The organism is Ochrobactrum teleogrylli (assembly GCF_037482325.1).
In the GTDB taxonomy this organism is placed as follows: domain Bacteria; phylum Pseudomonadota; class Alphaproteobacteria; order Rhizobiales; family Rhizobiaceae; genus Brucella; species Brucella teleogrylli.
In genome coordinates, this window is sequence record NZ_JBBHKQ010000001.1 from 3099748 (window position 1) to 3270000 (window position 170253).

Sequence of the window (170253 nt, forward strand, 5' to 3'; positions counted from 1 at the left end):
CAAATGATCACCAATAATGAGATCCCGGCCTATAATATCCCGTCAGGCATCCTGTTCGACATGCACCGTGAAGCGGCGGCAAAGCGCCCCGGCGTGCTGACCAAGGTAGGGCTCGATACATTTGTCGATCCCAAGCGTCAGGGTACGGCGATGAATGACAAGGCTACACAAGAGCCGGTGGTGAAACATGTCAGCTTCGAAGGCGAGGACTGGCTTTATTTCCCCGCCATCATCCCGCAGGTGGCGATCATTCGCGCGACGACGGCGGATGAACGCGGCAACCTCACCTATGAGCATGAAGGCGCTTATCTCGGCGGTCTCGATCAGGCGCTGGCCGCGCGCAACAATGGCGGCATCGTCATTGCGCAGGTGAAGCGCATCGCCAAGGAAGGCACGCTGAAGCCGCATGACGTTCGCGTGCCGGGCGTTCTGGTCGATTATATCGTTGTCGATCCCGACCAGAAGCAGACCACGCAGACGCTCTACGACCCGGCGATTTCGGGCGAGATTTTCCGCCCGCTGGATACATTCCGTCTCGCCGAATTCAATATTCAAAAAGCGATTGCACGGCGTGTCGCGCAGGAATTGCAGGCGGGCAGCGCGGTCAATCTCGGCTTCGGCATTTCCGCCAATGTGCCACGCATTTTGCTGGAAGAAGGCCTGCACGGTGCCGTGACCTGGGTGATCGAGCAGGGTGCTGTCGGCGGCGTGCCGCTTCTGGACTTCGCTTTCGGCTGCGCGTCCAATGCCGATGCCTATATGCCGTCACCCTATCAGTTCACCTATTTTCAGGGTGCCGGTTTTGATGCCTCGCTGCTCTCGTTCCTTGAGATCGGGCGCGACGGTTCGGTCAATGTGTCGAAACTTTCATTCCGTCCGCATGTCACGGCGGGAGCGGGCGGCTTTGTCGACATTACCGCACGCGCCAGGAAGATTGTCTTCTCCGGCATGTTCAATGCGGGTGCGAAATTGTCGGTCGCTGACTGTAAGCTGGTGATCGAAAAAGAAGGCAAGCTGAAAAAACTGGTCACGCAAGTCGAGCATGTCACCTTCTCGGGCCCCCGCAGTGTCACGCAGGGGCAGGATATCACCTATGTTACGGAACGCGCTGTGATGAAGCTGACGCCGGAAGGTATCGTGCTCACCGAGATTGCGCCGGGCGTCGATTTGCAGGCGCATATTCTCGACCAGTCGGAATTTCCGCTGATCGTTTCCGACCAGCTCAAGACCATGGACGAAGCGCTGTTCCGCGAGGAGCCGATTGGCCTCACGCTGCCGCAAAAACCGGCGCGAAAGCTGGAGGCGTGACATGGCTGATCGGATAGAAATTTCGACCGAGAACCACATCGCGGTCATGACCATCAGGCGGCCCGAAAAGCTCAATGCGTTTGATATCGAGCTTTTGCAGGAACTCTCTGCCGCCTGTGACCGGGTGGAGGCGGACAGCACTATGCGGGTTGCAATCCTGACGGGTGAGGGCAAAGCCTTTTCTGCCGGAGGCGACATCAAGGCCTGGGGCGGCATGGAACCGCAGGAATTCGGCCATGCCTGGGTGCGCTATGGGCATCGGGTGTTCGAGCGGCTTGCGACTTTGCGTGTGCCCTTGATCGCGGCAATGAATGGTCATGCTCTGGGCGGCGGGCTGGAATTGGCAGGCGCCGCCGATATCCGCATTGTCGAAAAACAGGCGAAGATCGGTCTGCCGGAAACATCGCTTGGCATGATCCCCGGCTGGTCGGGCACGCAGCGTCTTGTGCGCCGTTTTGGTGCGCAGATCGTGCGGCGCATGGTGTTGGGCGGCGAGATGTTCACGGCTGAGGAAGCGCTCTCGCATGGGCTGGTCGATGCCGTTGTGGAGACGGGCGCAGCCTTGCAGGCGGCGCAGGATTATGCGGCGCGGGTGGCACAACGCGGACCGGCTGCACTGGAAATTTCCAAACTGATGCTGTCCGTCGCCAATGGCGAGGACAACGGAACCGCTGTCGAGGCGCTGGGTTCCATCCTTGTCGCCAAGACCGGCGATCTGAAGGAAGGCGTGCGCTCGTTCAGCGAAAAGCGCGAAGCGAATTTTGAAGGAAAATGGTGATGAGCACGATTGTAAAGCCGCAACCGCTGGCCGGACTGGCCGTCCGCGAATTCTCCATGCTGATCGATGGCAAATGGGTGGGCAGCCAGAGCGGCCAGACCATTGAGCGCGTGGCCCCCGGCCATGGTGTCACGGTGAGCCGTTATCCGGCGGGCAACAAGGCGGATGTGGAACGCGCCGTAGCAAGCGCGCGCAAGGCTTTCGATGACGGGCGCTGGTCTTCCAAAACGGCTTCGCAGCGCTCGCTGGTCTTGCTGAAGGCTGCCGATCTGATCGAGGCGCGGGCCGAAGAGCTTGCCTATCTCGATGCGATTGAAGCTGGAAAGCCGATCAGTCAGGTGCGCGGCGAAATCGCCGGTTCCGTCGATATCTGGCGCTACGCGGCAGCGCTTGCGCGTGATCTGCACGGCGAAAGCTATAACACGCTGGGCGATGGTACTTTGGGTGTCGTGCTGCGTGAGGCGATTGGTGTTGTCTCCATTATCACACCGTGGAACTTTCCGTTCCTGATCGTCGGACAGAAGCTTCCTTTCGCGTTGGCGGCAGGCTGCACGGCGGTCGTCAAGCCGTCGGAACTCACCTCCGGCTCGACGCTGGTGCTCGGTGAAATCCTCGCAGAGGCAGGTGTGCCGGATGGTGTCGTCAACATCGTCACCGGAACGGGTGCGGATGTAGGCCAGCATATGAGCACGCATCCAGACGTGGACATGGTGTCGTTTACCGGCTCCACTGGCATCGGCAAGCTGACCATGGCCAATGCCGCTCAGACCCTGAAAAAAGTGTCGCTGGAGCTTGGCGGCAAGAACCCGCAAATCCTGTTCCCCGATGCGGATATGGATGCCTTCATCGACGCGGTGGTGTTCGGCGCATGGTTCAATGCGGGCGAATGCTGCAATGCCGGTTCGCGGCTGATCGTGCATCGCTCGATGGTCGATGAGATTGTCGGGCGCGTCGCCGATTTGTCGAAGAAGGTCATTGTCGGCGATCCACTCGATGTCAACACGCAGGTAGGCGCGATCATCACGCCGCAGCATCTGAGCAAGGTTGGTGCCTATGTCGATCAGGCCAGAAAGGCTGGTGCGGCGCTGGCGCATGGCGGTGAGGTGCTCGACCTCGGCCTCGGCCAATATATGGGCCCGACCATTCTGTCCGGTGTGAAGGCCGACATGGCCGTGGCGCGTGAAGAAGTGTTCGGGCCGGTCCTGTCGGTCCTCTCCTTCGATACGGTGGATGAGGCGATCTCCATTGCCAATGCGGTTGATTACGGGCTTTCCGCAGGTGTGTGGAGCCGCGATTTCGATACCTGCATGACCATCGGGCGCAAGGTGCGTGCTGGCACAGTCTGGATGAACACTTTCATGGACGGCACGCCGGAACTGCCTTTCGGCGGTTATCGCCAGTCCGGTCTCGGCCGCGAGCTGGGCCGTCATGCGGTGGAGGATTACACCGAGACCAAGACGCTCAATATGCATATCGGTGCGCGGACGGCCATGTGGATGCCACAGGCGAAGTAGGGAGTGACGGCTTTGGGAGGACAGCCGGATATCGTCATCATCGGATCGGGTATCGGCGGCGCGACGATGGCTGCCGGTCTTGCGGCGTCGGGTGCCGAAATTCTCATCCTTGAGGCGGGGGAGCATTTGCCGGACAGGCCGGAAAACCGCGACCCGCGCGCCATTTTCCAACAGGGCTTCTTTCGCCCGAAAGAGTTCTGGTACGAGACCGACGGCACGCCGTTCAACCCCGGCAATTATTATAATGTCGGCGGCAATTCCAAATTCTTTGGCGCGGTGCTGATCCGCTATCGCCACGAGGATTTTGCCGAGATGGCGCATCTGGAAGGGGTCTCGCCCGCGTGGCCCTTTTCCTATGAAGAACTGGAGCCGTGGTATAGCCGCGCCGAACAGCTGTTTCAGGTGCGCGGTGAACTGGGCGGAGATCCGACCGAGCCAGATCATTCAAAGCCTTATCCTTTTGCGGCGATCCGCGATGAACCACCGATTGCCGATGTGCGGGCGCGGTTTAAGCAAGCCGGATTGCATCCGGCCTCGCTGCCGCTGGGGGTCGATATTGACCGTTGGCTCGCCAAAGCCAAAACACCGTGGGATGCGCATCCCAATTGCGATGATGGCAAGATGGATGCGGAAACCTGTCCGCTCGCGGTTGCCCTCAAGCATCCCAATGTCCGGCTCGAAACTTCCGCACGGGTGACACGGCTGGAAGCCGGGCCGGATGGCAAGACCATTGCCACCGTGCATTATGTGAAGAACGGAGAGGCGCTGGTCCTGCGCCCGAAGCTGGTCATTCTGTCCGCCGGTGCGGTGCAATCGGCGGCGCTCCTGTTGCGGTCGGGACTGGCCAATCGCTCCGATCAGGTGGGGCGCAATTTCATGAACCACAATGCGAGCGCGGTGATCGCCTTCGATCCGCGTTATCGCAATGACAGCGTCTACCAGAAGACCTTTGGCTTCAACGATTACTATCTGTCGGACGGGGCAGGCGGGCCGCCATTGGGCAATGTGCAATTGCTGGGGCGCATCTCGGGTGCGATCCTCAAATCCAGTATGCCACGAGTGCCGGAATGGCTGTTGAACCGGGTTGCCGGACACACAATCGATTTCTACGCCATGAGCGAAGATCTGCCGTCGCCGGAAAGCCGCGTGACGGTGGATGGCGACCGCATCGTTTTGCATTGGGTGCGTAGCAACTGGCAAGCGCATCTGATGCTGGTGGAAAAGCTCAAATCCGCTCTGCGTGCGGCGGGATTTCCGGTCGTGCTTTCGCGAGCCTTTGACCGGCGCACGCCGTCGCATCAATGCGGGACGGTGCGCATCGGCAACGATCCGGCGACGGCGCCGCTTGATCCCTGGTGCCGTGCCTATGATCACCTCAATCTCCACGTGGTCGATGCATCGTTCCTGCCGACATCGGCGGCGGTCAATCCGGCGCTGACCATTGCCGCGCAGGCAATGCGCGTCGCGGACCATTTGAACCGGGAGGTGCTGGCATGAACCGTCAAAGACCTGTGGCGCTGGTAACCGGCGGACGTCGCGGCATCGGGCTCGGCATCGCCCGCGCCCTGGCGGCAAAGGGTTTCGATCTGGCGATCACCGATATTGAGAACGACGAGGCCGTCATTCACGAATTGCGCGGCATGGGTGGCAGGGTGGCTTTCTTCAAAAGCGATCTCGCTGCCGTCGAAACCCATGAGGCGACGATTGCTGCCGTGTTGAAGGAGTTTGGCAGCATTGACTGTCTCGTCAACAATGCGGGCATGGGTTCGGTCGAGCGCGGTGATTTTCTTGGGCTGAAGCCTGAAAATTTCGACGCCATCATGGGGGTCAATTTGCGAGGCACAGTGTTTTTCACGCAGGCGATAGTGAAAGCCATGCTGGCGGTAACCGATGTGCGTTTTCCACGCAGCATCGTGACGATCAGTTCGGTTTCATCGGTGATGAGTTCGCCGGAAAGGCTCGATTATTGCATCAGCAAGGCGGGGCTGACCGCCTTCGTGCAAGGGCTGGCGCTGCGTCTGGCCGAGGCGCGGATTGGTGTGTTCGAAGTGCGTCCCGGCATTATTCGCACCGATATGACGGCCAAAGTCTCCGAGCGTTACGACGCGCTGATCGAAGGTGGTCTGGTGCCGATGAAGCGCTGGGGCGAAGTGGGCGATGTTGGCGCCATCGTGGCCGGGCTTGCGGGCGGAAATTTCATCTTCGCCACCGGGTCGGTGATCAATGCCGATGGCGGCCTGTCGATAGCAAAATTATAAGGGTAGGGCGATGAATTACGATTATATCATCGTTGGCGGCGGGCCTGCCGGTTGTGTTCTCGCCAATCGCCTCAGCGAAGACGCGTCTGTAAAAGTGCTGCTGCTAGAGGCAGGCGGCAGCGACTGGAATCCGCTGTTCCATATGCCTGCGGGCTTTGCCAAAATGACCAAGGGCGTGGCCAGCTGGGGCTGGGAGACCGTTCCACAAAAGCACATGAAAAACCGCGTGCTGCGCTACACGCAGGCCAAGGTCATCGGCGGCGGTTCCAGCATCAATGCGCAGATTTATACGCGCGGAAACGCTGCTGATTACGATCTTTGGGCCAATGAAGATGGCTGCACCGGCTGGGATTATCGCAGTGTGCTGCCCTATTTCAAACGCGCTGAGGACAATCAGCGTTTCAACGACGATTATCATTCCTATGGCGGCCCACTGGGCGTTTCCATGCCGTCCGCACCGCTGCCGATCTGCGACGCTTATATCCGCGCCGGGCAGGAACTGGGGATACCCTACAACCCGGATTTCAACGGGCGCGAACAGGCGGGCGTCGGTTTCTATCAGTTGACGCAGCGCAACCGCCGGCGGTCGTCCGCCTCGCTTGCTTATCTCGCATCGATCAAGGGACGGCGAAACCTGACGGTCAGGATCAATGCGCCAGTCCGTAACATCGTGCTGGAAAAGATGCGCGCCACAGGCGTGGCCCTGATGAGTGGCGAGGTGTTGCGCGCATCGCGGGAAGTTATCGTTTCATCGGGCGCTATCGGCTCTCCAAAACTTCTGCTGCAATCGGGCATCGGTCCCGCCGATCATCTGAAACAGGTTGGCGTTGCGGTGAAACACGATCTGCCCGGCGTTGGCGAAAATATGCAGGATCATCTCGATCTGTTCGTCATCGCTGAATGCACTGGCGATCACACTTATGACGGCGTGGCAAAGCTGCACCGTACGCTTGGCGCGGGCCTGCAATATATCTTTCTGCGTTCCGGCCCTGTAGCGTCCAGCCTCTTTGAAACCGGCGGCTTCTGGTATGCTGATCCGGATGCCCGCTCACCGGATATCCAGTTCCATCTGGGGCTTGGTTCGGGCATTGAAGCTGGCGTCGAGAAGCTCAAGAATGCAGGTGTGACGCTCAATTCCGCTTATCTGCATCCGCGCTCGCGTGGAACCGTGCGGCTGGCTTCCAGCGACCCGGCTGCTGCACCGCTGATCGACCCGAATTACTGGAGCGATCCGCACGATCTGAAAATGTCGCTGGAAGGGCTGAAGATCGCACGTGAAATCATGCAACAGGCCGCATTGAAACCCTATGTCATGGCCGAGCGGCTTCCGGGACCGAAAGTGGTCACCGACGATGATCTGTACGACTATGCCTGCGCCAATGCCAAGACCGATCACCATCCGGTCGGCACGTGCAGGATGGGCACCGACGCTTCAGCCGTGGTTGATCTGGAACTGCGGGTGCACGGTCTGGAGGGGTTGCGGGTGTGCGACAGCTCGATCATGCCGCACGTGCCGTCCTGCAACACCAATGCGCCAACGATCATGGTCGGCGAAAAGGGATCGGACATTATTCGTGGACGCGATCCGCTGCCGCCGACCGTCTTCTCCTGGGAGAAAAACCAACAGAAGCCGCGTGCGAGGGTTTAATCCGTGCCGTCAGCCGGTTCGAAGCGCAAATAACCCACAATACCCGATCCCTTGTGGTTCGGCGTGTCTGACGGGTGATTGACGCCGTCATTGACCGGAATGACCTTGAAATCGAAAGGTGAGACGCCTTCCAGACAAGCCGCATTCACGCCGAACTGGTTTGGATTGGAGCGGCGCTGGTGATGGGTATAAATCCCGCATTTGGAGCAGAAATAATGCTTCGCGATGCCGGTATTGAAAGTGTAGAGCGTCAGCGCATCTTCACCTTGCAGAATTTCCAGTCCGCCCACTTCCGCAGTTACGGCAACCGCTCCACGCATCCGGCAATAGGAGCAGGTGCAACGTCGCGCACTGTGCAGGCCATTGGACAATTTTACGCGAAAACGCACCGTTCCGCAGTGACACGCGCCATTGGCTTCCGTGATGTCCGGATTCATTTTTCCCTCCATTCTGCTTATGGGGAGGATATTTTCTTTTCTGCCAGTTTACCACCGGCGAAAACCGATTAAGTTCGGTTTCGGAAATGCTTCAGGGAGGGAGCGGCATGAGCGAATTCGCAGTCATCACAGGCGGCAGCACGGGGATCGGCAGACATCTGGTTACGGCTTTTGCTAATGCGGGCTATGCGGTGGCTTTCAGCTTCAAGAATGACGACGACGCAGCCCAGTCGCTGGTCGAGGCGATTGAAGCGGGCGGCGGTCAGGCGCTTGGACTTGCCTGTGATGTCGGCGTTGGAGCCGAGGTCGAAGCTTTCTTCGATGAGGCGTGCAGCTGGTTTGGCGATGCGCCGGATGTGCTCGTCAACAATGCCGGTATCCAGAGATGGAAATCATTGCTGGAACTCGCCGAAGACGAGTGGGACGATGTCATCCGCACCAATCTGAAAGGGTGTTTCCTCAACACGCAGGCTGCGGCCAAGCGGATGGTGGATGCCGACAAGAGCGGCGCGATCATCAATATCGGTTCGGGCTGCAACAAGCTGGCTTTCCCGAAACTTGTTTCCTACACGGCCTCCAAGGGCGGCATTGAGCAGTTCACCAAGGTTTCGGCGGTGGAACTCGGGCCGCATGGCATTCGCGTGAATTGTGTCGCTCCCGGCGCGATCCTCAATGAACGCACGGCGCTGGAACAGCCCGATTATGCGGGCACATGGGCCAAGGTGACGCCATTGCGCCGGGTCGGCAGCGCTGAGGATCTGTCCGGTCCGGTGCTGTTCTTTGCTTCCGAGGCGGCGCGTTTCGTGACGGGCCAGACATTATGGGTCGATGGTGGCGTCTTTTCGCAGGCCAACTGGCCTTATGATAGGTGATTTTTAAGTGGTGATCCCGACTGGATTCGAACCAGTGGCCTACAGATTAGGAATCTGTCGCTCTATCCTACTGAGCTACGGGACCGACCGTTAAACCATCCGCTGTTGCCAGTGATGCCAGCATGTTCGGATATTTTCGACACATACTGGGTTTCATGGCGGTAGCCAACCCCGCAAAAAGCGGGGTAGACGGATTTTCTCAAGTTTGACGTCAGGCGGCAAGCGCCGTTTCGGCCACGGACACGAAATAGCTGACACCATAAGGAATAGCGTCGTCGTTGAAATCATAGGCCGGGTGATGCAGGCCCGGCGTATCGCCATTGCCGATGAAGATATAGGCGCCGGGGCGCGCTTCCAGCATGTAGGAAAAATCTTCCGCAGCCATCATCGGCTCGACATTGGCGTTGACCTTGCCTTCACCTGCAACGCCGGTGGCGATGCGCTCGGCAAATTCCGTCTGCGCATCGTGGTTGAAGGTGACCGGATAATTGTTCTTATAGCGCACGGTAATTTCTGCGCCCGTGGCGGCGGCGATCCCGGCAGCCACTTCGCGGATACGGCGTTCGGCGAAAGCGCGGGTCTCCTTTTGCAGCGTGCGCACGGTGCCCGACAGTGTCGCCTTTTCCGGGATCACATTGTAGGCCTCGCCCGCGATGAATTTCGTGACTGAAATGACGAGTGAATCCAGCGGATCGGTATTGCGCGAGACGATGCCCTGCAAGGCGATCATCAGCTGCGAACCGGCGAGGATGGGATCAATCGTGCGGTGCGGCTGTGCCGCATGACCGCCGCGACCGCTGACGAAGAGATCGAATTCGTCGGTTGCGGCCATGATCGGTCCCTTGCACATGGCAAACTGACCCACGGGCAAACCCGGCATATTATGCACGCCATAGACTTCCGAAATGCCGTAGCGATCCATGACGCCGTCCTGGACCATGGCGAGGCCGCCCGCGCCGCCTTCTTCGGCAGGCTGGAACAGCAACGCGACCGATCCGCGGAAATTGCGGGTCTCGCTCAGATATTGTGCAGCGCCCAGCAGCATGGAAGTGTGCCCGTCATGGCCGCAGGAATGCGCCTTGCCGGGAGTTTTCGATGCCCATTCGACGCCGCTGGTTTCATTGATTGGCAAAGCGTCCATGTCGGCGCGCAGGCCGATGGCCGGGCCGTCGCCGTGGCGGCCCTTGATGATGCCGACCACGCCGGAGCGTCCGACGCCGGTTTCCACGTGGTCGCAGCCGAAAGCTTTCAATTTTTCCGCGACGAATTTTGCAGTGTCGTGCACGTCGTAGAGCAGTTCGGGATTCTGGTGAAGCTGGCGACGCCAACCGGCGATTTCCGCCTGTGTTTCTACGGCACGATTAAGCACTGGCATTTCGGAGAGGCTCCCGTATTGGGTCTATATATGCATGGGTATCAGGTGTGATTTGAAGGGTACAGGATATGACGTTTCGGTGAAATCCGGCAATCCCTGTTTGCCTTTTCCTCGCCACATGGCATAGATAAGAGCAACGCAAATCCTCCTTATATGACCGAACGTGTCGTGTGTCGTCCTGATGGCGATTTGGAACCATTGAATTGAGCCGTGCAAACGGAGACCCGCAGAAGTTGCGGGCCATTATTGATTGGAACTGCGCAATGTTGTCGAAGTCGTTGAAAATCCTGGTTGCTGCCGCAGCAATGGCTGGCACGGCGATGGGAGCGGCGGTTGCCAATCCATCAATCGCCGTCGATGTGGCGACCGGCAAGGTTTATGCCCAAAAGGATGCGTTCCAGCGCTGGTATCCGGCTTCGCTCACCAAGATGATGACCGCCTATGTGGCGTTTCGCGCGCTCCAGTCCGGTCGCATGACGCTTGAATCTCCGGTGCCGATGACGGTTCGTGCCGCCAAGGAGCCGCCGAGCAAGATGGGCTACAAGCCGGGCTCGGTTATGACGCTCGATACCGCGCTGAAGATCATGCTCGTCAAATCCGCCAATGACGTCGCCGTCGCCGTGGGCGAGGCAGTCGGCGGCAGCGAAGCTGGCTTCGTACAGCTCATGAATGCGGAAGCGCAGCGTCTCGGCATGGTCGGATCGCATTTCGCCAATCCGAACGGTCTGCACGATCCGAACAATTATACGACGGCGCGCGATCTTGCGGTGCTCGCTGTGCAGCTGCGGCGTGAATTCCCGCAATATGCGCATTATTTTGCCACCGAGGCCATCGATCCGGGTGCGGGCAAGAAAATTCAGGCCAATTACAACATTCTGCTTGGCCGTTATGACGGCGCGGACGGCATGAAGACCGGTTTCGTCTGTGCGTCGGGCTTCAATCTGGCAGGGTCCGCCACGCGCAACGGTCGCACGGTGCTTGCCATCGTACTCGGCGCGGATCGTCAGGAAGCGCGCGCCGTACAGGCTGCGCAGCTGATGACCGATGCATTTCGCGCCAGCGCGTCCGGCGGCGCAACGCTTGCGACGCTGCGACCAACCGCAGGCGGCAATCTCAATGAGGCTGTCGATATGCGCAAGGCGATTTGCAGCAAGGAAGCCATGGCCGACCGCTGGGACGGTCGCGATGTCGAAGGCAAGCTGAAGATCAACTCGCCCTATATTCACGCCATGGATCACGATCCGGTTGCGGTGCAGGTCGGACTTGTTTCCGAACCCGGCCCGGTCACAAAGCCGAGCCAGTTGCATATTTCGCAGGTGCCTGTGCCGATGCCGCGTCCGCAGCGTGCGGTGGGTATAAAGACGACCGCGATCAACTGATCCACCATAATATTGGGTTGATAGGGTCAACTCTGTCCGTCGTGTTCCTGAAGTGTCGCGCCCTCAAAGTGTGAAGTGTTTGCCATGCCAAATCCTATTCCCGTCTCCGTGTTGACCGGCTTTCTGGGCTCCGGCAAGACAACGCTGCTCAACCGGCTTCTGAAAGACCCGGCCCTGAGCGACACTGCCGTCATCATCAACGAATTCGGTGAGGTGGGTATCGATCATCTGCTGGTCGAGCAGGCGAGCGAAGGTGTTATCGAGCTTTCCGACGGTTGCCTCTGCTGCACGGTGCGCGGCGAGCTGGTCGATACGCTGGCTGATCTGATCGACCGCTTGCAGACCGGGCGCATCAAGGCGCTGAAGCGGGTCATCATCGAAACCACCGGTCTTGCCGACCCGGCGCCGGTGCTGCATTCGATCATGGGGCATCCGGTGCTGATGCAGGCTTTCCGTCTTGATGGCGTGCTGACGACCGTTGACGCTGTGAACGGCATGGCGACGCTCGACAACCACGAGGAAGCCGTCAAGCAGGCGGCGATGGCCGACCGCATCATCCTGACCAAATCGGACCTGCCGGAAGCACAGGCGGGTTTGCCAGCGTTGAAAACACGGTTGCGGGCGCTCAATCCGGGTGCGGAAATTCTGACGGCAGGCGATCAGCGCACTGGCTTTGCGGCCTTGTTCGAATGCGGATTATATAATCCCGAGACCAAAACGGCGGATGTGCAGCGCTGGCTCAAGGCGGAAGCCTATGAGCATGATGACCATCATCATCACGACCATGCGCATCATCATGATCACGGGCACGATCATGACCATGTTTGCGGCCCGGATTGCGACCACGATCATCATCATGCGCATCACCACCATCATGACGATGCCATCCGCTCGTTTTCGCTGCGGCATGATGCGCCCATTCCGCTCTCGAGTTTCGATATGTTCCTCGATCTCTTGCGCTCGACGCATGGCGAGAAGCTGCTGCGTGTCAAAGGCATCGTCCAGATCGCCGAAGACCCGGAACGTCCGGTGGTGATTCATGGCGTCCAGAAAATCTTCCATCCGCCAGCGCGCCTGCCGCAATGGCCGCAAGGTGAGAAGCAGACGCTTCTGGTGATGATCGTCAAGGATCTGCCGGAAAGCTATGTGCGGGAGCTGTTCGACGCATTTCTGGGTCGTCCAAGCCTAGACCGGCCTGATCGCGCCGCGCTGATGGAAAACCCGCTGGCAATCCCGGGCTTTTCACCGAAGCACTGAATCTTATTTTTTCCGGATCAGGAAACGCTGCACGGTTTCGCTGCGCTCATGTTCAATGAGCGCATGGCCTTCCTGCGCGCAGAAATGCGGCAGGTCGATACCGGCAAGCGGGTCGGTCGCCTCCACCCAGAGATATGCGCCGCTTGGCATTTTCTCCAGACGATGACGGGTCTTCAAAACCGGAAGGGGGCATTTCAGCCCCCTCAGGTCATAAACGGGAATGTGCGCCTCGATAGAGGTCAGTTGCCGATGATCTTCCACCATGGCTTTTTCGCTTCCGGTGCAGCCACAGGTGCGGGCTGATCGATATTCTGTGCAACCGTGCTGCCGGTCGTCACTGGCGAAACGTCGGCAGGCATTGCGGGGCTCTGGGCGGGGTTTTGCTGCGGTGTCGGCACAGAGGCGGTGACCGGAGCGGCTACCGGAGCTGCAACGGGAGCCGTTGCGGCAATTGCGCTCGCTGGCTGCGCAAGTGCAGGCGTAGCAGGACGAATATCCGGTGCGCCAGCCTTTTCAGCCGATGATGGCGTGAGCGACGGCGGTTCTCGCGTTACCTTTTCGCCGCGGGCGCGGGCAGCGCTCCAGGCCGAAACGAGCTTGGCTTCGGTCAGGCCCTGAATCGACGGAGCAGGGGCTTTCTGAGAAGCGCTGAAGGCGCTCTGGAAGGTCTTTTCATAAGATGCGTAGGCCGTCGACATGGCGTCGGTGTTGGCCGACGGCGGGCAGGCATCCGTTGCTGAGAGTGGCTTTCCGTCTGGCGAAGCGACGTTGAACACGTAGCGCTTCTCGCAAACATCAACCTTCGGCGGAACCTTGGTCACTTCGAAGGCGTCATAGCCCTGCTTCAGCATTTTCCAGAAGCCGTAATTCGGGTCGCTCTTGTAGCGCGCCATGTTGGCATTGGTCATGCGGAACGGGAAGGCCTGAATCTGGAAGTCGCGCTGGCCGCCCTTGAAGGCGTCGCGTCCGAAGGCGTAGATTTCAGAAACGCTTTCATCGGTCATCGAATAGCAGCCCGACGAAGAGCATGCGCCGTGCACCATCAGGTTCTGGCCCGTGCGCCCGTTGGCGCGGTCATAAGCGTTGGGAAAACCGATGTTGAAGGCGAGATAATAATTGGATTTCGGGTTCATCTGCGTCGGGTGGACGGTGTAGAAACCTTCCGGAGCCTGACGGTCACCCTCGATATATTTCGGTCCGAGCTTGCCCGACCATTTGCAGATTTCATAAGAGGCAATCTGGTCGTATTTGCCGTTATTCTTCTGCTTCCAAACTTCGAGAACGCCTTCTTCCTTGAAGATTCTGACCAGAATCGGCGAGGTGCGGGTCATGCCCTTCGCCTTCATCTTGGTGACGATCTTCTCGGGAAGCGGCTTTTCAGCGCGCAAGCTCAGGTCGGATACGGACGAGCCCTGACACCCCGCGAGAAGCGCGGTTGCCATGACGGTTGCAAGTATTGCGGTTCTGATCTTCATATCGCATCGAGTCTGTTAGAACGGTGCAAGAGACGATTTCCTGCAAGGGTGATTTTGACAACCAAACCTTACGGTATCGTTTACAAATCCTTGCCTGGATATCTAAAAATTAACGCGACGGCAATATGGCGGAAATGACGTGAAGATGCAAATCCGGGATGTGAAGAACATCCCGGATGAGAAATGCCAAAACTGACAGGGCTTTATTAGAGATTACGGCCGATCTGGAGGAATTTCTGACGGCGTTCCTGCTTCAGCGTTTCGCCGTCGACATCCTTCATCGACCGTAACGATGCCGTGATCATGTCGCCCGCCGCATCGATGACAGCTTCCTTGCCGCGATGCGCGCCGCCGAGCGGTTCCGGAATGATACCGTCGATGACCTTGAGATCGAACAGATCCTGCGCGGTGATGCGCATGTTGGAGGCGGCATCCTTGGCGCGGGTGGAATCGTGCCACAGGATCGAGGCCGCGCCTTCCGGCGAGATGACCGAATAGATCGAATGTTCGAGCATATAGACGCGGTTGGCGACGGCAATCGCGATAGCGCCGCCCGAACCGCCTTCGCCGATGATGATCGAGACCACCGGCACGCGCAGACGCAGGCATTCTGCGGTGGAACGCGCAATGGCTTCCGCCTGGCCGCGCTCTTCGGCGCTGACACCCGGATAGGCGCCTGCCGTATCAACCAGCGTGATCAGCGGCAGCTGAAAACGGTCGGCCATTTCCATGATGCGGACGGCCTTGCGATAGCCTTCCGGGCGGGCTGAGCCAAAATTGTGCTTCAGGCGCGTCTTAGTGTCCGAGCCCTTTTCCTGACCGAGAATGGCAACCGGCTGTCCGTTGAAACGGGCAAAGCCAGCCTGCAGCGCTTCGTCATTGGCGAACTGTCGATCACCGGCCAGAGGCGTGAATTCCGTAAACAGCCGGTCGATATATTCCAGGCAATGCGGACGATCCGGGTGGCGGGCGATCTGCGCCTTCTGCCACGGGGTCAGCTTGCGGTAGATATCTTTCAGCGCATCGGCCGAACGCTTCTCGAGGCGGCGAATCTCGTCGCTCATCTCAACGCTGCCTTGTTCCTGCGCGAGCTTCTTCAGCTCAAGAATCTGGCCTTCGAGATCGGCGACGGGTTTTTCAAAATCGAGATAGTTGTACATCGGGCCTGACTGTTCGTGCGTTTCCAACGAGATCGCCGCAATAGCGTGCCTGAAGAAGGCTGTTTTACGGCGCCTTACATATTCACTGCGGGCTCAACTTGCAAATTTTGCTTTTCTCATAACCGGAGCAGGCTCAATCGGCAAGCGGATGATGTTCACTGACGAGCTTATGCAGTCTTTCCTCAAGCACATGCGTATAAATCTGCGTGGTCGAAATATCGGCATGGCCGAGCAATTGCTGAACCGTGCGCAAGTCAGCGCCGTTCTGCAAAAGATGGCTGGCAAAGGCGTGGCGCAGAACATGGGGTGAAATGGCGGCGGCGGAAAGATTGGCGCGGGCGGCCAACCCCTTCAATTCGCGGGCAAAAACCTGTCGCGCCAGATGCCCGCTTTCGGAGAAGGCTGGAAACAGCCACGGGTTCTCTTCGCAGGCGGGCAGGGAATCGCGCAAGGCCAAAAAGGTCTGCAACGCATCCCGCGCCTTGGTCGACAGCGGCACCATACGATCTTTCGAGCCCTTACCCCGCACCAACAAAAAACGGTGATCGGTGCGCGCAACGCGGACCGGCAGGCCCACCAGCTCCGAAACACGCAAGCCCGTGGCATAAAGCGTTTCAATCAGCGCATGAAGCCGCAGTGCCTTGATGCGCTCGCCTTGTTCTTGCGCTTCGCTTGCTTCCAGCGCCGCTCGGTCGAGAAGGCGGGTGACCTGATCGACGCTCATGATTTTTGGCAGCGGCTTTTGCTTCTTCGGCGCATCGATGACGCCGGTGGGGTCGTCCTGCCGAAAGCCTTCCGCATAGAGAAAGCGGAAGAACTGGCGCAGCGCGGACAGCCGCCGCGCCTGCGATGTCGCGGCAAAGCCTTCCGTCGCCATGCCGTCAAGCACCGAGCGAATGTGATCGGCCTCAGCTTCCGCTAGATTGATGCCGCGCTCAGCCAGCGCTTCGGCGGTCATGGTGAGGTCGCGCGCATAGGATTCGAGCGTATTGCCTGCCGCGCCCCGTTCGGCGCTCATCATTTCAAGGAAATTTTCAATCGCCAGCGATGCGCGCATCATTATTCCTGTGAAGGCGTGGTTGTTTCAATAGCTGGCGTCTCGCTTGCGGCGGTTCCAGCATTTGAAGGTGGTGGCGCAATCGGCACTGGGTTTAGTTTGGAGGCTGGAATCTCCACCCGCATTTCCTGGGTCTGCGGCTCGACGAAATTCGCAAGCGCATACATCGCAGCATAGACAATGGCTGCGATCAGGACGACGAAAGCGATGAGGCGCGTCAGCGTAGGCATCTGTCGTTTATGATGCGGCATTGCGGTGAAAGCAAGAATGTCGGTGGCGTCGCTGCAAAAAGCCGCCATTCCTGCTTTCAGATTCCATGAAAGCAATTGACGCCGCCCGGTTTTTCATGTGGAACCATCCCAAATGGATGAGGTTGATGAGCAGTATAGAAAAACAAGCCAATTCACATGAAAAGGCTGGGCTGCATGAGAAGGCGGGGCTCCATGGGCGAGCCGACGCCATCCGTGGTCTGCTCGGTACGAAGGTTCTGGTGCTGGTCGGCCTGATGGGCGCGGGCAAGTCCACCATTGGCCGCAAAATGGCTTCGATGCTCGGCCTGCCTTTCCGCGATGCCGATACGGAGATCGAAGCTGTCTCGCGCATGACGATCCCCGAACTGTTCGAAGCCTATGGCGAGGTTGAATTCCGCGACCTTGAACGCCGGGTGATCCTGCGTCTTCTCGATGACGGCCCGATGGTGCTTGCCACGGGCGGCGGCGCTTACATGAATGCCGAAACGCGCACGGCCATAGGCGCTGCGGGTGTTTCCATCTGGCTCAATGCCGATATCGATGTGCTGATGGACAGGGTTTCCCGCCGCCAGAACCGGCCGCTTCTTCGCAACAGCGATCCGCGTGCCGTCATGCAGAAACTGATGAATGAGCGCTATCCGGTTTATGCGCTTGCCGATCTGCACATGATGACGCGCGAAGAGAAGAAAGAAATCATCGCCGACGAGCTGATCGAGGTTCTCGCCCAGCATCTGGAAAAACGGCATCTGGAAAAATCGACTGGAGAATAGAATGAATGCGCCTTCGTCCGCACATGACAGTGTTACCGTGCCGGTTTCGCTGGGAGAGCGCTCTTACGATATCCTGATCGGCAAGGGCCTCGTTGACCGTGCGGGCGCGGAAGTTGCCAAGCGCCTGAAGGGCGCGCGCGTTGCCATCGTCACCGATGAAAATGTCGCCAGAGCGCATCTTGAACGGCTGCGGACAAGCTTTGGCAATGCCGGTATCGAAGCCACGCCCGTTATTGTGGCACCGGGCGAAAAATCCAAATCCTTTGCGACGCTTGAAACCGTCACCAATGCCATTCTGGCGGCCCGGCTGGAGCGCGGCGATGCGCTGGTGGCTTTCGGCGGCGGCGTGGTGGGCGATCTGTCCGGCTTTGTGGCCGGGATTGTGCGGCGTGGCATGAATTTCGTGCAGATGCCGACTTCGCTTCTCGCGCAGGTGGATTCGTCGGTTGGCGGCAAGACGGGCATCAACACTGCCTATGGCAAGAATCTCGTCGGTGTTTTCTACCAGCCGCAGCTGGTGCTGGCCGACACGGATGTTCTGGACACGCTGAGCCCGCGTGAATTCCGCGCCGGTTATGCGGAAGTTGCCAAATATGGCCTCATCGACCGCCCGGAGTTCTTCGCCTGGCTGGAGAAAAACTGGCAGGAAGTCTTTGCCGGTGGTGCGGCGCGAGCGCAAGCGATTGCCGAATCCTGCCGTTCCAAGGCCGCCGTTGTGGCGCGCGACGAGCGTGAAACCGGTGATCGTGCGCTGCTTAATCTCGGCCATACATTCGGACACGCGCTGGAGACGGCGACGGGTTATGATTCGAGCCGTCTGGTGCATGGCGAGGGTGTCGCCATCGGCATGGCGCTGGCGCATCGTTTTTCGGTCAAGATGAATCTGGCCGGTGTTGAAGCAGCGGAACGGGTCGAGGCGCATCTGAAGGCTGTTGGCCTGCCGACGTCGCTTGACGAGGTGCCGGGCGGTCTGCCGCCTGCGGAAAAGCTGATGGACTATATCGCGCAGGACAAGAAAGTGGCGCGCGGCGCGCTCACCTTCATCCTCACCCACGGGATCGGCCAGTCTTTCATCGCCAAGGATGTGCCGCCCGCCGCCGTGTTTGAGTTTTTGAAGGAACGTCTCGCGGACGCATAATTTTCATAGCGCAACCGGTCGGCGCGGACGGAAAAGGAGATCGACGGAATGGTTTTCGAACTCTGGATCATGTGCGGGATCATCCTGCTTTGTGTCATCCTGTCCGCCTTTTTCTCCGGTTCCGAAACGGCGCTGACGGCTGCGTCCCGCGCGCGGATGCATTCGCTGGAAAACCAGGGCGACGAGCGTGCCGAGGTCGTGCAGCAATTGATCAGCCGGCGCGACCGGCTGATCGGCGCGCTGCTGATTGGCAATAATCTCGCAAATATCCTCGCATCCTCGATTGCCACCAGCATTTTCCTGACCTTCTTCGGTGACGCCGGTGTGGCCTATGCCACTATCGCCATGACGATCATTCTGGTGATCTTCGCGGAAGTGCTGCCAAAATCCTGGGCCATTTCCGCGCCCGACCGCTTTTCGCTGGCGGTGGCGCGCAGCGTATCCTTTGTGGTGACGGTCATCGGCCCGGTTTCATCGGTGGTGAACTGGATCGTGCGCGTCATCTTGCGGCTGTTCGGCATCAATCTGGCGGCAGGGCGTTCGATGCTCTCAGCGTCCGAGGAGATACGCGGCGCCGTCGCTGTGCTGCATCGTGACGGTTCGGTGATCAAGGAAGATCGCGACCAGCTGGGCGGTCTTCTCGATCTCAAGGAGCTGGAAGTCAGCGACATCATGGTGCATCGCACCGCGATGGGAACGATCAATGCCGACGCCCCCGCCGAGCAGATCGTCGGTGATATTCTGGCAAGCCCGCACACGCGCATGCCGGTCTGGCGCAACGATATCGACAATATTGTCGGCATCATTCACACCAAGGATCTGGTACGGGCGCTCTATGATGTCGATAATGATTTTACCCGCATCGACATCATGAAAGTGGCGAGCAAGCCGTGGTTCGTGCCGGATACCACGACCTTGCAGGATCAGCTGAATGCGTTTTTGCGCCGCAAGGCGCATATCGCCATCGTCGTGGACGAATATGGCGATGTGCAGGGTCTGGTGACGCTGGAAGATATTCTGGAGGAAATTGTCGGCGATATTGCCGATGAGCACGATATCGACATGCAGGGCGTGCGGCTGCAACCGGACGGTTCGGTCATTGTCGACGGATCACTGCCGATTCGCGATCTGAACCGCGCGCTCGACTGGTCGCTGCCCGACGAGGAAGCGACGACGATTGCAGGGCTGGTCATTCATGAAACCCAGTCAATCCCGGAAGTGAAACAGGCTTTCACCTTTCACGGCAAGCGGTTCTCCGTGTTGAAAAAGGAGAAGAACCGCCTGACGCGTCTGCGTATCGTAACGCTGGATGCCGATGGAAAGCCGGTCGTGGCTGTTGGCGTTCTGCCGCAGCGTACTTAAATAGGCAGGATTACCGGCGCGTCGGTTCGCCGGGGGCAGAAGGTTCAAGCGCCAGCGCATGAACACCGTTGTTCAGCTCGTCCTTGAGGGCTTCGTTGATGGCGCGATGGCGCTGAACGCGACTCAGGCCCGTGAAGGCATCGGAGACGATCCGGACGCGAAAATGCGTCTCGCCGGAGCCGTCAAAAGCCGAGTGGTGGTCGCTGTCGTGATGATGATGGCCAGCGTGAAGGTGGCTTTCGTTAATGATTTCAAGTCGTTCTGGCGCAAAAGCTGCCGTCAGCTTCGCTTCCATCACGTCTTGTTTGCTATTGTGAATGGACATTTGGGCTCGTTCTCCCCATATACACGCTGTGCTTCATATAGACTCAAGCCCCGACGGCCCAAGGTGGGGCAAATCCGCACAGGAACCAGATCCGCTTCAAAATTTCGCCCAGTTGAAATGGCCAAAAGCCCAACCGGACGAAATGTCAATTCTTGTTTAGCAACCCCTTAATCCGCATAATTGATTCGATGACCACGAACTCCAAACTTTTCGACAGTATCCGCATCCGCCCGAAAAAGACGCAGCAGGCCAAGTCCAGCGGCCCTTGCTGCCAGTGGGACGGTTGTGACAAGCCCGGCACGCATCGCGCGCCGGTCGGACGCATGCGCGAAGGGGAATATTTCCACTTCTGCATAGACCACGTGCGGGAATATAATAAGAATTTCAACTATTTCTCCGGTCTTGCCGATGGAGATATCGCCAAATTCCAGAAGGATGCGGTCACTGGCCATCGTCCGACCTGGTCCACGACGGCGAATTCGACGGCCAAGGCGCGCACTTCCCCCGACATGGCCAAGATGCGTTCCGGCTCGGCTTCCTATCACAATCGCATTCGCGATCCATTCAATTTCGTGAAGGAAGCAAAAGGGCAGGAGCCGGGGGCAACAGCTAAGCGCAAGCCGCGCACGCTGGAAATCAAAGCGCTCGCTACACTCGGACTTGAACCGAATTCGACTAGCGATAAAATCAAGGCGCGCTATAAAGAGCTGGTAAAACAGCACCATCCCGATGCGAATGGTGGTGACCGCGGTTCTGAAGAGAGATTCCGCGATGTCATTCAGGCTTATCAATTGCTCAAGCAGGCAGGTTTTTGCTAGAGCATGATGGATTGGCCAGTCTTGAACTGGCCGGTTTTTGATTGATCAAGCCGAGCTGTGGCTCAAGCCGCATTTATGCGATGCCAGATGTTTTCATCTGGCTGCAAAATGCTTTGACGGACATTCTCCTGCCGTGCTGGAAGGCGCGGATTCAAGCATGGATGCCCGCAACGAACGACGGAAGGGGCATACCACCGGCTTGCCGGTCATCATGCCCCGGATGATACTTGGATGTCGCGGCCGGACAGTCCTGCCGCCCTGGAGGCATGATGAACAAGGTTGAGCGGGATATAGCCAATTTGCCGGATACGACGGTTTCGGTGCGCGATGTGTTCGGTATAGATTCCGACATGAAAGTACCGGCCTATGCGGCGGGCGACTCCTATGTGCCGGAGCGTGATCCGGATTATCTTTTCGACCGTCAGACGACGCTCGCGATCCTGGCCGGTTTTGCCTATAACCGCCGCGTGATGGTCTCCGGCTATCACGGCACGGGTAAATCGACCCATATCGAGCAGGTTGCGGCGCGCCTGAACTGGCCTTGTGTCCGCGTCAATCTCGACAGCCATGTCAGCCGTATCGATCTCGTCGGCAAGGACGCCATCGTCGTCAAGGACGGCGTGCAGGTCACCGAATTCAAGGATGGCATCCTCCCCTGGGCCTACCAGCACAATGTCGCGCTGGTTTTCGACGAATATGATGCCGGTCGCCCGGACGTGATGTTCGTAATCCAGCGCGTGCTGGAAACCTCCGGTCGCCTGACCTTGCTCGACCAAAGCCGCGTTATTCATCCGCACCCGGCTTTCCGCCTGTTCGCGACCGCCAACACGGTCGGTCTCGGCGATACGACTGGTCTTTATCACGGCACGCAGCAGATCAATCAGGCGCAGATGGACCGCTGGTCCATCGTGACGACGCTGAATTATCTGCCGCATGACAATGAAGTGGCAATCGTTCTGGCCAAGGCCAAGCATTTCCAGAATGCGGAAGGCCGCGAGATCGTCAACAAGATGGTTCGCGTCGCCGACATGACCCGTCAGGCTTTCATCAATGGCGATCTTTCAACCGTGATGAGCCCGCGTACCGTCATTACCTGGGCAGAAAACGCGGCGATCTTCGGCAATGATATCGGCTTTGCCTTCCGCCTGACCTTCCTCAACAAGTGCGATGAACTGGAACGCGCGACGGTGGCTGAGTTCTATCAGCGCGCCTTCGGTGCGGAACTGCCGGAATCGGCAGCCAATATCGTTCTGGCCTGATGCTGTCTCCCGAAGCGGAAACCGTTTCGGGGCAGACAAGCATGAGCAAAATTGACGATGCCTGTCGCCGCCATGGCGGCAGGGCCTTGATTTGATGGGAAGCAGGATAGGCATATGTCAGGCCAGATGTCAGGAATGGGCGACAATTCGCGCGAGCGCAAGCCGGGGCCAGTGGACTCCGAGCCGTTCAAGCGCGCGATCACCGCTTGCATGCGCGCTATTTCCGGCGAGAACGAGCTGGAAGTGGCGTTCAGCAATGATCGCCCCGCTCTGACGGCCAACCGCGCCCGACTGCCCGATCTTCCGAAGCGCCCGACCGCGCACGACATTGCCGTGACCCGTGGCCTTGGCGACTCGATGGCGCTGCGTCAGGCGCGCCACAATCCCCGCATTCATGCGCAGCTCGCGCCGGAAGGCAAACAGGCCCGCGCCATTTATGATGCTGTCGAGCAGGCCCGTGTCGAGGCCATCGGCGCGCGTGCCATGGCAGGCGTTGCCGATAATCTGGCGACCATGCTGGCCGACAAATATGCCAAGGCGAATTTCTCCGCGGTTACGGACAAGGAAGACGCCCCGCTTGAAGAAGCGGTGTCGCTCTTGTTGCGCGAAAAGCTGACCGGACGGGCCGCACCTGCGGAAGCGGGCGACGTGCTGGAGCTGTGGCGCGACTGGATCGAGCAGAAGGCTGGCGGCGATCTGGCGCGTCTTGGTGAAAATCTCGACGATCAGCAGGCTTTTGCGCGCACGGTGCGCGATATGCTCGCTTCCATGGACATGGCTGAAGAGCTGTCGCAGGAAGAGCCGAGCGACGATCAGGAACAGAACGAAGAACAGACGCCGGATTCTGACGAGAACGAAGAAGGCGGCGATGAGAGCCAGGAAGGTTCCGATTCCGCTGAAAGCGAAGAGTCGGATAGTTCCAGCGAAGAAGGCGAGCAGGGCGAGATGGATGCCGCCGATGCATCCGCCGACGATATGGACGACAGCGAGGATATCGACGCGGAAACGCCGGGCGATACGCGCCGTCCCAATCAGCCTTTCGCCAATTTCGCCGAGCAGATCGACTACAAGGTTTTCACGCGCGAATTCGACGAAGAGGTCGAGGCGACCGATCTGTGCGATGAGGCCGAGCTGGACCGTCTGCGCGGGTTTCTCGACAAACAGCTGGCCAATCTGCAAGGTGTGGTGGGCCGTCTCGCCAATCGCCTCCAGCGCCGTTTGATGGCGCAGCAGAGCCGCTCCTGGGATTTCGATCTGGAAGAGGGCTATCTCGACTCGGCGCGCCTCGTGCGTATCGTGGTCGATCCGACCCAGCCGCTGTCCTACAAGATGGAGCGCGATACGGATTTCCGCGACACAGTGGTGACGCTGGTGCTTGACAATTCCGGCTCCATGCGCGGTCGCCCGATCACGGTTGCGGCTACCTGCGCCGATATTCTGGCCCGCACGCTGGAGCGTTGCGGCGTGAAGGTGGAAATTCTTGGTTTTACGACCAAGGCCTGGAAGGGCGGCCAGTCGCGCGAGGCCTGGCTGTCGCGTGGCAAGCCTGCCAATCCGGGTCGCCTCAACGATCTGCGCCACATCGTCTATAAGAGCGCTGACGCGCCATGGCGGCGCGCACGGCGCAATCTGGGCCTGATGATGCGCGAAGGGCTTCTCAAGGAGAATATCGACGGTGAAGCGCTGATATGGGCGCATCAGCGCCTGTTGGGCCGTCCCGAGCAGCGCAAGATCCTGATGATGATTTCGGATGGTGCGCCGGTGGACGATTCCACCCTGTCGGTCAATCCGGGCAATTATCTGGAACGGCATCTGCGCGCGGTGATCGAAGAGATCGAAACGCGCTCGCCGGTCGAGTTGATCGCCATCGGTATCGGCCACGACGTGACGCGCTATTACCGTCGCGCGGTGACGATTGTCGATGCGGAAGAGCTGGCAGGCGCAATGACCGAGCAGCTTGCATCCCTGTTCGAAGAGCAGGGCGCGGCATCCGCCGGAAAAGGCAAACGCCGGGCTGGCGGAAGAAGATAAAAAAGGGGGCTTTAAAGCCCCTTTTTTTCTCGCCTTATTCTGCGGTCGCGCGACCGGCTGCATAAAGCGTTGGGGCGAATATGGCGAGGATTGCGCCATAGGGAATCAGCATCAGCGTTCCCATGATGACCTTCACGAAGAAATCACCGAAGGCGAGCGACGCCCAGAGCGGGACGCCCAGGCCGAGGAACGAGGCTGGTTCCGTCAGTGACGAATCAGGCATGCCGGTCAGCCTGTCGATCCATGCAAAACCCGCCGCAAAAGCGATCGAGAAGAACAGGATCGTGTCCAGCACCGAGCCGAACATGGCGGCTGCGAAGGGTGCTTTCCACCAGGTCTTGCGGCGCAGGCGGTCGAAAACGGTAATGTCCATCAGCTGGGCCAGCAGAAAGGCGGTCCCTGATGCGATGGCGATGCGGGGCGTGGCCAGCCAGATCGACATGACGACGCCGAGCACAAAACCGGCATAGACCACTTTGCGCGCCGCGGCGGGGCCGAAGCGGCGATTCGTCAGATCATTGACCAGAAATGCGACCGGATAGGTAAAGGCGCCATAGGTTAGCACTTCGCCGAGGCCGAAATGCTGGAAAGGATACTGGACCAGAATATTCGACGCGGCAACCGCCACGCACATAGCCAGTACAGCCGGCAAAAGCCGGGATAATGCAGGATTCTCAATAGGCATTTTTTTATCCTGGGTGATGGAACCAGCAAAAAAGGCCGACAAACTGTCAGCCTTTTTTGTCAAATCTTCAAGACTGCGTCTTCTGTCCGAAGCATAATCCTTTTTAGAAAAGCCCACAAACCATGCGGGTTTTCAGGATTATTGCTTAGGCAGCAACAGCTTCAGCCTGCTTCTTAGCGATCTGGCGCTTCAGAAGACGAGCGCGCTGCGACAGTTCCTTGTCGTCAGACTTGACGAGGAAAGCGTCGAGGCCGCCGCGATGTTCAACCGAACGCAGGGCGTTGGCAGAAACGCGCAGACGATAGCTCTGGCCGAGTGCTTCAGAGATCAGCGTAACATTGCAGAGGTTCGGCAGAAAGCGGCGACGCGTCTTGTTGTTCGCGTGGCTGACATTGTTGCCGTACTGGACCGACTTGCCGGTCAATTCACAAGCGCGGGACATTTTGGTCTCACCTTCAATTTTGTTTCCGGCCCTTTTCGTTTTCTTCGAAAAGCGAAAAGGTCCCTCGTTCCGTTTCCTCGCAATCCTTGAGCAAACTGCTTCGCATTTTTGCTGGAATTGCTCAGGCCCCGACCAGAATGTCCGAATTCAAGCATTCAAAGCAATTTAATGCTGCTGGCGCGCGGTTTCGGACAGGCGGCCTATTGGGAAAGTCGCGTTTCTATAGTGACAGGAGCGCTTGCAGTCAAGTGAGATTCCGCCGCGATGCCGTCACAGCGCGGTTTTACAGCATTCGCATCGTCTTCACGAAACGCTGCGATCATAACTTCGCCGGTTTTGCTTGGCTTACACAGATACTGTATCGAAGAATCTCTCGCAACTTTTTGACAGCTCAATGTGGTTGAAAACCATAGGTCCTCTTTCCGGGCCGGGACGCAGAAAGGAACGCCGAATATGATCGAGCCGCCATTCTTATCGAAACCCGTAGCGAACCGGCTGAAAGAGCTTGTTCTCTTGTCATGTGCAGGTTTCGCGCTGACCACGGGAGTAGCACAGGCGAACGATCTCTACAGAACCGAATATGCGATTTCGATTTTCGGCCTTTCCATTGCACGCGCGGCAACCGAAACGACGGTCAGCGGCTCCAGATATGATCTGAACGGCAATTTCAAAACGTCCGGCCTTGCGCGCGTTTTCGATGATACCAAAGGTACGGTGACCGTGACTGGCAATGCGGTCAACGGGCGGGTTGTTCCGAGCGGTTTCGATCTCAATTACAAGCACGGGCGGAAGAACAAGCGCACGACGATACGTTTTGCCAATGGCAATGTGGTGGCTTCGGAAAACCAGCCGCCGGTGAAGAAGCGCGATCCATGGGTGGAGACAGTGCCGCAGGATCTGCTCAATGTCAGTGATCCGCTGAGCGCCCTGATGATCCCTGCCACCGATCCGCGTTCAGTCTGCAATCGCACGCTGAGCGTGTTTGACGGGCAGACGCGCGCCGACATCAAGCTTTCCTTCAACGGCACCGAATCGTTCACTGCTGACGGCTTTACGGGCGAGTCGGTGATCTGCTCGGCCAAGTTCATACCGATTTCCGGCTATCAGAAGGGCAAGAAGTCGATCGACTATCTGAGCAATAAAAGCCGGATCAGCGTGTCCTTCGCTTCGCTGGGCGATTCGGGCATTTATGCGCCGGTCGTCGCGCGGATAGGCACCCAGATCGGCACGCTGAAAATTACCGCCACGCGCTTCGAGAAGGTGAATTAAAACAACACCGCGCAATCAGTGCGCGGGGTGCAGGCATTCGTCGTGATTGCCCAGAATTTCGATCACCCGGCATTGGTCGATACGGCCATGGGCGGTGCATTCCAGCATGCGTTGCAGTTCCGTCTTCAGAGAGAGAAGCTTGGTGATGCGGTGTTCGATCTCAACAAGCCGGGCGCGGGCGATGGCATCGGCCATGGCGCATGACTGATCGGGATTATCCTGCAATTCGAGCAATGTGCGGATGGAATCCACCTCGAAACCCAGATCGCGCGCGTGGCGGATGAACAAAAGCCGCTGAACATCGCTCTTGTCATACAGGCGGCGATTTCCCTCAGTGCGCGGCGGCACCGGCAGCAAACCAATCTGCTCATAATAGCGGATGGTCGGCACTTTGACGCCGCTGGCTTTGGAGGCCTCACCAATGGGAAGATTGTTTGTCATTTTTCTCTTGCTCCTCTAGTCACTAGAGGATGTAGACCCTGTTCAGGACAATTCAAGAGTGCTCTGAAAGGGCAGGTCATGAATAAGGCAATAAACCAGATTCGTTTTCGCGTGGACGGCATGGATTGCGCGTCCTGCGCGACCAAGATTGATACTGCTGTCCGCCGCGTGCCGGGCGTGGAGGATGTCTCCGTTTCGGTCACTGCGGGCACGATGACCGTGCTGCACGACGGCAGCAGCAAACCCGAAAATATAGAAAAGAAAGTGCGCAGCCTCGGCTATCGCACAGAACGGCTGGTCGCCGAAAAGCGCGCCGATGCGCCCAAGCCTGACGCGCATGCGCACGACCCTGATCACGGAAGTTGCGCTGGTCACGACCATGATCATGACCACGGCGATGACCATTCCGGGCACACTCACGATCACGACCATGATCATTCGGGGCATGACCACGATCATGAGGATGAACCGGCAGCCATACCGGCATCGGCCAACAGCTTCCGTTTCCAGGTGTCGGGCATGGATTGCGCGTCCTGCGCCGCGAAGATCGACACGGCGGTGCGCCGCGTTGCAGGCGTCAGCGATGTGTCGGTTTCCGTGACCAACGGAACCATGACTGTCAATCATGATGGCTCTGCAAACAGTGACGAGATTGCCGGAAAGGTGACGGGGCTTGGTTATAAAACCGCCCTCGCCACACCGCCATCCGCAGTGGCGCCCAAGGCCAGCGCACCGTCCAAGCCCCTGTCATGGTGGCGGACGGACAAAGGCCGCACGATGCTCATCAGCGGCGGCGGCCTGGTGGTGGCCTATGTGATCGGTCATCTTTATCCGCCGATCTCGCTCTGGGCCTTTACAGCGGCGATGCTGATCGGTCTCGTGCCGATTGCGAGACGCGCTTATATGGCTGCGATCAACGGCACGCCGTTCTCCATCGAAATGCTGATGACGATTGCCGCCATTGGCGCGGTGTTCATTGGCGCGACAGAGGAAGCGGCGGCAGTCGTGTTCCTTTTCCTCGTCGGCGAATTGCTGGAAGGTGTTGCGGCGGGCAAGGCCCGGGCCAGCATCCAATCGCTGACCGCCCTTGTGCCGAAGACGGCCTTTCTGGAACGCAATGGCGCGACCACGGAAGTTGCTGCCGACAGCCTTGGCGTGGGCGATGTCATTTCCGTGCGCCCGGGCGACCGTATGCCAGCAGATGGTGAAATCCTGTCCGGTGAAAGCGCTATCGATGAAGCGCCAGTCACCGGCGAAAGCACGCCGGTCGGCAAGACCGCAGGCGACACTGTCTTTGCCGGAACGATCAATGGCGATGGTCTGCTGCGTGTGAAGGTGACGGCTGCCGCACAGGACAACACCATCGCGCGCGTCGTGCGGCTGGTGGAGGAAGCGCAGGAGGCCAAGGCTCCGACCGAGCGTTTCATCAATCGCTTCTCGACCTGGTACACGCCCGGCGTGGTGGTCGTTGCCGCACTCGTGGCCATTCTCCCGCCGCTGGTCGCGGGGGGCGCATGGGACGAGTGGATCTATAAGGGCCTTGCAATCCTGCTGATCGGCTGCCCTTGCGCGCTGGTCATTTCCACGCCGGCTGCAATCGCTGCGGCCCTGTCGTCGGGCGCCCGGCGTGGCCTTCTCATGAAGGGCGGTGCCGTGCTTGAAATCATCGGCAAGATCACGACCGCCTGTTTCGACAAGACGGGCACGCTGACCGAGGGCAAGCCGAAGGTTACGGACGTGCTTGCCGGTGCTCTGCCGGAGGATGAGGTGCTGCGCCTTGCTGCATCGCTTGATGCGGGTTCAAGCCATCCGCTGGCGCTGGCCATCGTGTCGGCGGCGGAAGAGCGCGGGCTGAAGCTTTCTGCGGTCGCGAAAGGCAAAGCCCATGGTGGCAAGGGCGTGTCCGGTACTGCGGACGGCACCGAACTGTTCCTCGGGTCTCGCAAGGCGGCAAACGATGTGTCGGCTATCCCCGAGGCACTGGCTACCCGGATCGCTGCCTGCAACGATGAAGGCAAGACGGTTTCGGTGCTGGTCGCCGGTGGCAGGATTGCTGGTGCAATCGCTATGCGTGACGAACCGCGCGCAGACGCTGTTGCCGGGCTCAAGGCACTGAAAGATGCCGGTATCCGCACGGTGATGCTGACGGGCGATAACCGCCGCACGGCAGAAGCTATCGGGCGCGATCTCGGTATTGAAGTGCGCGCCGAACTGCTGCCCGAGGACAAGCAGCGCATTGTCGGCGAATTGCGGGGTGAGGGGCAGATCGTCGCCAAGGTCGGTGATGGTATCAACGATGCGCCAGCCCTTGCCGCCGCGGATGTCGGCATCGCCATGGGTGGGGGTACGGACGTGGCGCTTGAAACCGCGGACGCCGCCGTGCTGCATGGCCGGGTCGGCGATGTGGTGGCGATGGTCGATCTGTCGAAGCGCACCATGCGCAATATTCATCAGAATATCGCCATTTCGCTTGGGCTGAAGGCCGTCTTCCTCGTGACGACCGTGCTGGGCATTACCGGGCTGTGGCCCGCCATTCTGGCCGATACCGGCGCGACCGTGCTGGTGACGATGAATGCGCTGCGGCTGTTGAGGCAAAAAGCCTGACGGCCCCACCGGCCCCTCATCCCGAGGAGGTGCGCAGCACCGTCTCGAAGGGCGAGGGGGGAATAGCTCGGCGCCTGATCCTTCGATACGCCGTCTTCGACAGCTCCTCAGGATGAGGGGCGGAGGTGCTGGGTGAGAATGATGAGGCGCTGGGGGAGGGACGAGACTATTCCCCGATCAGTTCGCGGATGCGGTCGCCATATTGCTTGCCGAAGGCGACGTGTTCGGGATTGATCCCCTTCACCTCGTCGACGAGCTGGTCTTCTTCTTCCGCATCGACGGCGGCAAGGGCGCTCATCATGGCGAAATAGGCGAGCAGATAATCGCGCGGCGCGATGTTCTGCGCCTTCATCAGTTCCACGACCTGCGGGCGCGATTCGATGCTTTTCACCATGGAATCCATCGAAGGCCGGGCGTCCTGACCTTCTTCCGCGGTTGGGGAAAGCTGCATTCTCTCAAGCTCGGCATGGACCTTTTCCATGCGCGTCAGAAGATCTTCCGTCAGCTTGAAATTGTTGATTTCGGCTGGCGTTTCCGGCGGCGTGGCGATCGACAGGATGTCTTCCGCATAAGCCATTCCGGCAGAAGCAGGCAGGACAACAAGCGACAGGCCAATAAGAGCGGCGCGGTTCAGGCTTTTGAAGCGGGAAAGGGTCATCGTCGTCTTATCCTAAAAGCATAATCCCGAAAAGTTGCAGACTTTTCGGACAAGATTATGCGTGAAACAATTATATAGTGCAGTCGCCATAGGCGACGGCTCTAAAACAGGTCTTTACGCTTGCGGATCTCTGCAAACACGGCTTCGTCGGGCGCATCCTGCATGCCAAGGCGGGCACGAATGCGGCTGTCATGCCAGCGCAGGAACGGATTGGTGGCCATTTCGAGGCTGATGCTCGACGGCAAGGTCATCTTGTCGGCAGTGCGCAGTCGCCCGATCTCCAGCGCCCGTTCTTTCAGCGCGGAATTATCCGGGTCAATGGTCAGCGCAAAGCGCGCATTGCTTTCGGTATATTCGTGGCCGCAATAGACGGCTGTGTCGCCGGGCAGGGCGACGAGCTTTTGCAGCGAGCGGAACATTGTCGCTGGCGTTCCCTCGAAAAGCCGCCCGCAGCCAAGCGCAAACAGTGTATCGCCGGTGAAGACCACTTTGGCGTCGGGGATGTAATAGGAAATCTCGCCAGCCGTATGGCCGGGCGTGGATATGACCCTGACCTTGAAAAGCCCGAAGGTGAATTCTTCGCCGTCGTGGACCGTGCGGTCGATGCCGAGGATTTTGCTCTCTTCATCCTTGGGGCCGATGATGCTGAGGCCAAACTTCTTTTTCAGTGCGGCATTGCCTTCGACATGGTCGAGGTGATGATGCGTCGTGAAAATGAAATCAAGCGTCCAGCCGCGCCGTTCAAGCGCTGCTTCGATGGCATAGGCGTCGGGCGCATCGATGGCCGCCGTCAGCGCGCTGACAGGATCGTGGATCAACACGCCATAATTGTCGCTGCGGCAGATGAACTGTTCGATCTCAAGCTTGTGTGCGATTTCGACCATGCCGCGATTCCCTCAATTCCCGCTGTTCATATGACTATGATGCGGGCTTATTGTCCTCTGTCAATGAATGCTTCTGGATAAGCGGCATTTGTAAAAGCGTGAAGATGATGGTGATGGGCATGATGCCCCAGACCTTGAACGAAACCCACGCATCGGTGGAAAAATTGCGCCACACGACTTCATTGGCTACCGCCAGAAAGATGAAGAACAGGCCCCAGCGGAAGGTGAGCTTTTTCCAGCCCTCGGCATCGAGCCGGAAGGCCGAATCGAACACATAGCCCAGAAGCGACTTGCCGAAGAACAGGCCGCCCAGAAGGATCGCGCCGAACAGCGTGTTCACGATAGTCGGCTTCATCTTGATGAAGGTGTCGTTGTGCAGCCAGAGCGTCAGCGCGCCAAACACCAGAACCACAATGCCGGAAATGAGCGGCATGATGGGCAGGGTGCGCGTCATGGCCCATGAAATGGTGAGCGCGATCACCGTCGCGACCATGAACAGGGCGGTGGCCAGAAAGATCGGCTCGCCGATGGAAGCGAGCACGGGAAAACGTTCGATCAGCGTTTCGCCGCGCGCATTGGCGAAAAAGAATACCAGAAGCGGCCCCAGCTCCAGCACCAGTTTGAGCAGTGGTGGCACTTCCTTGCGCTCGGCTTCGCTCTTCTGCGACGGATCGCGTTCGAAGACGGGGTGCTCCATCAGGCAACTCCTGCAATGGCGCGGGCAAATTCATTGGCCGCAAATGGTTCGAGGTCATCGACGCCTTCGCCGACACCGATGAAATAGACCGGCAGCTTGTGCTTGGCCGAAATGGCGACAAGAATGCCGCCCCGCGCCGTGCCGTCAAGCTTGGTCATGACCAGCCCGTTCACACCGGCGATATTCTTGAAGATTTCCACCTGATTGAGCGCGTTCTGGCCTGTCGTGGCGTCGAGCGTCTGCAACACCGTATGCGGCGCTTCCGGGTCGTGCTTGCCGAGCACGCGCACGATCTTGGCCAGTTCGTCCATCAGTTCGGCCTTGTTCTGCAAGCGCCCGGCTGTATCGATGATTAGCACGTCGCTGCCCGCGTCCCGGGCTTTTTCCCAGGCGTCATAGGCGAGGCCCGCCGCATCAGCGCCCAACTTGGACGAGACGACCGGTGCGCCGGTGCGCTCGCCCCAGATATGCAGCTGTTCGATGGCTGCGGCGCGGAACGTATCACCGGCCGCCAGCATGACCTTCAGGCCACCTGCCGTCAGCTTTGCCGCGAGCTTGCCGATGGTCGTGGTCTTGCCGGTGCCGTTGACGCCGACCACCAGAATGACATGCGGCTTATGCGAAAGGTCGAGTTCCAGCGGCCTGGCGACGGGACCCAGCACTTTCTCGATTTCCGTGCTCATGATCGAGCGCACTTCATCGCTCGAAACATCTTTGCCGTAGCGTCCGGAGGCCAGCGCATCGGTGACGCGCATCGCGGTCTCAAGGCCAAGGTCGGCCTGGATCAGCACGTCTTCCAGATCCTGAAGCGTGTCTTCGTCCAGCTTGCGCTTGGTGAAAATGCCACCAATGGATTCGCTGAGCGACGAGGACGAACGCGACAGGCCGCGCCGCAAACGCTCGAACCACGACAGTTTCGGCTCGGCGATAGGGGCGGCAGGCGCTTCTTCCGCCTGTTCCTCGACGGCCTTCGAAACCTTGACCTTCTTCGGCTTGGCGGGCGCTGGCGCTGGTTCAGGCGCAGGAGCAATTTCCGCCACCGGCTCCGCTTCGACGGGAGCAGGTGTTTCGACAGGCTTCGGCTCTTCGGGCTTTTCCGGTTCAGGAGCCGGTTCTGGCTCGGCTTCGGGTTCCGGTTCGGCCTCAGGCTCAATAAACGGCGGTTCGATCACCGCCGGTTCCATCACCGGCGGCTGGTCGATTGGAATTTCGATTTCCGCGACCGGATGTTCCGGTTCGCGCTGTTCTTCGACAGTTTCATCGACCGCTGCAGGCTCTTGCGGCTTTTCAGGCTGCGCTTCGACAGGTTCGGCTACCGGCGCTTCAGGTTCTGGCGCCGGTTTGACTTCGGTTGCGGCCTCGGGCGCAGGTTGATCGACCGGCGTTTCCTCGACCTCCTTCTTGCCGAAGGAGAACATTCTCTTGATGAAACCGATAGCCATGGATTCCGATGCCTTAGTTTATGCAGCTGATGGTCAGGCGGCGCGGGTGAGAAGTTTCTCACCGTCGTGGCCCGTCACCACACGTTCGATGATTTCACCCGGTGCGCCATTATCAATGGATGCGAGCGTAAAGCCTTCCGTGCGGGCGATGCCTTCCTTCTCGATCAGCAGACGCTGGGTCGTGCCGGTGAGCGAGGCAAGATGTTTCTCATAAGCCCTGTCGCCCTCGGCACGCAGCCGGGCGGCGCGCTCCTTTACGATTTCGCGCCGCACCTGCGGCATGCGCGCGGCAGGCGTGCCTTCGCGTGCGCTATAGGGGAAGACGTGCAGATGGGTCAGCCCGCATTCCTCGACGATCTTCATCGAGTTCTGGAACATGTCCTCGGTTTCGGTCGGAAAGCCGGTGATGATGTCGGCACCGAACACGATATCTGGCCGTAACGAACGCACCGCTTCACAGAAGCGGATGGAATCGTCGCGCAGATGGCGGCGTTTCATCCGCTTCAGGATCATGTCGTCACCCGCCTGCAAGGACAGATGCAGATGTGGCATTAGCCGCTTTTCATTGGCAATGGCGTCCATCAGATCGTCATCTGCCTCGATGGAATCGATCGATGAGAGGCGAAGGCGCTGAAGGTCCGGCACCTGATTGAGAACAGTCTTGACCAGTTTGCCAAGACGCAGGCTTCCCGGCAAGTCGGGCCCGTAGGAGGTCATGTCCACGCCGGTCAGCACCACTTCGGCATAACCATTGCCGACAAGGCGCTTCACCTGTTCCACGACCGCACCCATCGGCACCGAGCGGGAATTGCCGCGGCCATAGGGGATGATGCAGAAGGTGCAGCGATGGTCGCAGCCATTCTGGACCTGCACGAAAGCGCGCGCCCGGCCTTCGATGGCATCGACCATGTGGCTTGCGGTTTCGCGCACTTCCATAATGTCGTTGACGCGCACCTTCTCGAACTGGTTCACGCCGAAATCGGGCAGCATCCGATAAGAGTTGGATTTCAGCTTTTCCTCATTGCCAAGCACGAGGTCCACTTCATCCATGGAGGCGAAATTGTCGGCTTCGGTCTGCGCCGCGCAGCCGGTCACGATGATGCGGGCTTCCGGATTTTCGCGCCGCGCCTTGCGGATAGCCTGACGGGCTTGACGCACGGCTTCCGATGTCACGGCGCAGGTGTTGAAGATGATTGCGCCATCCTTCAACTGTCCAAGACCGGCAGCGTCGGCTTCGCGCTTCATCACCTCGGATTCATAGGTGTTGAGACGGCATCCGAATGTTACGACTTCCACACTCATCAGGCAGCACCCTTATCCCCAGTCTTGTCGGTTGCCGGGCCGCTTTCAAGATCGCGGCTCCAGTCGCCGCTTGCCGGGTCGAATGTGCCGGAAAATTCCCATTCCGCCGGACCGGTCATCATGACGTGATCATCATCGCGCCATTCGATCTTGAGCGGGCCGCCCGGAACATTGACCGTGACGTTGCGGCCAGTGCGGCGCGTGCGTGCGCCGGAAACGGCGGCGGCGCAGGCGGCGGAACCGCAGGCGCGGGTCAGCCCCGCGCCACGTTCCCAGGTGCGCAGATCCATTGTTTCCGGCGACGTGACGCGGGCAATCGAGATATTGGCGCGTTCCGGGAAAATCGGATGGTTTTCCAGAAGCGGGCCGAACTTTTCCAATTCATAGGACCATACATCGCGGTCCACCCAGAAGATCGCATGCGGATTGCCCATGGAGGCGACCGAAGGCGAATGCAGCACGGGCGCATCGATGGGCCCGACCTGAAGCTCGATCATGCGCGTGTCGTGGAATGCTTCGGCAAGCGGGATTTGCTGCCATTCGAAATGCGGCTTGCCCATATCGACGGTGATCAGCCCGTCATCATGTTCCGTTGCGGTCAGAATTCCGGCGCGGGTTTCAAAGGTGAAGGCGCGCTTGCCGGTCTCGGCGGCCAGCGCCTGCACCACGCAGCGCGTGCCGTTGCCGCAAGCTTGCGCTTCCGTGCCGTCGCAATTGATAATGGAGATATAATTGTCGGTGCCCGGCGTGCGTGGATCATGAATGGCCATGATCTGGTCGAAGGCCGTTTCACGCGCACTGGCAAGATGAATGGCGGCGTCGGGCGTGATGCGGTCTGCGCGACCGCGCATATCGGCAACGATGATCTGATTGCCGAGCCCGTTCATCTTGGCGAAGGCTGCCCTGGTGGCCATGGTTTGTGTAGTTCCGTTCTGCCTGCGGTTGCATTGAAGCAGCCGACACGGTTCATTGAATGAGTTATCTGGCGTCTATATGGCGGAAAACCCGGCAAATTGCCAGTGCCAGCAATGAAGCTAACCTTGCTAGGGCTTATAGGGCTGATTGTGCCGTTCCGTTTCGATCTGCGCAGATACTAAACTGTGGCCTTCCTGTCCCAGTCACCAAATATATGAGCAATTTCAAACCCGGAATGGTCCCTCCTGCTCAAATTGCCGGGCGGCAGTGTTGATTTTTTAACCATATAGCCATTTTATCGCGGCAATATTGTCGTGATGTTTGGTTTCGCAAGAGCGTGGTTCGCGCCCTCTTTCCCCGAGACCTCGACCGAAATGGAGAACCTGATGGGAATTTCGAAAGCAAGTTTGCTGAGCCTGGCGGCGGCTGGCATCGTACTGGCCGGCTGCCAGAGCTCCCGGATGAACAATGATCTCGGCCCGGTTTCGCCGCCCCCTCCGCCAGCGCCCTTGCAGGCCGCGCCGCAGGGAGCCGTTCAGAAGGGCAATCTCAATTCACCGGATGCTTCGCAATTCCCGACCGCGCCCACGACCAATCCCAGCATGCAGCCGGGCAACACGCAGGTTGCAAGCCTGCCGCCCGCATCCGCGCCTGATCTGACGCCGGGCACGGTCGCAGGCGTCTGGAACGCTTCGCTTGGCGGCCAGAGCTGTAAGGTTGCTACGCCTCAGACCAAATATGGTCAGGGTTTCCGCGCAGGCCCGCTGCGCTGCCCGGGCGAACTGGCAAACCTCGCTTCCTGGGCCGTCAACGGCAAGCAGCTTGTGCTTTACGATGGATCGGGCGGCACGGTCGCTTCGCTCTATTCGTCCGGTCCAGGCCGTTTCGACGGCCAGACCACCGGCGGTCAGGCTCTGTCGCTTTCTCGCTGATATAAAGCCGAAACAATCGATCACGGCGGGGCGTCTCCGGACTGCTCCGCCGATGTTTAATTAGAGGTTCACGGAACCTGTCATGTCCTTTGATGGTAATCTGAAAGCGTTTCCCTCCGTCCGCGAGCATTATGATGCGATGGTAGCATCCGGCGATGTGGAGGCCGATCCCGCCCAGTTGCAACTCACCGACCGCTACGACCGGCTAATCGAGGAAATCTGCACCAAGCGGCTTTCCCGCAAATCCAGCGCGCTGGGCTGGCTGTTCGGCAAGCGCAAGCAGGCGCAGGAGATCGTCAAGGGGCTTTATGTCCATGGCGAGGTCGGGCGCGGCAAGACCATGCTGATGGATATGTTCTTCCAGCTTCTGCCCGTCGAACGCAAACGCCGTGCGCATTTCAACGATTTCATGGCCGATGTGCATGACCGTATCAATGCGCATCGTCAGGCTTTGAAGCGCGGAGAAACCAAGCAGGACGATCCGATCCCGCCGGTCGCCGATGCGCTGAGCGCACAGGCCTGGGTGCTGTGCTTCGACGAATTCACCGTCACAGACATTGCCGATGCGATGATCCTGTCGCGCCTCTTCAGCGCGCTTTTCGCGCGCGGGGTCGTGCTGATCGCCACGTCGAATGTCGCGCCGGACAATCTCTATCGCGACGGCCTCAACCGTCAGCTGTTCCTGCCCTTCGTCGATATTCTCAAGAAGCATGTCGATGTGATCAATCTCGATTCGCGCACCGACTACCGGCTGGAAAAGCTCGATTTGCAGCCGGTTTATCTCGCTCCGCTCGGCGGCGAGACGGCAAAGCGGATGGATGCCGCCTGGGCCGCGCAGAAGGACGGCATGGAAGAAAGGCCGGACGCGATCCGCATTAAGGGGCGTGACGTCGAGGTGCCGCGTGCCGTTCCGGGTGCTGCGCGTTTCAGTTTCGAGGAACTGTGCAGCCGTCCGCTCGGCGCTACGGACTATCTGGCCATTGTCGGTCGCTATTCGACCTTGTTCATCGACAATGTGCCGATGCTCGACCTGTCGCGACGCAATGAAGCCAAGCGTTTCATCCTGCTGGTGGACGTTCTTTACGATCACCACGCCCGCGTGTTCATCACGGCGGAAGCGCAGCCGGAGAAGCTCTACGTCGCAAAAAGCGGCACCGAAGCGTTCGAATTCGACCGCACCGCGTCGCGTCTTTTTGAAATGCAGAGCGCCGAATATCTGTCGCAGATACCGGAGAATGCCGGGTGAGACCTGTGCGTTTCGCGCATCGGTTTGGTGGAGAGTACGGCTCGCCGATTCTGCGGGCTCTCTCTGGCGAGCAATCTCCTGATCCTATCATCTGATTGCCACAGACTGGACTTATATCCTCAATCGGCTATCGTGCCCGCGCAAATTCAGCGCATTTGCCCCGGAACGCGCAGGCGATTTTAGAGGTGAGGGCGTGCAGGTTCAGATAGTTGGAGCAACCTTGGTGCACCCGGAAGGATGTATCTGCTCCAGCATTGTTGCACCGTGCATATGGATGCGGGCTGCGGCAATGACCGATCGGATTGGCGGCTTGCCTATCGCACCATCGGCATGGTGGTGGCGGGCGAGAAGGAGGGCAATTGCCATTATTTCGCCCAATTATCTTACGTTTACGTAAGAACATATAATTCTAACCGATTGAAAACATTGGTCGCAAAATAATGAGTTGTGTTTTTTTGCAAAGAGTCATATCGAACCCTCGCAGCGCTTAAGCGTTTCCGGGAGGACACCGGATGGCTTCATGCGTTTCTGGATCAAACTTGAGGAAAGAAACAATCATGGCACGCAACAAGATTGCCCTCATCGGCTCCGGTATGATTGGCGGCACGCTCGCTCATCTCGCCGGTCTGAAGGAACTGGGCGACGTCGTCCTTTTCGACATTGCGGAAGGTACTCCGCAGGGCAAGGGACTGGATATCGCCGAATCTTCTCCGGTTGACGGTTTTGATGCGAAGTTTACCGGCGCCAACGATTACGCAGCCATCGAAGGCGCGGACGTTGTCATCGTTACCGCCGGTGTGCCGCGCAAGCCTGGCATGAGCCGCGACGATCTTCTGGGCATCAACCTGAAGGTGATGGAACAGGTCGGCGCAGGCATCAAGAAATATGCGCCTGAAGCCTTCGTCATCTGCATCACCAACCCGCTCGACGCGATGGTCTGGGCTCTGCAGAAGTTCTCGGGCCTTCCGGCTCACAAGGTCGTCGGCATGGCTGGCGTTCTCGACAGCGCCCGCTTCCGTTATTTCCTCTCGGAAGAGTTCAACGTTTCGGTTGAAGATGTCACCGCATTCGTACTCGGCGGCCACGGCGACAGCATGGTTCCGCTGGCGCGCTACTCGACCGTTGCAGGCATCCCGTTGCCGGATCTGGTCAAGATGGGCTGGACCAGCCAGGAAAAGCTCGACAAGATCATCCAGCGCACCCGTGATGGCGGTGCGGAAATCGTCGGCCTGCTCAAGACCGGTTCGGCTTTCTACGCTCCGGCTTCTTCGGCCATTCAGATGGCTGAATCCTATCTCAAGGACAAGAAGCGCGTTCTGCCTGTCGCTGCCCAGCTGAGCGGTCAGTATGGCGTGAAGGACATGTATGTCGGCGTGCCGACCGTGATCGGCGCCAATGGCGTTGAACGCATCATCGAAATCGATCTCGACGGTCAGGAAAAGGCCGAGTTCGAAAAGTCGGTGGCTTCGGTTGCCGGTCTTTGCGAGGCTTGCATCGCTATCGCTCCGTCGCTCAAGTAATATCCAGACAAGGCCGGATGCCCTGTTTTTGACGGGGCTCCGGCCTTTTCCGGCTGTCAATATTGGTCGAAGATTTGGGCCGTACCGGTTCGCCAGACGAACCGGGAATCCGTAGAGGACAACCAGATGAATATTCACGAATATCAGGCCAAGCGCCTGCTTCACACCTACGGCGCGCCGATCGCCAATGGTGTGGCTGTCTATTCCGTCGAACAGGCGGAAGAATGGGCAAAGACGCTTCCTGGCCCGCTTTACGTCGTCAAGAGCCAGATCCACGCTGGCGGTCGCGGCAAGGGCAAGTTCAAGGAACTCGGCCCGGACGCCAAGGGCGGCGTGCGCCTCGCCAAGTCGGTTGAGGAAGTGGTTGCCAATGCGAAGGAAATGCTGGGCAACACGCTCGTCACCAAGCAGACCGGCCCTGCTGGCAAGCAGGTCAACCGCCTTTACATCGAAGACGGCGCCGACATTGATCGCGAGCTTTATCTCTCGATCCTGATCGACCGCACCGTCGGCCGTCCGGCTTTCGTCGTTTCGACCGAAGGCGGCATGGACATCGAAGCCGTTGCCGAAGAAACCCCTGAAAAGATCGTGACTGTCGCCATCGATCCGGCCAAGGGCGTAACGGATGAAGACGCCAACAAGCTCGCCGACGCGTTGAAGCTTGAAGGTCAGGCTCGCGAAGACGGCCTCAAGCTGTTTCCGATCCTCTACAAGGCCTTCACCGAAAAGGACATGAGCCTTCTCGAAATCAACCCGCTGATCGTCATGACCGATGGCCGCGTGCGCGTTCTCGACGCCAAGGTATCGTTCGACGGCAATGCGCTGTTCCGTCATCCTGACATTCAGGAACTGCGCGATTTGTCGGAAGAAGACGAAAAAGAAATCGAAGCTTCCAAATACGATCTCGCTTACGTCGCTCTCGATGGCAATATCGGCTGCATGGTCAACGGTGCAGGCCTTGCCATGGCAACGATGGACATCATCAAGCTCTACGGTGCAGAACCTGCCAACTTCCTCGACGTTGGTGGCGGCGCTTCCAAGGAGAAGGTGACGGCTGCGTTCAAGATCATCACCGCTGATCCGGCTGTCCAGGGCATTCTGGTCAACATCTTCGGTGGCATCATGAAGTGCGACGTGATCGCCGAAGGCGTGATCGCTGCGGTCAAGGAAGTCGGCCTGAAGGTTCCGCTGGTTGTCCGTCTTGAAGGCACCAATGTGGAACTCGGCAAGAAGATCATCAACGAGAGCGGCCTGAACGTTATTTCGGCTGACGATCTCGACGATGCGGCGCAGAAAATCGTCGCTGCTGTGAAGGGGAATTAAGGCATGTCCATTCTCGTCAACAAGGACACCAAGGTTCTCGTACAGGGCCTGACCGGCAAGACCGGTACTTTCCACACCGAACAGGCGCTTGCCTATTACGGCACGCAGATGGTCGGCGGTATCCATCCGAAGAAGGGTGGCGAAACCTGGGAAGGCTCGAAGGGCGAAAAGCTCCCGATCTTCGCAACCGTCGCCGAAGCCAAGGAACGCACGGGCGCCGACGCTTCCGTGATCTATGTTCCGCCAGCAGGTGCTGCCGACGCGATCATCGAAGCCATCGAAGCTGAGATTCCGTTCATCGTCTGCATCACCGAAGGCATTCCGGTCATGGACATGGTTCGCGTCAAGGAGCGTCTGGAACGCTCGAAGTCGCGCCTGCTTGGACCGAACTGCCCGGGCATCCTGACCCCTGAAGAATGCAAGATCGGCATCATGCCGGGCAATATCTTCAAGAAGGGTTCGGTGGGTGTTGTATCGCGCTCCGGCACGCTTACCTATGAAGCTGTGTTCCAGACCTCGAACGAGGGCCTCGGCCAGACCACCGCTGTTGGTATCGGCGGCGATCCGGTCAAGGGCACCGAGTTCATCGACGTCTTGGAAATGTTCCTGGCCGACGACGAAACCAAGTCGATCGTCATGATCGGCGAAATCGGCGGTTCGGCTGAAGAAGACGCGGCTCAGTTCCTCAAGGACGAAGCCAAGCGCGGTCGCAAGAAGCCGATGGTCGGCTTCATCGCTGGCCGCACCGCGCCTGCAGGACGCACCATGGGCCATGCCGGCGCCGTGATCTCCGGCGGCAAGGGCGGAGCGGAAGACAAGATTGCAGCCATGGAATCGGCTGGCATCCGCGTCTCCCCGTCGCCTGCGCAGCTCGGCAAGACGCTGGTTGAAGTCCTCAAGGGCTGAGACCGACTGAGTTTGAATATCCCGGCGGCGGCGAAAGCCGCTGCCGGGTTTGGCATAACAAAAACATACTGAAGCCGGATACCGGGCTTTAAGGGAATGGCAGGCATTCGCGGTCATTCTTCGGTGTCGAACAAATAGACCGGGTGGTTTTGACAATTGCGTCGGAACAGATCGCTCGGGTCGCGTAGAAACGAGTTTTGCCGGGGTCTGTTGTGGTTCCTCCCCGGCGGCGTGAGGGATGAAGGTTTCGGTATCTTCCGGCCCGCGCAGATGAGCTACTGACAAGGAGACGGAGCAAAGCTCCGGATTAGGTTATGGCAAGGCAAGAACAGGCCAACGACGTTTTCGCCCTTACCTCGTTCCTCTATGGCGGCAACGCCGACTATATCGAGGAGCTGTACGCCAAGTATGAGGATGATCCGAATTCGGTTGATCCGCAGTGGCGCGATTTCTTCGCGAAGCTGGGCGATAGTGCCGAAGATGTGAAGAAGAATGCGCAAGGCGCAAGCTGGACCAGAAAAAACTGGCCGATTGCCGCCAATGGCGAACTCGTCTCCGCTCTCGACGGTAATTGGGCCGAAGTCGAAAAGCACGTCACCGACAAGCTGAAGGGCAAGGCTGCCAAAGGCGACAGCAAGGCCGCCGCAGCGCTTTCCGCTGAAGAGATTGCACAGGCTGCACGCGACAGCGTTCGCGCCATCATGATGATCCGCGCCTATCGCATGCGCGGCCATCTGCATGCCAATCTCGATCCGCTCGGTCTCGCTGAAAAGCCGAACGACTATAACGAGCTGGAGCCGGAAGCTTACGGCTTCACGCCTGCAGACTACAATCGCAAGATTTTCATCGACAATGTGCTCGGCCTCGAATACGCGACCGTGCCGGAAATGCTCGACATTCTGAAGCGCACCTATTGCGGCACGATCGGCGTCGAGTTCATGCATATTTCCGATCCGGCTGAAAAGGCATGGATTCAGGAACGCATCGAAGGCCCGGATAAAAAGGTCGCTTTCACGCCGGAAGGCAAGAAGGCTATCCTGTCGAAGCTCATCGAAGCAGAGGGTTTCGAGCAGTTCATCGACGTCAAGTACAAGGGCACCAAGCGTTTCGGCCTCGATGGCGGTGAATCGCTGATCCCGGCGCTGGAACAGATCGTCAAGCGCGGCGGCCAGATGGGCCTTAAGGAAGTCGTGCTCGGCATGGCGCACCGTGGCCGCCTGAACGTGCTGTCCCAGGTCATGGGCAAGCCGCACCGCGCCATCTTCCACGAGTTCAAGGGCGGCTCCTACGCGCCGGACGATGTGGAAGGTTCGGGCGACGTGAAGTACCATCTTGGCGCTTCGTCGGACCGCGAGTTTGACGGCAACAAGGTTCACCTGTCGCTGACCGCCAACCCGTCGCATCTTGAAATCGTCAACCCGGTTGTCATGGGCAAGGCCCGCGCCAAGCAGGATCTGCTTGTCGGTCGCACCCGCGACGACATGGTGCCGTTGACCGAACGCGCCAAGGTTCTGCCGCTGCTGCTGCACGGCGATGCCGCTTTCGCCGGTCAGGGTGTGGTTGCCGAGTGCCTTGGCCTGTCGGGCCTCAAGGGTCACCGCGTCGGCGGCACGCTGCATTTCATCATCAACAACCAGATCGGTTTCACCACCAATCCGGCCTTCTCGCGTTCTTCGCCTTATCCGTCGGATGTGGCGAAGATGGTCGAAGCGCCGGTCTTCCACGTCAATGGTGACGATCCGGAAGCTGTGGTGTTCGCGGCCAAGGTTGCGATGGAATTCCGCATGACCTTCCACAAGCCGGTGGTCGTGGACATGTTCTGCTACCGTCGCTTCGGCCACAATGAAGGCGACGAACCGTCCTTCACCCAGCCGTTGATGTACAAGGAAATCCGCGCGCACAAGACGACGGTTCAGCTCTATAGCGACAAGCTGATTGCCGAAGGTCTGCTCACCCAGGCCGACGTCGACAAGATGCGCGCCGACTGGCGCGAAAAGCTCGAAATCGAGTTCGAAGCCGGACAGAGCTACAAGCCGAACAAGGCCGACTGGCTGGACGGCGCCTGGGCTGGTCTGCGCACGGCGGACAATGCCGATGAGCAGCGCCGCGGCAAGACCGGCGTTCCGATCAAGACGCTCAAGGAAATCGGCAAGAAGCTGGTTGAAGTGCCGCAGGACTTCCATGTCCACCGCACCATCCAGCGCTTCCTCGATAACCGCGCCAAGATGATGGAAACCGGCGAAGGCATCGATTGGGCAACCGCTGAATCGCTGGCATTCGGCACGCTGGTTGCGGAAGGCCATCCGATCCGCCTGTCCGGTCAGGACGTGGAACGCGGCACCTTCTCGCAGCGTCACACGGTTCTCTACGATCAGGAAAACCAGAACCGCTATATCCCGCTGAACAATATCCAGAAGGGGCAGGCGATCTACGAAGCCATCAACTCGATGCTTTCGGAAGAAGCGGTACTCGGCTACGAATACGGTTATTCGCTGTCCGATCCGCGTGCGCTGGTTCTCTGGGAAGCCCAGTTCGGCGATTTCGCCAATGGTGCGCAGGTCGTGTTCGACCAGTTCATCTCGTCGGGCGAGCGCAAGTGGCTGCGTATGTCCGGTCTCGTCTGCCTTCTGCCACATGGCTATGAAGGTCAGGGTCCGGAACATTCGTCGGCCCGTCTGGAACGCTATCTCCAGCTTTGCGCTGAAGACAATATGCAGGTTGCCAACGTTACGACGCCGGCTAACTACTACCATATTCTGCGCCGCCAGATGAAGCGCGACTTCCGCAAGCCGCTCATCATGATGACGCCGAAGTCGCTGCTGCGCCACAAGCGCGCCGTGTCCAGCCTTAGCGAACTGTCGGGCGATTCCTCGTTCCACCGTCTGCTGTGGGACGACGCGCAGTACAACAAGGGCGAAGAAGGCATCAAGCTTCAGAAAGACGCCAAGATCCGCCGTGTCGTGCTCTGCTCGGGCAAGGTCTATTACGATCTCTACGAAGAGCGTGAAAAGCGCGGCATCGACGATGTCTACCTGCTGCGCGTGGAACAGCTTTACCCGTTCCCGGCCAAGGCGCTCATCAACGAGCTGTCGCGTTTCCGTCATGCGGAAATCGTCTGGTGTCAGGAAGAGCCGAAGAACATGGGTGCGTGGTCGTTCATCGATCCGTATCTGGAATGGGTGCTGGCGCATATCGATGCCAAGCATCAGCGCGTCCGCTACACGGGCCGCCCGGCTGCCGCTTCTCCGGCAACCGGCCTGATGTCGAAGCATCTTGCGCAGCTTGAAGCTTTCCTTGAGGATGCGCTCGGTAACTGATCCGGGTTATAGTTCTGGAGCGGTTTTTCGAAACTGCTCCAGCCTGAATTGAACATAAAATCCAAAGTTTGAAGATCAACGGAAGAAGAAACCATGGCCACCGAAATTCGCGTTCCCACGCTTGGGGAGTCCGTTACTGAGGCAACCATCGGAAAATGGTTCAAGAAGGTTGGCGATGCCGTCGCCATCGACGAACCGCTGGTGGAACTGGAAACCGACAAGGTGACAGTGGAAGTTCCGGCTGCTGCTGCTGGCGTGCTGGCTGAAATCGTGGCCAAGGAAGGCGACACGGTTGAAGTGAACGCTCTGCTCGGCCAGATTTCGGGTGAGGGCGCTGCTGCCGCTCCGGCTCCGAAGAAGGAAGAAGCCAAGCCTGCCGCCGCCGCTGCTCCGGCTGCCGCTGCACCGGTTGCTTCCGCATCGTCCGGTCCGGCCATGCAGCCAGCTCCTGCCGCTTCGAAGCTTCTGGCTGAAAGCGGTCTTTCCGCCGATCAGGTCGATGGTTCGGGCAAGCGCGGTCAGGTCCTCAAGGGCGACGTTCTCGACGCTATTGCAAAGGGCGTGTCGGCTGCTCCGGCTGCTGCCCCAGTTGCTGCACGTCCGGCTTCGTCGGCTGACGACGCATCGCGTGAAGAACGCGTGAAGATGACCCGTCTGCGTCAGACCATCGCCAAGCGTCTGAAGGATGCGCAGAACACTGCCGCCATGCTGACGACCTATAACGAAGTCGACATGTCCGCAGTCATGGAACTGCGCACCAAGTACAAAGACGTCTTCGAAAAGAAGCACGGCGTGAAGCTTGGCTTCATGGGCTTCTTCACGAAGGCCGTCACCCATGCGCTGAAGGAAATCCCGGCTGTAAACGCCGAGATCGACGGCACCGACATCATCTACAAGAACTTTGCGCATGTCGGCATGGCTGTCGGCACCGACAAGGGTCTTGTGGTTCCGGTCATCCGCGACGCCGATCAGCTTTCGATCGCGGGCGTGGAAAAGGAACTGGGCCGTCTGGCCAAGGCCGCGCGCGATGGCACGCTTTCGATGGCTGACATGCAGGGCGGCACCTTCACCATCACCAATGGTGGCGTTTATGGCTCGCTGATGTCTTCGCCGATCCTCAATTCGCCGCAGTCGGGCATTCTCGGCATGCACAAGATCCAGGATCGTCCGGTTGTCGTCGGCGGTCAGATCGTCATCCGTCCGATGATGTATCTGGCTCTCAGCTACGATCATCGCATCGTGGACGGCAAGGAAGCCGTGACCTTCCTCGTTCGCGTCAAGGAAAGCCTGGAAGATCCGGAACGTCTGGTTCTCGATCTCTAAGCTGGAATTCAAAAAAAGCCGCCCGAACATGATCGGGCGGCTTTTCGGTCGGGTTTGCGAGAAACGGGATTTGCACGATGGAGTCGGGTCTTTTCTCCTCTTCGCCTTATCTGCCGCCCTACCTGCCACTTGTCGGCTGGAGCGTGGTTTTGCTGGTGGCGCATGTGCTGCTTCAGGCCATGACGGCGACGCGAGAACTCGGCACAGACTGGAATGCCGGTCCCCGCGATGAAGGACTGAAGCCTTCCGGCGCGATTGCCGGTCGTACGGAACGGGCATCCGCCAATTTCCGCGAAACCTATCCGGCTTTTATCGCGCTGGCGCTGGCTTTGACGCTGAAAAGCGATGCAGCGCAATGGGGCGTTTACGGGGCCTGGCTCTGGTTTGCCTGCCGTATTGTCTATATTCCGCTCTATCTGGCGGGCATTCCCTATATCCGGTCGCTGATCTGGGTCGGCTCGATGGTCGGACTGGGTGTCATGTTTCTGGCTTTGATTTTTTGATGGTTGCCTGCGCGGGTCTTCGCGCATAGTGCAGCAAAGGAAAAGCGATGCATCCCTATCTCTTCGAACTGGCCTCTCTGATGGCGATCTTCTTCTTTGCGATTGTTTCGCCGGGGGCTGATCTTGCCATGGTCATGCGTCAGTCACTGATGCATGGCCGCCGTGAGGCGATCATCACCAGTTTCGGCATCGGTAGCGCGCTGATGATGCATGTCACCTATACGGTTCTGGGTCTCGGCCTCATCATTTCTCAGTCGATCTATCTGTTCAACATCGTCAAATGGTGCGGTGTGGCCTATCTCGTCTATATCGGTATCAAGGCGCTGCGCGCTGGCGCGACGAAGATCGATGTCGAAAACGATGCGAAGGAGCCACGCAAGCAGCAGAGCTTTGCCAAGGCCTTCGGTCTCGGCTTTGCCGCCAACGCGCTCAATCCGAAAGCCGTGTTCTTCTTCCTGTCGATCTTCTCAACGGTCGTGCACGCGCATACGCCGACCGAAGTGAAGCTCGGTTACGGTGTTGTGATGGCAACCGCGCTGATCAGCTGGTTTATTGGCGTCAGCATTTTCATGACCACGTCGAAGATGCGCGCGGCCTTCTCGCGCGCTTCGAAATGGATAAATCGCACCAGCGGTGTTGTCTTCATCGCGCTGGGGCTTAAACTTGCGACCGAAAAGGCTATGTAAGAAGCAATTGATTTGCTGCCGGAAAAACTCAAGGAGAACCGACAGATGCATGTTGCAGTTAAGCTTCTCAGAATAACGGCCGCTTCGGTCGTTGCCGCATCGGTGTTCTCGACTGCGGTGCAGGCGGCCTGCACACAGAATCGCGGCATCTATCAGGATCGTGACGGCGCCTATACGCTGACGTTCCAGCCCTTGCAGTCGAACGATCTCAAGATGACGCCAGCGCCGACGAATGAATTCACCATCACGGCCAATGACAAGCCGGAATTCAAGCTGAGCGGCATGGTGATCTGGCCGGAAGAAGGTGTGGCGCGGCCTTATGCGCTCATCACCTATAATTGCAAGGGCGACGGCTCCAATGCGGAAGACCTCGATGATTGCAGCATCTGGCAGAGCGTCATCTATGCGCTGAAGGAAAGCGCGGAAGCTGATGTTCTGCCGAAGGCGGACGAACCAGCTGCGCAGGCCGTGCTGTTCCCCGATCTGGTGACGGCGCTCGACGGCTATGATTTTGGGGCGGCCAAACCGGAAAAGCCGCTTCAGTGGGAAGTGTTCCGCTTTCAGGGATGCACCCCGGATGAAAACTGACCGGCTGTTCTCACGAATGCCGGTCTCAAACTAAAAACGTTCAGGAAAGACTGAAAAGGGTAATTCAATGTCTTATGATGTGGTTGTCATCGGTACGGGCCCCGGCGGTTATGTCGCCGCAATCAAGGCCGCGCAGCTCGGTCTCTCGGTTGCCGTGGTGGAAAAGCGCAAGACCTTCGGCGGCACCTGCCTCAATGTCGGCTGCATTCCGTCCAAGGCGCTTTTGCATGCGTCGGAAGTGTTTGCCGAAGCTGGCCATTCCTTCGACACGCTGGGCGTGGAAGTCGGCAAGCCGAAGCTCAATCTGGAAAAGATGCTGGCCCACAAGGACGCGACCGTGAAGTCGAACACGTCGGGCGTGGAATTCCTGTTCAAGAAGAACAAGATCACCCCTTACATCGGCACCGGCAAGATCGTCGCCAAGGGCAAGGTTTCCGTGACCGCCGAAGACGGCAAGGTTGAGGAAATCGAAGCCAAGAACATCATCATCGCCACGGGTTCCGACGTCGCTGGTATTCCGGGCGTCAAGGTCGATATCGACGAGAAGACCATCGTGTCCTCGACCGGCGCTCTGTCCTTCGACAAGGTTCCGGGTCATCTGGTCGTTGTCGGCGGCGGTGTGATCGGTCTGGAGCTGGGTTCGGTCTGGGCGCGTCTCGGTGCGAAGGTCACGGTTGTCGAATATCTCGACAAGGTGCTGGGTGCGATGGACGGCGAAGTTTCCAAGCAGTTCCAGCGTCTGCTGGAAAAGCAGGGCATTGCCTTCAAGCTCAGCGCGAAAGTCACGGGCGTCGAGAAGTCCGGCAAGGGCGCAAAGGTCACCTTTGAGCCGGTCAAGGGTGGCGATGCGGAAGTGCTCGAAGCCGATGCCGTTCTGATCTCTACGGGCCGCCGTCCTTACACGGATGGTCTCGGCCTTCAGGAAGCAGGTGTCACTGTCGATGATCGCGGTCGCGTTGCGATTGACGATCATTGGCGCACCAATGTCGAAGGCATCTATGCCATCGGCGACGTGGTGCAGGGCCCGATGCTGGCGCACAAGGCCGAGGATGAAGGCATTGCCGTTGCCGAAATCATCGCCGGTCAGGCCGGTCATGTGAATTTCGACGTCATTCCAAGCGTCGTCTACACCCAGCCGGAAGTGGCTTCCGTGGGCAAGACCGAAGAAGAACTGAAAGCTGCCGGCGTTGAATACAAGGTCGGCAAGTTCCCGTTCACGGCCAATGGTCGTGCACGCGCCATGCTGCACACCGATGGTTTCGTGAAAATCCTCGCCGACAAGGCAACGGATCGCGTTCTGGGCGCACATATCCTCGGTTACAATGCCGGTGAAATGATCCACGAACTGGCCGTACTGATGGAATTCGGCGGTTCTTCGGAAGATCTGGCCCGCACCTGCCATGCGCATCCGACCATGTCGGAAGCCGTGCGCGAATCCGCTCTGGCGACCTTCGCCAAGCCGATCCATATGTAATCTCTTCGAGAGAGCATGCAGAAAGGCCCGCGCAAGCGGGCCTTTTTTTGGAAATCAGTTCTGGGCTGGCGGATTGGCAGGGGTTGCCGGGGCCGGTGTGGCCGGTTCGCTCTGCGTCGCGGGCGGTGGTGCCGCCGTGTCGGTTCTCGTGCCGTTATTGTAGAAGAAATAGCCGAGAATGATGATTGCAACGAGCAGAACAGCACCCAGAAGATAGCCGCTGCCGCCCCGTTGTGGCGGTGGCATGCCGGAAGGGTCCGACAGTCTCGGATCAGTATTCACCGGGTTTGTTCTGGGGTCGTTTCGCGGATCGAGGGGATCAACCATTGCGCGCTCCTCCAGTTTTCGCATGGGGCTTGCGCGGTATCCAGCCGTCACAAACCTTGTGTGGAGAGTGAACGCAGTCAAAAGCCGATTGTTCCGCAGCCACGCCGGAGCTAGAGCGCCGTCAGGCGATAGCCCTTGGCCCGCAGCAGTTCCACCACGCCTTCCTGACCCGGCAGATGCAGCGCGCCGATTGCAATGAAGACATTGCCTTTTTCCAGAAGCGGAACGGCGCGATCCGCCATGGTGTGGTTGCGGTCCGTGATCAGATATTTCTGGAACAGGTCGTAATCCTGATCGGACAATGCATCCGGCACGATCTGTCGCAGCGCGGGCATGATCATGCCAAGCTCGCCTTTCAGATAAAGTGCGGTCGTCGTCTCCATCGCGTCTTCGGACTTGTCGCCGTAATCGACCGTGGCGATCAGATTGCGAATATGAAAGTCGAGCGGAAGTTTTTCAGTCGCTTCGAACTGTTCGGCAGCCGTTTCCAGCCCCGCTATTTCGCGCCCTTCCGCCTTTGCATTGACGGCCAAAAATTCGTCAAGCGACTTTTCACCTTCGCTTTTGCGTTCGCGCTCGCATTCGGGCAGGGATAACAGCGTGGTCAGAACCCACGGCTTCATCTTGGCGACCGCATCGAGAATAATGCCGCGCTCGGCCAGTTTCTTTTCAATATCGTCGCGCCTGTCGGCAGGCAGATGCGATTTAAGCGTGCTGCCATCGGTGAAAAGCAGCAGTTCCGGGCGCTCCAGCTTCAGGCGCAGAAAGTTCTTCTGATCGAGAACATCGGTGGTTTCGATCACGACGGTTCCGGTCGAACGATAAGCCTCTTCGACAGGCTTCGGCAGGTCCAGCACGCGCGGATCGCTGAGATGAATCGTGCCGAACAGATAGGACGGCGCTACGCCGTCTTTTTCGATCCTCCAGAGGCGGCCCTGATGGTTGGGCGTTGCTTCGGCTTCCGCCTGCAATTTTTTCCAGAGGGCGGGATCGCTTTTCTCCACGCCATCGACGAGATTTGCGCCTCGAACGGAGCAGGCGGTGGCCTTTTCGTCAGCGCGGGCGGTGACGGACCCGGCGAAGACGGCGCATAGAAGAACAAGAAGCAGCTTTTTCATAAAGTGAATATAGGCGATCTTCCGCGATGTGAAAGGTGCCCGGTTCAGGCTCTCGGATGCGCCTTGTCATAGACTTCCAGCAAACGCTCCGTATCCACGCCGGTATAAATCTGCGTGGTGGACAGGCTGGCATGGCCCAGCAATTCCTGAATGGTGCGCAAGTCGCCGCCGCGACCCAGCAGATGCGTCGCGAAGGAATGGCGCAGTGCATGTGGCGTGGCGCTGTCGGGAAGGCCCAGCCCAGCGCGCAGCTTCTGCATTTCGCGCTGGATGATCGCGGCATGAAGCTCGCCGCCCTTCGCGCCGCGAAACAGCGGCTTGTCGGCGGAGAGATCATAGGGGCAGAGCGCGCGATATTGCGCGACGGCGCGGTGTATGATCGGCAGCAGAGGCACAAGGCGGGACTTATTGCCCTTGCCGGTTATGGTGATCGAAAGCGCGGAATTGTCGGATAGCGCGTCGCCTTTCAAGCCAAGCGCCTCGGAAATGCGCAAGCCGCAGCCATAGAGCAGGGTCAGCACGGCGGCGTTACGGGCGGCGATCCACGGCTCCTCGGCCATCTGGCCATCGGCTGCGACCACACGGCGGGCGTCGTCTGCGGTCAGCGGTTTTGGCAGCGATTTCGGCTGGCGGGGCGCGCGTATGGCACCGGCGCCAGCGGCATTGGCCAGTCCGCGTTTTTCCAGATGCCGCAGCAGCGAGCGCACACCAGCCAGACCGCGCCCGAGGGTTCGTGCGCCTGCGCCGTCATTGCGGCGGCTGGCGAGGAACGAGCGCAGATCGGCAACGCGCAAGGCGCTCACATCCTTCAGCGAGGGCGCTTCGCCCAGATGGCCGGTGAGAAAATTCAGAAACTGCCGCGAGTCGCGCTCATAGGCTTCGATGGTATTCTCGGAAAGACGGCGCGTATCTTTCAATGTCTTCAGCCATTCCTCACGCGCAGCCGCGAGGTCTGCACGGGCGGGAATCAGGAATTCGCCATTCATTGCCATCTTGAAATCTACCGGTTGAAGTTTCGGCAGACAGTTTGTCAGGCAGAGGTTACCGGCTGGTTGCCTTTGATGCTTCCATCGGCGACTTTGCTGAAACCGTGCATTTTTCTTGGCGTTTCGGTCTGAATTCGCTAAGCGATAGGCTAATCAGCAGCGCATATCGGTCCGACTGTCGGGACGATGCGCCCGAATCCAGATCAGGGGCAACCATGCCACGTCCAGAAAATCCGATCCAGCTTGCCATCGTCGGTGCCGCCCATGGCATTCGCGGCGAAGTCCGGATCAAGACATTCACCGAAGACCCGCTGTCTATCGGCGATTATGGCCTGCTCTATGATGAGCAGGGCAAGGGCTACGAAATTCTTGAAGCGCGGGCCGCCAAGACGGTGGTGATCGTGCGCCTCAAGGGCGTCAATGACCGCAATGCCGCCGAGGCGCTCAACGGCACGGCGCTCTACATCGACCGTTCGCAATTGCCGGACGACGATCTGGACGATGACGAGTTCTTCCAGACCGACCTGATCGGCCTCGCGGCCATCGATGCCGACGGCAAAAGCTATGGCATTGTCAGCGCGGTGTTCGATTTCGGCGGCGGCGACATCATCGAGTTGAGCGAGAAGGGCAAGCGCCCGATGCTCATTCCGTTTACCGAAGCGGCTGTGCCGGAGATTGATTTCGAAAAAGGCACCATTCTGGTGGAGCCTTTCGCGGCGGGCCTGATCGCCGATGAAGACGACAATCCGCTGAAGGGCGGCAATCAGCCCAAGAAGCGACCGAAGAAGTCATGACGGGCGAACTTTTCCATGCTTCGGTCCTGACGCTTTATCCGGAAATGTTTCCGGGGCCGCTTGGCGTTTCCTTGGCGGGCAAGGCGCTGGCCGAGGCGAAATGGCAGCTTGATACGGTGCAGATTCGCGACTTTGCCGAAGGCAGGCATCGCATGGTCGATGACACGCCGTCCGGTGGCGGCGCGGGCATGGTGATGAAGCCTGATGTGATTGCGCGGGCGCTCGATTCCGTTGCCGATGATCGCCCAATGCTGCTGATGACGCCGCGCGGTGCGCCGCTGATGCAAAAGCGCGTGCGCGAACTGGCAGCCGGTCCGGGCGCGATCATTTTGTGCGGTCGCTTTGAGGGCGTGGATGAACGTGTGATCGAAGCGCGTCATCTCGAGGAAGTGTCGATCGGCGATTATATTCTCTCGGGCGGCGAGACGGCGGCCATCGTGCTGCTGGATGCCGTGGTGCGCCTGTTGCCCGGCGTGATGGGCAATCAGCAATCGGGCGAAACGGAGAGTTTCGAGACCGGGTTGCTCGAACATCCGCATTATACGCGCCCGCAGGTTTGGGAGGAGCGTTCCATTCCCGATGTGCTGACATCCGGCAATCATGGCGCCATCGACAAATGGCGGCATGCTGAGGCCGAGCGGATTACCCGGGAGCGTCGTCCCGATCTCTGGGATGTCTATCAGGAGACGAAGCGCAAAAGCTGATCGAGCGCTTGAAAAGTATCGTCCCGCAGAAAAATGCCCGGTTTTCACCGGGCATTTCTGTTTCAGGCATGTTGCTTTGCGGATGCGCGAAGGGCAGCTTCCGGCTTGCGAAGCAGGTAATAGACCCCGCCGCCAATGCCGACCCCGAAGAACCAGCCATAGGTTCCCCACCAGTTCGGCAGAAGATTGGTGGCTATCGGCAGGACCGACGAGAACAGCGCGCCAATGGCAAAGGCGATGAAAGCCTTGACGTGCCAGCCGTTCTGGAAGCGGAATTCGCCATTTTCCTGATAGAGATCGGCGACATTCAGCTGTCCGCGACGCAGCAGATAATAATCGACCATCATGATCCCAAAGATCGGCCCCATGGTGGAGCCGAGGAAATTGACGAAATGCGCAGCGCCGGTTTCCCATGGTGCGAACGGATAGAGGATCAGCGCGATCAGCGCCGCGATAAAACCGCCGCGCTTGAAGGAAACCTTCTGCGGAAAGGTGTTCGAGAAATCAAAGGCGGCGGAAACGAAATTTGCCACCACATTGATGCCGAGCGTTGCGACGGTAAATGTCAGCGCGGCCAGCAATGCCAGGAACCAGCTGTCGAACTTGGCCGAAATCTGGTCGGGATGCAGCAGCACTTCGCCATAGACCGTGAAGGCGGCTGTGGTCGTGACACCGGCTACGAGGCAGAAGGCCAGAAGATTGACCGGCAGGCCCCAGAGATTGCCGCGCCGGAGTGCCGCCTCATCCTTGGCATAGCGCGAGAAGTCGCAGAAGTTGAGATAAAGCGCTGCGAAATAGGTGATCCAGGTGGCGGCAACCGCCGCCAGCGCCGCGATGGAACCCGGTTCGCCGGATACGCCTGCATCTCTTGTCTTCTCCAGCAGAATATCGCGCGGGATTTCGCTGCCGAAGGAGAATGTGCCTGCCTTGATGACCAGATAGATGGCGAGAATGAGCATCATGATCCAGACTGCCGGGCCGGCCCAATCCTGAAAACGGCGCACCGTTTCCATCCCGCGCTGGATGATCAAGAGCTGCGCCGCCCAGACGAGCACGTAGCAGATAACTTCAAGGGTCGAATGACCGAGCAAATGGCTGTTCTGGTGAAAAGCCAGCATGCTGTCATTGCGGATCAGCAGCGCAACAAGGGCGCCGGAAGCTGCCGCCGTCTGCGCGCCATACCAGAAACAGGCGACGACGCCGCGCACGAGGGCTGGGAAATTCGCGCCGAATGTGCCGAAGGAGGCGCGGGCCAGCACCGGAAAAGGCACGCCGGTCCGTACGCCCGCATTGCCGACGAGGCTCATCAGGAAGAAGATGACCAGAGAGCCGAGACCGATGGCAATGATGAAGTTCAGAAAACTGCCGCAAAGCAGGAAAAGACTTGCGGCAAGATAATAGCCCCAAAGACTATGGACGTCCGATGTCCAGACGTTGAAAATACTGAAGGCGCCCCATTTGCGCTCAACAGCCGGCGCCAGATCCTCATTATACAATGAGGGTGACGGTTGTTTGCTTGTCATATTGTCCCCATTTTAGCTTTATGCTTTATTCGATTGCTTGCATGCGCAGCCGTCATTTTTTGCAATATTTCTGACATAGACCATTGCGGCTGGCTATTAAAAATTCTGACAGGGCGTGACAAAACCCTCGAGATGCTGTATTGGCGCGTCTGTTCGGAAAAATCCGACATTGCGATGGCTCGTTCGGGCATAGCCCGGGACGTCCGTAAACCAATAAATGGTGTACCGCTCCTGCCTGATATCGAGGGCATAGCCGCAAGGCCAAGGATTGCTTGGCGGCAAGTGCAGAGCGCTCTGACTGTTTGAGAAGAACATAGAAGGAGTCAGACGATGACCGATATTATTCGTCAGCTTGAAGCCGAACAGGCAGCAAAGATCGAAGAAAAGCGCAAGCTTCCAGATTTCCAGCCGGGCGACACGGTTCGCGTTCAGGTTCGCGTGACCGAAGGTACGCGTACCCGCGTACAGGCCTATGAAGGCGTCTGCATCGCTCGTTCGGGCGCAGGCCTCAACGAAAACTTCACCGTCCGCAAGATTTCGTATGGCGAAGGCGTAGAGCGCGTATTCCCGGTTTACTCGCCGATCGTTGAAGGCGTTGAGCTGGTTCGCCGCGGTAAGGTCCGTCGCGCCAAGCTTTACTACCTGCGTGGCCTCACCGGTAAGGCTGCCCGTATTTCTGAAAAGAAAGACAACCGCACCAAGGCCGAGCGCGAAGCCGACAAGGCTGCCGCCGCTGCCGAAGCTGCCAAGACCGCTGCTGAATAAGTTTCAGCCAGAGATCTTTGAAAAAGGCGGCCTGTGGCCGCCTTTTTTATTTGCCAAACGCAATACGACGCATAATATCAGGCATAATTCCGCCTGCTTTACGCAAGATTGTTACTGCGACACCCTGTTGCGGTTTCAGTTTCTTGACGAAACGCAACGGCAGGTGCATATGACAGGCCAAATTAAGAACCGTTCAAAGGAACTCTCGCAATGAGCGCGCCGCGTACACTTTATGACAAGATCTGGGACGACCATGTAGTGGATCAGCAGGAAGATGGGACCTGCCTCCTTTATATTGATCGCCATCTTGTGCACGAAGTGACGAGCCCGCAGGCTTTCGAAGGCCTGCGCATGGCTGGCCGTCAGGTGCGCCATCCCGAGAAGACGCTGGCTGTGGTCGATCACAACGTGCCGACCTCGAAAGATCGCGTCAACGGCATCAAGAACGAAGAAAGCCGCATTCAGGTTGAAGCTCTCGCCAAGAATGCCGCGGATTTCAACGTCGAATATTATTCCGAGCGTGATCGTCGCCAGGGCGTCGTGCACATCGTCGGACCGGAGCAGGGCTTTACCCTGCCGGGCATGACGATTGTTTGCGGCGACAGCCACACCTCGACCCACGGTGCTTTCGGTTCGCTGGCGCATGGTATCGGTACGTCGGAAGTCGAGCATGTGCTCGCGACCCAGACGCTGATCCAGAAGAAAGCCAAGAACATGCTGGTGCGTGTTGAGGGCGAACTGGCTCCGGGCGTGACCGCCAAGGACATCACGCTCGCCATCATCGGCGAAATCGGCACCGCAGGCGGCACCGGTTACGTGATCGAGTATGCAGGCAGCGCCATTCGTTCGCTGTCGATGGAAGGTCGCATGACCGTCTGCAACATGTCGATTGAAGGCGGCGCACGCGCTGGTCTGATCGCACCGGACGAAACGACCTTCGCCTATGTGCAGGACAAGCCGCGCGCGCCGAAGGGCGAAGCGCTGGAACAGGCTATCGGCTACTGGAAGACGCTGCATTCGGATGAAGGCGCGCATTTCGACAAGATCGTCGAGCTGGATGCGGCCAAGATTTCGCCGGTCGTTTCTTGGGGCTCTTCGCCGGAAGACGTTGTTTTCGTCACCGACATCGTGCCGAATCCGGACGATATCAAGGATGAAACCAAGCGTGCATCCAAGTGGCGTGCACTGGACTATATGGGTCTGAAGCCGGGCACCAAGATGACCGACATCAAGATCGATCGCGTCTTCATCGGTTCCTGCACCAATGGCCGTATCGAAGATCTGCGCGACGCAGCCCGCATGGCCGCTGGCAAGAAGGTCGCCGATGGCGTCAACGCCATGATCGTGCCGGGCTCGGGTCTCGTGAAGGAACAGGCGGAAGCCGAAGGCCTCGACAAGATCTTCATTGAAGCCGGGTTCGACTGGCGCGAGCCGGGATGCTCGATGTGCCTCGCCATGAATGACGACCGCCTGAAGCCGGGTGAACGTTGCGCTTCGACCTCGAACCGCAACTTCGAAGGCCGTCAGGGCTTCAAGGGCCGCACCCATCTCGTGTCGCCTGCCATGGCCGCCGCAGCTGCCATTGCCGGTCATTTCGTGGACATTCGCGACTGGAACTAACGTGCCCAGACAACACTGAATAGAACAAGCCGCCGGAGCGATCCGGCGGCTTTTCTTTTATGCGCCGCCATGGGTAAGAAAAAAGCTTTGCTCTTATCCGCTTCTTCACGGTTTCCTCGCATATTCCATGTATAAGTAAGTGCTGCTAGATTAGCGCCTACTTTAGAGAAGCCGCTACGAACCAAAGCAGGCGGAATAGGCATTCATGGGCGGGGCCGATTTCATTCTCATCATCAACATGACCGTATCCGGTCTGTTTGCCTTCGCGTTTTTCGGCATTGCCGTTTATGCGAAAGGCAATGCCGCGGCGCGCGTCTTCGCGACGGGCTTCGTCTTTGCGATGCTCTACTTCCTCAGTGAGCTGGCGATGCCGTCCATGCCGAGCCCGCGCATCGGCTATATGCTCGCATTTGCAACCTATCTGATGACACTGGCTTGTCTCGTCATTGGTCTGGCGCGGATGTATTCTTCGCCCGTGCCGTGGAAGACGCTTGGCGCGCTGGCGTTTGTTTCGCTGGTGATGATCCATGCCATATACGGCATCGCGCGCAGCACCTTGCCCGGTATGTTCCTCTACCAGACGCCTTATTTTCTGACATTGGCGCTCGCCGTCTGGATCATCCTGCGCTCAAGCAGACGCGGGGCTGTCGATATGCTGATGGCCGTGCTTTTTGCCTTCAGTGCTGTGCATTTTCTCATGAAGCCGGTGCTTGCCAATGTGTCGGGCGGCGCGGGGGCTGAGCCGAACGATTATGTGAATACGGCCTATGCGCTTTTTGCACAGTCGATCGGGGCCGGCCTGTCGGTCGCGGCGGGACTTCTATTGCTATTGAGCCTGATGCGGGAACTGCTTTCGGACATGACCATTCGTTCCGAAACGGACGAGCTTTCGGCGCTGCTCAATCGCCGCGGCTTTGCGTTGCGGGCAGAGGCGGCCATCGAAAAATCGAAGCGGTCTCGACAGGCCCTGTCGCTGGTGGTTTGCGATATCGACTATTTCAAATTGATAAATGACAATTACGGCCACGCGCTGGGTGACCGTGTCATTGCAGCCTTTGCTGCCGAATTGCGCAAGACTGCCGTTGCCCGAGGCGGATTTGCGGCGCGTATGGGCGGCGAGGAATTTGCGGTCCTGCTGCCCGGCAACACCATTCAGTCGGCGTCTCGCTGTGCCGACGGTATGCGTCTGGCCTGCGGCACGATCCAGATACCGAGCAATCATGGCGATATCGATTTCACAGCCAGCTTCGGCGTTGCCGAAATGGAATTCGACGACATGTTTTCCGACCTCTACAAGCGAGCTGACGGTGCGCTTTATGAGGCGAAGAAGGGCGGTCGCAATTGCGTGCGCGCAGCCTCGCCCATTATCTCTGATGAGAATGTCGTGGAGTTTCGTCCGTCAGGCTCAGCCCGCACACGCGGATAATCGGACTCAACAGCCCGGATGATCCAGAACCGGGGTTTCGCCGCTGTCCAGCCCGTACATGAATGAGCGTCCGCGCAGGACGATGGCGCTTTCGCAACTGCTGTTCGGAGGGCTGACGATATAGGACACAGCCTTGTCCTGCGACGCGGTTATTGTTGTCGTGCCGTGCACCTTGCGCGGCATCTGCAATGTCGGGTCTTTATGCGCTGCACCGACCCGGATGATCTTAGCGCCGCCGTCAGCCTTCTGCATGACGAGGTTTCCAGACGCGTCGGCATAGCGCAAGGTGGTCTCGGCAGAGGCTGTCGCGACCAAGCCACCAAAAGCCAGTGTACATGACGCCAGCAACGCGATCCTGTTTCTGTTTGCCATGGTGCCGTTTCGCCTTCGCCGTCTGACGCAAAAAGAGTTTCCGCACCATCTTAACTCTTTCTTTACCTTTGTCATCCGTGCTGGCTACAATCGGATAAGTCTTTGGTCGCAACTGCTTCGCGGCGTTGTGAGCAAAGACGACTTGAACCGCCCCGAAGGCCAAGGAATGTTCAATGACCAAAGATCATGCCGTCGATATCGCGCTGCTCCATCTTCGTGATGCTCACGAATTCGCGCCGCTGCTTGCCAGCTATGCGCAGGCGCTGAAGCGTGGCGCACCGCGCCGCCCCGACGATTATTATGCCGAGCATCTTCTGCAGGACCGTGCCACTGAAATTCTAGGCGCGCGCGTGGACGGCAATCTTGTCGGCTTCGTGATTTTCTACGATCTGCCGGAGCCGGTATCGGGTCTGCGCGCAGGGCAGGTGGATCATATCTATGTGCATCACGATCATCGCGGCAAAGGCATCGCCAAGGCGCTCATCGACCTGCTGGCCGACAAGGCGGAAGAGCGCAGCTGGTCCAAGCTTGTCCTCAATGCGCCGCGTGTGCCGGAAGACGGACGCAAGCTCTATGAGCAGGTCGCGACGGCAGCCGACTGGTCGAGCTATGTGATTCGATTCGGCGCCTGATGTGCTTTTGCTAAAGTTGATGAAATTACACATGTTTTTTAAATTGCGGCCTTCAAACGATTGAAGGCCGCATTCACGTGAAAGTGTCGCAAAGGTGCGACCAATTGTTAGTCTTTTCGTGAAAAAGCTTCTTTGACGTGGTGGTAAAAGAGCAGTAGAAAGCGGCACATAAGGCCGTATTCCACGGTCTCGCCATATTTTCAGGTTGCACCGGCGCGGGATCGAAAGTTCCGGTTCATTGCGTAGAGCGCGACTTCAAAACTGGGTTTCTAGAAAAACCCGCCATCCGGTACGCCAGATCGATCATTGTCGGTGGGCATTCCGGGGGAGAAACGTCAGGGAAGCCCCACGAGAGGCCAACGAGAACCATGACACAACCGAACGTAACGCGTCAGCGCCCTTTGTCGCCGCACCTGTCCGTCTATAAGCCGGTCATCACGATGACGATGTCCATCGTGCATCGTATCACGGGCGGCGCTCTCTATTTCGGCACCCTGCTGCTTGCAGCCTGGCTGATTTCCGCAGCCGTCGGCGAAGAGTGCTTCAATGCCGTCAACGCCGTGTTCGGCTCCTGGATCGGCCAGCTTGTGCTGTTCGGCTATACCTGGGCGCTGCTGCACCATCTGGCGGGCGGCGTTCGTCACTTCATCTGGGATACCGGCGCAGGTCTTGAAAAGCACACCGCTTCCAAGATCGCCTGGGCTACGGTCGTCTTCTCGGTCATCGCCACGATCCTCGTCTGGGTCGTCGCTTACTCGGTGCGCTAGGAGGCTGATCCCATGAGCGGTTCGAATAATGATATGCGCACGCCTCTCGGCAAGGTTCGCGGTCTTGGCTCTGCCAAGGAAGGCACCAGCCATTTCTGGTATCAGCGCGTGACGGCAGTGGCCCTGGTGCCGCTGGTTCTCTTTTTCCTCGGTCTGGTGATTTCGCTCAATGGCGCAAGCTTTGCGGAAGTCCGGGCTGCTCTCTCGCATCCCATTACCGCCATTGTCATGGCGCTGTTCGTTCTGACCGGCGTTTATCACATGCGTCTGGGCATGCAGGTTATTATCGAAGATTATGTGCATGGCGAAGGCATGAAGGTCGTGCTGGTGATGCTGAACACCTTCTTTGCGGCGGTGGTCGGTTTTGCCTGCGTTTTCGCGATCCTCAAGCTCAGCTTCGGAGGTTGATAGCCCGATGGCTAGTGCAGAAAAGAATGCAGCTCCGGCTGCGGGCGAAAAGTCCTACAAGTTTGTCGATCACAAATTCGACGTTGTCGTGGTCGGCGCTGGTGGCGCTGGTCTGCGCGCCACGCTCGGCATGGCCGAGCAGGGGCTCAAGACCGCCTGTATCACGAAGGTTTTCCCGACCCGTTCGCATACGGTCGCGGCACAGGGCGGCATTGCCGCCTCGTTGAAGAACATGGGCCCGGACAGCTGGCAGTGGCACATGTACGATACCGTCAAGGGATCGGACTGGCTCGGCGACACCGACGCGATGGAATATCTGGCGCGTGAAGCGCCTGCCGCCGTCTACGAGCTTGAGCACTACGGTGTGCCGTTCTCGCGCACGGAAGAAGGCAAGATCTACCAGCGCCCGTTCGGTGGCCATATGCAGAATTTCGGTGACGGTCCTCCGGTTCAGCGCACCTGCGCTGCCGCAGACCGTACCGGCCACGCCATCCTGCACACGCTTTACGGCCAGAGCCTGAAGAACAACGCGCAGTTCTTCATCGAATATTTCGCGCTCGACCTGATCATGACCGACGGTGTCTGCACCGGCGTGGTGGCGTGGAACCTCGATGACGGCACGATCCATCGCTTCTCCGCCAAGATGGTGGTTCTGGCGACCGGTGGTTACGGTCGCGCCTATTTCTCGGCTACCTCGGCCCATACCTGCACCGGCGACGGCGGCGGCATGGCTGCGCGCGCTGGTCTACCGCTTCAGGACATGGAATTCGTTCAGTTCCATCCGACCGGCATTTACGGCGCAGGCTGCCTCATCACCGAAGGCGCACGCGGCGAAGGCGGCTATCTGGTCAATTCCGAAGGCGAGCGCTTCATGGAGCGTTATGCGCCATCGGCCAAGGATCTTGCCTCGCGCGACGTGGTTTCGCGCTGCATGACCATGGAAATCCGCGCCGGTCGCGGCGTCGGCAAGGCCAAGGACCACATCTTCCTGCATCTCGACCATCTCGATCCCGCCGTTCTGCATGAACGCCTGCCGGGCATCTCCGAGTCGGCCAAGATTTTCGCGGGCGTGGACGTGACCAAGGAACCGATCCCGGTTCTGCCGACCGTTCACTACAATATGGGCGGCATTCCGACCAATTACTGGGGCGAAGTGCTGAACCCGACGCCGGAAGACCCGGATCGCGTACAGCCCGGCCTGATGGCTGTCGGCGAAGCGGGCTGCGCTTCGGTGCACGGTGCAAACCGTCTCGGCTCCAACTCGCTGATCGACCTTGTGGTGTTCGGTCGTGCGGCTGCGATCCGCGCTGGCGAAGTCATCGACCGCGCCGCGAAGATCCCGGATATCAACGAAGCCGCTGTCGAAAAGATCATGGATCGTTTCCATCGCCTGCGTTACGCCAATGGCTCCACGCCGACGGCGGAGCTGCGCGAGAAGATGCAGCGCACCATGCAGGAAGACGCCGCCGTGTTCCGCACGTCGGAATCGCTCAAGCAGGGCTGCGAGCGCATGGAAAAGATCTGGCAGGAACTGCCGGATATCAAGGTTTCCGACCGCTCGATGATCTGGAACTCCGATCTCGTCGAGACGCTGGAGCTGGAAAACCTGATGGCCAATGCGTTGACGACCGTTGTTTCGGCGGAAGCGCGTCATGAAAGCCGCGGCGCGCATGCGCATGAGGATTTCCCGGACCGTAACGATGCCGAATGGCGCAAGCACACCCTGTCCTGGCTCTCGCCGGACGGCAAGGTGACGCTCGGTTATCGCGCCGTTCATCTCGATCCGCTCACGACGGAAGAAGAAGGTGGCATCAGCCTCGCCAAGATTGCGCCGAAGAAGCGCGTTTACTGATTAAGGGAAAGAGCAATGGTTGAACTCGCACTTCCCAAGAATTCCCGCATGCAGGAGGGCAAGACCTGGCCCCGTCCTGATGGCGCCAAGCGCGTCACGGAATTCCGTATTTATCGCTGGTCGCCGGACGACGACGCCAATCCGAGCATCGACACCTATTATGTCGATCGCGATGATTGCGGCCCGATGGTTCTGGACGGTCTGCTCTATATCAAGAACAAGATCGATCCGACCCTGACGTTGCGCCGCTCGTGCCGTGAAGGCATTTGCGGTTCCTGCGCGATGAACATCGACGGCGCCAATACGCTGGCCTGCACCAAGGGCATGGACGATATCAAGGGCGCCATCAAGGTTTACCCGCTGCCGCATATGCCGGTGGTGAAGGATCTCGTGCCCGACCTCAACAACTTCTACGCCCAGCACCGTTCGATCGAGCCCTGGCTCAAGACGGTTTCGCCGGAGCCGCAGAAGGAATGGTTGCAGAGCCATGACGACCGCCAGAAGCTCGACGGTCTTTATGAGTGCATTCTGTGCGCCTGCTGCTCGACCTCGTGCCCAAGCTACTGGTGGAACGGCGACCGTTATCTCGGCCCGGCTGTGCTGCTGCAGGCCTATCGCTGGCTGATCGACAGCCGTGACGAAGCCAAGGGCGAACGTCTCGACAATCTCGAAGATCCGTTCCGCCTATATCGCTGCCACACGATCATGAACTGCGCGCAGACCTGCCCGAAGGGATTGAACCCGGCCAAGGCGATTGCCGAGATTAAAAAGATGATGGTCGAGCGCCGCGTGTAATCGCGGCAATCGCTTCTTTTTTGCGATCCCTGTCGGCCTGCGGCCTCCACGCCTCTTGTGCCGAGATCAAGAAGATGATGGTTGAGCGCCGCGTGTAGTAGCGCCAGCTATCAATTAAAGTATGCAAAGGGGAAGGCTGTTGCCTTCCCCTTTGTTTTTTGCACGAACCGGCAGCAGATCATGCACTCATTGATTGTATGGTCTTGACCTTTACGTTGCCGCCGATATGTCTTGAGATAACAAGGCAGCACGGAGAATGGGCAATCATGCTCGACCATATCGGCTTCAACATTTCCAGCATGCCCAAGTCGCGCAAATTCTACGATGAGGCGCTTGCCCCTCTGGGCATTACCCGCGCCATGGAATTCGGCGACTGGGTCGGATATGGGCGCAACGGTAAGCCGGAATTCTGGATCGGCAAGCAGAAGGGCGCCAAACTGGAAGGGGTTCTGCATGTCGCCTTTTCGGCGGGCACGCGCTCGGAAGTGGATCGTTTCTATGAAGCGGCCATCGCGGCTGGCGGCAGCGACAATGGAAAGCCGGGCATCCGCGAAGGTTACCATCCCGATTATTACGCTGCTTTCGTGATCGACCCGGACGGGCACAATATTGAGGCCGTCTGCCACCTGCCGGAATAAAAGGCGGGATCTGTAACCCCGCCTTTCGTGGTCTCAGACCAGTTTTGCGTCCAGCGTTACTTCGATTGCGCCAAGCGCTTTCGAAAGCGGGCAGGATTCCTTAGCCTTCTTGGCAAGATCGGCAAAGGCCTCAGCCGAAATGCCGGGAATCTTGGCATTGAGGGTCAGCGCGCTGCGGGTGATTTCAAAACCGCCGCCCGAGGCTTGGCCGATGCTGACGGCTGCCGTCGCTTCCAGCTTTTCCGGTGGGGTGCCGTTCTGCGTCAAAAGGGCGGAAAGCTGCATGGCGAAGCAGCCCGCATGCGCCGCACCGAGAAGCTCTTCAGGATTGGTGCCAGCGCGCCCGCTTTCATCCTCGAAGCGAGCTTTAAAATCATAGGGAAGGTCTTTCAGTGCGCCGCTTTGGGTGTTGAGTGTGCCCTTGCCTTCCTTCAGCGTGCCTTGCCAGACTGCTATTGCTTTTCTTTCCATGGGGAAGCTCCTCTCGGTGATTGTCCGTCACGGATATAGGGCGCTTCGCGATGGCTTCCAGCAATGAATAGGCAGCAATTAGGGGGGGCGGCGGTCAGATCGGCTGTCCCTTCAGCAGACGGGGCGTATCGCCGGACAACCCGGCAGCCTGCTTGATGAAGAAGGATTTCAGGCTCGGGACGCGATCCACGAGACCAAGGCCGATATCGCGAATGGAGCGGATGGCCGGATTGTCGTTGGAAAACAGCTTGGTGAGAACATCGGTCGTCACGCCCATCTGCACCGTGTCAAAGCGACGCCAGGACTGGTAACGTTCAAGGGCGGCGAACGATCCGATATCGAGGCCGAGGCGATCCGTTTCGACGATAACCTCGGCAATGGCAGCAGCATCGCGGAAACCGAGATTGAGGCCCTGTCCCGCGATCGGGTGGATGCGATGCGCCGCATCGCCGACAAGGGCAAAGCGCGGTTTCACGAATTCGCGCGCCAGCGTCAGGCCAAGCGGGAAGGCGCGGCGCGGGCCTTCGACATGCAGCGCGCCGAGACGATGCCCGAAGCGCTGTTCCAGTTCGGCTTCGAAAACGAAATCATCTTCGCGGATCAGCCGGTCGGCGTCAGCGGTGCGTTCAGTCCACACCAGCGAGCTGCGATTGCCCTTGAGCGGCAGAATGGCAAAGGGTCCGGCAGGCAGGAAATGCTCGTCGGCGCGTCCGCCATGCGGCTTTTCGTGGGATACGTTGCAGACGATGCCCGATTGGCCATAGTCCCAGTTGACGGTCTTGATGCCCGCCTGATCGCGTAGGCGCGAGCGCGCACCGTCGGCGGCAATCAGAAGGCGGGTCTCGATGGCGTCGCCATTGGAAAGCGAAACGGTAACGGTTTCCGGCTTGGTTTCGAAGCCATTCACGCTGGTTGCTTCGAGAAAGGTAATGCCCAGCGCATCGGCCTTGTTGTGCAGGGCAGTATTGAGAATGCGGTTTTCAACCATATGGGCGAAAGGCTCGCCGGGGTCCACATCGCCTGCAAAGGTGAGGAAAACGGGTCGCACCGGGTCGGATACGCGCGAATCGGTGATGACCATTTCGGTAATTGGCTGCGCATCGGGCACGATTTCCTGCCAGCATCCGAGCTTGTCGAGCATGCGGGATGCGGCAGCCGCGATGGACGAGGCGCGTGGGTCGGTTTTCCACGAACCGGCGGGCGCGCCATCGACAACGGTGACGGAAAGATGTGGCGCCGCCGACTTGACCGAAACCGCCGTGACGAGGCCAACATAACCGCCACCGGCGATCAGCAGGTCGGTATTGTGGGTGCTTGTCTGTCTGGAAGTCGCAGCCATCGGTTCGTCCTTTTCGGAAAGCCTATACCATGCTTGTGCGCTTCTGGCACAAATACGGCAAGAGTGAAGCCGATATTTTGCCGCGGCACTGTGAGGCACACCGACCGAATCCGAAAAGCCTCCGGGCCACTTGACAGATTTCGACCGGCAGGAACAAACATGAGCCTCAAGTTTATTAGCTTCATATATGGTCGCAGGAGCCAGGCTGTCCATGTCCGATCGCGAAAAGTCCGAATATCAGCAGTCCGATCTTACATCTGTCTCAGATGAGAGCGCAGGCCAGACGGCTTCCATGCGGCAGCTGCTGTCGATACTCGATCTGGAAACGCTGGAGATGGACCTGTTTCGCGGCAACAGCCCGCAAGTGGGTTGGCAGCGCGTGTTCGGCGGTCAGGTGATCGGCCAGGCGCTGATCGCGGCGCAGCGCACCGTGGAGCCTGCGCGGCATGTGCATTCGCTGCATGGATATTTTGTGCGTCCCGGCGATCCGGCGATTCCGATCATCTATGAGGTGGATCGCATTCGCGACGGTTCCAGCTTCAACACCCGCCGCGTGTTGGCCAAGCAGCACGGCAAGGCCATCTTCACGCTGTCGGCGTCGTTTCAGGTGGATGAGGGCGGTCTGGACCACCAGATCGCCATGCCGGAAGGCTTGCCGATGCCGGAGCAATTGCTGGGCGACCGCGACATCAAGGAGCAATATCTGCATCTCGCTCCGGCCAATGTTCGCCGATATTGGGAACAGGAGCGTCCCATCGAGATCAAGCCGGTGCAGCTGACGCATTATTTCTCGCGGGAGAAGCTGGAGCCTGCGCAGCATGTCTGGGTGCGCGCAAATGGTATTGTTCCTGATAATCGCGCGCTTCAGGCGGCGATCCTCGCTTATCTCTCCGACATGACGCTTCTCGACACATCGCTGCATCCGCATGGGCGTTCGATTTTCGACCGCGATCTTCAGGCGGCAAGCCTTGATCATGCCATGTGGTTCCATCGTCCGTTCAAGCTGAATGACTGGCTGCTTTATACGCAGGATACACCGAGCGCTTCGGGCGCGCGCGGTTTCAATCGCGGGTCGCTTTATACGCGCGACGGCATTCTGGTGGCTTCCGTTGCACAGGAAGGACTAATTCGTGTGCATGAAAACAAAGAATGATTAAATATTAACCACACCAATGCCTTCTGTATAAATATTATGCAATTCGACGGTTTTCAGCCAAGTTCAGCGCTCGGGCATGGCGCTGAAAAGATGAATCGCTAGAATCACTTAGCCTGAATTTGCCTAAACCTCCGGCACAAAAAGCCCGGCTTTGCGGGGCTGCCGGAAGCCGCAACGACCCGCTTCACAAAAAAATCACATTTTGCGCCGCGCCTTTCTGCAACTGGCACGATTTTTGTTTCTCTTAGTTCGAACCGGTCTTTCCAGCGCATACGCGTTTGAAACCGCCATTCGACGGAGATATTCGATGCTCATAACAGGAAGAATCAAGCCAGCAGCTCTTTTGGCCACTTTGCCTGCGCTGGTCGCCATGGCTGGAATGGCGATGGCACAGGACGCTGCCCCTGCTGCGGCTCCCACGCCCACTCTCGATACGGGCGATACAGCCTGGATGCTGACGTCAACAGCGCTCGTGTTGATGATGACCATCCCGGGCCTTGCGCTGTTCTATGGCGGCATGGTGCGCAAGAAGAACGTGCTGTCCACCGTGATGCAGAGCTTTGCCATCACCTGCCTCATGTCGGTTTTGTGGATGGTCGCCGGCTATTCGCTCGCTTTCACCGACGGTGGTTCGTCGAACGCTTATATCGGTGGTCTTTCCAAGGCTTTCTTCTCCGGCGTCACGATGGAATCGCTGACCGGCACCATTCCGGAATATGTCTTCATCACTTTCCAGATGACCTTTGCGATCATCACGCCCGCGCTGATCGCCGGCGCGTTTGCTGAACGCATGAAGTTTTCGTCCATGCTGGTCTTCCTGACCCTGTGGCTGTTCATCGTCTATATCCCGGTCGCGCATTGGGTCTGGGGCGGCGGTTTCCTCGCGTCGGACGGCGTGCTTGATTTCGCCGGCGGTACGGTCGTTCACATCAATGCTGGTGTTGCCGGTCTGGTGGCTGCACTCATCCTTGGCAAGCGCGACGGCTATGGTCACACCAACATGGCGCCGCACAATCTCGTTCTCTCGGTCATCGGCGCTGCCCTTCTGTGGGTGGGCTGGTTCGGCTTCAATGCCGGTTCGGCTGTCGGTGCGAATGCTCTCGCCGGTGTCGCCATGCTCAACACGCAGGTTGCGACCGCCGGTGCGGCTCTGGCCTGGATGTTCGTGGAATGGGCAATTGCGGGTAAGCCAAGCGTGCTTGGCATTATTTCGGGTGCTGTGGCCGGTCTGGTCGCCGTCACGCCTGCTGCCGGTTTCGTCAATCCGATGGGCGCGCTCATCATCGGCATCGTGGCCGGTGCGATCTGCTACGTCGCAGCCGTCAAGATCAAGCATGCGCTCGGCTACGACGACTCGCTCGATGCGTTCGGCGTCCATGGCGTCGGTGGTTTCGTGGGTGCGATTTTGACCGGTTTCTTCGCAGACACCACCATCAATTCGCTCGGCGAAGGTGCTTCCATGGGCAAGCAGTTCTTCGGTGCGGCAATCACCATCGTCTATACCGCAGTCGCGACGGCCATCATCCTTTATGTGATCAAGGCCGTGATGGGACTGCGTCCAAGCAAGCAGGCTGAAATCGAAGGCCTGGATATCTCTTTGCACGGCGAATCTGTTCAGTAAGAACAATTCTCCCAAGAAGGAGAAAGGCGCGGGAAACCGCGCCTTTTTTCATTTATAAGAAGAAAACCCATGGTTAATGGGGAATTAACCATCGCCGGATTAGGATCGGACCGATTCATTCTGCCCATAGCTATTCCGTTATGGGCGACAGCAGAAATTTCGGTTCGGGACTGGCTATATGCGGCAAGGATATTCGCCCTCATACCCGCTGCGTGACGAGCGGATTACGGAAGACAGGCTCCGCCTGACCAATATCTTCCGCAGGCAGTTCTATATATTGTTCGGTCTGGCGCTTCTGTCGCTGACGGCAATGGCAGTTGGTGCACTGGCCACTTGGAATGTGGCTGATCCAAGCTTCAGCCATGCAACCGACAATCCGGTGACCAATGCGCTTGGCTATCCGGGTGCTGTCTTCTCTGATCTCGCCATGCAGTTTTTTGGTTTGGCGAGCGTTCCTGCATTGTTGCCGCTGGTCGTGTGGTCGCTTCTGATGATGACGCGCGGCGGTATTGGCCGCGTTGCCAAGCGCAGCTTTGCCTGGATCGGCGCAGCCCTTCTGTTTGCCGGCATTGCAAGCTGCTTTGCCGTGCCGGAAAGCTGGCCGATGCCGATCGGTCTTGGCGGTGTGTTTGGCGATATGGTGCTGCGTCTGCCCGGCCTGTTCCTTGGCCAGTTCCCGCAGGGCGCAATCGCTTCGGCCATTGCATTGGTTCTCGCCGTACCCGCTTTGTGGCTCTGCCTTTTTGCAAGCGGCATTATTGGCCGCGGCATCATCAATCCGGTTCAGCCCGTGCAGCGCGGACGGGCGGAGGACGATTTCATCGATGAGGATGACGAGGAAACCGTAGGCGGCGGCTTCCAGTTCATTGGCGCGTTGACTCATCTCGTGCTGACAACGACAGCCAACTTCAAGCGTCTGACCGGGCTTGGTCGCCGCCAGTCCCGCGACGAGGATTTCGGCGACATGCGCGCCGTGCGCCGCAGTGCCGAAACGCGTAACGGTGCTGAAGCAGGCAGACGTCGTGAACCGGGCTTCGGCGGACCGTCGGCGGACGAAGCGCCGTTCGACATGGACGATCCGATGGATGACGGCATGGACGACGCGCCGCTGGCCGGTCAGGAATGGCACGATGCGCCGCCAGCACGCAGCCGCAAGGCGCGTGTCGAACAGGCCGCGCCGTCGCCCAAGCCGGGCGCCCGCGCACAGCGTGAGGCGCAGCCGTCGTTCCTCAAGGACAAGGGCGTGTTTGAAATGCCATCGCTGCATTTCCTCACCGAACCGAAGCTTGTTCAACGTGATCCCGCTCTGTCGAAGGATGCGCTGGAGCAGAATGCCCGTCTGCTGGAAGGCGTGCTGGAAGATTTCGGCGTGCGCGGCGAAATCATCAATGTGAAACCCGGACCGGTGGTCACGCTTTATGAACTGGAGCCAGCGCCGGGCATCAAGTCTTCCCGCGTGATCGGCCTTGCCGACGATATCGCCCGTTCGATGAGCGCGATTGCAGCGCGTGTTGCCGTTATTCCGGGCCGCAACGCCATCGGCATCGAATTGCCCAATCCGAAACGCGAAATGGTTTACTTGCGCGAAATGCTAGCCAGCCGCGACTTCGAACAGTCCAAGGCGAAGCTGGCATTGGCGCTCGGCAAGACCATCAATGGCGAGCCGGTGATTGCCGATATCGCGAAGATGCCGCACGTCCTCGTTGCCGGTACGACCGGATCCGGCAAGTCGGTGGCGATCAACACGATGATCCTGTCGCTGCTCTATCGCATGACGCCGCAGGAATGCCGCCTGATCATGATCGACCCGAAGATGCTGGAACTTTCCGTCTATGACGGCATTCCGCATCTGCTGACGCCCGTTGTGACCGATCCGAAGAAGGCGGTTGTCGCGCTCAAATGGACCGTGCGCGAAATGGAAGACCGCTATCGCAAAATGTCGAAGGTCGGTGTTCGCAATATTGACGGTTTCAACCAGCGTGTCGGTCTGGCGCAAAAGAAGGGCGAACCGATTGCGCGCACCGTGCAGACCGGCTTCGACCGCAATACCGGCGAAGCGATCTACGAGACCGAAGAGCTGGATTTGGCACCAATGCCCTATATCGTCGTGATCATCGACGAAATGGCTGACCTGATGATGGTCGCAGGTAAGGATATCGAAGGTGCGGTGCAGCGTCTGGCGCAGATGGCGCGTGCCGCCGGTATCCATGTCATCATGGCGACGCAGCGTCCGTCGGTGGATGTCATCACCGGCACGATCAAGGCCAACTTCCCGACCCGTATTTCCTTCCAGGTGACATCGAAGATCGACAGCCGCACCATATTGGGCGAACAGGGGGCTGAGCAGCTTCTTGGTCAGGGCGACATGCTCTTCATGGCGGGCGGCGGTCGCATCCAGCGCGTGCACGGGCCTTTCGTCGGCGACGACGAAGTGGAGCGCATCGTGCAGCATCTGAAGCTTCAGGGCGTGCCGGAATATCTGGATGCCATCACTGAGGATGAAGAGGATGACGAGGGCGGCAGCGGACCGGCTGGAACTTCCAATCTGGAAGATTCCGACGATCCCTATGATCAGGCCGTCGCCGTAGTGCTTCGCGACAAGAAGGCTTCCACGTCCTATATCCAGCGTCGTCTCGGCATTGGTTATAACCGCGCTGCCTCGATTATCGAGCGTATGGAAGACGAAGGGATTGTCGGTCCCGCTAACCATGCCGGCAAGCGCGAAATTCTGGTGCCGACCGGTGAGGATGACTTCTAAGCCGAGTGCAGCAGCGCGCCATACTCGCGCCAAACTGGCGGCGTAGTTAAACAGAATGATGAAAAGAGAAAGTATATTGATGATGTTCTCCCGTTTTTCAGCCTTCGTAAAAGCTGGCCGTCTTGCCGCCATGCTGGGAATGGGAGCGCTTGGTCTTGGCGTATCATCGCTTGTTCTGGCGCCTGTTGCCGCGATGGCGCAGGGCGCAAGCAGCGGTGCGGCGGCGCAGCAGATTGCCGACCATTTTTCATCGGTACGCACCATGACGGGTGAGTTCGTGCAGTTCGGGCCGAAAGGCGACCAGACCGGCGGCACTTTCTATATCGAGCGTCCGGGCAAGATCCGCTTCAACTACAACAACTCGCCAATCCGTGTAATTGCCGACGGCGAGTCCGTCGTTATCAACAATCGCAAGCTGGATACGTGGGATCTCTATCCGCTTTCCAAGACGCCGCTCAAGCTGTTGCTGGCGGATCGCATCGATCTCGGCGGCGGCCGTTTGCAGAATGTGAAGCAGGAACCGGACATGACCACGCTGGTGCTCGGCGACAAGTCGATCTTCGGCGATTCGAAAATCACCATGATGTTCGATCCGAAGTCCTATGAGCTGAAGCAGTGGACCATCACCGACGCCCAGAAGCTCGATACCACAGTGATGATCTTCAACGTGCGCAGCGGTGTGCGCTTCACCGACGACATGTTCAAGATTGACTATCAGCGCATCGCCATGAAGCGCAAGCGTCCGTAATCGCCAGTTTATGGTCTGCAAGCCGTTTGCATTTGCGCGATAAATGGTTAGGTTCGCGGCATCTTTTTCGTTGCTGCGAGTCCTTCCCCCATGGCTTTTTCCGTTGCTACCTGGAACATCAACTCCGTGCGCCTGCGCATGCCGCTGGTCGAGCAGTTTCTGCGCGACTATCAGCCCGATGTTCTGTGTCTTCAGGAAACCAAGTGCCCGGACGATCAGTTCCCCTCCAAGGGGTTTCGCGCGCTCGGCTATGAACATATCGCGATCAGCGGCCAGAAGGGCTATCACGGCGTTGCGACCATCTCGCGCCGTCATTTGTCCGACGTCGAGAAGATCGGCTTTTGCGATATGGGCGATTGCCGCCATTTGAGCGCTGTGGTCGAAGCTGGAAACAAGAAGCTCCGCATCCATAATTTCTACGTGCCAGCGGGCGGTGACGAGCCGGACCCGGCAATCAATCCGAAATTCGCCCATAAGCTCGGCTTTCTGGAAGAAATGCGGGCCGTTGTGGCAGACAGGCAGGACGGTCTGTCGTCGATCCTGGTGGGCGATCTCAATATCGCGCCGCTGGAAAACGATGTCTGGTCGCATAAGCAGCTTTTGAAGATCGTCAGCCATACGCCGATCGAGACCGAGACGCTGGAAGACCTGCGCGTCAAGGGTGGCTGGAGCGACCTTATGCGCCAGATCATTCCGGCGGATCAGAAAATCTATACTTGGTGGAGTTATCGCGCCAAGGATTGGGATGAATCGGACCGTGGCCGCCGCCTCGACCATATCTGGGGTTCCGCTGATCTGGAGGCCCATATGAAGGGCTTGCAAATCTTGCGCGATGCGCGCGGCTGGGAGCGGCCGTCAGACCACGTCCCGGTTATCGCGACATTTGATCTGGATTGATTTCGTAACAGTCCCTATATTGGGAGCAGTCTAAACAAGGAGAGAAGAACGATGGATCAGGCAGCACTGTATCGACCGACCAGTGTTTTCAATGTTTCCATGGTTTTCAATGACTGCTCTTCTCACACTTCAGGACGTTTCCTGCATCACGGCTGATGGCCGCACACTCTTCGAATCCGTCAATTTCAACGTAACCGAAGGCCGTATCGGCCTTGTCGGGCGCAATGGTGCGGGTAAATCCACGCTTCTCAATATCATGAGCGGTGCCTTGGCGCCGACTTCCGGCGCTGTCACGCGACACGGCAGGCTCGGTGTTCTGCAACAGAATATTGTGACTGACGGCGGGCGGACGCTGGCCGATCTGTTCGACCTTTCCGCAGCGTTCACCATGCTTTCGCGCATTGAAGCCGGGCTGGGGTCGGATAACGACTTTGAACAAGCGGACTGGCTGTTGCCACAGCGCTTTGCCGATGCCTTGCAGCGCTTCGGGCTGGCGCTTGAACCGCAGACACCCCTTGCAACGCTCAGCGGTGGGCAGCGGACGCGCGCCGCTCTCGCCGCCCTTCTTTTCCATCAGCCTGATATCATTCTTCTGGATGAGCCGACTAACAATCTCGATCATGATGGCCGTCTGGCCGTGATGACTATGCTGGCAGAGTGGCTCGGGGCGGCTATTGTCGTCAGCCATGATCGCGCCTCGTTGCGAAAAATGGATGGCATTGCCGAACTTTCGCAAGGTGGCTTGCATCTTTATGGCGGTAACTGGGATTTTTACCACGACAAGAAGCAGGAAGAACGGGACAATGCGGCCCGCAATCTTCAGCTTGCCCAACGCGATGTGAAACAGGTTCAACGCAAGGCGCAGGATGCAGTCGAACGACAAGCGCGCAGCGATGCGCGTGGGCGCAATTCCCGTACCGATGCAGGCATGAGCAAATTGTTGCTCGATGCGCGAGAAGACAGGGCGCAGAAGACAGGCGGCAAAGGTCAGGCGCTTGCGGATCGCAATATGCAGAAGGCTGAGGCGCAACTGAGAGAAGCCGAGGCGCTGGTCGAAACTGTCAAGCCGATGCGTTTCAGCGTCGAGCGCGAGGCGCTTCCTTCCGGGCGCGTCCTTTTGCAAATGGAGAGCGTGTCGGGCGGACCTCGGCCGGACACGCCCGTCATACGCGATTTTTCGATGAGGATTGTCGGACCGGAGCGCATTGCAATACGCGGTGCGAATGGCGTGGGCAAGACATCACTGCTGCGGCTTGTCACGGGGGAATTGCTGCCTGTTGCCGGGCGGGTGCAGTGTTTCGTGCCGATCGCTATGTTCGACCAGCAGATGAGCTTGATGGACCGCAAAGCCACGCTTTATGAGAACTTCCGGCATCTCAATCCGGATGCGAATGACAATGATGCCCGCGCAGCGCTGGCGCGTTTTTCATTTCGCGGCGACGGTTCGTCCCGGCTTGCCGGAGAACTGAGCGGCGGTGAGTTGCTGCGCGCAGCACTTGCCTGTGTGTTGGGTGGAACGCAGAAGCCGGAACTACTGATCCTGGATGAGCCGACCAATCATCTCGATCTGGATTCCATCGAGGCGCTGGAGGTAGCGCTAAACGATTATGAAGGCGGACTGCTTGTCGTCAGCCACGATCAGGCGTTTCTGGATGCTATCGGGATCGAAAGGATGATTGATCTGTAGGTTCAGCGAATTGCCAGAGGGTCGCGCGGAGGATTTGCAGGCGGCAAAACCTGCTCTATTCGTCTACAGTGATTCTTTCAAAATCTGGGGGAAATTTTGGATTTGTCCTTCGGGCCAAGCCGCCGAAAGACTGAGGGGATAGAATAAGATTAGAGAAGGCCGAAGGTGCGGGCTTTCGCGACCGCCTGAACTTTATTCACCGCCACGAGCTTGGTCAGCACGTTGCTGATATGGAAATTCACGGTACGGGTTGAAATATTGAGGATTGCGCCGATGATTTCCGATGTTTTGCCTTCGCTGGCCCAGTGCAGGATTTCCCTTTCACGTGCCGTCAGATTGACCTCGGAAACGCAGTTCATGGTTGGAACATCGAGATGTTCATACATGGACAGATGAAGCAAATTGGCCGAAATCTGCATCTGACGACGCAACGTGGCGATTTCGCCGGAAGCTAATGGAGGATCGCTTCTGATGAAAGACAGCATGCCGAATACGCCCTGCGCGGCCCAGCAAGGCTGCGAAATACCAACCTTGAAGCCAAAATTCTGTGCATCCGTCCAGATTTGAGGCGCCTCGGCATATAGTTTCGCCGACCAGACCAGCGGCTCGATGCTGTTTAATGCCTTACGAATAAGCGGATCTTCCTCCGCGTATTTTTTTGAAGCGTAATGATCTACCCACTCTTGCGGCAGAGAGCCGAAGCTGAGCCATTTCACCACGCCATTGAGCAGTGGAACGCGCATGACATAGGACACATGTGCGAACCCGCGCTGTTTGGCATAGCCGTCTATATGCTCCAGGAGCTGCCCAGCATCATCAGCGGATTGCATGGATTCATAAATTTGTTCCCATTTCATTGCAGGCACCTAATAATAATAAGTTTTGGTTTATGCTAATATGCGAACTTTAGTAAAGTTTGTATTTAACTTTACTCATTATATACCACCATATTACTGCGATTTTTACAAGATTTTAATATATTTTTCGAACGAATTTAATTCAATTCTATTTTTTATTTTCTAGAAAACTAAATTAGTGTACTCTATTATAGAGCGCACTAATTTCTTCGGTGGTCTGTTCGTGGTGAATGGCACCAACTGCTTTAAAGCAGATGTGCCCATTCACCAACTGCGTCGCGGCGTATTCGCTCCCACTCGAATCAAAAAATTTTCTCTTGCAATCCTTTATCTTCTCGCTTCTGGTTTCCAATCAAGTCAACATTCGCTTTGGAGATCACTGTCGCCAAACTTATGGCGACAGTGCTGTTTTCGTGTTCTCAAGCAAATGGATCGACGGTATTGAACACGACCTTATCGAGCACGGCCGACCAAGTATGCCCGATGAAATAGTCGGCTTCTAAGGTACCGTGGTCATATCCGTTGACTTGATCATATGGGAAATTGAAGACCATTTTCTTGGCGGTGATTTCGACGTCCGTGATTTCCAGTTCCTGGGTCAAGTTGGCACCGAAACTTCCATCGCGTTTGTTGAGATAGACAATGAGATGGATAGCCTCGCCGGGGATCCAATATTTGGGATCATAGTCCACGATAACGTTAAGCCCGTTGATAATGTCGCCATGACCAACAATAGTGGCGTTGTCATAAAGGCGTGGAGCAAGCATAGGTCTATCTTGGTCCGGCATCGGCATGTTCGTTAACGGAGTTCCTTTCACGGCAGGCGGAATGGGGATAGATCGGAAGCCCTGCCCCGTCCTGCTGTCGACGACCATATAGCAGAACATATTGGTATTGGTGGTTCCAACTGTGGGTGTGACGTAGTTGAATGGAACTATCACGCCATCTTCGGCTTCTCTAATATCAGTGATTAGTATTCTCTCACTGGGGACGGGATCGGACATGTGGTTCTCTAACCAGAACACGACGAGGTCGAACCCAGGTTGAGCTGAGTTCTCCGGAATGCTCAGGGTGAAACCTGTGTGGTCGATCGAATATTGGCTTGAGAGCTGAATGGGATTGGGCTCGTAGGTGACGTATCCCATATGCGGTTCAGCAAGATCGGGCGAGAAGGTTGCGATGACAAATTCTACGGGTGATGTTATCGCGGATAGGTTGTTAACCGGCTTGGCTGTGACATGGCCGAGGTGAGCAGCTGAGCTACCGATCTTGACGATGGCTCGTCCTTCGCCGTCGGTTTTCGTACGGACGTTGTGGTCAGAGTCGGCTTCCCAGTTAAAGTTGTTTTCGTCATAAAACCTGAGATTTCCTGTCATGGGCTCGACGTTCCAATCGATCCACTGATCAGGCTGAGGTACACCATTTTTCTTGTAGATGAAGTTGAAAACTACAATTTCACTCTCGTCACGCGGTACGGCATCAAGGCCCTCGGGCATATTGTGTGCGTAGTTGGTGTTACAGAACATACTGCTGTCGTAATAGTCATTGCCAGTGAAGTTCAATCTGAAATGACGTGACGCATTCGCAGCTGTCGCCACGACGTCAAACTCGAACATTCTTTTAGCGGTCGTGGTGAATACGGCCGTGGCTTCCCCATTCGCAGCGGTAAGCGAATCCGAACTCTTGACAGTAACGCCTTCAGGGACGAGCCAGGTGATGGGGTATTTCGCCATCGGCTGCCTGTGGTTGTTGGTCAGCTGCAGTTTGACATGGATGTCCGTGCCAGGTTCTTGGGAGGAGTTGTTTGCCGGATGGAGAAGGGTTAGATGATTGTCCCTGCCGCCACCGATGAATTTCAACGTTGTAGAATTAGAAGCACCGGAGTCATCGTGAGCGGTTGCGATGATGGAGAGTGGAGAGGTGGGCACGCCGTCAGTGGTTGAATAGTTAAACCAGAAAGAGCACTGGCCTGTTGAACCTGTCGTGCTGGATCGCATCCACGTCAAATTAGGTGGCAAGGGGCTTCCGTCAGGGAGACTAAAGTCCAACTTTAATTGGGCGCTCTCAATCGGTGTGCCTTGGGGCGTCGTATAACCGGCGGTTAGCGCCACCTGTGTGTCGTATCGGATATCGACCTCTGGTTTATTGATAGTGACGATGTTCCTTTTCGTTTCAGCAAAGGTAAGATTGATGGTTGTAGGAACACAATTGAGCGCTTCGGAAATCGATAAAGATGTGGTGAGCGGGTAAAAGGAACTGACCTGAATCGTTGCGATGCCCTCCCCGTTTGTTACGGGGTAAAAATCGCTGATGGTGATTTCGTTATTTGGTGCAACAATTAACTTCCGACTTTCCAGCGGTTTTCCGTTATAATCCTTCAGCGAGACTTCCACGGTCATCGCTGTTCTGATCGGTAACGGATCGTCGCCGACTGGCGAAATCTGGGTGACGCTGTTCGCTGCCACTTGGTAAGTGGCCTTGTAAGGCGCGCCGACTGATGGTGTAATCGTGACGTCAAAATTCTGCACCTTGCCCGGCGGTACCTGGTCAAAGGCAACTGCGTTGAACGACGAGCCCTCATAGAGGCTTGTTTTGGATGGTTGAAAATAGGCTTTCCCCGCTTCTTCCCCCTGCATAGAAGCTTCCCAAGCAATATCGAATTTGCCGCTGGGGATGGAACCGTTCTCGTCACGAACACTTACTTCGAATTGACAGGTGGTTGCTGCTTCGTGAACTGTGCCATCCGGTTGCGGATCGACAAAACAAAAACGGGGGCCTCCGACTTTGAAAGCAGGGTAGTCGAATTTCAAGCCGCCGCCTTCTTCCGCGTCCTGCAAGCCGACTTTTAGTTTGAATGTTCCCTCTGTTCCAAATGGAGCATGGGTGCATGTGATCGTGGCAACTGCAATTTTGGACGCATTCAGTTCGCTTTCTTCTGGAGCGATCTGTGTCTGGGTATCAGGCGAGGCGTCTACCATAGACCAACTGATATGAGATCCGGCGCCGACTCGGCCGCTTCCCGACTCGTCGACGAAAATTGCCCTCAGGGGGTAGCTATAGCCGGGTTGTAATACAGAACCAGCGGGCGGCCAGAAGTTAATGATCCGATCATCTGGCTTTACATTCTGCGAGAAGTAACAATTTGTTGAAGAAGAAACGCCATCAGCCTGCAATATCACATCGTACATGTTGTCAGATATATCGACAAGCATTGGGTCAGCGCTGTAGACGCCATACACATCAGACCCTAATAAGAAAACTTCGCTTTGAAATTCTCTGCGTAAATCGAGCTCTATCGAATCTTTGGGTAGCTTTTCCCCGGAACCCGTTGCGTAGAGGCCAACTAAGCGCACTGAATTCCAATTAGTATCGAGACTCACGGGGGCCTGGCCATTTTTATCGTCTGGCGGGTAGATTATTTGCAGCACATTCCCCGCGCTTATCGGTGGCGCAGCTTTTGGTGCTCCGAACAAACACTCGAATTCGAGCTTTGAATCCGGCTCGTCTTCCGGCCAGACAGCCAGACGGATGGTTGTGTTCGCGGTCGGATCTGCAAGCTCTACCTGAATCGAATTGACGCCGTTGCCGTCGCTGCCAACCGGTGTCGACTGGTGGCGTAAAGTGGCTTCGCCCTCCAGCAACTGCCAGACGAGGTTTTTTCCAGCCAGCGGGGTGTGAAAGCTGTCTTTATAGGTGATGGCAAGATCGACAAATTCATTCGCCGGAAATGCAAAACCGCAAGCCGGTGTGCTGGCCATGTAATGCAAATTATTGTTATTTTGAGTGAGAATGAACTGTCTCATCCTGCTCTCCTGATTTTGAACAAACGGAAAAACTTGCCAGTTCCATCCGAACTGACAATTCAATTGGTGTAGGGTGCGTTGTGGCTATTTCTGACCGTAAGCGCTCTCGTGCGCGGTGCACTCCAGAGCATTTCTGCTCTGAAGATCATCGTGTGGAAGAAGGATCCAATTCAGACCGATTGGATGTCTTCGGCAGCGAGGCAATCTGCAGACGGGGCTTGATGGTCAGTTATGTTGTCAGTATTGAAGCTTCGGGCCACCGATCAATAAATTTTGAGCGGTTCATGCTTCCTGCAACGGCTCGCCTTCTCATGCCCTGCATAAAGCAGGGGGAGTGGGTTCTAAAAGTTTACTTTTCCCGCGATAGTGGTCCACCAGTGTTGAGGAGGCCGGTGACAGTGTGGATAGGCCTGCCCAAAATGTTGTAATTAGCGTCCCTTACTGTATAATCAATTTCGAATGAACCCAATGTCCCATCCCTGGACATGGAATAATCGTCGAGATTGCCCCCCGCGGGAGTCAATGTGATAGCGATGTATCCCTTCTGCTTCGCAGTGTCGAAATCCGTTTGAGCCAAGCCTTGAGTCGTGGCTGTTACGTGCCCATGTTTGGGCGTATTGGTGCCGTGCATGTAGGCATCCAGGCGGAGTTCTATTTGAATGATATTGCCCATCTGATAAAGGCCGGTCGGCGATGCAGGTAGCGGGAACCAGAAATCGATCGGCAGGGTCGCACTGGTTATTTCCGTGTTGTAATTGTACATATGGACAACTTCGGTCTGGGTGCGGAGGTCTGTCGGCCTTGAATCGGCGTCGTCCCTAAGTTCGACAGCGTAGTCGACCCACATTCCGTCGTCAGCGGTTTCGCCGTTGAAAATCATGAAGCGGAAGGTGTTTGGACTGGAGCCGTCGGTATTCAGACCTGCAACGCTAACGGGATATCCACTGGCTATGACCGTTCCGAGTTCCCCGAAGTAGATTTCTGTTGTTTTACCTTGCACCAGAAGAGCTGTTTTTGCGTGTTTCCAATCTGTATAGATCGCGGTAGCCATTCGCGGCAACGCCACCGGAATTGTGGCTTGGGAAGGATCAATCTGGATTTTACCCTTAACAATATTTTCAATTACCGGGTAGCCGTATTTTCCCACCGTGGGCTTTACGGTCATAAAAGCGATTTGTGAGGGCAAATCCACTTTTACCGATTCATCGCCAACTGGGACCATGTAGGGGGTGAAAATCACTTCTTTGTCATAAAAGAAGTTGAATTCTATAAGGCCATTCGCGTCGCTAGTAATAGTGAATGTAGAGTCGTCGTTAGGTTGTATTGCTGTTCCAGCTTTGTCCAAGACGTTTGCCGTACCCTCCTCGAACCCCAGGATACTATCATGTTGCGCTGGTGTACCATCTACGCTTACGGTTGCTGTTACTTTGATGCAGTTAGGACCGAGCCCCGCTGTATTGTTGTAAGGAGCTGGTTCTTTCGTAAGTGCTTCGACGACGACATCTTTATAAGTAATTGTTGTCATAGGAGTTACCTTATGTTTGAGAATGCGGGACAAACATGTGGTTTTTTTGGGCGCGCAACAACTGTCGGGAGCGGCATGATATTTGTCGATTTTGCCAGTTGTGCCAACCGGGGCTTCAATTTTGGGGCAAGGGCTTGAGGAATGCGTCGTAAAGCAGTGGCCACGTTTGCGAGTGCTCGGTTTTCCGTGTGATTTTCAATTTGCCTTGTCGCATTTCGTTTTGAGAAAATAAGAGTAGAAAAACCCAAATATCATTCAGCCCCCCCTCCGCCCGTATCATACCGCAGGGCGGGGTCTCGAAATAAGAAAATTGTAAATATAATTATATTCTATATTAGTAAAGATAAATCAAAAAAGAGATATATTTATTTTAAAGAATTTTTATTATATTCATGAAAAGAGTCGTGAATTATTTTTATTAGAGAAATTGATAAGATGGATAAGAATCGCATAATAATATTACCATTCTCAAATTTAGGTATAACTAATGCGAAGTTATATTCCAGCGTGCTTTTACCCGCAGCAATTATTCTTGGGCCTGCGTTATTTCTTCCAGTTTCGCCTACGTTTGCACAAACAGTGGGTGGAGACGGGGGGGGGGGGGAAGTGTCTCTCTCTCATCCTGGTAAAGGCGGCGGACCTGGGGAGAACGGAGGGGATGGGTTTAACAATAGCCCCCAAGCGTCGGCTCCCGGGATGGGCGGCGGCGGTGGCGGCGCCGGCGGTGGCGCCGGCGGCATCGGTGGTGTTAGCATCCTAGGGACCACTAAGGGTGGCGACGGAGGTGCGGGTGGGTTGCATGGCAATGCGAGCGGCCAAGGTGGTGATCCTGCTTACACGAGCCCTTTACACGGAGATCGCGGCGGCGACGGACAGGACGGCGCAGACGCGACGCTGGACATAACGCCGAGCGGTGGCGGTGGCGGTGGGGGTGCCGGAGGGTATGGTTTGGTCGTTGTGAGCGGTGGTGCGATCGACAATCAGACCACGATAACGGGCGGCGACGGTGGCAATGGCGGCAAGTCTGGTGCTGTGGTGGCCGTCACCCCTAGTAATCAGAACCACCCCGGCGGTGGAGGTCATGGCGGCGGTGGCGGTCTCGGGATATGGATGTCAGTTGCCAATATAACGGCAACCAACGAAGCGACGGTCACTGGCGGAAACGGCGGCAAGGGTGGAACAAGCCCGACGAGTCCCAATACGGGAGTGCCTGGTTGGGGTGTTGGGAACGGTGGTGCTGGCGGCGCTGGCATTTATGGCGCGGGAACCGGTGTGGCGTTGGCCGGTACCAAGGTCGTGAATAGTTCGTCAGGACATGTCACGGGTGGAAGGGGCGGCGATGGAGGGGATGTGGACACAACGCCCGCTGATATCGGAGGGGCGTTGACCGACGATGAAAAGGGGGCCAATGGAGGCTCGGGCGGTGCCGGTATCTATGGTGTTTCCGTTGTGGATAACCAGGGCGGATTCATCACGGGCGGCATGGGCGGAAACGGTGGTGTGGGTTCTCAATACCAGGAACATGATGGCTATCAACAAACCGAGGCCACCGGTGGTGCCGGTGGCGCAGGGGTGGTAGCGCTTCCAGTCGCCGATGGTTCGAAGGCGAGTGTCAGCAATAGCGGTTCCATCATCGGCGGTAAGGGTGGAGATGCAGGGAACGCGCAAACAGTAGGTGCTAACGCAAAAGACCAAAGCTCAGGCGGCAGAGGTGGCGACGGCATTCAGGCCAGCGGAGCCGGAGCCAAAATCTTAAATGAGAGCGGCGGTTCCATCACCGGTGGCAGTGGCGGCGCGGGCGGCACAACATTTGCGACGGACCCGAGTAACGGCAATGGTGGCGATGGTGGCGACGGCATTAATGGCACTGGGCTGAATATCATCAACAGCGGTACGATTACAGGGGGGATCGGAGGCGTTGCCGGCAGTGGATTAGACGGTAACCATGGCTATGCCATTCATATGCTGGGCGGCGGCAACACGCTGGAACTTCATAGCGGCTCAAACATTGTTGGAAATGTTCTCGCGGAAGGGACGAATAACACGTTCATACTCGGAGGAGATAATTCTGCCACCTTCAATGGGCAGCTTTCGACGTCCACCGGCGGCTCAGAGAATTATCGGGGGTTCCAGACCTTCATTAAAGAAGGTGACAGCAAATGGACGCTTCAAAACACCTATAATGTAGACTGGCAGATTCGCGGCGGCGTATTGGAAGTCGATGACCAAGGCACGTTGGACAACGGCGTTACCATCGATACTGGGAACGGCACTGATAAAGGGTTTCTATCCTACAATCAGAACGGGGCTACCCCGACAACATTTGGCGGTAAAATCAACGGAGATGGTGGCCTTCGCAAGGAAGGGACCGGCGAACTTGTGCTGACCGGCAACAATTCCTACGGCGGCGGCACCGATTTGAATAGTGGCGCTCTCTCGGTTGATGAAGACATCCGCCTCGGAGGGTCGTACAGTGGTCTGAATTTCAACGGCGGAACGCTGAAGATAACGGGAACGTCGATGATATCGACGGGTCACGCGATCAGCTGGGGCAGTAACGGTGGCGGCTTCGACATTGACGATGCCAATAACACTTTTACCATTACAACTGATCTCACCGGAAACGGCTCGCTGACCAAAGACGGCGCGGGAACGCTCTCTCTGACAAATCTAAATAGCTACGCTGGTCTCATTGCGATCAATGATGGCAAACTGCAAATCGGTAATGGTAATCTAACCGGCACGTTGGGCACGGGAAGCACCGTTAGCGTCGCCAGCGGTGCACAGTTGGTTTTTGATAGGAGTGATGACGGTCTCGTCATTAGTCAGACCATTAACGGTAACGGCGGACTTGAGCAGAAAGGCTCGGGAAAAACAACGCTGATCGGCGACAATACCTACACCGGCGAAACTGTCATTTCGGCTGGTACATTGCAAATCGGTCAGAACGGAGCAGCCGGTAGTCTGGCCCCTCAAAGCACCGTTAACATCGCCCAAGATGCAAAATTTATCATCAGCCACAACGATGCCTCTTTTGATTTCACCAACGTGATTCAAGGCGACGGCCAGGTGGTGATTGACGGCGACGGAACTGTCGCGCTCACCAATATTAATAACACTTACGGCGGCGGCACCGAACTCAAGATGGGGGTGCTCAATATCGGCTCTGACCAAGTCCTCGGCACAGGTGTCCTGACATTTAGCGGTGGCACGTTGCGGGTGGAATCTCCCTTTACGATGACGCGCGACATTAACCTATTGGATCCGACCGTCACGAATAACACATTCGATACGACCCAGAACTTATGGTTTAAGGGGGCTATGACAGGAGCCGCTACCTCTAGCTTTACCAAAACAGGCGCCGGTAAATTTTGGTTCGACCAAAGTGCCGACACCACGGCCTTTAAGGGTATAGCCAACGTCAATGACGGCGTCATGCAGGTTGATAGCACGTTCGGTGGCCGGGTTAATGTTAATGGCGGTGGGGTGCTCGGCGGCAACGGTACGGTTGGCGACACGCATGTTGTAGCCGGTGGAACGCTGTCTGGACGTTACAGCACAACGTTAACGATCGACGGTGATCTGACTGTCGATAGAGATAGCACTGTTCAGGTCAATATCGGTCCAGCGCCATTCTCTAAAGAATTGTTTAACGTTAAGGGTGAGCTTCAACTCCACGGAACTCTCGACGTGATGACCGGGGGCCTGTCAGGACCCGGTGTGTATCGGATATTCAATTATAGCGGTACCATGGACGATACGGATTTTGTCTTGGGTAACGTGGACGGTGTTAGCGCCGATCAGAACGATTGGGAGATTCAGGATTCAATAAGCGGTAAGATCAATCTTATAAGCAAGGCTGGTCTGACGTTTACGTACCGGGATGGCACAAATCTACAGGGTGGTGACGGGGAGGTCGATGGCGGTGATGGGTTCTGGAATACGAACGCGAGTAACTGGACAGAACAAGACGGCTCGTTCAATGGCAAGTGGACCGACAGCGCGGTAGCCTACTTCAAAGGATCGGCCGGACATGTCGAGATTACCGACGATGTAAACGCAGCAGGCTTGATATTTGAGACAACGGGCTACACCATCACGGGCGCTCCGCTGAATCTGGTTCAAGCCAGCCCCAGCGGCCCTGCACCAGTCATACAGGTTGGTGTGGACGACGATCATTCCATTACGGCGACGATCGATACGGTGTTGCAGGGAACTGCTGGGCTGAACAAAACAGGTGCTGGCACACTCGTCTTGACGAAAGACGCCCAATATACGGGCGTTACGACAGTGTCCCAGGGCACACTTCAACTGGGTAACGGCGGCGACCAAGGAATAGTCGTAACGGATATCGTGTTGAATGGGGATCATTTCGATAACGGTATTTTAGTTTTCGACCTTAAAGACGCCCAGTTCAATCATTCCATCAGCGGCAACGGTGAAGTTATCCAACGTGGCACCGGAACCACGACTTTAGGTGCAAACAATAGCTTTTCCGGCGGCCTGACTGTCGAAACTGGAACGGTGAAAGCCGGTATCGTGGATACTGCATTCGGCACCGGTCGTGCGGCTGTGGAAAAAGGTGCCACGCTGGATCTTGCCGGATTCAACCAAACCATCGGTGGTCTCGTCGGCAATAAAGACGACAAGGGTGACGGTGATATCCAGCTCGGTACCGGAATCCTGACACTCAATCAGGACTTCAGCACCAATTTTTCCGGTAAGATTTCTGGTACAGGCGGTCTCGTAAAAAACGAGAACGGTACGTTGACGCTGTCGGGTATAAACAACTATTCCGGTGTTACCACTGTCAATGGCGGCTCGCTGGTGCAAGGCGCGAAAGATGCCTTCAGCGGTACATCAGCCTATGCCGTGGCCAACGGCGCGACTGTTGATTTAGGCGGGTTTGCCACCGGCATGCAGTCACTGGAGAACGACGGTACAGTTGATTTCGGCGGTACTGGTGGTACTGCGCTTAACATTGCTGGCGATTATGCTGGCGGCGGCACGCTTGTCATGAGCACCGTGCTGGGTGCGGATAACTCCACCACGGACCAGATGAAAGTCGGCGGCAATACTTCCGGAACGACATCGGTTGTGGTCAAGAACCGGGGAGGGCTTGGTGCCGCGACGGTAAATGGTATCGAACTGATCGATATCGCGGGGAACTCGGGCGGCACATTCAATCTTCAAGGTGATTACACGACCAAGGATGGGCAGCAGGCAATTCTCACCTCCTCGGCATATGCCTATACCTTGCAGAAGGGCGATGCGAGCGGTTCAAACACCAACGATTGGTATCTTGTCAGCCAGTACACCAGAAACGATCCGGATGGCCCTAATCCGCCGGCTTGTGATGATCCGAATGGTTGCCCTGAGAATCCGAGCAATCCAAGTGGACCATCCCGGTTTAGTCCCGCTGCTCCGGTATATACGTCCTATGCTGCCAGCATGCAGGCACTGAACCAGTTGCCGACATTGCAACAGCGCCGCGGGGATCGTTACCTTAACAAGTCAGGATCACTTCGCGGCTCCTCGGAGGCTGGCGAGACGGATGATCGGGCCATTTGGGCACGTATCGAAGGAGCGCATAACCGTCTGGAGCCGAATACGACCGCCGGGCATGTGCAACAGGATATCAATACTGTCATCATGCAGGCTGGTGTCGATGGGCAGTTCTATGAGGATGAGAGCGGTCGGTTGATTGCAGGCATTACCGGTCAATACGGCAATGGTCGTGCCAGAACGTCGAGCAATTTCGACGATGTTAACGGTGGTGGCGAGCTGAACACCCAAGGCTGGGGTCTCGGTGGAACCATTACCTGGTATGGCAATGACGGTTTCTATGTCGATGCGCAGGCGCAGGCCAACTGGTACAAAACCGACCTCCGCTTTGGCGGTGGCAACAACGGGTTGACGAATGACAATAATGGCTTCGGTTATGCGTTCAGCGTGGAAACCGGAAAGCGTTTCGATATAGATGAAAATTGGTCGCTGACGCCGCAGGCGCAGCTGATGTTCTCATCGGTCGATTTCGATACGTTCTCGGATAGCTACGGCGCGACTGTCAGCAATCGTGACGGCAACAGCCTCAACGGTCGTCTCGGGCTTGCCGCCAATTACGCCAATAGCTGGCAGGGAGCGGATAGCCGCATGGTCAATGCCAATGTCTATGGCATTGCTAATCTCTATCAGGAATTCCTTGGTGGAACGAGCATCAACTATGGCGGCACCCGGATGAAAGCCGACCAGGACCGTACATGGGCGGGCATTGGTTTCGGTGGCACCTATGCCTGGGCGGATAATAAATACTCCGTCTATGGCGAAGGCACCGTGAACACTTCGCTCAACCACTTTGCTGACAGCTATGCCGTCAAAGGAAACGTAGGTTTCAAGGTGAACTGGTAGGATAAGCATATCAAGAAGAGCCCAACGGGCTCTTCTTGTGGTTCTATCTCGATAATAGTGCTGGACTTGTGGTTTCCGGGTTTTGCCATCGGACAAGCAATGACATCAGGCCGCAATGCATTAGATGGACTGAGCGATGTTGTCAGACATTCGTCTATTGCGAGACATTGAAGCAAAGACTGCTCGGGAGCATTTCCGGCAAATCCGAAGGATTTGCAGGGAAAAATCGGACAAGGCTGTTCCCATTCATTTTGGATAGGCAAAACATACCCAGCAAAAAAGAAGCGCCGGTTTGATTTTTTCAAATCGGCGTTTTCGTTTTCAGGGCAAGTATTTCGCTCGCTTTGAAGCTTCGAGAGATTGTCGGGGTCCAGACCGAGGGACTGATGGGGCGTTTTAATTCGGAGTGAACAACCTCTACCGAACTCACAGCTGGAGTTGGTTCAGTGAAAGCCGGATCGCTTCAGCCGGTTCAACCGCTGCTTTTCACGAACATCTTATCCGAAACAGCTTCGGACATTTCCGAAGGCGCTCTGGAAATCAGTCGCCATTCGTCAGGCGAGGTGCGACTTTCTCGATCTCGCCGATCAGTTCCAGCAGATTGCGGCTGATATGGCCATGCAGCGAGGCTGCCACTTCGGGATATTCTTCCAGAATGCGTCGGAAGATGGAGCGGCTGATGCGGATCACTTCGGTTTCCGCTTCGGCGACCGCACCGGTCAGGCGTGATGTCTGGGCGATGAGAGCCATCTCACCAAGCATCGCACCGGGGCCGACGGGGCGGATCGATATCCGCCCCTCATCAGCATCGTGAAACAGGGTGATATTGCCGGAAACGACGATATAGGCGCAGTCAGCGCTCTGGCCTTCACGAAAAAGCTCGCGGCCCGCGCGCAGCACAAGCCGCTCGGCGCCGAAGGCAAGGAGGCGCAACTGTTCCGGAGTGAATGACTCGAACAGGCCCACCGTGCCCAGAATGCGAATATCGTCGTCTAGCGCCATAGAGTGTCAATACACCTGCATCGGGCGCTGTCCATCACGGGACAAGCTTGTATCCCCCGCTTTCTGTGACGAGAAGCGTCGCGTTGGACGGGTCCTTCTCGATTTTCTGGCGCAGACGGTAGACATGGGTTTCAAGCGTATGGGTCGTCACGCCCGAATTATAGCCCCAGACTTCCTCCAGCAGCACATCGCGACCGATGACCTTGTCGCCAGCACGATAGAGATACTTGATGATCGCCGCTTCCTTCTCGGTCAGGCGAATCTTCGCACCCTTCTCGTCGATCAGCAGCTTCTGTCCCGGCTTGAACGTATAGGCGCCGACCGTGAAGGTCGCGTCTTCGCTCTGTTCATGCTGGCGCAATTGCGCGCGGATGCGGGCAAGCAGAACGGCAAATTTAAACGGCTTGGTGACATAGTCGTTCGCGCCGGATTCGAGGCCGAGGATCGTGTCCGATTCGGTGTCATGTCCAGTCAGCATGATGATCGGGGACTTGAAGCCGCCTTTGCGCAGAAGTTTGACAGCCTCGCGGCCATCCATGTCCGGCAGACCCACATCCATGATCAGAAGATCGACGATGCCATTGCGGGCAGTCTGAATGCCCTTGGTGGCATTGTCTTCTTGCAGGATCTGGAATTCTTCACACAGCTCAAGCTGCTCGACGAGGATGGAGCGGAGATCTTCGTCGTCATCCACAATCAGAATTGTACGGCCTGTCATGCCTGTCCTCGTTACTCTTTGATTTAAATATGGCTCTTCGTGTTTTATGACACTTAATGGCCAGAAGTTGAAGCGGCGAAACGCGAATCAGGCTTTCGCACGCCTCAGGGGCGAAGTGTAAACATATTTTGCCCGAAAACTGAAAATGGAGACGGCAGCGTGACCAGATACCAAGGAGGCCGTGGGGTCGGCATCATCAATGTGCGGGCCAAGCCGGGCCACAAAACGCGCGGGCTGCTTACTGCTGGCAATCTGGTGCTGGAATGCGCGCTTGGCAAGGGGGGCATCAGCGCTTTCAAGCGCGAGGGCGATGGCGCAACGCCTTTAGCCGCCATGCGTCTGCTTTATGGATATCGTCGCGGTGACAAGGGCAACCTGCCATCATCGCGGCTGCCTCTGCGCCAGATCCGCCGTCTGGATGGCTGGTGCGATGCGCCGGGCGACCGCAACTATAACCGGCCGGTGCCGCTGCCTTACAAGGCCAGTCACGAGGATATGTGGCGCAAGGACGAGCTTTACGATGTTTGCATCGTGATGGATTGGAACATCCTGCCGCGTCGCCGCGGCTGCGGCAGCGCCATTTTCTTCCACCTGGCGAGGCCGGGCTATACGCCGACCGAGGGCTGTATCGCATTGAAGCGCGCCGACATGGCGCGCCTCTTGCCGCATCTATCGGACCGAACGGTCATTCGCGTCCTGCGATAGTTCCGATTTTCAGTGCGCCGGTGCGGGCACGATTTTCACCTCGTTGCCCTGCACGTCGTAGAGCTTTCCGCCGAGGAAATAGTCGCCGTCGTGCAGTTCTGCGATGTGGTGATGACGGATAATGCGCTCGGTGCCTTCCGAAAACACCGACATTTGATCGGAATTACCGGTCTTGAACTCATTGAACAGGAGGTTCAGCACGATGGCCATCAGCGCAGCCGAGCTGATGCCCGAATGGAAGATGGTTTCGAACCAGGCCGGAAACTGATGGTAGAACTGCGGTGCGGCAATCGGGATCATGCCGAAACCGATGGAGGTGGCGACGATGATCAGATTGACGTTGTTCTGATAATCGACCCTCGACAGCGTGCGGATGCCGCTGGCCGCGACCGTGCCGAAAAGTACGATGCCCGCACCGCCCAGAACCGCTGGCGGAACACAGGCAATCACGCGCCCCATCACCGGCAGCAGGCCGAGCGTGACAAGAATGAGACCGCCGGTCGCGACGACAAAGCGGCTTTTAACGCCCGTCACCGCCACAAGTCCGACATTCTGCGCAAAGGCGCTCTGCGTGAACGAGCCGACGATTGGGGCAAAAATGCTCGACGCCATATCGGCGCGCAACCCGTTGCCGAGCCTGCGGGAATCGACCTTGGTGCCGATGATTTCGCCCACAGCGAGAATATCCGCAGAGGTTTCCACAAGGGTCACCAGAATGACGATGAACATGGAAATGGTCGCAGCGATGCTGAAGACGGGCATGCCGAAATGAAAGATTTCCGGAAAAGCCATGATCGGGCCTTCGCTGACGCGTGAAAAATCCGTCATGCCGAGTGCCCAGGCGATCAGCGTGCCGCACACCATGGCGAGCAGGATGGACAGGCGGGAAATGGCGGCGCTGCCGATCTTGCTCAGGATAAGCACGAGCGCCAGTGTAAGCCCGGCCAGACCGATATTGGACATGCTGCCGAAATCGGGCGCATTGCTGTTGCCGCCCATCGCCCAGCGGGCCGCAACGGGCATCAGCGTCAGGCCGATGGTTGTGATGACGATGCCGGTCACGAGCGGTGGAAAGAAACGCGTTATGCGCGAGAAAATCGGCGTTATCAAAAAGCCGATAAAGGCCGCCGCCATGACGGAGCCAAGCACGACTTGCAGGCCTGCTTCGCCGCTGCCGCTGGACGTGACAATGGCCACCATTGTGGCGACACCGGCAAAGGAAACGCCCTGCACGAGCGGCAGCTGGCATCCGAAAAAGGGAATGCCGATGGTTTGCAGCACAGTGGCGACACCGCCGGCAAACAATGAGGCAGTGATGAGCAGACCCACTTCACTGGGGCTTAATCCTGCAGCCTGACCGATAATCAGGGGAACCGCAACAATGCCGCCATACATAGTCAGCACATGCTGAAAACCATAGGCAAGGTTTGCAGCAACCGACAGTTTTTCATCTTCAGGGCGCGAAACTGCATCCGCCCCGGACAGGTGCGTATTCAATGCTACTCCCTCCCGGCAGACGGGTTTAGACCAGTCTGCCCTCTCCGTTCTCCCTGCGCAATCGTGTTGTGGCTGTCCGAGTTGTGCCGCACACAAAAATACGCATGTCTCCTCCAAGACAGTCGTCAGAGTATAGCGGCACCCGTCCGCATGACTGTGCGTGTTTTGCTTGAAATTGTTTTCGACGCGGGAAGGCTAATGTCGTGGTTGGGTTTAGCAACCTGTCATTTTCATCGCTTCTTGCAGAACCGTGAAAACAGCGGGGTCTGTCGATTGCGCCACGTTGAAGCGCAGATAGGCGCTTGCCGTGCGTGACGGGCTGAATACATCGCCGGGCGCCATAACGACACCCTTGTCCAGCGCGTGCCTTGCAATGGTGCCGGAATCCATGCCGTCGGGCAAGCGCGCCCAGAGAAACATGCCGCCTTGCGGTTCGGCCCAGAGTTCCAGCCCTGCGGCTTTCAGGCGTTTGGCGGTCAGCGTCATGGCATCGGCAAGCTTGGCGCGCATGCCTTCGATGTGGCGGCGATAGGTGCCATCGGTCAAAAGCGCATGGACGATTTGCGCCGAGATCGAATTGCCGCCGAAGGTGGTGGCGAGCTTCAGATCGGTCAGGCCGTCGATCCAGTCACTGCGCCCGGCAATATAGCCGACACGCGCCGCAGCCGAGAGCGTCTTGGAAAAACTGCCAATGTGCAGCACGCGCTCGAACCCGTCGAGTTCCGCCAGCAGCGGTGCTGGCGACGGATGGAAATCGCCGAAAATATTGTCCTCGACGAGAATGACGCCGTGCGCTTCCGCGAGCTTCAGAAGACGATGCGCGTTTGCGGGCGACATGACGCCGCCGGTCGGATTTTGCAGGCCTGCATTGGAAATATAGAGTTTCGGGGCGTGTTCGGCGGCAGCCTTGGCGAAGGCGTCGAGGTCCGGGCCGCTATGGGTATAGGGCACGCCGACCAGCTTGACGCGGTGGGTCAGCAGCACGGCCTGAAAGTTGAAATAGCACGGATCGTCCACCAGCACGGTGTCGCCCGGCTGGAGCAGAAAGCGGCAGATGAGATCAATGGCTTGCGTGCCGGAATCGGTCAGCAGTATCTCGCCGCCGGAAATATCCATGCCCTGTTCCGCCAGCCGGTGCGCGAGGTGGCTGCGCAACGGGCGGAAACCGAGCGGTTCGCCATAGGTGGCGAGATCGCTGCGCTCGTCGCGGGCAATGGCGCGCAGCGCCCGGCGGATGCCTTCCAGCGGCAGCCATTCATCCGGCAGCCAGCCGCAACCGGGCTTCAATGTCTTGCCTTCGGTTTCCAGCGATTGGCGCATGACCCAGAACGGGTCGATCTGCCGGTCCTTATGCGGTGTGGTGGTGGCCAGCGAAAACGGCTGGCGCGCTCGCTCTGACACATAGAAGCCAGCACCACGGCGCGAGTGGATGATGCCTTCTGCCACCAGCCGGTCATAGGCTTCGACGACGGTGGATTTGGAGACGTCCATGGTTTCGGCTAGGCGGCGGATCGACGGCAGGCGGGCGCCGGGCGCAAGGCTCATGGCCGCAATGCGTCCGCGTATAATGGACATGACTTTTTCGACGAGCGAGGTTTTTTCAGCCATGCCGTTTTCATCACGGCGCGCGCTATCGACACCCGCATAGGCGGCTTCCACGGCTTCCAGGCTGCGCAACAGGCCCGTCGATATCATCTGTACTCTCTTTCGTATCAGTACAGTTTGCCAGAATTGTCCTGTGACTGTCTCTGATTATTTCGGCAAGTTCGCGGCATTGTCCGCAAAATTCATAAACGATTTTGCTGAAAGCTGAAAAGACACAATGAGCGAGAATGTTGGGAACAACGGTATTGGTAACAAGACCGCCGGTTGGATGAATGGGTTTCTGGGGGTGCTGATTTTCTCCGGCTCGCTGCCTGCGACACGTCTTGCCGTGATCGATATCGATCCGACCTTCCTGACCATGGCGCGCGCGTCGATTGCCGGGCTGTTGGGCATGGCGCTGCTGCTGGCATTTCGCGAACCGTTTCCGCGCAAAAGCGATGTCATTTCCCTGATCGTGGTGGCGCTGGGCGTGGTGGTCGGCTTTCCGCTGCTCACGGGTATTGCGCTCCAACATATGACCTCGGCGCACGCGATTGTCTTTATCGGCCTGCTGCCGCTTTCGACGGCAGTGTTCGCTGTGCTGCGCGGCGGCGAGCGGCCGCGTCCGCTGTTCTGGCTGTTTTCGATAGTGGGTGGGGCTATTGTCGCGTCCTACGCCTATGGGCAGGGCAGCCAGTCCACGCTGCTCGGCGACGTGCTGATGCTGGGTGCCATCATTGTCTGCGGGCTTGGCTATGCGGAGGGGGCCAGCCTGTCGCGCAGGCTCGGCGGCTGGCAGGTCATTTGCTGGGCGCTGGTCTTCTCGCTGCCGATCATGCTGCCGCTGACCATTCTCATGCGTCCTGAAACATGGACAGGCATTGGCGCGATGGCATGGGGCGGGCTGGTCTATGTGTCGCTGTTTTCGATGCTGATCGGGTTTTTCTTCTGGTATCGCGGGCTGGCGCAGGGCGGCGCTGCGACGGTCGGCCAGCTTCAGCTTCTGCAACCGTTTTTCGGCCTAATGCTGGCGGCAGGCATTGCGGGAGAGCCCGTCAGCATGGGCATGGTCGCGACAGCGGGCATCGTCGTGCTGTGCGTTGCGGGCGCAAAACGCTTTGCCTAAACAAAAGCACATCCCGAAAAGTGTGAAACGGTTTTCGGATAAGATGTGCGTCTAAATGAATGCCCAGACGGTCGTGCGCTTGACTTCGGAATCTTCCAGCGCACGCGTCACGGGCACCGTATAGACCGCAAGCTGCTCCAGCCGATCCTTGGGCAAATAGGCGCGGCCCGGATCGCCAACGATGATTTGAGCGCCGCGTTTCGCCAATTTTGCGAACCATGGAATAAGCCGGTCGGCCAGCGGCTTTTCATAGAAGACATCGCCCGCCAGAACCACATCCCAGCCGTGATCGGCGCCGATGAGATCGTCAAGGCTGGCCGTCACTGCAACGCCATTGGCCTTGGCGTTGATATCAATTGCGGGAAGCGCGAAGGGATCAATATCCGAAGCGACGACGCTTTTCGCGCCCGCTTTCATGGCCGCGATGGCGACAAGACCGGAGCCGGATGCAAAATCCAGCACAGTCTTGCTACGCACGGCTTCCGGATGGTCGAGAATATAGCGCGCCACGCCCTGACCGCCCGCCCAGGCAAAGGCCCAGAAGGGCGGCGGCAGGCCGATTGTGGCCAGTTCTTCCTCTGTCTTGTGCCAGAGGTCGTGCGCTTCGTCAGCCAGATGCAGGCGGATTTCCGGCACATGCGGCGGTGCTTGCAGGCCGGTATTGGCCAGAATGAAGCTGCGCGTGCTGGTTTCCGCCGGATCGAGCATCAGATATCTTTGGCGTCGAGGCCGCCCATGCGGCAAACCTCAATCCATTCATCTTCCGTCACGGGCTGAACGGACAAGCGCATGGAGGTGACAAGCGCCATATTCTCAAGCTTCGGGTTCGCCTTGACATCCTTCAGGGTGACCGGCTTCGGCACATCGCGAACAGCCTTGATGTCCACGCAATCCCAGCGCGGGTCGTCGGTGGTGCTGTCAGGGTGCGAAAGCGCGCAAACCTCGACAATACCGACCACTTCCAGCCCTTCATTGGAATGGTAGAAGAAGCCTTTGTCACCGAGTTTCATGGCGCGCATGTTGTTGCGCGCCAGATAATTGCGCACGCCATCCCATTGCTCGCCTTTTTCACCACGGGCCTTTTGCATTTCCCATGACCATTTGAACGGTTCGGATTTGAACAGCCAGTAAGCCATTGTGCGTTCCTCGGTAAGCGACTCAGGCGTTGGCGGGATTTTTGAACGACCAGTTCCACGGGCGCACGGTCACGTCCTGAAACAGACCAGCCTTCGCATAGGGATCGTTGGCGCCGATGGCTGCTGCTGCGGCCTTGTCTTCGGCTTCGACAACGAGAAGGCTGCCATTTGGCTTGCCATCTTCGCCAAGGAAAGGACCGGCAAACTTCAGCACATCGCCAAGGCTCGTAAGGTATTCGAGATGCGTCGGGCGCGTATCGAGGCGCACCTGCAGATGGTCGGGCTTGTCGTTGCAAAGAAGTGCAAAAAGCATCGTCTGGTCCTCTAGTCTTCGGTCTTGAGTGGTCGGTTGATAAGGTTGGTTACAGCCTCGTCGATGGTGATCTTTCCGCTGAGCAAAGCGCCAACCGCATCGATGATGGGCGCGGAAATGCCGTGCTTGTCGCACAGTTCCGCAGCAATCGGCGCGGTCGCGACACCTTCGGCCAGAGGCCGGTTGGTCAGGTCTTCGCCGCGTCCAAGTGCGAGGCCGTAGGAATAATTGCGCGATTGCGAGGATGAGCATGTCAGCATCAGATCGCCGAGGCCGGAAAGTCCCATGATGGTTTCCGGCTTTGCGCCCATGGCCTGACCGATGCGGCGCAGTTCGGCAAAGCCGCGCGTCACAAGCGCTGCCTGCGCGCTCGCGCCATAACCGCGCCCGACAGCGGCACCCGCCGCAATCGCCAGAACGTTTTTCAAAGCGCCGCCGATCTCGACACCTTTGAGATCGGTGGTCGAATAGCAGCGGAAAGCAGGGCCAGAAAGAAGTGCAGCCAGCTGGTCAGCGGTGTCGGCGTCCTCGCAGGCAACCGTTACTGCCGTTGGCAGGCCACGCGCAACATCGGTGGCAAAGCTTGGGCCGGATAGGGCGGCGAGGCGGTGGTTCGGCAAAACTTCCGCCACCACTTCCGACATCAGGCGTCCGGTGCCGCGCTCGATGCCCTTTGCGCACAAAACGACGGGCGCGGATTGCGGGATGAGGTTGTTCAGTTCGGAAAGGCCTGCGCGCATGGCCTGTGCCGGGATCACGGCCAGGACGGCGTCAGCGCCGGTTACAACCTCCGAAGCGCTGGCGCTGGCGTGGATGCCAGCGGGCAGTTCGATGTCACCCAGATAGCGCGGATTGCGCCGATCATTGTTGATGGCTGCGACAGTTTCCGCATCGCGGGCAAAGAGCCATGCTTCGTGGCCGCTGGTCGCCGCCATGGCGGCAAGCGCCGTGCCCCATGCACCGCCACCGAGAACGGCGATCTTCGTGTGAGCGCTCATGCCTTGGCTCCACGCCGTCCCGTGCCGATCAGCGGCGCGGATTTTTCATCGAGCGGCCAGCGCGAGCGCGGTGCGATGGCAAGCGAATCCGGAGCCTTGGTCGCGGCATGTTCTGCCCCGGCCCAGGCGATCATGGCCGCATTGTCGGTGCAGAGATTGAGCGGCGGCGCGATGAAGCTGAAGCCGTGTTTGGCGCAAAGCTGTTCCAGCGACGCCCGCAGGGTCTTGTTGGCGGCGACGCCGCCTGCAACCACCAGCGAAGGCGTTGCACAGTCGGGAAACTCTGTCTTGAACCGTTCAAGCGAACGCCCGACCCGGTCTGACAGCGTGTCTGCCACGGCTGCCTGAAACGAGGCGCAAATATCCGCAACATCCTGATCGCTAAGCGGCACCAGCTCGGCTGCCGTCTGGCGCACGGCGGTCTTGAGACCGGAGAAGGAAAAATCGAGCCGCGCTTCGCCTTTCAGCGGGCGGGGCAGGGCAAAGCGTTTCGGATCCCCCTGAAGCGCCGTGCGCTCAACCGCCGGGCCGCCGGGATAAGGCAGGCCCAGAAGCTTTGCCGTCTTGTCGAAGGCTTCGCCCAGCGCGTCGTCTATCGTGGTACCGAGACGCTCATAATCATTGAGCCCGCGCACCAGCACCATCTGCGTGTGACCGCCGGAAACCAGCAGCAGCAGATAGGGAAATTCGAGCTTGTCGGTCAGCCGCGCCGTCAAAGCGTGGCCTTCCAGATGGTTCACAGCATAGAACGGCTTTTGCGCGGCCATAGCGAGCGCCTTTGCCGTCATCAGGCCGACGATCAGCCCGCCGATGAGGCCGGGACCGGCGGTGGCCGCCACGGCATCCACCTCGTCGAGTTGCATATCCGCATCCTGCAAGGCGCGTTCGACCAGCCGGTCAAGCGCCTCGACATGGGCGCGCGCGGCAATTTCCGGCACAACACCGCCATAAGGCTCATGTTCGGCGATCTGGCTCAGAACCACATTGGACAAAATACGGCCTTCGCCCTTATCGTTGCGTTCAACGATAGCGGCGGCTGTTTCGTCGCAACTGGTTTCTATTCCAAGAATGCGCATTTGCGGTTAGACCCTGCCAGTCTCATATTTCTGATACGTCAAGCAACCCGGTACCATGGACGACGCGATATGCAAACACCATCCTTGAAGATTGGCACGCGCGGTAGCAAGCTGGCTCTGGCCCAGGCTTACGAGACGCGTCGCCGCCTGATGGAGGCGCATGGTCTGCCGGAAAAGGCGATTGAAATCCTGCCGATGTCCACGGCGGGCGACCGTATTCAGGACCGTCCGCTGTCGGAAGTTGGCGGCAAGGGGCTTTTTACCGAGGAAATCGAACAGGCGCTGAAGGACGGGCGAATCGATATCGCCGTGCATTCGTCCAAGGATATGCCGACTGTTCTGCCTGAAGGATTGCATCTTTCCGTCTTTCTCGAACGCGAAGACCCGCGCGATGCCTTCATTGGTCGCGCGGCCAAACGGTTCATCGATTTGCCACAGGGCGCTGTCGTCGGTTCGTCGTCGCTGCGCCGTCAGGCGCTGATCCGGCGTCTGCGCCCCGACATTCAGGTGGTGATGTATCGCGGCAATGTCGATACCCGCCTGCGAAAACTTGAAGCGGGCGAAGTGGACGGCACTTTTCTGGCCTGTGCTGGCCTGAAGCGGCTGGGGCTCGATGCGGCGATCACCGAACTGGTCGATCCGCTGACCTTCCCGCCAGCGCCGGGACAGGGCGCTATCGGTATTGAAAGCCGCATCGGCGATGCGCGCATCGATGCGCTACTGGCGCCGCTGGCGCATCGCGACACGCAGGTTGCGCTTGCCTGCGAACGCGCTTTTCTCGGCGCGCTTGACGGCTCCTGCCGCACGCCGATTGCCGGGCTTGCCACGGTGGATGGTGACAAGGTGCATTTCCACGGCATGATCCTGACGCCCGATGGCACAAAGGCGCATGAAGTGACGCTCGACGGCACAGCACCAGAAGCGGCGGCGCTGGGCGTCGAGGCTGCAAGGCAGGTTCGCGCGGTGGCTGGCCCGCATTTCTTCACTGACTGGGATTGACCTTGACCGGGCCGGGCGCAGCGACCGCGATCAAGCGGGTTCTGGTGACAAGACCGGAACCGGCAGCATTGCAGACTGCCGCCAAGCTCGCTGACGCCGGTTTCGAGCCGGTGATTTTGCCGCTCAGCCGCACTGTGCCGCTTGGCTTCTCGGTTCCCGATGCCCGGTTTGATGCATTGACCGTCACAAGCGCCAATGCTTTTCGGCATGCGGGGCATACTTTGCCGCACCGCGATATGCCGCTCTTCGCCGTTGGCGAGGGTACGGCGCGCGCCGCGCGCGAATCGGGCTTCACCGACGTTATTGATGGCGGCGGTGATGCGGTGCGCCTTGCGGAAACCATGCGCAAAGCTTTGCCACAAGGTGCGCGTGTTTTGTATCTGGCCGGGCGGGTGCGCCAGCCGGTGTTTGAAGAGCGCGTGTCGGTAGCCGGTCTCGATATGACGGTGTGTGATGTCTATGATATCGAAACCATCGACTATTCCCGCAGCGAACTTGAGCGCTTGTTAGGCCCGCAGCCGCTTGCGGCGGTGATGCTTTATTCCGGCGTTGCTGCGGAAGCATTCGCGGCGGCAATGGACAGGATCGACCCGCCTTTTAACGATAAGACCCGTTTTTTGTGCATATCGACGCGCGTGGCCGAAAAACTGCCATCGAACTGGCAGAGACATGCGCTGGTGGCGGAACAGCCGGATGAGACAGGACTTCTCCGACTGTTTCCCAAACTTTGATTCTTTTAGACGCAACCTTCCTGCGACAGAAGATTTTATCTGTTAGAGTCACACCGAGTTACCGACAGGCAATCGACGATTACGAGAGGACCCATGGCGAAATCCGGCACCCCGCGACATTCCAAACCGGCCCGCAATCCCGTGACGATCAATCTCGATCCGTCTGATGTAAAGCGTGTCGACGAACAAGCGGGAGCCAGGACGACACCGCCCGCCGAACCGGTCGGGAACTTTGCTCAGGCAACGACCGCCAAGCCCGCTGAAACGAAAGCCGAGCCGAAACCGGCTGCGAGTGCTGCAAATGCCGCAAGGCCGCCCTTCACCGCTGGCGTAAAACCGGAAACGGAAAAGCCGGGCGCGTCTTCAACCGTGCCGCCCGTCGGCAACTCCAGCCCGAAGCAAAGCACCGGCGCGTCGCATCTTCTGGCGGGTATTGCCGGTGGCGTCATCGCGCTTGGTGGCATGTTTGCGCTGCAATGGGGCAATGTCATTCCGTCGCCCGGCGCGCGCGTGACCGCCGAACAACTGGCCGCGATGGAGCAGCAGATCGCCGAACTGCGCACCAATCCGACGCCCGCACCGCTCGATGCTGCGAGCCGCACGCAATTTGCCGATTTGCAGAAGAATGTTCAGGCCGCCGAAATCAAGGCTGAAGCGGTCGCAGGCACGCTGACGCAGTTGCAGCAGCAGGTCGAGACATTGCCGCAGGCGAGTGGAGGCGCCGCTTCCGGCGATATCGAAGCGCTGACCGGGCGTCTCGACGCGCTGGAATCGAAATTGTCGGCGGCCCAGAATCAGGCGGATCAGGCTGCAGCCGGTGTTTCCGGTAATACCGGCACGATTTCTTCGCTGGAATCGAAGCTTACCTCCTTGCAGGCAACGGTCGGCGAAGCCGCCCGCCAGCCGGATGCAACAGCGCTGATTGCCGCCAATGCGCTGAAAACGGCCATCGATCGCGGCGGTTCGTTCAAATCCGAGCTCGAAACCTATGCGTCGCTGGCGCCACAGGATAGTTCGGTCGAGGGCCTCAAGGCCTTTGCCAATACGGGCGTGCCGACCGTGGCGGACCTCAATGCCTGGTTCGGTCCCGTCGCCAATCGTATTGTCGCCACCGAAAACAAGCTGCCCGCCGATGCGGGCGTTTGGGATCAACTCGTTGCCAGCGCCAAGGGGCTGGTGAGTGTTCGGCCCGTCGCGGGCAATGTGGAAGGCGAAGGTGTCGGACCCACGACCGCACGTATGGAAGCAGCGCTTCATGCAGGCGATCTGGAGCGCGCCATCGGTGAATGGGAAAAACTCCCTGCCGATGCGAAAGCGGTGTCCGGAGAATTTGCGAACCAGATGAAAGTGCGGCGCGACGCCGACGCGCTGATCCAGCGTCTGGTTGCTGACAGCCTCAAGCCGAAAGCACCGGCAGAAGCGGGTGCCGCGGCACCGGCGGGCAATTAAGGGGGCGGGCCGATGCTGCGTGTCTTATTCTATCTGCTGATCGTTGTGGCCCTTGGTTTCGGCTTTGCCTGGCTGGCTGACCGTCCGGGCGAGCTGGATGTGGTTTTTGCAGGCAACCATTATAATGTGCCGCTGATTACGGCAGTCGCCGGTATTGTGGCTATCGTGGCAGCGATCCTGCTTTTGTGGTGGCTGGTGAAAAGCATCATCCAGTCGCCCTATACGCTGCGCCGCCATTTTCGCGCCCGCAAGCGCGACCGGGGATATCAGTCGCTTTCGACCGGTCTGATCGCTGCCGGTGCGGGCGATGCGGAAGCCGCGCGCCGCATGACCAAGCAGGCGGGCAAGCTGCTGAATTCCGATCAGGAGCCGCTCATCAAACTTCTGGAAGCGCAGACGGCGATGCTTGAAGGTCGCACGGACGATGCCCGCAAGGGCTTCGAGGCGATGCTGGAAGACCCCGAAACCAAGCTTCTGGGCTTGCGCGGGCTTTATATCGAAGCGCAGCGCGTCGGCGCAATCGAGGCGTCCCGTCATTATGCTTCGGAAGCTGCCAAGCAGGCGCCGCAGCTCGAATGGGCGTCATCGGCAATGATGGGCCAATTCTGCGCCGACGGCGATTGGGATGGCGCATTGAAACTGGTCGAGGCGCGCAAACAGGCGCTGGCGCACAGCAAGGATACGGTGAAGAAGGAACGCGCAGCGTTGTTGACCGCCAAGGCCATGGCAACGCTGAATGTCGATCACGCCCATGCCAAGACTATTGCGCTGGAGGCAAACAAGCTTGCGCCCGATCTGGTGCCTGCCGCTGTCGTGGCTGCGCAGGCGCTGTTCACCGATGGCGATGTGCGCAAGGGTTCCAGGATTCTGGAGGCGGCATGGAAGCGTTCCCCGCATCCCGATATCGCTTCCGCTTATGTCTATGCCCGCGCAGGCGACACGGCGCAGGATCGTCTGAAACGCGCGCGGCATCTGGTGTCGCTGCGTTCCAACACTGCGGAAGGCAGTCTCGTTCTGGCGCGCGCGGCCTATGAGGCTGGAGATTTCAAGGCAGCCCGCGACAATGCCGAACAGGTGTTGCGGGCACGCCCGACCGAAAGCGCCTATCTGCTGCTGGCCGATATCGAGGAAGCCGAAACCGGCGATCAGGGCAAGGTGCGTCAGTGGCTCGCGAGAGCGCTCAAGGCGCCACGCGATCCGGCCTGGACTGCCGATGGTTATGTTTCCGAGCGCTGGTCGCCAGTTTCGCCGGTTACCGGCAGGCTGAACAGCTTTGAATGGAAAGTTCCGGTTGTCGAACTTGCGCCGGTTGTTGAGGTCGAAGAACCGGAAATCAAAGGGCCTGTCCCGGATGTTAAACCGGCAGTGCCCGTGGTGGTGACGCCGCCGCTTCGCGACGCACCTCCGAAAGCTGCGCCGCAGCTTGATGTGGTGGAGGCCGAAGTGGTTGTGCCCGCCGCCGAGCCCGTGAAAGCGGATCCGCCTGCGCCAGTTCTGAAGCGCGATGAAACTCCGCAACCGCCGCTTGATGGAACCTCGTTCGATGACGTCGAAGACGGAGAGGACAAGCGCGGTCATTTCGTGGTCGATGATCCGGGCGTGGATCAAAACAGCACACCGCGCAAGGTGCAGGGTGGTTTACGGCTGTTCTAAGCCAGTTCCACTTGAATAAAGCGTTGCTTAAAAACAACGCTGGCGACGTCATCTGCGTCGAACCGTCTTTCATGACGGTTTGTCGCGTTGCCTGCCGTATTTCCCCCGTTAGGTTCGCAAATATGCAGGTCGGCGTTTCCCTGGTGAGGCGCTTGAGCGTTAATGTGTCTCGCGAGGGTGAATGTTCGATCGTCTGTTGGAATTTTTGAAAGAACTGCCCGGCAACGGTTTTCGTGACCGGACGGGAAATATTTCCAACGATGATCCGAAACTTGCCGCCGCTGCCCTTTTGTTTCACATCATGGATGTCGACGGAGAAACACGCGAGAGCGAGCGCAAGAAGCTCGCCGCGATGCTGTCGCTGAAATATAATCTCAAGGGCGATGCGCTGAAGAAGCTCATCAAGGCCGCCGAGGCTGCCGATAGCGAGGCCATCGATTTTTCGAGCTTTACATCCGTTCTCAAGCGTCAGTTGGACTATAATGCGCGGCTCGATTTCGTGGGTCTGATGTGGGAAATGGTCTATGCCGATGGCGATGTCAGCGAAGTGGAAGCGGACGTGACATGGCGCATCGCCGAGCTTATCGGCATCCGCGAGGATGACCGCAATGCCCTACAGGCGCGGGTACAGATAGAAAAGGCGAGCCGTAGCTCGCCCTTTTGATCATCAAGTCCGGCCTTGCAGATGGCGGGCCTTGCGCAATTGCGGGAACATGGCTGCCCAGATCATCGCGACGGCGATGGAGCCGACGCCGCCAATCACCACTGCCGGAACCGCACCCAGAGCCGCCGCCATCAGACCTGCGCGGAATTCGCCCAATTCGTTCGACGCGCCGACGAAAACCATATTCACGGCATTGACGCGTCCGCGCACATGATCCGGCGTCCAGAGCTGCATCAGCGTTTCACGGATGTAGACGCTGATCATATCGGCAGCACCGGCCAGCGCCAGTGCGACGACGGAAAGCCACGTCAGCGTTGAAACGCCAAAGATGATGTTGAACAGGCCGAAAAGCCCAACGAAGACGAACATCACCCGGCCTGCATGGTCGCGGATCGGATGACCGGCCAGCCAGATCGCGGTCAAAACCGCGCCAATGCCGGGAGCCGAGCGCAACAGGCCAAGCCCCCACGGACCAAGATCGAGAATATCGCGCGCATAGATCGGGAGCAGCGCCACCGTGCCGCCGAGCAGCACCGCAAAAAGGTCGAGCGAGATCGCGCCCAGCACGATCTTTTCCTTCCAGATATAGCGGAAGCCGGCGAGCATGCTCGACAGGGAACGCTGTTCTGCAAGCGTATGCTGCTTCGGCTTTGGTATCGAGAAGGTGAGGACCGCAGCCGCGATCAGAAAGACCGTGGCAATGCTGTAGGCTGCGACCGGGGAGATGCCGTAGAGCAGGCCGCCCGCGACGGGGCCAACGATAGTTGCGACCTGCCAGGCCGACGAATTCCAGGATACGGCATTGGCAAAATCCTCGGTCGGAACAAGGTTCACCACCAGCGATGCCGAGGATGGCCCGAGGAAGGCGCGGGCGATGCCGAATAGCAGGAGGCTCGCAAATACGGTCGCTGGCTCGAACAGGCCCGCGAGCGTCAGCGAGAGCAGCAGTCCTGTGACGACAGCTTCTAGAACCAGCGACAGGCCCATGATCAAGCGCCTGCCGAAACGGTCAGCCGTGGCCCCGGTTACGAGAACGAGCAGCAATGCAGGCAGAAACTGCATCAGCCCCACCATGCCCAGATTGAAGGCATCGCGGGTCTGGTCATAGATTTGCCAGCCGACCGAAACGCTGACGATCTGTACCGCAAAGGCGCTCAGAAAGCGTGCGCCCCAGTATTTTTTAAAAGATGAGTGGCGAAAAGCTGCGTAACGATCAGCAGAAGAAGCATCGGTTGAGGGAGACATTGCTCAAAACATCGCGAGGAAAGATTGTGGTTACTTACAGCATCCTTCCCATGATCGGAATCACTTTTTGGTGGCAATTGTGTCGGCAATTCCCGAAGCGGAAAGGACTTCAAGAAAAAGGGCGAAAAAAAAGGCCGACATGACGTCGGCCTAGTCGATCCGGGAGGGCGGATCAATCCTTGCCAAGCAGGCCTTTCCAGATGATCGCGCCGAGCGCGGCACCGATCAGCGGAGCAACCCAGAACAGCCAGAGCTGGCTGAGTGCAGCCGTTTCAGCGAAGAGCGCAACGCCGGTGGAGCGAGCCGGGTTAACCGACGTATTGGTCACCGGGATCGAGATCAGGTGGATCAGCGTCAGGCCGAGACCGATGGCGATGGGGGCAAAGCCAGCCGGTGCGATCGACGATGTCGAACCCAGAATGATGATGATGAAGAACGCCGTCAGGACGATTTCGATCAGCAGGGCCGAAGTCAGGCTATAGCCGCCCGGCGACAATTCGCCATAACCGTTGGAGGCGAAGCCGCCCGCCGTGAAACCGCTTTTCCCCGAAGCGATCAGATAGAGCACCGCCGCTGCGACAATGGCACCCAGAACCTGTGCGATCCAGTAGGGGATAAGATCCTTTGCCGGAAGCCTGCCGCCGATCACGAGACCGAGCGAAACAGCTGGATTGAAGTGGCCACCAGAAATGCCGCCCACAGCAAAAGCCATGGTCAGGACGGTGAGACCAAAAGCAAAGGCGACGCCCAGGAAGCCGATGCCAAGTTCAGGAAAAGCCGCAGCGAGCACCGCGCTGCCGCAGCCGCCGAAAACCAGCCAGAAAGTTCCGAAAAACTCAGCCGATAGTTTATTCAACATGGAAATCCCCAAGGTTGGTGTAGTGAAACTGGCCGAATGCGAATCAGATATCCAAAACTATATCCCTGTCATATTCTTCCGGCAATATTGTTGAAAACAAAGAATGGCGTCTATGCTTTGCTTCGTAGAACTATTTTAAAAGTAAATATCGAAAATTACCCCAATTATATTGTTTCTATTCGCTAATATGATTGATAAGCACTTGAATTGATTAATGTAAATCATGTGCCCTACGGCTGAAGCGAAGGGCGAGCAGCAATGGCGCCCCGGAGGGCGTTGTCACCGGTCGTCGGCTGAATGACGCAATTGCGGGGTTGCTTGACCGCTGACTTCCATAGCCGGGTTATTGCGAAGGGGGTTGCATGCGCGTTATAAGCGAAGAGTAGGCACGGGGCAGGCCCGTAACCGAAGAACAGCCATTTTCAAAGGCTGTCGTAGAGCAGACAGGGAGTTTGCGGTTTGAACATGCATCCTAAGACCAGAGGATCGAGAATCTTTTGGGGTATCGTCATGGCGGTGCCGCTGGTTTCCGCTCTTTCCGGCTGCACGGCGACCGCATGGACGGAAAAGGTCAAGATTGACACCACGCCGCTACCGACCGAATGCGCGGGATGGCAGAAGATCGATCTCAAGCAGCGCACCACAATGGTTCTGCTGCGTCAGGATCCAAAGCTTGTTGTCGAGATCGATTCTCACAATCTCAAGGGACGCAATCTCGGCTGCTGGCAGTAAGCGATCCAGCTTTGGGCTCATGCGTCGGGGCTCAAGCCGGACGCGCCATCCTGATATCGACCCTCTCGATTGTGCCGCGCAGGGCGGGCAGCATCGTCTCGAAGCGGATATTTCTGCCGGGTTCGATGCTTGTGCGCACCGGTTCCAGCAGGCGTTCACGCTTTTGTCCGTCACGATAGGTGATGCTGACGATCAGAGCCGGTGGCGGCTGCGTTTCGTGGCTGTCATTCCTGATGCTGGCGCCCACATTCAGCACATTGCCTTCGGCGCGCTCGGCGATATTGCTGGTGATGTCGGTCACTTTCAACGCGGAAACGAGCGGCAGTGACGGTGACACGCTGGCGACGGCGTCCGACGACTTGCCTGTCATGATCGTATAGCCGCCCGCCATCCAGAAGGCGGTCGTGGCGCAAAAGGCCACCAGAACCCAATAGGCGACACCGGGGCCACTCGCGGTTTCCGTCGCAATCGCCGGGCGGTGCTGTTTGCGGAAAAGGCTGAACCCCGGCAGCACATGCGGCGTGGCTGGCTTTTGACGTTCCGGCAGCACAGTTTCGAATTCGGCGTCCTCGACTTCGACAGCGGGCGCGTGACGCCAGCCGGCAGACGTCGAGGCACGCTTATGGGCGCGCGCATGGTCTGCGGCGGGGGATCGCTTCGCCATCATGAAGTCATCTTCCTTTGCGTTTGCTCACTCATTCCAGCCCCATAGGCTGCCGCAAAATGGTTAATGCTTCGCTCGCGAATATTTTAACGGCCGAAACGGGTCCGATTTAACGCAAGATTAACCATAGAGCGTAAAGGTCGAACGAGTATTGATGTGCGACGCGTGAAGGCTTCGCGCGCGCGAAGAACAAAGAGAAACTGACCGGTGATACGTTTCGAGAATGTCGGGCTGAGATATGGAATGGGACCTGAAATCCTGAAGGATGTCAGTTTCCACATACCGCCGCGTTCATTCCAGTTTCTGACCGGCCCTTCGGGTGCCGGGAAGACGTCGCTCATGCGGCTGCTTTTCATGGCGCTGAAGCCGACACGCGGATTGATCAACGTGTTCGGCAACGACGTGGCGCGTCTCGACCATAAGCAGGTGCCGCTGCTGCGCCGCCGTATCGGCATTGTGTTTCAGGATTTCCGTCTGCTCGACCACATGACCACTTATGAGAATGTGGCGCTTCCGCTGCGGGTGCGCGGCAAGGAAGAAGCCACCTATCGGCATGAGGTGGAGGAACTTTTGCACTGGGTTGGCCTTGGTGACCGGATGGGCGTTCTCCCGCCGGTCCTGTCCGGTGGTGAAAAGCAGCGCGCCGCGATTGCGCGCGCGCTGATCGACCAGCCGGAACTGCTGTTGGCGGACGAGCCGACCGGCAATGTCGATCCGCCGCTCGCCAAGCGCCTGCTGCGCCTGTTCACGGAGCTTAATCGCTCGGGCACCGCTGTCATCATCGCGACGCACGACCTTTCCCTGATGGATCAGGTCAATGCGCGCCGCATGATTCTGGAACATGGGCGGCTCGATATCTATGAATAAGCCCCGCAGTGGTCGCCTAAACGGCTGGCAGAAAATTCTGGATGACCTCAAGGTTCGTTTCGAAGACCTGAAGGACATGGTTCTGGTGCGGGTCGGCAAACGCCGACAGCGCAAGGGACCAAGTCCCATCGTGCCCGATGGCAGCGTCACCGGCACGGCTTTGGTGACCGTTATCGCGATCATGACCTTTCTCGCCTGCCTGACCATGGGCGGCGTTTCGCTGGTCCGCGCATCGGCTGCCGCCTGGCAGAGCCAGATTGCGCGCGAGGCAACCATCCAGATCCGTCCGGTCGAAGGGCAGGATATTGAAAAGACCTTGCAGCAGGCGAGCGATATCGCGCGCGGCTTTGCAGGCGTGAAGACGACGAATATCATCGACAAGGATGCCACGGCGCGTCTGCTGGAACCCTGGCTTGGCAGCGGGCTCAACATTGACGAACTGCCGGTGCCGCGCCTTGTCGTGGTGACCATTGACGAAAGCGCGCCGCCAGATTTCGGCACCATGCGCGCGGAACTGACCCGCGCCATACCGGCAGCCAGTTTCGACGATCACCGGACTTGGGTGGACCGGCTGGTGTCGATGGCGCGAACCACGGTTCTGGTCGGCACGGCAGTTCTCTCGCTGGTGATCGCAGCCACCATTCTCACCGTCATTTTCGCCACGCGCGGCGCTATGTCCGGCAATAGTCACATCATCGAGGTTCTGCATTTCATCGGGGCGGAATCGAAATTCGTGGCGCGTGAATTCGAGTGGCATTTCTTCCGCACCGCGCTGAAAGGCGCGCTGTTCGGCGGTGCCGCCGCCATGCTGGTTTTCCTGATCTTTTCGTGGTGGGCTTCCCGCCATATGGCAACGCCGGAAGGCGATCAGGCCGCGGCGATGTTCGGCAATTTTGCCATCGGTCGCAGCGGCTATCTGGGCGCCGCCGCCATCATCATACTGGTTAGTGTCCTGACCATGCTGACCAGTCGCCTGACGGTTATCCGCCAGCTCGCAACCATGGATGGTCCGGGAGTGCGCTCCGAATGACGATCTTTTGGCCCAATACGCTCCGTCGCTCGCAAATTCCTGGTAGTTTTCCGAGTTATCGCCGCAATGCTGCGTATGATAGCCAGAGGAACAACGGGCGAATCGCGCACGCATTGGGCGGCGGATACCGGGCGAGTAACGATGCGGTGGCAAAGGGACAAACAGCGGAAGAGATGCGAGCGGGCGCCGTGGTCTGGCGACGCAGCCCCCCTGTTGTTGCCCCTTCATCCTTGCTGCTTGCGCCAGCCAGATTCCTGTGGTCTGTCATGATGCGCATGCTGAGACGTTTCCAACCCATTTCCATCGTACTTTTTGGCCTGCTTCTGGCTTTTCTCGTTGGCTTTGTCGCCTTCGGTGAGAAGGTGACGAGCATGACGCCGCCGGTGATCGATGAACCCGCCGACGCCATTGTGGTCCTGACCGGCGGTCAGTCCCGCATTCAGGCGGCGGTCGATCTGTTGCAGGAAAAACGCGGCAAGCGTCTGCTGATCAGCGGCGTGCATCCTTCCACGAATGAAAAATCGATACAGCGCGCCACCCATGCCGATCAGAGCCTGTTCGACTGCTGTGTCGATCTCGACCGTTCGGCACGCAACACCATCGGCAATGCCGAGGAAAGCGAACACTGGATTCGCAACAACGGTTATAACCGGGTGATCGTCGTGACGAATAATTACCATATGCCGCGCAGCATTCTGGAAATGTCCTACCGGATGAAGGACGTGGAATTCGTGCCCTATCCGGTGGTGAACACCGAGGGGCGCGGGCAAAGCTGGGTTGCCGAGGGTGACACGCTGCGCGTATTGTTCGTGGAATATGTCAAATATCTGGGCGCGGTCGTGCGCGTCGGTACGTCGGAGATTTTCGGCTTCGACATCCTGAACGGCGTCGCCGGTCAGAAAATCAATCGGTAACAAACAGCAAATTCCCGACGATCGGTCACTGTTTTCTGTATGGAAAACGGGGCAGTTCCTGATATACGAGTGCCCGAGATTTCGGAAAGCGAAGGTCTGACAGTTTTTCGAGATTGTGTCTCTCTCTACGGGACGTGCTCTAGCCGGGACATTCGCCGACACGATGCTTCTCTATCTGCGTTCAATCCTCTTCAATGCGGCGTTTTACATCTGCACGCTGGTTCAGATGATCATCTATACGCCGTTCTATTTCCTGCTGCCGCGCAAGAAGGCCTGGATCGTGCCGAAGCTTTGGGCGCGGGTCAATCTCAAGCTCCAGAAGATTATTGCCGGGACGGATTACGTCATTGAAGGTCTCGAGAATATTCCAGAGGGCGCCTATATCTGCGCCCCCAAGCACCAGTCGGCCTGGGATACCTATGCATTCCTGCCCTATCTGGATGATCCGGTTCTGATCCTGAAGCGCGAATTGATGCGCATTCCGCTGTTCGGCTGGTACGTCGCCAAGATGGAGATGATCCCGGTGGATCGCGGATCGCGCGTCAAGGCGCTGCATTCGATCACCAAGGGCGCGGAAAAGGCCATTGCCGAAGGGCGTCAGATCCTGATCTATCCTGAAGGCACCCGCCGCGCGCCCGGTGCGCCGCCGCAATATAAATACGGCATCGTGCATCTTTACGATGCGCTGAACCTGCCGGTCTTGCCGATTGCCCATAATGCCGGGCTTTACTGGCCGCGCCGCAAGTTTCTGCGCTTTCCGGGCACCATTCGGTGCCGCGTCCTGCCGCCCATTCCGCCGGGGCTTGAAAAGGAAGAATTTCTGCGCCGCCTGATCGAAAGCACCGAAACGGCCTGCGACGAGCTTCTGGTTGCGGCAAGCCGCGACCCCAACCCACCCCCGATGCCACCGACAGCTGTGGACCGCCTGAAGGAACTGGGTGTTTCACCGCGCAGTTAAATGCCCGACATCCTTCCGGCTGTACATGAGCTAAACGACAATTAGTCGCGTTTTATTGAACTTTCGTTTTTCTTGCACGGAAACATGAAACCCGTTATCAGAGCGCGACACGAAAGGACCCATCATGAATATTGATGCCATTTCCATCGGAACCAATCCTCCCGAAGACGTCAACGTCATCATCGAAGTTCCGGTCGGCGGCCAGCCGATCAAGTACGAGATGGACAAGAAGTCCGGGGCTCTGATCGTTGACCGTTTTCTCTACACGCCGATGACCTATCCGGGCAATTACGGTTTCGTACCGCACACGCTCTCGGAAGACGGCGATCCGATCGACGTTCTCGTCTGCAACACCCGTCCGCTGGTGCCGGGTTCTGTGATCAATGTCCGCCCGATCGGCGTTCTGGTCATGGAAGACAATTCCGGCAAGGACGAAAAGATCATCGCCGTTCCGTCGCCGCACCTGACGCGCCGTTACGAGAAGATCCACGACTATACCGATATGCCGGAAATCACGCTGAAGCAGATCGCGCATTTCTTCGAGCATTACAAGGATCTGGAACCCGGCAAGTGGGTCAAGATCGGTGACTGGGGCGATGAAGACTACGCTCGCAAGTTCATCGTTGAAGCGATCGAACGCGCCAAGGGCAAGTAATCGCCTGTTTCATGAGTTGAGTTCAAAACAAAAGCGCCCGATGATCCATCGGGCGCTTTTGTTTTTGGTGTTTGCTGTGCCGGTCAGAGGAAGAGCGGCAGCAGCGTCGTCCACATGAACTGGCGGATGAAGAAGATAATCAACAGCAGGACAATCGGAGAAATGTCGATGCCGCCCAGATTGGGCAGGAGATTACGGATCGGGCGCAGAACCGGCTCGGTTACCTTGTAGAGAAACTCTCCGACCGAGGCCACGAAGCGATTGCCGGAATTGACGACATTGAACGCATAGAGCCACGAATAAATGGCGCTGGCGATGATGATCCACGTATAGATGTCGAGCGCCAGGTCAATGGTGCGGAACAATGCTATCATGAGTGTCTGTCTCCTTGACGATTGGCCGAGATGTAGCGATTGCTTCGATTGAGGACAAGTGCCCGATAGGCTGCCGGCTCAATTTTCGTGCTTGAGGCACTGGTTCGGCCCTTCTCTTTGCTCTGCCGGACAATGCTCTGATATGCCATCGGTGTTGCTATGCTTTGTAATAAATGGCAAGTGAGCTTAACAGTGCTGACCGGTGTTTGGCTGAACGGATAAAACGACAATGGATATTTCAGAAAATAGTCGCGATCCTTATAAGGACCGCAAAAGCATCGAGTTTTCCTTCCGTGCCAAACGGTTCGCCCATATCCGCAAATTGATCGAGGCGGCACTTGCCGAAAAGCCGGAAGGCGAAAAAGTTGAAATCCTCGATCTCGGCGGGTCGGAAAAATATTGGCTGATCGGCGAAGACTTCATCGAAGCCAACCGCGACCGCCTGCATTTCACGCTGATCAATCCTGAAAAGCAGGAAGAGAAAGATACGGGAACCTTCACGTTTCTGGTCGGCGACGCGACCGATCTGGCGCTTTTTGCGGGGCGGACTTTCGACGTGGTTCATTCCAACTCGGTTATCGAACATGTCGGCGACTGGGCGGCCATCACACGCTTTGCGGAAAATACCCGCAGGCTCGGCAAGCGTTATTACATGCAGACCCCCAATTACTGGTTTCCCTATGAGCCGCATTTCCGCTTTATCGGTTTTCAGTGGCTGCCGGTGGCGGTGCGCATCTGGCTGATGACCAAGATGCGGCTCGGCTTTTTCGAGCGGCAGAAAAGCGCCGACGATGCCCGTTTTCATGTGGAATCGATCCGGCTTTTGACCACGGGACAGGTGCGCAAGCTCTTCCCGGATGGGCGGATCGAATTTGAGAAGATTGCCGGACTGGCGAAGTCCATTCTCGCAATCAGGGATTGATCAGTCGAAATCACGCGGCGGGTGTGATTTCGCGGCAATCAGGCTGCCGACATGCTCAAGCGCGTGATCGCGCACGCGCATGTCGCGCAAATGTTTCAGCGTGTTGGCGACATAGTCGATATTCGCGCCGGATTCGCCATGCGCGGATGCCACAATCGCAGCCGCGTCCTCGGCCTTGAGCGCGCCCGCATATTGCACATGGCGGCGGTCGGCCACATAGACCAGCCCCTGAACGTCGCGCCCGTCATGGAGGCGCAGCCGCAGCCTTTTTTCGTGGTAGACATTGTTCGACATTTCGCGTTCGCGCAAATAGACCATCACCTCGTCAGTCATCTCGCCCGGAACGCGGAACGCCATGCCAAGGCAGGAGCCGCCCGCGTCGAGACCAAGCACCAGTCCGGGGTGGTCGGGTGAGCCGCGATGGAAATGCGAATAGATGCACAGACTGCGACGATAGCCGTGCAGACGGGCGCGAACGGTCTCCACATGCGCGAAGCCGGGCCGCCACATTAGGGAGCCGTAGCCGAAAACCCAGAAATCACTCGTCCGCTTTGCATCGATATGGTGTGTCATGATGGTATAATATTTGCCGTCTCGTGACCGATTTCCATGGGTAATTGATGGATATCCCTCGTTTTTTCTGAAGCGCCACTTCACAAGACTCAATCCTGCCATAATATGGCCAAGAGTGAGGTTGAGCAAAACATTGTATCGAAAGATGCGTCGCTGGCGGCTCTGCTGCTTCTCAGGCTCAACTCTCTGACCGACATAAGGTTTTTCGATGGTGCATCCCGGGACGGAAGCTGGAACGAAACAACGGAAGTCCAGAAAGCGATCTATTGCGCTTGGCATTTTCCTGATCGTTCTCGTCGCTGCCTACACTGCCGGGTGGTTCTATGTGGCCGACCGCCTGCAAACGCGCGCCACCGCGGATATGGCAAAGCTGTCCGCTCAGGGCATTGGCGTGCGCTGCGAGGATCTGCGCACAAGCGGCTATCCGCTTCGTGTCAATGTGGTCTGCGACAGCATTTCCTGGCAGAAGCCCAGCGCCGGCATGGCCTTTCGCGCAGGGCGTTTCACCTCCGGCTCGCCGATCTATGCGCCGCGCTCGCTCAGCAATGATCTGACCGGACCTGCCTTTATCGAATTTCCGGGTCTTCAACCGCTTGAAGTGAGCTGGAGCCGGTTCAGCTCCAACACCCGGCTTGCCCGCCCGTTCCCGACCGAGATCGCGCTTGAAGCGCGCGACATCGTGGTCGGTCGCCGCACGGAAACCACGACGACGGAGCCGCTCAGCAGTCTGGAACAGATGGATTTCAGCATGAGCGCCGTCGATGGCGCGCTGAAACTGGCAGGCCGCTTTGCCGGGCTGAAGCTTGCAGCCCCGGTGATCGGCAATGCCAAGAGCCCCGAGATCGACGGCGTTGCCGATATCGAGATTGCCGATGCTGCCACACTGCTGGCGTCGGGATCTTCCGACTTCAGCCAGCGTCTGCGCGGCCATAGCGGCACGATCCATCAGGCATTTCTCTCCATGCCCAATGGGGCGATGGTGACGCTGACCGGTCCGTTTTCCGTCGATGACAATGGGCTGATCAATGCCGATGTTAAGCTGACGCTCGTCAATGCGCAATCGCTGGCGCAGGCTGGCCAGACGGTTTTTCCGGAGCAGGGCAGCAATATCGCCACCATCCTCTTCGCGCTATCAGCCATGCCGAAAGACGAAAACGGCAATCCCACGCTGGAGATTGCCGTTCGCAAGGGCAGAGCCAATGCCGGGTTCATTCCGCTTGGGCGGTTACCCGCGCTTTAGGGGAGTAAGGGAGTAGGGGAGTATGTTTTTACTGCCCTATCTATTGCCTTACTTCTTTTCGTTGGTGCGCGTCGCAGCCTGACGGCCAAAGTCTGGCGCATCCACTTCCTGACCCGCATCGATAATGCCACGGCGCACCGCACGCGTGCGCGTGAAGAGGTCGAACAAGGCCTCTCCGTCGCCCCAGCGGATCGAGCGTTGCAGCGAGGCCAAATCTTCCGAAAAGCGCCCCAGCATTTCAAGGATAGCGTCCTTGTTGTGCAGGCACACGTCACGCCACATGGTCGGGTCCGATGCCGCCAGACGCGTGAAGTCACGGAAACCGGATGCGGAATATTTGATGACTTCCGATTTTGTCACCTGCTCCAGATCGCTGGCGGTGCCGACGATGTTGTAGGCGATGATATGCGGCAGATGCGAGACGATGGCCAGCACCAGATCATGGTGCTGCGGGTCCATATGGTCGAGCCGCGAACCGCAGGCCGTCCAGAAGGCCGTAAGCTTTTCCAGCGCCGCTTCATCCGTGTCGGGAAGGGGCGTGAGGATGCACCAGCGATTGTTGAACAGCTCTGCAAAGCCTGCGTCCGGGCCGGAATATTCCGTCCCGGCTAGCGGGTGGCCCGGAATGAAATGCACATTGGCGGGCAGTTCCGGTTGCATCTGCGCAATGACGGAAGCCTTGGTGGAGCCGACATCGGTGACGATGGCGCCGGGCTTCAAGCTTGCGGCGATCTGCTTTGCGACGGTGCCGGACGAACCGACCGGTACCGAGACGATCACCAGATCGGCATCCCTGACCGCTCCGGCACTGTCGGTCGTGTAGCTGTCCCCGAGGTTCAGTTCCTCGGCGCGCTTCAGGGTTTCGGCGCTGCGGGTTGCAATTGCGATATGGTTGGCAAGGCCTTCGCGACGGATGACGCGCGCCAGCGACGAACCGATGAGACCGATACCGATCAGCGCGATTTTATCAAAATGGATCGTGGACATTGATCTTACTTTAAAAACTCAGTGAGTGCGGCGACTACGCCGCGATTGGCTTCTTCCGGTCCGACAGTCATGCGCAGCGCGTTGGGGAAACCGTATCCGCCAACACGGCGCAGAATATAACCGCGCTTGGAAAGCCACTCATCCGCCTTGTCTGCCGAGTGTGCGGCGTCTTCGGGGAAATGGATCAGAAGGAAGTTCGTGACCGAAGGCGTCACCCGCAGGCCGAGCTTGGTGAACTCATCCGTCAGCCAGGACAGCCACTTGTCGTTATAGGCGACCGACTTTTCGACATGGTTGCGGTCGCGAATGGCGGCCGCACCGGCGGCAATCGCTGCCGAATTCATGTTGAACGGGCCGCGAATGCGATTGACTGCGTCGATCACATGGGCGGGCGCATACATCCAGCCGATCCGCAGACCCGGAAGGCCGTGGATCTTCGAGAAGGTGCGGGTCATCACGACATTCTCGTTCGACGAAACGAGTTCGAGACCGGCCTCATAATCGTTGCGGCGCACATATTCGGCATAGGCAGCATCGAGGATGAGAAGGACATGCTTCGGCAGGCCCGCATGCAAACGGCGCACTTCCTCGAAAGGCAGATAGGTGCCGGTCGGATTGGCCGGATTGGCAATGAAGACGACCTTGGTGCGCGGCGTAATGCCAGCAAGAATGGCATCCACGTCGATGCGCGCATTGCTTTCCTTCACGGTTACCGGTGTTGCACCGGCTGCCAGCGTCTGGATCTTGTAAACGGCAAAGCCATGCTCGGTGATGACGGCTTCATCGCCCGGCGCAAGATAAGTCTGGCAGAGCAGGCCCAACAACTCATCCGAACCATTGCCGCACAGGATATTGCCAATGTTCAGCCCTTGCGTTTCGGCAATAGCTTCACGCAGCGCGAGCGCCTGTCCGTCGGGATAAAGTTCCAGCTTTTCGCCCGCGTATCGATAGGCCTCCACCGCATGGGGGCTGGGGCCGATCGGGGTCTCGTTGGAGGAGAGCTTATAGACCTTGGCAACGCCTTCCACATGTTCCTTGCCGGGCACGTAGGCTGCGATGTTGAGCAGGCCGGCCTTGGGCTGGGGACGGGAAAGGTTTTGCTGATCGGTCATGATTTTGGCTCCGCCAAAAGAACAGTGTTGCTTTATGGGACGCTCAAGGGATTTGAGCCCCGATGCGACATAAACCGCCATGGGCGCGAAGTCGAGAAAAACCTTGTTTTATGGGGGTTGAGCACATCCCGAAAAGTGCGAAGCGGTTTTCGGGATGGGCGTCAGAGTAAATATGTAGAGCCGATCTAATGTAATCAGATGGGCTCTAGGCGTCAGACTCTTGTTTGGCCTTGCGCAGTCCGCTGACCGGGGTTCCAAGCACCGGCACGAAAACACGCCGCGACGCGCGCTGCGCAACCGGCAGGCCCTGATAGAGACGTTTCTGGGCTTCCACCACCAGCACGCCGGAGAAAAGCGGCCACAGCCGCCGCCCCAGACCTTCGATTGCCAGACAAGGCCGCATCATCCAGCGCCGCGTGGCGGGTGGGAAATGCAGGGCGTCGCTAACGGTGTTGACCGTGAAATTGGCTTCGCGCAGCAAGGTGGAAAGCTGGTCGCGGCTGTAAGGCCGCCCGCTGCCAAAAGGCGTATGTTCGAAGCGGGCCCAGACGCCACGGCGGTTGGGCACCACGATCACCAGCCGCCCGTTGGGCGCCAGTACGCGCCACATTTCCTTCAGCGTTTCCGGCGCGCTTTCGGCATATTCCAGCGCATGGACCATCAGGATGCGGTCGATGGAGGAATCGGGCAGCGGCAATTCTTCATCGAAGACCAAAGCCGTGGTGGATTTGTCCGCCGAAGGCCAGGCGATCGCGCCCTGTCCGGCTGGCATGAAGGCAAAAGTGCGTTCCGTATCGGCGCTGAACCGGTCGAGATAGGGCAGGCTGTAGCCCATGCCGATGAGCCGTTCGCCCGGAACACGTTCCCAAAGACCGGCAATCGCCATGCGTATGGCGCGCTCGGCCAAATGACCAAGTGTCGTGTCGTAAAAGGAGCGCAGTTCGATAATGTCCGGATGCATGCGGGCACGCTATATCAAATCCTGTCATCGGGGAATGGATATAAGAGCCTGTTCCAAAAGTCGCCCTGTGTGGCTGCAAATGGCAATTTTCTCCATTCCGGTGCTCTCGTACCAATAGTACGCTCCGCTCCGGTACTCGAAAATCACCATTTTGCACACACATGCCGCTTTTTGTTTCAGGCTCTAAGCCTGGGCTTGTTGACAGGCGGGGTGCATTTTCTTCAAACCGTGCTATAGAGCGTGCCTTCTGCAGGAAAGCGCATCCCGAAAAGCCTGAAAAGGCTTTCGGTTGCCCACGAGCAAAGCAAACGATCAGGAGAGAACCGGCAATGCCAGAAGTCGGCGGCAAGACGATAGAAATTCTATTCAGCCCGGAAGATATTGCCGGTCGCAATCTTGAACTGGCGAAGGCTATTGCCGAACGCAAGTTTCACAATCTGCTGACGATTTCCATTCTCAAGGGCTCGTTCATTTTCGCAGCCGACCTCATCCGTGCCATGCATGATGCGGGCGTGGAACCGGATGTCGAATTCATCACGGTGTCCAGTTATGGCAAGGGCACGACCAGTACGGAAGTTCGCCTGCTGCGCGATATCGACAGCGAAGTGCGTGACCGCGATGTGCTGCTGATCGACGATATTCTGGAATCCGGCAAGACGCTCAAATTCGTCCGCGAACTGATGCTGGAACGTGGCGCGCGCAGCGTCAGCATTGCCGTCCTGCTGGACAAGAGCGTGCGGCGCAAGGTCGATCTGGAAGCTGATTTTGTCGCCTTCGAATGCCCGGATTATTTTGTCGTCGGCTATGGCATGGACGTAGCCCATTCGTTCCGGCAGTTGCCCTATGTCGGACACGTCAAGGATTGAGCGGCAAATTCGTGATGCCGGGCTGCAAAGAGCGCTTTTCTGTGCGCCGGTGCTCACGTACCCTTAAGTACGCTCCGCTCCGTTGCTCGAAAATCACTCTTTTCGCCACGGCCTGACGAATTTGCAACCGTCGTACGAGTTCGTTGAGCAGCCTCTAATCGAACTGTAACAGGCGCTGCAGATATTCCTTTTCCATCTGCGGCGTCAGCGCGTTGCCGAGCTTGCGGCGGATTTCATCCAGAATTTCACGCGCGCGCTGAATGTCGATTTCGCCGGGAATTTTGGTGCCGTTGCCATCATCGGCTCCCATGCCCTGCTGGCGTCCGAGCGGATCGCGGCCACGAGAACCATTCGCGCCCTGACCCTGCTGGCCGTCCTGCCCCATCGCCTGCTGCATCTTCTGCATCATGTCGCGACCGGCACGGCGCAGGGCGTCCAGAGCGCTGCCCTGATTGTCGTTGGCCTCCGCGCCTTCATTGCGTCCTAGCGCTTCGGCGGCATTGCCCATGGATTTTCCGGCATCGCTGAAATCCTTGCCGGGTTCAATGCCCATGCCTTTCAGGTCTTCCGTCAGCTTTTGCAGTTCCTGCTGCAATTGCTGCTGCTGCTGTTGCAGCTTGCGCATGGCCTCTGCGGTCTTCTCATCCGTCTGGCCGCCTTGCTGCGAACCGCCGCCCCTGGAGCCGTCATCGCCGGGGAACAGGCCTTCCATGTCCTCACCTTCGCCCTCTTCACCGGCACCCGGATTGCCGTCGAACTGGCGCTGCTGCTGCTGGTCGAGATTGAAGGTCTCGTTCATCATCTGTTGCTGGCGGCGCATCAGATCACCAAGCTTGTTCATCTGCTGCTGCATCTGCCCTTGCTGGCCCTGCTGTCCCTGACCCTGCTGGCCGGGTTGTGTCTGACCCATTTGCAGATTGTTCATCAGGTCCTGCAATTGCGACAGAAGCTGTTCGGCCTGATCGCGCGATCCCTGACGGGCCAGATTTTCGATCTGGTCCATCATGCGCTGTAAATCCCGTTCCGTCAGCATCTGCGCATTGGGATCCGGCGCTGACTGGCGCGCATTCGGGTTCTGCTGCTGGCGCTGGGCGAATTCGCGCAGGAAATCCTGCATCGCCTTGCGCAATTCGGCGGTGAGCTTCTCGATCTCTTCCTGCGAGGCACCGTTTTGCAGCGCATTTTTCAGTGCTTCCTGCGCCTGACGCAGACGCTTTTCGGCTGCCGAAAGATTGCCATCCTCAATACCGAGCGCCACCTGCCACATATAATCGGCAGTATCGCGCAGGGCGTCGTCGCTTCTCGCCATGCGAAGCTTGGTGCGGATGGTGACGAGGCCCAGATAATGCGCGGCGTTCTTGATCGTTTCTTCCGGGCGCAGCATCAGCGCCGACAGCATGTCCAGCACATGATCGCGCTGGTTGGCGTCAAGCGCCAGAATACGGCGCTGTTCGGCAATAGCGCGCGCCAGCGGATTGCTGAAAGGCCGTTCGGGAAGCGTTATCACTTTGGTTTCGCTGCGCCCAACCTGGCCCGCCGCGTCGGTGACGACGAGGGTTAGCGCTATCTTCTGGCCTGCCCATGGATGTTCGGTCAGGTCTTTCGATGTGGTGGTTTCCTTCACGCCGCGGCGCGGCAATGCGAGCGGCAGCTCCGGTGCCTCGTAAAGCGGGGAGGCCTCTTCGTCTTCATCGATTTCCAGCGGCACGATCTCGGCAAAGGCTCTGGCCGGCACATAGTCGTCATCGATTTCATAGGTCAGTTGCAGCGTGCCGTTGAGCGCGTGACCGGGTTCCTTGGTAAAGCGGATCGTCGGCGGCGTGTCTGGCGTCACCGCAAATTTCCAGCGCGCATCGGTGCCGGAAAGGGTCACGGTTTCGTCTTCGCGTAAATCGTAGCGGAAGTTGCGGCTTCCATCGACAGCGCTTTCTTCCGGCGTCTGTACCGGCCTCAGTCCTTGCGCTTGCGTCTGCTCTTCCTTCGGGGCGACGGGCTGGACTTCCCGTTGCTCGCCTTCTGCATTGGTTGCGGTGAGGCGTTCCGAGCTGCCGCCGATGACGCGGACCGAAAGCACACTGCCCTCGGGAACCGTGATCGCTTCGGCATTGCGGCTGTTTTCAGCGCTGGCCGTCAGGAAGACCGGCGCGCGGCCTGTATAGCGCGGTGGTGTCACCCAGGCATCGACACGGGCAAGGGCGGCACCGTTGCCGGGGCGAATGTGAAAGGCGTCGGCAATGCGCCCGCTGCCAGCGCTGGACGTGTAGGCGAGCGCTGTGACGAAAAGCAGCGCCACGACGGCGCGCAGGCCATAAGGATCGCGTTCCGGCAGGCGCGGTCGCGGCAAGCCGGATTGCAGGTTCTTGAGCCGTTCGGCCATACGCTTCTGATGTTCGCGCCACAGAGCCTGCGAAAACGGATCGTGGGTGCCGCTGGCCATATGGCCGGATTGCACGGCCAGCGGTTCGTGCACGAGGCCGTTGACCGCCTCGATGCGCGCCGTGACATCGTCTTCGGTCGGCTGGCGAAAACGGGATGGGAGATAGAGCGCAACCAGCCCTGCCAGCGCGAAGATCGTCAGCACGGCGATATGCAACCAGCGCGGCATCATGCCGAACAGGCCAAACCAGCTGATGCTTGCAAAAAGCGCAACCAACAGAATCAGCGGCAGGACCAGCGGCCACAGGCGTTCAAACCCGACGGACAAGAAGGTGCGCAGACGCAGTCGGCGCAACAGAGCGCCATCGCCTGAAAACAGGCGCAAAAAGGCTTCCCGCATCAGCTGCGGCCTATCCTTCTTGTCTTGGCCTTGATCCGTCATCCGGGCTTTCTGCTCTGTCTGCCAGCGTGCAATCGAATGACAGGATAACATGCATCATGGCAAAGGCGAGGCTTTGCCATGATTAATATGGGCCCTGATTAATTGGGCCCGATGGCTTACAGCCAGTCCGGTATGGAATCGAGCGCAAGCAGCTCTTCGTAAGTGTGGCGCGGGCGCACGACATGGTAGCGGTCGCCATCGACCAGAACTTCCGGCACCAGAAGGCGGCTATTATAGGTGCTCGACAGGACCGCACCGTAAGCGCCAGCGGTGCTCACCGCAATCAGGTCGCCGGGCGCTGGCTTGGTCGTCTCGCGGTCGAGGCCGAGATAATCGCCCGTCTCGCAGACAGGTCCGACGAAATCGGCGCGGATGCGCGGCGCGTCGTCCTTTGCCAGCTTGACCGGGCGGATATCGTGAAATGCTTCATAAAGCGTCGGGCGGATGAGATCGTTCATCGCGGCATCGACGATGATGAAGTTCTTCGCATCGCCTTCCTTGACGAAAATCACTTCCGTCACCAGCAGACCGGCATTGCCGACGATCAGGCGGCCCGGCTCGAAAACCGTCTTGAGGCCGAGCGGCTTGATGTGCTTGGCGACAATCTCCGCATAGGCCACCGGCAGCGGCGGCGGGTTGTTGTCGGTGCGATAGGGAATGCCGAGACCGCCGCCGACATCGACATGGCGGATGTTGTGGCCATCGGCCTGCAATTCCTTCACCAGCTGCGCCATCAGCGCAAAAGCATTGTCGAAGGGTTCAAGATCGATGATCTGGCTGCCGATATGCATATCGATGCCAACCACGTCGATGCCCGGCAGGCTGGCCGCACGGGCATAGGCCTCGCGCGCCTTGATGCGCGGAATGCCGAACTTGTTTTCAGACTTGCCGGTCGAGATCTTGGCGTGGGTCTTGGCGTCGACATCCGGGTTGATACGCAGCGATACCGAGGCAACCTTGCCCGCCTTGACAGCACGGGCCGAGAGAATTTCCAGCTCCGGTTCGGATTCGACATTGAAGCAATAGATACCGACCTCAAGCGCGAAATCCATTTCGCGCGGGGTCTTGCCGACGCCGGAAAAGACGATTTTGCTGGCAGGGATGCCTGCGGCGAGCGCACGGCGAATTTCGCCTTCCGACACCGTATCGGCACCGGCGCCGAGCTTTGCGAGCGTCTTCAACACGGCCAGATTGGAATTGGCCTTCAGCGCATAGGCGATCAGCGGTTCCATATCGGCGAAAGCTTCGCTGAACACGCGGAAATGGCGCTCGATCGTGGCGCGGGAATAGACGTAGAAAGGCGTACCGACCGCCTTGGCGATTTCAGGCAGGCTGACATTTTCGGCGTGCAGCACACCGTCGCGATATTCAAAATGATTCACGGAAGATAGTCCTTGGGAACTAGAGCAGCTTATCAAGAATGAAAGGCTTGTCTTCCTTGGGTTTCGGCTTGGTGTGGCCCTGATCATCGGTGATCAGCGATGACGGCGGCGGTTCCAGCGGGCCTTTACGTCCACAGGCGGCAAGCGTGGCTGCGAGTGCGGCGATCATAAGCACGGTCGAAATGGCGGAGCGGCCTGTCATCAGCTTTGGTTCCTGAATCAAAATCTTGGTTGGGCTAGCTGTAACGCAAAATTCTCAAGAGTGAAATCACCCGTTGGCCGGATGATTTCACATGACTTTATCTTGAACGGCGATCAGGCCTTCACGATGCGCTTTTTCCAGTACCGGATCTGGCGGCGCACTTCCTGCGGGGCCGTGCCGCCAAAGGACTGGCGGCTCTTGACCGATTTCTCGACCGTGAGATAGCCGAAGATCGCATCGGTGATGCCGGGATGGATCGATTGCAGCTCTTCCAGCGAGAGCTTGGCGAGGTCAACCTTGCGGCTTTCCGCCAGAGCAACCGCGCGACCGGTGATGTGGTGCGCTTCGCGGAAGGGCAGTCCCAGTTCCCGCACCAGCCAGTCGGCGAGGTCGGTTGCCGTGGAATAGCCCGAACCGGCGGCTTTCTTCATGGAAGCGACATTGATCGTCAGGTCGCGCACCATGCCCGCCATGGCGGCAATGGCGAGTTCCAGATTTTCGGCAGCGTCAAAAACCTGTTCCTTGTCTTCCTGCATGTCCTTGGAATAGGCGAGCGGCAGACCCTTCATGATGGTCAAAAGGGCGACCAGCGAACCGTTGATACGGCCAGTCTTGGCGCGAACCAGTTCGGCGGCATCCGGGTTCTTCTTTTGCGGCATGATCGACGAGCCGGTGGAGAAGGCATCGGACAGGCGCACGAAGTTGAACTGCGGCGTGGACCAGATGACGATTTCTTCGGCAAGCCGCGACATATGACCGGCGCAGATGGCTGCAAGCGACAGGAATTCCAGCGCATAGTCGCGGTCGGAAACGCTGTCGAGCGAGTTGCGGGTCGGTTCGCGGAAGCCGAGCGTCGTGGCCGTCATATGACGGTCGATCGGGAAGCCGGTGCCAGCGAGGGCTGCGGCACCCAGCGGCGATTCATCCATGCGCTCGATAGCGTCGCGCACGCGGGACAGATCGCGTCCGAACATTTCCACATAGGCCATGCAATGATGGCCGAAAGTGACGGGCTGCGCGGTCTGGAGATGGGTGAAGCCCGGCATCACGGTCGCCGCGTGTTCTTCGGCGCGTTCCAGAAAAGCTTCGATCAGGTTTTTCAGGGCGACGGCGGTCTTTTCCAGTTCCTGCTTGACCCAGAGGCGGAAATCGACGGCCACCTGATCGTTGCGCGAGCGGGCGGTGTGGAGGCGACCTGCCGAGGGGCCGATCAGATCGGCCAGCCGCGCCTCGATATTCATGTGAATGTCTTCGAGCTTGCGCGAGAAGGTGAACTTGCCGTCCTCGATCTCCTTGAGGATGGTTTTCAGGCCCTGCTCGATCTGTTTGTGATCGTCTGCCGTAATGATGCCCGTCTTTGCGAGCATGGCTGCATGCGCGAGCGAGCCTTGAATATCTTGCGCATAGAGCTTGCGGTCGAAGCCGATGGATGCATTGATCTCTTCCATGATCGCATCGGGTCCTGAGGCAAAACGGCCGCCCCACATCTGATTGCTTGATTTTTGTTCGCTCATGCTCATATGCCCCGAGTGACGATTTGGCCGGATATTAGAAAGAAGTGACGCGACATGGCAGAAGACAACGAAAAGGCGAAATCGGGAAATCGCAAGATCGTCCTTCTTGCAGCCCTTGCCGGTGTCATTGCCGGTATCGGGGCGGTATACGTGATGGAGCGCCCCTCTGGCAATGTGGTAGCCGCTAATGTTTCGTCCGAAAATGACGAAGCGTCCGCCCAATGCGCCTTAAAAGCGGATTCGCTGAAGGCGCTCGACGCGGCTGCAACCGGCGGCGTGGCCGCCATGCGCCCAGCGGAAAAGCCGATTTCCGTGGCGCATCTTGCCTTCACGGGCCCCGACGGCAAGCAGATGACGCTTGGCGATTACAAGGGCAAGACGCTTCTCGTTAATCTCTGGGCGACATGGTGTGCGCCATGCCGCGAGGAAATGCCAGCCCTCGACAAATTGCAGGCCGAAAAGGGCGGCAAGGATTTCGATGTCGTGGCGATCAATATCGACACGGGTTCCGACGACAAGCCCAAGGGTTTTCTAAGCGAGATCGGCATTAAGAACCTCACGCTGCACCGCGATGCGACTATGGCAAGCTTCAATGAGCTGAAGCGCAAGAACCTTGCTTTCGGCCTGCCGGTGACGCTTCTGGTCGATAAGGACGGCTGCCAGATCGCATCCATGAACGGGCCCGCCCCATGGGAAGGGCCGGACGCCATGAAACTGATCGAAGCCGCGCAGAAACTTTAACGCTCGACAACGGGGCGAATTGGTGGCTTCCTCCTTTTCCGAAGGAGACATCGCATGAGTCTCGACGTCTGGCTTGCATTCACCGCCGCATCCATCGTGCTTCTGATCATTCCGGGGCCAACGGTTCTGCTCGTCGTGTCTTATGCGCTGGGGCAAGGCTGGAAGACGGCTTTTCCGATGGCGGTGGGCGTGGCGCTGGGCGACTTCACGGCCATGACGCTGTCCATGCTGGGGGTCGGGGCACTGCTCGCGGCTTCCGCAACCGTGTTCACGGCGGTCAAATGGATAGGCGCTGCCTATCTCGTCTGGCTCGGCATCAAGCTGTTCCGGGCCGGAGGCACGATGAATGCCAAGGCCCGGCATGACAAGGTACATCCGGTTAGGATGCTGGTTCATGCCTGGCTGGTGACGGCGCTCAATCCGAAGAGCATCACCTTTTTCGTGGCGTTTCTGCCGCAGTTTCTCAGCCCGCATCGGGATTTTCTGACCCAGATGCTGGTCTTTGAAAGCACATTTCTGGTGCTCGCCTTCCTCAATGCCTTCGCCTATGCGCTGGCGGCGGCGCGGGCGCGGCGGTTTTTTGCCAGCGAAGGGGCATTGCGGATTTTCAATCGCGCAGGCGGCAACTTGCTGATCGGCGCTGGTGTTGCGACTGCAACGATCAGGTCAAGCTGATGTAAAACCGGCGCGCTTTAACCGCACAATGGCGAGATCGAGCGCCGACAGAAACGCCGACCGGTCCTTCGGCGCAAATGGCGCGGGACCACCGGTGATTTCTCCGGCAGAGCGCAGCGAATCCATCAGATTGCGTGTCGCGAGCGTGTTGCCGATGGTACTTTGGGTGTGAACACGTCCATTGGGGGCGATGACCGATGCGCCTTTTTCGAGCGAACGGCTGGCCAGCGGAATATCGGCGGTGATGACGATTGCGCCCGGCTGCGCATTTTCGGCGATCCAGTCGTCGGCGGCGTCGAGCTTGTCCGATACGACAACCCGCTCCACCCGTTCGGCATCGCGCGGGATCGCCACGAAACTGTTGGCGACCAGCACCACAGGCAGGCCATGCCGCTCGGCGACACGGTAGATTTCAGCCTTCACCGGGCAGGCATCGGCGTCAACGAGAATGCGGATCGTATTGGTTTCAGTGGTCATCCGTTCTCCATAAAACGACGCCTGCCTTTTGGCAAATTGAACGCTGCAATCAGATTTATGCGATAGGTGTTTCTGGCGAAGCGGTATAAGGCGAGCGCAAATAAGAGAGTTTGCCATGGCCGCGCGCTTCTTCCCCATTATGTTTGTTCTGCTCTGGGCCACCGGCTTCATCGGGGCTGGGTTGTCCATGCCCTATGCGGAACCGTTCACCTTCATGGCGGTGCGGTTTTCCATTGCGGCGGTCATCATGACGCTGTGGGCGCTGGCGAGCCGGGCGGTATGGCCGAAGGGCGCCACACTGGTTCATGCGGCTATCGCCGGTTGTTTGATCCATGGTGCCTATCTTTCAGCACTTTTCTGGGCCGTTCATCACGGCCTGCCTGCTGGCATGTCGGGTCTGGTCGCGGGGCTGCAACCCATGCTCACCACGCTGATTGCGGCAATGCTTCTGGGCGAAAGGGCGAGCGGACGCCAGTGGACGGGCCTGCTGATCGGCTTTCTCGGTGTGGCGATGGTCGTCTGGCCGAAGTTTTCGGCGGGCAGCGGCGTCGATCCCAAGAGCCTTGCGGCGGCCTTTTTCGCCGTGCTTGCCATCAGCACCGGCACGGTCTGGCAGAAGCGTTTCGGCACGACTGGTGATCTGAAAACCGGTACGGCAGTTCAGTATATCGCTGCTGCCGTCCTGACGGCGCTCTGTGCTTTCAGCTTTGAAACCCGCGTGATCATCTGGTCGCCACAGCTCATTTTTGCGCTGGTCTGGCTGACGCTGGCGATTTCCATCGGCGCCATTCTGGCGCTTCTGGTGATGATCCGCGAAGGCGCGATGTCGAAAGTCGCCTCGTTGTTCTATCTCGTACCGGGCACGGCGGCGATCATGGCCTATCTGATTTTTGGTGAAACGCTCGGTCCAATCCAGATTGCCGGCATGGTTGTCACGACTTTGGGTGTTGCCCTGACGACCATGAAGCGCTGATTATTCCAGGACCAGATCTGGTTGCTGCTCGCGTTTGCGGAAATTCATGATCGCGGCGTTGATTTCAGCGCCGATGATGAAAATAGCCGACAGCATGTAGAGAAAAACGATTGCCACCATGATCGAGGCAAGGCCCGCATAGGTGGTGACGTAAGTGGCAAAAGTTTCGAGATATTTTGCAAAGGCGGTCGCGGCCGCCAGCCAGGCGACAAGTGTGATGAGAATGCCGGGCAGGATATCGCCGAGACTGCGGCGTCCGGCTGGCAGCCAGATATGCACCATGAACAGCGCCAGCACCAGAACGGCCACGGCGACGCTATAGCGCCAGAAGGCGATGGTGCCGGTGAAAGGCGCGATGTCTGGGAACCATTGCTCGGCAATGCGCACGGCGAGCGGGGCCAGAACCAAGAGGAAGCTGATCGCCATCAGGCTGAGCGTGCCAACCAGAACGAAGCCGAGGCTTTGCAGGCGGCAGAAAATAATCGAGCGCTGGTCGGTGACGCGGTAAGCACGGTTGAGCGCAATGCGCAGCGCCTCTACGCCATTGGAGGCAAAATAGGCAGCGGCGATCACGCTGAGGGTCAGAAGCCCGCTGCGCTGCACGGTCAGAACGTTGGTCACTTCATTGGCGATGGGGGCCGCGATATTCGATGGCCACATGTCGAAAATGACGTGGACAGCCGTTTCAGCAAATTCCTTGGTGCCGAGAAAACTCGCCAGCGAGGTTGCGAAGATCAGGAAGGGAAACAGTGCCATCAGGCCCGATAGGGCGATGTGACTTGCAAAAGCCCAGCCGTCGTCCGAACTGAAATGGCCCAGCACATCATAGGTAATCTGACGGAGAAAACGTCTGATTTTTCGCATCCGCAGATTTTACCCTTTTCGCCGCCAGCATTGAGTTTCAATGCCTTAAATCTAGCATCACCTGACAGATTGCAAGGGTAGCGCCGTTTTAAAGGCCATGCGAATCAAGCACTGTTGAGGAAACGCGGCGGCAGGATGGAACGAAATGGCTGAGGAACACGCAAATCGCAGCATCATCATAACCGGCTGCTCTTCCGGCATCGGCGCTTATTGTGCGGAAGCTCTGCACCGTCGTGGATGGCAGGTTTTTGCCACCGCTCGCAAGGAGCAGGACATTGCCGCCCTGCAAGCCAAGGGGATGACTGCCTATTATCTCGATTATGCGGAGCCGGATTCCATTGCCGCCCTTGCCGATGAAGTGTTGCGCAAGACCGATGGCAGGCTGGATGCACTGTTCAACAACGGTGCCTATGCCCAGCCGGGCGCGGTCGAGGATTTGCCGGTGGAAGCACTTCGCGCGCAGTTCGAAGCCAATTTCTTCGGCTGGCATGATCTGACGCGGCGGGTGGTGCCGGTCATGCGCGCGCAGGGGCATGGGCGCATCGTCCATTGCTCATCGATCCTGGGGTTGGTGCCCATGAAATGGCGCGGGGCCTATGTCGCTTCCAAATTCGCCATTGAAGGGTTGATGCTGGCACAGCGCATGGAGCTTGAAGGTTCCGGGGTGGAGGTTTCGCTGATCGAGCCGGGGCCGATTGCGTCGCAATTCACCTATAATGCCGCCCGGCATGCGCGAGCCAATATCGATATGGAAGCCTCCGTGCATCGCGAGCTTTATCAGCGCCAGATGGCCAAGCTGACGAGCGGCGGCATCAAATCGAAGAACAAGCTTGGACCGGAAGCCGTCTATGATGTACTGCTTCACGCATTGGAGGCGCCGCGTCCGAATCCGCATTATGCGGTGACGAGACCGGCGAAACTGGGAATTCTGGCGCGTCGCCTGATGCCGTCGCGCTGGCTTTACCGGATGCTGTCCGATCAGTCTTGAAGTATTTCCAGCAAAAGTGCGAAGCGGTTTTGCGTCTGAAAATTCAATAGACTGCGGATGATGGGAAGGGAACAAGATGGACGTTGTGTTCAAAGGCGCAGCGATGGTGGCCATGCTCGCCGTTGCGATTGTGTTGATCATCGGCCTGCGCAATATGATGCGTGGTGGCGACGCCAATTTTTCCAACAAGATGATGCAGTTACGCGTTTTCCTGCAATTCATCGCAATCGTTCTGATCGTGGGCGCAATCTATTTCGCACGGTACACGGGCGGACAGTAAGGCATGGTCAAGCTCAACAAGATTTATACGCGCACCGGCGATGACGGCACCACCGGTCTTGCCAGCGGACCGCGCCGGCTGAAGTCCGATCTGCGTGTGGAAGCCTATGGTACGGTGGACGAAGCCAATGCCTGCATCGGCATGGCGCGACTTCACACCGGCGCGCATGCTGAAATCGACGCCATGCTGGCGCGTATCCAGAACGATCTTTTCGATCTCGGCGCCGATCTTTCGACGCCCGATGACGGCAAGCCGCTGGCCTATGAACCGCTGCGTATCGTTGCGTCGCAGGTCGCCCGCGTCGAAGCCGATATCGATAATCTCAACGCCCATCTTCAGCCATTGCGCTCGTTCATTTTGCCGGGTGGTTCGGCGGCGTCGGCTGCACTGCATCTTGCGCGCACCGTTTCGCGCCGCGCCGAGCGACTGATGGTGGCGCTGGCGAAAATCGAGGGCGAGGTGGTGTCGCCGGAGGCGCTGCAATATATCAACCGCCTCTCGGATTTTCTCTTCGTCGCCTCCCGCGCCGTCAACGATAACGGCGCGAAAGACGTGCTCTGGGTGCCGGGCGCAAATCGCTAAGTTTTTATTTTCGCACATCTTTTCCGAAAACCGCTTCACACTTTTCGGGATGTGCTCAGACGCCTCGCTTGTTGCCCCAGATCAGCACATGCAGTTGGGGCAGCACATGCGCCTCGAACCAGCGGTCAGCAATCACCTTATCCACCAGCCATTCCATGCGGCGCATAATGCCGTCGATGTCGATCAATGCATTGTCCGTTTCTGGCGGCGGCGGGGTGTGATTGCCGGGCTGGAGATAGACCGGCAGATGCGGATGAAGCGCCGAGACGTGTTTTGCGAAAGCATAATCGGCATCGTCGAAGATCACGAATTTCAGCACCGTTCGGGGCTTTGGCCCCGCCGCTTCGACACAGGCTGCCAGTGCGTCGGGATCGAATGCCATCGCGCTGGAAGGCGGTTTCGGGCTCAGTACCAGCGTGTCCAGCGCGGAAAACCAGTCTTTTGCGAAGGACCCCTGCGTTTCCAGTGCAAAGCGATAGGCCTCCTTCTTGCCATGGGCGATGAGCGGGCCAAACGGCTGTATGGCCGGATTGCCGCCCGAAAGTGACACTGTTAAGGGTCGATTTCCCGAAAGTGCCGTCACTTCATGCCAGATGGCCTCGACGCCCATCGGCTTCCACTCATGGCGAAAGCGGCTTTCGACCGCGTGCAGGCTGTCGCACCATGCGCAGCGGTAGTCGCAGCCGCCCGTTCGCACGAAGACAGTCGGCTCGCCGATCAGCACGCCTTCGCCTTGAATGGTTGGGCCGAAAATCTCGCTGATGCGGATTTCGGAGACCGGTTTCATGGTTTTGTACCGGGGCGATATTCCGCCCATGTTTTTGGCGTTTCGCTCACCCGCACGGCGGATATTTCCGGCCAGCGCGCATGGCACCAGTCGAAAAAGTGCTTTGCCAGTGTTTCGGCTGTTGTCTGGCCATGGCCCAGCACGTCATTGAGATGCCGATGATCGAAAGCGTCATCGATATAACGCTTAAACGGCGCCAGTTCATGATAATCGCGCACGAAGCCATGGCCGTCGAGATCAGGAGCGGAAAGCTCGACCTCTACAATGTAGTTGTGGCCGTGCAGGCGTGCGCATTGGTGATCGGCAGGAAGTCCGGTCAATTGATGCGAGGCGGAGAAGTGAAACTCCTTGGTGATGCGAAACATCAGGCGTTCCTCCGCGCAACGGCTTCACGCCAGAAATCGGCATCTTCATAGACGGTCGGGTCTTTGACGCCCGCAAGGTGAAAGGCTTCGCGGCGCTCCACGCAGGTGCCGCAGCGGCCACAATGGTTCTCGCCGCCTTTGTAGCAGGACCATGTCGCCTCGAAAGGCGTGTCGTGCCTCGCCCCGTCGGTGACGATATCGGCCTTGGATGCGTTCACATAAGGCGCGAGTAATTTGATATCGGCATAGCCTTCCAGCGCATGGTTTTGCATGGTCTGGAACGCATTGATGAAGCCGGGGCGGCAGTCGGGATAGATGAAATGATCGCCGCCATGGACGGCAAGCGCCACCGCTTCGGCCTTTTGCGCAGCCGCCACGCCAAAGGCAATCGCCAGCATGATGGCGTTGCGATTGGGGACGACGGTGATCTTCATCGTCTCCTCGGCATAGTGGCCGTCTGGCACATCGACATTGTCCGTCAGCGCCGAGCCGGTCAGGCTGGCGCCGATGGTGCGGATATCAATGATCTGGTGCGGCACGCCCAGCCGTTCGGCGCAGGCTTTGGCCGAATCGAGTTCCTTTTTATGACGCTGGCCATAATCGAAGGAGAGAAGGACAGTGAGTTCATGTTCCGCGGCGATTCTATGCGCAAGCGAAACGGAGTCGAGTCCGCCGGAGCAGACGACAAGCGTTTTCATAGTCAGGGTTCCTTGTTTTGACCGGGTAGGCTGCGACCGGTTAGTGCGGGTGTGTCGTAAAGCAGGAAGCCGCCTTTGTAAACGCCACGGATGAGGGAGCGGAAGGCCTCTCAGGGGATGTCGCAATCTGAGAATGAAGTTCTGTCAGAATAAATGGATATTAATCGATATAGATCGCCGAGGCTGATTGACGTGCACGTCAAGCGTCTTTAGGTTTCCCGCCGGTTTCTAATAGGAAGTGCCGTGACGGGACGGTTTGTCACCGTGCTTCCTACGGAGCCGCTTTCACGTCGCATTCCCGTCGGAATCTGGCATGCAGGCGGTGGTTCATGGCGGCATAGTCTGCCGCAAGATTCATGGAAGAGGTGATCGCGGATGAAAGTCCTTGTCGCAGTAAAACGGGTTGTCGATTACAACGTAAAGATCCGTGTGAAGGGAGACGGTTCGGGCGTTGAGCTTGCCAACGTCAAGATGTCGATGAACCCTTTTGACGAGATTGCGGTTGAAGAGGCGATCCGTCTGAAGGAAGCTGGCAAGGTAACGGAGATTGTGGCTGTTTCGGTTGGCCCGGCACAGGCACAGGAAACGCTGCGCACGGCGCTTGCCATGGGTGCGGACCGCGCCATTCTGGTCAAGACCGACGAGACGGTCGAGCCGCTCGGCGTCGCCAAGGTGTTGAAGGGCGTTGTCGAGGCTGAACAGCCGGACCTCGTCTTCCTCGGCAAGCAGGCGATTGACGACGATGCCAACCAGACCGGTCAGATGCTGTCTGCGCTCCTCAACTGGAGCCAGGCAACCTTTGCCTCCAAGGTGGAACTGGCTGACGGTTCGGCCAAGGTCACGCGCGAAGTGGATGGCGGTCTGCAGACCATCGATGTGAAGCTTCCGGCGATTGTCACGGTTGATCTTCGTTTGAACCAGCCGCGTTATGCGTCGTTGCCCAATATCATGAAGGCGAAGAAGAAGCCGCTGGACGAGAAGTCGCCTGCCGATTTCGGCGCCGATATTGCGCCACGCCTCAAGGTGCTGAAGACCGAAGAGCCGGGTGGTCGCAAGGCTGGCGTCAAGGTCGGTTCGGTCTCTGAACTGGTTGAAAAACTCAAAGCCGATGGCGTGCTGTAATAAATCGGAAGGGACGAGATAAATGGCTATTCTTCTTATCGCCGAACACGACAATGCAACCCTTTCGGACCAGACGGCAAAGGCGCTGACGGCAGCTGCCCAGATCGGCGGCGATGTCGATATTCTGGTTGCAGGCAAGGGCGCAAAATCTGCAGCCGATGCAGCCGCCAAGCTCAAAGGCGTGCGCAAGGTTCTGCTGGCTGAAAGCGATGCGCTGGAAAACCGTCTGGCCGAGCCAACGGCAGCGCTCATCGTGGAACTGGCCGCCAATTACGACACGATCATCGCTCCGGCGACGACCTCGGCCAAGAATATCCTGCCGCGCGTTGCAGCGCTTCTCGATGTGATGCAGTTGTCCGAAATCATGGAAGTCGTATCGGCGGATACGTTCAAGCGTCCGATCTATGCGGGCAATGCGATCCAGACAGTGCAGTCTACCGACGCCAAGAAGGTGATCACCGTTCGCACGGCCTCCTTCTCCGCAACGGGCGAGGGTGGTTCGGCTGCGGTTGAAAGTGCAACCGTGCCTGCCGATCCGGCCCTGTCGAGCTTTGTTGGCAATGCGCTGTCGGCTTCGGATCGTCCGGAACTGACCTCGGCCAAGATCATCATCTCAGGCGGTCGTGCACTTGGTTCGGCTGAAAAGTTCCAGGAAGTGATCCTTCCGGTTGCCGACAAGCTCGGTGCGGCGGTTGGCGCCAGCCGCGCGGCAGTCGATGCGGGCTATGCGCCGAACGACTGGCAGGTTGGCCAGACGGGCAAGGTGGTTGCACCGGAGCTTTACATCGCTGTCGGTATTTCCGGCGCGATCCAGCATCTGGCTGGCATGAAAGACAGCCGCGTCATCGTCGCCATCAACAAGGATGAAGAAGCGCCGATCTTCCAGGTTGCTGATTATGGCCTCGTCGGTGATCTCTTCACCGTGCTGCCGGAGCTGCAGAAGGCTCTCTGATTTTTGCGAAGCGGCGGGCTGATCTCGCCGCTTCGTTATTTTGCGACCCGTCCCAGTCGGAGACCTAGTCTCGCGTTTGGGGCGGGTTCTTTGTAATGAGCGAGAATTTTGGATTGCATTTTAGGCGTTCAGCCTATCATTTGCTGGATGAGCCTTTTGCAATTCGAAGCGCGGTTTTCCGCTTGCTGTAGAAAAGATATGCTCGACAGGCCCCTTTGGGGGAGGATGAAGGAGTTACACGGTGGCGATCAAGACGGTTGGTATAGTTGGCGCGGGGCAGATGGGTGGCGGCATCGCTCATGTCTGCGCTCTGGCAGGGTTTAGTGTGCTTTTGCATGATGCTGCGCCGGACCGGCTGGAAAAGGGCATTGCCACCATCAATGGCAATATGGCGCGTCAGGTTTCTTCGGGCAAATTGCAGGAAGAAGAGCGCGCCGCCGCCATGAAGCTGATCCGCGCGGCGAATTCCATGGAAGACCTTGCTGGTGTCGATCTGGCCATTGAAGCGGCGACGGAAGACGAAACCGTCAAGCGCAAGATTTTCGCGCAGCTCTGCCCGATCCTGAACCCGCAAGCCATTCTGGCGACCAACACCTCGTCAATTTCGATCACACGGCTTGCTTCGACGACGGACCGCCCGGAACGTTTCATCGGTATTCACTTCATGAATCCGGTGCCGGTGATGAAACTGGTGGAACTGGTGCGCGGTATCGCCACCGATGAAGACACGTTCCGCAAATCGAAGGATTTCGTGCAGGCGCTGGGCAAGACCGTGACGGTCGCCGAAGATTTCCCGGCCTTCATCGTCAATCGCATCCTGCTGCCGATGATCAACGAGGCGATCTATACGCTTTACGAAGGCGTGGGCAGCGTCGAAGCTATCGATACGGCCATGAAGCTCGGTGCGAACCATCCGATGGGCCCGTTGCAGCTGGCAGACTTCATCGGTCTCGACACCTGCCTTTCAATCATGCAGGTGCTGCATGACGGGCTTGCGGATTCCAAATATCGCCCATGCCCGCTGCTGGTCAAATATGTCGAGGCTGGCTGGCTTGGACGCAAGACGGGCCGCGGCTTTTACGATTATCGCGGCGAGCACCCGGTGCCGACGCGCTGATAATGCTATTGCCAATCGATCTAAAAAGCCGGTTTTGACCGGCTTTTTTTGTGAGAACTTTCAACTGTGACAAGTTTCAGGCAGCTGTGGAAAACCGGAATATCGTTACCATTAACTTACCGTTAACGATGCGGATTTAGCACTTATTCATCTTTGATCGTTAAAGTTTTCATTAAGATGTTCGGAAGTGAAGATTACTTCACAAGCTCACCTTGAGCGCGGAACATCATTTCGAACATGATTGAGATGAAGGTGAAAGCGATGAGCATTCTTGTTCAGTTGCGTGACAGCGTTAATGTCATCCGCGAGTTCGTCGCACCGAGCTATCGGCCTGAGCGTCATTATATGCGCGGTCCCGGCCCAGCTTGCGAAGCACGCACGCGGCACTAAAGTGCATTTCGATCTGATTATATCAGGTCGGACTGTGCTTTAAGCCTCTCCCAAGGCACCCCAGAATGAAATAAAGCCAGAACGGTCGCCCGCTCTGGCTTTTTGCTTTTCTGAAATCAGGCTTCGATAAAGCCGATTATTCCAGACCTTCAAACAGCGCCGTCGAGAGATAGCGTTCTGCAAAGGATGGAATGATGATGACAATGTTCTTGCCAGCATTCTCCGGGCGCTTGCCCACTTCAACGGCAGCAGTCAGCGCTGCGCCCGACGAAATACCGACCGGGATGCCTTCGATGCGGGCAATCAGGCGCGCATTAGCAAAGGAATCCTCGTTGGAAACCTGCACCACTTCATCGTAAATGCCGGTGTCGAGCGTCCTTGGTGCAAAGCCTGCGCCAATACCCTGAATCTTGTGCGGGCCGGGCGTCCCGCCGGACAAGACGGGTGAATCCTTCGGTTCGACGGCAATCACCTTGAAGGAGGGCTTGCGCGCCTTTATCACCTGACCGACGCCGGTAATCGTGCCACCGGTGCCGATGCCGGAGATCAGAATATCGGCTTCGCCATTGGTGTCGTTCCAGATCTCTTCCGCCGTCGTGCGGCGATGGATTTCCGGATTGGCGGGATTTTCAAACTGCTGCGGAATGATGGCGTTCGGGTTGCCTTCGGCGATTTCCTCAGCCTTGGCAATGGCGCCCTTCATGCCCTTGGCGCCTTCGGTAAGCACCAGCTCGGCGCCAAGCAGCTTGAGAAGTTTGCGGCGTTCGACAGACATGGTTTCCGGCATGGTGAGCACAAGGCGATAGCCTTTTGCGGCAGCGGCAAAGGCCAGCGCGATGCCGGTATTACCCGAAGTCGGCTCCACAAAAACCGTCTTGCCAGGCACGGCCTTGCCCTGTTCTTCAAGCGCCTCAATCAAGGCGAGACCGATACGGTCCTTGACGCTTGCCAGCGGATTGAAGAATTCCAGCTTTACCAGAAGGTTCGCGACAACGCCGTTTTCCTTGGCAAATTTATCAATGCGCACAAGCGGCGTATTGCCGATTGTTTCCAGAATGGAGCCGTAAATACGACCACGTCCCGCAGTTTCGTCGCTCTTCGAGCCAAGGGGTTTGTTCATAGCGTAATCTCCCTTCATATTGCGCAAAGTTTAAGAGGAAACAGCGCAAAAGCATAGCTGGGCATATGCGCTTGATGGATCAAGATTAGAATTATATTCTATATAATCGAATTTTTTAAAAGTGAATTCCATCAAAATTGGGAGTGCGCGTATTAGCTTATCTGAAAGCTCATTGATCCGCGTCAATGCAACCGTGAGAGCGGCGCGCGCATAATCAAGCTGTCAGGCAACAGGAGACCGAGTGATGTACAAGAATATTCTGATCGCAACCGACGGGTCGGAACTCGCTGAAAAGGGCGTGGATCAGGGCGTGGAACTGGCCAAGGAAACGGGCGCGAAATTGACTTTCGTGTCGGTGACCGAGCTTTTGCCGTCCTATGGCATCGTCGTTGCGGCGGAGTGGGCGTCGAGCCCTGTTGCGTTTCAGGAATATCGCGAAGCAATCACCAAGGCGGCAACCGAGATTCTGACCAAGGCCAAGGGCAAGGCGCAGGCCGCCGGTGTGACCGCTGAAGCGGTGCATGTCGAAAACCAGTCGCCCGCGCAAGGTATTGTGGAAGTTGCCAAATCCCACGGCAGCGACCTGATCATCATTTCTTCACATGGCCGTCGCGGCGTCAACAAACTTCTGCTCGGCAGTCAGGCGGCGGAAGTCCTGTCGCTCAGCACCGTTCCGGTTCTGGTGATCAAATAATTGGTAGCTACTTGTTTTCTATCGGGCGTTTCACACGGGTTCAGCGATTGCCCGTGAGAGGCAAACAACGAAAGAAGATTGCCGATCACCTCTGTTAAGCTCCTCTTGTCCGCCTATCTGGTTGGGCAAGAGGAATTTGGCTTTTCAGGAGATCGTCATGACTGCGCCACGTCCATCCAAGACCAGCTTGGGCAATCATTTGCTTCACCCCGAAACGCAAATGCTGAATTACGGCTATGACCCGGAGCTTTCCGAGGGCGCAGTCAAGCCGCCGGTCTTTCTGACGTCAACCTTCGTGTTCAAGACCGCCGAAGACGGACGCGATTTCTTCGATTTCGTTTCCGGACGCAAGGAGCCGCCCGCCGGTGTCGGCGCGGGGCTGGTCTATTCGCGCTTCAATCATCCCAACAGCGAGATCGTGGAGGACCGTTTGGCCGTCTATGAGGGTGCGGAAAGCTCTGCGCTATTCTCATCCGGCATGTCGGCCATTGCGACCACGCTTTTCGCCTTTGCCCGGCCCGGCGATGTCATCCTGCATTCGCAGCCGCTCTATGGTGGTACTGAAACGCTGCTGGCGAAGACGTTTTTGAATTTCGGCGTGGAAGCGGTGGCTTTTGCCGATGGTGTGCATGAGGCGGCAATCGAAAAGGCGGCCGAGGAAGCCTTGGCTAAGGGGCGCGTTTCGGTCATCCTGATCGAAACACCGGCCAACCCGACCAACAGTATCGTCGATATCGCTGCCATCCGGCGCGTGGCTGAAAAGATCGAGCAGCAGCAAGGGCATCGCCCGATCATCGCCTGCGACAACACCTTGCTGGGACCGGTCTTTCAAAAGCCACTCGATCACGGTGCGGATTTGTCGGTTTATTCGCTGACTAAATATGTCGGCGGCCATTCCGATTTGATTGCGGGCGCGGTGCTCGGTTCCAAATCCATCGTCCGGCAGGTGAAAGCCTTGCGCGGCGCTATCGGCACGCAGCTCGATCCGCATTCCTGCTGGATGCTTGGCCGATCACTGGAAACGCTGGGGCTGCGCATGGAGCGCGCCAACAGCAATGCGCGGGCGACGGCTGAATTTCTGCGCGAGCATCCGAAGGTCGAAAAGCTGCATTATCTGCCCTTCGCGGATGAGAATTCCGATGTCGGCGCATTGTTCAGGCGGCAATGCACGGGCGCCGGCTCTACCTTCTCCTTCGATATCAAAGGCGGGCAGGCCGCAGCATTCCGTTTTCTCAATGCGCTTCAGATTTTGAAACTGGCCGTCAGCCTCGGCGGCACGGAATCGCTTGCGAGCCACCCGGCGGCAATGACCCATTCCGGCGTTCCGCTTGAGGTCCGCGAGCGTATCGGCGTGCTGGAATCGACCATCCGTCTGTCCATCGGCATCGAGCATCCGGACGATCTGATTGCCGATCTCGCGCAGGCGCTGGACGTGGCGTAAGCAAAGCCGCCGCTGACGTCGGGTCAGCCTGGCCTCAGCGGCGGTAATCGATTTCTGATAGCAGTTCCTGCAATTGGCGGCCCGTCGTTGTTTCGGACCAGCTGCCGCTGTTGCCGAGGCTGCGAAACGTTGCTCCGGCGGCCAATGCAATTTCGTTCGGCAGTTTCGCATCGGCCAGCATTTCCGCCAGGGCTTCCATTTCCTCGGCGCGGCGCAGCACGTGGCGCGGATAGGTCGGCACCAGTTTGCCGAAATCGGATAATGTGCCGCCCAGATGTTGGCCGATCAGTTCGAACAGGGAATCGGTCACGCCAAAAGCATTGGCCGTGTTGGCCGTCTCGAACAGGGCAGCGGCGACGGTCTTGTTGAAACCGGCAAAGGCCATTTTGAACACTGAAGCCTGCGCGATTTCCTCGCCAAGTGCGATTACTGGCAACAGGCCTTCAAACAATTCTTCCAGCGGTTTCGTGTCGGGGCCGCTGGCATAGATGCGGCCTTCGTCGCCAAGATGCGAGGCGCGACCGATGATGCAGGCATTGCAGAATGGAAGCGAAGCATTGCCGAAAGCTGTGTTCAGCCGTTCGGCATCGGCAGGCGTCTTGGCATTCATATCGACGTAAAACGGCGCCGCTTTCTGTTCGCGGCTGGCCGCTATTGCCTGTTCGGCCACGTCGATGACTGCCGATGGCGGCACGAGCGACAGCACGAGGTCGCTTTCTGCCAGAGCGGAAGCCATGTCGTCGCGCATTTCGACACCGATTGACCGGGCTGTCTCTTGCGTCTGTTCGCTGCGACCGCCCATCGGGCTGACGACTTTATGACCGGCAGCAATCAGCAATTTGGCAAAGGCGCTGCCCATATCGCCGGGATAGAGAAGAGTGATTGTGGACATGATGAGCCTCCTGCTGGTTCAAGCTTTTGTTGATGTCTTGCGCGACACACTGGCGCCGAACAGTGCCAGTCCGCCGAGAACAGAAATGACGGCGTAGATTTCGAAGGCGAAGACGTAGCTACCCGTCATGTCGAACAGCAATGCGGCCAGCATCGGGCCGCCAATGCCGGAGATCATCACCATCGGCGTGACCACACCCATGATGGCGCCCTGATTCTTGCGACCGAACAAGGAAGCCAGCAGAAAGGGCATCATCATGATGAGCCCGCCAGCCGACAAGCCGCTCAACACACCGTAGCCAAGCTGCAACTGCCAGATACTATTGGCGCTGATAAAAAGGATCAGCCCGATGGCCTGCATCGCCGAAAGGCAGAGAATCACCAGCCGGGTCGGGAACTGATCGGCGATGAAACCCGTGAGCAATTTGCCCAGAATGGCACAAATACCGTAGGTCAGGACGACGCTGCCCGCTTGCGCGGTGGTGAAGCCAAGCGACTGCGCGGCTGGGATCTTGTGCAGCAGGGCACCTTTCAGCACGAAGTCGGAAAGATTCCAGCCGACCATGAGAAACCAGAAGCCCGGCGAGCGCATCGCGTCCGCCACCGTCAGATCAGGGCTGGCATCGGCTTTTCCGGCTTGGGCCTTCGCATCGTCCGTTTCGTCTCCCAACGGCTTCAGCCCCATATCGGAAGGTTCGCGGCGAAGGACGAAGATTGCGAGCGGCACCAGAATGAGAACCGGCAAGAAGCCGAGGACGAACCAGGTCGAGCGCCAGTCCGAAATCGACAAAAGCCAGATGATCAAAGGCGACATCAGGATGCCGCCTAGATTGGCCCCGGATGAAACCAGCCCGGTTGCGCGACCGCGCTGCGCTGAAAACCACTTGGCGATCAGCGGAAACACCAGTGCGTTGGACAGGCCCGCAACCCCGACGCCGCCGATAACACCGAAAGTCAGTGCGAACTGCCAGAAAGTCTGGGCGAGAGACGTCAGGCTGAATGACAAGCCGACGAGTACCGCGCCGATAATCATGATGGTTCTCGGTCCACGCTGGTCTACCCATCGTCCGACGAGGGGCGCCATGATCCCGGCGACAAGTTCACGGAAGGCAATCACGCCGGTGATCTGGGTATTGGACCAGCCCAGTTCCTCGCGCGCGGGATTGATGATGAAACCCATGGTCTGGAAGCCGATGCCGGCGCGGATGCACGAGATGGCGAGACAGGCGAGGGCAATGTACCAGGCATAATGAATCTGACTTGGTTTTCGCATTTGCACGGTCCTCCGAAGTAGCGAGACGGGACTTTGAAGCGAGCAAGGAATGCGAGGTCGTCAGGCGGAAAATGCACGCAAGTATCCGTCACCGATGCATGGGCATCGGTCTGTTTGACTTTTCATCGTCATGGCAGAATCAGGAGCGCTGAGCGTCGTACTGCCCTAAAGCGCATTTCGATCACATGAAATCAGATCGGCGCTCTGAGGAGCGGGAGTGCAACATGGATGCACTCCCGAGCCTTGCCGAAAGACGCCCTATGCGCTCTCGGTCTTTTCCATTCTCGACAATGCAGACATCTTTTTCGCAGATGCAGGCGCCACCATTGGGTAATTGGCGGGCAGGTTCCATTTGCGCCTGTATTCATCAGGTGTCAGCCCGAAGCGGCTCATCAGGGCGCGCTTGAGCGTCTTGTAGCGGCGACCGTCTTCCAGGCAGATGATGTAATCTTCGAAAACCGACTCTTCGGGGTTTACCGAAGGTATTGCGGGAGGTTCCTCGGCAGAAAAGCTGCTTCCTTCCGACAATTCCCCGATGCATTCGCAGACATCAGAGATTGTCTTTAGTAATTCCTCATGGGTTACCTGATTTTTGTTCAGATAAGACGTTATAATGTTGTTCGCAAGTTGTAGGTGGAGGTTTCTATTTACGTATACATATTCTTTTTGGGTGTTTTCCATCATATGTCGCCAGATAGGAGGGAGGTTTATTTTATCAAGTTTTTGTAATGCGATTGCGTGAGCCTGATCGTGATGGGTTTGTGGTTTCAACGTGCGGTTTAAGTATCATCGTATTTGACTTTACAGTAAAGTCAAAATTAACATTGCGTAATGTAGCAAACTACGAAATAAGGCCGTGTCAGCGGCTGAAAGGCGCGTGGATACTGGGCTGGTTGTGTCGAACGCAAATCGGTTCGATCAGAGTCGAACGAAATCCGGCGCAGGCGCGTTGCACATGCGTTTTCGGTCTATGGGGAAGGTGCCATCCGGCGATGTCGAATAGCCGTGATCAACTCGGCGGAAAGAGGCCGGGTGACAGAAACTCGAGATTTTTAATGAAGTGGTGCGGGTGGTCGGAATCGAACCGACACTCCTTTCGGAACCGGATTTTGAGTCCGGCGCGTCTACCAGTTCCACCACACCCGCACAGGTCTGCCGAAGCAGTTTGATATGGTCCGAATTGGACAGCGGGTTGGGATATACCGACTAAACGAAACAACGTCAATTGCCCACAAGCGCAGGTTTTGGCGTGGAATGACGATTGTTATGAATGGCCTATCCAAAGCAGCCAAAACCCTTGGCCAATGCACAGCACAACATGGCGCGGCCAGCTTTGAAAGACGCGCTAAAAAGTCAGACGTCGAAAAGCCGAAAACGCCCTGACGCTCGTGGCTTGAAAGCACGGCGCTCGTTGGGGCGATCAACACCTGCCGCTTCGCCGCAAAACGCCGGGTTGCGCGGGCAATCAGATCGCAAATGTTTTCGACGGCAAGACCTTGCCGGTTTGGTGCGGACTATCTTTGGCGCAGACCGTGTTCAACCACGTTCCAAACCACCACCACGGCAATGAAGCCGAGCAGGATGTAATCCAGCGTGCTGATATAGTGGAAATATTCCATAGCGCATCTCCTTCCCATGGGAGGGCGCAATGGCGGTTGCGAACCAGACGAAAGCCGGTCCTGTTGTTATGACCCGGAACGCTTCGCACCCTCTTGCGAGGTGGAATTGCACCGGTGCGGACCTCCTCTTCCGCCTGTCATGCGCTCTCCCGGAGCTGATGATAACACGCCGGAAAAGCTTTCACAAACTGTTGATCTTGCCCGCTATTTCTATAGCGGGCAAAGCATCGTTTTAGCTCCGATCCGTGAAGCTGCGAATGCGGTTGCGCACGATGCGCGCCAGATTGCGGGTGCGCTGATAAAGATGGATCTGCGATGCGGCCTGACGCGCGAGCTTGTCTGCACCGGGGTTTAGTCCGACCACCAATGTCTCGATGGTTTCGCGCTCGCGGAAAAGCCTCGTCATCACCGGATGGTCCGGCACGGCACAGGAATCCGTTCTGAGAATATTCGGATCGTTCAGGTGGCTTTTCGCGACTTCGATCATGAGCAGAACGCCGGGCGAGAAAGTCTGAAGGCTTTCGTCATAGGCGGTTTTCCAGGTCCAGGCTTCGCCTGCAACGGTGAAGACGGTGAGGATGGCGATGACGCGTCCGTCCAGTTCCAGCGTGTGGATGCGCACGCAATCGCGTTCGGCGAGATTATTGACCGCCTCGCGCGCGAAGGCGGCGCGGAAACGGTCTACGGCCATGGCCGTGCCGCGCTTTCCCTTCCAGCCGCTGGCTTCCAGCGACAGGAAATGCTCGAAGGACTGCCGCACTTCGTCTGGCGTGCGATAGATGCGGTGGACGAGTTCGCCTTTTTCGGCCAGACGCCGCCACTGGCGCTGATAATCGCGGCGGTGATGCGCGCCGATCGCCTGCTGGATATAGCTGTCGCCGTCGAGATCGCTCTTGAGGAACGGACGCTCTTTCTGTTCGATGGCGACGACCGGCAGTTGCCGTCCGACCGCGACCGAGCGGATGAGTTTTGCCGCAGCGCCATTGGCGCGCATTTCGGGCAGAACCAGCACATCTGGCAGTTTGAGGTGATCGCGCGCCAGAATATCGAACAGGTCTTCCACAACGCCGACCGGATCGTCATGGTCGATAAGCGGCGTGCCCTGCGGGCCGAACGGCGTGGACCAGGCGCGGATGACCGGCGTGGACAGCGGGAGACCCGGACGCTCAATGGTGTAGGGCATCACGAAGCGCAGGCGGCTGCGGATTTCGTTCTCGTCGCGCATGACCATGAAGCGCACTTCACGGTCTTCCAGCCGTGGCATGGCGGGAGCCAGAAAACGCGCATTGAAGAAGACGTTCGGTTCGATGGTCCGGTTGCTCAGGTGGTCCAACTCGTCGCGCAGTTCGAATCCTGCCGCAGCGCCGTAGATCGCCAGCTTGCGCGGAATATCGCGGCTGTGAAGACTTTCCTCCAGCTTCTTGGCGGCATCCATGGCGGCGACCGTATCGGACAGTTCCGAGACGATGCGAGCTGCGTTTCCGCCTGCGGATTCTTCAAGCAAAGGTTTTGCGGCCATTACAAAATACCCTCCGGGCTATTGTCTCGATCTCGGGGGATGAGAATGAACATAGCGATATGCATGGTGCGAAAGACGGCTGTTGAAAGCAGCATGGCTTCCATCAGCATGGCGATAGCTGTCGAAATGGCGGCGCCGGTCAGGCCGAAGCGTGGGATCAGCACCAGATTGAGAATGACATTGACGCCAAGTGTGGCGGCATAGAGCAGGGCGCAGATATTCTGCTTGCCCGACATGTTGAGAAGGCTTTCCGCTGGCCCCACGCTGGCACGGGCGATCACGCCGATGATCAGAATGAACAGCAGCGGATAGCCTTCCGTGAAGGCTGTGCCGAACAGGCGCAGCAGCGGATAGCCGGCCATCAGGATGACGATGCCGAGTACGAGCGTGGGCCAGAAGGTCCAGCGGACGGAAGCCTGCGCAAAGCTCGCAAATTCCTCACGACTGCCGCTGTGCAGCAGGTCCGAATAACGCTGCGCAACGCTGGCTTTCACCGCAAAATAGACGAAATGGGCAAGCGCCATGATTTTCGTCGCGGCGAAATAGATTGCGACATGCTGCGGGTCCATCTCGCGACCGACCATCAGCACGTCGACATTAATGAGCAGGAAGAAGAAGCCTTCGACAAGGAAAATCGGCAGGGCGACGGTCATCCATTCGCGCAGGCGCTGGTCGCGCGGGGCTGCCGGAATGTCTTTTTGTAGCGATCGGTCGACGGTGAAAAACTGCCCGACGGTGGTGAGCCATGTTGCGGCGATCGATACGGCAAGCGCGGTTGCCGCCGTCGATGGCAGGCCCGAGCCATGCGCCACGATCATGAACAGAAGCACCAGAAGCGGTCGCACGATATAGCTCGGCGTCAGCGCCAGAGTGACCCAGGTGCGCGAACGGGCGATACCATCCAGCATGTTGCCGAGAGTGATCATGGGCAGGCAGACGAAACCCAGAATGAAGGGCACCAGATAATAGCTGGCGACCTCATCCTTCAACAGCCAGAGCGCGAGTGAGCCGATCAGCGCGATCACAGTTGCAGCCGCAAAGGCAAATGCGCGTCCGGTGAACAGGATGCCCCGCACCAGACCGAACATCTGGCGCTGAACATATTCCGGCACAAAGCGAATGATGGTCGTGTGCAGGCCGAAACAGGCGAGATCGCCGATGATCACCATCGTCAGCCAGACGAGAACGAAAATGCCATATTCGAATTCGCCCATCCAGCGAGCGAGGATGACTTGCGATAGCAGCGCGATGCCGGCGCTCGCCACACGAACGGAAAATGCGATCAGCGATGCGCGCTGCGCAGCCGCCTGCGGACCGCTATCAGTCAGCACGGAATCCAGCCGCTCCGTCACAGGACGGAGTTTGGCCGCGATGGTGCCGGGTAAAAACCGGCCCGCTGCTTCAGCTGCCGAAAACCACACGTCTTTGCCAACCCTGCTATGCGCCGCCCTTATGATGAGCGTTTCGCTTGTTTGCGCCGGGATTCTCCCGGTCTCGTTGTCTGTTGTCTCGCACACTTATCCGAAAAACATTTCACGTTTTCGGGATGTGTTGGAATTCCTGTTATCGGTCCCGATACGAGCCCGATGGCAGGACCTTAGATGGGAGTTCTTTAAAAAGGGAAAAAAGAAAAATCCAGCGGAAGATTTCACGCGGAAATTGTAGGAATGGTGAGTATTTCCTGAATCCCGCGCATCTATGCTTACTGCCTGATTAAAGCATCGATAGACAAGGCTGCAAAGAAAAACCCCGGCGTTTGGCGCGCCGGGGTTTTGTTCTTATTCGAAAGCACCGTGGCAGTGCTTGTACTTCTTGCCCGAACCGCATGGGCATGCCTCATTGCGGCTAACCTTACCCCAGGTGCGGGGATCGGCCGGGTCGCGGTCGGCTGCCGGGATGACACGCTCATCGTGCTGATGATCGGTCCATGCGGCATCGTCGAAGTCGTTCTGCCCGGTCGTCTCGTCAATGTGGCGGCCCTGCATGACCGGCAGTTCCGGCTCCTGCGGTGCTTCGCGGACAATCTCAACACGCATGAGCTGCGAGATGACCACTTCGCGAAGATTCGCCAGCATGGACTGGAACAGTTCGAAGGCTTCGGTCTTGTACTCGTTCAGCGGGTCGCGCTGTGCATAGCCACGGAAACCAACAACCGAGCGCAGATGGTCGAGATTGACCAGATGCTCACGCCACAGATTGTCGAGTGACTGCATGATGACCGACTTTTCAACATAGGTCATGATCTGCGGACCAAAGCGTTCGGCGCGGTCGGCAGCAGCCTTGTCGGCAGCTTCCTTGATGCGGGTCTCGAATTCTTCTTCGGCGATGCCTTCTTCCTTCGCCCATTCCTCGACGGGCAGGTCGAGATTGAGCTTGGTGGTAACATCTTCCTTCAGACCGGCAATATCCCACTTTTCCGCATAGGCGTCCTTGGGGATACGCAACGCAACCATGTCCTCGATGACCTCGTGGCGCATCTCGGCGACCGTTTCGGTCAGGTCCGGCTCGTCCATCATTTCAAGGCGCTGTTCGAAGATCACCTTGCGCTGATCGTTCATCACGTCGTCGTATTTGAGCAGGTTCTTACGAATTTCGAAGTTGCGGGCTTCGACCTTCTTCTGCGCCTTTTCCAGCGCCTTGTTGATCCAGGGGTGGACGATGGCTTCGTCTTCCTTGAGGCCGAGCTTTTGCAGCATGCCGTCCATACGGTCGGAGCCGAAGATGCGCATCAGGTCGTCCTGCAGCGACAGGAAGAATTTTGAACGGCCCGGATCGCCCTGACGACCGGAACGGCCACGCAGCTGGTTGTCGATGCGGCGGCTTTCGTGACGCTCGGTGGCGAGAACATAAAGTCCGCCTGCGGCCAGCGCCTTTTCTTTCAGCTGGGCGATATCGGCCTTGATCTCGGCGATCTTGGCTTCGCGCTCCGGACCTTCCGGAATGTCGGCCAGTTCCCGACGGACGCGCATTTCCAGATTGCCGCCAAGCTGGATGTCGGTGCCGCGACCCGCCATGTTGGTGGCGATGGTGACAGTGCCCGGCACACCGGCCTGCGCGATGATGTAGGCTTCCTGCTCGTGATAGCGGGCGTTCAGGACCTGAAAATCCTTGATGCCTTCCTTGCGCAGACGCTCGGCGAGAAGTTCCGACTTTTCGATCGAGGTCGTGCCGACGAGGATCGGCTGGCCCTTTTCGTGCGACGCGCGGATATCGCGCACGATGGCTTTATATTTTTCTTCGACGGTGCGGTAGACTTCGTCGTCCTCGTCGATACGCTGCACCGGCAGGTTGGTCGGGATTTCGAGAACTTCCAGACCATAAATATTGCCGAATTCTTCCGCCTCGGTGGCCGCCGTACCGGTCATGCCGGCCAGCTTGTTGTACATGCGGAAGTAGTTCTGGAAGGTGATCGATGCCAGCGTCTGGTTTTCAGGCTGGATGGTCACATGTTCCTTGGCTTCCAGCGCCTGATGCAGACCCTCCGAATATCGGCGGCCTGGCATCATGCGACCGGTGAATTCGTCGATGATGACGATTTCGTCGTTGCGGACGATATAGTCCTTGTCGCGCTGGAACAACTTGTGCGCGCGCAGAGCGTTGTTCAGATGGTGAACCACGGCGACATTTTCGATGTCGTAGAGGCTTTCACCCTTCAGATGGCCAGCGGCTTCCAGAAGCTGCTCGACCTTCTCGGTGCCGATTTCGGTAAAGATGGCGGTCTTCTGTTTTTCATCGACTTCGTAATCTTCGTCTGCCAGCGGCGGAATGAAAGTGTCGATGAGGTTATAAAACTCCGAACGATCTTCCAGCGGGCCGGAAATGATCAGCGGCGTGCGCGCTTCGTCGATGAGGATCGAGTCCACTTCGTCGACGATGGCGTAATTATGCGGGCGCTGCACCATCTGGGCGCGCTCATACTTCATGTTATCGCGCAGATAATCGAAGCCGAGCTCGTTATTGGTGCCGTAGGTGATGTCGCAGGCATAGGCTTCGCGACGCTCATCGTCGTCCAGACCATGCTTGATGACGCCGACCGTCAGACCAAGGAAATTGTAAAGACGACCCATCGTTTCCGCATCGCGGGTGGCGAGGTAGTCGTTGACCGTCACAACGTGAACGCCCTTGCCCTCAAGCGCATTGAGGTAGACGGGCAGCGTCGCCATCAACGTCTTGCCTTCACCGGTGCGCATTTCTGCGATGCCGCGTTCATGCAGCACCATACCGCCAATCAGCTGCACATCGAAGGGACGCATGCCGAGCACGCGCTTGGCGGCTTCACGCGCGGTCGCGAAAGCGTCGGGCAAAATGGCGTCGAGCGTCTTTCCTTCAGCCAGTGCGGCGCGGAATTCGGCGGTCTTGGCCTGAAGCTGCTCATTGGTGAGCGTTTCGTAATTCTTCTCAAGCGCGGTAATCTGTTGCGCACGCTGACGCAGGGTCTTTACCTGGCGGTCGTTGGATGAACCGAATATCTTGCGGGCGAGGCCGCCAAAGCTGACCATCTCTGGTCCTTTCCTGTCCGTTCAGCCGGAAGCGCTTCCGGCAATGTCGAATGCTTTATTCACGCGTATTGAAACAAATGCAAGAAAAGTACACCGCTAAAGCAGCCCTTCAAGGCGCAATTTTGGCACAATTTCCCCCCGGCCGCTCGCTGAACGCCCAAGCCCCGGCAGATTTGCGGGGCATTGCTGTAAACACTCTGGACGCAAAGCCGAAGGACAGATAAGTGGGGCTTAGGGCGATGTCAACGTTGCTCAACAGGCCGGAAATCCCGCTCTTTCGTGATAGGGTGGCGGTAGCCGGGCCAAATTCCGCCGCATTCATCGGGCCGGTAAGCGGTCTCGAAGGAGAGAATCTCATATGAAAGCCATTCTCAAAGCCCCTTATCGCAAGGCTCTCGCTGTTCTTGCGGCATCCGTTGCCCTCGCAAGCCTCTCTGGCGCGGTTTCATTCGCGCAGGACGCTCCCAAGCCTGCCGACGCAGCACAGACCGCAGCCGCTCCTGCCGAAAAGGAAGATCCGGCAAAGGTTCTGGCAACCGTCAACGGCAAGGACATCACTGTCGGCGACGTCGATCAGGCCGCGGGCGATCTCGATCCGCAGTTTGCCCGTCTTCCGGCTGAACAGCGCCGTCTGGCAGCTCTGGCCGCGCTGATCGACATCAAGGCGATGTCCGCGGAAGCGGAAAAGCAAAAGCTGGACCAGACCGACGAATTCAAAGCCCGTCTGGCTTTCCTGCGTGAACGCGCGCTGCACAACGAATATTTCAAGGATTCCATCGTCGACAAGATCAGCGATGCCGATATTCGTGCTCGCTACGACAAGGAAATTGCCGCCATGCCGCCTCAGGTCGAGGTGCGTGCGCGTCACATTCTCGTGAAGACGAAGGAAGAAGCCGAAGCCATTATCAAGAAGCTCGCCGGTGGAGCGAAGTTCGAAGATCTGGCCAAGGAAAGCTCCACTGACGGTTCCGCCGCCAATGGCGGCGATCTTGGCTACTTCACCGAAGGCCAGATGGTTCCGGAATTCGAAAAGGCAGCCTTCGCGCTGAAGCCCGGCGAATACACCAAGGAGCCGGTGCAGACCCAGTTCGGCTTCCACGTCATTCAGCTCGAAGACCGCCGCACCAAGCAGCCGCCTGCATTCGATCAGGTCAAGGAACAGATCCGTTCGATCATTCTGCGTGAGCGTTATGTCGAAACGGTCAAGAAGCTCCGCGACGCCATGAAGATCGACTACAAGGATCCGGCCGTCGAAAAGGCGATGAAGGACGCAGCCGCCGCGCAGGACGCCGGTGATGCGGGCGACGCGCCTGAAGGCGAACAGCCGCAGCAGTAAGTTTCGATCAATGTAAAACGCCCCGGTCTTCCGGGGCGTTTTTCGTTGTATCAGCTGTTTCTGCTTGATTTTGTCCCGCAAACATTTCCAATGCGCCAGAATCAAGAATTTCGATGATCCATCGAACCGAACCTCCTGAACCGACCCCTTTTGAGGCACTCATGTCTGCGTCCGTTTCTCCGCTCGCTCCAAAACATTATCCGTCCATGCCTGCCATCGACGGTGTGCGCATCGCTACTGCCGCTGCCGGAATCAAATATAAGGGCCGAACCGATGTGATGCTGATGGTGTTCGACCGCCCGGCGGAAGCCGCAGGCGTGTTCACCCGTTCGCTCTGCCCGTCGGCTCCGGTCGATTTCTGCCGCAAGAACCTCGTTCACGGCAAGGCGCGAGCGGTGGTGGTCAATTCGGGCAATGCCAATGCCTTCACTGGCGTCAAGGGCAAGGCCGCGACCGAAGCGACGGCGGAAGCCACGGCGAAGGCCGTGGGCTGTGCCACGACCGATGTGTTTCTGGCCTCTACTGGTGTCATCGGCGAGCCGCTCGATGCGAGCAAATTCTCCCATCTGCTCGGCGACATGAACAAGGATGCGGTCGCGGATTTCTGGACCGAGGCCGCCAAGGCCATCATGACCACGGACACCTATCCGAAGGTCGCCACCGAAACCGTGCTGCTGGGCAAGGTTCCCGTCACGATCAACGGTATCGCAAAGGGCGCTGGCATGATCGCGCCGGATATGGCGACGATGCTGTCCTTCATCGTCACCGATGCGCCGATCAAGGCCGATGTGTTGCAAAGTCTGTTGTCGAAAGGCGCGAACAAGAGCTTCAACGCTGTCACCGTCGATAGCGATACCTCCACCTCCGACACGCTGATGCTGTTTGCAACCGGCGCTGCGGCAGGTCGCGGCGCGCCGAAGATCACGGATGTATCCGACAAACGTTTGAAGGAATTCAAGAAGGCGCTGAAGCGCGTTTTGAAGTCGCTGGCCTTGCAGGTCGTGCGTGACGGCGAAGGTGCGCGCAAGATGATCGAAATCGAAGTAACTGGCGCCAAGTCGTCCGTTTCGGCGAAGAAGATCGCGCTTTCCATCGCCAATTCGCCGCTGGTCAAGACGGCTGTGGCGGGCGAAGACGCCAATTGGGGCCGTGTCGTCATGGCTGTCGGCAAGGCAGGCGAACCGGCGGATCGCGACAAGCTCGCCATTTCGTTCGGTGATATTCGCGTTGCCTATCAGGGCGAGCGCGATCCGGCTTATTCCGAACAGGCAACCTCCGCCTATATGAAGGGCGAGGATATCCATATCCATGTCGATCTTGGCATCGGTCGCGGGGAAGCCACCGTCTGGACCTGCGATCTCACCAAGGAATATGTGGCCATCAACGGCGATTACAGAAGTTAAACGGCTTCGCGCCGTCAGATGTTGAAATGCTTGCAGGAATTCCAATGACCAAACCAAGTCTTGCCATTGTCCGCCAGCTTGAAGCCGTAGGTTTCCGCGCCTGGCCTGCCACGTCGGTTCATTACGACGGAACATGGGCGATCCGCATGACGGCAGCGCATTCCTCCAAGCGTTTGAACTCGATCAATCCGCTTGATCCGGGCGATACGCGGGATATTCCAACCCGTGTGGAACTGGCGGCGCAGCGCTTCCGCGCTTATGGCCGCGTGCCGTGTTTCCGGCTTTCGCCGCTTGCACCTGTCGAGCTTGAAGATTATCTCGAAGGCCTCGGCTGGAAGCGTCAGGACGAAACCATCGTCATGACCTGCAATCTGACTGAGATCGATCTGTCGGGCGAGATCGACCAGATTCCGCTGAAAGATATCGGTCGTTTCGTCGATGCGTCGCTCTCCATTCACGAGCGCCCGGAAGAGATGCGCCCCGGCATGTCCGAAATTCTGGACGGCATTCGCCCCAACAAGGGCATGTTCGTGCTGGAGGCAGAAGGCCGTGCAGTGTCCGATGTGCTGTGCGTGCAGGATGGCGTCATGGCCGGTTTGTTCGATGTCGGCACCTTGCCCGAGGCGCGCCGCAAGGGCTACGGCCACAGTGTCGTCGGCTCGGCGCTCAAATGGGCGGCAAAGCTTGGCGCCAGGACGGCATGGCTGCAGATCGAAGCGGAAAATGTCGCCGGTCTCGCGCTCTATGAACGCTTCGGCTTTCAGGAAGCCTATCGTTACGCCTATCGGGAGAGCAACGAGAAATGAGCGAAGTGAAGAACCGTCGCATTCTTCTCGTGGCAGCCTGCGCCCTGGTGGATTCCGATGGGCGGGTGCTGCTGGCACAGCGTCCGGAAGGCAAGCAGCTTGCAGGCCTTTGGGAATTTCCCGGCGGCAAGGTCGAGCCGGGCGAAACACCTGAAGAGACGCTCATCCGCGAATTGCAGGAAGAAATCGGCATCACCACGAAGGTGGCCTGTCTCGCGCCTTTGACCTTTGCCAGCCACACCTATGATGATTTTCACCTGCTGATGCCGCTCTATGTCTGCCGCCGTTTTGAAGGCATTGCGCGCGGACTGGAAGGGCAGGCGCTGAAATGGGTGCGCCCGAAGGATATGCGCGATTATCCGATGCCCCCTGCGGATGAACCGCTGATCCCGTTCCTCATTGATCTCCTGTAGCTTTTCGAAAATCGGTAGCGCTTATCAACAGCTGTGAAAAAGCTGACAATTTATTACGATTAAGGCTGCCAGTTAATCTCTGATTCACTCCGTTGCGGCATTCTCGAATGGGAGCCGCTCCGGAGTTGGGTATCATGAGTTTCGACAACAATTATTTCAGTGCCGATCACAACGAATATGCACCCACCACTTTGACAAAAGCGGGGCGTGGTTTCCTGCGTCTGGTGCTGTTGTTTGGTTCTGCCGCTGTGGCAATGGCGCTGATTATTGTCCCGATCCTCAACGATCAGGCGGCGAAGGTTGCGGCCCAGTCGGTTCTGCCAGCGGGTATTGATCGGACCATGACCGGCTCCATCAAGCGCGATCCTGCCACCCAGCCACGTGCCGCCGCACAGACCTATACGGTGCGCAAAAGCGTGCTTCAGCCGAACCCGAATTCGGTCTGCGTCATCGATGTGGATGGAAGCCATCGCGGCGACTGTTAATTACTCTTCTTCGGCTTTCTTCAGCGCATCGGCCAGCGATGCCTTGGCGGAGCCGGGCTTGAGCGGCTTTTGCTGGGATTCATGCGGAGCCCAACCGGACAGCCAGATAATCGAGAATGTAGCGCGGATGCGCCCGTCCGGGTCGCTGAAGCGTTCGGCATAGATTTCCGCTGCGCGCAGGAATAGCCGTTTCGATACCGGACGGCGCGAACGGTCGCGCACGATATTCTGCATGCCCATGGCGCGTAGATCGGCCATCAGGTTGAACAGCGAATCATAACGCACCGTCACGTTTTCCACGTCCGTTACCGGCAGTGCAAAGCCCGCCCGCTGCAACAGTCCGCCGACATCACGCACATCTGCAAACGGAAAAACGCGCGGCGATGCACCACCGGTCAGTTCGATTTCCGCCTGTAACAGGCTTTCTCGCAATTCGCCGAGCGTGCCGCTGCCGCTGAGCGCTGCGAGAAAAAGCCCATCAGGCTTCAATGCGCGGGCGATCTGCACCATGGCGCCGGGCGTGTCATTGGTGGCGTGCAGCGCCATCAGCGATACGATCAGATCGGCACTGCCGGGTTTGATCGGCAGCATCTCCTCGTCACCGACGATGGCCGGAAACGGACCTTTCAGGAAATCCGCATCGCGTTCGACGCGCAAAATCGTCTCCGCCTTGCCGGAACTCGCAATGGCCGCTGCCGCAAGACCATTATGGCCCGCCAGATCGATGGCGACGGGAAAGCGACGCTCGACGGTATCCAGACGGTCGGCAAGGTCTTCGGCCACGCGCCGCAACAGAAAATCGGCACCCGGTTCGGCACGCCGAAAACCGCGGCGGCGAAAGGCAAGCTGTAGATCGCGGTCGAAGATCGCGCTTTCGGGGGCAGGCATGGAATCCGTCTTTTCTTTTGCTACGCGGCGTATAGTGTAAAGCATGTCGCGGAAAAGTGGGAACCGGTTTTCCGGCAACGACATGCGTAGAAACAAATAGATAAAGCGCGACGCGCTTTAGTCGCGGGCATAGATGCATTCGAACGGGGGCGAATGCAATGGCGGATGATGATACACCGCATCAAACCTTTTTGCGCAGGCTTTACGCTGGCGTGCGGTTCGCTGCGCGGCATCTGCTGCGCACGACTACCAATCTGTTGTTTCCAGCAAACTGTGTCGGCTGTCAGGCGCATGTCTCGCAACCGGGGACATTGTGCCCGGCCTGTTGGTCGCAACTTCGCTTTATCGAGCGGCCTTATTGCCCGGTGCTGGGTGTGCCGTTTGGTCACGACTTTGGCGACGGCTTCATGAGCGCTGAGGCTATTGCCGATCCGCCGCCGTTTCGTCGCGTGCGGTCGGCGGTGGTGCATCGCGGGGCGGCGCAGCGCATGGCCGTGGCGCTGAAATTCCATGACCGCACCGATCTCGCGCCATGGATGGCGCGCTGGATGCAGCGCGCAGGCCGTGAATTGCTGGAGGAGTGCGAGGTGATCCTGCCGGTGCCGCTGCATCGCTGGCGCTTCTGGAGCCGCCGTTTTAACCAGTCAGCGGAGCTGGCGCGGGCGCTGGCAAAGCAAAGTGCACTGCCTTTTGCGCCGCAAGCCCTGAACCGCATCCGGCGCACCGAGCAGCAGATCGGGCTTGGCTCCAAGGAGCGCAAACGCAATGTGGATGGTGCCTTCCGTGTGCCGAAGGAGCAGGAAATTCACGTGCGCGGACGCCGCGTCCTGCTGATCGATGATGTTTACACGACGGGCGCGACGGTGAAGGCCGCAACACGCGCCTTGCTGCGTGGCGGGGCAAAAAGCGTCGATGTTCTGACCTTCAGCCGTGTTCTGCCTGATTGAAACTTGCGGGCAAGAACAAGCCTGCACACACCGTCGTGAAAACCGCAGGGTCTTCCAGAGCGGAGCGTTGCCGACTATATAGTGGGGCAACGAATGGAGTTTTTCATGGTTGACGTCACCATCTATACCCGCCCCGGTTGCCCCTATTGCTCGCGTGCGGTCGATCTTCTGACCCGCAAGGGCGTGGAATTCAACGAGATCAATGCGGGCGCCACGCCGGAACTGCGCGCCGAAATGCAAGAGCGTTCGGGCCGCAACACCTTCCCGCAGATTTTCGTCGGCGCCGTGCATGTCGGCGGCTGCGACGATCTCTTCGCGCTGGACAGTCAGGGCAAGCTTGATGGTCTGCTCAAGACCGGCGAACTGAATTAATTTTTATAACGGGGGAGAAACCGATGAGCACGTTTCGCGCTGCCGCACTACAGATGCGTTCCGGCACTGATGTTGTCCGCAATATCGAGGATCTGGAGAAACTTGTCGCTGAAGCGGCGGCGCAGGGCGCGACTTACGTGCAATCGCCCGAAATGACCGGCGCGATGATGCGTGATCGCGTGGCGTTCAAGGCAAGCCTGCGCGACGAAGCCAATGACCTTGTTTTCAAGGCAGCGTCGGCGCTGGCGGCAAAGCATGGCATCTTCCTGCATATCGGCTCGACGGCCATTGATGCGGGCGATGGCAGGATTGCCAATCGCGCCGGATTGTTTACGCCTTCCGGCGAAAAGCTCGTCTCCTATGACAAGATCCATATGTTCGATGTCGATCTCGACAATGGCGAAAGCTGGCGCGAATCGGCAACCTATGAACCGGGCAAGGAAACCGTCATTGCCGAACTACCTTTCGCCAATATCGGTATGGCGATCTGCTACGACATTCGCTTCCCGCAGCTTTTCCGCGCACAGGCGCTTGCTGGCGCCAATGTGATTACCGGTCCCGCCGCCTTCACCAAACAGACCGGCGAGGCGCACTGGCACATCTTGCAGCGTGCGCGGGCCATCGAAAATGGCGCATTCCTGATCTCGGCGGCGCAGGGCGGATTGCACGAGGACGGGCGCGAAACCTATGGGCATTCGATCATCGTGTCGCCCTGGGGCAAGGTGCTGGCCGAAGCCAACCATGATGAACCGGCTGTGATCGTTGCCGATATCGATGTTGCCGAAAGTGCTGCGGCGCGCGGCAAGGTGCCGAATTTGAAGAATGCGCGCGAGTTCACCGTGAAGACGGTAACCGCAAAACAGAAAGAGGATGCATAATTCCATGATCCGCTTTTCGCTTCATTGCGATCACGGCCATGAATTCGAGGGCTGGTTCCGCGACAATGCCGATTTCGATCGGCAGTCGGAGATGAAGTTCGTCTCCTGTCCGGTCTGCAATTCGCATAAGGTGCAGAAGGCTCTGATGGCTCCTGCCGTTTCGACGGCGCGGGCGAAGGAAAAGATCGCAATGGCGCTGGGTGAAGCCCAGAAGAAGGTTCTTGAAGAAATGCGCGATTTGAGCCGCAAGGTCCGCGAGAATGCGGATTATGTCGGTGACAAATTTGCCGAGGAAGCGCGCAAGATCCATTTCGGGGAAACGGAACAGCGTGGCATCTATGGCGAAGCCTCGCGTGAGGACGTGCATTCGCTGCTTGAAGACGGCGTTGACGTGATGCCATTGCCGGTTTTCCCGGAAGATCAGAATTAGGTTTCTGCCCGACACCTGTTCGGCATGACAGCACGGCAGGGGAGGCCGAACGCATGAAATTGATGGAGTCCGCCTCCTTTCTGCTTCTGGCCACCGGCACCTTGCTGGGGCTTATCCTGCCTCTGGGAAAAATCGCCGCGCAGGCGGGCGTCCCGCCTGCCATGTGGACCTTTCTGTTTTCCGCCAGTGCTGGCCTGATCCTGCTCGCCGTTCTGCTTTTGCGCCGAAAGAGCCTCGGCTTTTCCGGCGGGCGCGCACGCTATTACGTCTGCACGGCAATCATTTCCTATGCCTTGCCCAATCTTCTGATCCTGTCGGCAATTCCGCGTCTCGGCGCTGGTTTCACGGGAATCATGTACACGCTGTCGCCGGTTATCACGCTGGTGATTTCGATGGGTTTCGGCTTGCGCCGTCCCAATGCGCTGGGCATTGGCGGCATTGCCGTCGGCTTCATCGGTGCAATCCTCGTGGCGCTGACACGCGGCGAGGTCGGCAAACCCGCCGATCCGCTCTGGGTTGCGGCCGCCTTGCTTATTCCGGTGTTTCTCGCCTGCGGCAATGTCTATCGCACACTGGACTGGCCAAAAAACTCCGATCCGACGGAGCTTGCGGCAGGCAGTCATCTGGCTTCCGCCATCATGCTTTTTGCAGGAATTTTGCTGTTCACCGGCGGTTTTCCGGTTGAGACATTTGCGCTTGCGCCCTGGGCTGCCACAGCTCAGGCGATTGCGTCGGCTGGAATGTTCGCGCTGTTTTTCCGGCTACAGGCGGTGGGCGGACCGGTTTATCTCAGCCAGATCGGCTATGTGGCCGCGGCGCTCGGACTCATTTCCGGCACGCTGTTTCTGGGCGAACATTATCCGCCGCTCACATGGATCGGTGCTGTCGTCATCGCGATTGGTGTGGCGATGACAACCAGAGCCCAGAGGGGATAATTATTAAAGCTGATTATTGGATGATTATTCGGGCCGCTCGGCCAGAACCATATAATTCACATCCGTATCGCGGGAGCGGCTCCAGCTGTCGGCAAGCGGATTATAGGTGACGCCCAGCTTGTCGATGAGGCGCAGCCCGCCTTTCGCAAGTGCGGATTCGAGTTCTTCTGGGCGCACCAGCTTTTCATATTGATGGGTGCCGCGCGGCAGCCAGCGCAGCACATATTCCGCGCCGATAATCGCTAGACCATAGGCTTTCAGCGTGCGATTGATGGTAGCGACGAACATCAGCCCGCCGGGCTTCACCATTTCGCTGGTCGCGGACATGAACAGATCGACGTCCGAAACATGCTCGACCACTTCCATGTTCAAAACCACGTCGAATTTCTCCCCTGCCTCGGCCAGAGCTTCCGCCGTCGTGGCGCGGTAATCGACCTCGACGCCGCTTTGCGCGGCGTGGATTTTCGCAACCTCGATATTGGTGGTGGAGGCGTCCGCGCCGATCACGGTTGCACCGAGGCGCGCCATCGGTTCGCAAAGAAGGCCGCCGCCGCAACCGATGTCGAGCAGGCGCAGTCCTTCGAAGGGGCGCGGCGAATTCGGATCGCGATTGAACCTGACGCAGATTTTTTCCTTAATATAGGCAAGGCGCGTCGGATTGAATTTGTGCAGCGGGCGGAACTTGCCCTGCGGGTTCCACCATTCTGCGGCAATGCGCGAGAAATGCTCGATCTCGGAAGCGTCGATGGTGGTGCGGGCAGTCTCGGTCATTTCATTCTCCAGCTGCGGAAGCGTGCAGTTCTGCTCTCAAGGTAGCGCTTCAAAGTCAAGCTGCAAATCAAATTCCGGCATTCGTGGCCCTATCGGAACGTTCTTGCGAATCGCGGCCTTGCGGAACCGCGACATATTAGCTATGTGACCCCGGGTTTGCCTGTCGCAAGATTATAAGGTTTGGACAGGTGAGAGTGTAATTTTCAAAATAGCGGGACGTATCCTGAAATGGCGCGCATCGTGATGAAATTCGGCGGCACTTCGGTGGCCGATCTGGAACGCATCTATAATGTGGCGCGCCACGTCAAACGCGAGGTCGAGGCGGGCAATCAGGTTGCTGTCGTCGTCTCGGCCATGTCCGGCAAGACCAATGAACTGGTCAACTGGGTTCAGAACATGCCGAAGGTATGTGGCGCCAGTTCGCCTTTCTATGATGCGCGCGAATATGACACCATCGTCGCTTCCGGCGAACAGGTGACGAGCGGCCTTCTGGCCATTGCGCTTCAGTCGATTGGTGTCGATGCGCGTTCGTGGCAGGGCTGGCAGATTCAAATCAAGACCGACAATGCGCATGGCGCGGCCCGTATTCAGGACATCGACGGTTCGGAAATCATCCGTCGCATGGAAATGGGACAGGTTGCTGTTGTGGCCGGTTTCCAGGGCTTGGGCCCGGATAACCGCATCGCGACGCTCGGACGCGGTGGTTCGGACACCTCGGCTGTGGCTGTCGCCGCTGCGGTGAAGGCTGATCGCTGCGATATCTATACCGATGTAGACGGCGTCTACACGACCGATCCGCGCATCGAGCCGAAGGCGCGCCGCCTGCCAAAAATTTCCTTTGAGGAAATGCTGGAAATGGCTTCGCTTGGCGCCAAGGTTTTGCAGGTGCGCTCGGTCGAACTCGCCATGGTGCACAAGGTACGCACTTTCGTGCGCTCGAGCTTTACGGACCCCGATGCGCCGGGCATGGGTGATCCGATCAACCCGCCCGGAACGCTTATTTGCGACGAGGATGAAATCGTGGAACAGCAGACCGTCACAGGTATCGCCTTTGCGAAAGATGAGGCTCAGATTTCGCTGCGGCGTGTGGCCGACCGACCGGGCGTGTCGGCAGCCATTTTCGGCCCGCTCGCCGAAGAACACATCAATGTCGATATGATCGTCCAGAACGTGTCGGAAGACGGTTCCAAGACCGATATGACCTTCACGATCCCGACCGGCGACATCGACAAGGCGCTGCGCGTTCTCGACACGGTCAAGGGTGAAATCGGCTTCGACAACATCCAGTCGGAAACGGGTCTGGCCAAGATTTCCGTGATCGGCATCGGTATGCGCAGCCATGCGGGCGTTGCCGCCACCGCCTTCAAGGCGCTGGCCGAAAAGGGTATCAACATTCGCGCCATCACGACGTCGGAAATCAAGATCTCGATCCTGATCGACGGCCCTTATGCGGAACTCGCGGTGCGCACGCTGCACGCCGTCTACGGTCTCGACAAATCGTAATCGGCTGAACGCTGATATTAAGCCGGCATAAAACCCGGCTTTTACTAAACCGTTTTGAAACAATGCCGCGTCCGTAAATGGTTCGCGGCATTTTTTCGTTCCGGAACCTGGCAGAATTTCTGCTTAAAGCACTAGACGGCAGTGTCAAAAATGCTCACAAAGGGGTTGGCGTAACGCGTCGCGGGCGGGTAATGGGAATCGGTCGGCGAAAGCGGGCCACCAGTCCGAACGGCTTTCGGTAGTACGGAGCAAGCAAAGCCGTTTTCTCTTTATTCGCCGCAGTTCGCACGGAAAGCCGCTTCACCTCGGTGCCGAAACTGCACAAGAGGAGTGTCCGACGATCATGCGCGATCAGACAACCGGTCCCCGCGTGCTGCTGAAGCGGCTGCGCGAATTGATGGCTGAGCCGCTTGAGCCGCAGCCGCGCCTTGACCGGATCGTCCGTGAAATCGCGCAGAATATGGTCGCGGAAGTCTGCTCCTTCTATGTGCTTCGCGCTGACGGCGTACTCGAACTCTACGCCACCGAAGGTTTGAACCCGCAGTCGGTCCATCTGGCGCAATTGCGTCTCGGTCAGGGCCTTGTCGGCACGATTGCTGCAAGCGCGCGCCCGTTGAACCTCACCGATGCGCAAAGCCATCCGGCCTTCGCCTATCTGCCGGAAACGGGCGAAGAAGTGTATAATTCTTTCCTCGGCGTTCCCGTGCTGCGCGCAGGCCGCACGATGGGCGTTCTCGTCGTGCAGAACCGCACCAAGCGCGCCTATCGTGAAGATGAAGTCGAAGCGCTTGAAACGACAGCCATGGTACTTGCCGAAATCATCGCATCCGGCGATGGGCTGAAGCTCGTGCGCCCCGGCATCGACCTTGATATGGGCCGCCCGATGAGCGTAACCGGGGCGGCCTTCAATGACGGCATCGGTCTTGGTCACGTCGTGCTGCATGAGCCGCGCATTGTCGTCACCAATCTCTTCAATGAGGATAGTCAGGCGGAACTTGCCCGTCTCGATCAGGCGCTCGGTTCCCTGCGCATTTCCATCGACGACATGCTGTCGCGCCGCGATGTGGCCATTGAGGGCGAGCATCGCGAAGTGCTGGAAGCCTATCGCATGTTCGCGCATGATCGTGGCTGGGTGCGGCGTCTGGAAGAGGCGATCCATAACGGTCTGACCGCAGAAGCCGCAGTCGAAAAGGTGCAGAGCGACACGCGCGCGCGGATGATGCATCTGACCGATCCCTATATGCGCGAGCGCCTGTCGGATTTTGATGATCTTGCCAATCGTCTGCTGCGCCAGCTGATGGGCCGCGACATCAAGACGATGGCCGAATCGCTGGTCAAGGATGCGATCATCGTGGCGCGCTCCATGGGCGCCGCCGAATTGCTGGACTATCCGCGTGAGCGTTTGCGCGGCGTGGTGCTGGAAGACGGCGCCGCGACGAGCCATGTGGTGATTGTGGCGCGCGCTATGGGGATTCCCGTGGTGGGGCAGGCCAAGGGCGCCGTTTCCATGGCGGAAAACAACGATGCCGCCATCGTCGATGGCGACGAGGGCGTGGTGCATCTGCGTCCGCAGTCCGATCTCGAATCGGCCTATGCGGAAAAGGTTCGCTTCCGGGCGCGGCGTCAGGCGCATTATCGCGAATTGCGCGACAAGCCCGCCTTGACCAAGGATGGCGTCGATATTTCGCTTTTGATGAATGCGGGCCTTCTGGTCGACCTGCCGCAGCTTGCGGCATCGGGCGCATCGGGCATCGGCCTGTTCCGCACCGAGCTGCAGTTCATGGTCGCCTCGACTTTCCCGCGGGCGGAGCAGCAGGAGCGGCTCTATCGCTCGGTCATGGAAGCCTCGGGCGACAAGCCGGTCACTTTCCGCACGCTCGATATTGGCGGCGACAAGGTGCTGCCTTACTTCAGCGCATCGGCGCAGGAAGAAAACCCGGCGCTTGGCTGGCGCGCCATCCGTCTCACGCTCGACCGTCCGGGTCTGCTGCGCACCCAGCTGCGCGCGCTTTTGAAGGCGGCGGGCGGACGTGAACTGAAGCTCATGCTGCCGATGGTGACGGAAGTTGCCGAGGTGAAGGCGGCGCGTGAGATCATCGAGCGCGAGGTGCGCCATCTGTCGCGGTTTGCGCATGCGCTTCCGACGCGGATGAAGCTTGGCGCGATGGTCGAAGTTCCAGCCCTGTTGTGGCAGCTGGATGAGCTGATGACGGCGGTTGATTTCGTGTCCGTCGGCTCCAACGATCTGTTCCAGTTCCTGATGGCGGTGGATCGTGGCAATTCGCTGATTTCCGGTCGTTTCGACCAGCTTTCTCCGGCTTTCCTGCGGACGCTGCGCCATATTGTCGATACCGGCAACCGGCACAACAAGCCGGTCACGCTCTGCGGTGAAATGGCAGGACGTCCGCTGACGGCGATGACGCTGATCGGCCTCGGCTTCCGCTCCATATCGATGTCGGCTGCTGCCATCGGCCCGGTCAAGGCGATGCTCGGCGCGCTCGATACCACGAAGCTGAATGCGCTTCTCAATGAAGAGCTGGACAAGCCGAACGTCGCGCATTCGCTGCGCGAATTGATGCTTCGATTTGCAGAAGACAACGATATTCCGTTATAGCAAGGCAAATTGCAGAGAATGACCGGGTGTGGCGCGGAATGCGGCAGGCCCGGTTTCGCACATTTGCACACGGACGACAGTTTTTAGGACATGACATGATCGCATTGCCGCAGGACCGGATGGACCAGCTTTTGAAGCGGTTCTCGATGATCGAAAGCCAGATGGCCGACAATCCGGATTCGGAAACCTATGTGAAGCTTGCTTCCGAATATTCCGAATTGCAGGAAGTCGTCGGCAAGATTCGCGAATTGAGCGATGCGCGTGGCGAAGCGAAAGATCTGGCGGCGATGCGCGACGATGCGTCGACGGATGCCGAAATGCGCGCCTTGGCTGTCGAGGAATTGCCGGAGGTCGAAAAGCGCGTCGAGGCGCTGGAGCAGGAAGTGCAGATTCTACTTTTGCCCAAGGATGCGGCTGACGAAAAGAACGCCATTCTTGAAATTCGCGCCGGTACGGGTGGACTGGAAGCAGCGCTTTTCGCGGGTGATCTCTTCCGCATGTATGAGCGCTATGCCAGCGAAAAGGGCTGGCGCGTCGAGCTGGTCTCTGCCAGCGAAGGCGATGCGGGCGGCTATAAGGAAATCATCGCGACGGTTTCCGGCAAGGGCGTGTTCTCGAAGATGAAGTTCGAATCGGGCGTGCATCGCGTGCAGCGTGTGCCGGAAACCGAGGCTGGCGGGCGCATTCACACATCGGCTGCGACGGTTGCCGTGCTGCCGGAAGCTGAAGACATCGATATCGAGGTCCGCAACGAGGATATCCGCATCGATACGATGCGCGCATCGGGCGCTGGCGGACAGCATGTCAACACGACTGACTCGGCCGTGCGCATCACCCATATTCCGACCGGCATCATGGTGGTTCAGGCGGAAAAATCCCAGCATCAGAACCGCGCCCGCGCCATGCAGATCCTGCGCGCCCGCTTGTACGATATGGAACGGCAGAAGGCGGAAAGTGAACGCTCGGAAGCGCGCCGCAGCCAGGTCGGTTCCGGTGACCGTTCGGAACGTATCCGTACATACAATTTCCCGCAGGGCCGCGTTACCGATCACCGCATCAACCTGACGCTCTACAAGCTCGACCGTGTGATGGAAGGCGATCTCGACGAACTGGTCGATGCGCTGATTTCCGATCACCAGACAGCACTTCTGACCGAACTGGGCGCCTGAGCGTGAGTAGCGAGCGTCTTGACGTTCTGGCAGCGCAGGCGCGACGGCAGTTGCGCGATGCCGCGCTCGAAACGCCCGATCTTGATGCGCGCCTGCTCATCGAATGGGCGACGGGCGCAACAAGGCTCGATCTGATTTCCGCGCCGGACCGGCAGATCGATGCCGAGCGTGTCGAGACATTGCGTGCGGCGCTGGAGCGTCGTGCAAAAGGCGAGCCCGTGCATCGCATCATCGGCGTTCGCGAGTTTTACGGCCTGTCATTCCGGCTTTCCGCCGAGACGCTTGAACCGCGCCCGGATACGGAAGCGCTGGTGGAACTGGTTATTCCGCGGCTAGAAGCGCTGATCGAAAAACATGGCGTCGCCGAACTGCTTGATATGGGCACCGGAACCGGGGCGATTGTGATCTCGCTCCTGCATCGCTTCGAGACATTGCATGGCATCGGTCTCGATGTGTCGGAAGGCGCGCTGGCTACGGCGCGAATCAACGCTGCGAACAATGGCGTAAGCGAACGTTTCGCGGCGCTGCGAAGCGACTGGTTCGCCAATATCAGCGGACGGTTTCATATGATCGTCTCAAACCCGCCCTATATTCCGCATGAAGACATTGCCGGTTTGTCGCGGGAAGTGCGGGAACATGATCCGCTTGCGGCGCTGGATGGCGGTCAGGATGGGCTGAATTTTTACCGGGCCCTTGCAGAACGGGCAGTTGAGTACCTATATGACGATGGTATGGTTGCCGTAGAAATCGGCGCCGGGCAATTCCAGGATGTAAAAGCGCTGTTTGAGCAAGCGGGTTTTGAACTCGCAGATGATGCGCGTGATCTGGGCGGCCATAGAAGGGCCATGCTTTTTGCGCAAAAATCATAAACGAAATTTTGATACCCAACGGCGCGAAAAAACACTTGGAATTTGCCGCGAAGCCGTTTAGTTTCCGGCCACCGTATACAGCCAGAATGGTTTTGCCCGCTTTTTGAGGGCCGTGGCGGAAATGCTCCATGACGATTTGAGGTCATGCTCTCCCGGGGTCTAAGCCTTTGGAGATGGCTCGTACGGAAGTACACGACCTTCAGGCATGGTCCCGAAAAGCGATGCTTTTCGGAATGGGCCTTGCACAATGCAACCGTCAGGTTCCGGCCATCCATCTGGATATGCGGAGCTGAGAGGCATGTCGCGGAAAAGTGGGGACCGGTTTTCCGGGAACGGCATGCATAAAAGCAACCCCTTAATGTGCGTCACGCGAACAATATGAAATGCGGCGCGCTTTAAGAATAGTCGATGTGTAGGAAGTTTTAGGGCGTGCTTCCTCCATGGCTCAATAGCAAGAAACAGGCGGCTTTTTTCGTCGCAACGTTTCTGCGCCCTTTAATCTGAAAAGAGATGAATATGAGGCCAGCACAGCAGAATAGGCGTATGCGCGGACGGGGGAATAACAACAATAATAATAACAATAACCGCAAGGGCCCCAATCCTCTGTCGCGTAATTACGAAAGCAACGGACCTGACGTAAAGATCCGTGGCAATGCGCAACATATTGCAGAAAAATATTCGACCCTCGCGCGTGACGCTCAGGCTTCTGGCGACCGGGTGATGGCTGAAAACTATCTTCAGCACGCTGAACATTACAACCGCATCATCATGGCTGCCATGGCGCAGAATCCGGTGCCGTTCCAGCGCGAAGAAACCTTCGACGATGACGGCGCCGATGACGACGATACCGGCTTCACGCCAGCCGTGGCCGCAGAGCCGCGTCCGGTCAATGGTTCGGGCCCGCAGCCGGTCATCGAAGGCACCCCTGCCGAAGTAATCTATGGCGAGGAAAGCGGCGAAAGCCGCCAGCCGCGCGAACGTGACAATCGCGATCGCCGCCTTGGACGTGGACGCCGCCCGCAACGTGAACGCTTCAATGCCGAAGAGCGCCCGGAAGCGCAGGCCGGTGAAGCAGGCGAACAGCCGGTCGTAGAAGCTCCCGTGGAAACACAGGAACCAGCTCCGGTCGCCCGGGCTGCAAAGGTTGCTCCGGTGGTTGCCGAAGCTGCACCGGTTGAGGCTCCGGCAGAAGCACCTGTCGAAGCAAAGGCTGATGATGAAGCTGCGCCGCGTCGCGCCACCCGTCGTCCGGGTCGTCCGCGCCGTGTTGCTAAAGATGCCGGCAGCGATACGCCAGCAACGGAACCTGTCGATTCGGACGCTTAAGCGTTTCGATATCCAATTTGAAAATGGCGCGGTTTTCCGCGCCATTTTTATTTGGTCGCGCTTGCGTTGCCCACCCTTGCCGAAAGGCGGTCATAGTCCCATATCCTGTCTTGGAAAGACATGAAGCCCGCCCTTGCGGGGGCTTCGTCACCCAACATCTTCCGGTGCCTCTAGAGGGCTGGAGGGCAAAGGAGACATTATGAATATTGAAAAATACACGGAACGCGTTCGCGGTTTCATTCAGTCGGCACAGACCTTCGCGCTTTCGTCCGGCAACCAGCAGTTCACCCCTGAGCACATCCTGAAAATCCTTGTCGATGACGATGAGGGGCTTGCCGCATCGTTGATCGAGCGGGCTGGTGGACGCATTGCCGATGTGCGCCTCGGTTTGCAGAGCGCATTGGAAAAGCTGCCGAAAGTATCGGGCGGCAACGACCAGCTTTATCTCTCGCAGCCGCTGGCCAAGGTTTTCACGCTTGCCGAAGAGCTTGCCAGCAAGGCGGGCGACAGCTTTGTCACGGTCGAACGGCTGCTGACGGCACTGGCCATCGAAAAATCCGCAAAGACATCTGAAATTCTTGCCGCAGCCGGTGTCACACCGACGGCGTTGAACAAGGTCATCAACGATATGCGTAAGGGCCGCACTGCCGATTCCGCTTCTGCCGAAAGCAATTATGACGCGCTGAAGAAATATGCGCGTGATCTGACCGAGGATGCCCGCAACGGCAAGCTCGATCCGGTGATCGGTCGTGACGAGGAAATCCGTCGCACTATTCAGGTTCTGTCGCGCCGCACCAAGAACAATCCGGTGCTGATCGGCGAGCCAGGCGTCGGCAAGACAGCTATTGCTGAAGGTCTGGCGCTGCGTATCGTTAATGGCGACGTGCCCGAATCGCTGAAGGACAAGCAGTTGATGGCGCTCGACATGGGCGCGCTGATTGCCGGTGCGAAATATCGCGGCGAGTTCGAGGAACGGCTGAAAGCGATCCTGTCAGAAGTGCAGACGGCTGCCGGTCAGGTCATTCTCTTCATCGATGAGATGCACACGCTTGTCGGTGCAGGCAAGACCGACGGTGCGATGGATGCGTCCAACTTGCTCAAGCCTGCACTGGCGCGTGGCGAGTTGCACTGCGTCGGCGCGACCACGCTGGAAGAATATCGCAAATATGTCGAGAAGGATGCCGCACTTGCGCGTCGTTTCCAGCCGGTCTTCGTGGATGAGCCGACAGTCGAAGATACGATCTCGATCCTGCGTGGCCTGAAGGAAAAATACGAGCAGCATCACAAGGTGCGCGTATCGGACTCCGCACTGGTCGCAGCCGCAACGCTGTCGAACCGCTACATCACCGACCGCTTCCTGCCCGACAAGGCTATCGACCTTGTGGACGAGGCCGCATCGCGTCTGCGCATGCAGGTCGATTCAAAGCCGGAAGAACTCGACGAGATCGACCGCCGCGTCATGCAGCTGAAGATCGAGCGCGAAGCCCTGAAGGTGGAAACCGATGCCGCTTCCAAGGATCGTTTGCAGCGTCTTGAAAAAGAGCTGACCGATCTGGAAGAAGAATCAGCTGAACTGACCGCCAAGTGGCAGTCGGAAAAGCAGAAGCTCGGCCTTGCCGCCGATCTCAAGCGTCAGCTTGAGGAAGCGCGCAACGCTTTGGCTACAGCACAGCGCAACGGTGAATTCCAGAAGGCTGGCGAGCTTGCTTACGGCAAGATTCCGCAGCTTGAGAAGGAACTTGCCCAGTCTGAAAGCCAGGAGAACAAGGGTTCCCTGCTGGAAGAGACCGTGACGCCGGAACATGTCGGGCAGGTGGTTTCCCGCTGGACAGGCATTCCGGTTGACCGGATGCTCGAAGGCGAGCGCGAAAAGCTGCTGCGGATGGAAGATGAGCTTGCAAAGCGCGTCATCGGTCAGGGCGAAGCCGTTCAGGCGGTTTCCAAGGCGGTGCGCCGTGCGCGTGCGGGTCTTCAGGACCCGAACCGGCCTATCGGTTCGTTCATCTTCCTTGGGCCGACGGGCGTCGGCAAGACCGAACTGACCAAGGCATTGGCATCGTTTCTGTTCCAGGACGACACCGCGATGGTGCGTATCGATATGTCGGAATTCATGGAGAAGCACTCCGTGAGCCGTCTGATCGGTGCACCTCCCGGCTATGTCGGTTATGAAGAAGGCGGTGCGCTGACGGAAGCTGTTCGCCGGAGGCCATATCAGGTGATCCTGTTCGATGAGATCGAAAAGGCGCATCCCGATGTGTTCAACGTGCTGTTGCAGGTTCTGGATGATGGGCGTCTGACCGACGGTCAGGGCCGCACGGTCGATTTCCGCAACACCGTCATCATCATGACGTCCAATCTTGGCGCCGAATATCTCGTCAATCTGGGCGAGAAGGATGATGTCGAAAGTGTTCGTGATGAGGTGATGGGTGTGGTCCGGGCGGCATTCCGGCCGGAATTCCTGAACCGTGTCGATGAAATCATCCTGTTCCACCGGCTGCGCCGCGAGGATATGGGTGCGATTGTCGATATCCAGTTGCAGCGTCTTCAGACCTTGCTTACCGATCGCAAGATCGCATTGGAGCTGGGAGAGGATGCGCGCGAATGGCTCGCCAACAAAGGATATGATCCGGCCTACGGCGCACGTCCTTTGAAGCGGGTGATTCAGAAGGAAGTCCAGGACCCGCTCGCCGAGCGCATTTTGCTGGGCGACATTCTGGATGGTTCGCTCGTCAAGATCACCGCCGGTTCGGACCGGCTCAACTTCCGCCCGGTTCGTGGTGCTCTGGAACCCGATCCGAAGAACGAAAGCGTGGAAGCCTGACCTCCCGCTTGCCCCAACAAAGCGCCGCAGTCGCAAGATTGCGGCGCTTTTTCTTGGGCTCTACCGCACCCGGCTTCGGATGTGCCGCAAGCGTGAAGAAATTTTACAGATACAAATTTCATAAAACTTGTCGTCACTTGGCCATTTTCATGTCCAGTTCATCTGGCATCTGCTGATACTCGGATAATCAGTTATTAACCATATTCGCGGCATCCATGATCTGACGATCCGATTGAACGGTCTGATATTACGGGCACCTGGGACTTCCTTCATGACGCATTCCATACGCATGCTTCGTTTCGCATTGTTCGCTTCTGCGGCGCTTCCCGCTACCGGTGCGGGCGCTTTCGCAGAAGAAACCCGTGATGCCACGATCACGGAAGCCCCGGTGCAACTGGCGCAGCTCTATGATCCCGGCGAAGAGGTCTATCACGACCGGCGCGTGCGCGTTTACATCGACCAGTATGGTCGGCGCGTGACGATGGATCGTCGTGGGCGCATCATCAGCGTTGAGGATGCCAATAGCTATGATCGCAACAGCTATGGCGGTCACAACAGCCGTCGTGATCCGCAGGAAGACGACAACTGGACACTGAACGGCCCGGTTGATGGCGGTTCGCCCTATGACGGCTTCAGCAATGTGCCGGAAGACCCGAATTATTATCCCGCCGCCCCGTCTGATCCGAGTTATCGCGGCAATCAGGATGGTCAGGTGCAGCGTTCGGAATTGCCGCCGTCCGGCGAAAACTATCCCGATAATACGGGCACCAATTCCGCAAGCATCGACCAGAATTATGGCGGTCAGGACAATTACGGTCAGCCCGGCTACGAGCAGCCCCGCAACGTGCCGCAATCGAGCGATATGGCCCCGGCCATCGAAATGCCGAAGGGCGAGGGCGCCAAGGCCAAGATCGCAGCCTTTCAGGTGCTGCTTGATCGCGCTGGCGCATCGCCCGGCGTTATTGACGGCCGCTCCGGCAGCAATGTCGACAAGGCTGCTGCCGCTTATGGCGAATTGACTGGAAAATCCATCAACCCGACGGACGAGGCGGCAGTGAATGCCGAGTTGGAAGCAACCGGTGGTGCGGCCTTCTTCGAATATACGATCACCAACGAGGATGTCGGTCGCCAATATGTGGCGTCGATCCCGGAAGATTACGCTCATAAGGCGCAACTCCCGTCGATGGCCTATACGTCGGTGACGGAAATGCTGGGCGAGAAATTCCACATCGACGAAAACTACCTGAAGGAAATCAATCCGGGCGTGAATTTTAATCAGCCGGGCTCCATCGTCAAAGTACCGAATCTCGGCAAGCCGGTGCGCGCCAAGGTGACGAGAATCATCGCCGACAAGGGACGCAAGCAGGTTCGTGGCTATGATGAAAGCGGCAAGCTCGTCGTGGCCTATCCATCGACCATCGGCTCATCGGATAACCCGTCGCCGTCCGGCATCGTGCAGGTGGAGCGTATCGCGATCAACCCGAATTACACCTATAATCCCAAGATCAATTTCAAGCAGGGCAATAACGATAAGGTTCTGACTATTCCGCCGGGACCGAACGGACCGGTCGGCACGGTCTGGATTGCGCTGTCAAAGCCAACTTACGGTATCCATGGAACGCCGGAGCCGTCCAAGATCGGCAAGACGTCGAGCCATGGCTGCGTGCGATTGACGAATTGGGACGCAGAAGAACTGGCCAAGCTCGTCAAGGCAGGCGTCACCGTCGAGTTTTCCGAATAGTTCGACCTGCACGGGTCATATAAACAAGCCGGGACAAGCATTGCTTTCCCGGCTTTCTGTTATCCCTTGGTCGATGCGTTGGCAGCAAGCTTGGTGCCGTTATCGTCGCTGTTCAAAAGCGCGTCGATGCGATCACGCTCCTGCTTGAAGGCTTCAAGTTCTTTGCCCTTCAAAGCCTTGTTATCCGGCAGGCGGATGCGAAGCGGATCGACCTTGGTTCCGTTGACGATCATTTCATAATGCAGATGCGGCCCGGTCGAGAGACCGGTGGAACCGACATAGCCGATCACCTGGCCCTGACGCACTCTTGCGCCGGCGGTCACGCCA

The 170253-nt window shown here is 58.1% G+C and carries 156 protein-coding genes and 2 tRNA genes (2 of these 158 cut by a window edge); 91 read left to right on the forward strand and 67 right to left on the reverse strand.

Annotated features, from left to right (window positions below; genetic code table 11):
• The 6 genes in view from WIX40_RS14475 to WIX40_RS14500 are tightly spaced (at most 12 nt apart) and all read left to right on the forward strand, a layout consistent with a single transcriptional unit that may run on beyond the window.
• Positions 1–1308, forward strand: the 3' portion of a protein-coding gene (locus WIX40_RS14475) for an acyl CoA:acetate/3-ketoacid CoA transferase (protein ID WP_339440376.1). Its footprint begins 294 nt before the window's first position; only the last 1308 of its 1602 coding nucleotides appear in the window; its start codon lies beyond the left edge, outside the window; its stop codon occupies positions 1306–1308.
• Position 1309: 1 nt separating this feature from the next.
• Positions 1310–2086, forward strand: a complete 777-nt coding sequence (locus WIX40_RS14480) for an enoyl-CoA hydratase/isomerase family protein (protein WP_339440377.1) — start codon at positions 1310–1312, stop codon at positions 2084–2086.
• Positions 2080–3600: an aldehyde dehydrogenase family protein gene (locus WIX40_RS14485; protein ID WP_339440378.1), complete on the forward strand. Its 1521-nt coding sequence runs from the start codon at positions 2080–2082 to the stop codon at positions 3598–3600. The genes WIX40_RS14480 and WIX40_RS14485 overlap by 7 nt, the downstream gene beginning before the upstream one ends.
• A 12-nt stretch (positions 3601–3612) precedes the next feature.
• Positions 3613–5097 carry a GMC oxidoreductase gene (locus tag WIX40_RS14490; RefSeq protein WP_339441047.1) on the forward strand — a complete coding sequence of 495 codons (1485 nt, stop codon included), beginning with the start codon at positions 3613–3615 and terminating at the stop codon, positions 5095–5097.
• Positions 5094–5858, forward strand: coding sequence for a 3-ketoacyl-ACP reductase (locus WIX40_RS14495; protein ID WP_339440380.1), 765 nt, complete (start codon positions 5094–5096; stop codon positions 5856–5858). The genes WIX40_RS14490 and WIX40_RS14495 overlap by 4 nt, the downstream gene beginning before the upstream one ends.
• A 10-nt stretch (positions 5859–5868) precedes the next feature.
• Complete coding sequence (locus WIX40_RS14500) at positions 5869–7506, forward strand: GMC family oxidoreductase (protein ID WP_339440382.1); 1638 nt, start codon at positions 5869–5871, stop codon at positions 7504–7506.
• Here the strand turns inward: WIX40_RS14500 and WIX40_RS14505 are convergent.
• Positions 7503–7943: a GFA family protein gene (locus WIX40_RS14505; RefSeq protein WP_339440384.1), complete on the reverse strand. Its 441-nt coding sequence runs from the start codon at positions 7941–7943 to the stop codon at positions 7503–7505. The two genes, WIX40_RS14500 and WIX40_RS14505, sit on opposite strands and share 4 nt — an antisense overlap.
• Before the next feature lie 107 nt (positions 7944–8050).
• On the opposite strand from WIX40_RS14505, the gene WIX40_RS14510 reads away from it, so the two are divergent.
• Positions 8051–8815, forward strand: coding sequence for an SDR family NAD(P)-dependent oxidoreductase (locus WIX40_RS14510; RefSeq protein ID WP_339440386.1), 765 nt, complete (start codon positions 8051–8053; stop codon positions 8813–8815).
• Positions 8816–8823: 8 nt separating this feature from the next.
• Here the strand turns inward: WIX40_RS14510 and WIX40_RS14515 are convergent.
• Together WIX40_RS14515 and WIX40_RS14520 are read right to left on the reverse strand one after the other, a co-directional pair.
• A tRNA-Arg gene (locus WIX40_RS14515) sits at positions 8824–8900 on the reverse strand.
• Positions 8901–9026: 126 nt separating this feature from the next.
• A complete protein-coding gene (locus tag WIX40_RS14520; RefSeq protein WP_339440388.1) occupies positions 9027–10190 on the reverse strand; it encodes a M20 aminoacylase family protein in 1164 nt (387 codons plus the stop codon).
• Positions 10191–10453: 263 nt separating this feature from the next.
• On the opposite strand from WIX40_RS14520, the gene WIX40_RS14525 reads away from it, so the two are divergent.
• Both WIX40_RS14525 and WIX40_RS14530 read left to right on the forward strand, forming a co-directional pair.
• Positions 10454–11569: a D-alanyl-D-alanine carboxypeptidase family protein gene (locus WIX40_RS14525; protein ID WP_121536832.1), complete on the forward strand. Its 1116-nt coding sequence runs from the start codon at positions 10454–10456 to the stop codon at positions 11567–11569.
• A gap of 84 nt (positions 11570–11653) precedes the next feature.
• Positions 11654–12826 carry a CobW family GTP-binding protein gene (locus WIX40_RS14530; RefSeq protein WP_339440391.1) on the forward strand — a complete coding sequence of 391 codons (1173 nt, stop codon included), beginning with the start codon at positions 11654–11656 and terminating at the stop codon, positions 12824–12826.
• Between the two features lie 3 nt (positions 12827–12829).
• Here WIX40_RS14530 and WIX40_RS14535 read toward each other — a convergent pair whose 3' ends face one another.
• The 5 genes from WIX40_RS14535 to WIX40_RS14555 all read right to left on the reverse strand — a co-directional run bounded on the left by WIX40_RS14535 (position 12830) and on the right by WIX40_RS14555 (position 16748).
• On the reverse strand, positions 12830–13087 hold the full coding sequence (locus WIX40_RS14535) for a sulfurtransferase TusA family protein (protein ID WP_339441049.1): 258 nt from the start codon (positions 13085–13087) through the stop codon (positions 12830–12832).
• The gene (locus WIX40_RS14540) at positions 13066–14301 is read right to left on the reverse strand and encodes a hypothetical protein (RefSeq protein ID WP_339440393.1); all 1236 of its coding nucleotides are present in this window, start codon (positions 14299–14301) and stop codon (positions 13066–13068) included. The genes WIX40_RS14535 and WIX40_RS14540 overlap by 22 nt, the downstream gene beginning before the upstream one ends.
• 206 nt (positions 14302–14507) lie before the next feature.
• Positions 14508–15461: an acetyl-CoA carboxylase carboxyltransferase subunit alpha gene (locus tag WIX40_RS14545; protein WP_109369991.1), complete on the reverse strand. Its 954-nt coding sequence runs from the start codon at positions 15459–15461 to the stop codon at positions 14508–14510.
• Positions 15462–15594: 133 nt separating this feature from the next.
• A complete protein-coding gene (gene xerD / locus WIX40_RS14550; RefSeq protein ID WP_339441050.1) occupies positions 15595–16518 on the reverse strand; it encodes a site-specific tyrosine recombinase XerD in 924 nt (307 codons plus the stop codon).
• A gap of 2 nt (positions 16519–16520) precedes the next feature.
• Positions 16521–16748 (reverse strand): hypothetical protein, encoded by a 228-nt coding sequence (locus WIX40_RS14555; RefSeq protein WP_109370334.1) that lies wholly within the window; start codon positions 16746–16748, stop codon positions 16521–16523.
• Positions 16749–16894: 146 nt separating this feature from the next.
• On the opposite strand from WIX40_RS14555, the gene WIX40_RS14560 reads away from it, so the two are divergent.
• The 3 genes from WIX40_RS14560 to WIX40_RS14570 are packed head-to-tail and all read left to right on the forward strand — an operon-like array spanning position 16895 to position 20039.
• Positions 16895–17539, forward strand: coding sequence for a shikimate kinase (locus tag WIX40_RS14560; RefSeq protein WP_109370333.1), 645 nt, complete (start codon positions 16895–16897; stop codon positions 17537–17539).
• 1 nt (position 17540) lies between these two features.
• On the forward strand, positions 17541–18677 hold the full coding sequence (gene aroB / locus WIX40_RS14565) for a 3-dehydroquinate synthase (RefSeq protein WP_339440396.1): 1137 nt from the start codon (positions 17541–17543) through the stop codon (positions 18675–18677).
• A gap of 48 nt (positions 18678–18725) precedes the next feature.
• Positions 18726–20039: an HlyC/CorC family transporter gene (locus tag WIX40_RS14570; RefSeq protein ID WP_109369988.1), complete on the forward strand. Its 1314-nt coding sequence runs from the start codon at positions 18726–18728 to the stop codon at positions 20037–20039.
• A 10-nt stretch (positions 20040–20049) separates the two neighbouring features.
• Here WIX40_RS14570 and WIX40_RS14575 read toward each other — a convergent pair whose 3' ends face one another.
• A complete protein-coding gene (locus WIX40_RS14575; protein WP_339440398.1) occupies positions 20050–20364 on the reverse strand; it encodes a BolA family protein in 315 nt (104 codons plus the stop codon).
• Between the two features lie 188 nt (positions 20365–20552).
• Between WIX40_RS14575 and WIX40_RS14580 the strand changes: the two genes are divergently transcribed.
• The 3 genes from WIX40_RS14580 to cobT all read left to right on the forward strand — a co-directional run bounded on the left by WIX40_RS14580 (position 20553) and on the right by cobT (position 24472).
• Positions 20553–21182 carry a J domain-containing protein gene (locus tag WIX40_RS14580; protein WP_109369986.1) on the forward strand — a complete coding sequence of 210 codons (630 nt, stop codon included), beginning with the start codon at positions 20553–20555 and terminating at the stop codon, positions 21180–21182.
• A 269-nt stretch (positions 21183–21451) separates the two neighbouring features.
• Positions 21452–22441, forward strand: a complete 990-nt coding sequence (gene cobS / locus WIX40_RS14585; protein WP_109369985.1) for a cobaltochelatase subunit CobS — start codon at positions 21452–21454, stop codon at positions 22439–22441.
• Positions 22442–22555: 114 nt separating this feature from the next.
• The gene (gene cobT, locus WIX40_RS14590; protein ID WP_339440402.1) at positions 22556–24472 is read left to right on the forward strand and encodes a cobaltochelatase subunit CobT; all 1917 of its coding nucleotides are present in this window, start codon (positions 22556–22558) and stop codon (positions 24470–24472) included.
• A gap of 34 nt (positions 24473–24506) precedes the next feature.
• Here cobT and WIX40_RS14595 read toward each other — a convergent pair whose 3' ends face one another.
• Together WIX40_RS14595 and rpmB are read right to left on the reverse strand one after the other, a co-directional pair.
• Complete coding sequence (locus WIX40_RS14595) at positions 24507–25157, reverse strand: queuosine precursor transporter (RefSeq protein WP_171317082.1); 651 nt, start codon at positions 25155–25157, stop codon at positions 24507–24509.
• 145 nt (positions 25158–25302) lie between these two features.
• Entirely contained in the window at positions 25303–25599 is a 297-nt protein-coding gene (gene rpmB / locus WIX40_RS14600) for a 50S ribosomal protein L28 (RefSeq protein ID WP_078337585.1), read from the reverse strand.
• Positions 25600–26052: 453 nt separating this feature from the next.
• Here rpmB and WIX40_RS14605 point away from each other — a divergent pair, with 453 nt between their 5' ends.
• Entirely contained in the window at positions 26053–26868 is an 816-nt protein-coding gene (locus WIX40_RS14605; RefSeq protein ID WP_121536818.1) for a DUF3108 domain-containing protein, read from the forward strand.
• A 15-nt stretch (positions 26869–26883) separates the two neighbouring features.
• On the opposite strand, the gene WIX40_RS14610 is transcribed toward WIX40_RS14605, so the two are convergent.
• The gene (locus WIX40_RS14610) at positions 26884–27309 is read right to left on the reverse strand and encodes a MerR family transcriptional regulator (RefSeq protein WP_109369982.1); all 426 of its coding nucleotides are present in this window, start codon (positions 27307–27309) and stop codon (positions 26884–26886) included.
• Between the two features lie 78 nt (positions 27310–27387).
• Between WIX40_RS14610 and WIX40_RS14615 the strand changes: the two genes are divergently transcribed.
• Positions 27388–29913 (forward strand): heavy metal translocating P-type ATPase, encoded by a 2526-nt coding sequence (locus WIX40_RS14615; protein WP_339440407.1) that lies wholly within the window; start codon positions 27388–27390, stop codon positions 29911–29913.
• 166 nt (positions 29914–30079) lie between these two features.
• On the opposite strand, the gene WIX40_RS14620 is transcribed toward WIX40_RS14615, so the two are convergent.
• The 6 genes from WIX40_RS14620 to dapF all read right to left on the reverse strand — a co-directional run bounded on the left by WIX40_RS14620 (position 30080) and on the right by dapF (position 35810).
• Positions 30080–30571, reverse strand: coding sequence for a hypothetical protein (locus WIX40_RS14620; protein ID WP_140026413.1), 492 nt, complete (start codon positions 30569–30571; stop codon positions 30080–30082).
• A 101-nt stretch (positions 30572–30672) separates the two neighbouring features.
• Entirely contained in the window at positions 30673–31455 is a 783-nt protein-coding gene (gene gloB / locus WIX40_RS14625; RefSeq protein WP_339440409.1) for a hydroxyacylglutathione hydrolase, read from the reverse strand.
• 34 nt (positions 31456–31489) lie between these two features.
• A complete protein-coding gene (locus tag WIX40_RS14630; RefSeq protein ID WP_109369978.1) occupies positions 31490–32152 on the reverse strand; it encodes a septation protein A in 663 nt (220 codons plus the stop codon).
• Positions 32152–33594, reverse strand: coding sequence for a signal recognition particle-docking protein FtsY (ftsY, locus tag WIX40_RS14635; protein ID WP_140026415.1), 1443 nt, complete (start codon positions 33592–33594; stop codon positions 32152–32154). The genes WIX40_RS14630 and ftsY overlap by 1 nt, the downstream gene beginning before the upstream one ends.
• Before the next feature lie 33 nt (positions 33595–33627).
• A complete protein-coding gene (gene mtaB / locus WIX40_RS14640) occupies positions 33628–34896 on the reverse strand; it encodes a tRNA (N(6)-L-threonylcarbamoyladenosine(37)-C(2))-methylthiotransferase MtaB (RefSeq protein WP_339440412.1) in 1269 nt (422 codons plus the stop codon).
• A complete protein-coding gene (dapF, locus tag WIX40_RS14645; protein WP_339440413.1) occupies positions 34896–35810 on the reverse strand; it encodes a diaminopimelate epimerase in 915 nt (304 codons plus the stop codon). The genes mtaB and dapF overlap by 1 nt, the downstream gene beginning before the upstream one ends.
• Before the next feature lie 387 nt (positions 35811–36197).
• On the opposite strand from dapF, the gene WIX40_RS14650 reads away from it, so the two are divergent.
• Positions 36198–36743, forward strand: coding sequence for a protease inhibitor Inh/omp19 family protein (locus WIX40_RS14650; protein WP_121536802.1), 546 nt, complete (start codon positions 36198–36200; stop codon positions 36741–36743).
• An 82-nt stretch (positions 36744–36825) separates the two neighbouring features.
• Positions 36826–37989, forward strand: a complete 1164-nt coding sequence (gene zapE, locus WIX40_RS14655) for a cell division protein ZapE (RefSeq protein ID WP_109369973.1) — start codon at positions 36826–36828, stop codon at positions 37987–37989.
• A gap of 201 nt (positions 37990–38190) precedes the next feature.
• On the opposite strand, the gene WIX40_RS14660 is transcribed toward zapE, so the two are convergent.
• Positions 38191–38355, reverse strand: a complete 165-nt coding sequence (locus tag WIX40_RS14660; RefSeq protein ID WP_167836047.1) for a hypothetical protein — start codon at positions 38353–38355, stop codon at positions 38191–38193.
• Between the two features lie 191 nt (positions 38356–38546).
• On the opposite strand from WIX40_RS14660, the gene mdh reads away from it, so the two are divergent.
• The 9 genes from mdh to lpdA all read left to right on the forward strand — a co-directional run bounded on the left by mdh (position 38547) and on the right by lpdA (position 49629).
• Positions 38547–39509, forward strand: a complete 963-nt coding sequence (gene mdh, locus WIX40_RS14665; protein ID WP_109369971.1) for a malate dehydrogenase — start codon at positions 38547–38549, stop codon at positions 39507–39509.
• A gap of 126 nt (positions 39510–39635) precedes the next feature.
• Positions 39636–40832 (forward strand): ADP-forming succinate--CoA ligase subunit beta, encoded by a 1197-nt coding sequence (gene sucC, locus WIX40_RS14670; RefSeq protein WP_109369970.1) that lies wholly within the window; start codon positions 39636–39638, stop codon positions 40830–40832.
• 3 nt (positions 40833–40835) lie between these two features.
• Complete coding sequence (gene sucD / locus WIX40_RS14675; protein ID WP_104755057.1) at positions 40836–41738, forward strand: succinate--CoA ligase subunit alpha; 903 nt, start codon at positions 40836–40838, stop codon at positions 41736–41738.
• Between the two features lie 314 nt (positions 41739–42052).
• Positions 42053–45055 (forward strand): 2-oxoglutarate dehydrogenase E1 component, encoded by a 3003-nt coding sequence (locus WIX40_RS14680; RefSeq protein ID WP_109369969.1) that lies wholly within the window; start codon positions 42053–42055, stop codon positions 45053–45055.
• A 93-nt stretch (positions 45056–45148) separates the two neighbouring features.
• Positions 45149–46378 (forward strand): 2-oxoglutarate dehydrogenase complex dihydrolipoyllysine-residue succinyltransferase, encoded by a 1230-nt coding sequence (gene odhB / locus WIX40_RS14685; RefSeq protein WP_109369968.1) that lies wholly within the window; start codon positions 45149–45151, stop codon positions 46376–46378.
• Positions 46379–46455: 77 nt separating this feature from the next.
• Entirely contained in the window at positions 46456–46881 is a 426-nt protein-coding gene (locus WIX40_RS14690; protein ID WP_339440419.1) for an MAPEG family protein, read from the forward strand.
• Positions 46882–46928: 47 nt separating this feature from the next.
• Positions 46929–47567, forward strand: a complete 639-nt coding sequence (locus tag WIX40_RS14695) for a LysE family translocator (RefSeq protein ID WP_339440421.1) — start codon at positions 46929–46931, stop codon at positions 47565–47567.
• Between the two features lie 45 nt (positions 47568–47612).
• Positions 47613–48155, forward strand: a complete 543-nt coding sequence (locus WIX40_RS14700) for a hypothetical protein (protein WP_109369965.1) — start codon at positions 47613–47615, stop codon at positions 48153–48155.
• A gap of 67 nt (positions 48156–48222) precedes the next feature.
• A complete protein-coding gene (gene lpdA, locus WIX40_RS14705; RefSeq protein ID WP_140026420.1) occupies positions 48223–49629 on the forward strand; it encodes a dihydrolipoyl dehydrogenase in 1407 nt (468 codons plus the stop codon).
• Between the two features lie 54 nt (positions 49630–49683).
• Here lpdA and WIX40_RS14710 read toward each other — a convergent pair whose 3' ends face one another.
• The 3 genes from WIX40_RS14710 to WIX40_RS14720 all read right to left on the reverse strand — a co-directional run bounded on the left by WIX40_RS14710 (position 49684) and on the right by WIX40_RS14720 (position 52066).
• The gene (locus WIX40_RS14710) at positions 49684–49956 is read right to left on the reverse strand and encodes a hypothetical protein (RefSeq protein ID WP_171317094.1); all 273 of its coding nucleotides are present in this window, start codon (positions 49954–49956) and stop codon (positions 49684–49686) included.
• 110 nt (positions 49957–50066) lie between these two features.
• Positions 50067–51074 carry a TraB/GumN family protein gene (locus WIX40_RS14715; protein ID WP_339440424.1) on the reverse strand — a complete coding sequence of 336 codons (1008 nt, stop codon included), beginning with the start codon at positions 51072–51074 and terminating at the stop codon, positions 50067–50069.
• A gap of 44 nt (positions 51075–51118) precedes the next feature.
• Positions 51119–52066 (reverse strand): tyrosine recombinase XerC, encoded by a 948-nt coding sequence (locus tag WIX40_RS14720; RefSeq protein WP_171317098.1) that lies wholly within the window; start codon positions 52064–52066, stop codon positions 51119–51121.
• 209 nt (positions 52067–52275) lie between these two features.
• Between WIX40_RS14720 and rimM the strand changes: the two genes are divergently transcribed.
• Both rimM and trmD read left to right on the forward strand, forming a co-directional pair.
• Complete coding sequence (gene rimM / locus WIX40_RS14725; protein WP_109370331.1) at positions 52276–52854, forward strand: ribosome maturation factor RimM; 579 nt, start codon at positions 52276–52278, stop codon at positions 52852–52854.
• Positions 52851–53558, forward strand: a complete 708-nt coding sequence (gene trmD / locus WIX40_RS14730) for a tRNA (guanosine(37)-N1)-methyltransferase TrmD (RefSeq protein WP_339440427.1) — start codon at positions 52851–52853, stop codon at positions 53556–53558. Before rimM ends, trmD begins: the two co-directional genes overlap by 4 nt.
• 62 nt (positions 53559–53620) lie before the next feature.
• On the opposite strand, the gene WIX40_RS14735 is transcribed toward trmD, so the two are convergent.
• Positions 53621–55081 (reverse strand): NCS1 family nucleobase:cation symporter-1, encoded by a 1461-nt coding sequence (locus WIX40_RS14735; protein ID WP_339440429.1) that lies wholly within the window; start codon positions 55079–55081, stop codon positions 53621–53623.
• Between the two features lie 330 nt (positions 55082–55411).
• Here WIX40_RS14735 and rplS point away from each other — a divergent pair, with 330 nt between their 5' ends.
• The 3 genes from rplS to WIX40_RS14750 all read left to right on the forward strand — a co-directional run bounded on the left by rplS (position 55412) and on the right by WIX40_RS14750 (position 58892).
• The gene (rplS, locus tag WIX40_RS14740) at positions 55412–55846 is read left to right on the forward strand and encodes a 50S ribosomal protein L19 (protein ID WP_109369958.1); all 435 of its coding nucleotides are present in this window, start codon (positions 55412–55414) and stop codon (positions 55844–55846) included.
• A 210-nt stretch (positions 55847–56056) separates the two neighbouring features.
• Positions 56057–57466 carry a 3-isopropylmalate dehydratase large subunit gene (leuC, locus tag WIX40_RS14745; protein ID WP_121536786.1) on the forward strand — a complete coding sequence of 470 codons (1410 nt, stop codon included), beginning with the start codon at positions 56057–56059 and terminating at the stop codon, positions 57464–57466.
• Between the two features lie 205 nt (positions 57467–57671).
• Positions 57672–58892 (forward strand): GGDEF domain-containing protein, encoded by a 1221-nt coding sequence (locus WIX40_RS14750; protein WP_109369956.1) that lies wholly within the window; start codon positions 57672–57674, stop codon positions 58890–58892.
• Positions 58893–58898: 6 nt separating this feature from the next.
• Here the strand turns inward: WIX40_RS14750 and WIX40_RS14755 are convergent, their stop codons facing one another.
• Positions 58899–59264, reverse strand: coding sequence for a hypothetical protein (locus WIX40_RS14755; RefSeq protein ID WP_124915129.1), 366 nt, complete (start codon positions 59262–59264; stop codon positions 58899–58901).
• Between the two features lie 173 nt (positions 59265–59437).
• Here WIX40_RS14755 and WIX40_RS14760 point away from each other — a divergent pair, with 173 nt between their 5' ends.
• The 6 genes from WIX40_RS14760 (at position 59438) to WIX40_RS14785 (ending at position 64356) form a co-directional block, all read left to right on the forward strand.
• Entirely contained in the window at positions 59438–59896 is a 459-nt protein-coding gene (locus tag WIX40_RS14760) for a GNAT family N-acetyltransferase (RefSeq protein WP_109369953.1), read from the forward strand.
• Between the two features lie 368 nt (positions 59897–60264).
• Complete coding sequence (gene sdhC / locus WIX40_RS14765; RefSeq protein WP_339440433.1) at positions 60265–60663, forward strand: succinate dehydrogenase, cytochrome b556 subunit; 399 nt, start codon at positions 60265–60267, stop codon at positions 60661–60663.
• Between the two features lie 12 nt (positions 60664–60675).
• On the forward strand, positions 60676–61071 hold the full coding sequence (gene sdhD / locus WIX40_RS14770) for a succinate dehydrogenase, hydrophobic membrane anchor protein (RefSeq protein ID WP_109369952.1): 396 nt from the start codon (positions 60676–60678) through the stop codon (positions 61069–61071).
• Positions 61072–61078: 7 nt separating this feature from the next.
• The gene (sdhA, locus tag WIX40_RS14775; RefSeq protein ID WP_109369951.1) at positions 61079–62923 is read left to right on the forward strand and encodes a succinate dehydrogenase flavoprotein subunit; all 1845 of its coding nucleotides are present in this window, start codon (positions 61079–61081) and stop codon (positions 62921–62923) included.
• 15 nt (positions 62924–62938) lie between these two features.
• Positions 62939–63718 carry a succinate dehydrogenase iron-sulfur subunit gene (locus WIX40_RS14780; protein ID WP_109369950.1) on the forward strand — a complete coding sequence of 260 codons (780 nt, stop codon included), beginning with the start codon at positions 62939–62941 and terminating at the stop codon, positions 63716–63718.
• A gap of 266 nt (positions 63719–63984) precedes the next feature.
• Entirely contained in the window at positions 63985–64356 is a 372-nt protein-coding gene (locus tag WIX40_RS14785; RefSeq protein ID WP_109369949.1) for a VOC family protein, read from the forward strand.
• Positions 64357–64389: 33 nt separating this feature from the next.
• Here the strand turns inward: WIX40_RS14785 and WIX40_RS14790 are convergent, their stop codons facing one another.
• Complete coding sequence (locus WIX40_RS14790; RefSeq protein WP_339440436.1) at positions 64390–64827, reverse strand: OsmC family protein; 438 nt, start codon at positions 64825–64827, stop codon at positions 64390–64392.
• A 94-nt stretch (positions 64828–64921) separates the two neighbouring features.
• The gene (locus WIX40_RS14795) at positions 64922–66166 is read right to left on the reverse strand and encodes a ubiquinone biosynthesis hydroxylase (RefSeq protein WP_339440438.1); all 1245 of its coding nucleotides are present in this window, start codon (positions 66164–66166) and stop codon (positions 64922–64924) included.
• A 292-nt stretch (positions 66167–66458) separates the two neighbouring features.
• Here WIX40_RS14795 and tesB point away from each other — a divergent pair, with 292 nt between their 5' ends.
• The 6 genes from tesB to WIX40_RS14825 all read left to right on the forward strand — a co-directional run bounded on the left by tesB (position 66459) and on the right by WIX40_RS14825 (position 75033).
• The gene (tesB, locus tag WIX40_RS14800) at positions 66459–67319 is read left to right on the forward strand and encodes an acyl-CoA thioesterase II (RefSeq protein WP_235942808.1); all 861 of its coding nucleotides are present in this window, start codon (positions 66459–66461) and stop codon (positions 67317–67319) included.
• Between the two features lie 310 nt (positions 67320–67629).
• Positions 67630–68943: an ammonium transporter gene (locus WIX40_RS14805; RefSeq protein ID WP_339440439.1), complete on the forward strand. Its 1314-nt coding sequence runs from the start codon at positions 67630–67632 to the stop codon at positions 68941–68943.
• Between the two features lie 178 nt (positions 68944–69121).
• Complete coding sequence (locus WIX40_RS14810; RefSeq protein ID WP_171317117.1) at positions 69122–71701, forward strand: DNA translocase FtsK; 2580 nt, start codon at positions 69122–69124, stop codon at positions 71699–71701.
• A 79-nt stretch (positions 71702–71780) separates the two neighbouring features.
• The gene (locus WIX40_RS14815; protein WP_339440440.1) at positions 71781–72449 is read left to right on the forward strand and encodes an outer membrane lipoprotein carrier protein LolA; all 669 of its coding nucleotides are present in this window, start codon (positions 71781–71783) and stop codon (positions 72447–72449) included.
• Between the two features lie 90 nt (positions 72450–72539).
• The gene (xth, locus tag WIX40_RS14820; RefSeq protein WP_339440441.1) at positions 72540–73346 is read left to right on the forward strand and encodes an exodeoxyribonuclease III; all 807 of its coding nucleotides are present in this window, start codon (positions 72540–72542) and stop codon (positions 73344–73346) included.
• Between the two features lie 109 nt (positions 73347–73455).
• Positions 73456–75033 (forward strand): ABC-F family ATP-binding cassette domain-containing protein, encoded by a 1578-nt coding sequence (locus tag WIX40_RS14825; RefSeq protein WP_339440442.1) that lies wholly within the window; start codon positions 73456–73458, stop codon positions 75031–75033.
• A 149-nt stretch (positions 75034–75182) separates the two neighbouring features.
• On the opposite strand, the gene WIX40_RS14830 is transcribed toward WIX40_RS14825, so the two are convergent.
• The 3 genes from WIX40_RS14830 to WIX40_RS14840 all read right to left on the reverse strand — a co-directional run bounded on the left by WIX40_RS14830 (position 75183) and on the right by WIX40_RS14840 (position 81218).
• Entirely contained in the window at positions 75183–75890 is a 708-nt protein-coding gene (locus tag WIX40_RS14830; protein WP_339440443.1) for a LuxR family transcriptional regulator, read from the reverse strand.
• 419 nt (positions 75891–76309) lie between these two features.
• Positions 76310–79693 carry a hypothetical protein gene (locus WIX40_RS14835; protein WP_339440444.1) on the reverse strand — a complete coding sequence of 1128 codons (3384 nt, stop codon included), beginning with the start codon at positions 79691–79693 and terminating at the stop codon, positions 76310–76312.
• Positions 79694–80042: 349 nt separating this feature from the next.
• Positions 80043–81218 (reverse strand): hypothetical protein, encoded by a 1176-nt coding sequence (locus WIX40_RS14840; RefSeq protein WP_339440446.1) that lies wholly within the window; start codon positions 81216–81218, stop codon positions 80043–80045.
• Positions 81219–81914: 696 nt separating this feature from the next.
• On the opposite strand from WIX40_RS14840, the gene WIX40_RS14845 reads away from it, so the two are divergent.
• Positions 81915–87626 (forward strand): autotransporter outer membrane beta-barrel domain-containing protein, encoded by a 5712-nt coding sequence (locus WIX40_RS14845; protein ID WP_339440447.1) that lies wholly within the window; start codon positions 81915–81917, stop codon positions 87624–87626.
• Between the two features lie 540 nt (positions 87627–88166).
• On the opposite strand, the gene WIX40_RS14850 is transcribed toward WIX40_RS14845, so the two are convergent.
• Together WIX40_RS14850 and optR are read right to left on the reverse strand one after the other, a co-directional pair.
• Positions 88167–88628, reverse strand: coding sequence for a cyclic nucleotide-binding domain-containing protein (locus WIX40_RS14850; RefSeq protein ID WP_109369936.1), 462 nt, complete (start codon positions 88626–88628; stop codon positions 88167–88169).
• Positions 88629–88662: 34 nt separating this feature from the next.
• A complete protein-coding gene (gene optR, locus WIX40_RS14855; protein ID WP_078337540.1) occupies positions 88663–89346 on the reverse strand; it encodes a response regulator OptR in 684 nt (227 codons plus the stop codon).
• A 159-nt stretch (positions 89347–89505) separates the two neighbouring features.
• Here optR and WIX40_RS14860 point away from each other — a divergent pair, with 159 nt between their 5' ends.
• A complete protein-coding gene (locus tag WIX40_RS14860) occupies positions 89506–90051 on the forward strand; it encodes a L,D-transpeptidase family protein (RefSeq protein ID WP_121536758.1) in 546 nt (181 codons plus the stop codon).
• Between the two features lie 9 nt (positions 90052–90060).
• On the opposite strand, the gene WIX40_RS14865 is transcribed toward WIX40_RS14860, so the two are convergent.
• Together WIX40_RS14865 and WIX40_RS14870 are read right to left on the reverse strand one after the other, a co-directional pair.
• Positions 90061–91548 (reverse strand): nucleobase:cation symporter-2 family protein, encoded by a 1488-nt coding sequence (locus WIX40_RS14865; protein WP_339440451.1) that lies wholly within the window; start codon positions 91546–91548, stop codon positions 90061–90063.
• 213 nt (positions 91549–91761) lie between these two features.
• The gene (locus tag WIX40_RS14870) at positions 91762–93243 is read right to left on the reverse strand and encodes an aminotransferase-like domain-containing protein (RefSeq protein ID WP_339440452.1); all 1482 of its coding nucleotides are present in this window, start codon (positions 93241–93243) and stop codon (positions 91762–91764) included.
• Positions 93244–93370: 127 nt separating this feature from the next.
• On the opposite strand from WIX40_RS14870, the gene WIX40_RS14875 reads away from it, so the two are divergent.
• Complete coding sequence (locus WIX40_RS14875) at positions 93371–94258, forward strand: DMT family transporter (RefSeq protein WP_339440453.1); 888 nt, start codon at positions 93371–93373, stop codon at positions 94256–94258.
• Between the two features lie 51 nt (positions 94259–94309).
• Here the strand turns inward: WIX40_RS14875 and WIX40_RS14880 are convergent, their stop codons facing one another.
• The 5 genes from WIX40_RS14880 to tsaD are packed head-to-tail and all read right to left on the reverse strand — an operon-like array spanning position 94310 to position 97781.
• A complete protein-coding gene (locus WIX40_RS14880) occupies positions 94310–94966 on the reverse strand; it encodes a class I SAM-dependent methyltransferase (RefSeq protein WP_109369931.1) in 657 nt (218 codons plus the stop codon).
• Positions 94966–95394: an EVE domain-containing protein gene (locus WIX40_RS14885; protein ID WP_109369930.1), complete on the reverse strand. Its 429-nt coding sequence runs from the start codon at positions 95392–95394 to the stop codon at positions 94966–94968. Before WIX40_RS14885 ends, WIX40_RS14880 begins: the two co-directional genes overlap by 1 nt.
• Positions 95395–95416: 22 nt before the next feature.
• Complete coding sequence (locus tag WIX40_RS14890) at positions 95417–95707, reverse strand: YciI-like protein (RefSeq protein WP_109369929.1); 291 nt, start codon at positions 95705–95707, stop codon at positions 95417–95419.
• Positions 95708–95718: 11 nt separating this feature from the next.
• On the reverse strand, positions 95719–96705 hold the full coding sequence (locus WIX40_RS14895) for an NAD(P)H-dependent glycerol-3-phosphate dehydrogenase (RefSeq protein ID WP_140026124.1): 987 nt from the start codon (positions 96703–96705) through the stop codon (positions 95719–95721).
• Complete coding sequence (gene tsaD, locus WIX40_RS14900; protein WP_140026125.1) at positions 96702–97781, reverse strand: tRNA (adenosine(37)-N6)-threonylcarbamoyltransferase complex transferase subunit TsaD; 1080 nt, start codon at positions 97779–97781, stop codon at positions 96702–96704. The genes WIX40_RS14895 and tsaD overlap by 4 nt, the downstream gene beginning before the upstream one ends.
• A gap of 69 nt (positions 97782–97850) precedes the next feature.
• Here tsaD and hemC point away from each other — a divergent pair, with 69 nt between their 5' ends.
• The 5 genes from hemC (at position 97851) to WIX40_RS14925 (ending at position 103277) form a co-directional block, all read left to right on the forward strand.
• Positions 97851–98780 carry a hydroxymethylbilane synthase gene (gene hemC, locus WIX40_RS14905; RefSeq protein ID WP_339440457.1) on the forward strand — a complete coding sequence of 310 codons (930 nt, stop codon included), beginning with the start codon at positions 97851–97853 and terminating at the stop codon, positions 98778–98780.
• Positions 98781–98809: 29 nt separating this feature from the next.
• Positions 98810–99511 (forward strand): uroporphyrinogen-III synthase, encoded by a 702-nt coding sequence (locus tag WIX40_RS14910; protein WP_339441052.1) that lies wholly within the window; start codon positions 98810–98812, stop codon positions 99509–99511.
• Between the two features lie 93 nt (positions 99512–99604).
• Positions 99605–100960 carry a COG4223 family protein gene (locus tag WIX40_RS14915; RefSeq protein WP_339440459.1) on the forward strand — a complete coding sequence of 452 codons (1356 nt, stop codon included), beginning with the start codon at positions 99605–99607 and terminating at the stop codon, positions 100958–100960.
• Positions 100961–100972: 12 nt separating this feature from the next.
• Positions 100973–102613, forward strand: a complete 1641-nt coding sequence (locus tag WIX40_RS14920) for a heme biosynthesis protein HemY (RefSeq protein ID WP_339440460.1) — start codon at positions 100973–100975, stop codon at positions 102611–102613.
• 181 nt (positions 102614–102794) lie between these two features.
• Positions 102795–103277 (forward strand): tellurite resistance TerB family protein, encoded by a 483-nt coding sequence (locus WIX40_RS14925; RefSeq protein ID WP_109369922.1) that lies wholly within the window; start codon positions 102795–102797, stop codon positions 103275–103277.
• A 3-nt stretch (positions 103278–103280) separates the two neighbouring features.
• On the opposite strand, the gene WIX40_RS14930 is transcribed toward WIX40_RS14925, so the two are convergent.
• The gene (locus WIX40_RS14930) at positions 103281–104522 is read right to left on the reverse strand and encodes an MFS transporter (protein ID WP_109369921.1); all 1242 of its coding nucleotides are present in this window, start codon (positions 104520–104522) and stop codon (positions 103281–103283) included.
• Between the two features lie 172 nt (positions 104523–104694).
• Complete coding sequence (aqpZ, locus tag WIX40_RS14935; RefSeq protein WP_109369920.1) at positions 104695–105381, reverse strand: aquaporin Z; 687 nt, start codon at positions 105379–105381, stop codon at positions 104695–104697.
• Between the two features lie 465 nt (positions 105382–105846).
• Between aqpZ and WIX40_RS14940 the strand changes: the two genes are divergently transcribed.
• On the forward strand, positions 105847–106113 hold the full coding sequence (locus WIX40_RS14940) for a hypothetical protein (RefSeq protein WP_339441053.1): 267 nt from the start codon (positions 105847–105849) through the stop codon (positions 106111–106113).
• Between the two features lie 31 nt (positions 106114–106144).
• On the opposite strand, the gene WIX40_RS14945 is transcribed toward WIX40_RS14940, so the two are convergent.
• Positions 106145–106780, reverse strand: a complete 636-nt coding sequence (locus tag WIX40_RS14945; protein WP_339440462.1) for a hypothetical protein — start codon at positions 106778–106780, stop codon at positions 106145–106147.
• Between the two features lie 240 nt (positions 106781–107020).
• Here WIX40_RS14945 and ftsE point away from each other — a divergent pair, with 240 nt between their 5' ends.
• The 5 genes from ftsE to ppa all read left to right on the forward strand — a co-directional run bounded on the left by ftsE (position 107021) and on the right by ppa (position 111201).
• A complete protein-coding gene (gene ftsE, locus WIX40_RS14950) occupies positions 107021–107644 on the forward strand; it encodes a cell division ATP-binding protein FtsE (protein ID WP_210261380.1) in 624 nt (207 codons plus the stop codon).
• Positions 107637–108674, forward strand: a complete 1038-nt coding sequence (locus WIX40_RS14955) for a cell division protein FtsX (RefSeq protein ID WP_339440463.1) — start codon at positions 107637–107639, stop codon at positions 108672–108674. The genes ftsE and WIX40_RS14955 overlap by 8 nt, the downstream gene beginning before the upstream one ends.
• Complete coding sequence (locus WIX40_RS14960; protein WP_339440464.1) at positions 108671–109588, forward strand: YdcF family protein; 918 nt, start codon at positions 108671–108673, stop codon at positions 109586–109588. The genes WIX40_RS14955 and WIX40_RS14960 overlap by 4 nt, the downstream gene beginning before the upstream one ends.
• 163 nt (positions 109589–109751) lie before the next feature.
• Positions 109752–110546, forward strand: coding sequence for a lysophospholipid acyltransferase family protein (locus WIX40_RS14965; RefSeq protein WP_339441054.1), 795 nt, complete (start codon positions 109752–109754; stop codon positions 110544–110546).
• A 124-nt stretch (positions 110547–110670) separates the two neighbouring features.
• Complete coding sequence (gene ppa / locus WIX40_RS14970) at positions 110671–111201, forward strand: inorganic diphosphatase (RefSeq protein WP_078337519.1); 531 nt, start codon at positions 110671–110673, stop codon at positions 111199–111201.
• 83 nt (positions 111202–111284) lie between these two features.
• Here the strand turns inward: ppa and WIX40_RS14975 are convergent, their stop codons facing one another.
• Positions 111285–111575 carry a YggT family protein gene (locus WIX40_RS14975; RefSeq protein ID WP_109369913.1) on the reverse strand — a complete coding sequence of 97 codons (291 nt, stop codon included), beginning with the start codon at positions 111573–111575 and terminating at the stop codon, positions 111285–111287.
• Positions 111576–111804: 229 nt separating this feature from the next.
• Here WIX40_RS14975 and WIX40_RS14980 point away from each other — a divergent pair, with 229 nt between their 5' ends.
• Positions 111805–112497 carry a methyltransferase domain-containing protein gene (locus tag WIX40_RS14980; RefSeq protein WP_339440465.1) on the forward strand — a complete coding sequence of 231 codons (693 nt, stop codon included), beginning with the start codon at positions 111805–111807 and terminating at the stop codon, positions 112495–112497.
• Here the strand turns inward: WIX40_RS14980 and WIX40_RS14985 are convergent, their stop codons facing one another.
• Complete coding sequence (locus WIX40_RS14985; RefSeq protein WP_109369911.1) at positions 112498–113070, reverse strand: gamma-glutamylcyclotransferase; 573 nt, start codon at positions 113068–113070, stop codon at positions 112498–112500.
• A gap of 208 nt (positions 113071–113278) precedes the next feature.
• Between WIX40_RS14985 and WIX40_RS14990 the strand changes: the two genes are divergently transcribed.
• Complete coding sequence (locus WIX40_RS14990; RefSeq protein ID WP_109369910.1) at positions 113279–114310, forward strand: DUF2125 domain-containing protein; 1032 nt, start codon at positions 113279–113281, stop codon at positions 114308–114310.
• 48 nt (positions 114311–114358) lie between these two features.
• Here WIX40_RS14990 and WIX40_RS14995 read toward each other — a convergent pair whose 3' ends face one another.
• The 3 genes from WIX40_RS14995 to WIX40_RS15005 form a co-directional block, all read right to left on the reverse strand.
• Positions 114359–115297 carry a prephenate/arogenate dehydrogenase family protein gene (locus WIX40_RS14995; protein WP_339440468.1) on the reverse strand — a complete coding sequence of 313 codons (939 nt, stop codon included), beginning with the start codon at positions 115295–115297 and terminating at the stop codon, positions 114359–114361.
• Positions 115298–115302: 5 nt separating this feature from the next.
• Positions 115303–116409, reverse strand: coding sequence for a histidinol-phosphate transaminase (gene hisC / locus WIX40_RS15000; RefSeq protein WP_109369908.1), 1107 nt, complete (start codon positions 116407–116409; stop codon positions 115303–115305).
• A gap of 205 nt (positions 116410–116614) precedes the next feature.
• A complete protein-coding gene (locus WIX40_RS15005) occupies positions 116615–117370 on the reverse strand; it encodes a methyltransferase domain-containing protein (RefSeq protein ID WP_339440470.1) in 756 nt (251 codons plus the stop codon).
• 329 nt (positions 117371–117699) lie between these two features.
• On the opposite strand from WIX40_RS15005, the gene hpt reads away from it, so the two are divergent.
• The gene (gene hpt, locus WIX40_RS15010; protein ID WP_124915119.1) at positions 117700–118236 is read left to right on the forward strand and encodes a hypoxanthine phosphoribosyltransferase; all 537 of its coding nucleotides are present in this window, start codon (positions 117700–117702) and stop codon (positions 118234–118236) included.
• Positions 118237–118390: 154 nt separating this feature from the next.
• Here the strand turns inward: hpt and WIX40_RS15015 are convergent, their stop codons facing one another.
• The 4 genes from WIX40_RS15015 to argH form a co-directional block, all read right to left on the reverse strand.
• A complete protein-coding gene (locus WIX40_RS15015) occupies positions 118391–121054 on the reverse strand; it encodes a TIGR02302 family protein (protein WP_339440472.1) in 2664 nt (887 codons plus the stop codon).
• A 116-nt stretch (positions 121055–121170) separates the two neighbouring features.
• Positions 121171–122436, reverse strand: coding sequence for a diaminopimelate decarboxylase (gene lysA / locus WIX40_RS15020; RefSeq protein ID WP_109369904.1), 1266 nt, complete (start codon positions 122434–122436; stop codon positions 121171–121173).
• Positions 122437–122455: 19 nt separating this feature from the next.
• Positions 122456–122638, reverse strand: a complete 183-nt coding sequence (gene lptM / locus WIX40_RS15025) for an LPS translocon maturation chaperone LptM (protein ID WP_078337809.1) — start codon at positions 122636–122638, stop codon at positions 122456–122458.
• Positions 122639–122751: 113 nt separating this feature from the next.
• Positions 122752–124152, reverse strand: a complete 1401-nt coding sequence (gene argH, locus WIX40_RS15030) for an argininosuccinate lyase (protein ID WP_109369903.1) — start codon at positions 124150–124152, stop codon at positions 122752–122754.
• Positions 124153–124206: 54 nt separating this feature from the next.
• On the opposite strand from argH, the gene tlpA reads away from it, so the two are divergent.
• Both tlpA and WIX40_RS15040 read left to right on the forward strand, forming a co-directional pair.
• Positions 124207–124893, forward strand: a complete 687-nt coding sequence (gene tlpA / locus WIX40_RS15035) for a thiol:disulfide interchange protein TlpA (protein WP_109369902.1) — start codon at positions 124207–124209, stop codon at positions 124891–124893.
• A 54-nt stretch (positions 124894–124947) separates the two neighbouring features.
• Positions 124948–125568 (forward strand): LysE family translocator, encoded by a 621-nt coding sequence (locus WIX40_RS15040; RefSeq protein WP_339440474.1) that lies wholly within the window; start codon positions 124948–124950, stop codon positions 125566–125568.
• Here the strand turns inward: WIX40_RS15040 and WIX40_RS15045 are convergent.
• Positions 125560–126045, reverse strand: coding sequence for a YaiI/YqxD family protein (locus WIX40_RS15045; RefSeq protein ID WP_140026139.1), 486 nt, complete (start codon positions 126043–126045; stop codon positions 125560–125562). The genes WIX40_RS15040 and WIX40_RS15045 overlap by 9 nt on opposite strands.
• 115 nt (positions 126046–126160) lie before the next feature.
• On the opposite strand from WIX40_RS15045, the gene WIX40_RS15050 reads away from it, so the two are divergent.
• Complete coding sequence (locus WIX40_RS15050; RefSeq protein WP_171317171.1) at positions 126161–127018, forward strand: DMT family transporter; 858 nt, start codon at positions 126161–126163, stop codon at positions 127016–127018.
• On the opposite strand, the gene WIX40_RS15055 is transcribed toward WIX40_RS15050, so the two are convergent.
• Positions 127019–127882, reverse strand: a complete 864-nt coding sequence (locus WIX40_RS15055; protein WP_109369898.1) for a YihY/virulence factor BrkB family protein — start codon at positions 127880–127882, stop codon at positions 127019–127021.
• Between the two features lie 145 nt (positions 127883–128027).
• On the opposite strand from WIX40_RS15055, the gene WIX40_RS15060 reads away from it, so the two are divergent.
• From WIX40_RS15060 to WIX40_RS15070, 3 genes are all read left to right on the forward strand, one after another.
• The gene (locus tag WIX40_RS15060) at positions 128028–128870 is read left to right on the forward strand and encodes an SDR family oxidoreductase (RefSeq protein ID WP_339440476.1); all 843 of its coding nucleotides are present in this window, start codon (positions 128028–128030) and stop codon (positions 128868–128870) included.
• Between the two features lie 76 nt (positions 128871–128946).
• Positions 128947–129150, forward strand: a complete 204-nt coding sequence (locus WIX40_RS15065) for a twin transmembrane helix small protein (protein ID WP_109369896.1) — start codon at positions 128947–128949, stop codon at positions 129148–129150.
• Between the two features lie 3 nt (positions 129151–129153).
• Entirely contained in the window at positions 129154–129732 is a 579-nt protein-coding gene (locus WIX40_RS15070; RefSeq protein ID WP_339440477.1) for a cob(I)yrinic acid a,c-diamide adenosyltransferase, read from the forward strand.
• 55 nt (positions 129733–129787) lie between these two features.
• On the opposite strand, the gene queE is transcribed toward WIX40_RS15070, so the two are convergent.
• From queE to queC, 3 genes are read right to left on the reverse strand one after another with little or no spacing between them, the layout of a single operon-like run.
• The gene (queE, locus tag WIX40_RS15075) at positions 129788–130519 is read right to left on the reverse strand and encodes a 7-carboxy-7-deazaguanine synthase QueE (RefSeq protein ID WP_339440478.1); all 732 of its coding nucleotides are present in this window, start codon (positions 130517–130519) and stop codon (positions 129788–129790) included.
• A complete protein-coding gene (gene queD / locus WIX40_RS15080; RefSeq protein ID WP_121536702.1) occupies positions 130516–130884 on the reverse strand; it encodes a 6-carboxytetrahydropterin synthase QueD in 369 nt (122 codons plus the stop codon). Before queD ends, queE begins: the two co-directional genes overlap by 4 nt.
• Entirely contained in the window at positions 130884–131582 is a 699-nt protein-coding gene (queC, locus tag WIX40_RS15085; RefSeq protein ID WP_339440479.1) for a 7-cyano-7-deazaguanine synthase QueC, read from the reverse strand. The genes queD and queC overlap by 1 nt, the downstream gene beginning before the upstream one ends.
• A gap of 375 nt (positions 131583–131957) precedes the next feature.
• On the opposite strand from queC, the gene WIX40_RS15090 reads away from it, so the two are divergent.
• The 4 genes from WIX40_RS15090 to WIX40_RS15105 all read left to right on the forward strand — a co-directional run bounded on the left by WIX40_RS15090 (position 131958) and on the right by WIX40_RS15105 (position 135163).
• Positions 131958–132704 (forward strand): electron transfer flavoprotein subunit beta/FixA family protein, encoded by a 747-nt coding sequence (locus WIX40_RS15090; protein WP_121537525.1) that lies wholly within the window; start codon positions 131958–131960, stop codon positions 132702–132704.
• 22 nt (positions 132705–132726) lie between these two features.
• A complete protein-coding gene (locus WIX40_RS15095; protein WP_339440480.1) occupies positions 132727–133656 on the forward strand; it encodes an electron transfer flavoprotein subunit alpha/FixB family protein in 930 nt (309 codons plus the stop codon).
• 241 nt (positions 133657–133897) lie between these two features.
• Positions 133898–134773 (forward strand): 3-hydroxybutyryl-CoA dehydrogenase, encoded by an 876-nt coding sequence (locus tag WIX40_RS15100; protein ID WP_078341045.1) that lies wholly within the window; start codon positions 133898–133900, stop codon positions 134771–134773.
• 261 nt (positions 134774–135034) lie between these two features.
• The gene (locus tag WIX40_RS15105; RefSeq protein WP_268898867.1) at positions 135035–135163 is read left to right on the forward strand and encodes a hypothetical protein; all 129 of its coding nucleotides are present in this window, start codon (positions 135035–135037) and stop codon (positions 135161–135163) included.
• Between the two features lie 136 nt (positions 135164–135299).
• Here WIX40_RS15105 and cysK read toward each other — a convergent pair whose 3' ends face one another.
• Positions 135300–136283: a cysteine synthase A gene (gene cysK / locus WIX40_RS15110; protein ID WP_339440486.1), complete on the reverse strand. Its 984-nt coding sequence runs from the start codon at positions 136281–136283 to the stop codon at positions 135300–135302.
• Positions 136284–136527: 244 nt separating this feature from the next.
• Here cysK and WIX40_RS15115 point away from each other — a divergent pair, with 244 nt between their 5' ends.
• Together WIX40_RS15115 and WIX40_RS15120 are read left to right on the forward strand one after the other, a co-directional pair.
• Positions 136528–136977: a universal stress protein gene (locus WIX40_RS15115; RefSeq protein WP_109369889.1), complete on the forward strand. Its 450-nt coding sequence runs from the start codon at positions 136528–136530 to the stop codon at positions 136975–136977.
• A 157-nt stretch (positions 136978–137134) separates the two neighbouring features.
• A complete protein-coding gene (locus WIX40_RS15120; protein WP_109369888.1) occupies positions 137135–138418 on the forward strand; it encodes a cystathionine gamma-synthase family protein in 1284 nt (427 codons plus the stop codon).
• A 34-nt stretch (positions 138419–138452) separates the two neighbouring features.
• Here the strand turns inward: WIX40_RS15120 and WIX40_RS15125 are convergent, their stop codons facing one another.
• From WIX40_RS15125 to secA, 7 genes are all read right to left on the reverse strand, one after another.
• Positions 138453–139310, reverse strand: a complete 858-nt coding sequence (locus WIX40_RS15125; protein WP_121536692.1) for an NAD(P)-dependent oxidoreductase — start codon at positions 139308–139310, stop codon at positions 138453–138455.
• A gap of 18 nt (positions 139311–139328) precedes the next feature.
• Positions 139329–140582, reverse strand: coding sequence for an MFS transporter (locus tag WIX40_RS15130; RefSeq protein WP_140026346.1), 1254 nt, complete (start codon positions 140580–140582; stop codon positions 139329–139331).
• A 258-nt stretch (positions 140583–140840) separates the two neighbouring features.
• A complete protein-coding gene (locus WIX40_RS15135) occupies positions 140841–141266 on the reverse strand; it encodes a Ros/MucR family transcriptional regulator (protein WP_109369885.1) in 426 nt (141 codons plus the stop codon).
• A gap of 377 nt (positions 141267–141643) precedes the next feature.
• Positions 141644–141728 (reverse strand) — tRNA-Leu (locus tag WIX40_RS15140).
• 705 nt (positions 141729–142433) lie between these two features.
• Positions 142434–143720: a type IV secretion system effector crotonyl transferase BspF gene (gene bspF / locus WIX40_RS15145; protein ID WP_109369883.1), complete on the reverse strand. Its 1287-nt coding sequence runs from the start codon at positions 143718–143720 to the stop codon at positions 142434–142436.
• Entirely contained in the window at positions 143720–145141 is a 1422-nt protein-coding gene (locus tag WIX40_RS15150; RefSeq protein WP_339440488.1) for a lipopolysaccharide biosynthesis protein, read from the reverse strand. The genes bspF and WIX40_RS15150 overlap by 1 nt, the downstream gene beginning before the upstream one ends.
• A gap of 357 nt (positions 145142–145498) precedes the next feature.
• Positions 145499–148219, reverse strand: a complete 2721-nt coding sequence (gene secA, locus WIX40_RS15155) for a preprotein translocase subunit SecA (protein ID WP_339440489.1) — start codon at positions 148217–148219, stop codon at positions 145499–145501.
• Between the two features lie 358 nt (positions 148220–148577).
• Here secA and WIX40_RS15160 point away from each other — a divergent pair, with 358 nt between their 5' ends.
• Positions 148578–149555 (forward strand): peptidylprolyl isomerase, encoded by a 978-nt coding sequence (locus WIX40_RS15160; protein ID WP_109369880.1) that lies wholly within the window; start codon positions 148578–148580, stop codon positions 149553–149555.
• A gap of 7 nt (positions 149556–149562) precedes the next feature.
• Here WIX40_RS15160 and WIX40_RS15165 read toward each other — a convergent pair whose 3' ends face one another.
• The gene (locus tag WIX40_RS15165; protein WP_167836045.1) at positions 149563–149718 is read right to left on the reverse strand and encodes a hypothetical protein; all 156 of its coding nucleotides are present in this window, start codon (positions 149716–149718) and stop codon (positions 149563–149565) included.
• On the opposite strand from WIX40_RS15165, the gene argJ reads away from it, so the two are divergent.
• The 4 genes from argJ to WIX40_RS15185 all read left to right on the forward strand — a co-directional run bounded on the left by argJ (position 149717) and on the right by WIX40_RS15185 (position 152662).
• Entirely contained in the window at positions 149717–150958 is a 1242-nt protein-coding gene (gene argJ / locus WIX40_RS15170) for a bifunctional glutamate N-acetyltransferase/amino-acid acetyltransferase ArgJ (RefSeq protein ID WP_109369879.1), read from the forward strand. The genes WIX40_RS15165 and argJ overlap by 2 nt on opposite strands.
• 44 nt (positions 150959–151002) lie before the next feature.
• Positions 151003–151764, forward strand: coding sequence for a GNAT family N-acetyltransferase (locus WIX40_RS15175; protein ID WP_109369878.1), 762 nt, complete (start codon positions 151003–151005; stop codon positions 151762–151764).
• Entirely contained in the window at positions 151761–152177 is a 417-nt protein-coding gene (gene mutT, locus WIX40_RS15180) for an 8-oxo-dGTP diphosphatase MutT (protein ID WP_109369877.1), read from the forward strand. Before WIX40_RS15175 ends, mutT begins: the two co-directional genes overlap by 4 nt.
• Before the next feature lie 134 nt (positions 152178–152311).
• The gene (locus tag WIX40_RS15185; protein ID WP_109369876.1) at positions 152312–152662 is read left to right on the forward strand and encodes a hypothetical protein; all 351 of its coding nucleotides are present in this window, start codon (positions 152312–152314) and stop codon (positions 152660–152662) included.
• Here the strand turns inward: WIX40_RS15185 and WIX40_RS15190 are convergent, their stop codons facing one another.
• Complete coding sequence (locus WIX40_RS15190) at positions 152663–153550, reverse strand: methyltransferase domain-containing protein (RefSeq protein WP_339440491.1); 888 nt, start codon at positions 153548–153550, stop codon at positions 152663–152665.
• Positions 153551–153708: 158 nt separating this feature from the next.
• On the opposite strand from WIX40_RS15190, the gene WIX40_RS15195 reads away from it, so the two are divergent.
• The 5 genes from WIX40_RS15195 to WIX40_RS15215 all read left to right on the forward strand — a co-directional run bounded on the left by WIX40_RS15195 (position 153709) and on the right by WIX40_RS15215 (position 157112).
• On the forward strand, positions 153709–154497 hold the full coding sequence (locus tag WIX40_RS15195) for a ComF family protein (RefSeq protein ID WP_109369875.1): 789 nt from the start codon (positions 153709–153711) through the stop codon (positions 154495–154497).
• 105 nt (positions 154498–154602) lie between these two features.
• On the forward strand, positions 154603–154869 hold the full coding sequence (gene grxC / locus WIX40_RS15200; RefSeq protein WP_140026349.1) for a glutaredoxin 3: 267 nt from the start codon (positions 154603–154605) through the stop codon (positions 154867–154869).
• A 23-nt stretch (positions 154870–154892) separates the two neighbouring features.
• Positions 154893–155747, forward strand: coding sequence for a carbon-nitrogen hydrolase family protein (locus tag WIX40_RS15205; protein WP_339440493.1), 855 nt, complete (start codon positions 154893–154895; stop codon positions 155745–155747).
• A gap of 4 nt (positions 155748–155751) precedes the next feature.
• A complete protein-coding gene (locus WIX40_RS15210; RefSeq protein WP_339440494.1) occupies positions 155752–156177 on the forward strand; it encodes a DUF1178 family protein in 426 nt (141 codons plus the stop codon).
• A 53-nt stretch (positions 156178–156230) separates the two neighbouring features.
• On the forward strand, positions 156231–157112 hold the full coding sequence (locus tag WIX40_RS15215) for a DMT family transporter (RefSeq protein ID WP_339440496.1): 882 nt from the start codon (positions 156231–156233) through the stop codon (positions 157110–157112).
• A gap of 24 nt (positions 157113–157136) precedes the next feature.
• Here WIX40_RS15215 and ubiG read toward each other — a convergent pair whose 3' ends face one another.
• Positions 157137–157883, reverse strand: a complete 747-nt coding sequence (gene ubiG, locus WIX40_RS15220; protein ID WP_339440497.1) for a bifunctional 2-polyprenyl-6-hydroxyphenol methylase/3-demethylubiquinol 3-O-methyltransferase UbiG — start codon at positions 157881–157883, stop codon at positions 157137–157139.
• Between the two features lie 228 nt (positions 157884–158111).
• Between ubiG and WIX40_RS15225 the strand changes: the two genes are divergently transcribed.
• The 7 genes from WIX40_RS15225 (at position 158112) to WIX40_RS15255 (ending at position 169926) form a co-directional block, all read left to right on the forward strand.
• Positions 158112–159386, forward strand: a complete 1275-nt coding sequence (locus tag WIX40_RS15225; RefSeq protein ID WP_109369871.1) for an aspartate kinase — start codon at positions 158112–158114, stop codon at positions 159384–159386.
• A 343-nt stretch (positions 159387–159729) separates the two neighbouring features.
• Entirely contained in the window at positions 159730–162000 is a 2271-nt protein-coding gene (gene ptsP, locus WIX40_RS15230; RefSeq protein ID WP_171319739.1) for a phosphoenolpyruvate--protein phosphotransferase, read from the forward strand.
• Positions 162001–162095: 95 nt separating this feature from the next.
• On the forward strand, positions 162096–163169 hold the full coding sequence (prfA, locus tag WIX40_RS15235; RefSeq protein WP_140026354.1) for a peptide chain release factor 1: 1074 nt from the start codon (positions 162096–162098) through the stop codon (positions 163167–163169).
• 2 nt (positions 163170–163171) lie between these two features.
• Positions 163172–164038: a peptide chain release factor N(5)-glutamine methyltransferase gene (prmC, locus tag WIX40_RS15240; RefSeq protein ID WP_339440501.1), complete on the forward strand. Its 867-nt coding sequence runs from the start codon at positions 163172–163174 to the stop codon at positions 164036–164038.
• A 516-nt stretch (positions 164039–164554) separates the two neighbouring features.
• Entirely contained in the window at positions 164555–165364 is an 810-nt protein-coding gene (locus WIX40_RS15245) for a DUF4167 domain-containing protein (RefSeq protein ID WP_109370326.1), read from the forward strand.
• Positions 165365–165563: 199 nt separating this feature from the next.
• Positions 165564–168185 (forward strand): ATP-dependent chaperone ClpB, encoded by a 2622-nt coding sequence (gene clpB, locus WIX40_RS15250; RefSeq protein ID WP_109369867.1) that lies wholly within the window; start codon positions 165564–165566, stop codon positions 168183–168185.
• A gap of 271 nt (positions 168186–168456) precedes the next feature.
• Complete coding sequence (locus WIX40_RS15255) at positions 168457–169926, forward strand: L,D-transpeptidase (protein ID WP_339440503.1); 1470 nt, start codon at positions 168457–168459, stop codon at positions 169924–169926.
• 59 nt (positions 169927–169985) lie between these two features.
• Here WIX40_RS15255 and WIX40_RS15260 read toward each other — a convergent pair whose 3' ends face one another.
• On the reverse strand, positions 169986–170253 hold the end of the coding sequence (locus WIX40_RS15260) for a M23 family metallopeptidase (protein WP_171319747.1). 1697 nt of this gene lie beyond the right edge of the window; the window shows 268 of its 1965 coding nt (coding positions 1698–1965); its start codon lies off the right edge, out of view; the stop codon is at positions 169986–169988.

Coding starts and splice junctions, on each gene's coding strand:
- WIX40_RS14480 (WP_339440377.1), top strand. CDS start 1,310: ATGGCTGATCGGATAGAAATTTCGACCGAGAACCACATCGCGGTCATG.
- WIX40_RS14485 (WP_339440378.1), top strand. CDS start 2,080: ATGGTGATGAGCACGATTGTAAAGCCGCAACCGCTGGCCGGACTGGCC.
- WIX40_RS14495 (WP_339440380.1), top strand. CDS start 5,094: ATGAACCGTCAAAGACCTGTGGCGCTGGTAACCGGCGGACGTCGCGGC.
- WIX40_RS14500 (WP_339440382.1), top strand. CDS start 5,869: ATGAATTACGATTATATCATCGTTGGCGGCGGGCCTGCCGGTTGTGTT.
- WIX40_RS14505 (WP_339440384.1), bottom strand. CDS start 7,943: ATGAATCCGGACATCACGGAAGCCAATGGCGCGTGTCACTGCGGAACG.
- WIX40_RS14510 (WP_339440386.1), top strand. CDS start 8,051: ATGAGCGAATTCGCAGTCATCACAGGCGGCAGCACGGGGATCGGCAGA.
- WIX40_RS14520 (WP_339440388.1), bottom strand. CDS start 10,190: ATGCCAGTGCTTAATCGTGCCGTAGAAACACAGGCGGAAATCGCCGGT.
- WIX40_RS14525 (WP_121536832.1), top strand. CDS start 10,454: ATGTTGTCGAAGTCGTTGAAAATCCTGGTTGCTGCCGCAGCAATGGCT.
- WIX40_RS14530 (WP_339440391.1), top strand. CDS start 11,654: ATGCCAAATCCTATTCCCGTCTCCGTGTTGACCGGCTTTCTGGGCTCC.
- WIX40_RS14540 (WP_339440393.1), bottom strand. CDS start 14,301: ATGAAGATCAGAACCGCAATACTTGCAACCGTCATGGCAACCGCGCTT.
- WIX40_RS14545 (WP_109369991.1), bottom strand. CDS start 15,461: ATGTACAACTATCTCGATTTTGAAAAACCCGTCGCCGATCTCGAAGGC.
- xerD (WP_339441050.1), bottom strand. CDS start 16,518: ATGCGCGCATCGCTGGCGATTGAAAATTTCCTTGAAATGATGAGCGCC.
- WIX40_RS14555 (WP_109370334.1), bottom strand. CDS start 16,748: ATGCCTACGCTGACGCGCCTCATCGCTTTCGTCGTCCTGATCGCAGCC.
- WIX40_RS14560 (WP_109370333.1), top strand. CDS start 16,895: ATGAGCAGTATAGAAAAACAAGCCAATTCACATGAAAAGGCTGGGCTG.
- aroB (WP_339440396.1), top strand. CDS start 17,541: ATGAATGCGCCTTCGTCCGCACATGACAGTGTTACCGTGCCGGTTTCG.
- WIX40_RS14570 (WP_109369988.1), top strand. CDS start 18,726: ATGGTTTTCGAACTCTGGATCATGTGCGGGATCATCCTGCTTTGTGTC.
- WIX40_RS14575 (WP_339440398.1), bottom strand. CDS start 20,364: ATGTCCATTCACAATAGCAAACAAGACGTGATGGAAGCGAAGCTGACG.
- WIX40_RS14580 (WP_109369986.1), top strand. CDS start 20,553: ATGACCACGAACTCCAAACTTTTCGACAGTATCCGCATCCGCCCGAAA.
- cobS (WP_109369985.1), top strand. CDS start 21,452: ATGAACAAGGTTGAGCGGGATATAGCCAATTTGCCGGATACGACGGTT.
- cobT (WP_339440402.1), top strand. CDS start 22,556: ATGTCAGGCCAGATGTCAGGAATGGGCGACAATTCGCGCGAGCGCAAG.
- WIX40_RS14595 (WP_171317082.1), bottom strand. CDS start 25,157: ATGCCTATTGAGAATCCTGCATTATCCCGGCTTTTGCCGGCTGTACTG.
- rpmB (WP_078337585.1), bottom strand. CDS start 25,599: ATGTCCCGCGCTTGTGAATTGACCGGCAAGTCGGTCCAGTACGGCAAC.
- WIX40_RS14605 (WP_121536818.1), top strand. CDS start 26,053: ATGATCGAGCCGCCATTCTTATCGAAACCCGTAGCGAACCGGCTGAAA.
- WIX40_RS14610 (WP_109369982.1), bottom strand. CDS start 27,309: ATGACAAACAATCTTCCCATTGGTGAGGCCTCCAAAGCCAGCGGCGTC.
- WIX40_RS14615 (WP_339440407.1), top strand. CDS start 27,388: ATGAATAAGGCAATAAACCAGATTCGTTTTCGCGTGGACGGCATGGAT.
- WIX40_RS14620 (WP_140026413.1), bottom strand. CDS start 30,571: ATGACCCTTTCCCGCTTCAAAAGCCTGAACCGCGCCGCTCTTATTGGC.
- gloB (WP_339440409.1), bottom strand. CDS start 31,455: ATGGTCGAAATCGCACACAAGCTTGAGATCGAACAGTTCATCTGCCGC.
- WIX40_RS14630 (WP_109369978.1), bottom strand. CDS start 32,152: ATGGAGCACCCCGTCTTCGAACGCGATCCGTCGCAGAAGAGCGAAGCC.
- ftsY (WP_140026415.1), bottom strand. CDS start 33,594: ATGGCTATCGGTTTCATCAAGAGAATGTTCTCCTTCGGCAAGAAGGAG.
- mtaB (WP_339440412.1), bottom strand. CDS start 34,896: ATGAGTGTGGAAGTCGTAACATTCGGATGCCGTCTCAACACCTATGAA.
- dapF (WP_339440413.1), bottom strand. CDS start 35,810: ATGGCCACCAGGGCAGCCTTCGCCAAGATGAACGGGCTCGGCAATCAG.
- WIX40_RS14650 (WP_121536802.1), top strand. CDS start 36,198: ATGGGAATTTCGAAAGCAAGTTTGCTGAGCCTGGCGGCGGCTGGCATC.
- zapE (WP_109369973.1), top strand. CDS start 36,826: ATGTCCTTTGATGGTAATCTGAAAGCGTTTCCCTCCGTCCGCGAGCAT.
- WIX40_RS14660 (WP_167836047.1), bottom strand. CDS start 38,355: ATGGCAATTGCCCTCCTTCTCGCCCGCCACCACCATGCCGATGGTGCG.
- mdh (WP_109369971.1), top strand. CDS start 38,547: ATGGCACGCAACAAGATTGCCCTCATCGGCTCCGGTATGATTGGCGGC.
- sucC (WP_109369970.1), top strand. CDS start 39,636: ATGAATATTCACGAATATCAGGCCAAGCGCCTGCTTCACACCTACGGC.
- sucD (WP_104755057.1), top strand. CDS start 40,836: ATGTCCATTCTCGTCAACAAGGACACCAAGGTTCTCGTACAGGGCCTG.
- WIX40_RS14680 (WP_109369969.1), top strand. CDS start 42,053: ATGGCAAGGCAAGAACAGGCCAACGACGTTTTCGCCCTTACCTCGTTC.
- odhB (WP_109369968.1), top strand. CDS start 45,149: ATGGCCACCGAAATTCGCGTTCCCACGCTTGGGGAGTCCGTTACTGAG.
- WIX40_RS14690 (WP_339440419.1), top strand. CDS start 46,456: ATGGAGTCGGGTCTTTTCTCCTCTTCGCCTTATCTGCCGCCCTACCTG.
- WIX40_RS14695 (WP_339440421.1), top strand. CDS start 46,929: ATGCATCCCTATCTCTTCGAACTGGCCTCTCTGATGGCGATCTTCTTC.
- WIX40_RS14700 (WP_109369965.1), top strand. CDS start 47,613: ATGCATGTTGCAGTTAAGCTTCTCAGAATAACGGCCGCTTCGGTCGTT.
- lpdA (WP_140026420.1), top strand. CDS start 48,223: ATGTCTTATGATGTGGTTGTCATCGGTACGGGCCCCGGCGGTTATGTC.
- WIX40_RS14710 (WP_171317094.1), bottom strand. CDS start 49,956: ATGGTTGATCCCCTCGATCCGCGAAACGACCCCAGAACAAACCCGGTG.
- WIX40_RS14715 (WP_339440424.1), bottom strand. CDS start 51,074: ATGAAAAAGCTGCTTCTTGTTCTTCTATGCGCCGTCTTCGCCGGGTCC.
- WIX40_RS14720 (WP_171317098.1), bottom strand. CDS start 52,066: ATGGCAATGAATGGCGAATTCCTGATTCCCGCCCGTGCAGACCTCGCG.
- rimM (WP_109370331.1), top strand. CDS start 52,276: ATGCCACGTCCAGAAAATCCGATCCAGCTTGCCATCGTCGGTGCCGCC.
- trmD (WP_339440427.1), top strand. CDS start 52,851: ATGACGGGCGAACTTTTCCATGCTTCGGTCCTGACGCTTTATCCGGAA.
- WIX40_RS14735 (WP_339440429.1), bottom strand. CDS start 55,081: ATGACAAGCAAACAACCGTCACCCTCATTGTATAATGAGGATCTGGCG.
- rplS (WP_109369958.1), top strand. CDS start 55,412: ATGACCGATATTATTCGTCAGCTTGAAGCCGAACAGGCAGCAAAGATC.
- leuC (WP_121536786.1), top strand. CDS start 56,057: ATGAGCGCGCCGCGTACACTTTATGACAAGATCTGGGACGACCATGTA.
- WIX40_RS14750 (WP_109369956.1), top strand. CDS start 57,672: ATGGGCGGGGCCGATTTCATTCTCATCATCAACATGACCGTATCCGGT.
- WIX40_RS14755 (WP_124915129.1), bottom strand. CDS start 59,264: ATGGCAAACAGAAACAGGATCGCGTTGCTGGCGTCATGTACACTGGCT.
- WIX40_RS14760 (WP_109369953.1), top strand. CDS start 59,438: ATGACCAAAGATCATGCCGTCGATATCGCGCTGCTCCATCTTCGTGAT.
- sdhC (WP_339440433.1), top strand. CDS start 60,265: ATGACACAACCGAACGTAACGCGTCAGCGCCCTTTGTCGCCGCACCTG.
- sdhD (WP_109369952.1), top strand. CDS start 60,676: ATGAGCGGTTCGAATAATGATATGCGCACGCCTCTCGGCAAGGTTCGC.
- sdhA (WP_109369951.1), top strand. CDS start 61,079: ATGGCTAGTGCAGAAAAGAATGCAGCTCCGGCTGCGGGCGAAAAGTCC.
- WIX40_RS14780 (WP_109369950.1), top strand. CDS start 62,939: ATGGTTGAACTCGCACTTCCCAAGAATTCCCGCATGCAGGAGGGCAAG.
- WIX40_RS14785 (WP_109369949.1), top strand. CDS start 63,985: ATGCTCGACCATATCGGCTTCAACATTTCCAGCATGCCCAAGTCGCGC.
- WIX40_RS14790 (WP_339440436.1), bottom strand. CDS start 64,827: ATGGAAAGAAAAGCAATAGCAGTCTGGCAAGGCACGCTGAAGGAAGGC.
- WIX40_RS14795 (WP_339440438.1), bottom strand. CDS start 66,166: ATGGCTGCGACTTCCAGACAGACAAGCACCCACAATACCGACCTGCTG.
- tesB (WP_235942808.1), top strand. CDS start 66,459: ATGCGGCAGCTGCTGTCGATACTCGATCTGGAAACGCTGGAGATGGAC.
- WIX40_RS14805 (WP_339440439.1), top strand. CDS start 67,630: ATGCTCATAACAGGAAGAATCAAGCCAGCAGCTCTTTTGGCCACTTTG.
- WIX40_RS14810 (WP_171317117.1), top strand. CDS start 69,122: ATGCGGCAAGGATATTCGCCCTCATACCCGCTGCGTGACGAGCGGATT.
- WIX40_RS14815 (WP_339440440.1), top strand. CDS start 71,781: ATGATGTTCTCCCGTTTTTCAGCCTTCGTAAAAGCTGGCCGTCTTGCC.
- xth (WP_339440441.1), top strand. CDS start 72,540: ATGGCTTTTTCCGTTGCTACCTGGAACATCAACTCCGTGCGCCTGCGC.
- WIX40_RS14825 (WP_339440442.1), top strand. CDS start 73,456: ATGACTGCTCTTCTCACACTTCAGGACGTTTCCTGCATCACGGCTGAT.
- WIX40_RS14830 (WP_339440443.1), bottom strand. CDS start 75,890: ATGAAATGGGAACAAATTTATGAATCCATGCAATCCGCTGATGATGCT.
- WIX40_RS14835 (WP_339440444.1), bottom strand. CDS start 79,693: ATGAGACAGTTCATTCTCACTCAAAATAACAATAATTTGCATTACATG.
- WIX40_RS14840 (WP_339440446.1), bottom strand. CDS start 81,218: ATGACAACAATTACTTATAAAGATGTCGTCGTCGAAGCACTTACGAAA.
- WIX40_RS14845 (WP_339440447.1), top strand. CDS start 81,915: ATGGGCGGCGGCGGTGGCGGCGCCGGCGGTGGCGCCGGCGGCATCGGT.
- WIX40_RS14850 (WP_109369936.1), bottom strand. CDS start 88,628: ATGGCGCTAGACGACGATATTCGCATTCTGGGCACGGTGGGCCTGTTC.
- optR (WP_078337540.1), bottom strand. CDS start 89,346: ATGACAGGCCGTACAATTCTGATTGTGGATGACGACGAAGATCTCCGC.
- WIX40_RS14870 (WP_339440452.1), bottom strand. CDS start 93,243: ATGATATCGACGGGCCTGTTGCGCAGCCTGGAAGCCGTGGAAGCCGCC.
- WIX40_RS14875 (WP_339440453.1), top strand. CDS start 93,371: ATGAGCGAGAATGTTGGGAACAACGGTATTGGTAACAAGACCGCCGGT.
- WIX40_RS14880 (WP_109369931.1), bottom strand. CDS start 94,966: ATGCTCGATCCGGCGGAAACCAGCACGCGCAGCTTCATTCTGGCCAAT.
- WIX40_RS14885 (WP_109369930.1), bottom strand. CDS start 95,394: ATGGCTTACTGGCTGTTCAAATCCGAACCGTTCAAATGGTCATGGGAA.
- WIX40_RS14890 (WP_109369929.1), bottom strand. CDS start 95,707: ATGCTTTTTGCACTTCTTTGCAACGACAAGCCCGACCATCTGCAGGTG.
- WIX40_RS14895 (WP_140026124.1), bottom strand. CDS start 96,705: ATGAGCGCTCACACGAAGATCGCCGTTCTCGGTGGCGGTGCATGGGGC.
- tsaD (WP_140026125.1), bottom strand. CDS start 97,781: ATGCGCATTCTTGGAATAGAAACCAGTTGCGACGAAACAGCCGCCGCT.
- hemC (WP_339440457.1), top strand. CDS start 97,851: ATGCAAACACCATCCTTGAAGATTGGCACGCGCGGTAGCAAGCTGGCT.
- WIX40_RS14915 (WP_339440459.1), top strand. CDS start 99,605: ATGGCGAAATCCGGCACCCCGCGACATTCCAAACCGGCCCGCAATCCC.
- WIX40_RS14920 (WP_339440460.1), top strand. CDS start 100,973: ATGCTGCGTGTCTTATTCTATCTGCTGATCGTTGTGGCCCTTGGTTTC.
- WIX40_RS14925 (WP_109369922.1), top strand. CDS start 102,795: ATGTTCGATCGTCTGTTGGAATTTTTGAAAGAACTGCCCGGCAACGGT.
- WIX40_RS14930 (WP_109369921.1), bottom strand. CDS start 104,522: ATGTCTCCCTCAACCGATGCTTCTTCTGCTGATCGTTACGCAGCTTTT.
- aqpZ (WP_109369920.1), bottom strand. CDS start 105,381: ATGTTGAATAAACTATCGGCTGAGTTTTTCGGAACTTTCTGGCTGGTT.
- WIX40_RS14940 (WP_339441053.1), top strand. CDS start 105,847: ATGCATCCTAAGACCAGAGGATCGAGAATCTTTTGGGGTATCGTCATG.
- WIX40_RS14945 (WP_339440462.1), bottom strand. CDS start 106,780: ATGATGGCGAAGCGATCCCCCGCCGCAGACCATGCGCGCGCCCATAAG.
- ftsE (WP_210261380.1), top strand. CDS start 107,021: ATGGGACCTGAAATCCTGAAGGATGTCAGTTTCCACATACCGCCGCGT.
- WIX40_RS14955 (WP_339440463.1), top strand. CDS start 107,637: ATGAATAAGCCCCGCAGTGGTCGCCTAAACGGCTGGCAGAAAATTCTG.
- WIX40_RS14960 (WP_339440464.1), top strand. CDS start 108,671: ATGACGATCTTTTGGCCCAATACGCTCCGTCGCTCGCAAATTCCTGGT.
- WIX40_RS14965 (WP_339441054.1), top strand. CDS start 109,752: ATGCTTCTCTATCTGCGTTCAATCCTCTTCAATGCGGCGTTTTACATC.
- ppa (WP_078337519.1), top strand. CDS start 110,671: ATGAATATTGATGCCATTTCCATCGGAACCAATCCTCCCGAAGACGTC.
- WIX40_RS14975 (WP_109369913.1), bottom strand. CDS start 111,575: ATGATAGCATTGTTCCGCACCATTGACCTGGCGCTCGACATCTATACG.
- WIX40_RS14980 (WP_339440465.1), top strand. CDS start 111,805: ATGGATATTTCAGAAAATAGTCGCGATCCTTATAAGGACCGCAAAAGC.
- WIX40_RS14985 (WP_109369911.1), bottom strand. CDS start 113,070: ATGACACACCATATCGATGCAAAGCGGACGAGTGATTTCTGGGTTTTC.
- WIX40_RS14990 (WP_109369910.1), top strand. CDS start 113,279: ATGGTGCATCCCGGGACGGAAGCTGGAACGAAACAACGGAAGTCCAGA.
- WIX40_RS14995 (WP_339440468.1), bottom strand. CDS start 115,297: ATGTCCACGATCCATTTTGATAAAATCGCGCTGATCGGTATCGGTCTC.
- hisC (WP_109369908.1), bottom strand. CDS start 116,409: ATGACCGATCAGCAAAACCTTTCCCGTCCCCAGCCCAAGGCCGGCCTG.
- WIX40_RS15005 (WP_339440470.1), bottom strand. CDS start 117,370: ATGCATCCGGACATTATCGAACTGCGCTCCTTTTACGACACGACACTT.
- hpt (WP_124915119.1), top strand. CDS start 117,700: ATGCCAGAAGTCGGCGGCAAGACGATAGAAATTCTATTCAGCCCGGAA.
- WIX40_RS15015 (WP_339440472.1), bottom strand. CDS start 121,054: ATGACGGATCAAGGCCAAGACAAGAAGGATAGGCCGCAGCTGATGCGG.
- lptM (WP_078337809.1), bottom strand. CDS start 122,638: ATGACAGGCCGCTCCGCCATTTCGACCGTGCTTATGATCGCCGCACTC.
- argH (WP_109369903.1), bottom strand. CDS start 124,152: ATGAGCGAACAAAAATCAAGCAATCAGATGTGGGGCGGCCGTTTTGCC.
- tlpA (WP_109369902.1), top strand. CDS start 124,207: ATGGCAGAAGACAACGAAAAGGCGAAATCGGGAAATCGCAAGATCGTC.
- WIX40_RS15040 (WP_339440474.1), top strand. CDS start 124,948: ATGAGTCTCGACGTCTGGCTTGCATTCACCGCCGCATCCATCGTGCTT.
- WIX40_RS15045 (WP_140026139.1), bottom strand. CDS start 126,045: ATGACCACTGAAACCAATACGATCCGCATTCTCGTTGACGCCGATGCC.
- WIX40_RS15050 (WP_171317171.1), top strand. CDS start 126,161: ATGGCCGCGCGCTTCTTCCCCATTATGTTTGTTCTGCTCTGGGCCACC.
- WIX40_RS15055 (WP_109369898.1), bottom strand. CDS start 127,882: ATGCGAAAAATCAGACGTTTTCTCCGTCAGATTACCTATGATGTGCTG.
- WIX40_RS15060 (WP_339440476.1), top strand. CDS start 128,028: ATGGCTGAGGAACACGCAAATCGCAGCATCATCATAACCGGCTGCTCT.
- WIX40_RS15065 (WP_109369896.1), top strand. CDS start 128,947: ATGGACGTTGTGTTCAAAGGCGCAGCGATGGTGGCCATGCTCGCCGTT.
- WIX40_RS15070 (WP_339440477.1), top strand. CDS start 129,154: ATGGTCAAGCTCAACAAGATTTATACGCGCACCGGCGATGACGGCACC.
- queE (WP_339440478.1), bottom strand. CDS start 130,519: ATGAAACCGGTCTCCGAAATCCGCATCAGCGAGATTTTCGGCCCAACC.
- queD (WP_121536702.1), bottom strand. CDS start 130,884: ATGTTTCGCATCACCAAGGAGTTTCACTTCTCCGCCTCGCATCAATTG.
- queC (WP_339440479.1), bottom strand. CDS start 131,582: ATGAAAACGCTTGTCGTCTGCTCCGGCGGACTCGACTCCGTTTCGCTT.
- WIX40_RS15090 (WP_121537525.1), top strand. CDS start 131,958: ATGAAAGTCCTTGTCGCAGTAAAACGGGTTGTCGATTACAACGTAAAG.
- WIX40_RS15095 (WP_339440480.1), top strand. CDS start 132,727: ATGGCTATTCTTCTTATCGCCGAACACGACAATGCAACCCTTTCGGAC.
- WIX40_RS15105 (WP_268898867.1), top strand. CDS start 135,035: ATGAGCATTCTTGTTCAGTTGCGTGACAGCGTTAATGTCATCCGCGAG.
- cysK (WP_339440486.1), bottom strand. CDS start 136,283: ATGAACAAACCCCTTGGCTCGAAGAGCGACGAAACTGCGGGACGTGGT.
- WIX40_RS15115 (WP_109369889.1), top strand. CDS start 136,528: ATGTACAAGAATATTCTGATCGCAACCGACGGGTCGGAACTCGCTGAA.
- WIX40_RS15120 (WP_109369888.1), top strand. CDS start 137,135: ATGACTGCGCCACGTCCATCCAAGACCAGCTTGGGCAATCATTTGCTT.
- WIX40_RS15125 (WP_121536692.1), bottom strand. CDS start 139,310: ATGTCCACAATCACTCTTCTCTATCCCGGCGATATGGGCAGCGCCTTT.
- WIX40_RS15130 (WP_140026346.1), bottom strand. CDS start 140,582: ATGCGAAAACCAAGTCAGATTCATTATGCCTGGTACATTGCCCTCGCC.
- WIX40_RS15135 (WP_109369885.1), bottom strand. CDS start 141,266: ATGATGGAAAACACCCAAAAAGAATATGTATACGTAAATAGAAACCTC.
- bspF (WP_109369883.1), bottom strand. CDS start 143,720: ATGGCCGCAAAACCTTTGCTTGAAGAATCCGCAGGCGGAAACGCAGCT.
- secA (WP_339440489.1), bottom strand. CDS start 148,219: ATGGTCAGCTTTGGCGGCCTCGCCCGCAAGATATTCGGTTCATCCAAC.
- WIX40_RS15160 (WP_109369880.1), top strand. CDS start 148,578: ATGAAAGCCATTCTCAAAGCCCCTTATCGCAAGGCTCTCGCTGTTCTT.
- argJ (WP_109369879.1), top strand. CDS start 149,717: ATGTCTGCGTCCGTTTCTCCGCTCGCTCCAAAACATTATCCGTCCATG.
- WIX40_RS15165 (WP_167836045.1), bottom strand. CDS start 149,718: ATGAGTGCCTCAAAAGGGGTCGGTTCAGGAGGTTCGGTTCGATGGATC.
- WIX40_RS15175 (WP_109369878.1), top strand. CDS start 151,003: ATGACCAAACCAAGTCTTGCCATTGTCCGCCAGCTTGAAGCCGTAGGT.
- mutT (WP_109369877.1), top strand. CDS start 151,761: ATGAGCGAAGTGAAGAACCGTCGCATTCTTCTCGTGGCAGCCTGCGCC.
- WIX40_RS15185 (WP_109369876.1), top strand. CDS start 152,312: ATGAGTTTCGACAACAATTATTTCAGTGCCGATCACAACGAATATGCA.
- WIX40_RS15190 (WP_339440491.1), bottom strand. CDS start 153,550: ATGCCTGCCCCCGAAAGCGCGATCTTCGACCGCGATCTACAGCTTGCC.
- WIX40_RS15195 (WP_109369875.1), top strand. CDS start 153,709: ATGGCGGATGATGATACACCGCATCAAACCTTTTTGCGCAGGCTTTAC.
- grxC (WP_140026349.1), top strand. CDS start 154,603: ATGGTTGACGTCACCATCTATACCCGCCCCGGTTGCCCCTATTGCTCG.
- WIX40_RS15205 (WP_339440493.1), top strand. CDS start 154,893: ATGAGCACGTTTCGCGCTGCCGCACTACAGATGCGTTCCGGCACTGAT.
- WIX40_RS15210 (WP_339440494.1), top strand. CDS start 155,752: ATGATCCGCTTTTCGCTTCATTGCGATCACGGCCATGAATTCGAGGGC.
- WIX40_RS15215 (WP_339440496.1), top strand. CDS start 156,231: ATGAAATTGATGGAGTCCGCCTCCTTTCTGCTTCTGGCCACCGGCACC.
- ubiG (WP_339440497.1), bottom strand. CDS start 157,883: ATGACCGAGACTGCCCGCACCACCATCGACGCTTCCGAGATCGAGCAT.
- WIX40_RS15225 (WP_109369871.1), top strand. CDS start 158,112: ATGGCGCGCATCGTGATGAAATTCGGCGGCACTTCGGTGGCCGATCTG.
- ptsP (WP_171319739.1), top strand. CDS start 159,730: ATGCGCGATCAGACAACCGGTCCCCGCGTGCTGCTGAAGCGGCTGCGC.
- prfA (WP_140026354.1), top strand. CDS start 162,096: ATGATCGCATTGCCGCAGGACCGGATGGACCAGCTTTTGAAGCGGTTC.
- WIX40_RS15245 (WP_109370326.1), top strand. CDS start 164,555: ATGAGGCCAGCACAGCAGAATAGGCGTATGCGCGGACGGGGGAATAAC.
- clpB (WP_109369867.1), top strand. CDS start 165,564: ATGAATATTGAAAAATACACGGAACGCGTTCGCGGTTTCATTCAGTCG.
- WIX40_RS15255 (WP_339440503.1), top strand. CDS start 168,457: ATGACGCATTCCATACGCATGCTTCGTTTCGCATTGTTCGCTTCTGCG.